The sequence below is a fragment of the Plantibacter flavus genome (assembly GCF_900177615.1).
In the GTDB taxonomy this organism is placed as follows: domain Bacteria; phylum Actinomycetota; class Actinomycetes; order Actinomycetales; family Microbacteriaceae; genus Plantibacter; species Plantibacter flavus.
In genome coordinates this window covers 217,913-446,714 of the sequence record NZ_FXAP01000002.1, presented here as the reverse complement: position 1 = coordinate 446,714, position 228,802 = coordinate 217,913, and the positions used below count along the sequence as shown (strand labels likewise).

General features: G+C 69.4%; 206 protein-coding genes (2 of these 206 cut by a window edge). 93 read left to right on the top strand and 113 right to left on the bottom strand.

The features are described from left to right. A protein-coding gene (locus B9Y95_RS08490) for a GNAT family N-acetyltransferase (protein WP_085511458.1) crosses the window boundary here: on the top strand, positions 1-211 show its 3' end. The gene continues 323 nt to the left of window position 1, outside the view; the window shows 211 of its 534 coding nt (coding positions 324-534); the start codon falls outside the window, past its left edge; it ends in the stop codon at positions 209-211. Between the two features lie 167 nt (positions 212-378). Here the strand turns inward: B9Y95_RS08490 and B9Y95_RS08485 are convergent, their stop codons facing one another. Beyond that, a complete protein-coding gene (locus B9Y95_RS08485) occupies positions 379-768 on the bottom strand; it encodes a VOC family protein (RefSeq protein WP_085511457.1) in 390 nt (129 codons plus the stop codon). Between the two features lie 104 nt (positions 769-872). On the opposite strand from B9Y95_RS08485, the gene B9Y95_RS08480 reads away from it, so the two are divergent. After that, positions 873-1,310 carry a DoxX family protein gene (locus tag B9Y95_RS08480; protein ID WP_085511456.1) on the top strand — a complete coding sequence of 146 codons (438 nt, stop codon included), beginning with the start codon at positions 873-875 and terminating at the stop codon, positions 1,308-1,310. Between the two features lie 64 nt (positions 1,311-1,374). Further along, a complete protein-coding gene (locus tag B9Y95_RS08475; protein WP_085511455.1) occupies positions 1,375-1,740 on the top strand; it encodes a hypothetical protein in 366 nt (121 codons plus the stop codon). Between the two features lie 65 nt (positions 1,741-1,805). Here the strand turns inward: B9Y95_RS08475 and B9Y95_RS08470 are convergent, their stop codons facing one another. After that, positions 1,806-3,155, bottom strand: coding sequence for an MFS transporter (locus B9Y95_RS08470; RefSeq protein ID WP_085511454.1), 1,350 nt, complete (start codon positions 3,153-3,155; stop codon positions 1,806-1,808). A 162-nt stretch (positions 3,156-3,317) separates the two neighbouring features. On the opposite strand from B9Y95_RS08470, the gene B9Y95_RS08465 reads away from it, so the two are divergent. The 4 genes from B9Y95_RS08465 (at position 3,318) to B9Y95_RS08450 (ending at position 8,323) form a co-directional block, all read left to right on the top strand. Continuing rightward, a complete protein-coding gene (locus B9Y95_RS08465) occupies positions 3,318-5,666 on the top strand; it encodes an FAD-dependent oxidoreductase (RefSeq protein ID WP_085511453.1) in 2,349 nt (782 codons plus the stop codon). A 53-nt stretch (positions 5,667-5,719) separates the two neighbouring features. Then, positions 5,720-6,502, top strand: coding sequence for an IclR family transcriptional regulator (locus tag B9Y95_RS08460; RefSeq protein ID WP_085511452.1), 783 nt, complete (start codon positions 5,720-5,722; stop codon positions 6,500-6,502). Between the two features lie 42 nt (positions 6,503-6,544). Next, positions 6,545-7,513 (top strand): acetylxylan esterase, encoded by a 969-nt coding sequence (locus B9Y95_RS08455; RefSeq protein ID WP_085511451.1) that lies wholly within the window; start codon positions 6,545-6,547, stop codon positions 7,511-7,513. Between the two features lie 78 nt (positions 7,514-7,591). Next, positions 7,592-8,323 carry a YoaK family protein gene (locus tag B9Y95_RS08450; RefSeq protein ID WP_159453355.1) on the top strand — a complete coding sequence of 244 codons (732 nt, stop codon included), beginning with the start codon at positions 7,592-7,594 and terminating at the stop codon, positions 8,321-8,323. A 25-nt stretch (positions 8,324-8,348) separates the two neighbouring features. Here B9Y95_RS08450 and B9Y95_RS08445 read toward each other — a convergent pair whose 3' ends face one another. Further along, positions 8,349-8,750, bottom strand: a complete 402-nt coding sequence (locus tag B9Y95_RS08445) for a RidA family protein (protein WP_085511449.1) — start codon at positions 8,748-8,750, stop codon at positions 8,349-8,351. Positions 8,751-8,854: 104 nt separating this feature from the next. Next, entirely contained in the window at positions 8,855-9,667 is an 813-nt protein-coding gene (locus tag B9Y95_RS08440) for an endonuclease/exonuclease/phosphatase family protein (RefSeq protein WP_085511448.1), read from the bottom strand. 77 nt (positions 9,668-9,744) lie between these two features. Here B9Y95_RS08440 and B9Y95_RS08435 point away from each other — a divergent pair, with 77 nt between their 5' ends. After that, positions 9,745-10,224, top strand: a complete 480-nt coding sequence (locus B9Y95_RS08435) for a hypothetical protein (RefSeq protein WP_085511447.1) — start codon at positions 9,745-9,747, stop codon at positions 10,222-10,224. On the opposite strand, the gene B9Y95_RS08430 is transcribed toward B9Y95_RS08435, so the two are convergent. Then, on the bottom strand, positions 10,225-11,289 hold the full coding sequence (locus tag B9Y95_RS08430; RefSeq protein WP_085511446.1) for a LacI family DNA-binding transcriptional regulator: 1,065 nt from the start codon (positions 11,287-11,289) through the stop codon (positions 10,225-10,227). It abuts the gene before it with no gap. Between the two features lie 302 nt (positions 11,290-11,591). Between B9Y95_RS08430 and B9Y95_RS08425 the strand changes: the two genes are divergently transcribed. The 9 genes from B9Y95_RS08425 (at position 11,592) to B9Y95_RS08385 (ending at position 24,061) form a co-directional block, all read left to right on the top strand. Next, positions 11,592-12,911 (top strand): extracellular solute-binding protein, encoded by a 1,320-nt coding sequence (locus B9Y95_RS08425; protein ID WP_159453354.1) that lies wholly within the window; start codon positions 11,592-11,594, stop codon positions 12,909-12,911. Positions 12,912-12,913: 2 nt separating this feature from the next. Then, complete coding sequence (locus tag B9Y95_RS08420) at positions 12,914-13,864, top strand: carbohydrate ABC transporter permease (protein ID WP_085511444.1); 951 nt, start codon at positions 12,914-12,916, stop codon at positions 13,862-13,864. Then, a complete protein-coding gene (locus B9Y95_RS08415; RefSeq protein WP_085511443.1) occupies positions 13,861-14,805 on the top strand; it encodes a carbohydrate ABC transporter permease in 945 nt (314 codons plus the stop codon). The genes B9Y95_RS08420 and B9Y95_RS08415 overlap by 4 nt, the downstream gene beginning before the upstream one ends. 58 nt (positions 14,806-14,863) lie before the next feature. Then, positions 14,864-15,628, top strand: coding sequence for an SDR family oxidoreductase (locus tag B9Y95_RS08410; RefSeq protein WP_079704377.1), 765 nt, complete (start codon positions 14,864-14,866; stop codon positions 15,626-15,628). Then, positions 15,625-17,439 (top strand): heparinase II/III domain-containing protein, encoded by a 1,815-nt coding sequence (locus tag B9Y95_RS08405; protein ID WP_085511442.1) that lies wholly within the window; start codon positions 15,625-15,627, stop codon positions 17,437-17,439. Before B9Y95_RS08410 ends, B9Y95_RS08405 begins: the two co-directional genes overlap by 4 nt. Continuing rightward, entirely contained in the window at positions 17,436-19,403 is a 1,968-nt protein-coding gene (locus B9Y95_RS08400) for a heparinase II/III domain-containing protein (protein ID WP_085511441.1), read from the top strand. The genes B9Y95_RS08405 and B9Y95_RS08400 overlap by 4 nt, the downstream gene beginning before the upstream one ends. A 5-nt stretch (positions 19,404-19,408) precedes the next feature. Continuing rightward, positions 19,409-20,020, top strand: coding sequence for a DUF624 domain-containing protein (locus tag B9Y95_RS08395; RefSeq protein WP_159453353.1), 612 nt, complete (start codon positions 19,409-19,411; stop codon positions 20,018-20,020). A 79-nt stretch (positions 20,021-20,099) separates the two neighbouring features. Then, complete coding sequence (locus B9Y95_RS08390; protein ID WP_085511439.1) at positions 20,100-21,503, top strand: 3' terminal RNA ribose 2'-O-methyltransferase Hen1; 1,404 nt, start codon at positions 20,100-20,102, stop codon at positions 21,501-21,503. Beyond that, a complete protein-coding gene (locus B9Y95_RS08385; RefSeq protein ID WP_085511438.1) occupies positions 21,500-24,061 on the top strand; it encodes a polynucleotide kinase-phosphatase in 2,562 nt (853 codons plus the stop codon). Before B9Y95_RS08390 ends, B9Y95_RS08385 begins: the two co-directional genes overlap by 4 nt. A 247-nt stretch (positions 24,062-24,308) precedes the next feature. On the opposite strand, the gene B9Y95_RS08380 is transcribed toward B9Y95_RS08385, so the two are convergent. Further along, positions 24,309-24,740, bottom strand: coding sequence for an Lrp/AsnC family transcriptional regulator (locus tag B9Y95_RS08380; protein ID WP_064293981.1), 432 nt, complete (start codon positions 24,738-24,740; stop codon positions 24,309-24,311). Between the two features lie 162 nt (positions 24,741-24,902). On the opposite strand from B9Y95_RS08380, the gene B9Y95_RS08375 reads away from it, so the two are divergent. Together B9Y95_RS08375 and ctlX are read left to right on the top strand one after the other, a co-directional pair. After that, the gene (locus B9Y95_RS08375) at positions 24,903-25,931 is read left to right on the top strand and encodes an ornithine cyclodeaminase (RefSeq protein ID WP_085511437.1); all 1,029 of its coding nucleotides are present in this window, start codon (positions 24,903-24,905) and stop codon (positions 25,929-25,931) included. 7 nt (positions 25,932-25,938) lie between these two features. Next, positions 25,939-26,961 (top strand): citrulline utilization hydrolase CtlX, encoded by a 1,023-nt coding sequence (ctlX, locus tag B9Y95_RS08370; RefSeq protein ID WP_085511436.1) that lies wholly within the window; start codon positions 25,939-25,941, stop codon positions 26,959-26,961. On the opposite strand, the gene B9Y95_RS08365 is transcribed toward ctlX, so the two are convergent. Beyond that, complete coding sequence (locus tag B9Y95_RS08365; protein WP_085511435.1) at positions 26,949-27,731, bottom strand: glucose 1-dehydrogenase; 783 nt, start codon at positions 27,729-27,731, stop codon at positions 26,949-26,951. The genes ctlX and B9Y95_RS08365 overlap by 13 nt on opposite strands. A 224-nt stretch (positions 27,732-27,955) precedes the next feature. Between B9Y95_RS08365 and B9Y95_RS08360 the strand changes: the two genes are divergently transcribed. Further along, a complete protein-coding gene (locus B9Y95_RS08360) occupies positions 27,956-29,614 on the top strand; it encodes a sensor histidine kinase (RefSeq protein ID WP_123539772.1) in 1,659 nt (552 codons plus the stop codon). Positions 29,615-29,631: 17 nt separating this feature from the next. Here B9Y95_RS08360 and B9Y95_RS08355 read toward each other — a convergent pair whose 3' ends face one another. Continuing rightward, positions 29,632-30,294 carry a GNAT family N-acetyltransferase gene (locus B9Y95_RS08355; protein WP_085511433.1) on the bottom strand — a complete coding sequence of 221 codons (663 nt, stop codon included), beginning with the start codon at positions 30,292-30,294 and terminating at the stop codon, positions 29,632-29,634. Between the two features lie 135 nt (positions 30,295-30,429). Here B9Y95_RS08355 and B9Y95_RS08350 point away from each other — a divergent pair, with 135 nt between their 5' ends. Further along, entirely contained in the window at positions 30,430-31,419 is a 990-nt protein-coding gene (locus tag B9Y95_RS08350) for an aldo/keto reductase (RefSeq protein ID WP_085511728.1), read from the top strand. A 76-nt stretch (positions 31,420-31,495) separates the two neighbouring features. After that, positions 31,496-32,029 (top strand): hypothetical protein, encoded by a 534-nt coding sequence (locus B9Y95_RS08345; RefSeq protein ID WP_143736383.1) that lies wholly within the window; start codon positions 31,496-31,498, stop codon positions 32,027-32,029. Between the two features lie 7 nt (positions 32,030-32,036). Here B9Y95_RS08345 and B9Y95_RS08340 read toward each other — a convergent pair whose 3' ends face one another. The 4 genes from B9Y95_RS08340 to B9Y95_RS08325 form a co-directional block, all read right to left on the bottom strand. Further along, entirely contained in the window at positions 32,037-32,489 is a 453-nt protein-coding gene (locus B9Y95_RS08340) for an NUDIX hydrolase (RefSeq protein ID WP_085511431.1), read from the bottom strand. A 218-nt stretch (positions 32,490-32,707) separates the two neighbouring features. Then, entirely contained in the window at positions 32,708-33,391 is a 684-nt protein-coding gene (locus B9Y95_RS08335; protein WP_085511430.1) for an ABC transporter ATP-binding protein, read from the bottom strand. 10 nt (positions 33,392-33,401) lie between these two features. Further along, positions 33,402-35,372, bottom strand: coding sequence for a hypothetical protein (locus B9Y95_RS08330; RefSeq protein ID WP_085511429.1), 1,971 nt, complete (start codon positions 35,370-35,372; stop codon positions 33,402-33,404). A 63-nt stretch (positions 35,373-35,435) separates the two neighbouring features. After that, positions 35,436-35,747, bottom strand: coding sequence for a lactococcin 972 family bacteriocin (locus tag B9Y95_RS08325; protein WP_085511428.1), 312 nt, complete (start codon positions 35,745-35,747; stop codon positions 35,436-35,438). Between the two features lie 564 nt (positions 35,748-36,311). On the opposite strand from B9Y95_RS08325, the gene B9Y95_RS08320 reads away from it, so the two are divergent. Continuing rightward, the gene (locus tag B9Y95_RS08320) at positions 36,312-36,671 is read left to right on the top strand and encodes a VOC family protein (RefSeq protein WP_085511427.1); all 360 of its coding nucleotides are present in this window, start codon (positions 36,312-36,314) and stop codon (positions 36,669-36,671) included. A 28-nt stretch (positions 36,672-36,699) separates the two neighbouring features. On the opposite strand, the gene B9Y95_RS08315 is transcribed toward B9Y95_RS08320, so the two are convergent. The 5 genes from B9Y95_RS08315 to B9Y95_RS08295 form a co-directional block, all read right to left on the bottom strand. Continuing rightward, positions 36,700-37,047: a YciI family protein gene (locus B9Y95_RS08315; protein ID WP_085511426.1), complete on the bottom strand. Its 348-nt coding sequence runs from the start codon at positions 37,045-37,047 to the stop codon at positions 36,700-36,702. A gap of 160 nt (positions 37,048-37,207) precedes the next feature. Continuing rightward, positions 37,208-37,690 (bottom strand): hypothetical protein, encoded by a 483-nt coding sequence (locus tag B9Y95_RS08310; protein WP_085511425.1) that lies wholly within the window; start codon positions 37,688-37,690, stop codon positions 37,208-37,210. Positions 37,691-37,898: 208 nt separating this feature from the next. Continuing rightward, on the bottom strand, positions 37,899-38,891 hold the full coding sequence (locus tag B9Y95_RS08305) for a phosphotransferase enzyme family protein (RefSeq protein ID WP_085511424.1): 993 nt from the start codon (positions 38,889-38,891) through the stop codon (positions 37,899-37,901). Between the two features lie 115 nt (positions 38,892-39,006). Next, a complete protein-coding gene (locus tag B9Y95_RS08300; RefSeq protein ID WP_085511423.1) occupies positions 39,007-39,330 on the bottom strand; it encodes a DUF6176 family protein in 324 nt (107 codons plus the stop codon). A 96-nt stretch (positions 39,331-39,426) separates the two neighbouring features. After that, positions 39,427-40,008, bottom strand: a complete 582-nt coding sequence (locus B9Y95_RS08295) for a uracil-DNA glycosylase family protein (protein WP_085511422.1) — start codon at positions 40,006-40,008, stop codon at positions 39,427-39,429. Positions 40,009-40,047: 39 nt separating this feature from the next. Here B9Y95_RS08295 and B9Y95_RS08290 point away from each other — a divergent pair, with 39 nt between their 5' ends. The 4 genes from B9Y95_RS08290 to B9Y95_RS08275 all read left to right on the top strand — a co-directional run bounded on the left by B9Y95_RS08290 (position 40,048) and on the right by B9Y95_RS08275 (position 43,568). Next, positions 40,048-41,604 carry a deoxyguanosinetriphosphate triphosphohydrolase family protein gene (locus B9Y95_RS08290; protein ID WP_085511421.1) on the top strand — a complete coding sequence of 519 codons (1,557 nt, stop codon included), beginning with the start codon at positions 40,048-40,050 and terminating at the stop codon, positions 41,602-41,604. 140 nt (positions 41,605-41,744) lie between these two features. Further along, positions 41,745-42,077: a DUF7882 family protein gene (locus B9Y95_RS08285; RefSeq protein ID WP_079706140.1), complete on the top strand. Its 333-nt coding sequence runs from the start codon at positions 41,745-41,747 to the stop codon at positions 42,075-42,077. 88 nt (positions 42,078-42,165) lie between these two features. Further along, positions 42,166-42,537 (top strand): hypothetical protein, encoded by a 372-nt coding sequence (locus tag B9Y95_RS08280; protein WP_085511420.1) that lies wholly within the window; start codon positions 42,166-42,168, stop codon positions 42,535-42,537. A 77-nt stretch (positions 42,538-42,614) separates the two neighbouring features. After that, the gene (locus tag B9Y95_RS08275; protein WP_085511419.1) at positions 42,615-43,568 is read left to right on the top strand and encodes a helix-turn-helix transcriptional regulator; all 954 of its coding nucleotides are present in this window, start codon (positions 42,615-42,617) and stop codon (positions 43,566-43,568) included. Positions 43,569-43,586: 18 nt separating this feature from the next. On the opposite strand, the gene B9Y95_RS08270 is transcribed toward B9Y95_RS08275, so the two are convergent. From B9Y95_RS08270 to B9Y95_RS08250, 5 genes are all read right to left on the bottom strand, one after another. Continuing rightward, positions 43,587-43,862 (bottom strand): hypothetical protein, encoded by a 276-nt coding sequence (locus B9Y95_RS08270; RefSeq protein ID WP_143736381.1) that lies wholly within the window; start codon positions 43,860-43,862, stop codon positions 43,587-43,589. A gap of 102 nt (positions 43,863-43,964) precedes the next feature. Next, positions 43,965-44,357: a type II toxin-antitoxin system death-on-curing family toxin gene (locus B9Y95_RS08265; RefSeq protein ID WP_085511417.1), complete on the bottom strand. Its 393-nt coding sequence runs from the start codon at positions 44,355-44,357 to the stop codon at positions 43,965-43,967. Further along, positions 44,354-44,551 (bottom strand): antitoxin Phd, encoded by a 198-nt coding sequence (locus B9Y95_RS08260; protein WP_071261931.1) that lies wholly within the window; start codon positions 44,549-44,551, stop codon positions 44,354-44,356. Before B9Y95_RS08260 ends, B9Y95_RS08265 begins: the two co-directional genes overlap by 4 nt. Positions 44,552-44,590: 39 nt before the next feature. Then, positions 44,591-46,279, bottom strand: a complete 1,689-nt coding sequence (locus tag B9Y95_RS08255; RefSeq protein WP_085511416.1) for an ABC-F family ATP-binding cassette domain-containing protein — start codon at positions 46,277-46,279, stop codon at positions 44,591-44,593. A 377-nt stretch (positions 46,280-46,656) separates the two neighbouring features. Next, positions 46,657-47,733, bottom strand: coding sequence for a phosphotransferase family protein (locus tag B9Y95_RS08250; protein WP_085511415.1), 1,077 nt, complete (start codon positions 47,731-47,733; stop codon positions 46,657-46,659). Positions 47,734-47,967: 234 nt separating this feature from the next. Here B9Y95_RS08250 and B9Y95_RS08245 point away from each other — a divergent pair, with 234 nt between their 5' ends. Genes B9Y95_RS08245 through B9Y95_RS08235 form a run of 3 tightly spaced genes read left to right on the top strand, consistent with a single transcriptional unit; the run spans position 47,968 to position 51,117 of the window. Further along, on the top strand, positions 47,968-48,933 hold the full coding sequence (locus tag B9Y95_RS08245; RefSeq protein ID WP_085511414.1) for a DMT family transporter: 966 nt from the start codon (positions 47,968-47,970) through the stop codon (positions 48,931-48,933). A gap of 58 nt (positions 48,934-48,991) precedes the next feature. Beyond that, entirely contained in the window at positions 48,992-49,792 is an 801-nt protein-coding gene (locus B9Y95_RS08240; protein WP_085511413.1) for a carbon-nitrogen hydrolase family protein, read from the top strand. Next, positions 49,789-51,117 carry a M20/M25/M40 family metallo-hydrolase gene (locus B9Y95_RS08235; protein ID WP_085511412.1) on the top strand — a complete coding sequence of 443 codons (1,329 nt, stop codon included), beginning with the start codon at positions 49,789-49,791 and terminating at the stop codon, positions 51,115-51,117. The genes B9Y95_RS08240 and B9Y95_RS08235 overlap by 4 nt, the downstream gene beginning before the upstream one ends. 238 nt (positions 51,118-51,355) lie before the next feature. On the opposite strand, the gene B9Y95_RS08230 is transcribed toward B9Y95_RS08235, so the two are convergent. Continuing rightward, positions 51,356-52,072, bottom strand: coding sequence for an NUDIX domain-containing protein (locus tag B9Y95_RS08230; RefSeq protein ID WP_085511411.1), 717 nt, complete (start codon positions 52,070-52,072; stop codon positions 51,356-51,358). Between the two features lie 189 nt (positions 52,073-52,261). Between B9Y95_RS08230 and B9Y95_RS08225 the strand changes: the two genes are divergently transcribed. Beyond that, complete coding sequence (locus tag B9Y95_RS08225) at positions 52,262-53,677, top strand: glycoside hydrolase family 30 protein (protein WP_085511410.1); 1,416 nt, start codon at positions 52,262-52,264, stop codon at positions 53,675-53,677. A 26-nt stretch (positions 53,678-53,703) separates the two neighbouring features. Here the strand turns inward: B9Y95_RS08225 and B9Y95_RS08220 are convergent, their stop codons facing one another. Both B9Y95_RS08220 and B9Y95_RS08215 read right to left on the bottom strand, forming a co-directional pair. Beyond that, entirely contained in the window at positions 53,704-54,870 is a 1,167-nt protein-coding gene (locus B9Y95_RS08220; RefSeq protein WP_200811374.1) for a type II toxin-antitoxin system HipA family toxin, read from the bottom strand. A gap of 43 nt (positions 54,871-54,913) precedes the next feature. Then, positions 54,914-55,255 (bottom strand): helix-turn-helix transcriptional regulator, encoded by a 342-nt coding sequence (locus B9Y95_RS08215; protein ID WP_085511408.1) that lies wholly within the window; start codon positions 55,253-55,255, stop codon positions 54,914-54,916. A 150-nt stretch (positions 55,256-55,405) separates the two neighbouring features. Here B9Y95_RS08215 and B9Y95_RS08210 point away from each other — a divergent pair, with 150 nt between their 5' ends. Further along, on the top strand, positions 55,406-55,975 hold the full coding sequence (locus B9Y95_RS08210; RefSeq protein WP_085511407.1) for a dihydrofolate reductase family protein: 570 nt from the start codon (positions 55,406-55,408) through the stop codon (positions 55,973-55,975). A 59-nt stretch (positions 55,976-56,034) separates the two neighbouring features. Here B9Y95_RS08210 and B9Y95_RS08205 read toward each other — a convergent pair whose 3' ends face one another. From B9Y95_RS08205 to B9Y95_RS08195, 3 genes are read right to left on the bottom strand one after another with little or no spacing between them, the layout of a single operon-like run. After that, positions 56,035-57,207: an acetyl-CoA C-acyltransferase gene (locus B9Y95_RS08205; RefSeq protein WP_085511406.1), complete on the bottom strand. Its 1,173-nt coding sequence runs from the start codon at positions 57,205-57,207 to the stop codon at positions 56,035-56,037. Continuing rightward, the gene (locus B9Y95_RS08200; RefSeq protein WP_200811373.1) at positions 57,204-57,896 is read right to left on the bottom strand and encodes a 3-oxoacid CoA-transferase subunit B; all 693 of its coding nucleotides are present in this window, start codon (positions 57,894-57,896) and stop codon (positions 57,204-57,206) included. The genes B9Y95_RS08205 and B9Y95_RS08200 overlap by 4 nt, the downstream gene beginning before the upstream one ends. Before the next feature lie 5 nt (positions 57,897-57,901). After that, positions 57,902-58,627, bottom strand: coding sequence for a CoA transferase subunit A (locus tag B9Y95_RS08195; protein WP_085511404.1), 726 nt, complete (start codon positions 58,625-58,627; stop codon positions 57,902-57,904). A gap of 196 nt (positions 58,628-58,823) precedes the next feature. Here B9Y95_RS08195 and B9Y95_RS08190 point away from each other — a divergent pair, with 196 nt between their 5' ends. The 3 genes from B9Y95_RS08190 to B9Y95_RS08175 all read left to right on the top strand — a co-directional run bounded on the left by B9Y95_RS08190 (position 58,824) and on the right by B9Y95_RS08175 (position 63,270). Then, positions 58,824-59,573, top strand: a complete 750-nt coding sequence (locus B9Y95_RS08190; protein WP_085511403.1) for an IclR family transcriptional regulator — start codon at positions 58,824-58,826, stop codon at positions 59,571-59,573. Between the two features lie 784 nt (positions 59,574-60,357). Beyond that, a complete protein-coding gene (locus B9Y95_RS08180; protein WP_085511401.1) occupies positions 60,358-62,547 on the top strand; it encodes a hypothetical protein in 2,190 nt (729 codons plus the stop codon). Between the two features lie 27 nt (positions 62,548-62,574). Then, positions 62,575-63,270: an ABC transporter ATP-binding protein gene (locus tag B9Y95_RS08175; RefSeq protein WP_200811372.1), complete on the top strand. Its 696-nt coding sequence runs from the start codon at positions 62,575-62,577 to the stop codon at positions 63,268-63,270. Between the two features lie 91 nt (positions 63,271-63,361). On the opposite strand, the gene B9Y95_RS08170 is transcribed toward B9Y95_RS08175, so the two are convergent. Continuing rightward, positions 63,362-64,231 (bottom strand): aldo/keto reductase, encoded by an 870-nt coding sequence (locus B9Y95_RS08170; protein WP_079000486.1) that lies wholly within the window; start codon positions 64,229-64,231, stop codon positions 63,362-63,364. A 167-nt stretch (positions 64,232-64,398) separates the two neighbouring features. Then, complete coding sequence (locus tag B9Y95_RS08165) at positions 64,399-65,289, bottom strand: LysR family transcriptional regulator (protein ID WP_085511727.1); 891 nt, start codon at positions 65,287-65,289, stop codon at positions 64,399-64,401. An 89-nt stretch (positions 65,290-65,378) separates the two neighbouring features. On the opposite strand from B9Y95_RS08165, the gene B9Y95_RS08160 reads away from it, so the two are divergent. The 3 genes from B9Y95_RS08160 to B9Y95_RS08150 all read left to right on the top strand — a co-directional run bounded on the left by B9Y95_RS08160 (position 65,379) and on the right by B9Y95_RS08150 (position 69,952). Then, on the top strand, positions 65,379-68,852 hold the full coding sequence (locus B9Y95_RS08160; protein WP_123539771.1) for a bifunctional proline dehydrogenase/L-glutamate gamma-semialdehyde dehydrogenase: 3,474 nt from the start codon (positions 65,379-65,381) through the stop codon (positions 68,850-68,852). A gap of 341 nt (positions 68,853-69,193) precedes the next feature. Further along, positions 69,194-69,679 carry a hypothetical protein gene (locus B9Y95_RS08155; RefSeq protein WP_143736379.1) on the top strand — a complete coding sequence of 162 codons (486 nt, stop codon included), beginning with the start codon at positions 69,194-69,196 and terminating at the stop codon, positions 69,677-69,679. A 9-nt stretch (positions 69,680-69,688) separates the two neighbouring features. Further along, positions 69,689-69,952 (top strand): hypothetical protein, encoded by a 264-nt coding sequence (locus tag B9Y95_RS08150; RefSeq protein ID WP_143736377.1) that lies wholly within the window; start codon positions 69,689-69,691, stop codon positions 69,950-69,952. A gap of 243 nt (positions 69,953-70,195) precedes the next feature. Here the strand turns inward: B9Y95_RS08150 and B9Y95_RS08145 are convergent, their stop codons facing one another. Further along, positions 70,196-71,200, bottom strand: coding sequence for an aldo/keto reductase (locus B9Y95_RS08145; protein WP_085511726.1), 1,005 nt, complete (start codon positions 71,198-71,200; stop codon positions 70,196-70,198). A gap of 97 nt (positions 71,201-71,297) precedes the next feature. Between B9Y95_RS08145 and B9Y95_RS08140 the strand changes: the two genes are divergently transcribed. Together B9Y95_RS08140 and B9Y95_RS08135 are read left to right on the top strand one after the other, a co-directional pair. Continuing rightward, positions 71,298-71,765, top strand: coding sequence for an NUDIX hydrolase (locus B9Y95_RS08140; protein WP_200811371.1), 468 nt, complete (start codon positions 71,298-71,300; stop codon positions 71,763-71,765). A 10-nt stretch (positions 71,766-71,775) separates the two neighbouring features. After that, positions 71,776-72,876 carry a hypothetical protein gene (locus B9Y95_RS08135; protein ID WP_085511395.1) on the top strand — a complete coding sequence of 367 codons (1,101 nt, stop codon included), beginning with the start codon at positions 71,776-71,778 and terminating at the stop codon, positions 72,874-72,876. Here B9Y95_RS08135 and B9Y95_RS08130 read toward each other — a convergent pair. After that, positions 72,873-74,030 carry an acyltransferase family protein gene (locus tag B9Y95_RS08130; RefSeq protein ID WP_159453352.1) on the bottom strand — a complete coding sequence of 386 codons (1,158 nt, stop codon included), beginning with the start codon at positions 74,028-74,030 and terminating at the stop codon, positions 72,873-72,875. The genes B9Y95_RS08135 and B9Y95_RS08130 overlap by 4 nt on opposite strands. Before the next feature lie 140 nt (positions 74,031-74,170). On the opposite strand from B9Y95_RS08130, the gene B9Y95_RS08125 reads away from it, so the two are divergent. After that, positions 74,171-75,883, top strand: a complete 1,713-nt coding sequence (locus tag B9Y95_RS08125; RefSeq protein WP_159453351.1) for a NosD domain-containing protein — start codon at positions 74,171-74,173, stop codon at positions 75,881-75,883. A gap of 57 nt (positions 75,884-75,940) precedes the next feature. On the opposite strand, the gene B9Y95_RS08120 is transcribed toward B9Y95_RS08125, so the two are convergent. From B9Y95_RS08120 to B9Y95_RS08110, 3 genes are all read right to left on the bottom strand, one after another. Further along, on the bottom strand, positions 75,941-78,025 hold the full coding sequence (locus tag B9Y95_RS08120) for an ABC transporter ATP-binding protein (RefSeq protein ID WP_412458820.1): 2,085 nt from the start codon (positions 78,023-78,025) through the stop codon (positions 75,941-75,943). Between the two features lie 2 nt (positions 78,026-78,027). After that, entirely contained in the window at positions 78,028-79,764 is a 1,737-nt protein-coding gene (locus tag B9Y95_RS08115) for an ABC transporter ATP-binding protein (RefSeq protein WP_085511393.1), read from the bottom strand. Positions 79,765-79,958: 194 nt separating this feature from the next. Then, positions 79,959-81,533: a molybdopterin-dependent oxidoreductase gene (locus B9Y95_RS08110; RefSeq protein ID WP_085511392.1), complete on the bottom strand. Its 1,575-nt coding sequence runs from the start codon at positions 81,531-81,533 to the stop codon at positions 79,959-79,961. Positions 81,534-81,646: 113 nt separating this feature from the next. On the opposite strand from B9Y95_RS08110, the gene moaA reads away from it, so the two are divergent. The 5 genes from moaA (at position 81,647) to B9Y95_RS21150 (ending at position 83,552) form a co-directional block, all read left to right on the top strand. Continuing rightward, positions 81,647-82,714: a GTP 3',8-cyclase MoaA gene (gene moaA / locus B9Y95_RS08105; protein ID WP_085511391.1), complete on the top strand. Its 1,068-nt coding sequence runs from the start codon at positions 81,647-81,649 to the stop codon at positions 82,712-82,714. Further along, positions 82,707-82,964 carry a MoaD/ThiS family protein gene (locus B9Y95_RS08100; RefSeq protein ID WP_064293945.1) on the top strand — a complete coding sequence of 86 codons (258 nt, stop codon included), beginning with the start codon at positions 82,707-82,709 and terminating at the stop codon, positions 82,962-82,964. Before moaA ends, B9Y95_RS08100 begins: the two co-directional genes overlap by 8 nt. Before the next feature lie 77 nt (positions 82,965-83,041). Beyond that, a complete protein-coding gene (locus B9Y95_RS08095; RefSeq protein WP_085511390.1) occupies positions 83,042-83,302 on the top strand; it encodes a type II toxin-antitoxin system Phd/YefM family antitoxin in 261 nt (86 codons plus the stop codon). Continuing rightward, positions 83,299-83,457, top strand: a complete 159-nt coding sequence (locus tag B9Y95_RS21155; RefSeq protein WP_327083091.1) for a type II toxin-antitoxin system RelE family toxin — start codon at positions 83,299-83,301, stop codon at positions 83,455-83,457. Before B9Y95_RS08095 ends, B9Y95_RS21155 begins: the two co-directional genes overlap by 4 nt. Beyond that, positions 83,454-83,552 (top strand): type II toxin-antitoxin system RelE family toxin, encoded by a 99-nt coding sequence (locus B9Y95_RS21150; protein WP_327083090.1) that lies wholly within the window; start codon positions 83,454-83,456, stop codon positions 83,550-83,552. Before B9Y95_RS21155 ends, B9Y95_RS21150 begins: the two co-directional genes overlap by 4 nt. A gap of 55 nt (positions 83,553-83,607) precedes the next feature. Here B9Y95_RS21150 and B9Y95_RS08085 read toward each other — a convergent pair whose 3' ends face one another. The 3 genes from B9Y95_RS08085 to B9Y95_RS08075 all read right to left on the bottom strand — a co-directional run bounded on the left by B9Y95_RS08085 (position 83,608) and on the right by B9Y95_RS08075 (position 87,359). Then, positions 83,608-84,075: a BLUF domain-containing protein gene (locus B9Y95_RS08085; RefSeq protein WP_085511389.1), complete on the bottom strand. Its 468-nt coding sequence runs from the start codon at positions 84,073-84,075 to the stop codon at positions 83,608-83,610. A gap of 96 nt (positions 84,076-84,171) precedes the next feature. Beyond that, on the bottom strand, positions 84,172-84,714 hold the full coding sequence (locus B9Y95_RS08080; protein ID WP_085511388.1) for a hypothetical protein: 543 nt from the start codon (positions 84,712-84,714) through the stop codon (positions 84,172-84,174). A gap of 35 nt (positions 84,715-84,749) precedes the next feature. Beyond that, positions 84,750-87,359 (bottom strand): excinuclease ABC subunit UvrA, encoded by a 2,610-nt coding sequence (locus B9Y95_RS08075; RefSeq protein ID WP_085511387.1) that lies wholly within the window; start codon positions 87,357-87,359, stop codon positions 84,750-84,752. A 93-nt stretch (positions 87,360-87,452) separates the two neighbouring features. On the opposite strand from B9Y95_RS08075, the gene B9Y95_RS08070 reads away from it, so the two are divergent. Next, positions 87,453-88,019 (top strand): dihydrofolate reductase family protein, encoded by a 567-nt coding sequence (locus B9Y95_RS08070; protein ID WP_085511386.1) that lies wholly within the window; start codon positions 87,453-87,455, stop codon positions 88,017-88,019. A 73-nt stretch (positions 88,020-88,092) separates the two neighbouring features. On the opposite strand, the gene B9Y95_RS08065 is transcribed toward B9Y95_RS08070, so the two are convergent. From B9Y95_RS08065 to B9Y95_RS08015, 11 genes are all read right to left on the bottom strand, one after another. Continuing rightward, entirely contained in the window at positions 88,093-88,521 is a 429-nt protein-coding gene (locus B9Y95_RS08065; RefSeq protein WP_056011786.1) for a molybdenum cofactor biosynthesis protein MoaE, read from the bottom strand. Next, complete coding sequence (gene moaCB / locus B9Y95_RS08060) at positions 88,514-89,497, bottom strand: bifunctional molybdenum cofactor biosynthesis protein MoaC/MoaB (protein ID WP_085511385.1); 984 nt, start codon at positions 89,495-89,497, stop codon at positions 88,514-88,516. Before moaCB ends, B9Y95_RS08065 begins: the two co-directional genes overlap by 8 nt. Further along, a complete protein-coding gene (locus tag B9Y95_RS08055; RefSeq protein WP_085511384.1) occupies positions 89,494-90,729 on the bottom strand; it encodes a molybdopterin molybdotransferase MoeA in 1,236 nt (411 codons plus the stop codon). Before B9Y95_RS08055 ends, moaCB begins: the two co-directional genes overlap by 4 nt. A gap of 58 nt (positions 90,730-90,787) precedes the next feature. Next, positions 90,788-91,927, bottom strand: a complete 1,140-nt coding sequence (locus B9Y95_RS08050) for a ThiF family adenylyltransferase (protein ID WP_085511383.1) — start codon at positions 91,925-91,927, stop codon at positions 90,788-90,790. 105 nt (positions 91,928-92,032) lie between these two features. Next, positions 92,033-92,410, bottom strand: a complete 378-nt coding sequence (locus B9Y95_RS08045; RefSeq protein ID WP_071261898.1) for a VOC family protein — start codon at positions 92,408-92,410, stop codon at positions 92,033-92,035. Between the two features lie 51 nt (positions 92,411-92,461). After that, complete coding sequence (locus B9Y95_RS21145; protein WP_200811370.1) at positions 92,462-93,016, bottom strand: TetR/AcrR family transcriptional regulator; 555 nt, start codon at positions 93,014-93,016, stop codon at positions 92,462-92,464. A 22-nt stretch (positions 93,017-93,038) separates the two neighbouring features. After that, positions 93,039-93,875 carry an alpha/beta fold hydrolase gene (locus B9Y95_RS08035; RefSeq protein ID WP_085511381.1) on the bottom strand — a complete coding sequence of 279 codons (837 nt, stop codon included), beginning with the start codon at positions 93,873-93,875 and terminating at the stop codon, positions 93,039-93,041. 123 nt (positions 93,876-93,998) lie between these two features. Continuing rightward, positions 93,999-94,256 (bottom strand): DUF6510 family protein, encoded by a 258-nt coding sequence (locus B9Y95_RS08030; protein ID WP_085511380.1) that lies wholly within the window; start codon positions 94,254-94,256, stop codon positions 93,999-94,001. Beyond that, the gene (locus tag B9Y95_RS08025; RefSeq protein WP_200811369.1) at positions 94,256-94,984 is read right to left on the bottom strand and encodes a ferredoxin reductase; all 729 of its coding nucleotides are present in this window, start codon (positions 94,982-94,984) and stop codon (positions 94,256-94,258) included. Before B9Y95_RS08025 ends, B9Y95_RS08030 begins: the two co-directional genes overlap by 1 nt. Then, positions 94,981-95,574: a sulfite oxidase-like oxidoreductase gene (locus B9Y95_RS08020; RefSeq protein ID WP_085511378.1), complete on the bottom strand. Its 594-nt coding sequence runs from the start codon at positions 95,572-95,574 to the stop codon at positions 94,981-94,983. The genes B9Y95_RS08025 and B9Y95_RS08020 overlap by 4 nt, the downstream gene beginning before the upstream one ends. Before the next feature lie 89 nt (positions 95,575-95,663). Then, positions 95,664-96,359, bottom strand: coding sequence for an HAD hydrolase-like protein (locus B9Y95_RS08015; RefSeq protein WP_234994028.1), 696 nt, complete (start codon positions 96,357-96,359; stop codon positions 95,664-95,666). A 287-nt stretch (positions 96,360-96,646) separates the two neighbouring features. Here B9Y95_RS08015 and B9Y95_RS08010 point away from each other — a divergent pair, with 287 nt between their 5' ends. Beyond that, positions 96,647-97,528, top strand: a complete 882-nt coding sequence (locus B9Y95_RS08010) for a sugar phosphate isomerase/epimerase family protein (RefSeq protein ID WP_170169568.1) — start codon at positions 96,647-96,649, stop codon at positions 97,526-97,528. Beyond that, positions 97,525-98,577: a Gfo/Idh/MocA family protein gene (locus B9Y95_RS08005; protein ID WP_085511376.1), complete on the top strand. Its 1,053-nt coding sequence runs from the start codon at positions 97,525-97,527 to the stop codon at positions 98,575-98,577. The genes B9Y95_RS08010 and B9Y95_RS08005 overlap by 4 nt, the downstream gene beginning before the upstream one ends. A 28-nt stretch (positions 98,578-98,605) precedes the next feature. Here the strand turns inward: B9Y95_RS08005 and B9Y95_RS08000 are convergent, their stop codons facing one another. Next, positions 98,606-99,820 carry an ROK family transcriptional regulator gene (locus B9Y95_RS08000; RefSeq protein WP_234994027.1) on the bottom strand — a complete coding sequence of 405 codons (1,215 nt, stop codon included), beginning with the start codon at positions 99,818-99,820 and terminating at the stop codon, positions 98,606-98,608. Positions 99,821-99,961: 141 nt separating this feature from the next. Between B9Y95_RS08000 and B9Y95_RS07995 the strand changes: the two genes are divergently transcribed. Continuing rightward, entirely contained in the window at positions 99,962-101,461 is a 1,500-nt protein-coding gene (locus B9Y95_RS07995) for a glycoside hydrolase family 36 protein (RefSeq protein WP_085511375.1), read from the top strand. A 95-nt stretch (positions 101,462-101,556) separates the two neighbouring features. Continuing rightward, positions 101,557-102,543 carry a helix-turn-helix transcriptional regulator gene (locus B9Y95_RS07990; protein WP_085511374.1) on the top strand — a complete coding sequence of 329 codons (987 nt, stop codon included), beginning with the start codon at positions 101,557-101,559 and terminating at the stop codon, positions 102,541-102,543. A 69-nt stretch (positions 102,544-102,612) separates the two neighbouring features. On the opposite strand, the gene B9Y95_RS07985 is transcribed toward B9Y95_RS07990, so the two are convergent. The 8 genes from B9Y95_RS07985 to B9Y95_RS07950 all read right to left on the bottom strand — a co-directional run bounded on the left by B9Y95_RS07985 (position 102,613) and on the right by B9Y95_RS07950 (position 110,433). Continuing rightward, positions 102,613-103,050 (bottom strand): GrpB family protein, encoded by a 438-nt coding sequence (locus tag B9Y95_RS07985; RefSeq protein ID WP_159453350.1) that lies wholly within the window; start codon positions 103,048-103,050, stop codon positions 102,613-102,615. A gap of 181 nt (positions 103,051-103,231) precedes the next feature. Further along, positions 103,232-104,302, bottom strand: coding sequence for a LacI family DNA-binding transcriptional regulator (locus B9Y95_RS07980; RefSeq protein ID WP_085511372.1), 1,071 nt, complete (start codon positions 104,300-104,302; stop codon positions 103,232-103,234). An 86-nt stretch (positions 104,303-104,388) separates the two neighbouring features. Next, complete coding sequence (locus tag B9Y95_RS07975; protein ID WP_085511371.1) at positions 104,389-105,273, bottom strand: sugar phosphate isomerase/epimerase family protein; 885 nt, start codon at positions 105,271-105,273, stop codon at positions 104,389-104,391. Then, entirely contained in the window at positions 105,270-106,367 is a 1,098-nt protein-coding gene (locus B9Y95_RS07970) for a Gfo/Idh/MocA family protein (RefSeq protein WP_085511370.1), read from the bottom strand. Before B9Y95_RS07970 ends, B9Y95_RS07975 begins: the two co-directional genes overlap by 4 nt. Before the next feature lie 52 nt (positions 106,368-106,419). Then, positions 106,420-107,220 carry a sugar phosphate isomerase/epimerase family protein gene (locus B9Y95_RS07965; protein ID WP_159453349.1) on the bottom strand — a complete coding sequence of 267 codons (801 nt, stop codon included), beginning with the start codon at positions 107,218-107,220 and terminating at the stop codon, positions 106,420-106,422. Between the two features lie 35 nt (positions 107,221-107,255). Beyond that, entirely contained in the window at positions 107,256-108,200 is a 945-nt protein-coding gene (locus B9Y95_RS07960) for a carbohydrate ABC transporter permease (protein WP_123539768.1), read from the bottom strand. Further along, on the bottom strand, positions 108,197-109,171 hold the full coding sequence (locus B9Y95_RS07955) for a carbohydrate ABC transporter permease (RefSeq protein WP_085511368.1): 975 nt from the start codon (positions 109,169-109,171) through the stop codon (positions 108,197-108,199). The genes B9Y95_RS07960 and B9Y95_RS07955 overlap by 4 nt, the downstream gene beginning before the upstream one ends. After that, complete coding sequence (locus B9Y95_RS07950) at positions 109,171-110,433, bottom strand: ABC transporter substrate-binding protein (protein ID WP_159453348.1); 1,263 nt, start codon at positions 110,431-110,433, stop codon at positions 109,171-109,173. Before B9Y95_RS07950 ends, B9Y95_RS07955 begins: the two co-directional genes overlap by 1 nt. 191 nt (positions 110,434-110,624) lie before the next feature. Between B9Y95_RS07950 and uxaC the strand changes: the two genes are divergently transcribed. The 4 genes from uxaC to B9Y95_RS07930 all read left to right on the top strand — a co-directional run bounded on the left by uxaC (position 110,625) and on the right by B9Y95_RS07930 (position 116,756). Next, positions 110,625-112,037 (top strand): glucuronate isomerase, encoded by a 1,413-nt coding sequence (gene uxaC / locus B9Y95_RS07945; protein WP_085511366.1) that lies wholly within the window; start codon positions 110,625-110,627, stop codon positions 112,035-112,037. Beyond that, complete coding sequence (locus tag B9Y95_RS07940) at positions 112,034-113,503, top strand: mannitol dehydrogenase family protein (protein WP_234994024.1); 1,470 nt, start codon at positions 112,034-112,036, stop codon at positions 113,501-113,503. Before uxaC ends, B9Y95_RS07940 begins: the two co-directional genes overlap by 4 nt. Before the next feature lie 80 nt (positions 113,504-113,583). Next, positions 113,584-114,822: a D-mannonate dehydratase ManD gene (manD, locus tag B9Y95_RS07935; protein WP_085511365.1), complete on the top strand. Its 1,239-nt coding sequence runs from the start codon at positions 113,584-113,586 to the stop codon at positions 114,820-114,822. 191 nt (positions 114,823-115,013) lie between these two features. After that, on the top strand, positions 115,014-116,756 hold the full coding sequence (locus B9Y95_RS07930) for a NosD domain-containing protein (protein WP_159453347.1): 1,743 nt from the start codon (positions 115,014-115,016) through the stop codon (positions 116,754-116,756). 45 nt (positions 116,757-116,801) lie between these two features. Here B9Y95_RS07930 and B9Y95_RS07925 read toward each other — a convergent pair whose 3' ends face one another. The 4 genes from B9Y95_RS07925 to B9Y95_RS07910 form a co-directional block, all read right to left on the bottom strand. Then, positions 116,802-117,692, bottom strand: coding sequence for an EamA family transporter (locus B9Y95_RS07925; RefSeq protein WP_085511363.1), 891 nt, complete (start codon positions 117,690-117,692; stop codon positions 116,802-116,804). Positions 117,693-117,932: 240 nt separating this feature from the next. Beyond that, a complete protein-coding gene (locus B9Y95_RS07920; RefSeq protein WP_064293914.1) occupies positions 117,933-118,337 on the bottom strand; it encodes a RidA family protein in 405 nt (134 codons plus the stop codon). Positions 118,338-118,511: 174 nt separating this feature from the next. Then, entirely contained in the window at positions 118,512-119,285 is a 774-nt protein-coding gene (locus B9Y95_RS07915; protein WP_085511362.1) for an IclR family transcriptional regulator, read from the bottom strand. Continuing rightward, complete coding sequence (locus B9Y95_RS07910; RefSeq protein WP_085511361.1) at positions 119,282-120,331, bottom strand: sugar kinase; 1,050 nt, start codon at positions 120,329-120,331, stop codon at positions 119,282-119,284. The genes B9Y95_RS07915 and B9Y95_RS07910 overlap by 4 nt, the downstream gene beginning before the upstream one ends. Positions 120,332-120,489: 158 nt before the next feature. Between B9Y95_RS07910 and B9Y95_RS07905 the strand changes: the two genes are divergently transcribed. From B9Y95_RS07905 to B9Y95_RS07890, 4 genes are read left to right on the top strand one after another with little or no spacing between them, the layout of a single operon-like run. Beyond that, positions 120,490-121,794: a type III PLP-dependent enzyme domain-containing protein gene (locus tag B9Y95_RS07905; RefSeq protein WP_085511360.1), complete on the top strand. Its 1,305-nt coding sequence runs from the start codon at positions 120,490-120,492 to the stop codon at positions 121,792-121,794. 23 nt (positions 121,795-121,817) lie between these two features. Continuing rightward, positions 121,818-122,477 (top strand): bifunctional 4-hydroxy-2-oxoglutarate aldolase/2-dehydro-3-deoxy-phosphogluconate aldolase, encoded by a 660-nt coding sequence (locus B9Y95_RS07900; protein ID WP_085511359.1) that lies wholly within the window; start codon positions 121,818-121,820, stop codon positions 122,475-122,477. Next, a complete protein-coding gene (locus B9Y95_RS07895) occupies positions 122,474-124,114 on the top strand; it encodes an N-acyl-D-amino-acid deacylase family protein (protein ID WP_200811368.1) in 1,641 nt (546 codons plus the stop codon). The genes B9Y95_RS07900 and B9Y95_RS07895 overlap by 4 nt, the downstream gene beginning before the upstream one ends. Before the next feature lie 52 nt (positions 124,115-124,166). Continuing rightward, entirely contained in the window at positions 124,167-125,639 is a 1,473-nt protein-coding gene (locus B9Y95_RS07890; RefSeq protein WP_085511358.1) for a GntP family permease, read from the top strand. A 163-nt stretch (positions 125,640-125,802) separates the two neighbouring features. Here the strand turns inward: B9Y95_RS07890 and nucS are convergent, their stop codons facing one another. Next, positions 125,803-126,498, bottom strand: coding sequence for an endonuclease NucS (gene nucS / locus B9Y95_RS07885; protein ID WP_064294112.1), 696 nt, complete (start codon positions 126,496-126,498; stop codon positions 125,803-125,805). A gap of 95 nt (positions 126,499-126,593) precedes the next feature. Next, positions 126,594-127,838 carry an MFS transporter gene (locus B9Y95_RS07880; protein WP_085511357.1) on the bottom strand — a complete coding sequence of 415 codons (1,245 nt, stop codon included), beginning with the start codon at positions 127,836-127,838 and terminating at the stop codon, positions 126,594-126,596. Positions 127,839-127,963: 125 nt separating this feature from the next. Here B9Y95_RS07880 and B9Y95_RS07875 point away from each other — a divergent pair, with 125 nt between their 5' ends. The 4 genes from B9Y95_RS07875 (at position 127,964) to B9Y95_RS07860 (ending at position 132,191) form a co-directional block, all read left to right on the top strand. Then, entirely contained in the window at positions 127,964-129,031 is a 1,068-nt protein-coding gene (locus B9Y95_RS07875; RefSeq protein ID WP_234994023.1) for a LacI family DNA-binding transcriptional regulator, read from the top strand. A 79-nt stretch (positions 129,032-129,110) separates the two neighbouring features. Next, positions 129,111-130,397: an amidohydrolase gene (locus tag B9Y95_RS07870; protein WP_085511355.1), complete on the top strand. Its 1,287-nt coding sequence runs from the start codon at positions 129,111-129,113 to the stop codon at positions 130,395-130,397. Continuing rightward, the gene (locus B9Y95_RS07865) at positions 130,394-130,795 is read left to right on the top strand and encodes a YbjQ family protein (RefSeq protein ID WP_079704464.1); all 402 of its coding nucleotides are present in this window, start codon (positions 130,394-130,396) and stop codon (positions 130,793-130,795) included. Before B9Y95_RS07870 ends, B9Y95_RS07865 begins: the two co-directional genes overlap by 4 nt. Before the next feature lie 91 nt (positions 130,796-130,886). Next, complete coding sequence (locus B9Y95_RS07860) at positions 130,887-132,191, top strand: glycoside hydrolase family 125 protein (protein WP_085511354.1); 1,305 nt, start codon at positions 130,887-130,889, stop codon at positions 132,189-132,191. A gap of 26 nt (positions 132,192-132,217) precedes the next feature. Here the strand turns inward: B9Y95_RS07860 and B9Y95_RS07855 are convergent, their stop codons facing one another. The 6 genes from B9Y95_RS07855 to B9Y95_RS07830 all read right to left on the bottom strand — a co-directional run bounded on the left by B9Y95_RS07855 (position 132,218) and on the right by B9Y95_RS07830 (position 138,205). Then, the gene (locus B9Y95_RS07855; RefSeq protein ID WP_085511353.1) at positions 132,218-132,847 is read right to left on the bottom strand and encodes a response regulator; all 630 of its coding nucleotides are present in this window, start codon (positions 132,845-132,847) and stop codon (positions 132,218-132,220) included. Then, entirely contained in the window at positions 132,844-134,139 is a 1,296-nt protein-coding gene (locus B9Y95_RS07850; RefSeq protein WP_085511352.1) for a sensor histidine kinase, read from the bottom strand. Before B9Y95_RS07850 ends, B9Y95_RS07855 begins: the two co-directional genes overlap by 4 nt. A gap of 86 nt (positions 134,140-134,225) precedes the next feature. After that, positions 134,226-135,086: an ABC transporter permease gene (locus B9Y95_RS07845; protein ID WP_085511351.1), complete on the bottom strand. Its 861-nt coding sequence runs from the start codon at positions 135,084-135,086 to the stop codon at positions 134,226-134,228. Beyond that, positions 135,083-136,006 (bottom strand): ABC transporter ATP-binding protein, encoded by a 924-nt coding sequence (locus tag B9Y95_RS07840; protein WP_085511718.1) that lies wholly within the window; start codon positions 136,004-136,006, stop codon positions 135,083-135,085. Before B9Y95_RS07840 ends, B9Y95_RS07845 begins: the two co-directional genes overlap by 4 nt. Before the next feature lie 184 nt (positions 136,007-136,190). Next, entirely contained in the window at positions 136,191-136,766 is a 576-nt protein-coding gene (locus B9Y95_RS07835; protein WP_085511350.1) for a hypothetical protein, read from the bottom strand. Positions 136,767-136,864: 98 nt separating this feature from the next. Then, positions 136,865-138,205, bottom strand: a complete 1,341-nt coding sequence (locus tag B9Y95_RS07830) for an MATE family efflux transporter (RefSeq protein WP_234994022.1) — start codon at positions 138,203-138,205, stop codon at positions 136,865-136,867. A 271-nt stretch (positions 138,206-138,476) separates the two neighbouring features. Between B9Y95_RS07830 and B9Y95_RS07825 the strand changes: the two genes are divergently transcribed. Genes B9Y95_RS07825 through B9Y95_RS07805 form a run of 5 tightly spaced genes read left to right on the top strand, consistent with a single transcriptional unit; the run spans position 138,477 to position 141,778 of the window. Continuing rightward, positions 138,477-139,052 carry a hypothetical protein gene (locus tag B9Y95_RS07825; protein WP_085511349.1) on the top strand — a complete coding sequence of 192 codons (576 nt, stop codon included), beginning with the start codon at positions 138,477-138,479 and terminating at the stop codon, positions 139,050-139,052. Next, positions 139,049-139,759 carry a hypothetical protein gene (locus tag B9Y95_RS07820; RefSeq protein WP_143736371.1) on the top strand — a complete coding sequence of 237 codons (711 nt, stop codon included), beginning with the start codon at positions 139,049-139,051 and terminating at the stop codon, positions 139,757-139,759. The genes B9Y95_RS07825 and B9Y95_RS07820 overlap by 4 nt, the downstream gene beginning before the upstream one ends. Next, positions 139,753-140,430, top strand: coding sequence for a hypothetical protein (locus B9Y95_RS07815; protein ID WP_085511347.1), 678 nt, complete (start codon positions 139,753-139,755; stop codon positions 140,428-140,430). Before B9Y95_RS07820 ends, B9Y95_RS07815 begins: the two co-directional genes overlap by 7 nt. Continuing rightward, positions 140,427-141,104 (top strand): hypothetical protein, encoded by a 678-nt coding sequence (locus B9Y95_RS07810; RefSeq protein ID WP_085511346.1) that lies wholly within the window; start codon positions 140,427-140,429, stop codon positions 141,102-141,104. Before B9Y95_RS07815 ends, B9Y95_RS07810 begins: the two co-directional genes overlap by 4 nt. Continuing rightward, positions 141,101-141,778, top strand: coding sequence for a hypothetical protein (locus tag B9Y95_RS07805; protein WP_085511345.1), 678 nt, complete (start codon positions 141,101-141,103; stop codon positions 141,776-141,778). Before B9Y95_RS07810 ends, B9Y95_RS07805 begins: the two co-directional genes overlap by 4 nt. A 67-nt stretch (positions 141,779-141,845) precedes the next feature. Here the strand turns inward: B9Y95_RS07805 and B9Y95_RS07800 are convergent, their stop codons facing one another. Next, positions 141,846-144,770: a VTT domain-containing protein gene (locus B9Y95_RS07800; RefSeq protein ID WP_085511344.1), complete on the bottom strand. Its 2,925-nt coding sequence runs from the start codon at positions 144,768-144,770 to the stop codon at positions 141,846-141,848. 150 nt (positions 144,771-144,920) lie between these two features. Between B9Y95_RS07800 and B9Y95_RS07795 the strand changes: the two genes are divergently transcribed. Further along, positions 144,921-146,900, top strand: coding sequence for a M13 family metallopeptidase (locus tag B9Y95_RS07795; RefSeq protein WP_085511343.1), 1,980 nt, complete (start codon positions 144,921-144,923; stop codon positions 146,898-146,900). A gap of 439 nt (positions 146,901-147,339) precedes the next feature. After that, a complete protein-coding gene (gene argG / locus B9Y95_RS07790; protein ID WP_079704472.1) occupies positions 147,340-148,779 on the top strand; it encodes an argininosuccinate synthase in 1,440 nt (479 codons plus the stop codon). Positions 148,780-149,161: 382 nt separating this feature from the next. Here the strand turns inward: argG and B9Y95_RS07785 are convergent, their stop codons facing one another. Beyond that, positions 149,162-149,806: an SAM-dependent methyltransferase gene (locus tag B9Y95_RS07785; protein WP_085511342.1), complete on the bottom strand. Its 645-nt coding sequence runs from the start codon at positions 149,804-149,806 to the stop codon at positions 149,162-149,164. A 363-nt stretch (positions 149,807-150,169) separates the two neighbouring features. After that, the gene (locus B9Y95_RS07780; protein ID WP_085511341.1) at positions 150,170-151,714 is read right to left on the bottom strand and encodes a leucyl aminopeptidase; all 1,545 of its coding nucleotides are present in this window, start codon (positions 151,712-151,714) and stop codon (positions 150,170-150,172) included. 87 nt (positions 151,715-151,801) lie between these two features. Between B9Y95_RS07780 and B9Y95_RS07775 the strand changes: the two genes are divergently transcribed. Continuing rightward, on the top strand, positions 151,802-152,578 hold the full coding sequence (locus tag B9Y95_RS07775; protein ID WP_143736369.1) for a hypothetical protein: 777 nt from the start codon (positions 151,802-151,804) through the stop codon (positions 152,576-152,578). Between the two features lie 56 nt (positions 152,579-152,634). Here the strand turns inward: B9Y95_RS07775 and B9Y95_RS07770 are convergent, their stop codons facing one another. The 6 genes from B9Y95_RS07770 to B9Y95_RS07745 form a co-directional block, all read right to left on the bottom strand. Next, a complete protein-coding gene (locus B9Y95_RS07770; protein WP_085511339.1) occupies positions 152,635-153,774 on the bottom strand; it encodes a Gfo/Idh/MocA family protein in 1,140 nt (379 codons plus the stop codon). Continuing rightward, a complete protein-coding gene (locus B9Y95_RS07765) occupies positions 153,771-154,550 on the bottom strand; it encodes a ThuA domain-containing protein (RefSeq protein WP_085511338.1) in 780 nt (259 codons plus the stop codon). The genes B9Y95_RS07770 and B9Y95_RS07765 overlap by 4 nt, the downstream gene beginning before the upstream one ends. 59 nt (positions 154,551-154,609) lie before the next feature. Further along, a complete protein-coding gene (locus B9Y95_RS07760; protein WP_085511337.1) occupies positions 154,610-155,491 on the bottom strand; it encodes a carbohydrate ABC transporter permease in 882 nt (293 codons plus the stop codon). Positions 155,492-155,505: 14 nt separating this feature from the next. Continuing rightward, positions 155,506-156,504 (bottom strand): carbohydrate ABC transporter permease, encoded by a 999-nt coding sequence (locus B9Y95_RS07755; protein ID WP_085511336.1) that lies wholly within the window; start codon positions 156,502-156,504, stop codon positions 155,506-155,508. A gap of 5 nt (positions 156,505-156,509) precedes the next feature. Further along, entirely contained in the window at positions 156,510-157,769 is a 1,260-nt protein-coding gene (locus B9Y95_RS07750) for a sugar ABC transporter substrate-binding protein (protein WP_082916064.1), read from the bottom strand. Between the two features lie 70 nt (positions 157,770-157,839). Continuing rightward, positions 157,840-159,069 (bottom strand): Gfo/Idh/MocA family protein, encoded by a 1,230-nt coding sequence (locus tag B9Y95_RS07745; protein WP_123539767.1) that lies wholly within the window; start codon positions 159,067-159,069, stop codon positions 157,840-157,842. Between the two features lie 183 nt (positions 159,070-159,252). Between B9Y95_RS07745 and B9Y95_RS07740 the strand changes: the two genes are divergently transcribed. Next, the gene (locus B9Y95_RS07740) at positions 159,253-160,266 is read left to right on the top strand and encodes a LacI family DNA-binding transcriptional regulator (protein WP_123539766.1); all 1,014 of its coding nucleotides are present in this window, start codon (positions 159,253-159,255) and stop codon (positions 160,264-160,266) included. A 36-nt stretch (positions 160,267-160,302) separates the two neighbouring features. On the opposite strand, the gene B9Y95_RS07735 is transcribed toward B9Y95_RS07740, so the two are convergent. Both B9Y95_RS07735 and B9Y95_RS07730 read right to left on the bottom strand, forming a co-directional pair. Further along, the gene (locus tag B9Y95_RS07735; protein ID WP_064295426.1) at positions 160,303-160,737 is read right to left on the bottom strand and encodes a hypothetical protein; all 435 of its coding nucleotides are present in this window, start codon (positions 160,735-160,737) and stop codon (positions 160,303-160,305) included. A gap of 93 nt (positions 160,738-160,830) precedes the next feature. After that, positions 160,831-162,135, bottom strand: coding sequence for an alpha/beta hydrolase (locus B9Y95_RS07730; protein ID WP_085511335.1), 1,305 nt, complete (start codon positions 162,133-162,135; stop codon positions 160,831-160,833). A 184-nt stretch (positions 162,136-162,319) separates the two neighbouring features. Between B9Y95_RS07730 and B9Y95_RS07725 the strand changes: the two genes are divergently transcribed. Beyond that, positions 162,320-163,711, top strand: coding sequence for a glycine--tRNA ligase (locus B9Y95_RS07725; protein WP_085511334.1), 1,392 nt, complete (start codon positions 162,320-162,322; stop codon positions 163,709-163,711). Positions 163,712-163,807: 96 nt separating this feature from the next. Here the strand turns inward: B9Y95_RS07725 and B9Y95_RS07720 are convergent, their stop codons facing one another. Beyond that, on the bottom strand, positions 163,808-164,551 hold the full coding sequence (locus B9Y95_RS07720; protein WP_085511333.1) for a dienelactone hydrolase family protein: 744 nt from the start codon (positions 164,549-164,551) through the stop codon (positions 163,808-163,810). 252 nt (positions 164,552-164,803) lie between these two features. Here B9Y95_RS07720 and B9Y95_RS07715 point away from each other — a divergent pair, with 252 nt between their 5' ends. From B9Y95_RS07715 to B9Y95_RS07700, 4 genes are read left to right on the top strand one after another with little or no spacing between them, the layout of a single operon-like run. Further along, positions 164,804-169,507, top strand: a complete 4,704-nt coding sequence (locus tag B9Y95_RS07715) for a type I polyketide synthase (protein WP_159453346.1) — start codon at positions 164,804-164,806, stop codon at positions 169,505-169,507. Continuing rightward, positions 169,504-171,660 (top strand): MMPL family transporter, encoded by a 2,157-nt coding sequence (locus B9Y95_RS07710; RefSeq protein WP_085511331.1) that lies wholly within the window; start codon positions 169,504-169,506, stop codon positions 171,658-171,660. Before B9Y95_RS07715 ends, B9Y95_RS07710 begins: the two co-directional genes overlap by 4 nt. Continuing rightward, positions 171,661-172,668 carry a nitroreductase family protein gene (locus B9Y95_RS07705; protein ID WP_085511330.1) on the top strand — a complete coding sequence of 336 codons (1,008 nt, stop codon included), beginning with the start codon at positions 171,661-171,663 and terminating at the stop codon, positions 172,666-172,668. After that, positions 172,661-173,335, top strand: coding sequence for a 4'-phosphopantetheinyl transferase family protein (locus tag B9Y95_RS07700; RefSeq protein WP_143736367.1), 675 nt, complete (start codon positions 172,661-172,663; stop codon positions 173,333-173,335). Before B9Y95_RS07705 ends, B9Y95_RS07700 begins: the two co-directional genes overlap by 8 nt. Positions 173,336-173,793: 458 nt before the next feature. Here the strand turns inward: B9Y95_RS07700 and B9Y95_RS07695 are convergent, their stop codons facing one another. The 9 genes from B9Y95_RS07695 to B9Y95_RS07655 form a co-directional block, all read right to left on the bottom strand. Beyond that, entirely contained in the window at positions 173,794-175,425 is a 1,632-nt protein-coding gene (locus tag B9Y95_RS07695) for a beta-N-acetylhexosaminidase (protein WP_085511328.1), read from the bottom strand. A gap of 115 nt (positions 175,426-175,540) precedes the next feature. Continuing rightward, on the bottom strand, positions 175,541-175,891 hold the full coding sequence (locus B9Y95_RS07690; protein WP_085511327.1) for a hypothetical protein: 351 nt from the start codon (positions 175,889-175,891) through the stop codon (positions 175,541-175,543). Positions 175,892-176,493: 602 nt separating this feature from the next. Continuing rightward, positions 176,494-178,236, bottom strand: a complete 1,743-nt coding sequence (locus tag B9Y95_RS07685) for a DUF5605 domain-containing protein (protein ID WP_085511326.1) — start codon at positions 178,234-178,236, stop codon at positions 176,494-176,496. Between the two features lie 89 nt (positions 178,237-178,325). Beyond that, on the bottom strand, positions 178,326-181,154 hold the full coding sequence (locus tag B9Y95_RS07680; RefSeq protein WP_085511325.1) for a family 78 glycoside hydrolase catalytic domain: 2,829 nt from the start codon (positions 181,152-181,154) through the stop codon (positions 178,326-178,328). Further along, the gene (locus B9Y95_RS07675) at positions 181,151-183,628 is read right to left on the bottom strand and encodes a beta-glucosidase family protein (RefSeq protein WP_085511324.1); all 2,478 of its coding nucleotides are present in this window, start codon (positions 183,626-183,628) and stop codon (positions 181,151-181,153) included. Before B9Y95_RS07675 ends, B9Y95_RS07680 begins: the two co-directional genes overlap by 4 nt. A gap of 221 nt (positions 183,629-183,849) precedes the next feature. After that, a complete protein-coding gene (locus B9Y95_RS07670; protein ID WP_064295413.1) occupies positions 183,850-184,701 on the bottom strand; it encodes an ATP-binding cassette domain-containing protein in 852 nt (283 codons plus the stop codon). Beyond that, positions 184,698-186,557: a dipeptide/oligopeptide/nickel ABC transporter permease/ATP-binding protein gene (locus B9Y95_RS07665; protein ID WP_085511323.1), complete on the bottom strand. Its 1,860-nt coding sequence runs from the start codon at positions 186,555-186,557 to the stop codon at positions 184,698-184,700. The genes B9Y95_RS07670 and B9Y95_RS07665 overlap by 4 nt, the downstream gene beginning before the upstream one ends. Beyond that, positions 186,554-187,495 (bottom strand): ABC transporter permease, encoded by a 942-nt coding sequence (locus B9Y95_RS07660; protein ID WP_085511322.1) that lies wholly within the window; start codon positions 187,493-187,495, stop codon positions 186,554-186,556. Before B9Y95_RS07660 ends, B9Y95_RS07665 begins: the two co-directional genes overlap by 4 nt. A gap of 218 nt (positions 187,496-187,713) precedes the next feature. Further along, on the bottom strand, positions 187,714-189,234 hold the full coding sequence (locus B9Y95_RS07655) for an ABC transporter substrate-binding protein (protein ID WP_085511321.1): 1,521 nt from the start codon (positions 189,232-189,234) through the stop codon (positions 187,714-187,716). 97 nt (positions 189,235-189,331) lie between these two features. On the opposite strand from B9Y95_RS07655, the gene B9Y95_RS07650 reads away from it, so the two are divergent. Continuing rightward, positions 189,332-190,042: a TetR/AcrR family transcriptional regulator gene (locus B9Y95_RS07650; RefSeq protein WP_234994021.1), complete on the top strand. Its 711-nt coding sequence runs from the start codon at positions 189,332-189,334 to the stop codon at positions 190,040-190,042. A gap of 96 nt (positions 190,043-190,138) precedes the next feature. Here B9Y95_RS07650 and B9Y95_RS07645 read toward each other — a convergent pair whose 3' ends face one another. Next, complete coding sequence (locus B9Y95_RS07645; RefSeq protein WP_085511320.1) at positions 190,139-191,269, bottom strand: VanZ family protein; 1,131 nt, start codon at positions 191,267-191,269, stop codon at positions 190,139-190,141. A 117-nt stretch (positions 191,270-191,386) separates the two neighbouring features. Here B9Y95_RS07645 and B9Y95_RS07640 point away from each other — a divergent pair, with 117 nt between their 5' ends. Further along, positions 191,387-191,986, top strand: a complete 600-nt coding sequence (locus B9Y95_RS07640; protein ID WP_085511319.1) for an NAD(P)H-dependent oxidoreductase — start codon at positions 191,387-191,389, stop codon at positions 191,984-191,986. Positions 191,987-191,990: 4 nt separating this feature from the next. Here B9Y95_RS07640 and B9Y95_RS07635 read toward each other — a convergent pair whose 3' ends face one another. The 9 genes from B9Y95_RS07635 to B9Y95_RS07595 form a co-directional block, all read right to left on the bottom strand. Further along, entirely contained in the window at positions 191,991-193,130 is a 1,140-nt protein-coding gene (locus B9Y95_RS07635; RefSeq protein ID WP_159453345.1) for an MFS transporter, read from the bottom strand. Between the two features lie 74 nt (positions 193,131-193,204). Next, positions 193,205-194,410 carry an ATP-grasp domain-containing protein gene (locus B9Y95_RS07630; protein ID WP_143736365.1) on the bottom strand — a complete coding sequence of 402 codons (1,206 nt, stop codon included), beginning with the start codon at positions 194,408-194,410 and terminating at the stop codon, positions 193,205-193,207. Between the two features lie 78 nt (positions 194,411-194,488). Next, positions 194,489-195,604, bottom strand: a complete 1,116-nt coding sequence (locus B9Y95_RS20310) for a GNAT family N-acetyltransferase (protein ID WP_159453344.1) — start codon at positions 195,602-195,604, stop codon at positions 194,489-194,491. Continuing rightward, positions 195,601-196,650 (bottom strand): cupin domain-containing protein, encoded by a 1,050-nt coding sequence (locus B9Y95_RS07620; protein WP_085511315.1) that lies wholly within the window; start codon positions 196,648-196,650, stop codon positions 195,601-195,603. Before B9Y95_RS07620 ends, B9Y95_RS20310 begins: the two co-directional genes overlap by 4 nt. Continuing rightward, positions 196,647-197,888: an FAD-dependent monooxygenase gene (locus B9Y95_RS07615; RefSeq protein WP_085511314.1), complete on the bottom strand. Its 1,242-nt coding sequence runs from the start codon at positions 197,886-197,888 to the stop codon at positions 196,647-196,649. The genes B9Y95_RS07620 and B9Y95_RS07615 overlap by 4 nt, the downstream gene beginning before the upstream one ends. After that, positions 197,885-199,123 (bottom strand): aminotransferase class I/II-fold pyridoxal phosphate-dependent enzyme, encoded by a 1,239-nt coding sequence (locus tag B9Y95_RS07610; RefSeq protein ID WP_159453343.1) that lies wholly within the window; start codon positions 199,121-199,123, stop codon positions 197,885-197,887. The genes B9Y95_RS07615 and B9Y95_RS07610 overlap by 4 nt, the downstream gene beginning before the upstream one ends. Further along, positions 199,120-199,998: a 4-hydroxy-tetrahydrodipicolinate synthase gene (gene dapA, locus B9Y95_RS07605; protein WP_085511312.1), complete on the bottom strand. Its 879-nt coding sequence runs from the start codon at positions 199,996-199,998 to the stop codon at positions 199,120-199,122. The genes B9Y95_RS07610 and dapA overlap by 4 nt, the downstream gene beginning before the upstream one ends. Then, on the bottom strand, positions 199,995-200,963 hold the full coding sequence (locus tag B9Y95_RS07600; RefSeq protein WP_143736364.1) for an FkbO/Hyg5 family chorismatase: 969 nt from the start codon (positions 200,961-200,963) through the stop codon (positions 199,995-199,997). Before B9Y95_RS07600 ends, dapA begins: the two co-directional genes overlap by 4 nt. A 328-nt stretch (positions 200,964-201,291) precedes the next feature. Continuing rightward, positions 201,292-202,029, bottom strand: coding sequence for a FadR/GntR family transcriptional regulator (locus tag B9Y95_RS07595; RefSeq protein WP_085511310.1), 738 nt, complete (start codon positions 202,027-202,029; stop codon positions 201,292-201,294). Between the two features lie 201 nt (positions 202,030-202,230). Between B9Y95_RS07595 and B9Y95_RS07590 the strand changes: the two genes are divergently transcribed. The 8 genes from B9Y95_RS07590 to B9Y95_RS07555 all read left to right on the top strand — a co-directional run bounded on the left by B9Y95_RS07590 (position 202,231) and on the right by B9Y95_RS07555 (position 211,329). After that, entirely contained in the window at positions 202,231-203,610 is a 1,380-nt protein-coding gene (locus tag B9Y95_RS07590) for an MFS transporter (protein WP_229940051.1), read from the top strand. Beyond that, complete coding sequence (locus B9Y95_RS07585) at positions 203,607-205,391, top strand: dihydroxyacetone kinase family protein (RefSeq protein ID WP_085511309.1); 1,785 nt, start codon at positions 203,607-203,609, stop codon at positions 205,389-205,391. The genes B9Y95_RS07590 and B9Y95_RS07585 overlap by 4 nt, the downstream gene beginning before the upstream one ends. Further along, positions 205,388-205,858 carry a ribose-5-phosphate isomerase gene (locus B9Y95_RS07580; RefSeq protein WP_064295405.1) on the top strand — a complete coding sequence of 157 codons (471 nt, stop codon included), beginning with the start codon at positions 205,388-205,390 and terminating at the stop codon, positions 205,856-205,858. The genes B9Y95_RS07585 and B9Y95_RS07580 overlap by 4 nt, the downstream gene beginning before the upstream one ends. Continuing rightward, complete coding sequence (locus B9Y95_RS07575; RefSeq protein ID WP_085511308.1) at positions 205,858-206,712, top strand: triose-phosphate isomerase family protein; 855 nt, start codon at positions 205,858-205,860, stop codon at positions 206,710-206,712. The genes B9Y95_RS07580 and B9Y95_RS07575 overlap by 1 nt, the downstream gene beginning before the upstream one ends. Next, a complete protein-coding gene (locus B9Y95_RS07570) occupies positions 206,709-207,506 on the top strand; it encodes a sugar phosphate isomerase/epimerase family protein (RefSeq protein WP_085511307.1) in 798 nt (265 codons plus the stop codon). Before B9Y95_RS07575 ends, B9Y95_RS07570 begins: the two co-directional genes overlap by 4 nt. After that, positions 207,503-208,375 carry a phosphogluconate dehydrogenase C-terminal domain-containing protein gene (locus B9Y95_RS07565; protein ID WP_085511306.1) on the top strand — a complete coding sequence of 291 codons (873 nt, stop codon included), beginning with the start codon at positions 207,503-207,505 and terminating at the stop codon, positions 208,373-208,375. Before B9Y95_RS07570 ends, B9Y95_RS07565 begins: the two co-directional genes overlap by 4 nt. Positions 208,376-208,604: 229 nt before the next feature. Then, positions 208,605-209,357, top strand: a complete 753-nt coding sequence (locus B9Y95_RS07560; RefSeq protein ID WP_064295403.1) for an SDR family NAD(P)-dependent oxidoreductase — start codon at positions 208,605-208,607, stop codon at positions 209,355-209,357. A 10-nt stretch (positions 209,358-209,367) separates the two neighbouring features. Next, positions 209,368-211,329: a D-apionate lactonase family protein gene (locus B9Y95_RS07555; RefSeq protein WP_085511305.1), complete on the top strand. Its 1,962-nt coding sequence runs from the start codon at positions 209,368-209,370 to the stop codon at positions 211,327-211,329. 7 nt (positions 211,330-211,336) lie between these two features. On the opposite strand, the gene B9Y95_RS07550 is transcribed toward B9Y95_RS07555, so the two are convergent. Further along, on the bottom strand, positions 211,337-211,852 hold the full coding sequence (locus tag B9Y95_RS07550; protein ID WP_085511304.1) for a GNAT family N-acetyltransferase: 516 nt from the start codon (positions 211,850-211,852) through the stop codon (positions 211,337-211,339). Between the two features lie 201 nt (positions 211,853-212,053). On the opposite strand from B9Y95_RS07550, the gene B9Y95_RS07545 reads away from it, so the two are divergent. Both B9Y95_RS07545 and B9Y95_RS07540 read left to right on the top strand, forming a co-directional pair. After that, the gene (locus tag B9Y95_RS07545) at positions 212,054-212,332 is read left to right on the top strand and encodes a hypothetical protein (RefSeq protein WP_138945899.1); all 279 of its coding nucleotides are present in this window, start codon (positions 212,054-212,056) and stop codon (positions 212,330-212,332) included. Between the two features lie 10 nt (positions 212,333-212,342). Beyond that, positions 212,343-213,671, top strand: coding sequence for an MFS transporter (locus B9Y95_RS07540; RefSeq protein ID WP_085511302.1), 1,329 nt, complete (start codon positions 212,343-212,345; stop codon positions 213,669-213,671). Between the two features lie 11 nt (positions 213,672-213,682). Here the strand turns inward: B9Y95_RS07540 and B9Y95_RS07535 are convergent, their stop codons facing one another. Next, on the bottom strand, positions 213,683-214,693 hold the full coding sequence (locus B9Y95_RS07535; protein WP_085511301.1) for a diacylglycerol/lipid kinase family protein: 1,011 nt from the start codon (positions 214,691-214,693) through the stop codon (positions 213,683-213,685). Between the two features lie 170 nt (positions 214,694-214,863). On the opposite strand from B9Y95_RS07535, the gene pdxY reads away from it, so the two are divergent. Next, the gene (gene pdxY / locus B9Y95_RS07530; protein WP_085511300.1) at positions 214,864-215,712 is read left to right on the top strand and encodes a pyridoxal kinase PdxY; all 849 of its coding nucleotides are present in this window, start codon (positions 214,864-214,866) and stop codon (positions 215,710-215,712) included. 291 nt (positions 215,713-216,003) lie between these two features. Here the strand turns inward: pdxY and B9Y95_RS07525 are convergent, their stop codons facing one another. The 8 genes from B9Y95_RS07525 to B9Y95_RS07490 form a co-directional block, all read right to left on the bottom strand. Beyond that, the gene (locus B9Y95_RS07525) at positions 216,004-216,663 is read right to left on the bottom strand and encodes a CDP-alcohol phosphatidyltransferase family protein (RefSeq protein WP_085511299.1); all 660 of its coding nucleotides are present in this window, start codon (positions 216,661-216,663) and stop codon (positions 216,004-216,006) included. 349 nt (positions 216,664-217,012) lie between these two features. Further along, entirely contained in the window at positions 217,013-218,527 is a 1,515-nt protein-coding gene (locus tag B9Y95_RS07520; RefSeq protein WP_085511298.1) for a PucR family transcriptional regulator, read from the bottom strand. Then, positions 218,524-219,582 carry a DUF917 domain-containing protein gene (locus tag B9Y95_RS07515; RefSeq protein ID WP_085511297.1) on the bottom strand — a complete coding sequence of 353 codons (1,059 nt, stop codon included), beginning with the start codon at positions 219,580-219,582 and terminating at the stop codon, positions 218,524-218,526. The genes B9Y95_RS07520 and B9Y95_RS07515 overlap by 4 nt, the downstream gene beginning before the upstream one ends. 9 nt (positions 219,583-219,591) lie before the next feature. Continuing rightward, complete coding sequence (locus B9Y95_RS07510; RefSeq protein ID WP_085511296.1) at positions 219,592-220,740, bottom strand: DUF917 domain-containing protein; 1,149 nt, start codon at positions 220,738-220,740, stop codon at positions 219,592-219,594. Then, positions 220,737-221,840: a DUF917 domain-containing protein gene (locus B9Y95_RS07505; protein ID WP_085511295.1), complete on the bottom strand. Its 1,104-nt coding sequence runs from the start codon at positions 221,838-221,840 to the stop codon at positions 220,737-220,739. The genes B9Y95_RS07510 and B9Y95_RS07505 overlap by 4 nt, the downstream gene beginning before the upstream one ends. After that, on the bottom strand, positions 221,837-223,390 hold the full coding sequence (locus B9Y95_RS07500) for a hydantoinase/oxoprolinase N-terminal domain-containing protein (protein WP_085511294.1): 1,554 nt from the start codon (positions 223,388-223,390) through the stop codon (positions 221,837-221,839). The genes B9Y95_RS07505 and B9Y95_RS07500 overlap by 4 nt, the downstream gene beginning before the upstream one ends. Before the next feature lie 81 nt (positions 223,391-223,471). Beyond that, complete coding sequence (locus tag B9Y95_RS07495) at positions 223,472-224,824, bottom strand: purine-cytosine permease family protein (RefSeq protein WP_085511293.1); 1,353 nt, start codon at positions 224,822-224,824, stop codon at positions 223,472-223,474. Positions 224,825-225,420: 596 nt separating this feature from the next. Beyond that, a complete protein-coding gene (locus B9Y95_RS07490) occupies positions 225,421-226,149 on the bottom strand; it encodes an alpha/beta hydrolase (RefSeq protein WP_085511292.1) in 729 nt (242 codons plus the stop codon). Positions 226,150-226,298: 149 nt separating this feature from the next. Between B9Y95_RS07490 and B9Y95_RS07485 the strand changes: the two genes are divergently transcribed. Further along, on the top strand, positions 226,299-226,718 hold the full coding sequence (locus tag B9Y95_RS07485; protein WP_159453342.1) for a RidA family protein: 420 nt from the start codon (positions 226,299-226,301) through the stop codon (positions 226,716-226,718). 43 nt (positions 226,719-226,761) lie between these two features. On the opposite strand, the gene B9Y95_RS07480 is transcribed toward B9Y95_RS07485, so the two are convergent. Further along, complete coding sequence (locus B9Y95_RS07480) at positions 226,762-227,049, bottom strand: hypothetical protein (RefSeq protein WP_085511290.1); 288 nt, start codon at positions 227,047-227,049, stop codon at positions 226,762-226,764. 52 nt (positions 227,050-227,101) lie between these two features. Between B9Y95_RS07480 and B9Y95_RS07475 the strand changes: the two genes are divergently transcribed. Both B9Y95_RS07475 and B9Y95_RS07470 read left to right on the top strand, forming a co-directional pair. Continuing rightward, positions 227,102-227,659 (top strand): GNAT family N-acetyltransferase, encoded by a 558-nt coding sequence (locus B9Y95_RS07475; RefSeq protein WP_085511714.1) that lies wholly within the window; start codon positions 227,102-227,104, stop codon positions 227,657-227,659. 160 nt (positions 227,660-227,819) lie between these two features. Then, positions 227,820-228,023 carry a hypothetical protein gene (locus B9Y95_RS07470; RefSeq protein ID WP_124768057.1) on the top strand — a complete coding sequence of 68 codons (204 nt, stop codon included), beginning with the start codon at positions 227,820-227,822 and terminating at the stop codon, positions 228,021-228,023. A 17-nt stretch (positions 228,024-228,040) separates the two neighbouring features. On the opposite strand, the gene B9Y95_RS07465 is transcribed toward B9Y95_RS07470, so the two are convergent. Further along, positions 228,041-228,802, bottom strand: the 3' portion of a protein-coding gene (locus tag B9Y95_RS07465) for a cyclase family protein (RefSeq protein ID WP_085511289.1). The gene runs 219 nt beyond the window's last position; 762 of the gene's 981 nt are visible here — the last part of the coding sequence; its start codon lies beyond the right edge, outside the window; its stop codon occupies positions 228,041-228,043.

Here is a 228,802-nt window from a genome sequence, read left to right as displayed (position 1 = left end):
CTCATCCGCGCTGCGGTCCGGCGGCGTCGGAACGGCCATGATGCGCTGGGTGACGGACGTCGCCGCCCCCGCTACCGGATCGTCGATCGTGCAGCTGACCTCCGATGAGGCCCGGGTGGACGCCCACCGCTTCTACGAACGCCTCGGCTTCGTCGGCTCGCACCGCGGCTTCAAGTACGCCGTCGACGCCCCACCTCGACAGGCTCGGTGACCGGTGGTGGCTCGGTGACCGGTGGTGGCTCGGTGACCGGTGGTGGCTCGGTGTTCGGTGGGCACATGGCGAGGGACGGGTGCCCGATGAACGGTCGACGACACGACGTGGTCTGCGCGGTCCTGATCCGGCATGGGGCTCCGCGCTCCTGATGCCGCCGCGTCGGGCTACTTGCCGACGAAGAACTCGAGGGCGATGCCGTCCGGGTCGGTGAAGCTGAGCGCTGTCCCATAGGAGGCTTCGACGAGTCCACTGTGCTCGATGCCCGCGGATGTCAGATGTCCGGCCCACACGTGGAGCTCATCGACCGAGCCGACCGTGAAGCCCAGGTGATCCAAACCAGGCGTGAACGGCGTGAAGTCGCCGGTCTCCGTCGTCTGGTGTTCGGTGAGCCCGAGCGTGACGCCGTCGGGGAGTGAGAAGAGCTTTCGAGTGAGTCCGGGGCCGTCGATGGCGCCGACCGGAGCGAATCCGAACACCCGTTCATAGAACGCGGTGCTGGTCTGGAGGTTTCGGACGGTGAAGGCGACATGGTTGACTCCGCTGAATTCGGGCATGCCGACAGTGAACTCCCGGGACCTCCCAGCCGGCTGGGAACGACGACAGTCCTCGCGGCGGAGCTGTCGACCCGGGCCCGGGGGAGCGGGCCTACGCTCTGAGGATGGGTATCGTCCGCACACTCGCTCGCTGGCTCCTCGGAGCCGTCCTCACCTTCGCCGGCGTCGGCCACCTCACCTTCGCCCGGCAGTCGTTCGTCGCTCAGGTGCCGCAATGGTTGCCCCTGCCGGTCGACGTCGTCGTCGTCGCGTCGGGAGTCGTCGAGATCCTGCTCGGCCTCTCGTTGATCCTGCTCGCCCGGTACCGCGTCGCCGTCGGCTGGATCGTCGCCGTGTTCTTCGTCGCGGTGTTCCCCGGCAACATCGAGCAGTTCGTCCGCGGCACCGACGCCTTCGGGCTCGACAGTGATCTCGCACGCGGTGTCCGGCTGGTCTTCCAACCCCTCCTCGTCATCTGGGCCCTGTGGTCGACGGGTGCCTGGCGAGCATGGCGGACCAGCCGCCGTTCTTCCTCGACCGAGTCCGGCATCGAAGCTGCCTAGTCATCCGGCCCCACCGGGTGTCAAGGGGCCTGAGCTTCCAGGCTCGATCCGGCAGGGTTGATACATGCGATGCATTACATACGCGGGTGAGAATGTCGTGACGACCGACGAGGTCGCAGCGCTGCTGGTCGAACTGACGGCGGAGCTCGCGAAGCGCGGACGCGCTGAAGCGGTCACCATTCCGATCGTCGTGGACGCCGATGTCGAAGACGCATCCGCCCAGCTCGTGATCGGTCTCGGCAACGACGTGCTGTCCGTGCCGCACGCCTGGGATCAGGAGGTACCGGATTTCAGTGAGGCCGAATCGCGTCTCCAGGGCTACCTCGACGACATCCGCCCGTCCACGACGGCATACGAGCCGCGCGACTCCATCGAGACCTCGGACGTCCTCGAAGACCCCGACCTCGACCTGCGCGACTTCGCCCGCTGAGTCGGACTTGCGCGACAACGCCGGCGTCGACCCCTCTGGTCGACGCCGGCGTTCATCCGGGTTGCTCAGCGCGGGAGCGGCAGTTTGGCCGTCTCGCGGGCCCGCAGCACGGCGATCAACGTGATGAGCGCGGCCGCCATCACGTAGAACGCGGGGGCGAACCGGTTGCCGGTCGAGGCGATGAGGAACGTTGCGAAATACGGCGTGATCCCACCGAACACGGCGACCGACAGGTTGTACGCGATCGCCATCGAGCCGTAACGGATGCTGGTCGGGAACAGCTCGGCCATCGCCGCACTCGACGCGCCGTCGTACGCCGCCATGAAGACGCCGAGGATCACCATCGCGACGGCCGCGGCGGCGAAGTTGCCCGCGCTCATGAGCATGAGCGTCGGGTACGTCAACACCAGGAACCCGAGGCAACCGGCGATCATCACCGGCTTCCGTCCGATGCGGTCGCTCAGCAGGCCCATGAACGGGACGAGGATCGCGATCGCGAGCAGCCCGAGCACCGTGACCCCGTAGCTGAGCGGCTGCGAGTAGCCGAGGTCGGTCTGCAGGTACGACGGCATGAAGGTCTGCAGGATCCAGTGGCCGACCGCCTTGATCACGACGAAGCCGACGCAGAAGAGCAGCGCCTTCCACGAGGTGCGCAACGAGGTCCGCAACGGTGACTTCGAGACGGCCCCCTTCGCTTGGATCGCCTGGAACTCCGGGGTGTCCTCGAGCTTGTTCCGCAGATAGAGGCCAGCGAGGCCGAGGGGAAGGGCGAGGAAGAACAGCGCGCGCCAACCCCACTCGTTGAGGGCGTCCGTGCCGAGCGTCGAGGTGAAGAGGAGCACGAGGCCCGCACCGACCACGAAGGCCGCGAAGCCGAACACGTCGATGAAGCTCGTCACGAAGCCGCGTCGGTTGGACGGGGCGTATTCGGCGAGCAGGGTGGTGGCGCCGGAGCTCTCACCACCGGCGGCGAAGCCCTGCACGAGTCGCACGATCACGAGCAGGATCGGCGCCCAGAGGCCGACGAGGTCGAACGTCGGCAAGAGGCCCATCACGACCGTTGCTCCGGATGTCACGAGGATCACCGTGGCGAGGACGGTCTTGCGGCCGATGCGATCGCCGAGCGAGCCCCAGAAGAGGCCACCGAGGGGGCGCATCACGAAGCCGGCGCCGAACACCGCGAACGCGGACAGGAGAGCCGCCTGGGTGTTGCCCTGCTGGAAGAAGTTGAGGCTGATGACGGTCGCGAGCGTGCCGTAGAGGCCGAAGTCGAACCATTCGACGAAGTGACCTGCCCCGGCGGCCCAGATGACCTTCCGCATGCGGCGCGATCGCTCCGCGTCGTCGTAGGGGGTCTGTGCGCTGTGCGCGGCGGCTTCGGCCAGGGCTGCAGCCTGGGTCCTGCTCTCGTCCATCGGTCCTCACATCATTGTCGGGGCGCTTCGACGTTCACCTGCCGAAGAATCTTACCCACTGAATGGGAAAGTCGTACCGCTGAATGGTAGCGTGGCACTCGCCCGGTGGTCGACACGCGTTCGACGGCTTCCAGGATCACGCATCACGAAGGAGTGTCATCCATGCAGCACCGCACCCAGACCGCAGACGTCGTCGTCATCGGCGGTGGCCTCGCGGGCGTGTCAGCAGCCGTCGCCGCTGCCCGCCTCGGTTCCCGGGTCTCGCTCGTCACCAATCGCCCGGTACTCGGTGGCAACTCGTCGAGCGAGGTGCGGGTGTGGGTCGTCGGGGCGACCGCGCACGGCCACCAGCGGTTCGCCCGGGAGACCGGGATCATGGGGGAACTCTTCCTCGAGAACCAGTATCGCAACCCGGAGGGCAACCCGTTCTACTGGGACCAGACCGTCCTCGATCTCGTGCGCGCCGAGCCGAACCTGCAGCTGCACCTCAACACCGACGCCCGCATCGTCACGATGGAGGAGCCGGCGGACGGTGAGGAGTCGCCGTCGCCGCGGATCGCGTCCGTCACCGGGTGGACGATGGGCAGCGAGATCGAGACCGAGTTCGTCGCCCCCGTCTTCATCGACTGCACCGGAGACGGGCTGGTGGGGCATCTCGCGGGCGCGACCTCCCGCATCGGGCGCGAGGGCCGCGCCGAGCTCGGTGAGCCGTGGGCGCCCGAGGTGGCGGACGACGAACTCCTCGGCAGCTCGATCTTCTTCTACACGAAGGACGCCGGACGCCCCGAGCGGTTCGTCGCCCCCGACATCGCGCGCGACATCCGGGACACGCCGATCCTCACCAACCGGATCATCCGGACCGGCGACAACGGCTGCAACTACTGGTGGATCGAGTGGGGCGGCGAGCTCGACACCGTCGCCGAGAACGAGCAGATCCGCGACGAACTGTGGAGCGTCGTCTTCGGGATCTGGGACTACATCAAGAACTCCGGCGAGTTCGACGCCGACACCCTCACACTCGAGTGGGTCGGGTCCATCCCGGGCAAGCGCGAGTACCGCCGGCTCCTCGGCGACCACACCCTCACGCAGAACGACCTGCTCGACCAGGTCGACTTCGAGGACACCGTGGCCTTCGGAGGGTGGTCGATCGACCTGCACCCCGTCGAGGGCGTCTATGCCGAGACCGCCGGTGCGCAACAGCGCTTCAGCAACGGCACCTACGGGATCCCCTTCCGCAGCCTGTACTCGCGGGACGTCGACAACCTGCTGTTCGCCGGTCGCAACATCTCCGCCTCCCACGTCGCGTTCGGGTCCACCCGCGTCATGGCGACCTGCGCCACGCAGGGTCAGGCGGTGGGGACGGCCGCGGCGCTCATCGCCCGCGACGGACTGACGCCGCGGGAGCTCGCCGGGCACGCGCTCCCGCTCCTGCAGCGCACGCTTCTCCGCGAGGACGCCCCGGTCATCGGCATCACCACGGACGACCCCGACGATCTGGCCGGGCGGGCGACGGTCTCCGCCTCGAGCGCGCTCGACGCGATCTCCACGCTGGAGCACCTCGGCTCCGGCGAGCGGTTCACCCTCGACCGCGATGTCGCGATCCTGGTACCCGTCGCTCCGTCGCTCGACCAGATCACCCTGATCGTCGATGCCGCACGCGACGCGACCCTCCGTGTCGAGCTGTGGAGCACTGGCAAGCTCCAGAACGCCGTCCCGGTCGAGCACCTCCTCGATGGAGCTGTGGAGATCGCCGCCGGGGTGGGCGTGTCGGCCACCGTGCGCTTCGGATGGACGCCGGATGTCGAGCAGAACGCGGTGCTCGTCGTCCGTGCCAGCCCGGACGTCAGCCTGCTCCTCACCGAGGGCCACCCCTACGGCCTCCTCGTCCTGACCGCGAAGCACACGTCCGACGAGGTGTTCGACGACCACATCCCCGAAGAGCAGGACCAGGCGATCCTCGACTGGAACGCCCGGAAGCTCCGCGGACGGAGCGTCGCGCTGACCGTCGGTGGAGACACCACGGCGTACCGCCCGGAGCGGATCGTCGACGGCTACCAACGTCCCTACGGCGGACCGCACCTGTGGTCCTCGGAGCGAATCGATGACAACCGCGACCTGGTCGCCGAGCCCGAGGTCCTCACCCTGCACTGGGATGAGCCGGTCGATGTCGCGTCCGTCCGGATCGTGTTCAACGACGACGTCGACGTGGACCTCATCAACCTGCACCACCACCGTACGGACTTCGAGGCGGTGCCGGAGCTCGTCGCCGCGTACCGCCTGGAGGCACGACCGGCGGGTGCGGCTGACGGGGCGTGGACGGTGTTGGCCGAGGTCGAGGGGAACCGCCACCGCCACCGGATCCACGACGTCGAACCCGTGCGGGTCGACGCCCTCCGTGTCGTCGTCACGGCCACGAACGGGTCGCCCTACGTGAGTGTCGCGAGTGTGAAGGTGTTCGAGCACCCGAGCGGGCGCACCACCCGGCCGCGCCGAGCCCGACCGCTACGCTGAACACGGCCTCCGAGGCCGGACATCCGAACCGACACCGACACCGTGGAGGACCCGTGGCAGGTGAGATCCAGCAGGGCATCGGCCGTGCAGCATCCGTGCTCGCCGTTCTCGGCGCATCGACCACCGGACCGTTGCGGGCCTCCGACATCGCCCGTGCGACCGGTCTCGGCACCTCGACGACCGCACGCCTCCTCGGCACGCTCGAGGAGCTCGGCTATGTGACGAAGGCGGCCGACAGCCCGTCCTACGCCATCGGCGCGACCATCCTGGCGCTGGCGAGCGAGGGGCTCAACCAGAACCCGGTGCACCGGGAGTCGCGTGCTCCCGCTCAGGAGCTCGCGCAGCGGATCGGTCTCAGCGTCAACGTCGGCGTCCTCGACGGCTCGAGCCTCATCTACCTCTGCCACTTCGAGGGAGCCCTCGCGCCCAAGTCGCACTCGATGATCGGGCTGCGCCAGCCGCTGCACGCGTCCGCGCTCGGCAAGTGTCTGCTCCTCGACCTCGACGCGGACGGCCTCCGTGCGCTGCTCGGTGATGAGCCGCTCCCGCGCTACACGGCCAACACCATCACGGAGCACGCGGCCCTCGCCGCCGAGCTCGCGGTGGCGCGGGAACGCGGCGTCTGCATGGAGGACCAGGAGCTCGCGCTGGGTCGTCTCGGGATCGCGGCGCCGATCCGCGACGCGAACGCCAGAGTCGTGGCGGCGATCTCCATCTCGGGTCGGCTGAGCCTGATGCGCGAACGCGACCTCGACGTCCTCACCGAGGACCTCATCGAGGTGGCCGACCGCATCAGCGTCGGACTCGGACTCATCTCCGCGATCCCATCCTCCTGACCCGTCCTCCCCGCATCCGATCTCACGAACCGAAGGTGACCAGTGGCGCAATTCGACCTCCCCCTCGCCCAGCTCCAGCAGTACCTGCCCGACCGCGAGGAGGCGTCGGACTTCGACGCCTTCTGGGCGGACACCCTCGCCGAAGCCCACGCCCTCGCCCAGCCGACGGTGCGTGAACGATCCAACCCTGAGCTGACGGGTCTCGTCGTCGAGGACGTCACGTTCTCCGGGTTCGGTGGCAGCCCGATCAAGGGGTGGTTCATCCGACCGGCCGGTGCGACCGAGCCGCTCCCGTGCATCGTGCACTACATCGGGTACAGCGGCGGACGCGGGCTCGCCCACCAGTGGACGATGCACCCGTCCGCGGGCTACGCCGTGTTCGTCATGGACACCCGCGGTCAGGGGAGCGCGAACCTGCCGGGCGCGACCGCCGACCCGTTCGGGAGCGGTCCGCAGGTCGCCGGCAAGATGAGCGCCGGCCTCGACAGCCCCGAGACCTACTACTACCGCCGGGTCTTCACGGACGCGGCGCTCGCCGTCGACGTGGTGCGCAGCTTCCCGGAGGTCGACCCCGCCCGGGTCGTCGTCGCCGGTGGCAGCCAGGGCGGCGGCATCGCCCTCGCTGCAGCTGGGCTCTGCGAGGGACTCGCGGCGGCACTCGTCGACGTCCCGTTCCTGTCCCACTTCCGTCGTGCCCTGCAGATCACCGACGCGAGCCCCTTCGCCGAGCTGAAGACGTACCTCATCAGCCGACGTGGCCACGAGGAGGAGGTGTTCCGGACGCTCTCGTACTTCGACGCGACGAACTTCGCCGCCCGCGCGACCGCCCCGGCGCTGTTCTCCGTCGCGCTCTGCGACGCGGTGTGTCCGCCCTCGACGGTGTACGCGGCGTTCAACCACTACGCGGGCACGCAGAAGGACATCGCCGTCTACCCGTACAACGGGCACGAGGGTGGCGGGCCGGTGCAGCAGCAGGCGCAGTTGACCTTCCTCGCAGACCTCCTCGCCTGACGCTTCGTTCGCCCATCTTTGGGCGAGCGAGCTCCTGTTCGCCCGAAGATGGGCGAACGGGCGTGGGACGATGTGCACGTGACTGAGACCGGTGGCAGCGACCCGACCCTGACGACCACCCGTCGCCGGACGCGGGCCGGCATGATCGCGGCGATGGCGCTCGTGCTCTCGTTCGCGGCTGGGGCGACCGACGCCTTCGCGTTCCTGCAGCTCGGCGGCGTCTTCACGGCGAACATGACCGGCAACTTCGTGCTGGCCGGACTCACGAGCCGGCCCGACTTCGGCGAGGTGCTGCTCGGGGCGACGGTCGCCGTGCTGCTGTTCTCCGTCGGGACGTTCCTGGCCTTCCGGTTCACGAGGCTCGTCGCCACCGCTGACAGACCGACACCGGAGGCGCCGCAGCACCGGCTCGTCCTCGTGCTCGGCGGTGCGGTGGTCGCGCAGACGTGCGTCCTCATCGGATGGATCGTGTCTCCCGAGACGCGCACGACGCCCGTGATCTGCGTCCTCATCGCGCTCTCCACGCTCGCGATGGCGGGGCAGACGGCCGTCGCGCGTCGCATCGAACGCTCAGGCGTGACGACAACCTTCGTGACCGGCACCCTCACGAGTCTCATGCAGAGCCTCGCCGACGGTGTCCACGACCACCACCTCATCCGCATCGGCGCGATCCTGCTGCTCGTGGCGGGCGCCCTCTGCGGCTCGCTCCTCACCGGCGTGGACCCGGTGTTCGGTGCGGCGCTGCCACTCGTCCCGTCGATCGTCGGGCTGGTCCTCCTCCGGCTCGCGCCGACGGCCTCCAGAGACTGACGACGAGCGCCGGCACCGATCGGTGTCAGGCGACGGCGGCGGTCGCCTCGATCTCGACGAGCTGGTCGTCGTAGCCGAGCACGGTGACCCCGAGGAGCGTCGACGGCACGTCGTGATCGCCGAAGGCGGCGCGCACGACCTCCCACGCGGTGACGAGGTCGGACTGCTTCGCCGAGGCGACGAGCACCCGGGTACTGGCCACGTCGGCGAGCGTCGCACCGGCGGCCTCGAGGGCGATGACGAGGTTCTCGACGCACTTCTCCGCCTGCCCGGCGACGTCCCCGACGGCAGCGGTCGAGCCGTCGACGTTCAGCGGGCAGGATCCGGCCAGGAACAGCAGCCTGGCGCTCGCCGGAACGGACGACGCGTAGGCGTACTCCGCGGCGTCGGAGAGCTCGTCGGATCGGATCAGCGTGACGACGGACATGGTTCCTCCTCGTAGTCCGGGCGCGATCTCGCGACCGCGCTCGATCCATCGTGCCCGACATCGTCGGAGAGCGTCGGCGCGGCCATCGGGCCGTCGGATCGCCGTCAGTGGGTGAGCTGCGCCCGGATGAGGATGGGGAAGTGGTCGCTCGCCTCCGAGGTGGGTTGCTGCTCGTCGACGAGGGCTTCGATCGGTTCCAGTCGGGTGTGCGGAGCGACGCTGCCGGAGCGACCGAGCACCCAGTCGATGCGTGCGTTCCCGGGACGCTGGGGCCCGTAGCCGTGGAACGTGCCGATACCGTCGCTGTCGATCGGTGACAGGTCGACGAAGCCGGCGCGCTCCAGAGCGTCGTGCGCCGCCGATCCGCGTTCGGTGTTGAAGTCGCCGGTGAGGAGGACGGGGACGTCGACGCCGGAGAAGCGGTCGGCGATCAGCTTCGCGCTGCGGGTGCGGACGTCGTCGCCATGGGGTGAGCTCTCGTGGTCGAGGTGGGTGTTGGCGAAGACGAGCTCGTCGCCGGTGCGTCGCTCACGGAGCCTGACCCAGGTGACGAACCGTGCGTGCAGCGACGGCCAGGTGTTCGAGCCCGGCTCGTCAGGGGTGTCCGACAGCCAGAACTCGCCGGCGTCGAGCTGTTCGAACCGCGAGCGGCGGAAGCACACCGGCCCGTACTCGCCGGCGGTGCCACCGTCGCGACCCTGCCCGAACCAGTCGTACTCGGCGAGGCCCGGGAGCAGATCGTGCAGCTGGTGCTCGCGGACCTCCTGCAGCCCGAGGAGGTCTGGGGCGTTGCGGGCGATGACCTGTGAGACGAGCGGCGCACGGTCCACCCACTCGTGATCGGGCTGGGCGACGGCGGTGCGGATGTTGTAGCTCATGACGGTCAGGACGTTCTGGGTCAGGATGGATTCGCTCACCCGGCCAGCGTAGGGGAGCCGGGTGACGGGGAGCTGTCCCCATGTCGCCGACCGGTCCGCCTGCCTAGACTCGCCCCATGACCTTCGACCTCCGCGACGCCCAGGCCCGGATCCTCGCGCTCAACAGCGAAGAACTCCCCTTCATCTACGACCCGACACCCGACGGGGTCGTCGCGCACTGGCGGTACGCCGACCAGCGCTGGCTCGGCTTCATCGGCGCCGGGATGTTCAGTGCCGAGTACGAGCTGCGGGTCGAGCTGCACCCCGAGGACGGCGAGTGGGAGTTCCACGAGCAGTCGTCCTCCTCGAAGACGACGCTCGGCGTCGACGGGCTGTCGACGAAGCGCTCCTGGCAATCCGGCCCGCAGAAGTCCTTCTCCTTCGGGCGGAGCGTCGCGCCGATCTCGCAGTCCACCGACCGCGACGGCACGACGACCGGCCAGTTCATGGGCTACGACTTCACGACCGACGAGGTCAAGCAGCCCGTGATCGACGCCCTGACCGCCGCCGGCTGGAAGCCGCGAAAAGGGTTCTTCGGCAAGCTCTTCGGTGGCTGATCAGCCGCGTGTCGGTTCGGCGGGCGCCGCACCCGTCGAGTCGCGCACGACCAGTTCCGGGCGGAGCAGGATCGCATGGGTCGATTCCCGGTCATCGGTCCGTTCGCGCGTGACCACCTGCTCGACCGCCAGTGCCGCCATCCGGGCGATCGGCTGACGGACCGTCGTCAGCGACGGCGACACGAGATCGGCCAGGGGGATGTCGTCGAAGCCGACGACGGAGACGTCCGTGCCGATGCCGAGGCCGAGATCGCGGATGCCTTTGCACACCCCGAGGGCCGTCATGTCGTTGATCGCGATGATGGCGGTCGGCGGTGGACCGGTGCTGAACAGGTCGTGCACGGCCCGCCGGCCGACCTCCGGCGCCTCGAGCTCGTCGGCATCTGCCGGAAGTCCCGCCCACACCGGCAACTCCGCCGCGTCGAGGCCCGCTGCCTGGACCGCCGCGAGGAAGCCGGCGTGCCGGACGGTCCGGTTCACCGAACGTTGCGACCCGGAGACGAACGCGATCCTGCGGTGTCCGAGCCCCGTCAGGTGGGACGTGGCGACACTGCCGCCCACGTGGTTGTCGATCCCGATGCTCGCGACGAGGGGCGGGTCGCCGGGCTGGACGGGACGGTCGAACAGGATCAGCTTGAGACCGCGCTCGACGAAGGACGCCAGATGGTCGAGTGACGGCAGAGAGGTGCAGAGGACGATGTCGCGGACGCCGTTGTCCCAGAGCTCCTCCACGTAGCCGAGCTCTCGTCCTGGGTCGCGCTCGCTGTTGCCGAGGAGGACGTTGTAGCCGTGGCCCAGCGCGGCCTGCTCGAGTTCGCGGGCGAACGCTCCCCAGAACGGGTTGCTGACCGACGGCACGATGAGGCCGATCGTCTTCGTCTGTCCGGTGCGCAGTTGCCGTGCGGCCCGGTTGGGCCGGTAGTCGAGGGCGCCGATGGCTGCGAAGACCCGATCGCGGGTCTCGGGCTGCATCCGGTCGGAGCGACCGTTGAGGACGTTCGAGACGGTGCTCGTCGACACGCCCGCTGCCGCAGCGACCTGTTGGATCGTCACCTTGTCGGCCATGTCCGCTCCCTTTCGTGGCTCCGCGTCAGCCTGGAACGCGGCGGCGGTGCCGTTTTCCAGTGTATCGATAAAGTGGTCACGCCTACAACATTTCACCAATTCTGCCGCTCTATGACTGGTATCGGCGACGATGGCCGACGTGGCCCTGGTTGACGTCGTCGAATGAGATGGTTATGGTCACTAAATCGATACACAAGATCATCGCCGATCCTGGATACCGATGACGACGACGTCACGGACTCGCGGCATCGTCGCCCCGAATCGATACCCGTGAAGGGAACCAACGCATGACCATCCGGACCATGAGGCCCCGCCACCGGCGGACGACCGGCATCCGCAGGGCCCGCATCGCCACCGGACTCCTCACCGCCAGCGCGCTCGCGCTGGCACTCGGCGCATGCTCGAGCCCGGCAACCGAGGAGGAGACGGATCCGAACGCCATCAGTGGCGACCTGACGATGCTGACCCCGATCTTCGAGGGCACAGCGGGCCAGAAGCTGCTGGAGGAGGAGCTGCTGCCACAGTTCACGGAGATGTACCCCGACGTGACCGTGTCCGTCGACTACACGAACTACGCCCGCCTCAACGAGAAGCTGACCACCGGTGTCGTCTCCGGTCTCGTGCCGGACGTCATGATGATGGGCGTCGGATGGATCGAGGCCTTCGCCGATCGTGGGGTGCTCGCCAACCTCACCGACGGCGGCCTCACCGCCGAGTCGCTGGAGCAGACCATGACCCCGCAGATCGTCGAGGCGGGGCTCTGGAACGGCGATGTCTACGGGGTCCCGATCATGCTCGACGCGCGCTTCGGCGTGGCGCGGATGGACCTCCTCCGTGAGGCCGGCTACGACCACACCCCCCGGACCTGGGACGAACTCGTCGAGATGGCGAACGCCCTCACCGAGCGCGACGCGAAGGGCAAGCTGACCCGGACGGGCTTCGACATGCTCACGATCGAGCCGCGTCAGATGTTCGAGACGGCGCTCTTCTCCAATGGCGGAGACCTGTTCTCCGCCGACAACGACTCGCCGGCGTTCGACTCTCCCGCCGGCGTCGAGGCGCTGCAACGGATCGTCGACCTCTTCCACGAGGACAAGGTGGAGGACACCGGTTTCTCGGCGCCGAACGCGACCGTCAACCCACTCATCAACGGTCGCGCGGCGATGGCCATCGCGCACAACAACGTCTGGACGCAGGCCGAGGCCGCCGACCCGGAGGTGCTCGACGACCTCGAGCCGTTCCTCATCCCCGGCGACTCGCCCAGCATGTTCGTCGGCGGGACGATGGCGGCGGTCTCCGCCACCTCGGCCCACGAACGGGCGGCGCAGAAACTCGTCGAGTTCCTGGCGAGCCCCGGCCCGGCGCTCGCGGCCAACCAGCAACGCGGCAACGTGCCCGCCCTCACCGAGCTCCTCGAGAGCGAGTACGTGCAGGACGACCGCCTCGTGCAGTTCGCCATGGAGAACCTCTCGGTCGCCAAGCGTGAGGGCGGGCCCCCGAAGTGGCTCGGTCTCCGCGGCGACGTCGCCCCGGCGATCGAGAACGCCATCCTCCGCAAGAAGACGGCGAAGGCGGCACTCACCGACCTCGCCGCGACCTTCCAGAAGAAGTTGGACCGGTGATCATGACCGCGACGCGCACCCCCGACGTCCCCCGGACGCTCGACCCTCGGCAACCTCCACCCATCCCGCGGCGGGCCGCCAGCAGGCGTGCGGCACGGAAGAGCGGCCTGTTCGGCTGGCTCATGGTCGCTCCGGCCGTGTTCCACATCGGCCTCTGGACCGCGATCCCCGTCCTCGCGACGATCGCTCTGAGCTTCACCGACTACGACATCTTCGACGCACCCGCGTGGATCGGTTTCGACAACTACGTGGAGATCTTCCAGGACCCGGTGTTCGGCCAGGCCACGTGGAACACGATCGTCTACACCTTCTGGACGGTGCCCGCCTCGATGGCGATCGCCATGGTCATCGCCGTCGCGCTCAATCAGAACCTGCGACTGCGCACCTGGTTCCGGACAGCGTTCTTCCTCCCGCAGGTGACGGCCACGGTCGCGATCGCGATGGTCTGGCTGTGGATCTTCAACCCGCAGCAGGGTCTCCTGAACGGGATCCTCTCGGTGGTCGGGATCCCGGGTCAGGCCTGGCTGGCCGACCCCGAGTGGGCGCTCCCCTCGGTCATCCTCGTCGGAGCGTGGCAGGGCATCGGCATCAAGATGCTCATCTACATCGCGGCCCTCCAGAACGTCGACCCCTCGCTCTACGAGGCCGCCGCCGTCGACGGTGCCGGCCCGATCCGGAAGTTCTTCGCGATCACCGTGCCGATGCTGAAGCCCGCCACCTTCTTCGTGCTCATCATCTCGATCATCGGAGCGTTCCAAGTGTTCGACCAGATCTACGTCCTGACCGACGGCGGACCCGCCAACTCCACGACGATGATGACCTACGAGGTCTACCGCTCCGCGTTCCAGAACTTCGAGATGGGGATGGCGTCGGCGCAGTCGGTGCTGCTGTTCCTGATGCTCCTCGTGATGACCGTCATCGGCCGCCGCGCGACGAAGGGTGACGAGGGATGACCGCCGAACCGCTCACGACGAGGTCGCTCGTCACCGGAGCCCACGAGGACTTCCCGACGAAACCCGCCGGGCGTCGTCGGAGCCGCCGCCGGCTGGGACGCGTCGTCCTCAACCTCGCCCTCACGCTCGGCGCGCTCACGATGGTCGTGCCGTTCATCTGGATGATCGCGACGTCGCTGAAGTCCCCGGCCGAGCTCGCCGAGTTCCCGCCGACGTTCCTCCCCAAGGTCTGGGAGTGGAGCAACTACCCGGAGGCGCTGCAGGCAGCTCCATTCGCGACGTACTTCCGGAACAGCTTCATCATCTCGGCGTCGCACACGATCATCACGCTGATCTTCGCCGCGATGGCCGGCTACTCGCTGGCCCGGATCCGCTTCCGCGGCCGGGAGCTCGTGTTCCTCGGCTTCGTCGCGATGCTCATGATCCCGACCTACACGAAGATCGTGCCGCAGTTCCTGCTCGTGAAGTTCATGCCCCTGTTCGGCGGGAACGACATCCTCGGGCAGGGCGGATCCGGGTGGCTCAACACCTGGTGGGCGCTCATCATCCCCGGTGGCCTGAGCGCGACCGCGATCTTCCTGTTCCGTCAGTTCTACCTCTCGCTCCCGACGGAGCTCGCGGAGGCGGCACGGATCGACGGGCTCGGCGAGTTCCGCATCTTCTCCCGGATCTACACCCCACTCATCAAGCCGGCGATCGCGACGGTCGCGCTGCTGACCTTCCAGGAGAGCTGGAACAACTTCCTCTGGCCGCTGCTCGTCACCACGAGGGACGACCTCAGGGTGATCCAGGTCGGGCTCGCGGTGTTCCAACAGCTCGACGGGACGCAGTGGCAATACCTGATGGCCGGCACCACGATGGCGACCATCCCGATGGTCCTCCTCTTCCTGTTCTGCCAGAAGTACTTCATCCAGGGGTTCACGAACGCCGGCATCAAGTAGCCGGCGACCCCGCCCACCGCTCATTCCGAGCGGACCGAACACCAGCAAAGGAATCACCATGCAGATCGACCTCACCGGCCGCCGCGCCCTCGTCACCGGCGGAGGCGCCGGCATCGGAGCCGCGATCGCCCGAGCACTCGGCGCGAGCGGAGCGGACGTCGCCGTGCACTACGCGTCGAGCGCGGACGGCGCAGCAGCAGTCGTCGACGAGCTCACCGCCGCCGGTCGGACGGCCGTCGCGGTCCAGGGCGACCTGACCGACTCCGCCCAGGCGGACGCCGTGGTGCAGCAGGCGACCGAGGCGCTCGGGGGCCTCGACATCCTCGTCAACAACGCCGGCCACCTCGTCGGGCGGGCGACGGTCGCCGAGATGACCGACGAGCACTGGCACCAGGTCCTCGACGTGAACCTTACGAGCAGCTTCGCCGTCACGCGGGCCGCGCTCCCCGCCCTCACCGCCTCCGGTGCCGGACGCGTGATCCTCATGTCGTCCCTCGCCAGCGAGAACGGCGGCGGGGCGGGATCGGTGCCGTACGCGGCGGCGAAGGCCGGCGTCATCGGGTTCACCCGGGCGCTCGCGAAGGAGATCGCATCCGCCGGCGTGACGGTGAACGCGGTCGCCCCGGGCTTCATCGGCGACACGGCGTTCCACAACACGTTCACGCCGACGAAGGCGCAGGAGGGGATCGTCGCGGGCATCCCGCTCGGACGCGCCGGCACGGTGGACGACGTGGCCGGGGTCGCCCTGTTCCTCGCCTCCGAACTGTCGTCGTTCGTGACCGGCCAGGTCGTCGACATCAACGGAGGGGCCAACTTCCGATGACGACCGTCACCCGGGCGCGCGGCGGCTGGTGGCACGACTTCGTCTGCCCCACCCACGGCACCGAGCTGCTCGAGGCACGTGGCGACGCCTTCGTCTGCACCTACGGGTGCGAACTGCGCGGGGAGCCGTACGCCTCGGCGTGGCTGGTGCTCGAGCATCAGGCTGCGGCCCGGCTCGCGCGGACGGCGGCGCGCCGCTTCCGCCGACACGGCGACCCGGCCGACCAGGCACAGGCCCTCGCCATCGTGCGCGAGTTCGCCGACTACTCCGCCGAGATCACGGCCGAGTGGAACCGCGACAGCGAGAGCTGGATGCTGCAGGGCAAGCTCTTCAAGCAGGCGCTGACCGAGGCGATCTGGGCCACGCAGATCGCCGATGCGGTCGTCGTGCTCGCCGAGGACGAGGCGACCCGGGAGGCGATGGGCGCACCCGTCGCGACGATGCTCGAGGCCCTCGTGGAGACGATCGTGGAGTCCCGTCGGGTGCTCGTCATCGAACGCGACGACCTCACGAGCAACTACGTCGCCTGGCTCGACGCGGCCGGTGGCCTGGCCACCCGGGCGCTCGCCGCGTTGGGCGGAGTCGCGCCGCACGGCGATCAGGCACGCTGGATCGAGCAGGCGGTCGAACACTCGGCAGTCGCCATCGGCCAGGACGGCTGGGAGTGGGAGGGGTCCACCTACTACCACCTGTTCGTGCTCCGCGCCTATCTCCTCACCCTCGCCGGAGCGGACCCGACGGCGCTCGATCCGGCCCTCGTCGACCGGCTGCGCCGGATGGTCGATGTGCTCGTCGGCTTCGCCGGGCCGGACGGGCGTCTGCCGATGCTGCACGACGGCCCGTACGACCGACTCGGCGTCCACCTCGAAGTGTTGGAGATCTGCGTCCTCGCCGGACAGCTCTGGGATCGGACCGGCCTCGGCGCGATCGAAGCCTGGGCTCGGCGACGCATCGGTGAGCGTCACGACGGCCTCGAGGACCTCCTCGACGGCTGGTTCTCCGGGGCACCGCTCGCCGTGCCAGGTGACGCGCCCGGCCGTGGCTCGGTACTGTTCGCCGACGTCGGGTACGCGGTCGTGCGCTCCGAGGCGAGCTCTCTGCAGGCGGTGCTCGACGCCGGACCGCACGGCGGCTCGCACGGGCATCTCGACACCCTCGCCCTGTACCTCTACGGAGACGGGGTCGCCTGGCAGCCCGCGCCCGGTGTCCCGCCGTACGGCAGCGCCTTGCGACGCGACTACTACGCCAGGACGACGGCGCACCCGACCGTCCGGGCGGACGACGCCGATCAGCTCGAGAGTTCCGCCCGCGTGGAGCGCTGGGAGGTCGACCCCGCGGCCGACACGACGCTCGTCCACGCCTCCTCCAGTGAGGCGATCGACGGCGTCCGACTGGACCGGCGGGTCGAGTCCACCGGAGGGATCCTCATCGACGTCCTCCGCGCGGCGACGGAGGACGGCTCCGCCCGGACCTTCACCACCGCCCTCCGACCCGCCGTGCCGTTCGAGGTCGTCCAGCACGGGGACGGGTGGCGCACCGGCTGGTCCGGCCCGTCCGGGCGTCGGCTGCACGGCCACCATGTCGCGGATGTCGCGTCCGCCCTCGTGGACGCCCCGGGCAGAGGGCCGTCGGACGATCCGACCGTCCCCCTGGCCGTCGGCGACTGGACGGCGACGGCCGCGCGGGTCACGTTCGTGTCGGTCTTCGCCGAGGCCGAGGTGTCGCCGATCACCTCGATCCGTCTCGATGCGGGACGCCTGGTCGTCGGTCTGTCCGACGGACGGACCCTCGAACGGGAGCTGCTGCCATGATCCCGGCACTGCTCCTCGGCGGGCGGGAGGACCGCCTCCGCGCCGAGCTGACCGGCGTACGGCATCGCGAGTTCCGTCGCCTGCTCGACGAATGCGAACGCCTCCGTGGGATCGAGCTCCCGACGGAACACCCGCTGGCCTCGATCACGTACTTCGGCCCCGCCGCGGCGAACCTCGCGCTCGCCCACCGGCTGACCGGGCAGCCGCAGTATCTCGAGGAGCTGCGACGCTGGCTCGCACCACCACTGGCGTTCCCGCACTGGGGACGCGCGCACCTGCCCGACCACGACCTCGATGCCGGATGGCTCCTCCACGGACTGTCGCTGGCCCTCGCCTGGGCGGGCGACGCGCTCGACGAGGGGGAGCGGACCCGGCTCCGGGACCGCCTCATCCTGCAGGGCACCCGCCTGTTCGACTTCGCCGTCGAGACCGAGGGCGACTGGTGGTCGTCGTCGTACTGGCAGAACCACAACTGGATCTGCTTCGCCGGTCTCGCCACCGCCGGGTACGTCCTGGCCGACGAGCATCCCGGCGCGTCGGCCTGGACGAAGCGCGCGAAGGCGAACTTCGACGAGGTCCTCGACCTCCTGCCGACCGATGGCTCGAACCACGAGGGCGTCGTGTACTGGCGCTACGGCGAGCCGTGGTTGGCGAGCTATCTCGACGTCCTGCGCGCCGCCGAGGGGATCGACTGGTTCCCGCGGAGCGAGCACCTCCGGGAGACCTTCTGGTTCCGCCTCCACCAGGCCGCTCCGGACCTCGAGCGCATCGTCGACCACGGTGACTGCCACGACCATCGCAGCGGACACTCGATCGCGCTCTATCGGAAGCTGGCCGCCGAGTACCGGATCCCGCAGGCCCAGTGGTTGGCCGATCGCGTCTCGGCCGACCTCCTCTGGCGGGAGGCGTCACAGAGCGGCGTGCGCCCTGGGGTCCTGCCCGAGGCCTATCAGGAGCTGCTCTGGTTCGACCCCACGGTCGAGGCGATCGGTCCTGAGGAGCTCCAGACGGCCAGGTACTTCCCCGATCTCGGTCTCGTGGCCGGCCGGACGTCATGGGACGCGGATGCGACGTTGGTCTCGGTCAAGGCATCGCCTGGCGGCGGCTGGCGGGCGTGGCGGGAGTCGCACCGACACCGGCGCGAACGAGGGTGGACGACGCTCAACACCGGTCATCATCACCCCGATGCGGGCGCATTCGTCCTGCTCGGTGGCGGCGAGTACCTCGCGATCGACGAGGGCTACTCCTCCCGCAAGCGGACGGAGCACCACAACGGAGTGCTCGTCGACGGTGTCGGGTACGGGCGTGAAGGACACTACGACGTCCATGCCGGCCTCGCCGAGGACCGCGTCGGCGAGATGCTCGAGGTCACGCTCGCCGAGGACTGGGTGCACACGGTCAGTGAGATCGGCGCCCTGTACGCGCCGGAACTCGGCGTCCGCAGGCTCCGGCGTCACCTCGTGCGGACGCCGAGCGGCGCGCTCGTCCTCGTCGACGACCTCGAGGCGGACACCGCCCGCTCCTGGACGTGGTTGCTGCAGACGACGCACCCGGCGGCGCCGCTGGGCGACGGGCGACGGCTCGCGCCCGCCGGCGCAGCCGGGCTCCTCGTGACCTCGCTCGACGACGTCGATTCGATCGACGTCGTGCATCCGACGGTGGTCCAGGCCAACCCGACCTCGTCGACACCGGGGCTCGAGATCGAGCGCGTGCAGCACACGCTGCGCCGGACCTCGTCTCCGTCGCACTCGGCAAGGTTCGTGTCCGTGCTCCAACCCGTGCGGTTCGGTGAGCCCGTTCCGCCGGCCGCGACGATGACCGAGGACGACGAGGGACTGGTGGTGACGATCCCCGGGCTGACGGACGTGGAACAGGTGGTCGTGCGGCTCGACGGAACGCGACCACGTCATGACGGGATGGACGCGGCCGGTAACGGCTTCGCAGGACGGAGGCTGCGAGGATGAGCGGCATGGCAGTGAAGCGCACGGGCTGGGAAGGTCGCCTGCTGGGTGCGCTCGTCCACCCGATGAACGTCGCGGCGGCGGGTCTGGCCGCTGCGGTGCTGTCGCTCGGTGTCGTGACCGCCGTTCCCGCGGTCATCGCGGCGAGCCGCTCGATGCGACGCTGGCTCGACGGCGAGGAGCACGCGGTCTTCACCGGTGTCTTCCGGGAGTTCGCGGCGACCTGGCGACGCTCGCTTCCGATCGGTGTCGGGGTGGTCGTCGTCGTGGCGATGCTCGTCGTCGACGTCTCGTTCCTGACCGCGCAGCTCGAACAGGGGTCGGCGATCGCGATCGCCCTGCTCGCCGCGACCGCGCCGGTGACACTCGCCCTCGGGCTCCTCATGCTCGCGCTCCCGGCGTCGGCGTCGTTGCAACCGGACGCCTCGGCCCGGGCGTGGCTGGTCGGTGCCGGGGCGCTCGTCGCGCGTCGGCCGTTCACGGCCCTCTTGCTCCTCGTCGGTGCGGTGACGTTCGCTCTGGTCTGTTACCTGTTCCCGACGCTCCTGCCGTTCTTCGGCGCCTCGCTCCCGGCGTACCTCGCCCTCCTCGTCTGGCGGCGGGCCGGTCTGCAGCGCTGACCCGACACATGACGCGGACGCGTTCCGCGGGCCGCCGCTAGGCTTTCAGGAACTCGCCGCCGACCGGACGGATGGACCTGTGCTCGTCACCATCACCTCGACCGCGCCCTCGGCCGCCGACCTGGGGCACCTCGTCCGTAAGCATCCCGCGCGGGCGCAGAGCTTCGACCTCAGCGTCGGGTGCGCCCACGTGTTCTACCCGGAGGCGACCGACGAGCGATGCACCATCGCCCTGCTGCTCGAGGTCGACGCGATCGCGCTCGTCCGTCAGAAGCGCTTCGGCGGCGGTGACAGCGCGTCGCTCTCCCAGTACGTGAACGACCGACCGTACGCGTCGTCGTCGATGGTCGCCGTCGCGATCGGACAGGTGTTCCGCAGCGCCATGACCGGCCGCAGCGACTCCCACCCGGAGCTCGCCGCGGCAGCGCTCCCGCTGACGATCACGGTCGCCGCGGTGCCCTCGCGAGGTCTGGAGCAGCTGGCGACCCGACTCTTCAGCCCGCTCGGCTGGACCGTCGTCGAACGGGCGATCCCGCTCGACCCGACGGTCCCCGCGTGGGGCGACTCGCGATACGTCGACCTCGAGCTGACCGGGCACCTCCGCCTCGCGGACGCACTCCGCCAGCTCTACGTGCTGCTGCCCGTGCTCGACGACGCCAAGCACTACTGGGTCTCCGACGACGAGGTCGGCAAACTCCTTCGCGCCGGTGAGGGGTGGCTGGCAGACCACCCCGACCGGGACCTGATCACCAAGCGGTACCTCGCGCACCAGTCGCGGATGATCACCGATGCGCAGTCGCAGCTGGACCCGGAGGCGCGGACCGGCGGCGCCGACGGGGACGACGCGGCCACCGCGTCACGGACGAAGCGCGCCCCGGCCCTCGCCGGCCTGCGCGCCGAGGCGGTCCTGCAGGCGCTCACCGACGTGCGGGCGCGGTCGGTCGCCGACGTCGGGTGCGGCGAGGGCGCCCTCCTCACGCGATTGCTGGCGGATCCCCTGGTCACCACGGTGATCGGTACCGACGTCTCCGCACGCGCGCTCGCATCCGCGTCGCAGCGGCTCGGGCTCCGCGACGCGAGCGACCGCGTCCGTGAGCGCATCCAGCTGCTGCAGTCCTCGGCGACGTACGCGGACACCCGGCTGCGCGGACTCGACGCGATCGTGCTCATGGAGGTCGTCGAGCACATCGACGCCGAGCGCCTCGATGCACTCGAGGCCTCGATCTTCGGTGCTGCGGCTCCCGAAGCCGTGATCGTCACGACGCCGAACCGCGAATACAACGCGTTGTATCCCTCCTTGCCGGCGGGCTCGTTCCGGCACCCGGACCACCGATTCGAGTGGGACCGTCAGGAGTTCGCGACCTGGTGCACCACTGCGGCCGAGCGGTACGGCTACGGCGTCGAGCACCGCACGGTCGGCGACGTCGACCCGCAGCTCGGCTCGCCGACGCAGCTCGCCATCTTCCGGAAGGCCATCTCATGAGCGACCTCGAGCAGACCCCCGCCGCCCTGCCGATCCCCGAACTGTCGCTCGTGGTCCTCATCGGCGTGAGCGGGTCCGGCAAATCGACCTTCGCCGCCACGCACTTCGGCCGCTTCGAGACCCTGTCGAGCGACTTCTTCCGCGGGCTCGTCTCCAACGACGAGAACAACCAGGCCGCCAGCGCCGACGCCTTCGCCGCACTCCGCGATGTCGCCGCTCGCCGCCTGGACGCCGGGCTCCTGACGGTCATCGACGCGACCAACGTCCAGCCGGCCTCGCGCAAGTCGCTCATCGACCTGGCACGCAACCACGACGTCCTCCCTGTCGCCGTGGTGCTCGACGTCCCGGAGCGCGTCTGCATCGAGCGCAACGAGGCCCGCGAGGACCGCTCGTTCGGCGCGGCCGTCATCACCCGGCAGCAGGACCAACTGCGTCGGTCGATGCGGCACCTCAGCAAGGAGGGCTTCCGGAAGGTCCACGTCCTCTCCGGGGTGGAGGCGATCGCGCAGGCGTCGTTCGTGCGCGAGCCGCTGCTCAACGACCGCCGTCAGGAGCGCGGTCCCTTCGACGCGATCGGCGACGTGCACGGGTGCCGGAGTGAGCTCGAGACCCTGCTGACGAAGCTCGGGTACGTCATCGAGCGCGATGTCGAGGGTCGGCCGATCGACGCCGCCCACCCCGAGGGCCGCCGCGCGATCTTCCTCGGCGACCTCGTCGACCGCGGCCCCGACACCCCTGGCGTGCTGCGACTGGCGATGGGGATGGTGGGCGCGGGGCATGCCTTGGCGGTGCCCGGGAACCACGAGTCGAAGCTCGTCCGCGCGCTGCAGGGCAAGCGGGTGCAGACCAGTCACGGGCTCGCCGAGTCGCTCGCCCAACTGGCCGAGGAGCCGGAGGAGTTCCGTGCCGAGGTCGAGCGGTTCTGTCGCGAGCTCGTCGCACACCTCGTCCTCGACGACGGGAAGCTCGTCGTCGCGCACGCCGGCCTGATCGAGCAATATCACGGACGCGCCTCCGGGCGGGTGCGGTCGTTCGCGCTGTACGGCGACACCACGGGGGAGACCGACGAGTACGGCCTGCCCGTGCGGCTGCCCTGGGCGGAGGACTACCGCGGCAAGGCGACCGTCCTCTACGGCCACGTGCCGACCCTCGACGCCGAGTGGGTCAACAACACGATGTGCCTCGACACCGGCTGCGTCTTCGGCGGCAAGCTGAGCGCCCTGCGGTGGCCGGAGCGCGAGGTCGTCGACGTCCCGGCCGAGCAGGTCTGGTACGAACCCGTCGTGCCGCTCGGACGCCCGACCGGTCCCGCGGGCGAGCAGCGGGATCCCGGGCTGCTGCGCATCGACGACGTCCTCGGCAAGCAGGTCGTCGAGACCCGCGTCTCGGGCCGGGTCGGCATCCGCGAGGACGCGGCGGCCGGCGCACTCGAGGTCATGAGCCGGTTCGCGATCGACCCGCGGCGCCTGGTCTACCTGCCGCCGACGATGAGTCCACCGAGCACCTCGCAGCGGAAGGACCTCCTGGAGCACCCCGCTGAGGCGTTCGAGGCGTATCGCCGGGAGGGGCTCGACCGGGTGGTCTGCGAGGAGAAGCACATGGGCTCGCGAGCCGTCGTGCTGCTCACGCGTGATCCGGCACCCTTCGGTGCTCCCACGGGGTGGCGCGGCGCCGTCCACACCCGCACCGGTCGGCCCTTCTTCGACGAGGAGACGACGCGGACGCTCCTGACCCGGCTCGACGCCGCCGTGGAGCGAGCCGGTCTCTGGGAGGAGCTCGACGCTTCCTGGCTGCTCTTCGACAGCGAACTGCTGCCGTGGTCGGTGAAGGCGGAGAGCTTGATCCGCGACCAGTACGCCTCGGTGGGAGCTGCGGCGACCGCTGCGCTCCCGGCGGCCGTGCACGTGCTGGAGCAGGCGGCGGCGACCGGTGTCGACGTCGCCGACCTGCTCGAGCGGACGCGTCGACGGGCCGAGGCCGCTGACGCCTACGTCGCGGCCTACCGCCCGTACATCGCGCCGTCGAACGGACTGGAGGGCGTGCAGATCGCGCCGTTCCAGCTGCTCGCCTCGACCGGCACGAGCCACCTGGGCCGCGACCACGCCTGGCACCTCTCGGTCGCGGACCGCCTCGCGGACGCCGACCCGGAGCTCATCCGCCGGACCCGCTCGATCGAGGTGGACCTCACCTCGTCGGCCTCCGAGGACGCCGCGACCGCGTGGTGGGAGGAGCTGACCGGTGCGGGTGGTGAGGGCATGGTCGTGAAACCTGTGGCCGGTCTCGTCCGCGGTGAGAAGTCGCTCGCGCAGCCCGGCATCAAGGTGCGCGGGCGTGAGTACCTGCGCATCATCTACGGTCCCGACTACACGGAGCCGCACAACCTCGAGCGCCTGCGCGATCGGGACATCGGCCACAAGCGGTCGATGGCCCTGCGCGAGTACGCGCTCGGCGTCGAGGCGGTCGAACGGTTCGTCGCCGGTGAACCGACCTGGCGGGTGCACCAGGCCGTCTTCGGCGTGCTCGCCATGGAGTCCGAGCCGATCGACCCGCGCCTCTAGCGTCGGCTCGTCTCACCCGTCCGGTCCCTCCGCTCCCCGTCCGGTCCCTCCGCTCCCCGTCCGTGCCCTGCGCTCCCCGTCCGTTCCCTGCGCTCCCCGTCCGGTCCCTGAGCTCCCCGTCCGGTCCCTGAGCCTGTCGAAGGGCGGGGTCAGGCCGTGTGCCCTTCGACAAGCTCAGGGACCGGGTTTCACCTCAGGGACCGGGTTTCACCTCAGGGACCGGGGCTGAAGCGCCGCGACCGGGCCGTCAGCGCAGGACGGAACTCAGCAGGAGGCTCGTCTCGCTGTTGACGACGCCCTCGATGCGTCGGATCCCGCCGAGCACGCGGTCGAAGTCGGTCAGCGTCTCGGTGCGGAGTTCCGCGACGAGGTCCCACCCACCGTTGGTGGTGTGGAGCGCGCTGATCTCCGGGAAGCCGCGGAGCTGGCGGATGACGTGATCGGTGGTGCGACCCTCGACCTCGATGAAGGCGATCGCGCGGATGGTGCCGGGGTCGAGCTCGTCGCGCACCCGGACCGAGAATCCCACCACCGTGCCGGAGGAGATGAGCCGCTCCAGACGGCTGTTCACGGTCGCCCGGGCGACGTCGAGCGACCGGGCCAGGCTCGCGACCGACGCGCGGCCATCGGCTCGGAGGGCAGCCAACAGCCTCCGGTCCAGATCGTCCAGCGCAGCCATGCACACAATGTACAACGTGGTTACTCACATTGTGCATAACCTGTGCACAAGTCGCGCATCTTTGGAATAGAGAGTGCAGATCGTCGAAACCTAGGCTCGAAGCAACCGCGAGTGATCTGCTCCGGTCGGCTCCGAGCCCGAACTCGTCTGGAAGGGAACGTCATGACGCGTTTCGTCGATGTCCGCAACATGGTCCGCTGGACGGCCGACCGAGGTCCTGAGCGCATCATCGCCGGCATGATCGGCTACCTCGAGGCCGACTTCCGCCGCTGGCCGTCGTTCGACAAGAGCCCGCGCGTCGCGAGCCACACACCCTTCGGTGTCATCGAGCTCATGCCGACGAGCGACCACGAGACCTACGCCTTCAAGTACGTGAACGGCCACCCCTCCAACCCGGCCCGGGGCTACCAGACGGTCACGGCCTTCGGCGTCCTCGCCGACGTGCACAACGGCTACCCCACCTTCCTCGCCGAGATGACGCTCCTCACGGCCCTCCGGACCGCCGCGACGTCGGGCATGGTCGCGAAGCACCTCGCCCGTCCCGACTCGAGCGTCCACGCCCTCATCGGTGCCGGCAGCCAGGCCGAGTTCCAGGCGCTCGGCATGCGGGCCGCCCTCGGGATCAACACCGTCCGGATCTGGGACGTCGACCCGCTCGCGATGGACAAGTTCGCGCGCAACCTGGAGCCACTCGGATTCGAGGTCGTCATCGGGACGAGTGCCGCCGACGCCGTGGCGGGCGCGGACGTCGTCACGACCTGCACGGCCGACAAGGCGCTCGCGACCGTGCTCACGAACGACCTCGTCGAGCCCGGCATGCACCTGAACGCCATCGGTGGCGACTGTCCCGGCAAGACGGAGCTCGAGGCGTCGATCCTCGATCGCGCCGCGGTGTTCGTCGAATTCCCGCCGCAGACCCGCATCGAGGGTGAGATCCAGCAGATGGCTCCCGACTTCCCGGTGATCGAGTTCTGGCAGGTCCTCACGGGTGCCGTCCCCGGCCGCAGCTCGCGGGAGCAGATCACGCTCTTCGATTCCGTCGGTTTCGCGATCGAGGACTTCACCGCGCTGCGCTTCCTCCGCGACTCCGTCGACGGCAGCGAGTACTTCGAGGAGATCGACCTCGTCGCCGCCCCTGACGACCCGAAGGACCTCTTCGGGCTCGTCGGCGCGCTCTCTCCCGTCGGCTGAGTCCGACATGTCCGTGCAGGCGCCGTCGGCCGTGGTGCTCATCCGGCCGCACCGGTTCACGCCGAACCCGCTGACCGCGGCCGACAACGTCTTCCAGGTCGCGGAGGGCGTCCCGTCGGCGTCCGTGGCCGGGGTGGCTCACGCGGCGTTCGACGAGGTCACCGCCGTGGCGCAGGCACTCGATGCGGCGGGCGTCCGCGTCCACCTGTTCGACGATGAGGACCCTGACCGCCCCGACAGCGTCTTCCCCAACAACTGGCTGTCCACCCATGCGGGCGGACACCTGGCGGTCTATCCGATGTACGCGGTGAACCGCCGACGCGAGCGGCGGTGGGACATCGTCGAGATGCTGAAGCGCGAGTACCGCGTGCAGGACGTCATCGACTACTCGGGGCTGGAGCTCGACGACGTGTTCCTCGAGGGCACCGGAGCGATGGTCCTCGACCACGCGGCCCGGGTGGCGTTCGTCGCGCGATCCCACCGCGCCGACCCGATCGCCCTCGAGCGGTTCTGCACCAATTTCGGTTACGAGCCGCTCGTCTTCGACGCGGTCGACCCGCACGGGGTCCCGATCTACCACACCAACGTCATGATGGGCGTGGCGACCGAGTTCGCGCTCGTCGGTCTCGACCTCATCGCCTCGCCGGCGCGTCGCGAGCAGGTGGTCGAGCGGCTCACCGCCCACGGGCGGACGATCGTCGATCTCGACTACGGCCAGGTCTGCGACTTCGCCGGCAACGCGATCGAGCTGCGGTCGGCGACCGGGGAGCGCCTCCTCGCGATCTCGAGCCGGGCCGTCCAGAGCCTGCGGTCGGACCAGTTGGCGGTCATCGAGCGCAGCTGCCGGATCCTGCCACTGGACGTCCCGACCGTCGAGCTCGCCGGGGGTTCCGTCCGCTGCATGATCGCCGGTATCCACCTGGACCGGCGTCCTGCGACGAACCCGCCCGGCTCGCTCGCCCGGATCGGTTCGATCATCGGCGAGAACCGTGCCGATCCGGGCGAATCAGTGCCTCATCAGTACTTGTAGGACTGACCGCCGTCGATCGGTACCACGGTCGCGTTGACGTAGCTCGCGTCGTCGCTCAACAGGAAGGCGACGACCGAAGCGATCTCAGGAGCCTCGCCGTACCGCTTGGTGGGGTTCGTCTGGATGAACTCCTCGGCGGCCCCGCGCGGGTCGTCGGCGTTGAGCTGCTTCATCGAGTTCTCGACCATCGGCGTCCAGATGGCGCCCGGTGCGATGGCGTTGATGCGGATGCCGTACTGCCCGTACTCGATCGCGGAGTTGCGCGTCAGGCCGACGACCCCGTGCTTCGCGGCTGCGTACCCGGACTGGTTGCCGATACCGCGGATACCACCGACGCTCGCGGTGTTCACGACCATGCCGGAACCTTGTTCTCGCATGATCTTCAGCACCTTCTCGAGCCCCAGGAAGACTCCCCGCAGGTTGATGGAGACGACCTTGTCGAACTCGGCTGCGGTGAAGTCCTCGGTGAGGTTCTGCTTGCCCTCGATGCCGGCGTTGTTGAAGAAGCCGTCGATGCGGCCGAAGCGCGACGTCGTCTCGGCGACGTAGCGGTCGACGTCCTCCTCCTTCGAGACGTCGGCGACCGTCGTGATGACCTCGGCGTCGGGGGTCGCCTCGGTGACGGCCTCGACGGTCGCGGCGAGGCCGGTCTCGGAGATGTCGACGAGGGAGAGCTTGGCGCCCTCTGCTGCGAGTCGGACGGCGGCTGCGCGGCCGAGGCCGGAGCCGCCGCCGGTGATGAGGACGACGCGTTCGGAGAAGCGGTTCATGGTGTGACCTTTCCAGGAGCCTGTCGCTCCGGCGGACACCGTGCCCGTCGCATCAGCGACAGTCCTTTAAACGTACATCTGTTGGATAGATGTCGTGGCTATCCAAGAACGTCGTTCGCCGAGGGCTGATCGCCCGCTCATGGGTTAGATTGACGATCGATCAGCTGATCGACGCGGAATCCGGCCGACGTCGTCGCTGACCGAGCTGGAGAGAGTGGGCGACCATGCCGTTGCTGGAACATGAAGCCTCTCGACGCGGCCGCCTCCGGGTGTTCGCCCGCGCACAGCTCCCATTCGCGATCGCCTTCGGCATCGTCGCGATCCTCGTCGCGATCGTCCTGCCCGAACGGTTCTTCACCGTGGCCGTCCTCTCGGGCACCGCGCTCGCGGCGATCAGCACCATCCTCGCCGGCGTCCTGCCCTGGGAGCGCTGGCCGACGCACGCGATGGCCCTGATCGCCGTCCTCGACCTGTTGGCGGTTGCCTGTATCCGGCTCGAACTCATCAGCGTGACCCCGGGCGCGAGCCTGCTCTGCATCTTCCCCGTGCTGTGGTTGGCGTTCGGGTTCACCCCGCGGATGATCATCCTGGCCGTGGCGGGCACCCTGTTCATCAGCAGCGCCCCCTACGTCCTCCGGGCTCGCACTCCGGAGACCGCCCTGGACTGGCTCAACGTCGCCCTGCTGCCCATGCTCACCATCGGTATCGCGGTCGCCGTCAACATCGGAGCCCGCCAACTGCGACGGAGCCGACACGCCATCCAGGAGCAGGCCGCGCAGCTCGAACGCTCGCTCGCCAGGGCGCTCGACGCGGAGGCGCTCGCCGAGTCGATCCTCGAGACGGTGGATGCGGGCGTCGCGTTCTACACGGCGGACGGCACACTGGGCGTGGCCAACGCGCACGCCGCCGACATGGTCGCCGCCGTCGGTTTCCGGCTCGACACCCCGCCGTACGCCGGGCCGCACGTCCTCCAGGCCGACCGGCGGACGCCCATCCCCTTCGACGAGCAGATCATCCCCAGGGCGCTGCGTGGCGAACTGCTCTCGAACCATCTCGAATGGGTGGGGGAGTCCGGCCGACAGCGCGCGATCCTGGCCAGCTCCACTCGGGTCATGCGCAACGGCGACACGCACCTCGGAACCGTCATCGTCGCGCACGACGTCACCGAACTCGCCAACGCGATCAACGTCCGTGAGGCGTTCCTCACGACGGTGTCGCATGAGTTGCGCACACCGCTCACCTCCATCCACGGGTATCTCGAACTGATCATGGACGACGCCGAGGTCGACGCCCCTGGTCTGCTGCCAGCGTTGCGGGTGGTCCAGCGCAACGCGGTCGAGTTGGAACGGCGCGTCCAGGAGCTGTTGACCGCGTCCGACTCGACGGTCCAGATCGAACCGCGTCGCATCGACCTCAGGGACGTCGCCGCGCGTGCGATCGAGACGGCGACCGCCGGGGTCGCAGGTCCCGTCGTCCGGTTGCGCGCCGACGCGGCGGTGGTCGTCTCCGCGGACCCCGAGCAGGTCCACCGTGCGATCACCGAGCTCGTCACCAACGCCGTCAAGTTCACGCCGACCGATGGCACGGTCGACGTGGTCGTCGAGCCGGGCGCCGGGCACGCCGAGGTGACCGTCAGCGACACGGGCGTCGGGATGAGCGCCGACGAACTCCGTCAGGCCTTCGACAAGTTCTACCGGGCCGACTACGCCCGGGATCAGGCGGTGCAGGGTGTGGGGCTCGGCCTACCGGCGGCGCGGGCGATCGCCGACGCGCATGGCGGTTCCGTGACCCTGCGGAGCACGCCCGCTCTGGCCGGCGCCCCGGGTGCGACCGTCGCGACGCTCGTCCTGCCGCAGGAGCCGTCGGCGATCCCGTCACGATGACGCGGACGCTCGCGCCGTCAGTCCGCTGACGCCTCAGCGAGGAGCGCCGATCGTGCCGCATCGAGGCCGGTGACCTCGGCGGTCCAGTCGGGTCGCACGAACTCGTCGCGGTGCAGCCGGAGGCCCTGCGACTCGACGAGCTCGCCTGGCCGCCCGATGAAGCGTTGGAGGCCGTTGTCCCGATAGCCGAGTCGTCGGGAGACGCCGAGCGATGCGCCGTTCCAGACGGCCGCGTCCGAAACCGCGACCTGCGCGTCGAGGTGGTCGAAGGCGAATTGGAGCATGCCCGCCCGCATCTCGATCCCGAGCCCCTTGCCCTGCTGCGCCTGCGTCAACCAGGAACCGCTCCCGACCGTCCGCGTGACGGCGAAGTCGCGGGCGCCGATGTCCTGCAGGCCGATCGGCGTCCCGTCCAGGAGGATCGCGAGGTTGAGCGTCCACGACGCCGGCGTCGCACCTGCACGCTGGGTCCAGAGGTGCCGCGCGGTCTCGCGGATGAGTTGTTCGCGCGGCTGGTCGGTCCACGGCGTGGAGAACGGCATGACGGCGGGATCGTGGACGCCGGCGAGGGCGGCCTCGATCAATCCGGGGAGGTCCTCGTCGCGCACGAGGCGCAGGACGAGTCTCGGCGTGCGGATCTCCAGGCCGAACAGCGGCCAGACGTCGGTGAGGCTGAGCATCAGGCCACGGTATCGCCTCGGGCTGTAGCCGGTCGAGGCCGCCCTGTCGAGCCGGGGGTGTAGCGGGCGGCTTCCGTGACACACTCGACGCGCCGCGGGATCGCGGCCCGGTTCGACGATGAGAAGGGCTCCACGATGAAGTACACGCACCTCGGCCGCACGGGGACGACGGTCTCCCGGATCGTGCTCGGCACGATGAACTTCGGCGACCGGACCAGCGAGGAGGACTCGTTCGCGATCATGGACCGGGCGTTCGACCTCGGCGTCAACTTCTTCGACACGGCGAACGCGTATGGCGGGAGTGCCGGTCGCGGAGCGACGGAGGAGATCATCGGCCGGTGGTTCGCAGCCCGTCCCGGCGTCCGTGACGACATCGTTCTGGCGACGAAGGTCCACTCGCCCATGGTCGCCCCGAACGACGACGGCTCGGACGTCGTGAACGCCCGTGGCGCGTCGGCCTGGCAGGTGCGTCGTGAGGCGATCGCCTCCCTCGAACGACTGCAGACGGACCGGATCGACCTCTACCAGTTCCACCACATCGACCGGCACATCTCCTGGCAGGAGCTGTGGCAGGCGATGGAGGTGCTCGTCGCGCGTGGCGAGGTCGTCTACACGGGCAGCTCGAACTTCGCCGCCTGGAACATCGCGCAGGCCAACGAGGTCGCGCAGCAGCGACACTTCCTCGGCCTCGTCAGCGAGCAGTCGCTCTACAACCTCGCGCAGCGCTCGATCGAACTCGAGGTGATCCCCGCCGCGCAGCACTACGGGCTCGGCATCCTGCCCTGGTCGCCGTTGTCGGGCGGGCTGCTGAGCGGTGGCTCCTCCGACAAGCGCGCGCGATCGGGCGAGTCCCGCATCACCGAGGCCCGTGCCAAGCAGCAGGACCAGCTCGATGCCTACGACCGCTTCGCGGCCGAGCGTGGCTGGACCTCGGCGTCGCTCGGTCTCGCGTGGCTCCTGCATCAGCCCGGCGTCACCGGCCCGATCATCGGACCGCGCACGATCGAGCAGCTGGAGTCCGCGGTCGCAGCAGTCGACATCGAGCTGAGCGCTGACGACCTCACCGCCCTCGACGAGCTCTTCCCCGGCCCCGGCGGCCAGGCCCCGGAGGCCTACGCCTGGTAGCAGGGGCGTCCGGTCCGCGCTCGACGGACGAGAGGGTCGGCTGTCAGTCCGGTACCGTGGGCAGCGGGGGGTGACGATGAGCGACAGCATCAACACCTGGGGTGGCACGGCGACGCGCGAGGGCGCCAAGCCGTTGTTCGTGGTTCGGCGACCTCGCTACCAGTCGCTGATGTTCGAGATCCTCGGCGGGCTCGTCGCCGTGATCGGGCTGTTCGGCGGGCTCGGCGAGCTGGTGTCCGACGCGGAGGACGGCGTGTCCAGCTTCGGGTTCTTCCTGCTCTTCTTCGTGGGCGGCGGCGGACTGGTCTTCGTGTTCGGCCTCTTGCTCAGCGCCGGCCGCATTCAGGCGTACGACCGGCATCTCGACGTGAAGTCGGGCTTCGGCCGGTACCGTCGGCGAGAGGTCGGCGACATCCACACCCTGCGTTTCGGTTCGCAGTCGCAGGGAGGCGGGCCGACCTTCATCAGCCTCACCGCATGGGATGAACGCCGCAAGAAACAGTTCACCGTGTTCACTGGCTACCGCGGGTACGGCGAGCTCTCTGCATGGCTCGAGCAGCGCCGGCCGGAGCAGTGGGCCGACTGCGAACGCGCGGGCGTTCCCCGCTGACGGGTGGTCAGAACCCGAACGTGAGAACCGCTGACCTGCGCCCCTCGCGGAGAGCGTCCAACGCAAGACGCTCGTGAGCGGGCAGGTTGACCGGCAGGTCGTCGAGGCGAAACCACGACAGTTCTGCGCACTTGGCCGGTTCTCGGATCAGTGGTTCGCCACCCCAGACGTCGCAGACGAAGAACCAGTCGACGCGCTGTTCCATCGGGTTCGCTGTGCCATCGGTGCGCTGCATGACAGCCACGGCCGATAGCGCCTCGGGTGACACCTGAACGCCAAGTTCTTCCCTCGACTCGCGGATTGCGGCAGACGTCGCAGTTTCACCAAGCTCCACATGACCGGCGGCACCCGCTGACCAACAATCGTCCATGTAGCCGGTGTTCTGCCGTCGTTGCAACAGGACCGATTGATCGCGGCGCAGGAAGACATACGACGCGGGAACAACGGAGAAGTGGTTCATGGTCGTCAAACCCTATGCCGCTGACCGGAGATCAAGACACCCGCCGTCAACGATGGTTTCCGATTCCGCGCTCGTTCGTCTCGCTGGTCACCGTGAACGCGGGGACCTCGGGGCGGCGGTCAAAGGGGCCGTTCGGAGTGACGATTCCTCTCGTTCGTCGCAGGAGTGCGTGCAGCCTACGACGTGCGGATCATGATCTCGCCTCGAACGTTCGGCCCTCACGGCAGGGAGAGGAGCGCGTCACAGCGCTCGATGACGCTGCGGTGGTGGGTCGCCAGGATGACGAGCGCGCCATCGTCGGCCAGCTCGCGGAGGGTGTCGAGGACCAACGCGGCGTTGGTCGGGTCGAGTGCGCTCGTCGGCTCGTCGGCGAGGATCAGCGCGGGACGTTTCACGATGAGGCGAGCGAGCGCTACCCGCTGCTGCTCGCCGCCACTGAGCGTGTGGATCTTCGCGTCATGACGGCCGTCCAGTCCGACACGCTCGAGTGCCTCCCGTCGAGCCAGCCGGACTCGCTCCTTTCCGGCTGCGACGAACCGCGCCGCCACCGCGATGTTCTGATCGGCGGTCCAGGTCTCGACCAGTCCGTAGTTCTGGAATAGGAAACCGATCCGATGCCGGTAGAGCTGTCGCCGACGCTCCTCTTGTGGCTTCGTGACGTCGTTCCCATCGATGATGAGCTCTCCACCTGAGACCGTGTCGAGCAGGCCGAGGCAGTTCAGGAGCGTCGTCTTGCCTGATCCGCTCGGACCGGAGAGCGCGATGAGGCCAGGCTGATCGAGGGTGAAGCTCAGGCCAGACCAGATGGGGCGGCCGTCGATGGTCTTGCGGATGTCGTGCGCGTCGATCGAGATGGCTGCCGGCGCTGGACCTCGGCGTGGCCGGCTGCGGGTGGTCGTCATGATGTCCTGTTCAGTAGCGTTTGATGAGATCGCCTCGGAGGCGGTGTTCGGCCAAGCGGACCAGTCCGAGGACCAGGATGCACTCGACCGCCAGGATGACGGCTGCCCACGGGAGGGCATCGCGAGTCGTCGTGATGACGCCGGCACATAGGAGCAGTGCGGTCCCGCCGAGCGATGAGATGAGAAATGTCCGGTGCGAGGCGAGGAACGACCAGCCGTTGGTGAATCTGGTGAAGATCGCCTGGCTCTGGCCCTGACAGTATGCCGACGCCAGGACTGTTGCCGAGAAGGCGAGCACCAGAACCGTGAACGCGATCGAGAGCTGTAACCCGCGGATCGCAGACTGGAGGGTCTGGAGGGCGTCGATCGCGAAGTCGGCGGCAGTGTCCAATGACGCGAGCCTGGCAGTGATCCCGACACGATCGAGCAGGTCCAGGGTGGCCTGATCGTCGCTGACGAGTACGCCACCCGATGACGCGTTTGAGAGGTAGAAGTCCGACGAGAGCACCTCCGATGCCGCCGGGATGACCGCGACGACCGGGTCAGCCTGAGCTGGTTGAGCCAGATCCTGGCTGTAGTTGAAGATGCGCTGACCGTCGCGCACTCGGATGACCTCGATAGTGATCGGGTGCGGGTCGAGGCCCGCGAGCGACATCTGGAACGCCGCCTCGTCTTCGTATGTTTCGACGATGTCCGGTATTCGCTCGGTCAGCTGCTCGGGGATTAGCAGGGTGAGATGATCGGCCTCCTCCGCGACGGGTGCGACCCGAGTGCCGTCCTCGGAGATGATGGCTTGTCGGCGGAGGAACTCGTTGTTCACGATGATCCGATTGCCGTCGGCTCCGTAGTCATCGGTGCGGACGACGGAAGGATGGACGGCGAGCAACAGCTGACCCGATCCATCGAGTGTCTGGACGACTTCGCGGAAGGGCCCCTCGAGTGCTTTCCACTCCAGCTCTGATGACATCGGAGTGAACCTGAGGGTGAGCAGGTCGGTCGACGCTCGCCAATGGTCCAATTCCGCCGCCGATGCTGCCGCGACCGATACCTGTGAGCTCGCGCTCGTGAACGCCGTGAGTAAACTCCACATGGTCACGCTCTGGATCATCGCCGCGGCGACGGCGAGGTAGAGCACCGGACGTTTCCCCGCGATGAGGGAGGCGAGACGCTCGTTCGGGAGGAGCAGCAGTGCCAGCAGAGCCATTCCCGAGATGATGAGGAAGACGACGAGCACGATCGGGACGGTGAAGGCGACGAACCCTCCGAGCTGGGCCCAGCCGTTGATGAAACCGAGCGCGACAACGCCCAGCAAGGCGAACACGATGAGGGCTTGGCCGAAGACCACTGCGATCCCTCGCAGCTCAGCCAGCACGAACTGGGCTTCGCTCCACCCGTTGACGAGCGCGACGGCTCTGCGCTTCTGTGCCTGGGAGGCATGGAACACCAGCGCCAGGCCGACGGCGAGGAGGGTGGCCATCCCGATCGTCGCGACCGCCGGTTGCTTCGCAATCGTCCCCATGACGTAGGCCTGGGGGCTGCGAGACTCCGTCTGGGCGAGGTACCCGAGAGACTCGAGGGACGAGACAATGCGCGCGCCTTGGCGAGCCGAACCGTCGATGAGGTACAACCCTCGCAGGTCCGACGTTCCTCCATCACCGATCGGCCTCACGATGGTGCGGATCGCGCTGCTGAACGGCCGGTATCCCGCGGCTGCGTCGTCGAATGTCAGGACGATCCGTGAGTGGTCGATGTCCTCGGGATCCGCCACGACCTTCACGATCGACACACCCTCCGCCTCCGCAGCCGTGCGGACTGCGGAGATCGCGTCGAGGCGCGTCGCCTGTGCAGGGATGCTTTGAACGACCACAGCCGTGGCAGCGCCGTCGAAGGTGACCTCATCGACGCCTTGGAACGCCAAGTAGCAGGCACCCAGGGTCAGCAGGACGGTGCAGCACAGGGCGAGGCGAGTGAGGAGAGCCATCGTTCACCTTTCGGAGGAGGGCTCTGCTCTCGCCCGTGCGACGGGCGAGAGCAGAGATCGAGTTCAATCGAGGTTGTACTTGGCGTAATTGCCCCAGAGTGACGTCTCGACGCTCACCTCGGACCAGTAGCCGAGGTTCACCACCGGGCTCTTCCTCTCGTAGCTCGCGTTTCCGGCCAGACTGTGATGGCGCGATCCGTGGTGAAGGTAGTCGGACCAGGTCCCCCGCGACGGGCTGTCCGTCCCGTAACTCCAGGTGCCACCCTCCGGTGGATTGACCGTGACTGCGTGGGCTGAGCCCGCGCCTGCCACGGCGAGGGTCGTGCTGAGCGCAACAATCGCCACTCCTCGCTTCCAACGCATCTCGTTCTCCATTTCTGACCAGCTCCTTGCCGGTCGACTAAATGTATTAACGTCTCATATGTTTTATCTGCCTAGTCCTCTGTTGGGAGGACATCTCTTCTCGACGTCGAGGACGGACCTGGCGCCGGGGCCTCTGTTCCGCCACTGGTGCGGACGGTTGTAGGCACTCGTCTGCACCCATCACTTCTGACGACGAGTCAAGCGGGGGTCGTTTTCTCCGGCCGGTGGGGAGAGCTGGCGCGTCCGAGGATGTGCGGGCCTTGGTGGTCCGCCTCCATCATCAGCCGGCGATGACTCGCCGCAGAGCGTCGTACGCGGGCGTCGGTTCGCCCTCGTCGAACAGGAGATCGTGACTGTGCTGCAGAGCCCCGTCGCCGTCGAACCACCAGTCAGATCACCGTCGACCCGGACGTCCAGAACGAGCGCGGAGTGCGATGCTGGCGAGCCGTCGGGTTCGAGCCGCAATCGACCATCACGGACGACTGCGGACGTGCACCGTATGTCCTGATGTCCCGCAGCACCGCTCTCGAGCCTGCGTCGGGACCGCGGAGTTCAGAGCGTCGATAAGCTCACCCCATGGGCGTTCTCGGCATCGGCGGGTTGTTCTTCCGCAGTCACGACCCGTCGGCGCGCGCGGCCTGGTACCGCGAGCATCTCGGCATCGAAGCCGGCGCGGAGGGCGAAGACACCGTCTGGATGCAGGAGGCCGGCATGACCGTCTTCGCGCCTGTCGCGGGGACGAGCGAGTCGTTCGCGCACGACCAGCCGTTCATGCTCAACCTTCGCGTCAGCGACTTGGACGCCCTGACGGCGCATCTCGAGGGAGCCGGGATCGCCGTCGAGCGTCGAACCGAGTGGGAGACGGACTACGGTCGATTCGTCCGCATCCACGACCCCGAGGGCCTCCCGATCGAACTCTGGGAAGTCCTCGAATAGCCGCCTCGATGGCTCCGACCGGATGCCGTCATGTCTCGACGGTGCCGCCGCTGTGAATCAGCCGGACCTCGACCCCTCCTCCTCGCTGAACTTCAGGGTTCGTGGCAGCGATGGTGAGCGCATCCTCGAACGTCGAGGCTTCGATGATGTAAACACCCGCGACCACTTCTCGAGAGTCGATGAACGGACCGAGGGTCACTCCGGACGCGCGGATCGATCGCGCAAGATCGCGCGGGGTGAACGCGTAGGCGGCCAGCAGCGAACCAGTCTCAGTGAGCGCTCGTCCGTGGGCGTCTGGAACCGCCAGGTTCTCCTCAGTCGCATCTGCGGCGTGAGTGGAGTCCTCGGTGTAGATCAGGACGGCGAAGTGGGGCATGATCTCTCCTTGTTCGAAGAGTACGCGAGGCCCTGTCGATGTCAACCGAAACTGTGGGATGACATGTGGTGCCCGGCCCGAGTGAGTCCCTGCATCGTTCATGGCACGGGTCGGGAGTTGTCCCGATGGGCGAGCTCGGAGCGTCGGCGGCGGACGGCTCCTAGCTTCCGCTGATGACGCTCACCGCTTGGAGTCCGACGACGATGGCGTTGATCGGTACGGCGATGATCAGCACGACGACGGCACCGATGACGGCGATGATCGAGTGTCGAGGGGTCCGCTTGTGGACCCGCGCCTGCAGGATGAGCACGATGATCGGCGAACCGATCGCGATCGCGGCGCCGAGCATGAACCCGCCGAGCATCCCGCCCTCACTGAGCCGGTCCTCGGACGGACCGAACTCACCCTGCAGCGCGAAGGAGAGTTGGACGAGCCAGCTCACCACCAGCAGTGCGAACAGGAGCAGCGTGATGCCGACGCCGGACGCTCGCCCGGTGACCGGTCCGTCCTGGTCGGCTGCTCCAGGGTCGGCGGCTGACACGGATCCGGGATCCGACACGGCGGGCCCTGTGGCCGGGCTCGGCCCCGATGGCGGTTCGACCGGCGGCCCCAGTCCGTCGCCGGTGTTCGGTTCGTCGCTCACTGCTTGCCCCTCAAAGCTGGATCGGATGCCGGTGTCTCGGCATCCTCGTCGGCCTGTTGGTCTCCCCGAGAGCGCCGAGATCATGCACTGGCGGAATCGATGCTGCCACAACGCGAGGTGATGCAGGCTCCAAGCTGCACCAGAGCGGTGACACGGATGAACCAATCCCATCGGTCACGGCCGACCATTGCGAGGATCAGCGCCCAGCTCAGACGGCCATCCTGACGAGGAGGTTCTTGGCGGCCGGTCCCCATCCGGTTGGATCCTCTCCCGGAGGAACGAGCACCAGGGAGAACCACAGCACGAGGAGGTTCCACCAGTCGGCCTCTGTCGATGTCAGCGGACGCTCAGACGTGTATCCCTCGAGCAGCCAGGCGTGGACGTGGGTCGATACCGGACCCCAGTCACGGAAACGCGTTCCGAGCATCACGGCCGATTGCGCCAGCTCCATGATGGGGAAATCGAACCGGGCCTCCTCGAAGTCCAACACCGCCGCGATGTCGTGTCCTGCGCACAGGATGTTCGCTGCCCGGAAGTCGCCGTGGACGAGTTGTGCCGACAACCGCTCGGTCGGTGAGTTGTCGACGAGCCTGATCAACGTCTCACGCGCCGATGGCGTCAGCAGACCCGAACGGTCGGATTCCAGCCAACCCCTGATTCGCGTTGCAAGCGGCTTGGGCGGATCGGCGAACGCGCCCACGTCCTCGGTGTCCGGATATCGCGCCAGCGCCAGGTGCAACCTGGCGAGAGCGGCACCGGCGGCGATGACCTGATCCCTGTCCGAGGCGTCAAGCAGCGAACCGCTGATCTGGTGTTGAAGACTCATCGACGTCCCATCGTCGATCTGCATCTGGACCCGCCCGTCGACTGAGGGCACGGGTGCTGAAACGGGGAGTCCGCGCTCACCAAGCCACGCGGTGAGCTGCGTCAACGCAGCAAGCCGCGGGAACCTCGGCGGGAGGACAGACCACTTGGCGAGGAACGACCCGGACGGAGCGCTGATCCATGCCAGAGCATTGTGACCGCTCATCACGACTCGCGTGACCGATTCGACGTCGACACCCCAGTGATCACCAACGGTGGCGGCCACCCACTCGCCGACCGCGGCGGCATCTCTGAACCCGAACCGCGCGGCAACCACCTCCGCGGGATCGTCCGTCTCCCACAGCATCTCCAACATCGGTGCGGTGACCCTGGCCATGGTTCCCCTTCGCGGTCAAAGCTCGTGCCGCACGAGGGTACCGCGCGCCGTCGAGATGACGCTCTGCTCGCGTCCCCGACGATCGGCCCCTCGGGCGGAGACCGGGCTCAGCCCCTCAGGAGGCGTTCAGATCGAGAACGAGTTGATGCGGAACCGGCCCGCCATCAGCGGCCCGCATCACCTCATGGTGACGCTGATCTATCGGCAGCGTCGACGCAGCTCCGATCGCCCGCGCGCGCTGGATGTCGTCTGATTCCATCGCGTAGACGATGATCGGGCCGTCGCTCGTATCGATGATCGCCGCGGATTCATGCTCGACGCCTTCGTTGCGGAGTGTCTCGAGCGCTTCGTCCCGACGAGGACCGTTCAGTTCGGAGAGCCATCGCTCAACAGACTCACGCTGGTCGGGCTTCAACCTTCGAAAGCTCAAGTGGATCATCGCTCGAGCATATGACGAGCTCTTCCGACCTGGGTGAGCGTGCGCGATCAGGAGCAGCCTGACCCCGACGCCTGCCCGGTGACCGGTCCCTCTCGCTCACGTCGTGAGCGCCGCGCGCACCTGCGCGGCGAGGAGCGGAACCGTCTCCTCCTGGAACCAGGGGTTCTTGCTGCGCCAGCCGCGCGCGAGCGGCGACGGGTGCACGATCGGGAAGAGCGGGAGGTGGGTCTCCGCGGCCCGGACGTTCTCCGTCAGGGTGCGTCCGGCACGCGGTCCGAGGTAGGCGCGCTGGGCGTAGGCACCGATCAGGATCGTCAGGCGCACCTCGGTCAGTTGCTCGAGCACCCGGGGATGCCAGCGCGGCGCGAAGTCCCGGCGCGGCGGCAGGTCGCCGCTCGTCCCCTTGCCCGGGAAGTAGAAGTCCATCGGGACGATTGCGACGTTCGCGGGGTCGTAGAACTCCTCGGGCGTCACACCCATCCAGGAGCGGAGGAGGACGCCGCTCGGGTCGTTCCACGGGATGCCCGACTCCTGCGCCAGGCGACCAGGCGCCTGACTGATGATGAGCACGCGGGCTTCCGGGGAGGCGACGAAGAGCGGTTCCCACCCGAGTCCGCTGGCCCAGGCGTTCGACTCGTGCGCGGCGACCTCGGCTCGGAGACGGTCGATCGGATGCATCCCTGCAGTCTCCCACCCGCCGCGCAATACAGTGAGGGGATGGACGACGACCAGCGGCGACGGCGACTCATCCCCGAGCCGGTGGACCGGTTCGCGACCGGCGAGGAGTACCCCGAGTACCGGGTCGACCTCGAGCGCATCCGGTTCTCCCCGTACTTCGCGCGGTTGTCCGCGGTGACGCAGGTCGTCTCGCCCTCCGGCGTCGGTCAGGTCGTCCACAACCGGCTCACCCACTCGATCAAGGTGACCGCGGTCGCCCGCGCCATCGCCATGCAGCTCACCACGGCCGATCCCGAGCAGAACGCCATCGTCGAGCGGCTCGGTGGCTGCGACCCGGTCGTGGTGCAGGCCGCCGCCTCCGCCCACGACCTCGGCCACCCGCCGTTCGGCCACCTCGGCGAGCAGGTCCTCGACCGCCTGGCCCGCGAGCGGCTCGGTCTCGCGGAGGGCTTCGAGGGCAACGCGCAGTCGTTCCGCATCCTCTCCGCGCTCGACGTGTGCGAGACGGTGAAGGAGGGCCTCAACCTGACGGCCGCCTCCCGCGCGGCCGTGCTCAAGTACCCCTGGGGCCGAACCATCCACCGCCCCGACCTCGACCCGGCAGACCCCACCCGGATGCCGCGTGGGTCGACCGCCAGTCGCTGGGAGACCGCGCCGCCGAAGTTCTCCGCGTACACGCTCGACCTCGACGACATGCTGGACGCCCGCAGTGCGTTCTCGGCGATCGCCCCCTGGCAGCAGACCGTCGAGTGCTCCGTGATGGACGTCGCCGACGACATCGCCTACTCCCTGCACGACCTCGACGACTTCTACCGGGCCGGCGTCCTGCAGCAGGCGGCGGTGGCGGTCGAGTTCCGCACCTTCCTCCGCGACCAGCACACCCTCGCCGCACTCGACGCCGAGGAGCTCTGGAGCCGCGCACCCGGCCACTCGCTCGAACTCCTGCGCCGACGGATCGTCTCGCGCGACCCGTGGATCGCCAGCGACGAGCACTTCCGGGCGTCGGTCCAGCGGGTCGCGACCGAACTCGTCGAAGGGCTCCTCGCGGTCCCCTTCGACGGTTCCAGCCGAACCGAGCGCGCCATCGAGTCGTTCGTGTCCTCCTGGATCGGTCGCCTCCAGCGTTCCGTCCTCGTCGTCGAGGAGCCCAACGTGCGCTCCGGGCACGTGTCACTCCTGCCCGAGGCGTGGCACGACGTCACCTTGTTGAAGTTCGTCCACACCCGGTTCGTCATCGACCGGCCGGACTTCGCCACCTACCAGCGCGGCCAGTCGCGGGTGCTCGACGTGCTCGTCACCGAACTGGACAGCTGGCTCGACGACCCCCGCGACGGCCCGCGCGCGCCGCAGAAGCTGCTCGACTTCGTCGAACTCGCCACCGACGGCTACTTCCGCCTCCGGGCGGACAACCCCGACTGGCTCCCGGCCGACCCCGAGTCCGACAGTGGCCGCCCGCAGAGCGACCCGCGCGCGCTCGGTCGCCTCGGTCGGGCGCGCGGCATCCTCGACTACGTCGCCTCGCTGACCGATGAACAGGCGATGGCGCTCGCCGCCCGACTGCGAGGAGACCGCGAGGCCTGGGCGTTCGGCAGCTGACGCGAACGGACCGCTCCCAGGTTGCACGACGGGTGTGGCGCATTTCGGATAGTTCCGAGCATCGGAATGCTAGACCATCTAGCGTTATCGACGTCGCAGGGAACCAGCCCCGCGCCGAAACAGAACGGATGGCGCGCCTCATGGGAAACCTCCTCTACGGAACCCCTCCGACCCCGCACGAGATCGAAGACCGACTGCTCGCTCACCTGCAGACGGTCATCTTCACGAAGTTCCGCCGCAACGAGAGCTTCGCGTTCCACCTCGAAGCAGTTCCCGGCCGTGGGACCGGCCGTCAGTCGCTCTGGCTGAACCCGATGATCCCCCTCCAGTTCTCGTTCTACGGCAGCCGTGCCCCCGAACTCAACCGTGAGTGGCTCGCCGCGCTCCTCGAGCAGGCCAACAGTGCCAAGGGCATGCGCGTCGTCCCCGAGCCGGCAGCCGGCGCCGCGAAGCGCGTCGAGTCCGCGGCCTAGGTCCGAGCGTCCGCTCCGGCGGATCGATCAACGCCACGACGAGCTCCGGCCGTCGGGCATCTGCAAGACACCAGTTGGGGGTGGGACCGTGACGACCTGGACTCCCAGCGCGCCCGACTTCCTCGACCTGGGCGATGTGCGCACCACCGGCCGAGTCCTCGACCGCACCGACATCGTCTTCGAGACCTCCCACGTCAGCGCAGAGTCGGGCGGCGGCCTGTCACTCAGCCGTGCGGCCATCGCCCTGAACGTCGACGGCGACACCGTCCGCGTCCTCACCCGACACATCGTCGCGTGGTCCCTTCGAGCCGAGGGCGGGCTGATCGTCGTGACCGTCTGGTCCGAACGACCGACCGCCGTCCACGAGACGACGGTCCTGCCGCGCTTCGCCAACATCACGTCGTCCGCGATGACCGACGTCCTGGGCGCAGAGCACGGCTTCCTGCAAGGGACCGCCTGACATCGAGTGGACTGCTCCGCGTCCGGACGACCCCGTCGAGGGTGACAGTTCAGGATCGTCGTGAGATTCTATGAACGATGAGCGAACACACGGGACCCGTCGAGCGATCCGAAGTCGCAGGTCGCGACGTCGATGAGGCCCGCGACCTGTTCGCCGGTGCTTACAACGCCGGCTCGATGGTCATCGAGCCCACAGAATCCGAGTTCACCTTCCGATACACCGCCATCGGCGATGACGAGCTGACCCTGCGCGGCACCCAGTTCGACGGCCACGTCACGGGCACGGTCCTGACGCAGGGCGAGTACATCGTCTCGTGGTTGACCGGCGGCAGTGGCGCCACCGATCTCGCTGGTGATCCGGTACGACTCGTGCACGGGCAGCCGGCGATGTTCGCGAATAACCGGCTCGCCGAGTTCGACTTCACGGACTACCGGCAGAACCTGATGCACTTCGACGGGACGTTCCTCGAGCGGGTGGCCGGCGAGGTGGAGGGCACGAGTGGCCCGATCCTCTTCGACACGACGGCCCGCCCGTCCGGAGAACAGCTCCGTCGTTGGGCCGCCTCGGTGACGTCCGTCGCCCGGGTCATCTATGACGACGCGAGTCCAGCGCTCCTGCGGTCCGAGGCGAACCGCGCGGCAGCGGTCGCGCTCTTGGAGACCTTCCCGCACACGGCGCTCCATGCGCCGGTCGAGATCGGGGTACCGAGCGGCGGGAAGACCCGCGCGGCCGTCGAGTTCATGATCGCCAACGCGCATCTCCCGATTCGAACGGAGGACGTGGCCGAAGCGGTCGGCATGAGCCAGCGCAGTCTCCAGAGTGCCTTCCGCAAGGAGCACGACATCACCGCGATCGACTACCTCAGGCGTGTCCGGCTCGATCGGGTGCAGGAGGAACTTCGTCAGGCCGACCCGGGGCGGGCCACGGTCGCCGAGATCGCCAACCGATGGGGCTTCGCCCATCTCGGGCGCTTCTCCGCTTCGTACACCAACCGCTTCGGCGAGTACCCGAGCACGACGCTCGGCTCATAGCCGTCGAGGCCGGTCGGGTCAGAACTCGCCGAACTCGTCGTATTCGTCGAGGCCGGACAGGGTCCCAGTCTCGATCGTGGGGACGATCTCGAGTGCACGGTTCGCGAACGACTCCACCGTGATGTGCAGGCCAGGGCCGACGAGCACGTCGATGGTCCGGTCGGAGGAGAGCGGCACACGGACGAATCGGCCACCGGCTTGGACGGCGGCTTCGATCTCGGACATGAGCGCAGGCAGGTCGACACCCGGTTCGATGTCGTAGGTGGCGCGCCCGATGGCGATGCTGTACTGCATGACCATCACCTCCGAGCTCGGGTTGTTGATGCCAGCGTAGGGAACGGTCCTGAGGATGACGGTGGGTTGACCAAGGCGGCGACTCATGCAGGGGGTGTCGCCTCAGGCTTCCTCCTGGGTGGTGAAACTGCGCAGCACGGATGCGACGAATGCGAGCTCCGCGTCACCCGTGGCGACGCTGTTCATGAACGCCTCCGCTGCATCCACGTCGAAACCGTGGCTGAGCCGGATGCCGTTCACGCCGAGGAACACCCACGCAGACCCCCAAGCCGTGCGCTTGTTTCCGTCGACGAAAGCATGATTGCGAGCGATGGAGTGCAGTAGGGCTGCCGCTTTCAGGAAGATGTCCGGGTAGGCGTCGAGTCCGAAAACGGTGCTCTGCGGCCGGGCGATTGCAGCGTCGAGAAGTCCGAAATCGCGGACGGCAGGCTGGTGGCCGAGCGCGGCGGCGCTGGCCGTGAGGACATCCTCGCGGTCAAGGAAGTACGCGGTCACGCGAGGCGAGCATTGAGCTCGGCGGAGGTCGCTGCGACCTCCTGCGCGAGTTGGGCGATCATCCGCTTCCGGTCGTTCGCCGCAGCCAATGCAGCATCGTGGACGAACACTTTCAGGGAGGTCTCCGTGCCTGAGGCGGATGCGCGGAGCTGCTCGAGTTCCGCGTCGGTGAAGGTCACGTTGAGTGCCGGCATGGATCGATGATAGCTCGTTGGTACCTGAACAGGTACCTGCTACCGTGCACGGTCGACGCGGGTCTCCTCCCAGACGGGCTCGTCAGAAGCCTGCACCCGGCCGTCGGACCCGAAGACGAGGAAGCGGTCGAAGCCACGCGCGAACCAGCGGTCGTGGGTGACCGCGATCACGGTGCCCTCGAAACCCGCAAGGCCCTGCTCGAGTGCCTCCGCCGAGACGAGGTCGAGGTTGTCGGTCGGCTCGTCGAGCAGCAGCAGCGTGGCGCCGGAGAGTTCGAGCAGGAGGATCTGCAGGCGTGCCTGCTGTCCGCCGGAGAGCGAGTCGAACGCTTGCTCGGCCGCACCCGCCAGCCCATAGCGGTCGAGCACGCGGCTCGCGGCCTCGCGGGGGAGACCCGATCGGTGCTCGTCGCCTCGGTGCAGGATGTCGAGCAGGGTCCGGCCGACGAGTTCGGGGTGCCGGTGCGACTGTGCGAACCACCCCGGCTGCACGCGCGCGCCGAGCTTGGCGTCGCCGTCGTGCTCGACCGGGACGAGCGCGTCGCCCGCTGCGGCGAGGTGCCCGGCGCCCGGATCGGGATCCGTCCCGCCGCCGGCGAGCAACCGGAGGAAGTGCGACTTGCCCGAACCGTTTGAACCGAGGACGCCGATGCGCTCGCCGAACCAGATCTCCGCGTCGAACGGCTGCATGAGGCCGGTCAGTTCCAGCCCCGTGCAGACGATCGCGCGGCGGCCCGTGCGTGCGCCGCGGAGGCGCATCGTGACCTGCTGGTCCTTCGGCCGCTCCTCAGGCGGACCGGCCTCCTCGAACTTGGCGAGTCGGGTCTGCGCGGCCCGGTAGCGGGAGGCCATGGAGTCGTTGAACTTGGCCTGCTCGCGCAGACGCAGGACGAGTGCGCGCAGCTTCACGCGGTCCTCGTCCCAGCGCCGGCGGAGTTCGTCGAGTCGGTCGAGGCGGGCGTCGCGGGCCTCGTGGTAGCTGCGGAAGCTCGCGCCGTGGGTCCACGTCGTGCTGCCGGCCGCGCCGACCTCGAGGGTGATGATGCGGGTCGCCGCCTGCGCCAGGAGCTCCCGGTCGTGCGAGACGAGGAGGACCGTCTTCCGGGTCTCGGCGAGCATCCCCTCGAGCCAGCGCTTCGTCGGGACGTCGAGGGAGTTGTCGGGCTCGTCGAGGAGGAGGACCTGCTCAGGGCCGCGGAACAGGGCCTCCAAGACGAGCCGCTTCTGCTCGCCGCCGGACAGTGTCCCGAGCGTCCGCCACTGCGCGCGGTCGTACGGCACCCCGAGTGCCGCCTCGCAGCAGCTGTCCCAGAGCACCTCCTGGTCGTACCCGCCGGCGTCGGCGTACTCGGCGAGCGTCGTCGCGTACGCCATCTGTGTCGCCTCGACGTCGTCCTCCATGAGGGCCAGCTCGGCGCGGTCGACCGCCTCGGCCGCCGCACGGATCCGTGGGGGCGCGACCTGGACGAGCAGGTCACGGACCGTCCGTTCGTCGTCGCCGCGACCGACGAACTGGTCCATCACGCCGAGGCCGCCGTCGATGGAGACGACCCCGGAGTCGGGCTGGAGCTCGCCGCGGATGATCCGCAGGAGGGTCGTCTTCCCGGCGCCGTTCGCTCCGATGAGCGCGGCGATCGCCCCCTCGCCGACGCGGAACGAGACCTCGTCCAGCAGGGTCCGTCCGTCGCTCAGCGTGTAGCTGAGGTCGCTGACGTCGATGTAGCCCATGGTGCGCACTCCCCAGGGAGCCGATCGCTCCCGAACGGGCCCGCGCTGGTTCGCGCCGGGCCGCCCACCGCCTGGCGAGCCGACCAGTCTAGCCGCGCCGGTCCGGGCTCGCGCAACTGCCGCTGCGCACAACTCCCGGTCACTGAGCCCCCCCACCCGTTCCGGCCATGGCACGCACCCGTTCCGGCCATGGCGCGCGCTCGTTCCGGCCATGGCGCGCGCTCGTCCCGGTCACTGAGGCCCCACCCCGGTCACTGAGCTTGTCGAAGTGCCCACGGGCGCCCTTCGACAGGCTCAGGGGCCGGAGGAGGTCACCGCCCTTCGACAGGCTCAGGGACCGGAGGGGGTCAGCTCAGAGACCGAAGGAGTCGCGCGGCTCAGGCGAGCGAGGCCGCGATGTCGCCGATCCACGTGCGCACCGACGCATCGTGCTCGTCGAACCAGTCGCCCTCATAGCCACGCGGGACGCCTTCGACCACCATGACGAGTGCGAGGTACAGCGACCACAGCCGCGCGCGGGTCCGGGCGTCCTCGTCGGGGAGGAGCTCGCGGCCGGAGGTCTCGCGGTAGGCGCGGAGGAGTTCCGAGTCGGCCACGACCGTCTCCGGCACGTCGGTGAAGAGCGCCAGGGAGACGAGGTCGGCGGTCGGGTCGGCCCAGTGCGCGCGCTCATGGTCGATGACGCCGGTCAGTTGGGCGGCCTCCGCCCCGTGCTCGGGCATGACGAGGAGGTTGCCCTCCCAGAGGTCGAAGTGGACGAGCGTCGGCTCCGTCACGCTGTCGAAGGCCGGCAGCGCGTCTTCGATCACGTGTCGGATCTCGCCCGCCGCGACCGGGAGGTCGACCTCGAACCGCTGGGCGTCGGTGAGGACGGCCTCGACGATGAGTCGATAGGCGTCCGCGGCGCTCGCCGCCTGGAGCTCGGGGCGGAAGGGGTAGCCGAATCGGCTCCCCTCGGCGAGGCCGGTCGCCGGATCGGTGGGTGCGGCTTCCGCCGGGATGTCGACATCGTCTGGTTCCACGTGGAACGGCGTGCGTCCTGCCTCGTGCAGGCGGGCGAGCGTGCGGCCGAGGACGTCCCGAGCGAGGGGGACGGTCTCGGTGCTGTTCGCCGGTCGGCCGGTGAGCTCGGTCATCACGAGGGCGTCGCGTCCGTCGAGGGTCGCCTCGAAGACGATCTCCGGCTGCGGCACCTCCGCACGGCCGAGGATGCGGAGGGCGAGCGCCTCGGTCGCCATGAGGGACCGCTCGTAGGTGAGGCCGGTCGCATCCGCGGGGGAGAGCTTCACGATGACGCGCTCGCCGCCGTCGAGTTCGACCGCTGCAACCTCGTTCGCCGTGCCTGCTCCGAGCATCGTGATGGTCGGGCTGCCGGGCTGCATCGCCGGTCGCTCGGCCGCCCAATGCTCGGCGACCGCGATCATGGTGTCACTGGGGCGAGGGGTTCGGCTCATCCGCCCACGGTAGCGTGCCGTCCGCTCACCGATGGTCCGCTAGCTGCACAGCTGGCCGAGCGCCCCCACCCCGGTCACCGAGCACCCCCGCCCCGTCGCGGGAGCGCTTCGCGGCGGTGGCCGCACCGATGATGACGCGCGGCGGAACCGGCGAGACACGCGGGTGCGTCCTGAATTGCGAACACGGCGTCGGTGGGTGATGCCAAGCTGAGTCGTCCGACTCGAGGGAGCACGATGAGCACCGCAGCACCGAACACCCGTGTCACCGCGCTCGTCGCACCAGGGGCCCGCAGGGTGCTGGGTGCCTATCTCGGTGCCGCGCTCATCTGGGGTGCCAGCTTCCTCTTCATGAAGACCGGCCTGACCGGACTCGCTCCGGCGCAGGTCGCACTGTCCCGCGTGGTGCTCGGCGCCCTGACGCTCTGCATCATCATGCTCGTCACCCGCCGCCGCTGGCCGAGGGAGCGCCGACTCTGGGCGCACCTCGCCGTCGTCTCCGTCTTCCTCTGCGTCGCCCCGTTCCTCCTCTTCTCCTGGGCGGGACAGTTCCTGCCGTCCGGCCTGTCGAGCATCCTCAACGCGACCACGCCGATCATGACGCTCGCCGTCGGCGCGGTGTTCCTCCCGAAGGAACGGCTGAACGGCCTGCAGGTGTTCGGCATCTTCGTCGGCGCCCTCGGCGTCGCGATCGTCGTCGGCCCCTGGCGTGTGCTCGGTGACCCGGCGATCCTCGAGTCCATCCCCGCGCAGCTCGCCTGCCTCGGCGCGACCCTCTGCTATGGCATCGCCTTCGTCTACCTCCGGAAGTTCGTCCTCGGCACCCACAGCTACGACGCGGTCGTCATCTCCGCCGTGGAGATCTCGCTCGCCGCCGTCATCATGCTCGCGCTCTCGCCGTTCATCGCGATGCAGCCGGTATCGCTCGACGCCCCGGTCGTCCTCAGCATGCTCGCGCTGGGAGCACTCGGTACCGGCGTCGCCTACATCTGGATGACGACGATCGTCGACTCCTGGGGCCCGACGGCGGCGTCCACCGTCACGTACCTCACGCCACTCGTCGGTGTCGTCCTCGGCATCCTTGTGCTCGGTGAGATCCTGCACTGGAACGAGCCGGTGGGCGGCGTGATCGTCGTGCTCGGCATCCTCGTGAGCCAGGGCCGGCTCCGGCTCCGGCGGCGCACGCCCCCACTCTCGGCATAGGGTGGCTGGACGGCCGCGCGCTGACGGTCGCGGCCCTTCCCACGGAACGAGGTTTCACATGCGCATCGCATCCGGGCAGTTCTCCGCCGGAACGGACATCGACGAGAACCTCGCCAGCGTGGTCGCCCTACTCGGTGAGGCCGCGGCGGGCGGCGCCGAACTGCTCGTGCTGCCGGAGATGAGCAGCTACGCCACCTCGGAACCGCCGAGCGCGCTCGCCGCGATCGCCCAGCCACTCGACGGCCCCTTCATCACGGGCGTCGCCGCAGCAGCCGCCGCGCGCTCCCTCCCGACGGTCGTCGGCACCATCGAGGAGAACCCCGGCGGGTTGCCCTACAACACGCTCGTGGCGATCAACGCCGAGGGGGAGATCACCGCGACGTACCGGAAGGTGCACCTCTACGACGCCTTCGGGTACGCGGAGAGCGACGGCATCTCGGCCGGCGAGCTCACCGAACCGTTCGTCCTCGAGCTCGGCGACCTCCGCATCGGCGCCTTCACCTGTTACGACCTCCGCTTCCCGGAGAGCGCGCGGCGTCTCATCGATGCCGGTGCCAACGTCATCCTGCTGCCCGCGATGTGGATCGTCGGCCCCGGCAAGGAGGATGCCTGGACGACCCTCGTGCGCGCCCGGGCGATCGAGAACACCGCCTACGTCGTGAGCGCCAACCAGACCGGCCCGCTCGCCACCGGCAACTCGATCATCGTCGACCCCGCCGGCGTCGTCATCGCCGCCGCCGGCGAGGCGCCCGGGGTGGTCTTCGCCGAGCTCGATCCAGGGCGACTCGACGCCGTGCGGGCGCGGGTGCCCTCGCTCGCCAACCGTCGGTTCACCGTGGTCCCGCGGACCGCCGAATGAGCGTGAGCGAACGCGTCAGCGACCCGGTCGGTCTCTCGGAGGTCATCTCCATCACGCGCGACCTCATCCGGATCGACACCTCGAACTACGGCGGCGGGCGCGCCGTCGGCGAGTCCCGTGCGGCGGACCTCGTCGAACGTCTGCTCGGTGAGGTCGGGATCGTGTGCGCGCGCTTCGAGGCCGAGCCCGGCCGGACGAACCTCGTCGCGCGGTGGCCAGGTCGCGATCGCACCCTGCCCGGCCTCCTGCTGCACGGGCACCTCGACGTCGTCCCGGTCGACGCGGCCGCGTGGACGGTCGACCCGTTCGGTGGCGAGATCGCCGACGGCATGCTGTGGGGTCGCGGCGCCGTCGACATGAAGAACATGGTGGCGATGATCGTCGCATCGGTCCGGCGCATGGTGACGGCGGGGGAGCAGCCCGAGCGCGACGTCGTCCTGGCGTTCTTCGCCGACGAGGAGGCCGGGTGCGTCCTCGGCTCGCAGTGGATGGTCGAGCACCACCCGGAGCAGTTCGCCGGCGTCCGCGACGCGATCAGCGAGGGCGGCGGATACAGCGTCACCCTCGGCGAACGAGCCGACACCCGCGCATACCTGCTCAACACCGGCGAAAAGGGCGTGCTCTGGTTGCGGCTGACCGCCCACGGTGCCGCCGGTCACGCCTCGCTCGCGAGCCAGGATTCGGCGATCGTCAAGCTCGCGGCCGCGGTCGGCCGGATCGGCGCGCTCGACTGGCCGGTGTCGTTCACCGAGACGACGACGCACCTGTTCCAGCGGCTGCGCGAACTGACCGGAGCCTCGTCCGAGCTGTCGCCGTTCGAACTCGCCGCGCTCGTCGGTCCCAGCGCGTCGCGGCTGCGCGCCGGCCTGCAGAACGTGGCGAACGTCACCATCATCTCCGGCGGGTACAAGGAGAACGTGATCCCCGAGTCCGCGACCGCGACGGTCGACGCCCGGTTCCTGCCCGGCCAGCGGGACGAGGTCATCGCGCGTATCCGCGAGGCGGCGGGTGAGGGGGTCGACGTCGAGGTCCAGCTGGAACTCATCGCGATGGAGTCACCGAACGACGGCGAGCTCGTCTCGGTGATCGAGGCGGTCATCGAGCGTCACGATCCCGGTGCGACCGTGCTCCCACACCTCATCCCCGGCGGCACCGACGCGAAGGCACTCAGTCGACTCGGCATCACGGGGTACGGCTTCATCCCGCTGCGCCTGCCGGCGGACTTCGACTTCCCCGGCATGTTCCACGGTGTCGACGAACGCGTGCCACTCGACGCGCTCGACTTCGGGTGCGCGGTGCTCACGGACATCATCCGCTCGGCCTGAGCTGAGGTGCGCCGCTCTCTGAGCTGACCTACGCCGGTTCCTGAGCTGAGGTTCGCCGGTCCCTGAGCCTGTCGACGGGCGGTGGTGGGCTCGGTCGGACCGCCCTTCGACAGGCTCAGGGACCGGAGTGGTGCTCGGTGACCGGGTGGCCGACCGGTGTTCGGGTTCGCCGATCGGCCACCCGGGGTCGGGTGGCACGGTGTTCTGGCGAGCTCGGGGTCCGGGAGTCTCGGCGGTGCTAGCGTGCGGGTGGTGCTGGCGGAACAGGCGTCGGTGCCGTCGCGAACGGGCCGGAGAGCCTCGCCCACTGCAGCAGCATGATGGTCTTCGCGTCGATGATGTCGTCGCCGATGCGCGCGATCGCGTCGTCGATGTCGAGTTCGAGGAGTTCGATCTCCTCGCCCTCCTCGGCGAGTCCGCCCCAGTCGCCGCGACGCGCAGCGGGGTCGTACTCGGCAGCGTAGAAGTGCAGGCGCTCGGTCACGGAGCCGGGGCTCATGAAGGCGTCGAACACATGCTGGACGGCCTCGACCGCGAACCCGGTCTCCTCGCGGGCCTCACGGGCGACCGCCGTCTCGGGATCGTCGTCGTCGAGCAGGCCGGCTGCGGTCTCGATGAGCTCGCCGGTCGGGTGTCCGTTGACGTACGCCGGGTAGCGGAACTGCCTGGTGAGCAGGACCTTCCGGGAGTCACCGTGGTAGAGCAGGATGGTCGCGCCGTTGCCGCGGTCGTAGGTCTCGCGCTGCTGCGTCGACCATGCGCCTGAGCGGTCCTGGACCCGCAGGGTCGTCCGGCGGAGGACGTGCCAGGCGGCGGCGACCAGTTCCACGTCGGCCACCTGGACGCGCGGGTTGCCGGTGAGGTCGAGGCCGGTCCGGTGCAGGCCGGTGCGCCCGCGGGCGTCGGGGAGGTCTGCGCCGGGTTGCGGTTCCCGGACCGTCGTCGAATCGGCCATCCATCGAGTGTACGACCGCCTGCGAACGGCATACCAGCGGGGTGTCCCGGGTGCGCCTCTCGGGTGAGCCCTGCCGCGCGCCGCGTCCGATTGTGAATGGCGACTGTTCTTCGGTTTTCGCGGTTTCTGCAACATACTGGTGGGAGCACCGGTCGCGGTCCACGGAGGACCCCCGTCGAAAGGCACTCGATGACGAGCAGCAGTCCCGCCAGCAGCGAAGGCAACACGGCAGCAGCGCGGTCGGTCGCCTGGGTCGTCACCACCCAGGACGCACCCTGGCAGGAGCAGGAGCCGCTCGGGTTCGGACGACTCGCGGGGATGCCGAACGTCATGGTCGACGTGGCGAACCCCCAGCAGACCGTCGACGGCATCGGCGGATGCTTCAACGAACTCGGCTGGACGGCGCTGGGGCTCCTGTCCGAGGAGGACCGGGAGGGCATCCTGTCCGACCTCTTCACGCCGGGTGCAGGACTGAACCTCTCGCTCTGCCGCATGCCCGTCGGCGCCAACGACTTCTCCACCGACTGGTACTCCTACGACGAGGTCGACGGCGACTTCGACCTCGAGCACTTCAGCATCGATCACGACCGAGCGACGCTCGTCCCCTTCATCCAGGCGGCGCAGCGGTACCAGGGCGACCTGCGTCTCTGGGCGTCGCCGTGGAGCCCGCCCACCTGGATGAAGACGAACGGGCACTACGCGGCCGCGCGCCCCTGGGCAGGATCAGACGTCGACAACGGCATCCGCGACGACCAGCTGGGCTCCGAGGGGACCGATCTGTTCATCCTCGAGGACCGCTACCTCGAGACCTACGCCCGGTACTTCGCCCGCTTCGTCGAGGCCTACGGCGAGGAGGGCATCCGCGTCGAGATGGTCATGCCGCAGAACGAGTTCAACTCGGCGCAGGTGTTCCCGAGCTGTGTGTGGACGGCCGAGGGGCTCGCGCGGTTCATCGCGGTCCTCGGCCCGGAGATGGACCGCCTCGGAGTGCGGGTCTTCCTCGGCACACAGGAGCGACCGCACGACGCGCAGATCGAGACCGTGCTCCAGGATCCGTCGGCCGGCCCGTGGGTCGCCGGAGTCGGATTCCAGTGGGCGGGCAAGGGCGCGATCGCCGCGGTGCATCACGACCACCCTGACCTCGCGCTCTATCAGACCGAGCAGGAGTGCGGCGACGGACGGAACGACTGGCGCTTCGTGCGGCACACCTGGGGACTCATGCGCCACTTCTTCACACGCGGCGCGCAGGCCTACACGTACTGGAACCTCGCGCTCACGGAGGGTGGGGTCAGCCGCTGGGGCTGGGCGCAGAACTCACTCGTCGTCGTGGATCCCGAGGCCCGGACCTTTCGCTACACCCACGAGTACTTCCTCATGCGGCACCTGGGGCACTTCCTGCAGCCGGGTGCGCAACGGCTCGCGACGATGAGCTGGACCGGGCACGAGAACCTGCTCGCCTTCCGCAACCCGGACGGCGGCGTCGTACTCGTGATGCAGAACGACCTCGGCGAACCGCTCCCCGTCCAGATCGTGGTGGGCGACGACGTCATCACCCCGACCCTGCCGGCAGACTCCTTCGCGACGCTCGTCATCCCGCCCGCGTGACCGTCGGCCGGCGGCGGCTCTCGGACTCACGGTTCGTAGTCGTGCAGGACACCAGGATTGAGGAAGAGGTGGTTCTTCAAGAGATCGACATCTCGTGCCGGCACCTGCGCGAGGTCGGCAGCTTCATCGAAATGATCACGGATCGTCTCGATGATGTTGTCGATGATCCTGCGGGCTTCTGCTGTGGAGAGACCGTATATCACCGAGGCCTTCACCAGTTCGGCGAAGTTGGAACGTTTCTCTCCTGACCGTCCGTAAGCCATGGCTTGCGTGGCGGTGTCTCCGGATCGTGTAGTCGGAGCCAGGTCATACGCGGGCGTCAGCGTCAGGTGTGTGCCATCCCAGAACGCGGCGTGATTGCGCGCGTGATCGTCCGAATTCGAGATCGCCATGTTGAATGCGATGCGCTCGAACAGCTCCCGGCCTGGTTCGAAGGTCAGGGAACCGTGCCTGCGAAGGGTGTCGAGGAGTTCCGGATAGCTCGCACGAGTGCCTGACCACTCGTTCCGCTGGCTCATCGTCAGCGCTGACACGACGTGTTTCCGCTCCCGCCCGTCCCGGTCGAACCTTCGAACGAGGAGCACATCCTTGGAATCCACGGTCAGGACCTCGGTCATCGAGGTTCTGATGCCAGCGCGGCGAGCGAGCTCCATCGCCGTCCCTTCGGCGTTCACGACGCTGAAGACGCTGTCCGAGCTCGAAGAGAACTTCGCGATGTAGGCGACACCGTCATCGAGGAGGGTCGCCTTCGGCCTGGCCCCGCCGATGCTCGTTCCTCTGATAAGCACGTCTTCGAGTGGAGCAGGGAGCTTGCCACCCGCCTGGAGTGTCGCGGACGCTTCCTGGAGCTCGGCCAGTGTCGCGGGGCTCTCGCGAGGCTCGTATTCGGTGGGGCTCTGCTGGAAGTCGATGGCGCCGAACCGATTGCTTCCGGACGCCAACATGTAGTCGAGCTCGGTCAAGTCCGCCTCATCGGGCTCTCTGCGATCGTCGATGACGGCTCGCCCCCAAGCGTCCGGGATACCGTCGCGGATGGCACCTGCGATCGCGAGGCCCGGGAGTGGTTGCATGGTGCCGGATTGCAAGGGGAGCTCTGGCTGGTACAGGCTGATCGCCTCAGCGCGATTCCGATAGCTGGCCGCGTAGACGAACGGCATCGTATCGCCCCGGAGTTCGACCGCGCCCGCAACCACGGGCTCGTCTGAGCCGGGCAACCAGGTCCATACGAAGACGCGTTCAGAAGTCATCGCTCAGCGCCTCCTGTCGACCGTGGCGCACGCGAGCGGGGAGCAATTCCAGTCGCTCCTCGCCTCTGCGGCGAAGGCGGGCGAGTTCGATGCGGTCGTCGATACCGAAGATGGGGACGCCGACGAGGTCGGCCACGTCGAACACGGTGCCGACAGCCGTACTCGAGGCTCCGTTCTCGATGTTGGCGAGGGTCGGAACGGAGACACCAGCGCGTTGGGCGAGTTCGCTCCGAGTCCACTTCCGTCCAAGGCGACCCTCCTTGACGAGTTGCCCCAAGACGATGAGACCATCGCGAACCACTGGCCGCGATGGCGCGGTACGTTTCGGCATCTGATCCCTTAAACCTAGATTTACAGCTCTAAAACAACTTTTATCATACCCAGGAAGCAGTGTGGGAACAGGATCCTTCCTCAGGACGCTTGTGGGCGGTCGCCTCTGCGGCCTAGCCTCTCGCGTACCGGCACTGGCGACGGAGGACACATGGGCAGGCTCATCTACTCGGCGATCAGCTCGCTCGACGGCTACCTCGCCGATGAGGAGGGCCACTTCGACTGGAGTGCCCCGGATGCCGAGGTGCACGCCTTCGTGAACGAGCTCTCCCGGCCGATCGGCACCTACCTGTTCGGCCGGCGCATGTACGAGATCATGACGTTCTGGGAGACGGCGGACGAGCTGCCGGACGAGCCTCGCGAGATCGCCGATTTCGCGGCTCTGTGGCTCGCGGCCGACAAGGTCGTGTACTCGACGTCCCTCGATGCGGTCTCGACGGCCCGGACGACGCTCGAGCGATCGTTCGATCCGGAGGCCGTACGCCGGTGGAAGGCGGAATCGGACCGCGACCTCAGCGTCGGCGGCCCGCATCTCGCAGCCGAGGCAATGGCCGCGGGGCTCGTCGACGAGGTGCAGTTGTTCCTCTCACCGGTGATCGTCGGTGGCGGCTTGCGTGCACTGCCGGCCAACCTCCGGCGACGTCTGGAACTCGTCGACGAGCGCCGCTTCGAGGCCGGCGTCGTCCACCTCCGCTACACCGTCACCGGCGAGCCCGTCTGAGGTGAGGCAGTCTGTCGCGGGGATGCCCCGGGAGCGACCAGATGCCTCACTTCACGTCGTCAGACGGCCTCGAGGATGATCGCGGAGCCCTGGCCGCCGCCACCGCAGATGCCGGCTGCGCCGATCGAACCCGAGCCGGCGGCGGCGAGACGGCGGGCGAGGTGCCCGACGATCCGGGTGCCGGAGGCGCCGATCGGGTGACCGAGGGCGATCGCGCCGCCGTTCGCGTTCACGATCGCGGGATCCACCCCGAGCTCGTCGGTCGAGTGGACCGACACGGCGGCGAACGCCTCGTTGATCTCGACCGCTGCGAGGTCGCCCGTCGTGTGAGAGGTCTTCGCGAGGGCGGCGACGATCGCGTTCGACGGCTGGGCGTGCAGGCTGACGTCGGGTCCGGCGACGAGAGCGTGCGCGACGACACGGGCGATCGGGGTGAGTCCCCGGGCCGCAGCGGCTTCCTCACTCATGAGCACGACCGCGGCGGCCCCGTCGGTGATCTGGGACGAGTTGCCCGCGGTGATCGTGCCCTCGCCGCCGAACGCGGGACGCAGCCCGGCCAGCGACTCGGCGGTGGTGTCGGCGCGGAGTCCGTCGTCGGCGCTCACGACGGTCGGACCCTTGCGTCCCGGCACGGAGAAGGGTTCGATCTCCTCCGCTTGGATGTCCGCCGCTGCTGCGAGCCGCTGGTGCGACCCGGCCGCCCAGGCGTCCTGTTCCGGGCGTGCGATGCCGAGCGATCCGTTGCGCTCCTCGGTGGACGAACCCATCGACCGGTGCTCGAACGCATCGGTCAGGCCGTCGTGGTCGAGGGTGTCGACGAGCTCGATGGCGCCGTAGCGCTTGCCGGCGCGCGAGCCCGACCAGGCGTGCGGGGCGAGGCTCATCGACTCCTGGCCGAGCGCCACGACGACGTCGACCTCGCCGGCGTCGATGAGACGCGTGCCGGTGACGATCGCCTCCATGCCGGAGAGGCACACGGCATTGACGGTGATGGCGGGGACGGTGAAGGGGATGTCGGCCCCGACGGCGGACTGCCGGGCGGGGTTCTGGCCGGCGGCGCCCTGCAGCACCTGGCCGGCGATGACCTGCTGTACGTCGGCGGCGTCGACTCCCGCCCGGGACAGGGCCGCGCGGATGGCGTGGGCGCCGAGCTCGGTGGCCGGCACGGACGCGAACGCCCCGTTGAACTTCACGAACGGGGTGCGGGCGTACCCGACGATGACGGTGCTCATGCGTGTGCCTCCTGAGGCGTGGCGGGTGCGGTCGGCACCTCACCGGTGGTGGTGGGGTCGAGTTCGACGGAGAACTCCGCGCCCGTCAGGGTGCGCAGCTCGGCGATGCTCGTGTCGGGCGCGACGGCCCGTAGGACGAGCGCCCCCTCGACGATATCGAAGACGGCGCGGTCGCTGATGATCCGGTCGACGACACCGACGCCGGTGAGCGGGAGATCGCATCGCCCGACGATCTTCGGGCTGCCGTCCTTCGCGACGTGTTCGGTGACGACCACCACGCGCGGCGTCCCGGCGACGAGGTCCATCGCTCCGCCCATGCCCTTGACGAGCTTGCCCGGGATCGTCCAGTTCGCGAGGTCGCCGGCACCCGACACCTGCAGCGCGCCGAGGATGGCCAGCTGCACGTGGCCGCCGCGGATCATGCCGAACGAGGTCGCCGAGTCGAAGTAGCTCCCGCCTTCGAGGAGCGTGACCGTCTGCTTTCCGGCGTTGATGAGGTCGGCGTCCTCCTCGCCCTCGATGGGGAAGGGGCCCATGCCGAGCAGGCCGTTCTCGCTCTGCAGCGTGACGTGGACCCCCGGCGGGACGTGGTTCGCGACGAGCGTCGGGATGCCGATGCCGAGGTTCACGTACTCGCCGTCGCGGAGTTCTGTCGCCGCGATCGCGGCCATGTCGTCTCTCGTCCACATGATGATCAGGCTCCTGCCGGTGTCGTGGTGGCGGCCGCCGGACGGACGGTGCGCTGTTCGATGTCCTTCACCCGCGGCGTCGCCGTGACGAGGCGCTGGACGAAGATGCCGGGGGTGACGACGGTGTTCGGATCGAGGTAGCCGTCCTCGACGACCTCCTCGGCCTCGGCGATCGTCAGCCGGCCGGCGGTCGCGACGATCGGGTTGAAGTTCCGTGCCGTGTGGCGGAAGACGAGGTTGCCCTCGCGGTCGGCGCGGAACGCGTGCACGAGGGCCACATCTGCGACGATGCCGCGCTCGAGGACGTAGGTCTCCCCGTCGAACACCTCCGTCGGCTTGCCTTCAGCGACCGGCGTGCCGACGCCGGTCTTCGTGTAGAACCCGGCGATACCGGCACCGCCAGCGCGCAGCCGCTCGGCGAGCGTGCCCTGCGGGGTGAACTCGACCTCGAGCTCGCCGTCGAGGAACTGCTTGGCGAAGAGTTTGTTCTCGCCCACGTACGACGCGACGACCTTCCGCACCTGACGGTTCTCGAGGAGGATGCCGAGGCCCTTGCCGTCGACGCCCATGTTGTTGGAGACGATCGTGAGGTCGGTGGCACCCGTGTCCCGCAGGGCCTCGATGAGGTCCGTCGGGTTGCCGCTCAGGCCGAACCCGCCGACCGCGATGGTCGCTCCGTCCCGGACGACCTCGTGCAACGCCTCGGCGGCGCTCGACCAGTGTTTCGTCATGTCACTCCCTTGTGGATGGCGGACCGGCCTGCCCACATGGTGGCGCCGGCCGTTCGTCTCTCCAGTAGTCAGTCACAGCCGTCCTGCGGTGTCAAAGGTGGTGTGGAGCCCGATCCCGGATTTACTCATGACGTGGTCCCGGCTGCGGCGTAGGCTCACCATGTGGACAAGCTGATGGTGCGACGTGGCTGAGGGGATGCGTGGCGCCCAGGTCGTCTCGCGCGTGAGCCGGATCCTCAAGATCGTGTCGGAGCACCCCGGTGGTGCGTCGTCTTCGGCGGTGGCCGCGGCCGCCGGGCTCACGAGGCCGACGGCGCACCGCCTGCTCGCCTCGCTCGCTGCCGAAGGCTTCCTCGACCACGACGTGCGCGCCGCCCGGTGGCACCTCGGTCCCGAGCTGTTCCTCCTCGGATCCCTCGCGGCGGAGCGGTACGACGTCGCCGAGCTCGCACGGGAGAGCGTGCGGATCCTCGCGCACGAGAGCGGCGAGAGCGCCTTCCTCTCGGTGCGTCGCGGGTTCGAGACCGTGTGTCTATTGCGCGAGGAGGGGAGTTTCCCGGTGCGGTCGTTCGTGCTGACGGAGGGTGTCCGCTTCCCGCTGGGGGTCGCGTCGGCGGGGCTGGCGATCCTCGCGTTCTCGAGCGATGAGGAGGTCGACGACTACCTGGGTCGCGCCGACCTCACCGAGCGGTGGGGCGAGGCCCACGCCGCCGACTGCGTGCGCGAGCGGATCCGCGAGACACGTGAGCGCGGGTACGCGGTGAACCCGGCGCTCATCCTCGAGGGCAGTTGGGGGATGGGTGCAGCGGTCTTCGATGCGGCGGGGAAGCCCGCCTGGGCGCTCAGTCTCACCGGGATCGAATCCCGATTCCGGCCTGAGCGCCAGGCGTTCCTCGGCGGCCTGCTCCTGGAGCAGGCACATGAGCTGTCGAAGCGGCTCCGCTGAGCCGGGTCGTCGGTCCCTGAGCCTGTCGAAGGGCGGCGGTACGACGCCGGCCATGTTCGAACCGTAACCCGACGCTGCTCCAGCGGTATCGCTGACCTCCCAAGGTGGCGCGATGAGGCGTGGAGGGACTCTCGAACCTCGTTCGACCCACGCGCTGGGTCTCGCGCTATGGCGGTGAGTCAGTCATATCAGCGAACCAGGATAGCCTGGAATATTAACTGGACATGCGAAATATCTGTTCGCTAGGGTCGACCTACGCTCAACTCCTCAAGCGAATCGACCAGTGGAAGCCATTCAGGTGTCGACAGTCGGATCGGCTGCGGACAAGATCGCGGGGCGTTACCGTCGGTGGCGCTCGACTCAAAGGGTTAGAGGGGAAACGCAAAATGAGGATCAAGAAGGCACTCACGGTCACGCTACTGTCTGCGGCACTGTTGGCTGGAGGAGCAGGTATCGCGCACGCGGAAACCGTGTATTACAAAGGGTCTGCGATCAGCTGGGATCACGGTCGCTCTTGGGGGGTGACGAGTTACTCGAGTGTGCAGTCGGGCGCCTACGAGCATAGCGCCACGGCGAATACGACCTTCTCAGGTTGGAAAGCCCCGGGAGTGCTTGCGAGCGCTGAACAGTGGGTCGGGACGGGCTCGGCGACGGCCTACTGGAACGCCCGAGGATAGGTTCTTCGTTCACATATTCGGGCTTTCGTGAGGTCTCCGTCGTCTGGGGCGACCTCACGAGAGTGTCCGGAGAACCGGCGGTCGGCGAAAGAGAGACGGCAACACACATGGCCCTCTGGTCGAAAGTGACGAGCGTCGTGCTCGTGCTCGTCATCGGAGCAATGATGAGTGTGCTCTACGTGATCGGTCAAGGGAGCCTGCTTCGTCGAGAGATCGATGAGTATCCTCGCGGTTCCACAGAGATCTCCCTCTATGACGTTTCCGAGGCGCAAACGACTCGCGTACTGGACATTCTCGGTGAGTTCGCTACCGCCGACGAGGCAGCCATCGTGAGAGTGGATCAAGAGTTGTCCGATGCTGACGGCTCATTGACCGGGATGCGCGTCGGGGTCATGACCGGAGACAATGCTCCGGCACCGCTCACGTTAGCTTTCCTCGGCACGACGCTGGTCGACATCGATCAGATCGCCGATCTCGCCAGGGCCGATCCCGCTGCATCGATCGGCCTCGACGCCAACGCGGCAGATGTCATCCACCCTGTTCCGGAGTTGTTGTTCGCGCCGCGGTTCTCCGTGGTGCAACTCGCGCGGCTCGTGGAAACGTCGGGTACGGTCAACGGTGCTTACCGGGTTTCGGGAGCCGACGAGGAGCAGTTGACGGAGTTGCTCAGATCGCTCGAATCGGCGACGGGGCTCTCGTCGGACCGGATGCTCGCACCGCTCCGCGGTCATGTGACGGACAGCGGGATGAGCGCCCGCCTGCTTCAAGGATTCGTGATAGCCACGGCTCTCCTGCTGTTGCTCGTTCTCCTCTTCGAGGCAGTGCGTGCTTTCCGCGTGCTCGGCGTGCATCTCCTCCTGGGAAGGTCGCGCTTGGGTTTCGCCGTCGTGCTGTTGAGACCCGTCGTCGTCGCGATCGTTGCGACCATTGCGCTGTCGATGATCGCCGTACCGCTGATGGCGCCGGGATACAGCGTGAACCCGACGATGCTCGCCGCTGCATGGAGTGCCGCAGTGGCCGGAATGCTCCTACCAGTCGGGTGTGTGGCGATCGCGGCCCTCGCGCTCGTCGCGGTCAAACCGGTCGACGCGATCGCCGGACGCTTCTCGCGGCGAATTCTGCTCGGCGTGCTCGCCGGTATTCACGCGATGGCGATGGCCGGATTCACCACGACGTTCATCTTTCTCGACGGTCCGATGAAGGAAGCTGGAACGCTCGCAGGGGTCAGCGAATCATGGGCGGCGGTGGCCGATCAGGAGATCTTGTACCAGACGAAGGCGGGTGAGGATGAGGCGAGTTTCACCGGCCAGTCAGGCCAGTATCAGCGCGATTTCTACGACTGGTACACCTCGATCGCCGACGCGCGCGGCGTCGACCTCGTCAACAGCCAGTATGTCGACCAGAGTGTGCTGGACGTGTGGTCGGGAGTGTACGAATCCGTTCCGGAGCGGCCGTTCTGGTATGTGGTGGCCTCGCCGAACGCCCTCGCGTCACAGGGTTTCGAGGTGGACGCCAGCCTCGTCGAGCGTGCCGAGGCCGGCGAACGTGTCTTCCTGATTCCGGATTCCTTGACGGGATCGGCGCAAGCCGCAGTCCGCGGGTGGCTCGGTGAGCACAGTGACGTCGCCTACGAACCGGCGATCCGCACGGCCTTCTTCGACGATCGGATCGTCACCTTCCAGAACTACCACCCCGCCGGAGCGCTGTTCCCGTGGAGCACGAACTCGGCTGGGTGGAATGGGGTCACCGACGCGGTCATTCTCGTGACGACCCCGGAGAACATGATCCCGTTCGAAAGCGAAAGCCTCGCCGCGGTCGGGTTGGACAACAGTTACGTCAAGCTCAGCCGGGGCGCATCGAAGAGCTATGCGAATCAGTCATACCTCTCGAGATTTGACCTGGACGACAATGGGGTCGAATTCCTCCCAGTCGGTGAATTCGTCGCGGGCCTCACGAAGTCCATCCAGTCGGTGCTGCAACTCTTCGGCGTGGTGATTCTCTTCCTTGGTCTGTTCTGTTTGTTGCTGCTCACTGCGCTGATGAGGCTGTATTCGACCACGTATCGGGAATCGATGGCCGTAAAGAGGATGCTCGGGTATTCATCCAGCAGCATCTTCGCGCCCGCCTTCGTCCTCGTCGGCGTGGTCTGTGCCTCGGCAGCGACAGCCGCGGCGCTGTCCTCTTCGCATAGCGCGATCCTGGGGATCGCCGCCATGTCCGCGGCACAACTCATCCTGTTCGTGTTCCTTGCGCGAACCCTCTCGCGGCTGCAACTGACCATCATGCTCAAGGACTAGGACGGACCCACAGTGACACCACTGCTCATGATCGACCAGCTGACCAAGCAGTACGGTTCACGCCGCGTCCTCGACCGTGTGGACTTCGAGGTCCACCGTGGCGAATCGGTCGCCATCGTGGGGCCGTCAGGTTCCGGCAAGTCGACGTTGTTGAACATCGCTGGGCTCCTCGACGAGTGCAGCGGCGGCGAAGTGCGGTTCCGCGGCGCACCGCTTCCACAGATCAACAGCCGGGCGGCGTCGCATCTGCGCCGCGACCACATCAACTACCTCTTCCAGTCGTTCGCGCTGATCGGTGCTTCGACGGCTTTCGAGAACGTCCTGATCGGTCTTCATGCTGTGAGACTCGGCCGACGAGCGAAGGAGCAGCAGATTATGGAGATACTCAGCCGGCTCGGTCTCCGGCAGGTCGCGCACGACCGGGTCATGACGCTGTCCGGGGGAGAGCGTCAGCGCGTCGCGCTCGCTCGTTGCCTCGTGAAGCCGGGAGAGCTCATCCTCGCGGACGAACCGACGGGAGCCCTCGATGACGCCCTGGCGGATGTCGCAGTCGCTGAAATGCTCTCGCTACAGCAGGACTACGGCAAGACACTGCTGGTGGTCACTCACGATCGGCGGGTCGCCGACCGATGCGACCGGGTCTTCGACCTCGGCCTGTCTGCAGAACGCGATGGAGCCCCGTCGCTCTCGGCCTCGTCGGCCGACCCGGCGACCAGGTCCTGAGCTGCGCGGCACTTCGACAAGCTCAGTGACCGGGTGGCCGCTCAGTGATCAGCGGTCCGGTCCCTGAGCCTGTCAAAGGGCGGTGGAAGCGCTACTCCGAGACGGCGGACAGCTCCTCGAACTCGTCGTCGGTGAGCTCGATCGTCGCGCCCTGCAGGTTGTCCTCGAGGTGCTCGATGCTCGACGTCCCCGGGATCGGGAGCATGACGGGCGAGCGCTTGAGCAGCCAGGCCAGCGCGAGCTGCGACGGGGTCGCGTCGTGTCGCTCGGCGAGCTGCGTGAGCGGGCCGTCCTCCTTGCTGAGGGCGCCGGTCGCCAGCGGGAACCACGGGATGAAGGCGACGCCGTGCTCGGTCGACCAGTCCAGGAGGTCCTCCGAGGAGCGGTCGGTGAGGTTGTAAAGGTTCTGCACCGACGCGATCGGAGCGATCTGCTGGGCCGCTTCGACCTCGGCGACGCTGACCTGGCTGAGGCCGATGTGCCGGATCTTGCCCTCGTCCTGCAGCTTGCGCAGCTCGCCGATCTGGTCCTCGAACGGCACGGTCGGGTCGATCCGGTGCAACTGCAGCAGGTCGATGCGGTCGACGGCGAGACGGCGGAGGCCGAGCTCGACCTGCTGGCGGAGGTAGGCGGGCACGCCCGTGGGCGTCCACTCGCCGGGACCCTGTCGCGTCTGTCCGACCTTCGTCGCGATCACGATGTCGTCGTAGGGGTGCAGTGCCTCGCGGAGGAGGGTGTCGGTGACATCGGGGCCGTAGGCGTCGGCGCTGTCGAAGAAGTTCACGCCGAGCTCGGCGGCGCGTTTGATGAGGCGGATGGCGCCGTCGCGGTCGTCGGGCTCGCCCCAGACGCCCTCACCGGTGAGCTGCATCGTGCCGTAGCCGAGTCGGTTGACGGTGAGGTCGCCGCCGAGCGAGAAGGTGCCGGCGGCGGTTGCGGGACGGGTGGTGGTGTCGGTCATGCGGGTTCTCCTTCGGAGGAATGCGGGAGTTCTAGCCAAGCACCGGCTGCTGGGAGGTGCACCCCCCTTGCATTCGGTTCCTGAGCCTGTCGAAGGGTGGTTCCTGAGCTTGTCGAAGGGCGCCCTTCGACAAGTTCAGGGAGCGGATGGTCGTTGCCCGGTGGCCGTCAGGCCGCCGCGGCCTCGAGGGCGGCGCGGAAGGCGACGATCGCCGGGCGGGTGACGCCGGACTCGCGCGCGGAGGTGAAGATGGTGCGTCGCGGGAGGTCGGGCAGGTCGACGAGGCGGCAGCTGGCCGGTTCGCCCGCCCACTGGAGGTCGGGGATGAGGGCGACCGCGTTGCCGGACTCGATCAACCGGATCTGCGCCTGGAGGTCGGCGGTCTGGTAGCGGACGTCGGGCTCGAACCCGGCACGCCGGCAGAGCTGCTCGGCGAAATGTCGCGACGCCGCTCCATGCGGCTCCATCACCCAGGGGAGATCGGCCGCATCCTCGATGCGCAGGACCGGGTGGATCTCGTTCGCGACCGGCGGGCATGCGAGTCGGATCGGGTCGGTGGCGAGCTGACGGCGGTCGAGTCCGGGGTGCCGCGGGGCGGCGTGGGCGGGATATTGCTCCGCGACGACGACGTCGAAGTCGCGCGCCCAGGTCTCGGCCAGGGCGGTCTCCGGTTCGTGCTGCACCATCTCGACCCGGACGTCCGGGTGGTCGCGGCGCATGGCGCTGAGGGCCGCCGGCATGAGTGCGAGCGCCGCCGACTGGAAGACCGCGACGCGGATGGTGCCCGACACGGTCGTGAGGGACGCCCCGAGGTCGGCCTCGGCGCGCTCGAGCGTGTCGAGGAGTGCGTCCGTGTGCCCCACGAGGATCTCGGCCTGCGGGGTGAGCTGCACCCGTCGACCGACCTTCCGCAGGAGCTCGACACCGGTCTCCTGCTCGAGGACGGAGAGCTGCTGCGACACGGAGGAGGGGCTGAAGTTGAGGGCGGCGGCGACTTCGGCGATCGTCCCGCGGATCTTGAGTTCGCGAAGCAGGCGGAGCCGTCGGACGTCCAGCACGGTGCCCTCCAAAACCATCGGCTCAACCGATGGATATCGTTCGAAAACCTTCGCTGTATCTTATTGGTCCCGACGCCGATACTGGCACCATGACCGACACTCTTGCATCGACGCAGCAGCTCGACCGCGACGCCCTCGCCACCGAGGCCATCGCCCTCGTCCGCCGCTGGCTCCAGACGGCCTCGACGATCCCCGCCGACGCCTCCGCGCAGCAGCTCGCCGGTGTGTTGAAGGATCCGACCGGTCTCGAATTCACGGTCGGCTTCGTCGACGGCGTCGTACGTCCGGAGGACCTCCGCGTCGCGGCTCGCACCCTGCAGACGATCGCCCCGAAGGTGCCCGCGTTCCTCCCCTGGTACTTGAAGGCCGCCGTCCGCTGCGGTGGTGCGTTCGCCCCGATCCTGCCCGGCGTCGTCATCCCGATCTCCCGCAAGGTGCTCCGCAACATGGTCGGCCACCTCGTCGTCGACGCCACCGACAAGAAGCTCGGCCCCGCGATCGCGAAGATCAAGACGCCCGGCACCCGGCTCAACGTCAACCTGCTCGGCGAGGCCGTCCTCGGCACGGGTGAGGCGGCACGTCGTCTCGAGGGCACCCACAAGCTGCTCGCGCGCCCCGACGTCGACTACGTGTCGATCAAGGTGTCGTCGACCGTCAGCCCACACTCGGTGTGGGCGTTCGACGAAGCCGTCGAGCACGTGGTCACGAGCCTCACCCCGCTGTTCGAGCGTGCCGCCAAAGCCACACCTGCGAAGTTCATCAACCTCGACATGGAGGAGTACAAGGACCTCGACCTCACCATCGCGGTCTTCACCAAGCTCCTCGACCTCCCGCAGTTCCACGACCTCCAGGCCGGCATCGTCCTGCAGGCCTACCTGCCCGACGCCCTCTCCGCGATGATCCGCCTCCAGGAGTGGTCGGCCGGTCGTCGTGCCGCGGGCGGCGCCGGCATCAAGGTGCGCATCGTGAAGGGCGCCAACCTCCCCATGGAGCAGGTCGAGTCGTCCCTCCACGACTGGCCACTCGCCACCTGGTCCACCAAGCAGGACTCCGACACCAACTACAAGCGCGTCGTCGAGTACGCCCTGCACCCCGACCGCATCGACAACGTGCGCATCGGCGTCGCCGGCCACAACCTCTTCGACATCGCGTTCGCCTGGCTGCTCGCCAAGCAGCGGGGCGTCGAGCGCGGCGTCGAGTTCGAGATGCTGCTCGGTATGGCCCAGGGGCAGGCCGAAGCCGTGAAGCGCGACGTCGGCGAGCTCCTGCTCTACACGCCGGTCGTGCACCCGCAGGAGTTCGACGTCGCCATCGCGTATCTCATCCGCCGCCTGGAGGAGGGCGCGAGCCAGGACAACTTCATGTCCGCCGTGTTCGAGCTGAGCGAGAACGAGACCCTCTTCGCCCGTGAGGAGCAGCGGTTCCTCGCGTCGCTCGCGGAGCTGGACACCACCGTCCCCGCGCCGAACCGGCAGCAGGACCGTACGAAGCCCGCCGAGGCCTCACCGGTCGACGCGTTCGAGAACACCCCAGACACCGACCCCTCGCTCCCAGCGAACCGGGTCTGGGGACGCGGCATCCTCACCCGCGTCACCGAGTCGCGGCTCGGGAACGACACCGTCGCCGCGTCCATCCTCGACAGCGTCGAAGCCCTCGACGCCGTCATCGACGGAGCGACCGCAGCGGGCGCCTCGTGGGGCTCGCTGTCCGGCGCCGAGCGTGCGGTCATCCTGCACCGCGCCGGCGACGTCCTCGAGCAGCGTCGTGCCGACCTCATGGAGGTCATGGCGTCCGAGACCGGCAAGACCCTCGACCAGTCCGACCCCGAGGTGTCCGAGGCGATCGACTTCGCCCACTACTACGCCGAGCGTGCCCGCGAGCTCGACCACGTGGACGGCGCGACGTTCACCCCCGCGAAGCTCACCGTCGTCACGCCGCCGTGGAACTTCCCCGTCGCCATCCCCGCCGGCTCGACTCTCGCGGCGCTCGCCGCCGGGTCGCCCGTCATCATCAAGCCCGCCCGTCAGGCTCGCCGCAGCGGTGCCGTCATGATCGAGGCGCTGTGGGAGGCCGGTGTGCCGCGCGAGGTGCTCCGCTTCGCGCAGCTGGCCGACAACTCGCTCGGTGAGCGCCTGATCGCCCATCCAGCGGTGGAGCGCGTCATCCTCACCGGTGGCTACGAGACCGCGGAGCTGTTCCGCTCCTTCCGCCCCGAGCTGCCGCTCCTCGCCGAGACGTCCGGCAAGAACGCGATCATCGTCACGCCGAGCGCCGACCTCGACCTCGCGGTGAAGGACGTCGTCGCGTCGGCCTTCGGTCACGCCGGCCAGAAGTGCTCGGCCGCGTCGCTCGTGATCCTCGTCGGGTCGGTCGCGTCCTCGCGCCGCTTCCGTCACCAGCTGGTGGACGCGGTGACCTCGCTCAAGGTCGGCTACCCGGTCGACCCGACCACGCAGATGGGTCCGATCATCGAGCCGGCGAAGGGCAAGCTGCTCGGCGGCCTGACGACGCTCGGCTCCGGCGAGTCGTGGCTGGTCGAGCCGAAGCAGCTCGACGACAGCGGCAAGCTGTGGAGCCCCGGCGTGCGTGCCGGCGTCGCCCGCGGCTCCGAGTACCACCTCACCGAGTACTTCGGTCCGATCCTCGGTGTCATGACGGCCGAGACCCTCGAGGAGGCCATCGCCATCCAGAACGAGATCGACTACGGACTCACCGCCGGGCTGCACTCCCTGAACCCGGCCGAGCTGCGCCTCTGGCTCGACGGCATCCAGGCCGGCAACCTGTACGTGAACCGCGGCATCACCGGCGCGATCGTGCAGCGTCAGCCGTTCGGCGGGTGGAAGAAGTCCGCGGTCGGCGCGGGGACGAAGGCCGGTGGCCCGAACTACCTCATCGGCCTCGGCTCGTGGTCGAGCGCCGAGAGCACGGCTGAGCGCACCGTCGGTCGGTCGGCGGAGCGCCGTGGCCCGAAGCCCCCTGTCGCCTCGTTGCTGCGTGCCGCTGACGCGGTGCTCACCGCCGACGAGTTCGCGTTCCTGCGCCGGTCGGTCGCGAGCGACGCGGCTGCGTGGGCGGACGAGTTCGGGGTCGCGAAGGACGTCTCGAAGCTGACCGCCGAGCGCAACGTGTTCCGGTACGTGCCGCGTGAGGTCCACGCGCGTCTCGTGGACGGCGGTTCGGTCGCGGAACTCCTCCGCGTCGTCGCCGCCGGTGCCACCGCAGGTGCGATCGTGCACGTGTCGTCCGCCGTCGCGCTGCCGCCGAAGCTCGTCCCGGCCGTCGAGGCCATCGCCGGTGGGATCACCGTCGAGAGCGAAGACCGCTGGTACGTCACCGCCGCCTCACTCGTCGGGACGAAGGCCGGCGCGCGCGTCCGGATCATCGGTGGGACGACCGAGGGTGTCGCCCAGGCGACCTCCGGCAGCCCCGACGTCGCGATCTACGCGGGCGACGTCACCGAGGCGGGCCGCATCGAGCTGCTGCCGTTCCTCCAGGAGCAGGCGGTCTCGATCACGGCGCACCGCTTCGGCACGCCGAACCACCTCTCGGACGACCTCATCTGACCCACTGCTGTTTCCCCAACTCAGGAACGCCCCGGCGTGTCATCCCGACACACCGGGGCGTTTTGCATGCCGCGCCGCGAAGCCGAACGTTGGTCAAGCGCAAGAACGGCGACACATGCGGGTCTTCACATTGAAGTATTTACTCGGGTAAACGACTGAAATATATTGTGTGAATCCGCCGAGATTGTTCGGTCTTGGATAAGGCGGCGCCGCGGGTGTCGTCTGTGCTCATTGACGAAAGGAAGCATCGAATGAAAGTCCGCGCCTACTTGGCCACGTTGGCGATAGCTGCTCTGCTTTCCGGTGGGTCCGCTGTGCTCACTCCGAGCGACGCGAGTGCCGTGCCACTGATCTCCGAGGCGACGTCCGATGGGGGGTTTGCGATTCGTGGCACCGATGATGCTGTCCGCTCGATCATCCCCGACGAGAAGAACACCTCCTCCGTCAGCGGGATGAGCGCCAAGGTTTCGATGGAGCCTACGGATCGCATCGTCCTGAGCGCCGATGCGCGCCTCCTCGTACTCCAAGACCAGGATGGTGGGGTCTTGCTGAGTTCAGCGAACCCGACCCTGGAGCAGGGAACGGAGACAGTGCCGGCCAAGTTCGTCCTCGAGGACGGACACCTCATCGTCACCCCGATCGAGCACACCCCGAATCTCGCACGCGCAGCGTGCGCCTCATCGTTCTGGGGCAACCTGATCTTCAACATCGGGATGGCAGGGGTCTGCGCGATGCTCGGTATCGCAACAGCTGGTCCGGGCGGAGTCGCTTGCACGATGGCAGTCATCGGCGCAAACTTGGGCATCGACTGGGATCGACCCTGCTAGGCGGCTGTGATGTCTCATTCCAGGAAACTGCGTTCGACCAGGATTGACTGGAAGAACATGCGACAGTTCGGCTGGTTCCTCGGCCTGCTTTGGGGGCTGACGGTTCTTGGCACCTTCGTCGGCTTGCTGGTGCAAGCGCTGATTGGTGCTCGTACTTGGTCAGACGTCCCAAGTGACATGGTTCCAGTGTTGCTCGGGACCTCGCTCGGCTACGGGCTGCTCTGGCTGGGGAGCAATATCGCAACCAGACGCCGCAAGCATCCGCCGGAGTAGGGCTTCGTCTGCTCGGCTCGCGACCCAGGAACGCCCCGGCGTGTCATCCCGACACACCGGGGCGTTCTGCGCGACGCGCCGCGACCGTCCTGAGTTAGGGACGGAGGACCCGTCGCGTTGGTCTTATCCCTAACTCAGGACGAGCCGGGCGTGTCGGCGCCGGGCGCGCGTGGATGGGCGCGACACGCCGGGGACGTCCTGAGTTAGGGACACGGTGAAGGGGTCAGCGGAGGGGATGTGGCGTCAGCGGAGGGTGCCGTGGACGGCGAACTCGTCGATGCGCGCGAGTTCGGCGTCGTCGAAGTCCAGGCTGTGGATCGCCGCGTAGTTGCCCTCGAGCTGCTCGACCGAGCTGGCACCGATGATCGCCGACGTGACCGTGTCGCGACGCAGCACCCACGAGAGCGCCAGCTGCGCGAGCGTCTGGCCGCGCCCCTCTGCAATGGACTGGAGGCCGCGGGCCCGCTCGAGGTAGGTGTCCGTGATCGACTCCTCGTTGAGGAAGTGGCTCGTCGCCGCACGCGAGTCCGACGGGACCGTTCCACCGAGGTAGCGGTCGGTCAGCATGCCCTGCGCGAGTGGGCTGAACACGACGGCACCGAGACCGAGGTCGTCGAGCGTGTCGAGCAGGCCGTCCTCGACCTCGCGGGAGAACATCGAGTAGCGGGGCTGGTGCACGAGCAGCGGGACACCGTGCTCACGAAGCGCGGCCGCCGCGGCGATGGTCTGCTCGGGGGAGTAGTTCGAGATGCCGGCGTACAGCGCCTTGCCCTGCTTGACCGCCGTCGCGAGCGCACCCATCGTCTCCTCGATCGGGGTCTCCGGGTCGGGGCGGTGGGAGTAGAAGACGTCGACGTACTCGACGCCGATGCGTGCGAGGCTCTGGTCGAGCGATGACAGCATGGTCTTGCGCGAGCCCCACTCGCCGTAGGGCCCCTGCCACATGTAATAGCCGGCCTTCGAGGTGATGATGATCTCGTCACGGTGGGCGGCGAGGTCCTCCGCGAAGATGCGGCCGAAGGCGGTCTCGGCGGAACCCGCGGGCGGGCCGTAGTTGTTGGCGAGGTCGAAGTGGGTGATCCCGAGGTCGAAGGCGCGGCGCACGATGGCCCGCTGGACCTCGATGCTGCGGCCTTCGCCGAAGTTGTGCCAGAGACCGAGGGACAGCGCGGGGAGGCGCAGTCCGCTGCGGCCGACGCGGCGGTAGGTCATGTCGTCGTAACGGGTTTCGGCTGCTTCGTAGGGCATGGTCTGCGCTTTCATCATCGAATCGTCGTGGTGCCGGAGGCAAGCGTACCGTGATCGTTCACGGCCGGCCCGGTGCGGCGTCGAGTAGCGTGGGCACGTGTCGTCAACCGCGCTTGCGCCCGCTGAAGAGCCCGTGTCGCACCCGCGCTCCGGGTGCGGGGTCGCGATCGTCCGCGAGGGTCGGATCCTCCTACTCGAGCGCCTCCGCGAGCCCGAGGCCGGATCCTGGGGCATCCCCGGCGGGAAGGTCGACTGGATGGAACGCCTCGAAGCAGCCGTCCGCAGGGAGGCCTCGGAGGAGACCGGGCTCGAACTCGGATCGATCGAGCTGTTGTGCGTCGTCGACCATTTCGAGGAGGCTCTGCATCAGCACTGGATCTCGCCGGTGTACCTCACGGAGGACACTATCGGCGAGCCTGAACTCCGAGAGCCGGAGAAACACGGCGATCTCCGGTGGTTCCCGCTCGACGCGTTGCCGGAACGGGTGACCGTGTCGACGGTGGCGGCGGTCGAAGCGATCGCGCGGTCTCGCGGATCCAGACGCCCGGACGGCGTCGACTCGTAGACTCGGGCGCGTGACCGATCACCCGTCGTCCGACGCCCGCAACGACTTCGTCACGTTCGACGCGCTCCGGGCGGAGGCCCTTGAGCAGCCGGTCCGACGTGGAGCGGGCGCATGGGGCTTCTTCGGCACGGTCGCGATCGTGATCGGTGCCCTGTTGATCCCGGTCGCCCTCGTCAGCACCTGGGCGGACACGATGCTCCGCGACACCGACGCGTTCGTCGACACCCTCGCCCCGCTGGCCACTGACCCCGCCGTCCAAGCCTTCGTGGGGGACCAGGCGCTCGCCGCGCTGGAGAGTCAGGTCGACCTCGAGGCAGCGGCTGCAGCGCCGGCCGACCTCGCGGCGACCCTCTCGCTCCCGCCGGCGATCTCGGAGGTGCTCGGCGCCATCGGTGGCGACACCGCGGATGCGCTGCGCGAGGTCCTGCGCCGGAACGTCGCCGAGTTCGCGGCCTCGCCCCAGTTCGCGACCGCCTGGACCGAAGCCCTCCGCGTCACGCATGAGCAGCTCGTCGCGGGCGTCTCCGGTTCCCGGGGTGCCGTCATCGACGTCTCGGCCGAGCAGGGGCTGGGCGTGCAGTTGGGACCGATCGTCTCCGCGACCCGCACCTGGCTGGTCGACGCCGGGTTCGGCTTCGCGGCCGTCATCCCGGACGTCGACCGCGTGGTCGACGTCGTCCCGGCATCGCAGGTCGCGCCAGTGCTCGATGGCATCCGGGTGATCGAAACGGCGGCGGGTTGGTCGCCCTGGCTCGCGATCGGGCTCCTCGCACTCGGGGTGATCCTGCTCTGGCTGGGGCGCCGCAACCCGAGCCGGACCGTCGCCGGAGCCGCGATCGGCGTCCTGCTCGCGGCGGGCCTGACGCTCATCCTGCTCGGCGCCGCCCGACTCGCCCTCGTGTTCGCGGTGTCGGTCGCGATCCCCGGCGGCGTCGGGGATGCGGCGGCGGCGCTGCTGCTGGGCCCGCCCACCGATGCCGCCTGGTCCGTACTCTGGGTGTCGCTCGCCGTGGCGGTGCTCGCCTTCGTCAGCGCCGCGTTGCGGCTCCCCGAGCGCATCGCGCAGGGCGTCCGGGCGGCGCGGAATCCCTTGCCGGGCACGAACGCCTAACCGCCGGTGGTCGATCCGTCGGCATGGACGGCCCGGCTCGTCCGCAGTGCGGCGAGTCTCCGATGCCACGGCACCTCCACGAGCGCGTGGAGCAGCCAGGACGCGGCGAGGATCGAGCCGAACCAGGCCAGGATGATCGGGGCCCGGAGGAGGAGCGGCAATCCGCCGACGGCGCTCGGCGTGATCGCCTTCGCCAGCAGGATGAGCACGAAGACGTGCACGAGGTACGTGGAGAACGAGAGCTGTCCCAGGAAGCGCGCTGGGCGACTGCGCAGCACCGCCGTGGAGCGCGGACTCGCGACCGCCAGGCCTCCGACGATGATCCCCGCGAAGGTGATCGCCGCCCAGGCGCGTGGTGCGCCGGGCTCGAGCGTGATCGCCGCCCCGACCAGGCCGGCGGCACCTCCCGCAGCGACCCACGCCGCTCGACGGGTGACCGGCAGGGCCGCCGTCCACTCCGCCACGCAGATGCCGAGCACGAAACAGCACAGCACCCGGACAGCCGGGGGTGCCATGCCGTTCATGGCCGATGGGGCGACGGCGGCGGCGATCGTCGTCGCGCAGACGAGCCCGATCGAGAGGGCGATCACCGGGACCGAGCCGCGCATCCGGCCGCGGAAAGCGAGGGCGATCACCGGGAACAGGATGAACGTGAGGAACTGGGCCGACAGCGACCAGGCGGGTGGGTTCCACCAGAGTGCGTCGCCGAACCACGCGCGGGTGAGGGTGAGTTCGGCGAGGAGGCCGATGGGCGGGAACGCCCCGTCTTCCGCGGCGATGCCGACCATCGCCCCGCCGACGTAGAGCAGCACGAAGGCGAAGAGCACGGCCACGTGTGCCGGGTATATCCGCGCCACGCGGTTCCGGAGGTATCGCCCGTACGCGGGCCAGGTCCACTGCCGGTGCAGGTAGGCGCGCGCGATGGAGTAGCCGCTCAGGACGAAGAAGACGTCCACGGCGAGACCGGTGTGGGCCAGCGGCGCGAGCCAGGAGAGCTCCGGAAGAACCGAGAACAGCCAGTCTGCGGAGTGCGAGAACACCACCCACCAGGCGGCGATGGCGCGGGCGCCGGCGAAGGCGGTGGAATCGACGCGGGGTGCCGGTCGGCGGGTGCGTCGGGGGTTTCCGGTCGCGCGGTTCTCCGGTGACGGCATGGTGCTCCTGAATGATCGGACGGCGGTGATCACGCCGGACTTCAACTCTAAGATGCTTCTGTGCCTCATGGTTCTGTACTGTGTGGATTGTGGACAAGACATCACGACGCGACGGAACAGCTCGGTGGCGGAGGACCGGGGTGGAACCCGAACCGTTCCCGGAACCCGAACCGACTGCCGTCGAGCCCGAGCCCGAGCCCGACCACGAGGCTCCGTCGTCACCACCCGACCCCGCGCCGTCGGCGCCGACCGGGAGTGCGGACACCCAGGCCGCCCCACCCGTCGAACTCGTGCTCGAAGGTCCCGGGATCGACCCGACCGGTGCCTCCGTCAGCACCGCCGCGGTCCTCGCCTGGTTCGCGGCCGTCCCGGCCGGCAGCACCGTGATCGTCCGCGGCGGCGACGTCATCGCCGTGGACGCGACGATCAGGATCGACCGTCGCGTGCATCTCCGCGGGCGCGGCGAGCTCCGGTTCGTCGGAGGTGTCGAGGCGGCCCCGGCGCTGAAGCTCATCGTGGCGGGCAGCTCGGTGACCGGCATCCGGGTCGGCTACGCGGGCCCGCCGGCATCGAGCACGGGTGAGCGCAACACCGGGATCAGCATCTGGGCGAGCGACGTCCTGATCGACGGCGTCACCGTCGACGGGTTCCAGAGCGGCATCGCCGTGCAACCGTCAGGCGAGTTCGAGGGCGTCGTCATCTCCGCGTGCCATGTCCTGAACATCGTCGGCTCGGGCGGAGGGCGAGGCTCCGCCTCGTCCGCGGGCGAGGATCGCGGCGACGGCATCACCGTCTGGGGTGCGCGTTCGGCCGTCGTCGGCAACATCGTCTCGGCCGCCCCCGGCACCGACGCACGGGTCGGCATCCACGCCGAGAACCTGCCCGACTTCGCGGTCGACCCCGGGTCCTGGGCCGACTCGATGGTCACGATCGAGGGCAACGTCGTCACCGGGCCGTTCCGTCGGTCCATCGCCGTGGAGGGCATGGCCCACACCGTCGTGACCGGCAACACCGTGTCCGACGCGACCTGGTGGGGACTCGCCGTCATCGACACCCGATCCGTCGCCCTGGTCGCGAACACGGTGCGCTGGACACGCACGACCGAAGACGACCAGGGGTCCGCCTGGGGGCCGAAGCGCTGCCCGGTGATGATCTACCGCGACGCGCAGGGAACCGTGGTCTCTGGGAACGTCATCGAGATCCGCGGCGTCGCGGCCGCGGGCATCATGGCCCAGGCGGCGACACCGCCCCGCGGTTCGACCACCGTCATCGGCGCCGTCGACGCGCTCATCACCGACAACGTGGTCCGCATCGTCGGCGGCACCTGCCCGATCGGGATCGCGCTCGATCGGACGAGACAACCCGTCGTCTCAGGCAACCGCGTCGCCGTCACGCTCGCATCGGGCTCGGTGGGCGGTGTCGTGTCGTACCTCGCCGAGGACGCGGTGGTCTCCGACAACTCCATCACCGGGGCCGCGACCTCCAACGGGTTCGGGGTGCTCCACCAGGGTGCTGGCTCGATCGTGGTCATGGGGAACCGCATCGACCGCATCCGCGTCGCGATCGCCGTGAGCAACTGCACCGGTGGTGCGACGATCATCGGCAACACCGCGCGCGAGTGCGAGTACGGCCTCGACACCTACGGCACGACGGGACGTTCGGTGGTGCAGGGCAATCTGTGGGAGACGAGCAACACGGCACATGCAAACGCGCAGCCGAACACGAGCTACCTCTCCACCCGGCACATGGGTCTCGCCCGGCCGTATGGAGGCCAGTCCGGCGACATCCTCGTCGGGAACGGGCGCCTGTGGGTGAACGACCAGGGCACCTGGCGGTCGACCACCCTCAGCTGAACCGAGGGGCGGGCGCTCGGGAATCGAGTGCCCGCCCGTCGTGGCGTCGGTGTCGCCTCAGCTGCGCGGTGCGTGCGCCGTGTCGGACCCGCTGGCAACGGCCGCTTCGTCGATCGCGGACTGCTCCTCGCCACCGCGGAACTGCGTGCGGTAGAGCTCGGCGTACGCGCCGTCGACCTCGAGGAGCTGCGCGTGCGAGCCCTGTTCGACGATCCGTCCGTTCTCCATCACGAGGATCGTGTCAGCATCGCGGATGGTCGACAAGCGGTGGGCGATGACGAACGAGGTGCGGTCGGAACGCAGCGCGGCCATCGCGTGCTGCACCAGCAGCTCCGTCCGGGTGTCGACGGACGACGTCGCCTCATCGAGGATGAGCAGCTTCGGCTTCGCGATGAACGCACGGGCGATCGTGATGAGCTGGCGTTCACCGGCCGAGACACTGCCGCCGTCCGCGTCGAGCACGGTGTCGTAGCCGTCGGGCAGCTGCCGCACGAAGCGGTCGACCATCGTCGCCTCAGCGGCCTCGACGACTTCCGCGTCGCTCGCGTCGAGTCGGCCGTATCGGATGTTCTCGCGGATCGTCCCCTCGAACAACCAAGCATCCTGCAGCACCATCCCGACCTGCGACCGCAGTTCGGCGCGCGTCAGGGCGGTGATGTCGACGCCGTCGAGCAGGATGCGACCGCCCGTGAGCTCGTAGAAGCGCATGACGAGGTTCACGAGGGTCGTCTTCCCGGCCCCGGTCGGGCCGACGATCGCGACGGTCTGACCCGGTTGCGCGGAGAAGGAGAGGTCCTCGATGAGCGGCTTCTCGGGGTCGTAGCTGAAGGAGACGTCGTCGAACTCGACGTGGCCGTCGGTGTGCTCGGGCAGGTGTGCGTCCGCGGTCTCCGGGTCCTGTTCCTCGGCGTCGAGCAGCTCGAAGGTGCGCTCGGCGGACGCGACGCCCGACTGCAGCTGGTTCGCCATGCCGGCGATCTGGCTGAGCGGCTGCGAGAACTCACGCGAGTACTGGATGAACGCGGTCGCGTCGCCGAGGGTCATCTGGCCGGAGGCGACCCGGAGGCCGCCCACGACGGCGATGAGCACGTAGGACAGGTACGACACGAAGGTCATCGCCGGCATGATCATGCCGGACACGAACTGCGCGCCGAACGCCGCCGTGTAGAGCTTCTCGTTGCGCTCGTCGAACTCGGCGAGCATCTCCTTGTCGCGACCGAAGACCCGCACGAGCTCGAGGCCCGAGAACGACTCCTCGATGTGCCCGTTGAGCGAGCCGGTGTTCTTCCACTGCGCGGTGAAGAGCTTCTGCGACCGTGAGCCGATGACCCCGGCGATCAGTGCGGACAGCGGCAGCGCGATCAGCGCGATGAGTGCGAGCTGCCAGGACACGATGAACATCATCGCCGTGATGCCGAGCACCGTGAGGGCCGACTGCACGAGTTGCGAGAACGCCTGTTGGAGGGCGGTCTGGATGTTGTCGACGTCGTTCGTGACGCGCGACATGAGGTCACCGCGCTGACGGGTGTCGAAGTAGCTCAGCGGAAGGCGGTTGAGCTTGCGCTCGATGTCGCGGCGGAGTGTGTAGACCACGCGCATGACGAGCCCGTTGAGGATGTACCCCTGCGCCCAGTTGAGGATCGACGCGACGATGTACATGCCGAGCACGATGATGATCAGGCGGCCCAGCAGGGTGAAGTCGATGCCCTGGCCCGGGGTGATGTCCGACTTCTCGAGCATGTCGGCGTACTGGTCGTTGCCGGACGCACGTGCCTGGTCGACGACCTGGTCGAGCGTCGCGCCGGCGGGAAGCTGCGAGCCCATCACACCGTTGAAGATCGCGTCCATCGCGAGACCGAGGATCTTCGGGGCGATGACCGTGAGCACGACCGAGAGCACGACGAGCCCGACGACGATGCTCATCTTGACCTTCTCGGGGGCGAGGAGACCGACGAGTCGCTTCGCGGACGGCCAGAACTGCTCGGCCTTCTTCGACGGGGTGCCGCCGAACATGTCGCCGTCGGACTCACCCGGGGTGAACTCCGGTGCGGGCGCCTCCTCTTCGACCGCGTTCAGCTCGGGCGCCTGGGCGGTGTCCTTCGAGGCGCCGGAGGAGCGCTTGTCACGTGGTGAACGGGCCATGGTCACGCCACCCCTTCCACAGCGAGCTGCGATTGGACGATCTCGCGATACGTCTCGTTGGATTCGAGGAGTTCGTCGTGGGTGCCGCGGCCGACGATGCCGCCGTCGTTCATGACGATGATGTGATCGGCCTCGCGGATCGTCGCGATGCGCTGGGCGACGATGATGACGGTCGCGTCGGCGGTGCTGTCGCCGAGGGCTGCCCGGAGTCGGGCGTCGGTGGCGACGTCGAGGGCCGAGAACGAGTCGTCGAAGAGGTAGACCCGGGGCTTCGCGACGAGGGCCCTGGCGATGCACAGGCGCTGACGCTGGCCGCCGGAGACGTTCGTGCCACCTTGGGCGACGCCGTCGTTCAGCATCTTCGGCTTCGCGCGCACGAAGTCCTCAGCCTGCGCGACGTCGAGGGCGCTCCACAGCTCGTCGTCGGTGGCTTCGGGGCGTCCGAATCGGAGGTTCGAGGCGATCGTGCCCGAGAAGAGGTACGGCTTCTGCGGCACGATCCCGACGACCCCGGCGATCTGCTGCCGGGTGAGCTGCGAGACGGGGACGCCGTCGATGGTGACGTGGCCCTGCTGCGGGTCGTAGAGGCGCGGGATGAGCGAGAGGAGCGTCGTCTTGCCGGAGCCGGTCGAGCCGACGATCGCGGTGGTCTTGCCGGGCTCCGCCGTGAACGTGACGTCCGACAGGACCGGTCGCTCCGCACCGGGGTAGCCGAAGGTGACGCCGGTGAACTCGACTCGCCCGACCGATGGTACGCGGATGTCGGTGCTCGTCGGCACGGTGAGGCTCGGCTCGGTGTCGAGGACGCTCTGGATGCGCTCGGCGCACACGACCGCGCGAGGGATCATCATGACCATGAAGACGCCCATCATCACCGAGGTGAGGATCTGGAGCAGGTACTGGAGGAACGCGGTGAGTGAACCGATCTGCATCTGTCCGGCGTCCACCCGCTGGCCCCCGAACCAGAGCACGGCAGCGGTCGCCAGGTGCAGGACCATCATGATGACCGGGAACATGAGGACGAAGATGTTGCCGACCTTGATCGACACGCGGGTGAGCGCCTCGTTCGCGCGGTCGTACCGCTCCGACTCGAACGGTTCGCGGACGAACGCCCGGACGACGCGGATGCCGATGATCTGCTCGCGCAGCACGCTGTTGATGCCGTCGATGCGGTCCTGCATCTGACGGAACAGCGGCATGAGGAGGTACACCAGGAACCCGACGATGATGAACAGCACCGGCACGGAGACCCACACCAGCCACGACAGCCCCGCGTCCTCGCGGAGCGCCATGATGATGCCGCCGACGCACATGATGGGCGCGGACACCATGAAGTTGAGGGTCATGAGGACGAGCATCTGGACCTGCTGGACATCGTTCGTGCCGCGCGTGATGAGCGTCGCGCTGCCGAAGCCGCCGATCTCGAGGGCGCCGAGCGAGTCGACCTTGCGGTAGAACTCCCGGCGCAGGTCGCGGCCGATGGCCATGGCGGTGCGGGCGCCGAAGTAGACACCGCCGATGGCTGCGGCCACCTGGACGAGGCAGACGACCAGCATCGTCATGCCGGTGGACCAGATGAAGTCCGTGTCGCCCCGGGAGACGCCCTGGTCGATGATCTGGGCGTTCAGGCTGGGGAGGTAGAGGGCCGCGATCGTCGAGACGAGCTGCAGCACGAACACCGCGATGACCCAGGCCGCGTACGGCTTGGCGTGTCGGAGGGCGAGGGCGAGGAGGGCCACGTGAGGTCCTTAGACGGTTCGTGTCCGGCGCGGGGTCTCGCGCGGACGGGTGAAGAGGTGGAGCGGGCCTGGCGCGAGACCAGTGCTCCGGGCGGCGGCGCAGCCGGACGGGAGCGTGAGGGACGTGCCCGAGCGACGATACTCCGCACCGGTGACACGGTGGTGTCCTGGTTCGGAATCGTGATGATCTCGGGTCAGTCGACGCCGACGGAGATGGTGTGCCAGCCCTCCGCGCCGTCGGGGACGACGTCGACGGGGGTCTCGCTCTGCGTCTTGCCCGCGGCGTCGGTCGCGCGGACGGCGATGGTGTGGTCGCCGGCCGGCGCGTCCCAGTGGAGCACCCACTGCACCCAGGTGTCGTCGGAGATGGCCGTGGCGAGCGTCGTGTCGAGCCAGTCGCCGTCGTCGATCCGGACCTGGACCCGGTTGACGCCCGTGTGCTGCGCCCAGGCGACGCCGGCGATCGCGACGTTCCCCGCCGCGACACGTCCACCGTTGCGTGGCACGTCGATGCGCGACTCCGTCTTGATGGGCCCGCGCTCCGACCAGCCGCGATCGGTCCAATACGCCCGGGCGTCCGCGTAGCGGGTCACTTCCAGCTCGACGACCCACTTCGTGGCGGAGACGTAGCCGTACAGCCCTGGGACGACCATGCGCACCGGGAAGCCGTGCTGCAGCGGGAGCGGTTGCCCGTTCATCCCGACGGCGAGGAGGCTGTCACGGTCTTCGTCCTGCAGGACCTCGAGCGGCGTGCCGGCGGTGAACCCGTCGATGCTCCGCGAGAGGACCATGTCGGCCCCCGCCTTGGGCTTCGCGCGGGCGAGCAGCTCGCGGATCGGGTATCCGAGCCACAACGCGTTGCCGATGAGGTCGCCGCCGACGGGGTTCGAGACGCAGGTGAGCGTGATGATCGACTCCTGGAGCGGGAGGGCGAGGAGTTCCTCGAATCCGATCTCGACCTCCTGCTCGACCATGCCGGTGATCTTGAGGCTCCACGTCGAGGGGTCGATGTTCGGTACCTGCAGGGCCGTGTCGATCCGGTAGAAGGAGTCGTTCGCCGAGACGACCGGGGTGAGTCCGTCGATGCCGAGTTCGGCTCCGGCCGGGACCGGCGGTGCGGCGACGGCGGCCGTCGGGAGCTTGAGGGCCTTCCGGATGGTCTCCACGGCGACAGCACCGGCCGAGGCGACGCGTGCGCCGACGCCGACGACGAGCGCACCGACCGCGGTGCCGCCCAGCAGGACCAGGAAGGAGCGCCGGGGGAGTTCGGCTCGGGAGGCGCCGACGACCGGCCGGGCTTCGTCCGTGACCGTCGCATCTTCCCAGGTGCGGAGCCGGGTCACGAGCAGTCGCAGTACCAGGATGCCGACCGCCGTGCCGACGAAACTCGGGAACGCCCAGTCGAGGCCCGCGTCCGCGCGGGTGATCGCTGCGACGACCGCGACGACACCGACGACCGCGAGCGCGATGCTCCCGACCACCGGGCGGCGTTCCTCGAGGACACCGATCCCCACGGCGAGGGCCGCGACCACGACACCGAGCACGATGAGCAGCACGAGCTTGTCGTTGGTGCCGAACAGGGCGATGACGAGGTCCTTCACCCAACCGGGCACGAGGTCGATGACGAGCGAGCCCACGGCGAGGAGCGGTGAACTCGCCGGTGCGACGAACGCTGCCACGGCCTCGGCCGAACCGAGCGTGGCGACGGCGGCGACGATGCCGGACACACCGGCGAACAGGGTGCGGCGGCGGGGCTCCATGCCCGTCATGCTACGCCGCGATACCGACCGGATCCCCCGCAGTGGGCCGGTTGTCTCCGGTTCGTCATCATCGTCGACCGGCTAGGGCACCGGTCGCCGCCTTCTCCCCGTACCCTGGGGGGATGACCACAGTCGGGCTCGGAATCCCACGCATCGGGTCGCCGCTCAGGCACATCCCGGACGCTGCCGGACGTCCCGACGTCGACGGCCTCATCGACCGGTTCGGGCGCGTGGCGCGCGACCTCCGGGTGTCGATCACGGAGAAGTGCTCCCTGCGCTGCACCTACTGCATGCCCGAGCAGGGCCTCCCGGCGATCGCCCGCGACGACCTGCTGACGCCGACCGAGATCGGCCGCCTCGTCGAGATCGCCGTCCGCGACCTCGGCGTGCACGACATCCGCTTCACGGGCGGCGAGCCGCTCATGCGCCCCGACCTCGCGGAGATCATCGCCCGCAGCTCCGCGGTCGCCGGCGACGCCTCGATCTCCATGACGACGAACGGCATCGGACTCGACAAGCGCGTCGACGAGCTCGTGGCCGCCGGGCTCACCCGCGTGAACATATCCCTCGACACCGTCGACCGCGACCACTTCGCGCGGCTCACGCGTCGCGACCGCCTCCCCGCCGTCCTGGCCGGCATCGAGGCCGCCAAGCGCGCCGGGCTGACGCCGCTGAAGATCAACGCCGTCCTCATGCGCGACACGCTCGACGGTGCGGTCGCCCTGCTCTCCTGGGCGATCGAGAACGGCTGCCGCCTCCGCTTCATCGAGCAGATGCCGCTGGACGCCGACGAGGCCTGGGTACGCGAGAACATGGTCGACGCGGCCGAGTTGCTCGACGTCCTCGGCTCCCGCTTCACGCTCACCGCTCCGCATCGCGAGGATCCTTCCGCTCCGGCCGAGGAGTGGCTCGTCGACGGTGGCCCGGCGACGGTCGGCATCATCGCATCGGTCACGCGCTCGTTCTGCGACGACTGCGACCGCACTCGGCTCACGGCCGAGGGGACGATCCGCTCCTGCCTCTTCGGCGACGACGAGACCGACCTGCGGGGCATGCTGCGCTCAGGAGCCGACGACGTCGAGATCGCGGACCGCTGGCGCGCGGCGATGTGGCACAAGCAGGCCGGGCACCGCATCGCGTCGCCCGACTTCGTCCGTCCGGAGCGGAGCATGGGGGCGATCGGTGGCTGAGACGACGACGCTGCAGGTGCTCGTGCGCTACTTCGCTGCTGCCGAGGAGGCCGCCGGCGTCCCCGAGGAGTCCTTGCCGGCGGTGGCGACGGTGGGCGAGCTGAAGTCCGTCCTGCTCGAGCGCTACGGTGACGCGATGGCCAAGGTGCTCGCGTCGGGCTCGTTCCTCGTCGACGGCGTGGTCAGTCGCGACGACGCCCGTCCGCTCGGCGCCCGGGTCGACGTCCTCCCGCCCTTCGCCGGCGGCTAGGACGGCGACAGCATGCGGATATGTACAAAATCTGACGATTTGCCATAAACGGTTTCTTTTCGCATCATTCTGGATGAATGAGCGAGATGACCATCAGTGAGGCCCGCGGCAAGTTGAGCGCGCTCGTGGACGCTGCACATCGTGAGCCCGTCTACCTCACCCGTCGTGACCAGGCGGTCGCGGCGATCGTCGACCCGGAGCAGTTGCGCCACCTCCTCGAGGACGCGGAGGAGCTGGCCGACATCCGTGCTGTCGATGCCGCGTGGGAAGGGGCCGAACACCTCGGTGAAGTGCCGGTGCCCTGGGACGAGGTCAAGCGGGAGCTCGGTCTGGCGTGAGCTATCAGGTCCAACTGCTGCCGTCCGCGGTCCGAGCGATCCGCAAGCTGCCGCCGGAGGCGAAGCGCCGCATCCAAGCGGTTCTGGAACTGCTCGCCGAAGATCCCGCCCGCCCGCTGCGAAGCGCCTCGTCGCGCGACCCGAATGGCGAGTGAGGACCGGCGACTACCGCGTCCTGTACCGGATCGACGACGAGGTGTTGACGGTGGTGGTCGTCGACGCCGGACATCGGCGTGAGATCTACCGGTGACTGGAACGGGGCCGTCGGACGATCGGAAAGCGCCGGTCGCATCGAAGCGGACCGTCTAGGACGCTGCCGACGGGTGGCGTTCGGAGAGCGCTCGGGCGGCACGGGCCTGCAGCCATCGGACGAGGTCCAGGACGCCGCGCGTCCGGGTGTCCGCGGACGCGTCGTCGCCGCCGCCCATCGCGTCGATTCCGGGGATGCTGTCGACCGGGTAGTCGTCGAGTCGCTCGCATCGCATCCGCCAGTCCGGGAACTGGCGGAACGGCACGGTCTCCTCGTTCAGGATGCGCATGTCCGTGTGGCGTGGGTCCCGACGGAGACTCGCCAGGAGCGCGGAGATGCCCGCCTCCGGTCCTTCCACCACCTGGAAGAAGTCGTCGCCGCGCACGGCGAGCATGCCGGTGAGCCCGGAGAGCTCGTTGTTCGCGCGGCTCTCGAGGAGCAGGGCTTCGAGTGACGTCTGCGTCAGCGGGGTGGCGGCCCGGCTCACGTACGTCACCGATCGGACCGGCGCTTCAGCATGCATCACGATTCGCACAGTACATGGTCGGTGGGCTGACTTCGTCCCCCCGATCGGGTCTACCCAGGATCTTGCCCCTCGGCGGGCGGTGAGGGGACCGCTTCATCGTGAGGCATGCCAGGCGCGACGGGCCACCCCGGCCGCCCGGAACAGCAGGACGAGTGAGGAGATCGCGCCGACGACGGTCGCCAGGAACGCCACGAGCGCGAGCGCCTGGAGCAGTTCGCCGATCGAGGACGACCGGCCGACGTACGGCGGGATCTCGTCGGACACGGTGTTCCCGACGCCGAAGCCGGCGACGAACATGGCCAGGAGACCGAGCCAGACGAGCATCGATCCGAGGGTCGCGACGTGGACCCAGTGTGTGCCGAGCCGCCCGCGCCATCCGAAGGAGGTGAACACCAGGATGGCGGTGAGGCCGAGCAGGAACGCGATCGCGACACCGACGAGGCCGACGGTCAGGGTGGTGGGTGTGAACACCCCGTAGATCGCCTCGAGGCCGTATGAGTCGTCCGTCATCGCGAGCGGTGCCCAGATCAGTTCCTCGACGGGAGCCAGCACCAGCATCACCGACGCGGCGATCGCCCAGACGACGACGGCGATGCGCTGAGCGCGAAGGTCACGGTGCGCGTCGGTCGTCTGCATGGACTCCACGCTAGGCGCTCGGCGACGGCGGGTCGTCATCCCGCCGATGCGTCCTCCGGTGACGGTGCGGCACCGAGCAACGCCAGTCGCTTCGCCAGGTAGGGCGCGGTGCGGCTGTCGGGGTCTGCGGCGACGGCGTCCGGGGTGCCCGCGGCCACGATGCGTCCACCAGCGTCGCCACCGGACGGTCCGAGGTCGATCACCCAGTCGGCCGCCGCGACGACGTCCATCTCGTGCTCGACCACGACGACCGTGTCGCCGGAGTCGACGAGCGCGTTCAACTGCGCCAACAGACGACGGACGTCGGCCGGGTGGAGGCCCGTCGTCGGCTCGTCGAGGAGGTAGAGGGTGTGACCGCGTCGCACCCGTTGGAGTTCCGTCGCGAGCTTGATGCGCTGCGCCTCGCCGCCCGACAGTTCGGTGGCCGGCTGGCCGAGCCGCAGGTACCCCAGGCCGACCTCGAGCAGGGTGCGGAGGCTGCGCGCCGCCGCCGGGACGGCCGCGAGGAACTCGGCCGCCTGCTCGACGGTGAGTGCGAGGACGTCTGCGATCGACTTCCCGTCGTAGGTGACCTCGAGGGTCTCGGCGTTGTACCGGGCGCCGTCACAGGTCGGGCACTTGCCGTAGCTGCCGGGCAGGAACAGCAGTTCGACCGACACGAAGCCCTCGCCGAGGCAGGTCTCGCAGCGACCTCCCGCGACGTTGAACGAGAAGCGTCCGGCCGTGTAGCTGCGCTCGCGGGCGAGGTCCGTGGCGGCGAAGGCCGCGCGGACGGCGTCGAAGAGGCCGGTGTAGGTCGCGAGGTTCGACCGCGGCGTTCGACCGATGGGCTTCTGGTCGACCCGGACGAGGCGGTCGACGTGCTCGAGCCCTCGCGCGCGGCGGACGGTGAGCGTGTCCGCGTGTCCGTCCGGCACCGTCGCCTCCGCCAGGCCGGAACCCTCGGCCGCATCCGGATCGGTGGGTACCTCGTCGTCATCGTCTGCGACGTCGTCCGCACCCCGACCGTCTGCGCGCAGGTGATCGCGCACGACGTCGCGGAGGACGCGGCTCACGAGGGTCGATTTGCCGGAACCGGAGACACCGGTGACGGCGACGAAGGTCCCGAGGGGGATCGAGGCGTCGACGCCGGCGAGGTTGTGGAGCGTGATGCCCTCGACGTCGAGCCAGTCGCGCGCCTCACGGAGTGCCCGTCGCGCGGGGGCAGGACCGTGCTGTTCGGGGAAGAGGAACGGGCGGGTCGCCGACGCCTCGACCTCGGCGAGACCCTCGACGGCGCCGCTGTAGAGCACGTCGCCGCCACCCTCGCCCGCGCCGGGGCCGACGTCGACGATCCAGTCCGCGTTCCGGACGACGTCCATGTTGTGCTCGACGACGTAGACCGAGTTGCCCGAGCGCTTCAGCTGCTCCAGCACCTCGAGGAGGGGCTCCGCGTCGGCCGGGTGCAGACCCGCTGACGGCTCGTCGAGGACGTAGACCACGCCGAAGAGCCCGGAGCGCAGTTGGGTCGCGAGCCGGAGCCGCTGCATCTCGCCGGGCGAGAGCGTGGTCGTCACGCGCCCGAGGCCGAGGTAGCCGAGCCCGAGGTCGGTGAGCACGCGGATGCGCGCGAGAAGATCGGTCGTGATGGCGACAGCGACGTCGGTGCGCTCGCCGGAGAGCGTGGTCGGGAGTGCGGGCGCCGCGTCGGTCAGCTCCGTGGTGGGCCGGAGGACCTCGGCGAGCTCCGTCATCGGCAGGGCGTTGAGCTCGGCGATCGTACGGCCGGCGAAGGTGACCGCGAGCGCCTCGCGGCGAAGTCCCGTGCCGTGGCAGAGCGGGCACGGACCCGAGCGCACGAACTGGAGCACCTTGTTCCGCATCATCTGGCTCTTGGAGTCGGAGAGGGTGTGGAAGACGTACTGCTTGGCGCTCCAGAACATGCCGTTGTACGGCTTCGCGACGCGGTCGCGCTGCGGCGTGATCTGCACGACCGGCTGCTCCTCGGTGAAGAGGATCCAGTCCCGGTCCTCTTGGTCGAGCTCCCGCCAGGGTCGGTCGACGTCGTATCCGAGCGCGATGGTGATGTCGCGGAGGTTCTTCGCCTGCCAGGCTCCCGGCCACGCGGCGATCGCGCCCTCGCGGATGCTCAGCGACGGGTCCGGCACGAGGGACTCCTCGGTGACCGTGTGCGCGACGCCGATGCCGTGGCACTCCGGGCAGGCGCCCACGGCGGTGTTGGGGGAGAAGGCGTCCGAGTCGAGACGGGTCGTGAACCCCTCGGGGAAGGTGCCGGCGCGCGAGAAGAGCATGCGGAGCGAGTTCGAGAGCGTGGTCACCGTACCGACGCTGGATCGCGAGCTGGGGGCGCCGCGTCGCTGCTGCAGGGCGACCGCCGGTGGCAGGCCGGAGATCGAGTCGACGTGCGGGTCGTGGCCCTGCTGGATCAACCGCCTGGCGTACGGGGCGACGGACTCGAGGTACCGCCGTTGCGCCTCGGTGAAGATGGTGCCGAACGCGAGCGACGACTTGCCCGAGCCGGAGACCCCGGTGAAGGCGACGATCGCATCGCGCGGCACGTCGACGTCCACGTTGCGGAGGTTGTTCTCGTTGGCTCCCCGGACGCGGACGAACGGGTCGGATGCTTCGGGGGCGTGTTCGGGCATCAGATCACCCTACGTCGCCGCGGTCCGGTGGGCGACCGGTTGACGTGCCCCGCCCGATGCGCGACGTCGGAGGTCGGAGGCAGGATCGTCCTCATGACTCGTGAACGTTCCTGGCGCGGCTGTGTCTTCATCGGCGTGAGCCTCGACGGGTTCATCGCAAAGCCGGACGGCGACCTCGGCTGGCTCACCGAGCTCGAGCCGCGGGATCATGCCGCGGATGCGCCAGGGCAGCACCCGGCGCTCGACTGGGACTCGTTCTTCCCGACGATCGACACCCTTGTGATGGGCCGCACCACCTACGACACCGTGCTCGGCTTCGGCGAGTGGCCGTTCGAGGGCAAGCGGGTCGTCGTGCTGAGCACCACGCTCGAGGCCGGGGACGACCGCATCACGGTCGCCGGGTCGCTCGACGAGACGGTCACCCTGCTCGATGAGGCCGGGGCCGGCCGCGTCTACATCGATGGCGGCAGGACCATCCAGGCGTTCCTCGGTGCGGGCCTCGTCGACGAGATCACCGTGTCGGTCGCGCCGGTGCTCATCGGCTCGGGCGCCCGCCTCTTCGGTGACCTCGCCGCCGACGTCCGCCTGCGGCTCCGCGGCACCCACGCGACGCCCGAGGACGGGCTCGTGCGCATCACCTACGACGTGCTGCCACGCTGACAGCTCGATTCGCCCCGAATGGTCGCCCATGCTTCGTGCGTGCGACCACTCGGGGCGAATCGAGCAGGGGTCGCTACAGGCCGACCCACTCCGTCTCACCGTCGGCCAGGTGCTGGCGCTTCCAGATGGGGACGGTGCGCTTGATCTCCTCGACCAGACGCTCGCAGGCGGCGAACGCCTCGGCCCGGTGCGCAGCAGCGACGGCGGCGACGAGCGCCAGGTCGCCGACGACGAGCGACCCGACGCGGTGCGCTGCCGCCACTCGGAGGCCGGTCTCCGCGGCGACCGTCCGGCAGCAGTCCTCGAGGAACCGTTGGGCGTCGGGGTGAGCACGGTAGTCGAGGGCGTCGACCGCCTCGCCGTGGTCGTGGTCGCGTACGATCCCTCGGAAGGCGACGAGTGCGCCGTTGGCGGGCGCCGCGACGAAGTCCTCGATCGCGTGCGCGTCGAGGGGCGACTCCGAGATGAGCGCCAGGACCTCGGGAACCGTCGACTCACTCATGCGCGCCACCTCCGGCGATCTGGGCGACGAGGTGGTCGAGCAGGCCGTCGAGGACTGCGAGCCCGTCCTTCACGCCACCGGTCGATCCGGGCAGGTTCACGACGACGGTCCCGCCGGAGACCCCAGCGAGCCCGCGACTGAGCGCCGCGGTCGGGGTCTTGGTCGACCCGAGGGTGCGGATCGCCTCCGCGATGCCGGGCAGCTCGCGGTCGAGGTGCGGCTGCGTGGCCTCCGGGGTGCGGTCGCTCGGCGAGAGGCCGGTGCCGCCCGTGGTGATGAGCACCGCGGGCGCGGCGTCCAGGGCTGCCGTGATCGCGAGGTGCACGTCGGCGTCGGAGACGACCGTCACCGCATCCACCGCGTAGTCGTGTTCCGACAACCAGGCGGAGATGCGCGGCCCCGTGAGGTCCTCGCGCGTGCCGGCGGCGCCGGCGGTCGACGCGACGATGACGGCCGCGGTTCGCGGGCGGACCGTTCGAGCGACAGTGGGTTCGATCGGCCCCGGACCTTCAGGCGTCCAGTTCCCCCGCTTGCCGCCGGACTTCTCCAGCAGCCGGATGTCGCCGAGGACCGAGGCCGGGTCGACGGCCTTGACCATGTCGTGCAGGGTCAGGCCGGCGATCGACGCTGCCGTCAGGGCCTCCATCTCGACCCCGGTCTGGCCGGTCGTCTTCGCCGTCGCGGTGATGACGATGGAGTCCCTGGTGAATGCGAAGTCGAGGCTCACGGACGACAGCGCGAGCTGGTGGCACAGCGGGATGAGCTCGCTCGTGCGTTTGGCCCCCGCGATCCCCGCGATGCGGGCGGTCGCGATGACGTCCGCCTTCGGCAGGCCGTCCGCCTGGACGAGCGCGATCACGTCTGGTCGTGTGGTGAAGGTCGCCGTCGCCGTCGCGACCCGCTTCGTCGTGGCCTTGTCGCCGACGTCGACCATGCGTGCGCGGCCGTCGTCGTCGAGGTGTGTGAGCCCGGTCATAGTGTCCATGCTTCCACAGCGTCACCGGCGTCGAGCTCGAGGGTGTCCTCCGGGATCACGATCAGCACGTCGGAGGCCGCGAGCCCGGCGACGAGGTGCGAGCCGGGGCCCGCGACCGGTTCGACCCTGCCGTCGCCTCGTCGGCGTCCGCGGAGGAATTGGCGCTTGCCGGGCACCGAACGCACGGCGACCGCGAGTTCGGCCGGCACACGCGACGCCTGCGGCAGCCCGGCGACCCGGCGGAGGACCGGAGCGACGAAGACCTCGAACGAGAGCTGGGTGCTCACCGGGTTGCCGGGGAACGCGATGATCGGGACGCCGCGGTAGGCCCCGAGCGCCTGAGGCCCACCGGGCTGCATCGCGACCGAGCCGATCCAGCCGCCCAATGGCCCGAGGACGTCACGGACCACCTCGTGCTCGCCCATCGAGATCCCGCCGGAGGTGAGGATGAGATCGACCTCGCCGTGGAGGTCGTCGAGCAGGGCGAGCAGGACGTCGGCATCGTCGACGACGCGCGCACGAGCGGCGACCTCGGCTCCGGCTGCGACGACGGCGGCCGTCAGCGCGGTCCCGTTGGAGTCGAAGGTCTGGCCGAGCGTCGGTGTCTCGCCGGGCTCGACGAGTTCGGCACCGGTCGTGACGATCGCGACCCGCACCCGTCGACGCACCTCGACGGTCGTGATCCCGGCAGCAGCCAACACGGCGAGGTGTCGTGAGGCGAGGCGCACGCCGGCTGGCAGCAGCTCCTCACCGGCGCGGACGTCACTCCCGCGCTCCCGGACGAACAGCCCCACCGCGCGCTCGCCACCGCCGCGCGCAGGACCGAGGAGGACGGTCTCGACACCGTCCTGATCCGTCTCGACCTCGCTCTCCTCGACCGGCACGACGACGTCCGCACCCGGCGGAACGACCGCGCCCGTCATGATGCGCACCGAGGTCCCCGGCTCGAGCGGCGCAGGGTCGATCGGGCGCGCGGCGATCTCACCCACCACGCGCAGCCGCGTCTCATCGCCCGTGAGGTCTGCTGCCCGAACCGCGAAACCGTCCATCTGCGAGTTGCGGAACAGCGGCAGGTCGACCGGCGACGGTACTGCCACGGCGGTCACCCGAGCTGCGGCCTCGTCGATCGGCACGCGCTCGACGCCCGTGTCGGTCACCTCGTCGAGGAGGGCGGCGACGTCGGAGGCATGTTGCTCGACGGTCTTCCGACTCGTGGGCGCTGGCGTCGTCATGGTGGTTCCCGTCGTCGAGGTCGGTCGGTGGGGCTGCACAGGGTGTTCGGAGCCGCGGTCAGTAGCGGGGGACGGTCGGATCCACGAGGCGTGACCATGCGTCGATACCGCCCTCGAGATGGACGGCGGAGTAGCCGCGCTCGAGGAGCAGTCGGAGCGCTGACTCGGACCGGATGCCGTGATGGCAGTAGACGACCACGGGCGTCTCGACGTCGAGACCGTGGAGCATCTCCGTGAGCGAGCCGAGCGGCATGAGCGTCGAACCGGGCAACCGGGCGATCTCCGCCTCCCACGGCTCCCGGACGTCGAGCAGCACGGCCTCGTCCTCGCTCGCCGCGAGCTGCGGTGCGGTGATCGTGCGACCGCCGTGTCGCGGCTCGTGGGGTGCTGCGGCTGCGGCGCTCGGCGCATCCCCTCCTGGCGTCCGGTGCAGGTGCTCATCGAGCGACACCTGCCGGGCACCCGCGGGGTCGCGCTCGTACCGGAGTTCGCGGAACCCGCCGCTCAGCCCGTCGAACATCGTCACCCGGCCGAGCGAGAGGGTCCCGACCCCGGTGAGCACCTTGATCGCCTCGGTGGCCATGATCGACCCGATGACCCCGACCGTGGTGGGCAGGACGCCGCCGGCCTCGCAGGAGAGCACCGAACCGTCCGTCGGCGGGTGGGGGAAGAGGTCGCGGTAGCGCGGGCCGCGAGACGACCAGCTGAGCCCGGCCTGCCCGCCGTACTGCGAGACCGCACCCCAGACGAGCGGGACGTCGGCGAGCGTCGCCGCGTCGTCGACCAGGTAACGGGTCTCGAAGTTGTCGCTGCCGTCGATGACGAGGTCGATCTCCGCGTCGGCCAGGAGGCCCATGATCTCGCCGGGTCCGAGGCGGAAGCGGTGCCGGAGGATCGTCGCATCGGTGTTGACGGCGAGGGCGCGGTCGGCGGCGGAGTCGACCTTCGGCCGGCCGACGTCCGCGGTGCTGTGGACGGTCTGCCGATGCAGGTTGCTGAGCTCGACCGTGTCGTCGTCCACGAGGTGGATAGCGCCGTCACCGGAACCGACACCGGCAGCTGCGAGCGCCGGGATGACGATGCTGCCGAGGCCGCCGGCGCCGACGATCAGCACCCGCGCATCGGCGAGGCGCTGTTGCGCCGCTGGTCCGAACCCGGGGAGGGCGAGCTGCCTGGCGTACCGCGCGGTCGAGGACATGGGCCGATTATCCCACCGGCACGGAGAGCTTCATTCGCCCAAGTTTGGGCGCGGGAGCAATCACTCGCCCAAACATGGGCGAATGGGATGGATGCGGGAGGCCGATCAGACCGGCTTGACGGGCGTGCGCAGGAGGCAGAAGGCGTTGCCCTCGGGGTCGGCGAGGACGTGCCACGACTCGTCGCCCGTCTGCCCGATGTCCGTCGGGCGTGCACCGAGGGCCAGCAGGCGCTCGAGCTCGGCGTCCTGGTCGCCGTCGGTCGGGCTGACGTCGATGTGGAGCTTCGACTTCGGCTGCGGCGGGTCGTCGCTGCGGCTGAGGATGATGGTCGGCTGCGATCCACCGAAGCCGTCCCGCGCTCCGATCTCCACCCCGTCCTCGTCTCGGTCGAGCACGACGAAGTCGAGGACCTCGCACCAGAAGCGGGCGAGCGCTTCCGGATCGCGGCAGTCGAGGACGAGTTCACTGATGCGGCATGACATGACGGCACGCTACCCCGCACGCGTCGTGCGGCGGAACCCGTTGCGGATCGGCTAGGACTCGTCCCCAGCGGTCTCGGCCCAGTTGGTCAGGGTGATCACGAAGCCGCGGACGAGGCGGTCGAAGCTCCGGTCGAGGTCTCGGTCGAGGCCGAAGGATCCCGCCGCCTCGAGCGAGACGAAGCCGTGCAGGGTGGAGCGGAACGCGCGGATCGCGTCGATGGCATCGTCGCCGCGGAGTTCGTAGGCCGTGAGGACGTCGGTGATGACCTGGATGGCGCCGAGCGATGCAGCCGTGTCCTCCTCGTCCTCCGGCCCGGCGATCCACTGCGCAGCCGTGTAGCGTGCCGGGTGCTCCAGGGCCCACTCCCGGTAGGCCCCGGCCATCACCGTGATCGCGTCCGCGCCCGAACGGCCGACGGCGGCACGCAGCAGGACGTCGCCGAGCTCGCCCTTCGCTTGGAGGGAGATGCTCCGGCGGAGTCCGGCGAGTGAGTCGAGGTGCTTGTAGAGCGAGGGCTGCCGGACGCCGAGCCGTTCGGCGAGGGCGGCGAGGGTCAGCCCCTCGAGCCCGACCTCGTCGGCGAGTTCAGCCGCTTCGTCCACCACGCGCGCGCGGCTGAGTCCCGCCCTAGGCACGGTGCAGCGCCGTCTGGAGGAAGCCGAGGACGGCCTGCGAGGTGACCTCGGGCTGCTGGGCCTGCGGGTAGTGGCCGGCGTCCTCGACGAGGACGACCTCCGCCTGCAGCGTGTCGCCGATCCAGCGGGCCTCGGCCGCGGGGTCGGGGAAGTCGGGGTCCTTGGTGCCCATGATCACGAGCGTCGGAGCGCTCACGCCGGGGAGCGCAGCCTCGGCTGGGGCGTGGTCGGTCTGTCTCGTCGTCTGCGAGAAGGCCTTGCCGTAGGCGGGTCGACGCAGGCTCGCGAAGACGTCGGCGAGGTAGTCGTCGAAGTCGACCGGCTTCCGGCCCGCGTTCAGCGTGGGGAGGTAGGCCTTCCAGACCCGTGCGATCCACAGCGGAGCCATCATGGCGCGGAAGACCGCCTGCATGACGGCGCCCGCCTTCGGGTTGCGGACGAAGGGCCCGACGAGGACGAGACCGGACACGTCGTCCGGATGCTCCGCGGCGACGATCACTCCCGCGCCGGCAGCGAGGGAGTTCCCGATGATGACGGCCGGGGCGCCGAGGTCGCGGATGAGGGCGTGGACGTCCGAGGCGGTCGCGACGTCGCCGTACGAGGAGAACGTCGTGTCGCTGTCGCCGTGACCACGGAGGTCGGTGGAGGCGACGCGGTACCCGGCCTGGACGAGCGCGGGAGCGAGGAAGCGGTAGGAGGAGCGGAGCTCGCCCATTCCCGGGACGAGGACGACGAGCGGGCCGTCGCCCTGGATCTCGTAGGCGATCTTGCCCTCGGGACGGTCGAGGTAGCGGGTGGCAGGCCCTGTCGATGCCGGCTTCGTGTTCATGAAGCTAGTCTGCATCGCCGTTTGGCTAATGTCAATAGCTTTCAGGGTTACGTTCATTCGCCCATCTTTGGGCGACAGAAGCTCCGTTCGCCCAAGAATGGGCGAACGAGTGGGGGAGGTGCGTCAGCCGAGGTCCGTCCACCAGCGGACGCCGTCGAGGGTGACGCGCGTGGTCTCCTCGTGATGGAGGACGACGAGCAGGACGTCGTCGCAGTGCCGACAGCGCACCACCCACGCGTCCGGGGTGCCGAACACCAGCTCCGCGGCGAGGGGCGAGACGTCGCGGCACCCGAGGCACTGCGACATCGTCCCGCTCGGGTCGGAGCCGGTCAGTTCCGACAGGGTGCCGGCGAGGACGTTCCCGTCCAGATGCGAGGTCATCACGCGCCTCCGAACCGCTCGGTCTTGATGCGGGCGGGATCATGGCCGATCGCGACCAGGGTGTCGGCGACCGCCTCGACGAAGCCGGTCGGTCCGCAGACGAACACCGACGGGGCCTCGCCGCCGGTGACCTCGAGCGCCTGCAGGTCGGCCGCGACCAGTCGGCCGGCGGGACGAGGCCAGCCGTCGGGCGCTCGCCGGGTGTAGATCCAGGTGACCTCGACCCCGGTCGCCGCAGCGAGCTCGTCGGCGAAGAAGGCGTCCTGCGGTGAGCGGACCGAGTACACGAGTCGGAACGGCGTCGTACTCCCGGCCGCCTCGTGCGCTCGCACCATCGCCATGAGCGGCACGATGCCAGACCCGCCGCCGATCAGGAGGACCGGCTCTGTGTCCTCGGGGCGCCAGACGAACCAGCCGCCCAGCGGTCCACGCACCTCGACCTGGTCGCCGACCTCGATCGCGTCGACGAGGAACGGGGAGACCTCGCCGTCGGGGACTCGGTCGACGGCGATCTCGATGCGGTCACCGGCGTCCGCCGAGGCGATCGAGTAGGAGCGCACCGCCTGGTAGCCGTCGGGGGCGGTGAGGCGGACGTCGGCGTGCTGCCCGGCGAGGTTCCCGCCCCAGCCGGGGGCGTCCAGGACGAGGCTGCGCCCCGATGGGGTCAGGCGCGTCGCCGTGACCACCGTGGCCGCTTTCCAGACGTCGACATGGCCCGTGCGCCTCACGAGTACCGCTGTTCGAGCCAGGGATCACCGTAGGCGTGGTAGCCGTTCTGCTCCCAGAACCCCGGCTCGTCGTCCTGCTGCATGACGAGGCCGCGGATCCACTTCGCGCTCTTCCAGAAGTAGAGGTGCGGGATGAGGAGTCGCGCCGGGCCGCCGTGCTCCGCGGCGAGCGGCTCGCCGTCGAAGCCGGTGGCGATCCAGGCCTTGCCGTCCAGGAGGTCGTCGAGTGGGAAGTTGGTCGTGTAGCCGCCGTAGGAGTGGGCCATCACGAAGTCGTAGCCGCTCTCGACCTCGGCGAAGAGCGTGTCGAGTGAGACGCCCTGCCAGCTCGTGCCGAGCTTCGTCCAGCGGGTCACGCAGTGGATGTCGCGGGTGATGTCGTCCTGCTGGAGGGCCTGCATGGCCGGCCAGTCCCAGCGGTGGGTCTCGCCCGTCTCCGTCCGGATCTGGAACTCCCACTCATCGGTGTCGATCCGCGGTGTGGGTCCGGCGGACAGCACCGGGAAGTCCTCGGTGAGGAACTGACCGGGCGGGAGTCGATCGTCCTGCTCCCGTGCCCGTCCTCCGAAACCGCGTGTGAACACCGCCATGTCGACCTCCTCAGGATGGTCATCACCCTAGTGAGCAGGTGTCGGTGAAGCCAGGCCCTTCTGGGGAAACCGAGCGATACCGGTCTCGCTCAGCCGGTGATGAGGTTCGACAGCGCGTCGATGGAGTGGACGACGGCGAGGGCGCCGGTGGCCTCCGCCGGTGAGCCGTAGCCCCACTCGACGAGGATCGTCGGGATCCCGTGCGCAGCTGCGCCCTCGATGTCGTGGAGGCGGTCGCCGACCAGCACGGTGCGGGAGGTGTCGACGCCGGCGGCCGTGAGGCGTCGGAGGGCCTCGCCGACGACGTCGGCCTTGCTGCTGCGGACCTCGTCCTCGGAGGCGCCCGTGACGACGGTGAAGTACTGGCTCAGACCGAAGTGATCGAGGATCGTGTTCGCCTGCGACTCGGGCTTCGAGGTCGCGAGCCCGATCGGGATCCCGGCCTCGGAGATCCGTGCGAGCAGCCCGGCGACGCCCGGGAACACCGCGGTGCCGACCTCGGCGCCCTCGATGGCGACCTGGCGGCGGTATTCGGTGAGGGCAAGCTGCGACTGCAGTGGGTCCATGCCCGCGAAGTCGCGGAAGGAGTCGAGCAGCGGCGGGCCGACCCAACGCAGCAGCGATTCGTCGGACGGCACGACGGCACCGACGTTCGCCAGGGTCGTCCTCATGCGGGAGATGATGCCGGGGGCCGAGTCCACGATCGTGCCGTCGAGGTCGAACAGCACGCAGGACCAGCTGCGGTGGAAGGACACGGTCGTACTCGCGAGGTAGAGATCGGTCACACGCTCCATCCTACGGTGGCACCTCCGGTCGGGGTCGATGCCCAGCGCGGTGCGCTGATGTGAGCGCGGGCGTGGCGGCGTGAGTGTGGGTGTCCGGGCGTGAGTGCGCGCGCCGCGGCCTGAGCGCGGTGCCAGTGCGTGGGCGCGGGTCTCCGGAGGGGCGCGCTCACGTGTGTGCCCCGCGCTCGCGTCAGCGCACCGCGCTGGCCGCACCCACCAGCAGGGTTGTCAACCGGTTGCCAGAGCCGTAGGCTGACAGTGCCGGCAGCCCGACTGTCTGGTTCCCGATGACGAGAACGAACGCGAAGGCGGAAGCGCACGTGAATGCACAACACCCGGTGAGCTGGACCCTGTCGGGCTTCGGCGACGAGATCGACGCCGACCCGACGACGCAGATCGCCGTGCTCGAGGCGCTCGGGGCATCGCACATCGAGGTTCGGAGCGCGTGGGGCGTCAACATCATCGACCTCGACGCCGACCAGCTCGCCCGACTCGGTGCGCAGCTGCAGCAGTCCGGCATGGGCGTGTCCGCCATCGGATCGCCGATCGGCAAGGTCGACGTAGCCCTCGACGCCGAGCTGGAAGTCGCCCGCCTCGCGCGCGCGATCGCCGCTGCACACGCCCTCGGGACCCCGAACATCCGCATCTTCTCCTTCTTCCGCGGCGAGGGCGTGCCGGTGGAGGCCACCCGCGACGACGTCCTGGTCCGCATGCGCCTGCTCGCCGATCTGGCCGAGCGTGAGGGGATCGTGCTCCTCCACGAGAACGAGAAGGACATCTACGGCGACGTCCCGGAACGCATCCTCGACCTCGTCGAGTCCGTCGGATCGCCCGCGCTGCGGCTCGCCTGGGACAACGCGAACTTCGTCCAGGTGGGTGTGGTCCCGTTCGACGACGGCTACGCGATGCTGCGCCCGTACCTCGACTACCTGCAGGTCAAGGACGCGGTCGCCGAGAGCGGCCAGGTCGTGCCGTCCGGCGAGGGCGACGGGCAACTGCGTGAAACGCTCACGGCGTTGCGCGACGACGGCTACGCCGGGTTCGCGTCGCTCGAGCCGCACCTCGCAGACACCCACGCGCTCGGCGGCTTCTCCGGTCCCGCCTCGTTCGGCGTGGCCGCCCGGGCCTTCCGGAGGCTCACCGACGAGCTGGGGATCGAGCTGCGATGAGCCGCGGGCCCGCACCCGTCCTCCGTCGCGTCGCCGTGATCGGGTGCGGCGACATCGCAGCCCTCCACCTCGCGGCGATCGAGACGGTCCCCGGCGCGCAGCTCGTGGCGGTGTGCGACGTCGACGACGGCCGGCTCGATGCGGCGATGGCTGCGACGGGTGTCCCGGGCTTCACCGACCTCGATCGACTGTTCGACGAGGCACGACCCGACGTCGTCCACATCTGCACCCCGCACCACCTGCACGCCGACCAGGCGATCCGGGCGCTCGAGCGCGGGATCAGCGTCATCCTCGAGAAGCCCCTCGCCCACACGCGCGAGGAGGCCGAGCGGCTCCTGGCCGCGGCGGAGCACAGTCGCGCGAAGATCGCGGTGTGCTTCCAGAACCGCTACAACCAGCCGGCGGAGCGCGCCAAGGAACTGCTCGACTCGGGTGAGCTCGGCGCAGTGCTCGGCGCCTCGGCGGTCGTGCCGTGGCATCGGACGGCGGCCTACTACGAGGATCGCCCGTGGCGCGGTCGCTGGGACACCGGCGGCGGCGGACTCCTCATGAACCAGGCGATCCACACGATCGACCTCGTGCAGTGGTTGGTCGGCGACCCGATCGAGGCGACGGGATCGATCGCCACTCGCGCGCTCGCCGAGGTGATCGAGGTCGAGGACACGGCCGAGTTGCGCATCGTGCACGCGGGTGGCGCGACGAGCACGGTCTACGCGACGGTCGCGGGGGTCGCGAACCTGCCGGTGACGATCGACGTCGTCTGTGAGCGGGGCACGCTGCACCTCGGGGCCGAACTCACCGCCCGCTTCGCTGACGGGCGCGTCGAGACCACCGTCGAGCGCGTGACGGCCAGCGGAGCGCGTGCCTACTGGGGCGTGTCCCATGAGCGGCTGATCCAGGACTTCTACGCGGGGCTCGACGAGCCGGGCGCCTTCTGGCTCCACCCCGCCGAAGCACGCAAGGCGTTCGACGTGATCCAGGACGTCTACGACGCGGCGATCCCCGAGCGACGGTCGTCGGTCCTCGCCGCGCAGCTCGGCGGTCGCTGAGTCACGACCGGTCGCGGGCGGCGACGGCTCAGGACGCTGCGGTCCGCCTGACGAGCCGGAGTGCTCCGGCCGGGTCGGGGAACCGCTCCACGTCTCGGACAGCCGTCTGGAGGACGGTGTCGAGGTGCTGGGACGCCAGGCTGACGCCACCCATCGCCACCGCCTCCGAACCGAGCGAGGAGACGACCACGTCCGGCGGCAGCGGGCAGATCTCGCCGAGGGTGTGGATGAAGCGCGGCAGGAAGACGTCCGCGCCCGGAGCGCTGCCGCCGCCGACCACGAGGAGTTCCGGATCGAGTGCGAGGATCATGGCCGCCGCGCCCGTGGCCAGGTCGTCCGCGAACTCGTCCATCGCCGTCAGGGCGATCCGATCACCGGCGCGAGCCGCCTCGAAGATCTCCTCGCGGGACGGCCGTGGAGAGCCGAGGACCGACTCGCCGTACCGTTCGTTCAGGCGGGACCACCGGAGTTCGGGCATCTCGCCGACGATCCCTGCCGCACCGTGCACGCCGCGGTGCACCTTGCCGTCGACGATGGAGGCCGCGCTGGTGCGCACGCCGCAGAGGAGGTAGACGACGTCGCGGTGGCCCTGTGCAGCGCCGACGGTCAGTTCCGCGCGGGCACCGAGCGCGACGTCGCCCTCCACCAGGACGGCTCCGTCGAACTCCTGCTCGAACCGCTCGCGCAGGTTCAGCCCGACCCAGTCCGGGAGGCCCGTCCCGCCGAAGTGCAGCACCTCGCCGTCCCTGCCGATCGCGCCCGGGGAGCCCACGGCGACGATCCACACCGACCCGCGGGTGAGGTCGAGGGTGCTGAGCACCGCATCGCCGGTCGCCAGCGCCAGGCTGATGCGCTCGGTCGCGCCCGTGTCCTCGGGAAGGCGCGCCGTGCGCTGGCCCAGGACGGCACCGGCGAGGTCGGTCACGACGGCGTGGATGTGGTTCGCGCCGATGTCGAGCGACAGGAGGTGGCCGAGTCCGGCGCGCACGTGGAAGGCGGTGGCGGGTCTGCCGACCCGGGACGCCGAGGCGCGTTCGACTGATTCGAGCCAGCCCATCTCGACGAGGTCCGTCACGATCGCGTCGATGGCCGTCCGAGACAGCCCGGACGCGTCCGCCAGCTCCCGCAGGGTGAGTGGCTGCGGGAGCAGGGCGCGCAGCACACCGAGCGAGTTCATCCGCCGGAGCAACGATCGACTGCCCATCGATCCGCCGGACGGCTCCACCATCGCCTCTCGAGGCATTCGCCATTCCCCTCTTGCGACTTTTCACGGCACGTTGCAGTATTAACTCCGCCTCCTCGACTCTACCCGCGGCAGCCCCGTGGTGGCAGGCGGGAGTCCCGCGTCGATCCCGAGAGCGCCCACCCACACAGAAAGCCGGCCATGCTGCACACCTTCACCTTCGGGGACCTCCGCATCCCCGCGAACCTCGCCGGCGAACCGACCGCCACCAGCACGGGGTTCGTCGTGCCCGCCGGTCCGGTCGCGCTCCTCCACCCCTTCGGCGACACCGGCTTCTACCGGCACGGCTGGAACTCGTGGAGCCCGAGCGGGTGGACCACCACCGACGGCGAGACCATCGGTATCAAGAACAGCCCCGACCGGCTGCTCACCGCCGACGACGCGGTCAACGAGACCCCGCACCTCCACTCCGGCAGTGGTGTCGGTGCCATCGCGGGACCGGACGGCACCGTACTGCTCATCGGGACCCTCGGGCTCGGCAACCCCCGGGTCGGTGCCGACCGCAACACGATCTGGGCGCGGAGCGAGACCGACGAAGCCGAGTGGTTCGTCACGTTCGGACCGGAGCAGCAGGCCTTCGCCGACTACGCGGCCATCCTGTCCGAACGGCTCGGGCGGCGCTCGCAGCGTGCCGGTCGCGTCTGGAGCAGTTGGTACTCCTACTACGAGGGCATCGACGAGGAGCTGGTCGCCCGCACCGTGGCCGACCTCACCGGGTACCCCTTCGACGTGTTCCAGCTCGACGACGGCTGGGAGCCGATCGTGGGCGACTGGACGGCCGGCCCGGACTTCCCGTCGGGCATGCAGGCGACCGCCGGTCGCATCGCCGAAGCCGGGTTCCGTCCGGGGCTCTGGCTCGCGCCGATGATCGCGCTTCCCGACTCCACGATCGCGCGGGAGCGCCCCGACCTCCTCGTGCAGGACGACGCCGGCCGCCCCCTTGCGACCGGTTACAACTGGAACTCCCACTACTACTCGCTCGACACCACCCAGCGGGAGGTGCAGGACCACCTCCGCGAGGTCTTCGAGCGCGTCACCGGGTGGGGCTTCAGCTACCTCAAGCTCGACTTCATGTACGCGGGGGCCGTCACCGGTCGGAGGCACCAGGACGTCCACCGCGAGACCGCCTACCGGGACGCGATCTCGTTCATCAGGGAGACCGTCGGCGACGACGTGTACCTGCTCGGCTGCGGCGTCCCGATGATCCCCTCCATCGGGGTGTTCGACGGCGCGCGTGTGGGGCCGGATGTCGGTCCGTTCTGGGACAACGCCGAACGCGTCGGCGACCCGTCGGGCGTCGGGGCGTGGAACTCGATCGTCGACTCCGTCAACCGCGTCTGGCTGAAAGACGTCTACGAGGTCGACCCCGACGCCGTCTACTTCCGTAGCGCTCGGAACCTCCTCGACCCGGTCGAACGTCGCCTGCTCCAGGACGTCGCCGCCATCCTCGAGTTCAAGTCGACCTCCGACCCGGTGGTTTGGCTGCACGAGAGCGAACGCGCTGAACTCCGGCAATACCTCACCGAGACGTCGACGGTCGAGCAGACGGGGCGGTTCACCTTCCGGCTCGACGGCCGTGAGGTCGACTTGACGGCCGTGGTGGCGGGCGAGTCCCGCTCCGACACCTCCTACATCGGGTGACGGATGGGGCTCGGCGGCGATCCGGCGTTATCCGATAAACGAACGCCGACCGCTCAGAAGTGGAGCTTTGGCACAGTCGTGGGATTCTGAGCAGGATGAGCGCGAAACCAGGGTCCGCGGAGCGGTTCGAGGCCGCGGGAAGCGACCTCGACGACGCTCGCGAGCTCTACCGCGAGGCCTACCGGATCGGCAGGATGACGGTCGAGCCGACGGCGGCTGAGTTCGGATACCGCTTCACCTCCACTGGAGACGACGACCTCTCCCTCCGAGCCTCGCAGGTCGAGGGACGGATCACGGGTGCGTCGTTCACCCAGGGCGAGTATGTGGTCTCCTGGATGACGCGTGGCGAAGGTGTCTCAGACCTGCTCGGCTCGCCGATGAAGTTCCTCCACGGGCAGCCGGCGATGTTCGCGAACGACCGCCCCGCGCAGTTCGACCTCATCGACTACCGGCTCAACATGATGCACTTCGGCGGCGCCTATCTCGAGGGTGTCGCCGCGGAGACCGAGGGATCGGTGGGTCCGATCCGGTTCGACACGACGTTCCGCCCGTCGGGCGATGCCCTGCGGCGCTGGACCGAGACGGTGGCGACCGTCGCCCGGGTGGTCTACGACGACGGGAGTTCCGCACTCCTGCGCGCCGAGGCGAACCGAGCAGCAGCCGTCACGCTGCTCGAGGTCTTCCCACACGTCGCGCTGCAGCCACGGAGCGACCTGGCGGTGCCGTCGGGCGGCAAGACCCGCGCCGCGGTCGAGTTCATGATCGCGAACGCCCACCGGCCCATGGGTACCGACGAGATCGCCGCTGCCGCGGGGATCAGCCTGCGCAGTCTGCAGGCGGCGTTCCGCCGCGAATACGGCGTCACCGCCACCGACTACCTGCGGTCGATCCGGCTCGATCGCGTGCGACAGGAGTTGCGGGACGCGGAACCGGGCCTCGCGACGGTCGCCGAGGTCGCCAGGCGATGGGGGTTCACCCACCTCGGGCGCTTCGCGGCCTCGTACACGACCCGCTTCGGCGAGTACCCGAGTGTCACCCTCGCGTCGAGCCGCGGCGCAACCCACCTGCGTTCCCGAGGCTGACGTCTCCCCAGCCCCGGCCCCGGGTCCCTGAGCGACCCCCGGGTCCCTGAGCTTGTCGAAGGGCAGTGCCTACTTGTCCCACGCCGTCGTCGGCGGAAGCCCCCGGCTCGTGCGTTCCTCGTTCAGCAGCTCCTCGATGAGCGGGAGCTTCGCCGCCGTGTAGGCGCGGCCATCGTCGGTCCTGGCGAGCTCCAGCTTGAGCTCCTGGTACCGGCGCCGAGCGGATGCGTCGTGCAGCAGCTTGTCCCGGAACAGCCGCTGGTTGCAGTGCTCCCACACGTCTGAGTCGAACACGTGGAGGATGTGCGTGCGACGGACTCCCTCCGAACGGACGTACACGGCATGCGTCTTCGGTCCCGCTGCGTTCGGCTCGTACCCGAGCCCGGCCAGGAGCGGGCCGAGGGCGAACGGGTCGCCGGCTGCCGTCGCTCTCGCGGCGAGGTCGATGATCGGCTTGGCGACGAGGCCCGGGACGGCGGTGCTCCCGATGTGCTCGATCGCGTCCACGCGTCCACGCGTCCGTCGAGGACGTCCGAGAGCCGCGCCGCCTCGTGTCGGAACGCCGTCGCCCACTCCGTCCGGTGCGGGCTCAGCTCGATCATCGGATCGAGCGTACCCCGCGGTCGGTCCCCGGGCGAGGGACCGTCCTGGTCCCTGAGCCTGTCGAAGGGCTGGGTGACGCCCCGACTCAGCCCGTGGCCGGCGGCGGGGCGGTCGACTCGCGCATGATGAGCGTGGTCGCGAGGTCGGTGATGGTCGGGACGTCGGTGCCGCCGAGATGCGCGAAGAGGGTCTGCACGGCGTAGGAGCCGGAGGCGATGTGCGGGCTGCGGATCGAGGTGAGTGCCGGTGTCGTGAAGTCCGAACCGAAGATGTCGTCGAAGCCGATGAGGCTCAGCTGTGCAGGCATCTCGGCACCACGCGAGCGCAGCTCCAGCATGATGCCGATGGCCAGGAGGTCGTTGTACGCGAGGACCGCGGTGGCACCCGTCTCGAGCACGGCCGTGGCCGCCGCCCTGCCTGCGGCCATGTCGGGCTGTGACGACGGCACTCGCACCGTCTCGATGCCGCGTTCGGCGCACAGCTCCCGTGTCCGGCTCCACCGATGCCGCGACATCCAGGACCGACCGGGGCCGGAGACGAACGCGAGCCTCCGGTGCCCGAGCTCGGCGAGGTGGTCGATCGCCGCGGTGAGGCCTGGGTCGATGTCGGCGACGATGCTGTCGACGTCGTCGACCTGACGGTTGATCACGACGACGGGCTTCTCCTGGCCGAGCGCACGGACGTCGTCGGGCAGGAGCCTCGAGGTCGCGAGGATGAGACCGTCGACCGACGGCATGAGCCGCCTGGCGGTCAGCAGCTCCATCTCCGCCGACTCCTTGAACTCCGCGAGCACGAGCGTGTAGTTGCGCTCGGCGGCCTCGCGCTCCGCGCCGCGGACGACGTCGAAGAACATCGGGTTCGTGATGTCGGCGACGATGAGGCCGAGCGTGCCGGTGCGCCCGGTGGGGAGTGCCCGGGCGGCGGGGTTCGCCACGTAGTTGAGCTGCTTGGCGGCGTCGTGGATCTTCTGCGCCGTCTTCTCGTTGATGCGGCCGGGGCGGCTCAGCGCCCGCGACACGGTCGACGGGTTGACGCCGGCGAGCTGTGCGATGTCGTAGATCGTCGCGGCGCGTCTCGTCTTCGCGGCCCCTGCCGTGGGTTCGGGTGTTCCGGGCTCGGGAGCGACCGTCTCCGCGGATGCGTCAGAGGTGCTCATGGGGCCCGCTCCTCTCGATCGCCGCCCTCGGCGACCTGAGCCATCGTACTGCCGCGGCCCCGGCGTGCGGGCTCAGGCCGGCCTGGTCAGCGGGTCGCGACATCGAGTGCGTGGCTGGCCCATTCGTACGACAGGCGGTGCGACTCGTAGACGCTCTCGACGCTCGGGAAGTCGACCTCGATCATGTAGTCGCCGTCGTAGTCCGCGGGCATCGCCGCGACGATCGCGTCGAAGTCGAGCACACCGAGCCCGGGTTCCGCCCACAGCCGCTTCGTCTGGGACGTCTCGTGGTAGCTCAGCGCGCCGTCCGCTGCGCCGTCGAGGTGATCGGCGTAGACGTCCTTGATGTGGATGCCGCCGACGCGGTCGCGGTAGTCGGTGATCATCGCGACCGGGTCCGCTCCCGCCCAGCGGAGGTGTCCGGTGTCGGGCCCGAACCCGATGAGGTCCGGTCCGAGGGTGTCGAGCAGACTGCGGATCTCGTGCTCGGTCTCGAAGACACCACCGACGTGCGAGTGGTGCAGGGGGCGGATCCCCTCGGCGAGCAGGACCTCGCAGGTCCGGCCGGCGTTCTCGATGGCCAGGTCGAGCCGCTCCTGGGAGAAGTCGGCGCCGATCGCCGGCGTCGCCATGCGGGCCGGGACCGCCATCGAGGAGATCATCGTCCGGTCGAGTCCGAGGGAGGCCTGGGCCGCCCCGAACGCCTTCGCCGCCTCGAGGACCTCGGCCAGGTCGACCGTCTCGTCGAACGCGCTGCTGAACAGGCTGAGCGAGGGTGCGAGGCCGTAGCCGCCGATCCACGTGCGGTACTCGTCCGCGGTCATTCCCTCGGGGATGTCGGCCTTCACCGCGGTGAAACCGATGCGCTGGAAGTCGGCGAAGGCCTCCTCGAACACCTCGCGGGTCTTGCCGCGCGCACTCCAGTACGGGATGGGGTTCGCCGCCACCCGGTTCGTCCGCTGCGCGCTCATCGGACCACCGCCGCAACGGCGTCGAGGCGGACCGGCTGGCCCGTGCGTGCGGATTCGTAGAGACCGGTGATGATCGAGATCGCCTGGCGGTTCTCGGCCAGCGTCACGCGGAGCGGCTCCTCCCCGCGGATCGCGGCGAGGACGTTCCGGTACTGGTGCAGGTGCGCGTCCGACATCTGCCCGGCGACGCTCGAGCCCGCCTGCGTCTCGTCGGCGAACTGCGCCGCCTGGTTCGTGTCCTTGCCCTGCGAGCCGAAGAAGGCCTCGGCGCGCTCCATCCCCGCGGGGGTGGAGTGGAAGTACGTCAGCTGGTCGTTCTCGATGACCGCGGAGCCGCGGTCACCGTGGACCTGCAGCCGCGCGACGAGGCCCGGGTAGACGGCCGTCGAGCCGTGGATGACGCCGAGCGCGCCGGATGCGAAGCGGACGACACCGACCGCGACGTCCTCGGTCTCGATGCGCTCGTGGGCGAGGAGCGCGGTGTACCCGAAGACCTCGACGGGACGTCCGAGGAGGGCGACCAGCAGGTCGACCGTGTGCACGCCCTGGTTCATGAGCGCGCCACCGCCGTCGAGCGCCCAGGTGCCGCGCCAGTCGCCGGAGTCGTAGTAGCTCTGCCCGCGCCACCAGTCGACCGATGCGATGCCCGAGGTGATGCGCCCGAGGTCTCCGCGTTCGGCGGCGGCGAGGACGATCTCCGTCGAGGGGTCGAAGCGGTGCTGGGAGATGACGGTCACGACGGTGCCGGCGCGCTCCTGGGCGGCGATGATGTCGTCCGTCCGCGAGACGGTGACGTCGGCCGGCTTCTCGATGATGACGTGCTTGCCGGCCTCGAGCGCCTCGATGGCGAGGTCGGCGTGCAGACCGGTGGGTGTGCAGACGACGACGATGTCGGGGTCGGTCTGCGCCAGCGCCTCCGCGAGGGTCGTGAACGCCCGTCCGCCGCGCTCGGCGACGAGGGCCTCCGCCTTCGCGAGCTCCGGGTCGGCGACGGCGACGAGTTCCAACTCGTCGCGCAGCTGGTCGATGACGATGCCGTGCTGCTTCGAGATGATGCCGGCGCCGGCGATGGCGATGCGGTGCGGTCGTGACATGCGGGGGTTCGCTCCAGTTCTGTGCGTGGGGTGGGTCGGTGTCGGCGTCGGCTCAGGCGAGCTGACGGAGGTGCGCGAGGGCGGCCTCGAGCTCCGGTTCGAAGTCCTCGAAGAGGCACTCGACGGTGATGGGGCCGTTGTAGCCGCCGTCTCGGAGGGCCGTGATGAATTCGGTGAGTGGCCAGTCGCCCTGGCCGGGCGGCCGTCGTCCGGCATCGGCGATGTGGGCGTGTCCGATGCGGGCGCCGAGCGCCTGGACGACGGCGAGCGGCTCCTCCTCCAGCATGATGTGGAAGAGGTCGGCGACGACGGGCACACGGTCGATCCCGAACTCGTCGAGGAAGGCGACCGTCTCCTCGAGCGAGTTGAGTAGGTTCGTCTCGTCCCGGTTCAGTGGCTCGAGGACGATCTGCAGTCCGTTCCGCTCCGCCGCGTCGCGCGTCTCGACGACGACCTCCGCGAACCGCGCGCGGGCGGCCGTGACGTCCACCCCGGTGGGGACGGTGCGCGCCGTCCCACTCCCGAACACGATCTTCGCGCCGGGCTCCGAGACCGAACCGATGATCGGCATGACGGCGTCGAGGTACGCGGTGACGCGTTCCGCCGGGAAGCCGGGGTCGGCGAGCGACAGGTCACCGGGGAACAGGATGGCGAACGAGCCGCGTCGGACGCTCGCGTCGTAGTCGGGATGGCGCGTCCACCCGGCTCCGTCGGTGACGACGAGATTGCCGACGATGGTCGGTTCGGCGTAGTCGGCTCCGGACGCGAACGCATCGGGGATGCGTTCGGAGGGGACGATCACGCCGTACCCGGTGAGCGGGTGCCGCTGGGCGGTCGGGTTCGTGTCGGACATGCGGTTCCGTTCCGTCGTCGGTGGGATGGTCATCGCTACTTCAGGCTCCCCGAGATGAGGTCGAGGCGCCAGAACCGCTGCAGGACGAGCACGAAGATCACCACGGGGATGACGGCGATGAGCGCCCCGGCGATGGCGACCGAGTAGAGCACCGGTTCGCTACCGCCACGGTTGAGCATGAGGAACATGGCGACCGTGATGGGCGACAGCTCCGACTTCGACTGCATGATGTACGGCAGCAGGAAGTTGTTCCAGGCGCCGATGAACTGCAAGAGGAACACCGTCACGAGGCCGGGGAACAACAGCGGCAGGCCGATGGAGACGAAGGTGCGCCCCTCGTTCGACCCGTCGACCCGGGCCGCCTCGAGGAGTTCCTGCGGCACCGAGCCCCGCGCGAACACGTAGGAGAGGTAGATCCCGAACGGGGTGATCGAGATCGGGATGAGCACCGCCCAGTAGGTGTTCGTGAGGTTCAGCTGCGCGAAGAGCATGTACTGCGGGATCGCGAGCGTGATCGTCGGGAGCAGGACGCCCGCGAGCAGTCCGACCATGACGGCCTTCTTGCCCGGGAACCGGTAGAGCGCGAGCGCGTAGCCGGCGGCGGCCGAGACGGCGGTCGACAGGAGTGCGCCGCCGATCGAGTAGATGAAGCTGTTGCCCAACCAGCGCGCGAAGGAGCCGTTCTCGTACGCGAACAGGTCGGTCATGTTGTCGACGAGGCTCGACCCGAAGGTGAACGCGCTCGTGGAGAACAGTTCGCCCGTGCTCTTCGTGGCGGCGAACACGACCCACACCATCGGGAGCAGGAAGTAGAGGACGGCGATCAGGAGGACGATCGTCGGGAGGATTCCGCCGAGCTTGTGGACGAGGCTGACGGACTCCTTCGGCTTGCGGATGCGGCCGCGATCGGCGCGGACGACGGTCTCGCGAGCTCGACGGTCCTCCTCCGCGCGTTCCGCGGTGCGTGCGGTGGTGGTCATGCGTTCCTCCGAGCTGCGAGGCGTTGCCCGCCGAGCACCAGGAGCGACAGCAGCACCGTGGCGAGGGCGAGGATGATGGATGCCGCCGACGCCGAGTTGAGGTCGTCGTGGGCGAAGGCGTCCCGGTACACCCGCATCAGCGGGAAGTAGGTCGAGCTGATGGCCGGGGTGAGGCTCGAGAGCATCTGTGGCTCGCTGTACACCTGCAGGGCGCCGATGATCGAGAAGAGTCCGGTGAGGATCGTGGCCGGCACGATGTGCGGCAGCTTGATGTACCAGGCGATGCGCGGTTCGTTGCAGCCGTCGATGCGGGCGGCGTCGATCTGCTCCTTCGGCAGCGACTGCAGCGAGGTGTACAGGATGATCGTGTTGAAGCCGATCCCGCCCCACAGCACGACGTTGATGATCGCGGTCATGACGAGGTCACCGCGCAGCAGCGTCGGGAACTGCAGGCCGAAGGTCTCGGCGAGCTGGTAGATCGGGCTGATCTCGGGCACGTACAGGAAGCCCCACATGAGCGCCGCGATGACGCTCGGCACGCCGTACGGCAGGAAGATCGCCATGCGGCTGAACGCGCGGAGGTGGGCTCTCGGGAGGTCGAGCAGCAGCGCGAACAGCATCGCCGTGAGCATCATGATCGGCACGAGGAAGAGTGCGTACACGGCGAGGTTGCCGAGGCTCGTCCAGAACGTCGGGTCCTGGAGCACCTTCGTGTAGTTGCCGAGGCCGACGAACACCTCTTCGCGCACGCCGTACGCACTCGCACCCGCCGCGGTGCCCATGAGGCTGAGGCCGCCGGAGTACACGATCGGGATGACGAACACGAAGACGAACAGGACGACCGCGGGGGCGATGAGCACCCAGGCGAACAGGTGGTGCGGGCGGGTCAGCGAGACGCGCCGTCTGGTGGGGACCGCGGTCGGATCGTCCTCCGTCCGATCGCGGTCCCGCTCGATGGTCGGCGCGGTCATCAGCCGGCCAGGTCCTTCTCGACGATGTCCTGCACCTTCGGGAGCACGTCGGCCCACGGGCTCGTCCCCTCGATGGCGTTGCCGAGCTCGTCGGTGATGGCGGTGAAGGCCACCTGCGTGTTCGGGCCCCACTGCACGGTGACGAGCTTCGACGCCGCCTCCGTGGCGCTCGGCCAGTAGGTGGTGTCCTCCGGCATGAGCTCCGGCGGCGTGCGGTCGATCTCCTGGCCGTGCAGGGCGCCGGTGAACTTGTTGACCTCGACGAGCCCCTCGGCACCCTCATCTGAGGCGTTCAGCCAGGTGATGAACTCGAGCGCCTGATCGTAGTGCGGGCTCTCCTTGAGGATGACGTTGGCCGAGCCGCCGCGGGCGAAGACCCGCGGATCGGCGGCGTCCCACTGCGGGATCTGTGCGGCCGACCAGAGCCCGACGGTGTCGGGGTACTGGTTGAGCAGCGGACCGGGAGCCCAGGCACCGGCGATCGTGCCGAGCACGCGGCCACTCGCGGTCGCCTCGATCTGCTCGGGGCTGCCGGTCTGGTAGATGCTCACGAGATCGTCCTCGACCATGCCCTGCCAGAAGTCCAGGACCTCCTGCGTCTCGGCACTGTCGATGTCGACGCCCCATTTCTCGTCGGAGTAGTCCCACCACTGGGCGCCGTTCTGCAGGGCGAGTCCCATGAACTGGTCGGCGTCGATCGAGCTGAAGTTGAAGAGGTAGCGGTCACCGTCGAGGGTGCGGACCTGCTCCGCGAGGGCGCGGAAGTCGTCCCAGCTCGCGGCCGGGGTGAGACCGTACTGCGCGAAGAGGTCGTTCCGGTAGACGAAGAGCGCCGGTCCGAGGTCCTGCGGAACGCCGTAGACGATGTCGTCGAAGGACACGCTCTCGAGCACCGTGGGGGAGTAGGCCTCCTCGAGGTCCTGCTTCGCGCTGTCGAGTGGGGCGAGGACGCCGGCCGACACGTAGGTCGGCAACTGCGTGTACTCGGCCTGCGCGATGTCGGGGCCGTCACCGGCACGCACGGCGCTCAGGACGCGGACGGGCATGTCCGCTCCACTCGCGGGTTGCGAGATGTTGACCTGGATGTCGGGGTTGGCCTCGTTCCACACCGCGACGCGTTTGTCGATGTTCGAGCCCCAGGCCCAGAACTCGAGCGTCACCGGGCCGTCGGCCGAGTCGTCGCCGCCCGGTCCCGAGCAGGCGGTCAGTGCGAGGGCGAGGATTCCCGCGGTCGCGATTCCGATACGAACGCTGTTTGCCACTGCAATCTCCTTTGATAGCGGGGGTCTGCTCCCCGCGTCGCTGAAGCGTTTCAGTGGTGGTGGACCACGACGGTTCCGGGCGGAAGCGGGATCAGTCTCGCAGACGGTCGTCGATCTGGCAAGCGATTGCCAGATCGGTGTGGCAATCGGTTGACAGACCGCGGTCCCCCGGTTTCAATGGAGGCGTGCCAATGACGCTGCAGAACGATCCAGACCGCCTCCTCCCCGCCGACCCGGGGACGCGCGACGTCGCCAGGGCGCTCTACCGCTCGGTGGAGGCCCTGCCGATCATCTCGCCGCACGGACATGTGGATCCGACGATCCTCGTCGAGGACACCCCGTTCGCGAATGCCACCGAGCTGTTCCTCCGGCACGACCACTACGTCACCCGCTTGCTGCACGCCGCCGGGTTCTCCCTCGCGGACGTCGGCGTGCCCGACCTCGCGGGGGGTGGTTCCGTCGCCGCACCGCGGGACGCCTGGCGACGCTTCTGCGAGCACTGGCACCTGTACGCCGGCACCGCCTCCGGGTACTGGCTGAGCTCGATCCTCGGTGAGCAGTTCGGTGTCACTGAGCAGCCGGACGGAGCGAACGCCGACCGGCTCTTCGACACGATCCAGGACGCGCTCCAAGCGCCGGCGTTCCGTCCGCGTGCACTGTTCGACCGCTTCCGCATCGAGGTGCTCGCGACCACAGACGACCCGATGGACGACCTCGCCGCGCATGCCGTCCTCGCGGCGGACCCCACCTTCAGCGGGCGCGTCCTGCCGACCTTCCGGCCGGACGCGTACCTCGATCCGGCGAAGGCCGGGTGGGCGGAGCGGGTCGCGTCGCTCGCCGCCTGGAACGGGACGCCGGAGGGCAGCTACCGCGGCTATCTCGAAGCGCTCGCCGGGCGCCGTCGCCACTTCATCGAGCACGGGGCGGTGTCGTCCGACCACGGTGTCCCACAACCACTCACGCTCGAACTCGAGGAGACGGACGCCGCAGCACTGTTCGACCGCGCGCTGTCGGGGACCGCCGACGCCGCCGACCTCGAGCGGTTCGCCGCGCACATGCTGTTCGAGAGTGCCCGGATGAGCGTCGAGGACGGCCTCGTCATGACGGTCCACCCCGGCGTCCACCGCAACCACCACGCGCCGACGCTCGCCCGCTTCGGGCCGGACACCGGGCACGACCTCCCGGTCCGCACCGACTACGTCCGCCCCCTGCGCCCGTTGCTGGAGCGGTTCGGCTCGGCTCCGGGGTTCAACCTCGTCCTCTTCAGCGTCGACGAGACGAGCTACTCGCGGGAGATCGCACCGCTCGCCGGGTTCTACCCGAGCGTCTTCATCGGCGCACCGTGGTGGTTCCTCGATGCGCCCGACGCCGTCCTGCGCTTCCGGTCCGCCGTGACGGAGACGGCCGGGTTCTCGCGCGGATCGGGCTTCATCGACGACACGCGGGCGTTCCTCTCGATCCCCGCCCGACACGACATGTCCCGACGCCTCGACGCGTCCTTCCTCGCGCGACTCGTGCGGGAGGGGCGCATCGACGAGGCGACGGCCGAACGCATCATCCTCGACCTCGTCGTCGACCAGCCGCGACGGGTGTTCAAGCTGTGAGCACCGTGACGAACGTCGACCGCGCTGCCGGAGCGCCGGGGGAGCCGGCGGTCCCGCGTCTGTCCCGCGTGCGGCTGCCCGAGTTCCCATCGGCACCGGTCCGGATCGTCCATCTCGGACTCGGCGCCTTCCACCGCGCCCATCAGGCCTGGTACACCCAGCTCGCCGACCCTGATCACGAGTGGGGCATCGCCGCCTTCACCGGCCGGAGCCCGCAGGCCGCTGTCGACCTGGACGCCCAGGACTGCCTCTACACGGTCGTCGAGCGCTCGGCGGACGGCGACTCGGCCACGATCGTCGGTTCGATCGTCGAGGCGTGGGACGGTACCGAGGTCGCACGGCTTCATGACCTCCTCGCCGCTGAGACCACCGCCATCGTCACGCTCACCGTCACCGAGTCCGGGTACCGGCTCGATGCCGAGGGGAAGCCGGACACGTCGGATCCGGCGGTCGAGCACGACGTCGCCCTGCTGTCCGAGGCCTTCGCCGAGCGGGCGGACCTCCGCGATGCCCGCCCGACCACGACGCTCGGTCGGCTGCTCATCGGCCTTGAAGCCCGTCGCCGTGCCGGGGTCGGTCCGATCGCGATCGTGCCGTGCGACAACATCGCCGACGGCGGTGCGCTCGTCCGTCGCGCGATGCTCGCCCTCGCCGACCGGGTCCACCCGGAGACCGCTCGGTGGATCGCCGACGAGGTCTCGTTCGTCTCGTCCTCGGTCGACCGCATCACGCCGCGTCCCACGCCTGCCGACGAAGCGACTGCCGCGACGCTCACCGGATTCGCCGATGCCGCTCCCGTCGTCACCGAGCCCTTCACCGACTGGGTGCTGAGCGGCGACTTCCCCGCCGGGCGCCCGGCGTGGGAGTCCGCGGGTGCCCGGTTCGTCGACGACCTCGAGCCCTACGAGCAACGCAAACTGCGGCTGCTCAACGGCGCCCACAGCCTCCTCGCCTACGCGGGCCCGCTGCGCGGTCATACGACGGTCGCCGAGGCGGTCGGCGACGAGCAGTGCCGGGCCTGGGTCGAGGAGTACTGGGACGAGACGGAGCGCCACCTGCCGGAGGGCCTCGGGCTGACCGCGTATCGCACCGCACTCCTGGAGCGCTTCGACAACGCGCGCATCGAGCATCGACTGCAGCAGATCGCCCTCGAGGGGGTCACCAAACTGCGGGTGCGGATCGTGTCGACCCTCCTCGCGGAACGGGCCGCCGGTCGGCCGGGAACCGGGTCCCTGCGCGTGATCGCCGCGTGGGTGGCGGCCGTCCAGGGCGACGACCGGCCGGGTGACGCGAGCGGTGCCGCCGTCGCCGAGGCGCTCCGGTTCCAGGGTCGGGAGCGGACCGCGGCGCTCGTGCGCCTGATCGATCCCCGCCTCCTCGACTCGGAGCCGGAGGACGGTTCCACGCTCGTCACCGAGCTGGAGCATCTGGTCGACGAGCTGACCGGACGCCCACGGAACCCCTGACGCCCGCCGCTGCAGCCGACCCGCAGTCCGTCGGAACCACCCCGGCCACATCGGCCGCAACGCACGAAGGAGTAGTACCCATGAACATCGACAAGGCCGAGGTCATCGTCACGAGTCCCGACCGGAACTTCGTGACGTTGAAGCTCACGACCGACGACGGCCTGACCGGCCTGGGCGACGCGACGCTGAACGGGCGCGAGCTCGCGGTGGTGGCGTATCTGACCGAGCACGTCGTCCCGCTGCTGCTCGGGCGCGATGCGTCGCGGATCGAGGACACCTGGCAGTTCCTGTACCGCTCGGCGTATTGGCGGCGTGGTCCGGTGACGATGGCGGCGATCGCGGCGGTCGACATGGCGCTGTGGGACATCAAGGGCAAGGCCGCGGGCATGCCGGTGTACCAGCTGCTGGGCGGGGCGTCCCGGACGGGGCTGCTCGCCTACGGGCACGCGTCGGGGAAGACGAACGAGGAGCTGTTCGACAGTGTGCGCGAGCACCAGGCGCAGGGCTACCGGGCCATCCGCATCCAGACGGCGGTGCCGGGGCTGAAGTCGATCTACGGCATCGCCTCCAACGCCACCTTCGAGGGCAACACCGGTGTCCGCTACGACCACGAGCCGGCGCAGCGCGGTGGCCTGCCGAACGAGGAGGACTGGGACACCCGGTCGTACCTGCGTCACCTGCCGACGGTGTTCGAGGCGGTGCGGAACGAGTTCGGGCCGGAGTTGCCGTTGCTGCACGACGGGCATCACCGGATGACGCCGATCCAGGCCGCGAAGCTCGGCAAGAGCCTCGAGCCGTACGACCTGTTCTGGTTGGAGGACTGCACCCCGGCGGAGAACCCGGAGGCGTTGCGGCTGGTGCGGCAGCACACGACGACGCCGTTGGCGATCGGGGAGATCTTCAACACGGTGTGGGACTACCAGCAGATCATCCGGGAGCAGCTCATCGACTACGTCCGCAGCGCGGTCACGCACACCGGCGGGATCACGCATCTGAAGAAGGTGCTCGACTACGCCTCGCAGTACCAGATCAAGTCGGGCATGCACGGACCGACGGACATCTCCCCGGTGGGGATGGCGGCCGCGATGCACCTCGGGCTCGCGATCCACAACTTCGGCATCCAGGAGTACATGAAGCACGGCGAGAGGACCGATGCCGTGTTCCAGCAGTCCTACACCTGGGAGAACGGCATGCTGCACCCGGGAGAAGCACCGGGGCTGGGTGTCGAGCTCAACGTCGACGAGGCCGGCAAGTACCCCTACCAACGCGCCTACCTGCCCTACAACCGTCTCGCCGACGGCACCGTCCACGACTGGTGATCCCTGCGGCCAGCGCGGTGCGCTGACCCGACCGCGCCCCTGTGGCGTGAGCGCGCCCCTCCGGAGACGCGCGCTCGCGCGCCAGGGGCGCGCTCACGTCCGAGTTGCGTGAGATTCACTACTGGTATTTCATGTTCCAGAGGGCTACGGTGGTGCGACATAAGGGCGATCACCGCGGTTCGGGGGACCAGATGACGAACGACGACACCCAACCACCGGGTGACCAGCCCGACCCATCGCCGACACCAGACCCGACACCTGAACCTCCCGACCTGACCCCTCCCAGCCCGGCACCCGTCGCCCCGGAGACGCCCGCCGAGGCTGATCCGGCAGCGCCCTCGACGCAGGCGGCGGCAGACGGCACGATCGTCCTGGCCGGCGACGGCATCGATCCGACCGGAGCGACCGTGTCGACGACCGCGGTCCAGGCGCTGTTGTCGGCGGCGCCGGACGGCAGCACCATCATCGTTCCCGGCGGCGCCGTCATCGCGCTCGACGCGACCCTCTTGCTCGACCGTCGCCTGGCGCTGCGGGGGAGTGGCGAGCTGCGGTGGACGGCCGGCATCACGAACGCGCCGGCGCTCCGCCTCACCGCTCCGGGGACGACCGTGCGTGAGGTGCGCCTCACCAATCCGAACCACCTCGGCGCAGCCAGCGGTACCCGCAACATCGGCATCGACATCCGGACGAGCGACGTCATCGTCGACGGAGTGCGGATCGTGGGCTTCCAGAACGGCGTGGTGAACGAGCCCACCGGCGAGTTCGAGGGCGTCATCGTCACGAACTGCCACATCGTCGACATCGTCGGCGTGGGCGGTGGACGCGGTTCGACCTCGAAGGCCGGCGAGGATCGCGGCGACGGCATCACCATCTGGGGTGCGCGTGCCGTCGTCTCGGGCAATGTCGTGAACGCGCTCGCCGGCACGGACGCGCGGATCGGCATCCACGCGGAAGGCCTGTCGGACGACGAGGTCGATCCGGGGCTCTACCCCGACGCGATGTTCTCGATCAACGACAACGTCGTCAGCGGTCCGTTCCGCCGCGGCATCGCGCTGGAGGCGGTGTCGCACGCCACCGTGTCGGGGAACACCGTCACCGGGAGCACGTGGTGGGGCATCGCCGCGATCGACACGCGCTCGACCGGGATCTCGAACAACACGGTGCGCTGGACGCGGGCGGCCGATGACGACCAGGGGTCGGTCTGGGGTCCGTCGCGCGGGCCGATCATGGTCTACCGCGGCGCTGACGCCACCGTGGTGGACGGCAACGTCTTGGAGATCCGCGGCGTCGCCTCCGCCGCCATCCGCCTGCAGGACGCCACCTTGCCCTCGGGCGACACCACGACGCCCGTCGGTTCGACCGACACGGTGATCACCGACAACGTCATCCGGCTCGCCGGCGGCATCTGCCCGAGTGGGGTGGTGCTGCAACGCGCGATCCGGCCGCTCGTCGTCGGCAACCGGCTCAGCGTGACCACGCCGTGTGGGACTGCGGGCGGCGTCGTCTCGTATCTCAGCAGCGACCTCGTCGTCGCCGACAACTCGGTCCTCGGCGCAGGAGAGGCCAGCGGGTACGGGGTACAGCATCAGGGCGCCGGAGCCGTGCAGGTCACGGGCAACCGCGTGGAGGGGTTCCGGATCGGGCTCGCCGTCACCAATTCGACGGGCGGGGTGACCATCGTCGGCAACACGGTCCTGGCGTGCGCGACCGGGATCGACACCTACGGCTCCACCGGTCGCTCCATGGTCGCGGCCAACCGTCTCTCGGTCTCCGGCAGCGCCCACATCAATGCACAGCCGGCGACGAGCTACGTCACCACCAGGCACATGGGTACGGCGCGCCCGGCCGGCGGCGGGTCCGGCGACCTGCTGGTGGGCAACGGGCTGCTCTGGGTGAACGACCAGGGCACCTGGCGCTCGGTGAAGGTCACCTGAGGCGGTCGTCGCGGTGGTCCGTGCCGGCGACCGGGTGTCCGCTGCTCAGCCCGCGAGCAGGGCGACGCCGATCACGACGACGGTCGCCGCGGCGATCCGGCGGACGGGGCGGCCCTCGCGGAGCACGAGTGCGCCGAACAGGCTGACGAGGATGACGCTCACCTCGCGCATCGGCGCGACGAGCGCGACCGGTGCCATGGTGATGGCGACCAGCACCAGGATGTACGACATCGGCGAGAGCACCCCGAAGGCGAGGATGCGCGGCCAGTGCGCGCGCAGGACCGCCGGCAGTTCGCGTGCTCGGCGCCCGAGCGAACCGGAGAACAGCAGGACCTCGACCGCGGTGCAGCCGACCATGAACGCGACGGGCGAGACTCCCCAGGTGCGGACGGCGTGTGTGTCCCAGATCGTGTAGGCAGCGATCGCGACCCCGGTGAGGAGCCCGAAGGCGACCGCGGGGTCGATACGTCGTCGCGTGGCGCGCACGTCGACGGCGACCGGTGCCGGGTCGCTCCCGCGGTCGACGAACCCGATCGCGACGACGCCGACGACGATCGCCGCGACGCCGACGAGCGCGAGCACCGACGGGCGCTCGCCGAGGACGAGGACGGCGATGATCACGCTGATCGTCGGGCCAGTGCCGCGTGCCGTGGCATAGACGGTGGAGAGGCGACCGCTGGCGTAGCCGCGCTGCAGCACGAGCATGTAGACGTAGTGCAGCACGGCGGAGACGACGACGCCGATGGCGAAGCCGGCGAGGTCGTCCGTACCGAGTCCGCCCGTGAACGGGATGACGATCGCCCACAACACCGTGCTCGCCACTGCTCCCCACCAGAGGAAGGGCATGCCGATCCGGCTGACGCCGTGGGCGACGATGTTCCACGCCGCGTGGCAGACCGCGGCGGCGAGGACGATGGTGACGGCGAGCAGAGACACGTGAGACCCTTCCGATCCTCGCGGGCGCGACGATCAGGGTCCTCCGGGCTTTTATCCTGTCAGATGACGGTCGTCGGCTGGCCGCCGACCGTGGCGCCGCTCGGACCAGTCGAGCTGTCGCTCCGGAACCCTAGGCGCTATCGCGCACCACGCTACCAGCCTCCCGGCGAGGCGTGTTCGCTCGCCCAGTTCTGGGCGAACGAACGCTCGGTCGCCCAAGAACGGGCGAATGGACGTGCGTCAGTCGACGATGGCGATGGCGTCGATCTCGACGAGCATCTCCTCGCGGGGGAGGCCCGTGAAGACCGTGGTGCGGGAGGGCAGGACTCCGCCCTTCACGCGCGAACCGACGAACTCGCCGTAGGCGTCGTTCATGATCGCGAAGTCCTCGCGCTTGGTGAGGTAGACGCGCAGCATCATGACGTCGTCGAAGGTCGCGCCGCCGGCCGCGAGGATGGCCTCGACGTTCTGCAGCGTGCGGGTGGTCTGCGCGGCGACGTCGCCCGGGAACAGGTACTCGTTCGTCGCGGGGTCCACGGGGCCCTGGCCGGAGACCTGGACGAAGTTGCCCTTGCGGACGCCCTGGGAGAAGGTGTGCGCGGGAGCCGGGGCGTCGGTGGTGGAGATGGCGGTGCGTTCGGTCATGGGGGTGTGTCCTTCGGTTGGTGGCCCTTCGACAAGCTCAGGGACCGGGGTAGGTGGTCAGGGACCGGATGGGTGGCCCTTCGACAAGCTCAGGGACCGGGGTAGGTGGTCAGGGACCGGATGGGTGGTCAGCGACCGGGGTTGGTGGGGCTCAGGGACGGGACGGGCGGGAGGTCAGGCGGTGGCGGGGGCCTCGGCGGGCGACGGCGGTGCGTAGCCGAGTTCGGCGGAGATCGCGGTCGTGGTGGCGAGGAGCTGCGGCAGGAGGGCTCGGACGCCGCTGTGGGGGAGGACCATCGTCGGGACGGAGATCGACACCGCCGCGGTGACCCGGCCGTCGGGCCCGAACACCGGAGCGGCCACGCAGTTCATGAAGCTCTCGTGCTCCTCGTGGTCCTCGGCCCACCCGCGTTCGGTCGAGCGCTCGATCTCGGCCAGGAGGGCGTCGGCGTCGGTGATGGTCTTGTCGGTGTACCGCTCGAACACGATGCCCGTGACGACGCGTCGACGCTCCGCCTCGTCGAGTCCACCGAGGAGGACCTTCGCGACCCCGGTCGCGTACAGGGAGGCGGGCAGGCCGACACGCGAGTACATGCGGAGGGGCTGACGGGACTCGACCTTGTCGATGTAGAAGACGGAGCCACCCTCATAGGCGGCGAGGTGCACCGTCTGACCCGTCGCCGCCCCGAGCGCCCGGATGTGCGGAGCGGCGACGCCGCGGACGTCCTGCTCGTCGAGCGCGGTCTGGGTCAGCTCGAACATCGCCCGCCCGAGGTGGTACCGGAACGACGCGTCGCGCGTGACGAAGCCGTGCTCCTCGAGCGTGTTGAGCAGGCGCAGCACCGTGGTCTTGTGCACGCCGGCCGTCGCTGCGAGCGCGTCGAGGGAGTTGGTGCCCGAGACGATCTCGCGGAGGAGGTCGAGGGCCCGGGACAGCGATTGACTCATGCGTCGATCATCCCGTGCGCGCCGACCGTGGTCCACGGCAGTGGGCGGTCCGCGGTGATGCGCCACGACGCCCACTCCTCATCGGTCGCCTCGACGATGGTGCTGACGCCCTGCGCGTCGGGCACGAGCTCGGGGCGGTCACCATGGCAGATGAGCGTCGACGCCGCGACCGCGTGGCCGAGCCGCGTGCAGGCGGTGTCGGAGCGACCCGAGGCCAGCCCGGCGAGGTAGCCGGCGGCGAACGCGTCGCCCGCACCGACGGTCTCGACGACGTCGACCGACAACGACCGCACTTCGATGCCCGCCTCGGAGTCACGGTGGAGGGTGGTCGCTGCGTTCTCCTCGTCCTTGAGCACGATGCGCTGCAGGGTCGGCAGCTCGGCGAAGAGGCGGGCGGCGTCCGTGTGGCCGAAGAACAGCTCCGCTTCGTCGACGCCGAGGAACAGGACGGACGCCTGGTCGAGCAGGCGATGCAGCGGGGCGGTCGAGCGACGCTCCCAGAGTCGCGGTCGGAAGTTGAGGTCGACGCTCAGGACGGTGTCGCGGGGGAGCGCGTCGCCCAGCTCGCCCACGAGCAGCGCGGTCGAGTCGGAGAGCGCCGGGGTGATGCCGGAGGTGTGCACGATGGCGGAGGCGGTGATGGCCGCCCGGGTCGCCTCGTGTCGCAGGGTGTCGGCGCCGAGCTGCGATGCGGCGGACTCGCTGCGGTAGTAGTGCATCCTCGGCCGACGGTCGCCGTCGGCGCTCACGACCGTCTCCTTGACGTAGAGGCCGGTGGGCCGGTGGTCGTCGCGTTCAACGGCGTCGGTGAGGACGCCGTCGTGCCGGGCCGTCTCGAGGATGTAGTCGCCGAACCCGTCGTCGCCGAGGCGTGAGATCCAGTGGGTGGGGACGCCCAGGCGCGCGAGGCTGGAGGCGACGTTGAACTCGGCACCGCCGACGCCCGTCCGGTATTCGCGGGCTTCGGCGACCGGGAGCTGGCCCTCGGGCAGGAGGACGACCATCGCTTCGCCGATCGTGCTCACGGTGGACGGTGACGTCGTCATCACGGTTCCCCTCGCGTCTCGGCCGGGTCCGGTTGACGGCCTGTGGACGCAATGCTAGAACAGACGTAGCGCCGGATGCAATATACGTTGCAAGATGCGCAACGCCTGGCGCTGACGACGTCGGCGGGTGCAGCGCTCGATCGCGAAACGAGGAGACGATGACGGACGACTTCGATGCCGGCGCGCTGGGCGTGCTCGACGGCAGCCTCAAGGGCTTCCCGCCGGCCTCCGTCGGGACCGACGCCGCCACGTTCCTCGCCGGTCGACCGGCGCTCGCCGACTTCACCACGCCGCTCGTCACGCTCGACCGCTCGGCGGTCACCGACAACGTCGAGACCATGCGCCAGTGGTGCGACCGCGCAGGGGTGGGCCTCGCGCCGCACGGCAAGACGACGATGAACCGAGCCCTGTGGCAGCGTCAGCTCGACGCGGGTGCCTGGGGCATCACCGTCGCGACCCCGTGGCAGCTCTCCGTCGCGCTCGACTGGTCGATCCCGCGCGTGATGCTCGCCAACGCCCTCGTGCAGCCCGAACACCTGCGCGCCGTCGGGCGGGCTCTCGACAGCGGCGACGCCGAGATCGTCGTGTGGGCCGACTCCGTCCGAGCCGTGCAGATCATGTCGCGCGTGCTCGCCGAGCAGCCACCCCGTCGCCCCCTCCACGTGCTCGTGGAACTCGGTGCGCCGGGCGGCCGCACCGGAGCCCGAGACCAGGCCACCGCGCTCGAGATCGCCGAGGCCGTCGTCGCCTCGCCCGAGCTCGCGCTCGCCGGCGTCAGCGGCTACGAGGGGGCCCTCGCGCACCACGGCGACGACGGTTCGCTGCAGATCGTCCGCGACTACCTGGAGTCGCTCGCAGCTCTCCACGGCGCGCTCCTCGCAGGCGGCCGGTACGACGAACGCGTCCGGACGCTCATCGTGACCGCCGGGGGCAGCGCCTACTTCGACGTGGTCGCCGAGGTCCTCGCCGGACTGCGCGACCTCGACGGCGCTCACGGACGCGCCGTCGACGTGCTGCTGCGCTCCGGCGCGTACGTCACCCACGACGACGGCTTCTACCGCGGGATCACCCCGCTCGGCCGCCACGAGGGCACCGGCGACTTCCGCTCCGCGATCCACGGCTGGGCGACGATCGTCTCCCGCCCCGAGCCCGGCCTCGCGCTCGTCGACGGCGGGAAGCGCGACTTCCCCTTCGACGAGGGGCTCCCCGAGGTGCAGGGCGTCCGCCGCGCCGGATCCGCCATCGTCGAAGCGCTCCCGGGCGCGACGACCACGGCCATGAACGACCAGCACACCTTCGTCTCCCTGCCGCCCGGCAGCGACGTCGAGGTCGGCGACGTCATCCGCCTGGGCCTCTCCCACCCGTGCACCACCTTCGACAAGTGGCGTGCCCTCGTGGTCATCGACGACGTCCGTCTCGCCGAACCGAGCGCCGTCGACGCCGTCACCACCACCTTCGGCTGAGCCGAACCGAACAGGAGCCCCGCATGACGCTCGAGACCCCTCCCACCACGCCGCACGCCCTCGACGCCCTGTACGCCGACCGCGCCATCGCCGTCGTCCGCGTACCCGTCATCCCCGACCCGGTCGAACTCTGCCGGGCGCTCGCCGCGGGCGGGATCCGCAGTGTGGAGTTCACCTTCACCACGCCGGGGGTCGAAGCCCTGATCCGCGCCGCGGCCGACGCGATCGGCGACCACGGGGCCGTGATCGGCGCGGGGACGGTCGTGGACCGCGACACCGCTCAGCGCGCCGTCGACAGCGGTGCGCAGTTCCTGGTCACGCCCGGTCTGAGCGAGGAAGTGGCCGAGGTCGCGACCGCCGCCGGCATCCCGTTCCTGCTCGGCGCGATGACGCCCAGCGAGGTCATGCGCGCCGCGTCGCTCGGTTCCCACGCGGTGAAGATCTTTCCAGCCGCCGCCATGGGGTCCGGCTTCCTCAAGGACCTCAAGGGTCCGTTCCCCGGTCTCCGGCTCGTGCCGTCGGGCGGACTGCACGCCGGCAACGCGCGGGAGTACATCCAGGCCGGCGCAGCTGCCGTGACCGCGGGGTCGAGTGTCGTCGGTGCGGCCGATGTCGCCGCGGCCGACTGGGCCGGGGTCACCGAGCGCGCGACCGCCTTCACCACGGCGGCCCTCCTGCCGTGACGTCGCGACCGACGGACGGCGCGCGCGCGGTGGTCATCCGCGGCGCTCGCATCGTCGACGGCACCGGCGGACCGAGCGCGCACGGGTCGCTGCTCATCGACCGGGGTCGCATCATCGCGATCGGGGGGTCCGCTGACGCCGACGCGCCCGCCGACGCCCTGATCATCGACGCCGACGGTCTCGTCGCCTCGCCCGGCTTCATCGACATGCACGCCCACTCCGACCTCGCCGTCCTGCGCGACCACGAGCACCTCGCCAAGGTCTCGCAGGGTGTCACCACGGAGGTCCTCGGACAGGACGGGCTCTCTTACGCCCCGACGGACGACCGCACGATGTCGATCGTCCGGCAGCAGATCGCCGGCTGGAACGGGCAACCCGACGACGTCGACTTCGCCTGGCGGACCGTCGGCGAGTACCTCGAGCGGGTCGACCGCGGGGCCGCGCTGAACGTCGCCTACCTGGTGCCGCAGGGCTCCGTCCGGATGCTCGTGGTCGGCACCGAGAACCGGGCTGCGACCGCTGACGAGATCGCTCGCATGCAGGAGCTCGTCGCCGCCGGGATGCGGGAGGGGGCCGTCGGGATGTCCTCCGGCCTCACCTACGTGCCCGGCATGTTCGCCGACACCGAGGAGCTCGTCGCGCTGTGCCGCACCGTCGCGGAGCACGGCGGCTTCTACGCACCGCACCAACGTTCGTACGGCAAGGGTGCACTCGAGGCGTATGCGGAGATGATCGACATCAGTCGTCGTTCCGGGTGCGCGCTACACCTCACGCACGCGACGATGAACTTCGGCGTCAACGCAGGCCGGGCCGCCGAACTCGTGGCGCTCATCGACGCCGCCATCGCCGACGGGGTCGACATCACGCTCGACACCTATCCGTACCTGCCGGGTTCGACGACCCTGTCGGCGTTGCTGCCGAGCTGGGCGGCGGTCGGCGGGCCTGACGCGACGATCGAGCGCCTGGGCGACGACGACGTCCGTGCGCGGATCCGATACGAGCTCGAGGTGCTCGGCACCGACGGCTGTCACGGGGTCGTCACCGACTGGGCCACGATCGAGATCTCCGGCGTCGCGAACCCCGAGCTCGCCGGATTCGTCGGCCGAACCGTCGCCGACATCGCCGCGGAGGATGCGGGACACGCGTGGTCGGGCGACCCGACAGCCCTGTTCTTCGCGCTGCTCGAAGCCGACCGGCTCGCGACCGGCATCCTCCAGCACGTCGGCGACGAGGCCAACGTGCGCACGATGATGGTGCATCCGGCTCACACCGGCGGGAGCGACGGGATCCTCATCGGCGCGAAGCCCCACCCGCGCGCGTGGGGCACGTTCCCGCGCTACCTCGGCCACTACGTCCGCGAAGAGGGGGTGCTCGGGCTGGAAGACGCCGTCGCCCACCTCACCTCGCGTCCGGCCGGGCGACTCGGCCTCAGCGACCGCGGCGTGCTCCGCGTCGGAGCCGTCGCCGACGTCGTCCTCTTCGACCCCGCGACCATCGCCGACCGCGCGACGTTCGCCGAGCCCCGGCAGCAGGCCGCCGGCATCCCGTGGGTCTTCGTGAACGGTGCCGCCGTCATCGCCGACGGTCGACGCACCGACGCCGTCCCCGGTCGGTCGATCCGCCGCAGCCCGGCCTGACCGCTCCCTCGTCCCTCCCCGCCCCGCGCCCACAGACACAGAAGGTCCTCCCATGCCCATCACCGCCCTCGCGCGCAGCGTCGTAGCCGCCGCCGCACCAGCCCCGAGCGATCCCATCGGATGGCTGCAGCAGACCACCCCCGGCCTGCTCATCCTGTGCGCGGTCGCCATCGCGGTGCTGCTCTTCCTCATCATCCGGGTGAAGCTCGAACCGTTCATCTCGCTCTTCATCGTCGGCATCGGTCTGGCCCTCGCGACCGGGACGAGCATCTACCAGATCGTCGGCGTGGCCGTGCCGGACCCCTTCGACGACGAGCAGATCAAACCGGGGGCGTCGCTCCTCGAGACCGGCTTCGGCGGCATCCTCGGGCACATCACGATCATCATCGGTCTCGGCACCGTGCTCGGCGCGATCCTCGAGCGCTCCGGCGGTGCGGACGTCCTCATCCGCAAGCTCCTCGGTCGCTTCGGGGAACGTGGCGCTCCGATCGCGATGGGGCTCACCGGTCTCATCTTCGGCATCCCCGTGTTCTTCGACGTCGGCATCTTCGTCCTCGCGCCCCTCGTCTACATCACCGCGCGTCGCGGCGGGAAGTCGCTCGTGCTCTACGCGCTCCCGATGCTCGCCGGCCTCTCGATGACGCACGCGTTCCTGCCGCCGCACCCGGGCCCGACGGCGCTTGCCGGCACCTTCGAGGTCGGTCTCGGCTGGCTCATCCTCATGGGCTTCCTCTGCGGTATCCCCGCCTTCATCGCGTCGGGTATCGCGTGGCCGCTCTGGATCGGGAAGCGCGTCATGGTCTCGGTTCCCGAGGAGTACGTGCTGGAGCCCGAGGACGACGCCCCCGAGCGCAAGGACGTCTCGCTCTGGGCGGTGGGCCTCATCATCGTCACGCCGATCCTGCTGATCCTCGCCGCGACCTTCGGCGCACTCGCCCTGCCGAGCGGCCCGGTCCTCGAAGCGTTGACGCTCATCGGCAACCCGGCGGTCGCGCTCACGATCGCCGTCTGCCTCGCGTACTACGTGCTCGGGGTGCGGCGCGGCATGACGCTCGCCGAGTTGGGCGAGCTCTCCGGTCAGTCGCTCCGGCCGATCGGCATGATCCTGCTCGTCGTCGGTGCGGGTGCGTTCTTCGGCGCCGTCATCTCGGCGACGGGTGTCGGGGCGGCATTGGCCGAGGTGCTCGGTTCGCTCGGCCTGCCGATCATCGTGTCGGCGTACCTCATCAGCTCCGGCCTCCGCATCGCGCAGGGCTCGGCGACCGCGGCCATCGTGATCACGGCGGGGATCCTGCAGCCGGTCGTGCTCGCCGGCGACTACTCGCAGCCGCAGCTGGCACTCATCGGCATCGCGATCGCGGCGGGTTCGATCACGCTCTCGCACGTCAACGACGGTGGGTTCTGGATCATCGCGAAGTACTTCAACATGTCGGTGAAGCAGACGCTCGCGACCTGGACCGTCCTCGAGACGATCCTCTCGGTCGTCGGCTTCGGGATGGTCGCCCTCATCTGGCTGTTCGTCTGATCCGGTGCTGTGGTGACGTCAGCGCGGTGCGCTGGCGTCACCGCGGTGCTGTGCGCTGAGCGCGGGTCCCCGGAGGGGCGCGCTCACGCGCCTGGGGCGCGCTCACGCCGGTTCCGGTGCGCTCGCGCGGGCGCACCGCGCTGACCGAACGCAGCAGGGGACGTCAGAAGAGGCGGGAGTCGCTGTCGTCGAGGCCGCGCATCGCGTCGTAGTCGAGGACGACGCAGCGGATCCCGCGGTCCTGGGCGAGGGTGCGCGCCTGCGGCTTGATCTCCTGGGCGGCGAACACGCCCTGCACCGGCGCGAGGAGCGGGTCGCGGTTCATGAGCTCGAGGTAGCGGGTGAGCTGCTCGACGCCGTCGATGTCGCCGCGGCGCTTCAGCTCGACCGCGACGGACGCCCCGGTCGCGTCGGTGGCGAGGATGTCGACCGGGCCGATCGCGGTCATGTACTCGCGGCGGATGAGCCGGTAGCCGTCGCCGAGGAGTTCGATCTGCTCGGCGAGGAGCTTCTGCAGGTGCGCCTCGACGCCGTCCTTCTGGAGGCCGGGGTCGACGCCGAGCTCGTGCGCGCTGTCGTGGTGGACCTCGTGGATCGACACGATGAGCGCGTCGCCGGTCTTCTTGTGCGTGACCTTCCACAGCTCCGTGATGCCGGCCGCCGCCTGCGTCTCATCGGGCTCGACCGTCGTGAGCACGCAGGGCGGGCTCATCCAGTTGAGCGGCTTGTAGGAGCCGCCGTCGGAGTGGACGAGCAGGCTGCCGTCGTTCTTCACCATGAGCAGCCGCTTGGCGAGCGGCAAGTGAGCCGACAACCGTCCGGCATAGTCGACCGAGCACTCCGCAATCACCAAACGCACGACGACGAGCCTACCGCGACACCGTCCCGCGTCCATTCGCCCATATTCGGGCGACGGAACGCTGAATCGCCCGAACATGGGCGAACGAACGGGGCTCAGCGCTTGCGGCGGCTGCTCTCACGGGCGGCCGGAGACGCCAGGCCGGCGAACACGATGAGTACGAGCACGACGAACAGGGCGTTCAGTAGGCCGATGGCGTCGCCGAGGATGCCGATGAGCGGCGGACCGACGAGGAACGCGCAGTAGCCGATCATCGCGACGGCACTCACCCGTGCCGCAGCGCGCTTGGAGTCGTCGGCCGCGGCGGACATGCCCACCGGGAACCCGAGCGAGGCACCGAGTCCCCACAGCACGGTGCCGAGGACCATGAGTGCGGTGACCGGCGTGAGGATGAACAGCACGAGTCCGGCGATCGCCGCGCCGGCCGACACCTGCAGCACCGGCACCCGACCGAAGCGGTCGATGAGCGGCCCGCCCACGATGCGACCGACGGTCATCGCGGTGACGAACACGCCGTAGACGAGCGCGCCGGTCGTGTTGCTCTGCTCGTGGCCGTCGACCACGGCGAGTGCGAGCCAGTCGTTGGCGCTGCCCTCGGCGAACGCCATCCCGAGCATGATGACGCCGATGAGGATGAGGCGGCCGTCGGCCCAGACCGACAGGCTCTCGCGAAGTCGGTCCTGCCACGGCGCCTTCGGTGCGTCGTCCAGCTCATCGGAGACCACCTGCTCGGCCGGGACGAAGCGCACGGCGACGACGGCGACGATCGCGATGACGACCGCCATGACGAGCGCGTGCCAGAAGACCTCGAGGCCGGCTGCGGACGCGAGTGCGCCGAGACCAGCTCCGGCGACCGTGCCGAAGCTGAAGCACGCGTGCATCAGCGGCATCACCGTCTTGCCGAGCTCCTGCTCGGCCGCGGCACCCTCGACGTTCATCATGACGTCGAGTGCTCCGTTCCCGAAGCCGAAGATGATGAGCCCGACGAGGACGATGCCCTCGAGTGGCACGAGGCTCGCGCCGACCCCGATGAGGAGCAAGCCGGTCGCGACGAGCCCGAGCGTGAGCTGCATGCCGTGTCGAGGGCCGAGACGCGCGAGGAGGTGCTGCGAGGCGACGAGGCCGAGGATCGATCCGATCGACATGCCGAGGATGAGCAGCCCGACGGCGCCGGTCGTCAGCTCGAGGTTGTCGCGGATGGCGGGTATGCGGGCCACCCAGGTGGCGATGCTGAGGCCGCTCAAGGCGAAGATCACGAAGATCGCGTTGCGCCAGGCGAGGAGTTCGCGGCGTGGGCGCAGTGCGACGGGTGCGGTGTGCGGGTTGGTCGGCTCTGACACAGGGTCCTCGGGATCGGTGCTGGTGCGCCTGGGCGCTCGGTGGAGCGGGGTGGTGAGGCCCGTGCATCTCGGTGGATCTGGCGGAAATCGAATCGATTCGATTCCGTCGACTAAGCTAGCAGATCGTGGACCAGGAATCACGCCCCTCGCGACCGACGCTCGCCGATGTCGCCGAGCGCGCGGGGGTGTCGCCGTCGACCGCGTCGCTCGCGTTCAGCGGCGCCGGACCCGTGTCCGAAGCGACCAAGCAGCGGGTGCTGCAGGCTGCGGCCGACCTCGACTACGCCGGTCCCGACCCCCGGGCCCGTTCCCTCCGCCAGGGCCGTAGCGGCATCGTGGGAGCCGTCGTCGCCGGTCGGATCGGACACTCCTTCCGCGACCCGGTGATGGTCCAGACCCTCGACGGACTCGCCGACGAACTCGGCGCGGTCGGCGCGGGACTCCTCCTGCTGAACGACGCCCAGGAGGGCACGCTGCAGTTGAGCAACGCGCCGATGGACGGCGTCGTCCTCATCGGCTGCAGCCCGAACCTCGACAGCTCGGTCGCGATCCTCAGCCGACGGGGCATGCCGATCGTCTCGATCGAGGGACTCGCAGCCCTCGGCGTCCCCGACATCGCCGTCGACAACCGCGGCGGCGTGCGTGAGGAGGCGCGACACCTCGCCGACCTCGGCCACGAGCGCGTCGCCGTCGTCACCCTCAACCTCGACCCGACCGAACGCCGCGGCCCGCTCACGCCCGAGTGGGAGCGATCCGCCACGACGGTCCCGGCGATCGAACGCCTGCAGGGCCTCCGCGACGTCTTCCCCGACGCGCAGGGGTTCGTCACCACGGGGTCGTCGCTCGAGGAGGGCCGGGTCGCCGGACACGCCATCCTCGACGTCCCGGCGGGTGAACGCCCGACGGCGATCGCCGCGCAGAGCGACCTCCTGGCCGCCGGCGTCATCCGCGCAGCCGAGGAGCTCGGGATCTCCGTCCCCGCGGAGCTCAGCGTGGTCGGGTTCGACGGCATCCGCGTCGAGGGGCTCGACTACGACCTCACGACGGTGTGGCAGCCCTCCCGCGAGAAGGGGTCGGCCGCCGGCCGGGCGATCGTCGCCATGCTCGACGGCCGCGATCCGGAGTGCGAGCAGTTCAGCGTCCGGTTCCACCCTGGAGCGACGACGGCACCGGTCCCCGCGCCACAGCACTGAGTTCTCGTCGGGGTTTCGACAGCCCCTGCCGTGCGGCCGACCCGCCCCGTAGGGTGGAGGAGACGCTCGAAGGAGACCCATGACCGACCAGCCCATCGCCACCGCAGCACTCGTCCAGCAGGAGGCGGCGTCGCTCGCCGTGTCGCTCGCGCCGGTGTACCAGGATCTGCACGCCAATCCGGAGCTCTCCTTCGCGGAGCACCGGACGGCCGCCCTGGTCGCGGATCGCATCACCGGCCTCGGGTACGGGGTCGCGACGGGGATCGGCGGCACCGGTGTCGTCGGCGTCCTGGAGAACGGCGAAGGACCGACGGTCCTGCTGCGGGCCGACATGGACGGCCTTCCCGTCCTGGAGGAGACGGGCCTCGACTACGCGAGCGTCGCGCGCGGGGTCGACCCGGAGGGTAACGACGTCCCGGTCATGCACGCCTGCGGCCACGACGTCCACGTCACCTGTCTGCTGGGTGCGGCCGAACTCCTCGCTGCACGGCGCGACACCTGGTCCGGGACGCTCGTCGTCCTGTTCCAGCCGGCCGAGGAGGCCGGCGGCGGTGCGCAGGCGATGGTCGACGACGACCTCTACGCACGCGTCCCGAAGCCCGACATCGTGTTCGGCCAGCACGTCGGTCCGCTGCCGGCCGGTGTCGTCGGCACGCACGCCGGTCCGTCGTTCGCCGCGACCGACGCCTACCGCGTCACCTTCCACGGCCGCGGCGGGCACGGATCCCGCCCGCAGTCGACGATCGACCCGATCGTGATGGCGGCGTCGGCGGTCGTCCGACTCCAGAGCATCGTGTCCCGCGAGGTCGCCGGAACCGACACCGCGGTGCTCACCGTCGGCACGATGCACGCCGGCACCAAGAACAACATCATCCCCGACACGGCGCAGATCGGCGTCAACATCCGCAGCTACGAACCGCACGTCCGCGACCGCGTCGTCGGCTCCATGGAGCGCATCATCCGGGCCGAGGCCGCCGCGTCGGGAGCCGAGCGGGAACCGGCGATCGAACACACCGAGGCCTTCCCGGTGCTCGTGAACGATCCCGCGGCGACCGGTGCGGTGACGGCGGTGTTCGCCGACGCGTTCGGTGCCAACCGCGTCGTCGACCCCGGTCTCGTCACGGGCAGTGAAGACGTCGGCATGCTCGCGACGGCCGCCGACGCTCCCATCGTCTACTGGATCCTCGGGGGTGCCGACCCACAGGCCTTCGCCGCGGCCTACGCCTCGGGGCGCATGGAGCAGGACCTCCCCGGCAACCACTCCTCGAAGTTCGCTCCGCTCATCCACCCCACCCTCGACACCGGCATCGCAGCGCTCTCGCTCGCGGCACTGTCGCGTCTTTCCGGAACGGCGGCCACCGCATGATCGTCGTGACGACGGACACCGTCGCCGGACACCGCATCGACGCCGTCCTCGGCGAGGTCGTCGGGCTCACCGTGCGAGCTCGCGACTGGGGATCCTCGATGTCGATCGGCTTCTCGGCGCTCGGCGGCGGCGAGGTCCCGGGGATGACCCAGCTGCTGTTCGAATCCCGCCAGGAGGTCATGCGACGCCTGGTGGCCGACGCGGAACAGCGCGGCGCGAACGCGGTCCTCGCGATGCGTCTCGAGACCACCGACATCGGCGGTGCGTGGACGCAGCTGACCGCCTACGGCACCGCGGCGTACCTCGTCCCGATCCCTGCCGGGGAGCCCGGAGCGACCGGCCAGTCCGCCTATGCGGCGGAACAGCCGGACGCCCCGAAACCACGCGGCGACGTCTGACGGTGGGGTGGCCGAGGGGCGCGCGCCCTCGTTCCGACCCTCGCTGACCTGACCCGCCCGATCACCGCGCCGACGCAGACGGAGGATACCCATGACCGCTTGGATCGACGAACTCATCACCGAGGTGACCACGGCCGTGCGGGAGCGCAGCGACGAACGGGTGGCCGAGATGTTCGAGCGCTGCTTCGCCGACACCCTGCACAGCACGATGACGCCCATGCCGGACGGCACCGTCTTCATGCTCACCGGCGACATCCCCGCGATGTGGCTGCGCGACTCGAGCGCCCAACTCGCGCCCTATCTCCACTTCGCAGCCGACCACCCCGAGCTGGCCGAGTTGCTCGTCGCGGTCAACCGCCGGCAACTGGACGCGATCGCGCTCGACCCCTACGCGAACGCGTTCAACGCCGAGCCGAACGGACACGGCCACCGCGACGACCGCACCGACGCGTCGCCCTGGGTGTGGGAACGCAAGTACGAGATCGACTCGCTCTGCTACCCGCTCCAGCTGGCACACGACATCTGGCTGGCGACGGGGCGCCGCGACCACCTGGACGCGCGGTACCGCTCCGCCGTCGTCGCGGCGATGGAGCTCTGGCAGGTCGAGCAGCACCACGAGGAGCGCTCGCCGTACCGGTTCGAGCGGTTCGACGCGCCGCTCTCCGACACGCTCGTCCGCGACGGACTCGGGCCGGAGACGGCGTGGACCGGGCTCTCGTGGTCGGGGTTCCGGCCGAGCGACGACGCGGGGCGGTACGGCTACAACGTGCCCGGCAACCTCTTCGCCGCGGTGACGCTCGCCGGGGTCGAATCGATCGCTGCCGATGTGCTCGACGACGAGGCACTCGCCGCGGAGGCCGGTGCGCTCCGACGCGAGCTCGAGACCGCGATCGACGCCCACGGTGTCGTGACGACCGATCAGTACGGCGACGTCTACGCCTACGAGGTCGACGGGTTCGGCAACGCGCTCCTGCTGGACGACGCCAACGTGCCGAGCCTGCTCTCGCTGCCGTTCCTCGGCTGGTGCGCGCCCGACGACGCCCGGTACCTCGCCACCAGACGGTTCCTGCTCAGCGAGGACGACCCGAGCTACTTCGTCGGGTCCGCCGCCCGAGGGATCGGGAGCCCGCACACACCCCACGACCACATCTGGCCGATCGCCCTGTCCATCGAGGGTCTCACCTCGCAGGACGAGCAGGACCGCGCCCGCCTGCTCGACACGCTGCTGCGGACCGACGCCGGCACGGGGGTCATGCACGAGTCGTTCCACAAGGACGACCCCGACACCTTCACCCGCCCCTGGTTCTCCTGGGCGAACGCGATGTTCTGCGAGTTCGTCCTCGACGTGGTGGGTCTGCGCACGCACGTGCGGCGTCCTGTGCCCCGAGGCGACTGAACGGACCCGCAGCCTCATGCGCCGACTCAGAGCAGTCGCAGCTCCTGTGCACGGGTGACGGCCCGGGTGCGGTCAGCCACGTCGAGCTTCTCGAAGACGTGCAGCAGGTGCGTCTTCACCGTCGACTCCGAGATGAAGAGTGCCGCCGCGATCGACCGGTTGCTGTTGCCGGCGGCGACGAGCGCGAGGACCTCGAGCTCGCGGGCGCTGAGCTGCGGGCGGGTTGGTGTCCCGCCCTGCATGCGGCCGACGAGCGTCGCCGCGATCGTGGGCGCGAGCACCGTCTGACCGGCGACCACCGAACGGATGCCCGCCAGGATCTCCTGCTCAGGCGCCGCCTTCAACAGGTAGCCGCCGGCACCGGCCTCGATCGCGCCGAGGATGTCGTCGTCGGTCTCGTAGGTCGTCAGCACGAGCACCCGGACGCCGGGCACGCGCTGCACGATGCGCGCTGTCGCCTCCGCACCGCCGAGGACCGGCATGCGCAGGTCCATGAGCACGAGGTCGGGCCGGTACTCCTCGGCCGCCGCGACCGCCGCGGCGCCGTCCGCCACCTCGGCCACGACCTCGAGGTCGTCCGCGCGCCCGAGCAGCGCGACGATGCCCGACCGGACGATGGGGTGGTCGTCCGCAACGACGATCCTGATCCGTGTCATCGTCCCTCCTCCACGGTCCTTGAGCTTGTCGCAGGGCCGCCGGCCGAGACGCCGTCCGTGCTCCCTGAGCTTGTCGCAGCGCTCGCTTCGATTGTCGCCGGCACTCGCACCCGCACGGTCGTCCCCGCTCCGGCGGCACTCCTGAGTTCCACCGTCCCGCCGAGCAGCGTCACCCGGTCGTGCATGCCGTGCAGCCCGAAGCCCGCGCCCGGACTGGTCCCGAGCAGCGCGCCGTCCGGGTCCGCGATGCCGACTCCGTCGTCGGAGATCCGCAGTTCGGCCCAGCCGTCGTCGACGGTGAGCGCCAGCTCGACGCGGTCGGCGGCGGCGTGTTTCCGGATGTTCGCGAGACCCTCTTGGGCACTCCGGAGCAGCACGACCTCGGGCGCCCGTTGGAACCGTTCGGACGGAGCGTCGATGTCGACGGCCACACCTGTCTCGCGGGCGAACCGCTCGCCCAAGCGGCGGAGGCTGTCACCGAGCGTCGTGTCTGCAGCCGGCATCGCCGCCGTCGTGGCCACGAGGGATCTCGCCTCGCGGAGGGCGTCGCGTGCCGTGCTCTCGATGAGGTCGATGCTGTCGAGGGCGGCGATCGGTCGACCGTCCAGCGGGGAGGCGTCCGGGGTGCCCGCGACGGTCTCACCGACCTCGGAGCGGGCGCGTTGCGCGAGCAGCACCACACTCGTGAGGCTCTGTGCGATGGTGTCGTGGATGTCGCGAGCCATGCGTTCACGTTCGGCGGCAGCTCCGGCCTCCCGGCTCGCCCGTTCCGATTCGGCCTGAGCGGTCTGCAGACTCACCAGGAGTCGTGCCTTCTCGTCGCCGAGCTCGGCGATCCGGGTGATCCACAGACCGAGGGACAACGCGAAGACGAGCGAGACGCTCTGGATCGCGAGCCCCTGCAGGATCGCGTCCGGGGTGGCGCCTTGTCCGACGATGAAGCCGACGGCGAGGGTCGCGGCGCTCGCGATGTTGAGGACGATCGCGTTCCGCGTCTTCGGCGTCAACACCCACAGCAGCGGGAACACGAGGCACTGCAGGGTCAGGACGTTCGGGGAGAACGCCGTCCCGACGGCGGTGAGGGCGATGAGGGTGATCGCGAACCAGAGGCCGCCCTGCGGACGCTCGAGGGTGCGTCGTCCGGCCGTGTAGTAGACGAGGCAGAGCGCCGCCAGCACGATCCAGACGCCGACGACCCGTTCCGGTGCCCCGGCCGCGCTGACGCTCACGAGCGCACCGACGATCACGCACCCCGCGCCGAACGCGACATCCCACCATCGTCGTCCGTCCATATCCCAACCCTCCCATCCCTGCTCGCGAACTGTCACTTCCTGATAGTCCCGGCGGCGTACACCCACCGGAACTGACAGTTCGCGGGCTAGGAGCGGCGGACCCAGCGGAAGGTGAGGCGGGTGAGGACGAGGCCGACGACCGCCCAGACGACGAGGACGAGCGCGACCATCGGGAGGTCCCAGCCACCGGACGGCTCCTGCGAGGCGAACCCCTCCGGCAGGAAGACGGAGCGCATGCCCTGCGCGATCCACTTGAGCGGGAAGACACTCGCGACGTTCTGCAGCCATTCGGGCAGCATCGTGAACGAGAGGTAGACGCCGGAGATGAACTGCAGCACGAGCACGATCGGGATGATGACGGCCGTCGCGCTCTTGCCCGTGCGGGGGACTGCCGACAGGGCGATGCCGAGAACCGCCGAGGTGGCGATGCCGAGCAGGTAGATCCAGGCGAAGGTGAGCCACCGCTCGGGCTCGGTCGGCAGGGTGACGTCGAACAGGAACCGGGCGACGAGCAGCAGCAGCACGATCTGGAGGACCGAGGTGACGAGGACCTGCCCCATCTTCCCGAGGAAGTAGGAGATCACCGGGAGCGGGCTGCCGCCGAGGCGCTTGAGCGTGCCATCGCTCTTCTCCGTCGCGATGTCGGTCGCGAGGTTCTGAACGCCCGAGAGGAGGATGCCCGCGGCGATCATGCCGGGCAGGTAGAAGGCGGCCTGACTGACCCCGCCGGTACCGTCGGGTGCCTCGCCCACGTTCCCCATCGCGCTGAACGCGGTCGAGAAGATCGCGAGCATCACGACGGGGAAGAGGAAGGTGAAGAACACCTGGTCGCCGGACCGGAAGTAGATGCGGGTCTCGTAGCCGATCCGGCTGGCTCCGAGCCGGAGGGTGCGTCCGCGGGGGAGTGCCGGGACGAGCGGTTTCGTGGTGCGGTCGATGGAGATCATGCGCCGACTCCTGTCGTGGTGACCTGTGTGGTCGGTGACGGTGCTTCGGATGGGGTGACTGACGTCGCAGCGGAGTCGGCCGCGTGGACGAGTCCGAGGTAGATGTCCTCGAGGCTCGGACGGATGACCTCCAGGTCGCGCGGTTCTCCGCCCAGGGTCGCCGTGAGCTCGGCGACCCGTGCGGCGGGTGCCTCGGTCCGTTCCTCGTGGAGGCCGTGCTCGTCGCGCCAGCGCACCACGGGGATCCGGGCATCGCCACCGCCGATCTCGTCGACCGCGCCGATCTCCACGAGCCGACCCGCCGCGATGACGGCGACGCGGTCGGCGAGCTGGGCGGCTTCGTCGAGGTAGTGGGTGGTGAGGAGGATGGTCGTGCCGTCGCGTTTGAGCGAGCGGATGAGCTCCCAGAACTGTCGACGCGCCTCGGGGTCGAACCCGGTCGTCGGCTCGTCGAGGAAGAGGAGGGCTGGGCGGCCGACCACCCCGAGGGCGACGTCCACCCGACGACGCTGGCCACCCGAGAGCTTGCCGATGCGCGTGCCCGCCTTGCTCGTGAGCCCGACCGCCTCGATGACCTCGTCCACGTCCCGCGGGTCCGCGTAGTACCGGGCGAACTGCGCGAGCTGCTCCCGGACCGTGACGTTGGCGGCCTCGGCGCTCGACTGGAGGACGATGCCGAGGCGGGCCTTCCAGTCGAGACCGCCCTTCGCCGGGTCGACCCCGAGGACGCTCGCCTCGCCGCCCGTCCGGTGCCGGTAGCCCTCGAGGATCTCGATCGTGGTGCTCTTCCCGGCACCGTTCGGGCCGAGGAGGGCGAAGGTCTCGCCCGGGTGGATCTCGAAGGAGACCCCGTCGACGGCGGTGAAATCGCCGTACTGCTTGCGCAGTCCGCGGACCTCGATGATCGGTCGTGTGCTCATGGTGTCCATGCTCGTCCGCTGCGGCCCGCACCGGTAGCGGTGGAGGGGCTGATCCTCGTATCCACCGATCGGTTGATGCGCGGGGCGCCGGAGGTCTCATCGTGCCAGCGCAGCCGACCCGACGCGCACGAACGCCCACCCGCCCGACGAGGGCGGATGGGCGCTGGCGTGACGCTGCGGCGGTCTAGCCGAGTGCCGCGGTGGAGACGACGACGACGAGGTCCTCGACGTTCTCGAACCCGGCGGTCTCCTGGGTGAGCTGGGTGAACGGGATGCCGATGATCGTCAGACCGTCGAGCGATCCGGTGAACGTGCCGGCGGCTTCGGTCACGCTCGCGCCACCGGCCGTCGCGTTCGCGGCCGCTGCGGTGAGGGAGGCGGCGCCGCCGGAGAGGACGGCGTAGCTGCCCGATGCGGCACCCGCTTCATAGCTGAGGATGCACACCGTCGGCAGGTCGCCGAGGACCGCGGCCGGAGCGAAGGTGGCCTTCGCAGCGGCGACAGCGGCCGCTGGGACTGCGACGCCGCTGGCTGCGCTGAGCGTGTTGACCTGCTCTTCGGTGCACTTCGTCGCGCCCGATGCCGGCTCTTCCTGGGCAGCGTCCTCCGTGGCCTCGGGCGCGGTCGTGGCGCTCGTCGAGGGTTCGGAGTCGGCCGGTGCGTCGCCGCTGCTGCAGGCGGCGAGCCCGAAGAGCCCGATGACGGCGACGGCGGCCACCGCGGAGACGCGGAGACGGTGGTGAGCGGAGCGTAGTGACATGGTGGTTCCCCCTGGAATCGTGAGCGTTGACGGATGCTCAGGTCCAGGATGGTGGACCGAGGCGGCAGCCTCAATGGGGACAACTCCCCAGTTGTCGGTCAGGCCCCGGTGCGCATCCACGCCGTCGTGCGGGCGCGGAGCCCGAGAGTGGTCGCGCGCGCACCGAGGTAGCCGACGAAGAAGGTGAGCGCCAACCAGGTGAGCCCGGTCTGCCCGCCGGGTGCCCAGGCGAGGACCGCGAGCGCGAACGGCAGGAAGACGACCGTGTTGAGCAGCCCGGTGATCGCGAGGTACTTCGCGTCGCCGGCGCCGATGAGGACGCCGTCGAGGACGAAGACGACACCACCGAGCGGGGTGGTGACGGCGAGCACGATGATCGCGGGCACGATGAGCGCCGCGAGGTCGGGGTCGCTCGTGAAGAGCAGGCCGATGACCGGGCTCGCGAGGGCGATGACCAGGCCGAGCACGATCCCCGAGCCGACACCCCACTGCAGACAGCGGACGAGGACGGCACGCACACCGGCCACGTCGCCGGCCCCGAGCCCCTTGCCGACGAGCGCCTGCGCGGCGATCGCGAGGGCGTCGAGCGCGAAGGCGAGGGTGGCGAAGAGGGTCATGACGAGCTGGAACCCGGCGAGTTCGTCGGTGCCGAGGTCGGTCGCGACGAACACGGCGATGAGCATCGCGGCACGGAGGCTGACCGTACGGAGGAACAACCATCCGCCGGAACGCGCCGCGCCACCGAGGCCGGCGCGGTGCGGGCGGAGACTCGCTCCCGTCCGCCGCACGTGGCGCAGGACGACGAAGAGGTAGGCGACGACCATGCCCCACTGCGCGATGACGGTGCCGATGGCGGATCCCGCGATGCCGAGTCCGAGGCCGTAGATGAAGAGGAAGTTGAGGCCGATGTTCGCGGCGAACCCGGCGCCGGCGACCACGAGGGGCGTGGTGGTGTCCTGCAGGCCGCGGAGGAGCCCGGTCGCACCGAAGACGAGCAGCATGGCGGGGATGCCGAGCATCGAGATGCCGAGGTAGGTGTCGGCCTGCTGGGCGACGGCGTCCGTCGCACCGAACAGTCCGACGAGCGTGGGGGAGAGGAACCATCCGGCCGCACCGATCACGACGCCGAGCCCGAGCGACAACCAGAGACCGTCCACCCCGAGCGACACCGCGCCGCGCTCGTCGCCGTGTCCGAGACGTCGCGCGACCGCGGGCGTCGTCGCGTAGGCGAGGAACACCATGAGCCCGATGACCGTCTGCAGGACCGCGCTCGCGACCCCGAGGCCGGCGAGCGGCACGACGCCGAGGTGACCGATCATCGCGGAGTCGGCGAGCAGGAACAGCGGCTCCGCCATCAGCGCCCCGAGTGCCGGGACCGCGAGCCGGAGGATGTCGCGGTCGACGGGTCGCAGCCGTCGCCTGTCCTGTCCCGTGGTCACCCGTCGAGCCTAGCCGCGGGCGGGATGCCCGGACCGGCTGAGCCCGCTCCACAGGCGTCCGTGTGGGCGACCGCCTGAGATTCCCTTGCACGCCGTCTGGCTTACTGATATTCCTGTAGACCATGACTGACTTCTCCATCGACTGCGACGCCGTCGAGGCCGTCGCCGGAACTCTGGCGAGGTTTGCCGCGAGCTTCGACCCACCTCGGATCGCCGATGTGAGCGATTGCGGCTCGGCGTCGGTCACGAACAAGATCGATGAGTTCTGTGGATGGTTCACCGCGGCCCCCTCGACGATCAGATCCGCGCGGTCACGAAGCGCCTCGCCGATGCGCACGCGATGGTCGATGGGAGCATCAGCGCTGGTGCGCTTGCACAAGCCGCCAGGGCGGACGCGGCGACCCGTGACGCCGTCAGCTCCGTGTTGACCGGGGTGGGGATCGCGCTGGCACCGGTGACCCTCGGCGCGTCCGGCACCGGCTCCATCGCCACCGTCGCGCTCATCGAAGCGCTCTCCCTCGCGGCGCAGGCCGGAGGCGAAGCACTGTGGGCGACCGAGTACGCCAAGGCCAGCGAGATCGTGCGGCGCAATGGGGACGCCCAGTACATCGAGGCCATGCGCGTGCTCGGTTGCAGTGCAGCAACACTCCTCGGCGTCGACCTCCCCTTCCCCGACACCGGGAAGCTGACTCTCGCACAGCACCGTGCGGCGGTCACCGACTGGTACGCGCACATCAATGAAGCGGCCGTCGAGCACCCGGACCCGGCCCAGCGGATGTCGCCCGACTCCGACCTGGAGGACGTCCTCGAGGACTACGTCACCCGGCGATGGGGAGCCGGCTCGTGATCGGTGCACGCGAGTCTGCGGATTCGACCCCGAAGCGGAACGGCCACCGCCGCGGTCTGGCGCTGCTTGGTGTCGTGGTCGTGCTGGGTCTGGCTGGGTGTGTCGATGGTCCGACGGAGATGCCGACTCCGGAGATCGTCTGGGACCGTGGGGTGGCGCCGTCCTCGCGGTTGGAGGATGACCCGATCGTGCAGGCCGCGCGAGAGGCCGCGATCGGGTTGGCGATGTCGGAGAATTCGGGTGACTTCACGATTCGTCAGCTGAATGATCATTGGAATCATCGTCACATCGTGGATCTCGCCAGGTCGTATGCAGCCGAGACCACTTCCTACGTCTATCCAGGTCCCCATCCGTGGGAGCCGATTCGGATCGCTGAACAGGACGACCGCTTCGCTGTTCTCGAAGTCTGCATGGCGGACGCGGCGTCGGATGGGTGGCTCTGGGGTGAGGACTCGTATGGCAAGCCGTTCATTCCCGACCGGGGCGTGTTGTGGCGGTACGACTTCGAGAAGCTCGATGGCCAATGGAAGCGCGTCACTCGTCATTCATACAGCTATGGGCAGTTCGGGTCGTGTCCGTATGAGGACATTCCGATCGGGTACTTCAACCCGCGCCCGAGAGTGCCGAAGCTGTCGGAGATGCCGCCCGTTCGGGAGCCGTTGCCGCTTGCTCCGGAGAGCGACGAGTACGAGGAGGGGAGGTGGTGAGGAGCGGCGCGCGTCGCGGTATTGCTCCGCTCGGTGTCGTGGTCGTGCTGGGTCTGGCTGGGTGTGTCGCTGGTCCGACGGAGATGCCGACTCCGGAGATCGTCTGGGACCGTGGGGTGGCGCCATCTTCGCCGTTGGAGGACGACCCGATCGTGCAGGCCGCGCGAGAATCCGACATCGGGCTGGTGCTGGCCGAGAACTCGGGTGATTTCACCATCCGTCAGCTGAATGATCGTTGGAATCATCGTCACATCGTGGATCTCGCGCGGTCGTATGCAACGGAGACCACTTCGTACGTGTATCCCGGCCCCGACCCGTGGGAGCCGGTTCGGATCGTTGAGCGAGACGACCACATTGCCGTTCTCGAGGTCTGCATGGCGGACGCGGAGACCGAGGGGTGGCTCTGGGGTGAGGATTCATATGGCAAGCCGTTCATTCCCGACCGGGGTGTGTTGTGGCGGTACGACTTCGAACTGCTCGATGGGTATTGGAAGCGCGTCACTCGTCATTCGTACGGCTATGGGCAGTTCGGGTCGTGTCCGTTTGAGGACATCCCGATCGGGTACTTCAACCCCCGCCCGAAGCTCTCGAAGCCTTCGGAGCGGGCGCCGGTTCGGGAGCCGTTGCCGCTTGCTCCGGAGAGTGACGAGTACGAGGAGGGCAGGCGGTGAGGAAGGGCGTGCGCCGTCGCGGTTTGGCGCTGGTCGGCCCGGTGCTGGTCCTCGGTCTGAGTGGGTGTGTTCCTGCCTCGACGGAGATGCCGACGCCGGAGATCGTCTGGGACCGTGGGGTGGCGCCATCTTCGCCGTTGGAGGATGACCCGATCGTGCAGGCCGCGCGTGAGGCGGCGATCGGGCTGGCGATGGCGAAGAACTCGGGTGATTTCACCATTCGTCAGCTGAATGATCGTTGGAATCATCGTCACTTCGTGGATCTCGCTCGGGGGTATGCGACGGAGACCATGCCGTATGTCTACCCCGGTCCGTATCCGTGGCAACCACTGCGAATACTTGAGCGAGAGGACGACTTCGCTGTGCTCGAGGTGTGTGAGGCGTGGCAGACATCAGACGGTTGGCTTTGGGACGAGGACACGTACGGTAAGCCGTTCATCCCGGACCAGGGCGTTCTGCGGTGGTATGGACTCGCGAAGCTCGACGGACATTGGAAACGTGTCAGTCGCGGCATCGGCGCCGTCGAGCCACGGGATTCGTGTCCGTTCGAGGACATACCGATCGGGTACTTCAACCCGCGCCCGAGAGTGCCGAAGCTGTCGGAGATGCCGCCCGTTCGTGAGCCGTTGCCGCTTGCTCCGGAGAGTGACGAGTACGAGGAGGGCAGGCGGTGAGGAAGGGCGTGCGCCGTAGCGGTCTGGCGCTACTCGGCTTGATGGTGCCGCTCGGTCTGAGTGGGTGTGTTGCTGGTCCGACGGAGATGCCGACTCCGGAGATCGTCTGGGACCGTGGGTTGGCGCCGTCCTCGCCGTTGGAGGACGACCCGATCGTGCAGGCCGCGCGAGAATCCGACATCGGGCTGGCGATGGCCAGGAATTCCGGTGACTTCACGATTCGTCAGCTGAATGATCATTGGAATCACCGTCACATCGTTGATCTCGCCAAGTCATACTCCGCCGAGACCACTTTCTACGTCAATCCAGGCCCTTACCCCTGGGAGCCTGTGAGATTTCTTGAACGAGACGACCACTTCGCCGTGCTCGAGGTCTGTGAGGCGGACTCGGAGAGCGACGGATGGTTGTGGGGCGAGGACTCGTATGGCAAGCCGTTCATTCCCGACCGGGGCGTGTTGTGGCGGTACGACTTCGAGAAGCTCGATGGACGGTGGAAGCGCGTCACTCGTCATTCGTACGGCTATGGGCAGTTCGGGTCGTGTCCGTATGAGGACATCCCGATCGGGTACTTCAACCCCCGCCCGAAGCTCTCGAAGCCTTCGGAGCGGGCGCCGGTGCGGGAGCCGTTGCCGCTTGCTCCGGAGAGTGACGAGTACGAGGAGGGCAGGCGGTGAGCCCCGATGCCGCCGGGCTCAGCGGTCGCCGAGCGACGGCAGAACCGTCGGTCGACGATGTTCGTGATCACCCGGGACGCGAGCTCTCGTAGCCGAGCAGTGACCCGCTCAGGCCAGGGAGGTCACGGAGGCGGATACCGGTGAGGAAGCCGGCCGCAGCGGCATAGGCGACCCGCGGTTGGTCGGCGTCCTCACGGCAGGCCAGGAACAGCGACACGGCGGTGGCGCCCAGGCGCTCGGCGACGTCGGTGATCTCCGTGAAGCCGACGAGCGGGTCGACCCGGTGGGCGATACCGGCCATCGTCCGCACGGCGACACCGTCGGGCTCGGTGCCGTCCTGTGCCAGACCCGACGCCGCGAACGAGACCACGGCCGCGCCTTCGGACGCGAATCGTCGGCAGGCGTCGGTCAGGGCCCGCTCGACGGCTCGGCCGGTGCGGTCCTCCGACGCTGCGCCCGCATCCGCACCCGTCGTCGTCCCGGCGTCGTCCTTCGGCAGTGCGCGCCGGACCGCATCGAGCGCCCACCCGTGCAGGGTGCCGCCGACCCCGGGGATCGGTACCCAGGACACCGCCGCGAGCACGGCGCCTGCGGCATCCGTCACGACGGAGACCCGGACCGCGGCACTCGGCTCCTGGTCGTCGCCATCGGGGGCGTCGTCGCTCGAACCAACGGTGAGACCGAGCTCGGGCACGTGCCGGTCGGACACCCACACCGACGACAGCGCGCGGATCTGGCTGCGGAGCTCCCACCGCAGTTCATGAGCGGGCAGCAGGATCGAGGTCGTCGAATCCGCGCCGGTGGCTCCCGCCGCATCGTCCGGATCAGCGGGTTCTGATGCACCCGCCCTGCCGAGGTCGAGCACGAGGTCTCGACCGAGCGGCGACACCCGCCACCCCTCGGGCACGATGCGCGCGTCGCGAGTGGCGAAGACCGCCGGTGTGAGCCCCTCCTGCTCGGCCGCCGTCGCGAACGCCGACACCGCTGCGGCTGCACCGCCGGGGTCGCCGATCGGCTCGCCGAGTGCCAGCGCGACGCCGGCGTGCTGCTGGTAGGCGACCGCGTGCGCGCCGTCGGCCGTGATGAACACCCGGTTCTCGGGTCGGAGCGCCGAGGCCGCCAGCGGTCCGCCGCCGTGTTCGCGCAGCAGTTGCGCCGCCCTGGCGCGCGCTCGCCGCGCACCCGGACCGATCGCCCCGGGCAGGCGTCGCCTGGTCTGGTTCGCCGCGACCCGGAACGCGTGGCGCGACAGCACGAGGACCACCGCCTGTCCCACCCACAGGACGCTCGCGGAGATCCAGATGGTCGACGCCACGAGCGGCACCTGGGCCAGCCAAGCGAGGGCGATGAGGGCGAGCGTGACCAGCAGGTTGCCGACGGTGAGCACCATCGCCGCCCACCAGGCCCACCGATGACCACGGCGGAGCCAGTTCGCGATCACCAGGATCGCGACGGTGTCGACCCCGACGTCGAGGATGGAGCCCTGCGTCAGGGTGGTCGAACCGAGCGGCCCGTCGAGCGGCACGAGGGTGACGAGCAGCTGCACCGCACCGATCACGAGTAGCCCGGCGACGGCGAACAGTCGCCAGTCGCGCATGGTCGGTCGTGGGGTCGACCGGTGCTCACCGAGGAGGAGGCGGGCCACGATCACGAAGACGACGGTCGCGATGAAGTGCTCGAGGTCGTCGATCTTCCCGACGTAGAGGAGCGCGATCGACACCCACGACAGGAGCAGCAGTCGCCAGCGCAGCCGGTAGGGGGAACGCATGAACGCGGTCGCGGTCGCGACGCAGGCGAGGATGCCGCAGCTCGGACCGACGTCGAGCGTCGTCACGAGAGACTGCGCCCACGGCCAGTCGAGCCGAGCCAGCGCCAGAGCCGCGCCGAGCGCGCCGAGGATACCGACGAGGTGGCCGGTCACGAAGATCGCCGACGCCCGCAGTGTGCCGAATCGGACCTCGACCCACCCGCCGAACACGGCCGCGCCGACGATCGCGATGAGGTAGGCGAGCGGGTCGGCGGTGATGAACATGCCCGTCAGGACCGTCCACCAGCGCCCGGCTTCGAGGCTCGGCACCCCGTACGCGAACGCCGGGTACCAGGCGGCCTGGTCGATCGGGCGCCACAGGCCGCCGGTCACGACGCCGAGGGCGACGAAGACGGTGACGAAGGCGGTGGTCGCGGGGGTCGTCCGCAGGGCCCAGCGCAGTGGCGTCAGGACATCGGCGATCGCGGCGCGCAAGTCGGTGCGGACGGGGGCCGAGCTGGCCGCCCGGATGGTCGGCACTTCCATGCGGGCGTCGGCCCTGGCCGCGGTCGGGACCGACCCGGATGGCGACAGCAGTTCGTCGAGCTCCGCCTCGGTCATCGACACGGGCGCGCGGTCGGCGGCTGGCTGGGCAGCCCGACGACGGATCCGGAACACGACGACCACCGCGATCACGACGGCCGCGGCACCGGCCAACGCGAGCGCCGCCCAGGAGAAGCGGTGCAGGAACTCGGTCGCGGCACTCCCCAGCACGGTGACGACCGTCACCACGAGCGAGGCCCAGGCGATGCCACCCGCCGCGTTGGCGACGAGGAAGTGCGGGTACGTCATGCGGAACATGCCAGCGAGTGGTCCGGAGAAGATGCGGAGCACGGCGATGAACCGACCGACGAACACCGCCCACGGCCCCCACCGCCGCATGAGGTGGACCGCGGCGCCCAGCCGCTTCGGCCCCACGTGCTTCGGGAACCTGCGGTTCAGCACCGACAGGAGCCGCCGGCCGTACCGCTTGCCGATCCAGTACCCGATCGAGTCGCCGAGGATCGCACCACCGGCGGCCGCGGCGGCGACGAACACCGGGTTCAGGCCGCTCGACGCGGCGAGGAGGGTCGCCCCGATGAGCACGGTCTCTCCCGGCAACGGCACGCCGAGGCTTTCGACCGCGACGACCAGGAAGACGACGAGGAGCAGGACGCCGGGCGGGAAGTCGGCCAACCAGTCCACGCGGGCTCCTTCCGGCCGGGTGGGTCAACGGTAGTCCCTCGTTCCCCGAAGCGCTCGCGACGCTCCTCCACAGGACTCGGTCCAGAGGTGCACGCCCGCTCTGAGAGAACACCCGAGCCGTGGTCAGGTGCCGTCGCTAGGCTGATCCGCATGACTGACGCGCAGCTCGCCTCCGGCATCGACCGCTCCGAACTCGACCCGGCCGTGCGGCCGCAGGACGACCTCTTCCGCCACGTGAACGGCAAGTGGATGGACCGCACCGAGATCCCCGACGACAAGGCCCGCTGGGGATCGTTCCACCAGCTGGCGGAAGACGCCGAGAACGCCGTCCGCGACATCATCGAGGAGTCGCAGACGAACCCCGACGGCGAGGAGGGCGTGAAGATCGGCGCCCTGTACGCGAGCTTCATGGACGTCGACCGGGCCAACGCCCTCGGAGCGACCCCGCTCGCCGACCAGCTCGCCCGTGTCGCAGCGGTCGACTCCATCGAGTCCTTCCTCCGCCTTTCCGGCGAGTTCGAGGCGGAGGGCGTCGGCGGCTTCCTGCAGCTCTTCGTCGACAACGACCCGGGCAACCCCGAGCGTTACCTCGTCTTCGCCGAACAGGGCGGCATCACGCTGCCCGACGAGTCCTATTTCCGTGAAGACACCTTCGCCGAGATCCGCGACGCCTACCGCGCACACCTCCAGACGATGTTCGAGCTCGCCGGCATCGACGACGCTGCCGCACGCGCCGACCGCGTGTTCGCCCTCGAGACGGCGATCGCGTCCAAGCACTGGGACAACGTCGCCACCCGCGACAGCGAGAAGACGTACAACCTGTACTCGTGGGACGAAGCGGCGGCGCTCGCCGCAGGTGCCGACCTCGACGGCCCGAACCTCGCCGTCTGGCGCGATGCGATCGGTGCCGCCGACGCGGTGTTCGCCGAGATCGTCGTGCGCGAGCCGAGCTTCCTCGAGGGCCTCGGGGAGCTCCTCGTCGCCGAGCAGCTCGAGTCCTGGAAGGACTGGCTGGCCTGGAAGGTCGTCCACGGTGCTGCTCCGTACCTCTCCGAGGAGTTCGGTCGCGCCAACTTCGACTTCTACGGCAAGACCCTCACCGGCACGCCGCAGCAGCGTGAGCGCTGGAAGCGCGGCGTCTCGCTCGTCGAGGGCATGCTCGGCGAGGCCGTCGGCCGCATCTACGTCGACCGGCACTTCGGCGCCACGTCGAAGGACGAGATGGACGTCCTCGTCGGCTTCCTCGTCGAGGCGTACCGCGACAGCATCGAGAACCTCGAGTGGATGAGCCCCGAGACCCGCACGCGGGCGTTGGAGAAGCTCGACAAGTTCACGCCCAAGATCGGATTCCCCGTCAAGTGGCGCGACTACTCGGCGCTGGAGCTCGACGCCGACGACCTGCTCGGCAACGTCCGTCGTGCCAGCCGGTTCGAGATGGACCGCGAACTGGGCAAGATCGGCAAGCCGCTCGACCGCGACGAATGGTTCATGACGCCGCAGACGATCAACGCCTACTACAACCCCGGTTTCAACGAGATCGTGTTCCCGGCCGCCATCCTCCAGTACCCGTTCTTCGACGCCGGCCGCGACGCCGCCGCGAACTACGGGGCGATCGGCGCGGTCATCGGTCACGAGATCGGGCACGGCTTCGACGACCAGGGATCGAAGTTCGACGGCGACGGCCGACTCACCGACTGGTGGACCGAGGCCGACCGCGCGGCGTTCGAGGAGCGCACCGCGTCGCTCATCGAGCAGTACAACGCGCTGGCTCCCGCCCAGGTGCCCGACCACCACGTGAACGGCGCCCTGACGATCGGCGAGAACATCGGCGACCTCGGCGGGCTCGGCATCGCCTGGAAGGCGTACCTGCTGTCGCTCGAGGGTGCGGAGCCGCCGGTCATCGACGGCCTCACCGGCGCGGAGCGGTTCTTCCTCTCCTGGGCGCAGGCCTGGCAGCAGAAGGGACGCGACGCAGAGGTCATCCGACTGCTGTCGATCGACCCGCACTCGCCGAACGAGTTCCGATGCAACCAGATCGTCCGGAACATCGACGCCTTCTACGAGGCGTTCGGCGTCACCGAGTCCGACGCAGCATGGCTCGCCCCCGAGGAGCGCGTCACCATCTGGTAGCCGACCTGCTGGTCCATGCCCTTCACCTGCCGGTCCCTGCCCTTCACCTGCCGGTCCCTGCCCTTCACCACCCGGTCCCTGCCCTTCACCACCCGGTCCCTGAGCTTGTCGAAGGGCAGGGCTTGTCGAAGGGCAGGAACCGATTGTCGAAGGGTCGGCTCCGCCTGTCGCCCCCTGCCGATGACCCCAGTAGTGGGACATGCGGAAGGCCGACAGGCGCTGCGAGAATCACTCTGGAGTCGACGAATCGTCATCCCGATGCACTCGAGAAGCTCACGGCGCAAGACCCGAACAGCGCCTGAGCGGACCTGGTCCGATCCGTCCGGTTCACAGCAGCGTCGCCGTCGATATCGCCACAGCCCCCGCCGTCCCCCGGCCCGGGCGAGGCGGTACCGGCGGCGACGTGCTCCACTCCCCGCGAACCCGTAGAATCGCAGGCGTGTCTAAAGTCTTGAGCAGCCTCCCCGTCGGCGAGCGCGTCGGCATCGCCTTCTCCGGAGGTCTCGACACCTCCGTCGCCGTCGCTTGGATGCGCGAGAAGGGTGCCATCCCGTGCACCTACACCGCCGACATCGGCCAGGCGGACGAACCGAACATCGGCGCCGTCCCCGACCGCGCCAAGGAGTACGGCGCCGAGATCGCGCGCCTCGTCGACGCGAAGTCGGCGCTCGTCGAGGAGGGCCTCGTCGCCCTCCAGTGCGGTGCGTTCCACATCCGCAACGCCGGCAAGACCTACTTCAACACGACGCCGCTCGGCCGCGCCGTGACGGGCACCATGCTCGTCCGCGCGATGAAGGAGGACGGCGTCGACATCTGGGGCGACGGCTCCACCTACAAGGGCAACGACATCGAGCGGTTCTACCGCTACGGTCTGCTCGCCAACCCGCGCCTGCGCATCTACAAGCCGTGGCTCGACGTCGACTTCGTCAACGAGCTCGGTGGCCGCAAGGAGATGAGCGAGTGGCTCGTCGCCCGCGACTTCCCGTACCGAGACTCCACCGAGAAGGCGTACAGCACCGACGCCAACATCTGGGGCGCCACCCACGAGGCCAAGCGCCTCGAGGAACTCAGCTCCGGCATGGAACTCGTCGAGCCGATCATGGGCGTGCCGTTCTGGCGTGAAGACGTCGCGATCGCTTCCGAGGTCGTCACCGTCACCTTCGAGGCCGGTCGCCCGGTCGCACTCAACGGCGTCGAGTACGCCGACGCGGTCGCGCTGGTCCTCGAGGCCAACGCCATCGGCGGTCGTCACGGTCTCGGCATGAGCGACCAGATCGAGAACCGCATCATCGAGGCTAAGAGCCGCGGCATCTACGAGGCCCCCGGCATGGCGCTCCTCCACATCGCGTACGAGCGTCTGCTCAACGCGATCCACAACGAGGACACGGTCGCCAACTACCACAACGAGGGTCGCCGACTCGGGCGCCTCATGTACGAGGGCCGCTGGCTCGACCCGCAGTCGCTCATGCTCCGCGAGTCCATCCAGCGCTGGGTCGGCTCCGCCGTCTCCGGCGAGGTCTCGATCCGTCTGCGCCGCGGCGACGACTACACGATCCTCGACACCTCGGGCCCGGGCCTCAGCTACCACCCCGACAAGCTCTCGATGGAGCGCGTCGGCGATGCAGCGTTCGGTCCCGACGACCGCATCGGTCAGCTCACCATGCGCAACCTCGACATCGCGGACTCGCGCTCGCGGCTCGAGCAGTATGCGGCGGCCGGCATCGTCGGCGGTGCGACCGCGGACCTCGTCGGCAAGCTCGAGCAGGGTGAGGCGCAGGAGATCCTCGGCGGCGAACTCCTCGACCCGACCGCCGACGCCCTCGAGCGCGCGACCGACCTCGCTTCCGAGGGCGCCGCGTTCGACTCCGGCACCGACTAGTCGCACCACGTAACGCCGAACGCCCGCCGCACTCCACGAGTGCGGCGGGCGTTTCGCGTCGGCGATGCCTGCCCCAACTCAGGACAGATGCGGCGTGTCGAGCTGCACCCCCGCCGACACGCCGCCGACACGCCGGACGACTCCTGAGTTGGGACGGCAGGGGTTCACCTCTCAGGACCGGTGCGGGGCGTCCCGTCGGACCCGCCGGGTGGCCGATGTGACCCGCCGGGGCCGTCCTGAGTCGTGAACCGACCGGACCTACGCGGGGACGGGTGACTCCGCAGACCGCTCGGGTGCTGCGTTGTCCCTAACTCAGGATCGCTGCGGCGTGTCGGGTGAGACACGCCGGCCGGGCGCCGCGACGCGCCGAGTCGCTCCTGAGTTAGGGACGGCGGCGGAGGACAAGGACGCTGTCGTCGAGCGCGGCGGGCTCGCCGTCGGGCCCGATCGCCGCGCGCGCGACGAGGCCTGCGGTGATGACCTCCCACTCGGTCGACTCCAGCTCCAGGGAGACGTGGACCTCGTCGGGCGTCGGGAAGTGGGCGTGCGCGATGTGCTCGGTCGCCCAGGGCGGCGGACCGGCGTGGCCGACGACGAGGAGCGTGCCACCGGGAGCGACCGCCGACGCCGCGCGGCGCAGGACCGCCTCGCGCGGGAACTCGACGGGGGAGTGCAGGAAGGTCGCTGTGACGAGGTCGAACGACGCCGACGGTTCCCACTCGACGAGGTCGGCCTGCACCCAGGTGATGCGATCGGCGACCCCCGCCTCGCTCGCGGTCGACGCTCCGAGGGCGAGCGCGCTCGGGGAGATGTCGACGGCGGTCACGGACCAGCCCTGCCGGGCGAGCCACACGGCGTCGGCGCCCTCTCCGCTGCCGAGTTCGAGTGCGGTGCCGGGCGCCAACTCGCCCACCTCGCGCTCGAGGGCGGCGTTCGGCCTGCCGCTCCACACCTGGCCGCGGCTGCTGTAACGGTGCTCCCAGAAGGCGGCGGGATCGGTGATGGCGGGCTCGTGCTCGGAGGTCATGGCATCAGCCTGCCGTGACACCGGCTGCGAACAGCCGTTTCTTGCCGGAACGGCAATAGCGAGTGTCGCCGGGGGGGGGGGGGGGGGCTTCGACACTTCGACAGGCTCAGAGACCGGGTTGCAGGTGGGCCGATCCGGTCACTGAGCCTGTCGAAGTGCTCGCCGGGGAAGGTGGTCCGCTCGCCGCCCTTCGACAGGCTCAGGGGCCGGGACGCGGCTCAGGGTCCGGGACGCGGCTCAGCGACCGGGTCGCGGCTGGGCTGATCCGGTCACTGAGCCTGTCGAAGTGCTCGCGGGGAAAGACGGTCCGGTCGCCGCCCTTCGACAGGCTCAGGGGACCGGGCACCGACGCCGCGTCTTGCGTCAGGCGCGGAAGTTGAGCGCCAGGTCGACGAGGAGGCGCGTGCCGTACCCGGTCGCGCCCTTCGACCGCCACGACTCGTCCGACTCCACGAGCATGGTGCCCGCGATGTCGAGGTGCGCCCACGGGATGTCGCCGACGAACTCCGCGAGGAACAGCGCGGCGAGCGTCGAACCGGCGAACCGGCCGCCGATGTTGGCGAGGTCCGCGACGTCCGAGTCGAGCTGCTTCCGGTAGCTGCGTTCGAGCGGCAACTGCCACAGCTGCTCGTCGGTGGCCTTCGACGACGCGAGCGTCTGGTCGACGATGCCCTGGTCGGTGCCGTGCACGGCCGCCGTCTTCGTGCCGAGCGCCATGATCGCGGCACCGGTCAGCGTCGCGATGTCGACGATCGCGTCGGGCTCCTCCTCGACGGCGAGGCTCAGGCCGTCGGCGAGGACGAGACGACCCTCGGCGTCGGTGTTCTTGATCTCGACGGTGGTGCCGTTGCGGAACGTCAGCACGTCGCCGAGCATCGTGGCCGAGCCCGAGGGCATGTTGTCCGTGCACATGAGGAACGCCGTGACGCTGCTCGTGCAGTGCAACTCCTCCAGCGCCGTCATGGCGGACAGGATCGCTCCGGCGCCCGCCATGTCCATCTTCATCGCCGCGTGGGACGGGTCGGACGGCTTGAGCGAGATGCCGCCCGAGTCGTACATGATGCCCTTGCCGACGAGCGCGAGGTGCCCTGCGGCCTCGATCGGCGAGCCGTCGTCGTCCTTCGGCGTGTACCGGAGCTTGATCAGGCGCGGTTCCTCGACGCTGCCGGCGTTGACCCCGAGCAGGCCGCCGAGACCGAGCTCGATGAGCGCGTCCTTGTCGAAGACCTCGACGTCGAGCCCGTTGGCGGCACCGAGCGTCTCGGCCACGTCGGCGAGGTCGGTCGCCGTGAGGTGTCCGGGAGGCGTGTTCGCGAGGTCGCGCGCGAGGTTCGCCGAACGGGCGAGGACCTCGCCACGGTGTGCGCCGGTCGCGGTCTCCGGCAGGTCTTCGGCGCCGGCGACGAGGTGGAGCGCGACGAGCGGGGTGCGCTTGGTTTCCCGCTTCAGCTCGGTGTAGCGGTACCGGGCGAGGAGCGCGCCCTCGACGACGAGCTGGCCGGCGGAGGCCGGGTCGAGGTCGAACGAGCGCGCCACGTCGAGGCCGATGCTCGCGAACGAGGATGCCGCACGGGCGAAGGCCGCAGCGATATCGCGGAGGGCTGCCGGGGTGCGCTTCTCGGGGTCACCGACGCCGACCGCGATGTACGTCGGGGCGTCCTGGCTGGGGATGACGAGCGTCTGGCCGATCTCGCCGGTGAACCCGGCGCGGGTCAGGGCCGCGCGGTCGAGTCCGAGCGCGGCGGGGATGTCGTCGCCGGCGCCGTCGGCTGCGGGGGCGACGGCCAGGCCGATCGCCTCGACGCCCTCGGGGAGTTCGATCGCGACGCTCAGCTCGACCGCCTCGGCGTCGAGTGAGGGGGTGCGGGAGAAGGTCGGCGGGATCAGCTTGGTGGGGCGGGATGGCATGCAGCGTCCTTCGTCTCGGAGTCGGGCTGGATCCATCGTATGGGCCTCACCTGGCCGCTGACGCGAGGGGTCTGGCAGGATGCCGGGATGGGTGCATGGGGAACGGCGATCTTCTCGAACGACGCGGCGTCGGACATCCGCACCGAGTACCGCGAGTACGTGCAGGACCGGGTGCCGGACGACGAGGCGACGCGACGGACCATCGAGTCCTTCACCCACCTCGTGGAGCGCGAGGACGGCGAGCTGTGGATCCCGCTCGCGGCCGCGCAGAGCGAGGTCGGCCGGCTCGATCCCGACGTGCAGACGCGGGCGCTCGCGGCGATCGATCGCGGTGCCGACCTCGAGCTGTGGGCCGAAGCCGGCCCGGGGGAGGTCATCAGGCGGACCGCGGCCCTCGATCGCCTCCGCGAGAAGCTCCTCGGACCGCAGCCCGCACCGAAGCGCCTCCGTCGATCGTGGCGCCACGTGGAGGACGACCTGACACCGGGCGACGTCCTCGCGTTCACGGCGCCGAACGGACGGACCGCCCTGTTCCGGGTCGCCGGCATCCATCGGTCCCGATACGGTGACTCACCCGAGCTCGACGTGCTCGACTGGGTGGGCGAGCAGGTCCCCGGGCCTGAGTCCCTGGCGACGCTGCGAGCGAAGCGCGAGCCGGCCTCGGGCAATCTGCCGGAGCGTCCGGTGGTCTGGCAGCCGCACTGCTTCCGCAAGACGGACCCGGTGTGGCACGAGGTCGGCTTCGTCCGTGTCGCACGCCTCGAGGGGTGGCCGAACCGGCCGGGCCAGACGCCGGGCCACTCCGGCCTCTGGCGGGTGCTCAACCTGGTCGCGACCCGCGACCTCCTCGATGGCACCTGGTGAGGTGAGGTGAGGCGGATCGTCGCTCGCGGGGTGCGCGGGCGACGATCCGCCTCACCTCAGCGGGAGGCGACGAGGGCGGCCCGGACGTCGTCGCGGGGCTCGGCCTCGATCGCCTGCGCGTGCGCCTGGGCGAGCACATCCGCGATGACCACGCGCTCGCCGGACTCGGCGGACCGCACGGCGGCCTCCACCATCGCGAGGCTCAACACGTTGGCGTGCACCTCGCCCGACGGGACACGCCCCGTGCGCAGGGCGTCGACGAACTCGACGAGCGAGCCCGCGATCTCCTCCGGCACGTCCGGCTCGAGCTCAGCGGTCTCGACCACCGATGGTGATCCGTCCTGCGGCGCGAGCTGCCGCTGCGGAGCGGAGTCGCCGTCCCAGACGGCCGTGCCGTGCTCACCGTTCACTCGCCAACTGCCGTTCCACGAGGTCTCCACGCCGTCCGCACACCAGCTGCCGCTGTAGGTGTACCGGACGCCGCCTGCGAACTCGAAGACCGCGGTCGCGGCGGCGTCGGCGGAGAACCAGCTCCACCCCGGGTTGTACTCCTCGCAGTACACGGCGATCGGGTCGCTGCCGAGGACGTATCGGGCGGCGTCGAAGGCGTGGATCGCCATGTCGACGAGCAGCACGTGCGGCATCTCCTCGCGGAATCCACCGAAGTGCGGTGCCTTGAAGAACTCCGTGGTCGCGGTCCCGAGCCGACCGAGCGTCGCGACCTGCTCCCGGAAGGCGGCGATCGACGCGTAGTAGCGACGCGACTGGCTCGTCATGAGCAATCGCCCGCTGGCCTCGGCCGTCGCCGCCAACGAGAGGGCCTGCGCCACCGTCGGTGCGATCGGCTTCTCGCAGAGCACCGGCAACCCGGCGAAGAGCGCCTCGGTGTTGACGGGGTGGTGCGCGGCGGGCACGGTGACGTTGACGACCGCGTCCGCCCCCGTCGCCTCGGCGACGACCGACACGCTGGTGCCGACGACGACACCCTCGGGGCCCACCCGCAGCCCGGCCTCGTCCACCGCCGACTCGGCGAGGGCCGTGTCGAGGTCGACGACGCCGACGAGTTCCGTGTCCGGGTTCGCGAGGATCGTCCGCAACCATGCCCGTCCCATCCCGCCAGCACCGACGAGCACGAGCCGGACCGGCCTGGTGGCGTCCGCGAGCGTCGCGAAGCCACCGTCGACAGGAGCACTCATCGCGCGAGCGCCCCTTCGTACCCGCGGCCGTTGTAGAAGTCCTCGGTCTCGTACCGCAGCAGGACCGGCACCGCGCGTTCCGGACGCAGCGTCTGCGCCCACCGGACGCCGTTCGCGAGGACGCGACGGACGTGCTCGTGGTGGTAGACCGGGTAGTCCTGGTCGCCGGGGGAGAAGAAGAAGATCTTGCCGAAGCCGCGCTTGTAGGTCATGCCGGAACGGAAGACCTCGCCACCGGTGAAGGTCGAGAGGAAGACGAGCTCGTCGGGCGCTGGGACGTCGAAGAACTCGCCGTACATCTCCTGCGCCGGGATGATGAACGGGTGGGGGATCCCCTGGGCGATCGGGTGGGTGGGGTCGACGGTCCAGACGATCTCGCGGTCCTCCTCCGACCGCCACCGGAGCGTGCACGAGGTGCCCATGAGCTTGCCGAAGATCTTCGACCAGTGGCCGGAGTGCAGCACGAGCAGGCCCATACCGGCGAGCACATGCTGGTGCACGCGCTCGACGACCTCGTTGGCGACCTCGCCGTGAGCCGCGTGGCCCCACCAGACGAGCACGTCGGTCGCGGCGAGCACCTCCTCGGTGAGCCCGTGCTCCGGTTCGTCGAGCGTGGTCGTGGTCACCACGGCGTCGGCGCCGAGGTGCTCCTCGATGCCCTCCTTGATGGTCGTGTGCATGCCGTCCGGGTAGATGGCGCGGACCTTCTCCTCGATCTGCTCGTGGCGGTTCTCGCCCCAGACGAGGACGCGGATGGGGGTGCTGCTGTCGGACATGGTGGTGCTCCTTCGAGGATGCGTTGCGTGGTCGGAGAGGGTGTCGGAGTGGTCGTCGGTCATTTCACGGCACCGCCCGTGGCACCCGCGGCGATGAACCGCTGGGCGATGACGAGCAGCAGGATCGCGGGCAGGGACGAGAGGACGGCGGTCGCCATCACCGCGCTCCAGTTCGAGACCTGCGAGCCGAGGTACTGGTAGATGCCGAGCGTCACGGGCCGGACGTCCTCCGTCGTCGTCAGCGTCAGAGCGAACAGGAAGTCGCTCCAGGAGAAGAGGAAGGCGAAGAGACCGGCGGTGATGAGCACGTTGCGGCTCACCGGGAGGACGATCGAGACGAAGGCCCGCACATGCCCCGCGCCGTCGACCCGTGCCGCCTCCACGATCGACGGCGGGATGGTCTGCATCGACGCCCGCAGGATGAGGATCGCGAACGGGATGGCGTGCGAGGCGTCGGCGAGGATCAGCCCGGGGATCGAGTTGAGCAGGCCGAGGTCGTTGTACGCCGAGTAGAGGGCGTTCGCGATCACGATGCCCGGGATCATCTGGGCGATCAGGATCACGAGGAGCGCGATGCTGATCCAGCGGAACCTGAACTGCGCGAGGGCGTAGGCCGCTGGGGCCGCGATCGCGAGCGACAGGACGACGGTGCCGAGCGAGATGACGAGGCTCGTGACGAGGTGCCCGCCCTGGTCGGCGATCGCCTTCTCGTACCCGGCGAAGCTCGGGTTCACCGGGAAGAAGTCCCCCGTGAGCGTGTTTCCGGAGGGCTGCAGGGACGCGTTCACCATCCAGTAGACGGGGAAGAGCATGATCGCGAGGATGAGGATGCCGACGACGGTGTAGCCGAGGTGGCGTCGGTCGCCGCGGTGTCGACGCGGGCCGACCGGGGCGAAGCGGCGCGTCTGCCGGCCGCCGGTCACGATGCTGGTCGTGGTCATGAGGGTCCGTGTCCTTACTCGTCGACCGCGCGTCGGTTCACGCGCAGGTAGACGATGGCGAAGAGGAGCGAGATGACGATGAGGATGTTGCTGAAGGCCGCACCGACACCGAACTCGAAGCCCACGAACGACTCCTGATACGACCGCACCGCGAGGGTCTGGGTGGCGTTCGCCGGCCCGCCGTTCGTGAGGCCGAGGATGATGTCGAGCACCTTGATCGTGTAGACGACGCCGAGCACGAGCACGACGCTGACCACGGGGCGGAGGTTCGGCCAGGTGATGTGGCGGAACGCCTTCCAGCCGGTCGCGCCGTCGAGCGCTCCCGCCTCGTAGAGCTCGTCGGGGATGTCCTGGAGGCCGCCGTAGAGGATCGTGACGTTGAACGGGATGCCGATCCAGATGTTGACGAGGACGACCGCGAACAGGGCCACCGACGGGCTCGTCAGCCAGGGCACGCCCGACAGGCCGATGGATCCGAGGGCGGCGTTCAGGACGCCGCTGTCCTGGTCGAGGATCGACCGCCAGGTGGCACTCGACACGATCAGGGGGAGGAGCCAGGGGAGCAGCAGCATCGCGCGGAGGAACGAGCTCAGGGGGAAGCGTCGCTTGAAGAAGACGGCGAGCGCGAGCCCGATCACGAACTGCCCGGCGATCGACCCGATCGTGAACAGCGCCGTGTTGAGCAGTGCCGGGGTGAACAGCTGGGAACTGAACACGGTCACGTAGTTCGCAAATCCGACCCACGGAGCCTCGCCCGTGAAGAACGTCTTCGTCGTGTACTCCTGGAAGCTCATCGTGACGTTCTTGACGACCGGATAGCCGAAGAACAGCACGATGTAGAGCGCTGCGGGGGCCACGAATCCGAGCTTGATCAGGTCTTCCCGGCGGAAGCGTCGGGACCGGCGGCCGGCCCCCGCGGGGGTGCGCTTGGTCGGCGCACCTCCGTCGGTGCCGCTGGACCGCTGGTCGGTCTTCCGGTCCTGGAGCGATGCTCCGGCGATACCGCTGCTCATCGGGATCAGCCCGCGGCCGCCTGCTTGAACGCCTCTTCAGGCGTCGCCTGCCCGGTCAGGGCGAGCTGGATGGCGGTGTAGATCTCGGTCGCGGCCTCGGGCCACTCCTCGCCGAGCTCACCGGTGCGCGAGCGGGCGTTGGCGACCTGCTCCGTGAACGCGGCCATCTCAGGGACCTTCGCGACGTACTGCTCGGCCAGGGCCGTCTTCGTCGGGACGGTGAAGCGGGCCTCCGCGAGGGCGAGCTGGTTCTCGTCACTCGAGATGCACTCGACGAACTTCGCCGCCTTCGCCTGCTTGTCCTTGTCGCCGGTCACGGGGACGGTCCAGACCTCGCCACCGAGCGGGGCGACGGGCGTCTGGCCGGCCTTGTTGACCGGAACCTGCACGCTGCCGTATTTGAGGTTCGTGTCGGCGCTGAGGGCCGGGATCTGCCACGGGCCGTTGATCATCATCGCGGCCTTGCCGGCCATGAACTGGTCGTTCACGTCGGCCTGCGACCAGTTGATGACGCTCTTCGACGCCGAACCCGAGTTCACGAGGTCGACCTGCAGCTGGAGGGCCTCGGCGACGGCGGGCGTCGTGAGGTCGGCCTCGTCGCCGCCGTTGGTCCACATGAACGGCAGGAACTGCCAGCTGCCCTCGTAGGTGGCGATGGAGCTGAAGGCGAGCCCGTAGGTGTCGCCCTCGGTCAGTGCGGCGGCCGCCGTCTTGAGCTCGTCCCACGTGGTCGGCGGCGTGATGCCCTTCGCGGCCAGGAGGTCTTCGTTGTAGAAGAGGCCGAGGGTGTTGACCGTCGGCGCCAGGCCGTAGACCTCCCCCTCGTAGCTCGCCGCGTCGAGGATGCCCTTCGCGAAGCCCGAGGTGTCGACGCCGTAGTCGCTGAGCGGCGAGAGGCCACCCGTCGCGGCGATCTCCTGGACGTCCGGGTTGTCGAGCATGAGGACGTCGGGCAGCGTCTTGGACGACGACTGCTGGAGCACCTTCTGGATGAGGTCCTTACCGGGGACGGTCTCGCGCTTGATCTTCACGCCGACGTCGTCCGCGCACCGGTCGAGGGCGTCGCCCACGAGGGTCTTGTCGGGTTCGTTGTTGTAGTAGTCGAGGATCGTGAGGGTGCCGGCGTCGCCTCCGGCCGCCGCGCCACCGCCACCGCTGCACGCGGTGAGGGCGAACGGGGTGATCGCGAGGATCGCGAGCGATCCGAGCACGTGCGGCCGACGGATGATGCGTGGCCGGGTGTCGCGGGTGGTCGTGGATCTCATGTCATGGCTCCTTTGCCTGGTGAGTGGTGTTCGTGATGCGGTGGTGATCGTGGTGCGGTGGGTGGTTCGGTCAGTGGTCGAGTGGGATCCAGGCGGCGCCTGCGTCGGCGCTCGCCGAGACTGCGGTGAGCACGCGTTGTACCCGGAGGCCGTCGGCGAAGCCCGGTTCGGGCGCCCGGCCGGCGGCGAGGTCACGGGCGAGGTCGGCGACCTCGTGGACGAAGGTGTGCTCGTAGCCGAGGCCGTGTCCGGCCGGCCACCAGGCGTCCGCATACGGGTGGCCGGGTTCGGTGACGAGGATGCGCCGGAAGCCCGCCTCCTCGGCCGGGAGGGTGTGGTCGTGGAACTGCAGCTCGTTCATGCGCTCGAAGTCGAAGACGAGCGATCCGTCGGAGCCGTCGACCTCGAGCCGCATCGCGTTCTTGCGACCGGTGGCGAAGCGGGTGGCCTCGAACGTCGCCAGGGCGCCGCCGTCGGTACGGGCGATGAACACGACCGCGTCGTCGACGGTCACCCGGCCGGTGAGGGGTTCCGCCGCCTCGCGATCCTCAGGATCGTCGCCCGCGGTGGCGCTGAGGCCGCTCGACGAGGTGGGGAGCGGCCGCTCGGTGACGAAGGTCGAGGTCAGGGCACTCACGCCGGTCAGCTCCTGCCCGGTGACGAACCGTGCGAGATCGATGATGTGGGCGCCGAGGTCACCGAGCGCACCGGAGCCGGCCTGGTCGGCGTCGAGTCGCCAGACGAGCGGGAAGGTGGGATCCGCGATCCAGTCCTGCAGGTACTGGGCCCGGATGTGACGGATCGTCCCGAGACGGCCGTCGGTGACGAGCCGTCGTGCGAAGGCGAGCGCGGGGGTGCGTCGGTAGCTGAAGCCGACCATCGCGTGCACACCGCGCGCCGCAGCTCGCTCGGACGCGGCGTCCATCCGCTCGGCCTCCTCGAGCGTGTTCGCGAGCGGCTTCTCGCACAGGACGTGGATACCGGCGTCGAGTGCGGCGATCGCGATCTCGGCGTGGAGGTGGCCAGGGGTGCAGATGTCGATCACGTCGATGTCGCCGCGGGTGAGGAGCGCTCGCCAGTCGGCCTCGACGTCGGCGATCCCGAACCGGTCGGCGAATGTGCGGGCGGCGTCGGCATCGCGACCGCTGACGGCGACGAGGTCGACCCCGCGGCCGAGGTCGAAGAATCGGGGAGCGGTGGTCCAGGCCTGCGCGTGGATAGTGCCCATGAAGCTGTACCCGACGATCGCGACGCGCAGTGGCTGCTCGGACCGGTGGCCGTCGGTGGTCGGTACAGGCATCAGCACGGCTCCTTCGCCGGTCGAGGTCGGATCGCGCAGACCAGAAAGTTAACCGGTTTACTGCGCGCTTAGGGAACCAGCATGCACTGCGTCGTCTGAACCGTCAAGGAGCAATTTAACCGGTTTACCGAATCGTGATCCGTGAGAGACTGACCGGACAGCACCGCACCTGAACGGGGATCCATGGCAACGATGCGTGACGTCGCGCGACTCGCAGGGGTCTCGGTCGCCACGGTGTCGTTCGTCGTCAACGATTCGAAGCCCGTGTCACCGGCCACCCGACTGCGGGTGGAGTCGGCGATGGTCGAACTGGACTTCCGCCGGAACGCGGTCGCCCGCGCGCTCGCGAGCCGTCGGACGCGCATCATCGCGCTGCTGTTCCCGGTGTTGCAGCATCGGCTGTCGGACACGGCCGCCCGCTTCTTCACCGGAGCCGCGGAGGCAGCGTCCGAACTCGGGTACACCGTCGTACTCTGGCCCGAGCCGAGCGATCCGGGGGCGTTGCGGGAGCTCACCTCCGGCGGGCTCGTGGATGGCGTCATCCTGATGGAGGTGCGACTCGACGACCGCAGGGTCGACCAACTCCTCGAGGCGCACACGCCGTTGACGCTCATCGGCCGCACCCGCGATCCATCCGGGCTCGACTACGTCGACGTCGACTTCGAGGGGATGGTCGAACAGGCGATCGATCGCCTCCACGGGCTCGGCCATCGCGACCTCGTGCTGCTCGAAGAGCTCGAGCGCGAGGACCTCGACGGCTATGGCCCGGTGGTCCGGGTGGGGGAGACCTTCCGTGCGGTCTGCGCCGAACGGGGCCTCACCGGACGCACGCTGCGGTGCGATGCCAACCCTGCCGGCGGTCGTGCGGTCGCCTCGACACTGCTCGAGGAGATGCCCGAGGCCACGGCGATGCTCGTCCTGAACGACCGGGCGGCCACCGGCCTCGTCAGTGAGCTCGGGCACCGTGGTATCTCGGTGCCGAGGGATCTCTCGGTCGTCCTCATCGGTTCGACGATCGAGGTGGCAGAGACCGCGGACCCGGAGCTCGCCGTCCTGGTCTCGCCCGCCGCCCAGCTCGGCCGGATGGGCGTCGAGACCCTCGTCGGCCGTCTCGACGGCACTCTCGGCGAGTTGCGCCAGGAACTCGTCATGGGTGCCTTCCTCGAGGGCGCGTCTCTCGCACCGCCGCCCGGTTGAGCCAACTCGTCGCGTGCGTGGCCTTCGACCGACCGGTCACCGCACCTCAGGGTGCCGGGAGGACTCCGCCGCTCGGTTCGCGATCGCCCGGTGCCTTGCCTGCCCGATCAGTGATTGGGTGTAGCCGACGCGGTTCATGGTGTCGTGTCGGGCGAAGTCGGTCGAGATCGGGACCTGCTCGGTGTAGGTGTACGGGCCGGCCTGGACGTTCACGGAGACGAACCCCGAGACACGCCTCTCCTTCGCGAAGAGGAACAGCAGGCTGAGGAAGAAGAACCAGATCAACACGATGACCAGCACGATGGCCCACGCCGGGGTGTGGGTGGTCGTCGAGGTCTGATCGCTCGACGTCACGTTGACGTCCGCGAGCGGCCACGTGCCTGCGGGTGTCATGATCACGTCCTCAGTGACCCTGATGTTCCCGATCTGGACGAGGAGGGGCTGTGGCATCGGCGGGAGCTGGCTGGTCATGGGCATCGACCATAACCAATCGGTTCAGATCGCCGCCGGAGTTCTCCACAGCCCACGGTGGAGTGGAGGCCGGGTCGTGGAGCCCCGCCGCCGTCATGGTCGTTGGAGGCCGATCCGCGGGTAGAGCGCACGGAGCGTCTGGTCCAGCCCGCCCGTGAGCGAGCTGGCGCCGTGGTCGCCGCCCGGTATCGCGAAGGTCTGGACCTTCCAGCCGGCCGACGTCGCGGTGGCTGCGGCGCGCCGCATCATGTCGGTGTAGACCGCGTCCGCCGTCCCAGCGGAGAAGAACGCCTCCGTGTCGGCGTAGTTCGTCTTCGCCATGATGGTCGACGGTTTGATCGCGTCGTACGCGTTCTGGTCGCCGTTGAACATCACGCGCAGGTTGTCCGCCGGGAGCCCGGCTCCGGGATACTCCTCACCCGAGACACTGACGACGTTGCCGAAGGTCTGCGGGTACTTGGCTCCGTAGTAGATCGCACAGCTACCGCCGGCCGAATACCCGGCGACCGTCCAATCCTTCGGCGATTGGAGGATGTGCAGGTTCGCCTTCGCCCAGGGGAGCACGTCCTGCGTGACGTACGTCTCCACCTTCCCGTACCGCCCGTCGATGCACAGCGGATCCACGGAAGGGTCGCCGAGCTGATCCACGACGAGCGCGATGGGAGCGAGCCCCTGGTGGTCGGCGGCGATCGCGTCGAGCGCCTCGCCGATCCACTTCGCGTCGGGATCGCCCGGTTGTCCCATCATCATGAGGACGAACGGGAGCGCCGGGGGATCCTTCACGAGCGCGGCGGGTGGGTAGTAGATCTGCGCCGGGCGTGCGTCGAACCCGGAGTTCGTGTTCGGGATCCGGTCGCCCGTGGGGAGCGGGCCGAACCTGCCCGTCTTCGGCAGGTCGGCCGGCGGCTTCCACGTCTCGTACAGCGGACGGGCCGGATCGCCGGTGGGCGTGCTCGTCGGCGTCACGAGGGTGATCGGCTTGCGGTTCTGGACGTGGAACATCGACCCGAGGGTGGTCTGGACGCCGTACGCGCCGTTGACGCCCAGCGCCGCGGTCGCGCCGAAGACGAGGATGCACGCGACGGCGATGACGCGCCGCTTCCACGAGACGCGCCAGCAGATCGTGAGGACGGCGAGCGTGATGCCGGCGAAGACGCCGATCAACCAGGGCTCCCCGGAACGGATCAACGGCCCGCCGAACAGGTCGAGCACGTCGAAGACCAGCCAGACCGTCCCCAGGGCGAGGAGCGCGCCCGCAAGGAGCGCGATGGCGGCGCTCAGGTACCACAGCAGCCCGGACCGACGGACGACGAGGTAGAGCAGGCCGGCGATGCTGAGCCCGTCGAGCACCCAGACGAGTGGACCGTCGATGACGTCGAGGTTCCACAGCCAGTCCATCGGTGCTCCATCCTGCGTACCGCGATGGTTGTCAGGCTAAGCGGCCATCCGGTGCTGGACAAGGGTCGTTGGGCGTCCTCACGGGCTCGCCCATAGGATTGAGGGGTTCCGGGAGCGGGCGCCAGCCAGGCGTCAGCACCGGAAGGTACCGCCGCGTGGCAAGCGGCACGGAGGATCCACACCCATGGCAGAGCAGTCCCATCTCGAGTCCGTCATCACCCTGGCGCAGCACCGCGGCTTCGTCTTCCCCTCGGGAGACATCTACGGCGGTACGCGGTCTGCGTGGGATTACGGGCCCCTGGGTGTCGAGCTCAAGGAGAACATCAAGCGCCAGTGGTGGAACGCGTTCGTGCGTGGCCGCGGCGACATGGTCGGTCTCGACTCCGCCGTCATCCTGCCCACCCCGGTCTGGGAGGCGTCCGGTCACGTCAAGGTCTTCAGCGACCCGCTGACCGAATCGCTCATCACCCACAAGCGGTACCGGGCCGACCATCTCTTCGAGGCGTACGAGGCCGAGCACGGCCACCCGCCGGAGAACGGCCTCGCCGACATCCCCGACCCCGAGCACCCCTCGAAGATCGGCCAGTGGACCGAGATCCGTCAGATGTCCGGCCTCCTGAAGACCTTCCTCGGCGTCGTCGACGACGAGTCCGGTCTCCACTACCTGCGTCCCGAGACCGCGCAGGGCATCTTCACGAACTTCGCGAACGTGCTGCAGACGGCCCGCAAGAAGCCGCCGTTCGGCATCGGCCAGATCGGTAAGGCGTTCCGCAACGAGATCACGCCCGGCAACTTCATCTTCCGCACCCGCGAGTTCGAGCAGATGGAGATCGAGTTCTTCGTCGAGCCCGGCACGGACGACGAGTGGCAGCAGACCTGGATGGACCTCTGCTGGGCCTGGTTCATCGACCTCGGCATGACGCCCGACAACATCCGTTGGTTCGAGCACCCGCAGGAGAAGCTGGCGCACTACTCGAAGCGCACCGTCGACATCGAGTACAAGTTCGGCTTCGCCGGCAGCGAGTGGGGCGAGCTCATGGGCGTCGCGAACCGCACCGACTACGACCTCAAGGTGCACGCCGAGCAGTCCGGCAAGGACCTCAGCTACTTCGACCAGGCCAAGAACGAGCGGTACATGCCGTTCGTCATCGAGCCGTCGTTCGGTTTGACCCGTGCGCTCATGGCCTTCCTCGTCGACGCGTATGAGGAGCAGGAGCTGCCGCCGAACGCCAAGGGCAAGATCGAGAAGCGCACCGTGCTGCACCTCGACCCGCGTCTCGCGCCCGTCAAGGTCGCCGTGCTGCCGCTGTCGCGCAACGAGGCGCTGTCGCCGCTCGCCCGCCAGATCGGCGACGAGCTGCGCGGCTCGTGGAACATCGACTTCGACGACTCGGGCGCGATCGGCCGCCGCTACCGTCGTCAGGACGAGATCGGTACCCCGTTCTGCGTGACCGTCGACTTCGACTCGCTCGAGGACAACGCCGTGACGGTCCGCGACCGCGACAGCATGCAGCAGGAGCGCGTCGCCATCGACGAGCTGTACGCGTACCTCGCCACCCGCCTCAAGGGCGCGTAGGCCTCCGCCGTTTCACACGAACGCCCGCTCGCCCATTTTTGGGCGAGCGGGCGTTTCTTCGCCCAAAAACGGGCGAACGGACGCGGGTCGCTCGGGTCAGGCGTTGCCGAGTGAGGTGTCGAGGAACGCGAGCGTCTTCACCCAGGCGTCGGCGGCCGCGTCCTCGCGGTAGGTGATCGTGTTGGTGTCGTTGAAGAAGGCGTGACCGGCGTCGGGGTAGACGGTCGCGGTGAACTCGACCCGCGCGTCCTCCATCGTCGTGGTCAGCTCGGGCAGGCTCTGCATGAGGCCCTCGTCCTGGTCTCCGTAGAAGGCGAGGACGGGGCAGGCGATGCTCGTCACGGCCTCGGGCTCGGGCGGGTAGCCGTAGAACGGGACGGCGGCGCGGATGCGACGGTCGGCCGCGGCGAGCGCGAAGCTGTAGCCACCACCGAAGCAGAAGCCGACGACGGCGACGCGGCCGTCGATCCCCTCCTCGTCGAACAGGGCGTCGACGGCCTTCCCCAGGTACCCGAGCGCCTCCTCGGCGTACTCGGGCGACTTCGAGGCCGATAGCTTCTCGCGCAGCTTCGGCTGTGCCGCGGTCCTCGTCGCCTCGTCGCTGTTGAAGACGAGGCTCTCCAGCTCCGCACCGATCTCGGGCGTGACGCCGGCACCACTCAGGATGTCGGGCGCGATGACGAGGTACCCCTCCGCGGCGAAGCGATCGGCGACGTCGGTGATGTGCGGGACGAGCCCCCAGATCTCGTGGATGAGCACGAGCCCGCCGCGGAGTTCGACGCCCTTCGGCGGGTCGGCGCGGTAGGCGGTGAGGCCCTTGGTCAGCGTGATGGTCGTCATGTCGCCAGTGTTCCAGCCGACCCTCCGCACCGGCTGGGGGTTGCGCTGCCCTCGGAAGTTATCCACAGATCCTGGACGACCACCCAAACTGATGTTTCAGATGACTAGAGTCGAGCTGTGGCGTGCCCACGGGCCGGCTCTCCTCACCGCGAGGCGGCCCCTGGACCTCGACACACTCCGCTCGGAGTCGTCGACATGCCGACCTGCCCCCTCGTTCCATCCGCGATCAACACCCTCGGAGGTTCTCTCGTCGTGCCCGTTCGACCACTCGCCATCGTCGGCCTGTCCGCCCGCTTCGGTGGCGCGGCAGACGCACACCAGTACTGGCGCAACATCCTGACAGCCCGGCGCAGCGGCTCCGTCGTCCCCAGGTCGAGATGGGACCACGCCACCTTCTTCGCGCCCCACGACCCACGAGCGGTGCACCACGCCTACTCCGACCAGGGCTCCTTCATCGACGACGTCGAGCAGTTCGCCGCGCGGCACTTCCGCATCCCGCCCAGTCGGGCGCACGCGATGGACCCGCAACATCGCCTGCTCCTCGGGGCTGCGCGAGCCGCCTGGATCGACGCCGGGTTCGAACGTCGTCGCATCGACCGGTCGTCCATCGGCGTCTTCGTCGGGATGGCCGCGAACGACTACCGTGAACTCACCTCGCTCCGCATCCGGGCGCAACTCCTCGGCGACGACTCGGTCCACGCGGAACACGCCGGTCCCGACCTCACGGCGGCGATGGGCGCGCGCGTCGCCGGTGTGCGCCCGTTCCACGCGTTCTCGATGCCGGGATGCCTGCCGAACATGGGGCCGGCGCTGGTGAGCAGCACGCTCGACCTCGGTGGCCCGAGCTTCGCGGTCGACGCCGCATGCTCCAGCAGCCTCGTCGCGCTCCACCAGGCGGTCGCCGCCATCCGGTCCGGACAGTGCTCGGCGGCGCTCGTCGGCGGTGTCAACCTGAGCCTCGTCCCGGATGCGATGGTCGCCTTCTCCCGGATCGGTGCGCTGTCACGGAGCGGGGTGTGCCGACCGTTCGACGGCGATGCCGACGGATTCCTCCTCGGAGAGGGCGTCGGCATGATCGTCGTCAAACCGCTCGAGGCCGCCATCGACGACCACGACGACGTCTACGCGGTCATCCGCGGCTCCGGGGTGTCCAACGACGGCCGGGCCGAAGGGCCGATGACGCCGACGACGGACGGACAGCTGGCAGCGCTCCGCCGGGCCTACGAGGACGCCGCGGCCGACCCGGCCGACCTGGGCGTCGTCGAGGCGCACGGCACGGCCACCCCGGTGGGCGACCGCACCGAGCTGGAATCGCTGGCGGCGCTGCGTCGTCTCGGGGCACCGCCGCACCGGACCGCCACGGTCACGGCGGTGAAGGCGCTCGTGGGGCACACGATGGCGGCGGCCGGGATCGCCAGCATCGTCAAAGCGGCGCTCATGGCGAGGCATCGGGTGGTCCCCGGGCAACCCCACCTGCGTTCCGCGGCGCACACCGGGGCCCTCCGCGACGGCCGCCTGGCGCTCACCTCCCGCACCGTCGACCCGGGCGACGACGGTCTGGGCCTCATCGGCGTCAGCTCGTTCGGGTTCGGCGGCACCAACGCGCACGTGGTGCTCGAGTCACCGCCGACGCGAGCAGGTCGAGTCCGTCGGCGTGCAGCCGGGGGACCGGCCGACGGAACGCCCCCGCACCTGCTCGTGTTCTCGGCGGACGACCCCACGCTGCTCGGTGAGCACCTCCGTGCGGTCCGCGCCGTCCTCGAGGCCGCCGACGCACCGTCCATCGCCGGCCTCGCACGGACCCTGAGCTCTCGGGTGCTCGCGAACACCCGTCTGGCGATCGTGTGCCGCACCGCCGCCGAGCTGATCTCAGGCGTGTCGGCCGCCGTGGAGCAGCTCGCCCACGGAACCACCGGGGTGATCTCCGCGGACGTCTGCACCGGTGTCCGTGTCGATCAGGCCGCTCGGCGGATCGCCTTCGTCTTCCCCGGGCAGGGGAGCCAGACACCGCGCATGCAGTCGGACCTCGTCGACCGGTTCCCCGCCTTCCGTGCAGCGGCCGAGAGCCTGAACGAGCCGGTGCTCGACGAGACCGGGGTCGATGTGCTCGCGGCGCTCGTCGCCGCCGACGCCGACACCCCCTCCGGGGTCGACCGTCTCACGTCCACGGAGGTCTGCCAACCCGCGCTCGCGGTGACGGCGCTCGCCACCGTGGCGCTGTTGCGCGAGATCGGCGTGGAGCCCGACCTCGTCATCGGGCACAGCGTCGGTGAGCTGCCCGCCATGGCGACGGCGGGCGCGCTCGATGCGCTCGACGCCGTGCGGCTCGCCGCGGTCCGCGGACGCCACATGCGGTCGGCTGCGACGCGCCCCGGCGACGGCATGACGGCCCTCGGCTGCGACGCCGAGCATGCCGCAGCGCTCCTCAGCGGCATCGACGACGCGTGGATCGCGGCCGCCAACGATCCCCGGCAGACGGTGGTGAGTGGAACGGGCGAGGCCCTGCGCGCCGTCACGCAACGGTGCGTCGAGCACGGGGTGTCGACACAACCGCTGCGCGTCGCCACCGGCTTCCACTCGCCCCTGCTCGAGCCGATCCGCCAGGCCCTCGTCGCGGACCTGTCGCGGTTCCGACCTCGTGCACCGCAGGTGCAGCTCGTCTCCACCGTGACGGGCCGCGCGGTCGCGTCGGGCGAGGAGCTCGGTCGTCAGCTCGAGGAGAACGTGTTCTCCACGGTGCGGTTCCGCGAGGCGATCGAGTCGGCGTCCGTATCCGACGTCGGTGTCTACGTCCAGATCGGTGGGGGTTCGGCGCTGCTCGGGTCCATCCGGCGCTCCCTGGGCGACGCGCCCGACGCGCAGGTCATCCCGAGCAGCGCGTCGGCGCCGGACGACGCGGCGACCTTCCTCCGACTCGTCGGTCGGCTGACGGTGCTCGGTGCCGACCTCGACCTGGCATCGCTCCTCCCGCCAGGCACAGCGGGTGTGGCGCTGCCGATCGCGCCGCTGCCGACCGAACCGTACTGGGTCGTCCGACCGGACGCCTCCGACCCGACGCCCACGCTCCGAGTACCCACATCCGAGCCGCATCGACCACCCACCCCCCTCGAACAGGATCCCCACTCCATGCACCATGCCCCCAACGTTCTGACGTCCTCCCCGCTCGCCGGACGACCCTCGGCAGAGCCGTCGATCCAGCTGCGAGCCGCCGAGGCCCAGGTCGACCACCTGCCCGGACTGCTCGCCCTCATGAACCGCCAGCTGAGCCTGATCGAGGGTTCCGGGCAGGCCGGTCACGCGCCCGCGTCGACCGATGCGTTCCGTTGGTCCACGGAACCCGGCTCGCCGCAGGCGGAAGTCGTCACGCGGATGGGCCTCGCAACCTCCCGGTCGCATCGTGCGGAATCCGACGCGGTCATCCTCGGCATGGTGTCGCGCATCAGCGGGTTCCCGCTGGACCTGGTCCGGCCCGACATGCACCTCGTCGAGCAGCTCGGATTCGATTCACTGATGATGCGTGAGCTGATCACCCAGCTGCACACCGAGTGGCCATCGCTGCCGACCCCGGCCCAGCTCGGCGAGCGCTTTGCCGGAAGGCCCACCGTGGAGCAGGTGCTCGACGGCGTCGGCTCCCTGCTGCACCCGTTCGCCGAGGAGCCGCAGCACCGGCTCCCGCGGGTCGAGACGAAACCGGTGGCTGCCGCTTCCCCGGCGCCGGTCGACCGCCCGACCCGATGGACCGACGCCGACGCCCGCATCGAGTGCTTCCCGGAGGCGGTCGCCCTGCGGGAACGCCGGCAGCAGACGGACCGCAACCCCTACTTCCTGCTCCATGAGGGGATCATCGACGCGACGACGACGATCGGCGACGCCCAGCTCGTGAGCTTCTCGAGCTACAACTACCTCGGTGTCACCGGCCACCCCGTGGTCGCTGAGACGATCGCCGACGCCGTCGCCCGATACGGCAGCTCGGTGTCCGCCAGTCGGTTCCTGTCCGGTGAGCGACCGATCCACGCCGAGCTCGAGCAGGAGCTCGCCGACCTCCTCCAGGTGGAGTCCGCGCTCACCCTGGTGAGCGGCCACGCGACGAACGTGAGTCTCATCGGGCACCTGGTGGAACCGGGCGACCTCATCGTCCACGACAGCCTCGCGCACGACAGCATCATCCAGGGGGCGAAACTCTCCGGAGCCACCCGGCGGTCCTTCCCCCACAACGACCTGAGCGCGCTCGACGACCTCCTCGGCGCGATCCGCGGCGGGTTCCGCCGAGTCCTCATCGTCGTGGAGGGCGTCTACAGCATGGACGGCGACCTCGTACCGCTCCCGCAGCTCATCGAGCTGAAGCGGCGGCACGGTGCACTGGTGCTCGTCGACGAAGCGCACAGCATCGGGACGGTCGGCGCAAACGGCGGTGGGGTCGGCGAACACTTCGGGGTCGACCGCTCGGACATCGACCTCTGGTGCGGCACGATGTCGAAGTCGCTCGCCGGGTGCGGCGGCTACGTCGGTGGCACCGCCGCCGCGATCGACTACCTCAAGTACTCCGTGCCCGGGTTCGTGTACAGCGTCGGCATCACCCCGGCGAACGCGGCCGCGTCGCTCGCCGCCCTCCGGCTCATGCGCGACGAGCCCGAGCGCCTCAGTCGCCTGCGGCAGAACGCCGACCGCTTCCGCGAGACGGCCCGGGCCGCCGGCATCGACATCGGCGACAGTGCCGACTCGCCCGTCGTGCCGTGCATCGTCGGCGGCTCGGAACGGGCACTCGCCCTGGCGACTGCGCTCTTCGACCACGGCTTCAGCGTCAACCCGATCCTGTACCCGGCCGTGCCGGACGACCAGGCGCGGCTCCGCTTCTTCATCACCGCGGAGCACACCGCCGAGCAGATCCAGCGGGTCGTGGACATCACAGCATCCGAACTCAACCGCATCACCCACGACATCGAGGTATCCGCATGACGAACCACTCCAGAACGACCCCCAGACGACGGGCGGTGATCACGCTCCTGATCGGCCTGGTGTTCACGATCGTGGCGGGCATCGCGGGGGCCGACGTCCTCGACAACCTCAAGACGGGCGGGTTCGACGACCCGCAGTCCGACTCCGTGGCCGCGGCCGAGGTGCTCGTCGACCGGTTCCCCGGCAGCGACCCGAAACTCGTCCTCGTCGTGGACGTCTCCGACGGACTCGACAGCGCCGCAGGCAGGGAGGCGCTCGACGACATCGTCGGCGCTGTGGACGCTGTGGACGACGCCAGCGTCACCGGCTCCTACGCCGACTCGGAGCAGCTGCGGAGTGACACCGACCGCGGCGTCGTGCTCGTGGCGCTCGCCGGAGACGAGGACACCGTGCAACGCGCGACCACCGCGCTCCGCGGCGCCATCGCCGAGGAGGTCACGTCGGCCACGGTCCGGTTCGGCGGTATCGCGGGGATCAACGACGACTTGAACGCGCAGGTCGAGACGGACATCGTCGTCGCGGAGACGATCGCCATCCCGATCACCCTCGTCCTGCTGTTCTTCGCGTTCCGCGGTGTGGTGGCCGCGCTGCTGCCCGTCGGTGTGGCGGGCGTCACGATCCTCGGTTCCCTCGGCCTGCTGAACGTGGTCGCCCAGGTCACCTCGGTCTCCCTGTTCGCGGTCAACCTGGTCACCGCGTTGGGCCTCGGACTCGCCATCGACTACTGCCTGCTGTTCCTCACCCGCTATCGGGACGAACGCTCGGGCGGAGCCACCGACGAGGAGGCGTTGCGGATCGCTCGGCGGACGACCGGCCGGACCATCGTGTTCAGCGGCGTCGTCGTCGCCGCGGCGCTCGCCACCCTGATGCTGTTCGACCAGTACTTCCTGCGCTCGTTCGCGATCGCGGGGCTCGTCATCGTGGCCTGCTCCGTGGTGGGCGCGGTCGTCCTGCTGCCCGCAGCCCTCACCCTCCTGGGTCGCCGGATCGACTGGGGCCGTCTGCGCTCCCGCCGCCCGGCCGGGGCCGAAGGCCGGTTCTGGTACCGGGTGGGTGACCACGCGTATCGCCGTCCGTGGTTGGCGGTGCCCGTGATCGCGCTGCTCATCGCCATGGCCGCGCCGTTCGTGCACGCGGAGTTCGGGGTGCCCGACGAACGAGTGCTCCCCGCCGACGCAGAGAGTCGTGTCGTGGCGGACATCATGCGGTCCGACTTCGACGTCGCCGACGCGGACGCCGTCTCCGTCGTCACCGACGACTGGGCGGGGACCGACCGCGAGCTCGACGAGTACGCCTCCGAACTCTCCTCGATCGCGGGCGTCGAGGCCGTCACGACGTCCCTCGGCAGCTTCGTCGACGGACGCCTCGTCGTCCCGGCCGATGCGCGGACGGAGCAGCACTTCCGCGACGGTTCGGCGCTCTGGCTGCAGGTCGCGACCGACGTCGTCCCGTACTCGCCCGAGGGCTCGGAGCTCGTCCGCGACGTCCGCGCGGTGGACCCTGGAGCCGGCTCGACCGTCCTGGTCGGTGGCCTCGCGGCGCAGATGATCGACATCGGTGACTCCATCTCGGCGCGTCTGCCGTTCGCCGCCGCGGCCATCGCGCTCATGACGCTGATCATCCTCTTCCTGTTCACCGGGAGCGTGCTGTTGCCGATCAAGGCGCTGGTGCTGAACGTGGTCGGGCTGGTCGGCATCCTGGGCGTCATCGTGTTCCTCTTCCAGGACGGCAACCTGTCGGACGTGCTCGGCTTCACCCCGTCGCCCATCGCCATCTCGATCCCGATCCTGCTGTTCTGCATCGCCTTCGGGCTCTCGATGGACTACGAGGTGTTCCTCCTCGCTCGGATCCAGGAACGGTTCCGTGCCACGGGCGATCTCGCGGAGGCGGTGCGCAGCGGGCTCGGCGCGAGCGGCCCGATCATCACGGCCGCTGCGGCGATCCTCGCGGTGTCGTTCTTCGCCATGGCGACCTCCGGGGTGTCGATCATCAAGATGCTCGGCATCGGTACCGGCATCGCGATCCTCATCGACGCCATCCTGATCCGCGGCGTGCTCGTCCCGGTCTTCATGCGCGTCGCCGGACGATACAACTGGTGGGCGCCGCGGTGGCTCGCGGCGATCCACCGTCGCATCGGGATCACGGAGGGCTGAATGGACGCGCGGCTCAGCGGCCTGTCGGGCGATGACGACCTCTCGGCGCTCGTGTCCGAGGCGGCTCGTGCGGCGAACGCCCACAACACGCAGCCGTGGAGCGTGGACCGTCAGGGCGACGAACTCGTCCTCCGCCGGGATCGCGCTCGCACCCTCGGCGCGAGCGATCCGCGAGGACGCGACACGATGCTGTCGTTCGGGGCGTTCGTCGAGTCGCTCCTCGTCTGCGCGGCGTCGGCCGGTGTCGGACTGGGCTTCGAGGCCTCGACCGGCGGTGACGCGGAGACCGATGAGGTCGGCCGGTTCTCGCGCCACCCGGAGGGCTACCAGACGAGGTTCTCCTCGGCGGACGTCCGTGGACGACGTGTCTGGCGCGGGCGATGGCGGGACGGCGGTCCCGGACCCGACCTCCTCCAGGAGGCCGCGGTGGAGACGGAGCGCATGGGTTTCCGGCTCGTCTCCATGCCGACACGGGACGCGCGCCCGATCCTCGTGCGAGCCAACCGGTGGTTCTTCGGCGAGCAGGCGACCGTCGCCGAGCTCGATCAGTGGACCAGGCTCTCACCAAGACATCCGCGGTACGACGAGGACGGCCTCAACGACGCGATGCTCGTGCTGTCGAAGGTCGAACGAGTCGGCCTGCGGACGCTGATCGGCCCGCGGGTGTTCCGTGCGCTTCGCGGGCTCGGGCTGCCGGGGCTGTTGGCACGGATGTCGGCTTCCGCGACCCAGGGCTCCGGCACCGTCCTCGGTGTCGTCGGACCCGCCGGGGCACAGCAGGAACTCGCCGCGGGGCGACTGCTCACCCGGCTCTGGCTCGGCTTCCAGCGTCACGGCCTGTACGTGCATCCCCAGAGCGCGCCGCTCGACTGCCCGGAGACCAGGGCCATGCTCGACGAACGCTGGCAGGTCGCCCCGGACGAGCAGCTCGTCGCCTGGTTCCGGGTCGGCATACCCGCCTCCGACCCCACGGCGCGCGTGGCGTCCCCGCGTCGGTCGGGTGGCTGAATCCGCAGCCGCTGTGGTCGACGCTCTCCGGATGCAGGTGCCGCCGGGTGTCGTCGTCGCGGCAACCGCCGGCACCGCACCCGGGCCGTTCCGGGCCCGTCCGACCTCGGCTGGTCGCAGCGCCGAATCCCGCTCGGCGCGCGACTGTGCCAGGGCGGCGCTCGCGATGCTCGGCCAGCGCTCCGCGGACATCCCGACGGGGGAGGGCGGGCAACCGGTCTGGCCGACCGGCTTCGTCGGGAGTCTCTCGCACTGCACCGGTTTCACGGTCGCAGCCGTCGGTCACGTCGGTGTCGCGAGCGCCATCGGGATCGACGTCGAGGTGCACCGGCCCATCCGTCCCGCCGTCGCGGCGACGATCGTCTGCGGGAGTGAGGCGTCCATGCTCGCGCGACTCGCCGCGAGCCATCCGACCGTCGCGTGGAGCGCCGTGTTGTGGAGCGTCAAGGAGAGCGTCTTCAAGGCGTGGTACCCGCACACCGGCCGATGGGTCGACTACACGGCGTGTGAGGTGGTGATCCACCCGGATCGTGGGTCGTTCGATGCGCGGGTCGTCGCGCCGGCCGGCCCGACCGCGCCGCGCACCTTCGCCGGACGATGGTCGGTGGTGGGCACCCACCTCTGCAGCGTCGTCATCGTCCCGGCCGTCCGGGAGGGCGTCGGCTGAGTCGGACGTGGTCCGGTCGCTGAGCTTGTCGAAGTGCGTGTGGTGCTTGCGGGCTGCCCTTCGACAGGCTCAGGGACCGGTGCGCGTGATCGTGGGCCTCGTTCGGTCGCTGAGCTTGTCGAAGTGCGTGTGGTGCTTGCGGGGCTGCCCTTCGACAGGCTCAGGGACCGGTGCGCGTGATCGTGGGCCTCGTTCGGTCGCTGAGCTTGTCGAAGTGCGTGTGGTGCTTGCGGGGCTGCCCTTCGACAGGCTCAGGGACCGGTGCGCGTGATCGTGGGCCTCGTTCGGTCGCTGAGCTTGTCGAAGTGCGTGTGGTGCTTGCGGGGCTGCCCTTCGACAGGCTCAGGGACCCGGTGGGTGGCTCAGGGACCGGTGGGTGGCTCAGGGACCCGGTGGGTGGCTCAGGGCCAGGGTGTGGCTCGGTGACCGGCGGCAAGCCCTTGGCCCGCCGGCCGGGGTCAGGCGCGGATGTCCTTCGTGAGCTCCTCCACGAGGGCGGCCCGCTGCTCGCGGGTGGACGGCCGACCCTCAGCGTCGGGACGCTCCTGCCACGGGAACGGTCCCGAAGCGCGGCGGTACTCGACCCCGAGGGCGTCGAGGCGGGCGAGGTGCTGCTGCAGCCGTGCCTCGAAGCCCGGGAGGTCACGCTCGCGGCCGACCCAAGCGACCTCGGCGAGGGCGCACAGTCGCGGGTACGCCTGGTAGTCGATGACGCGGGCGGAGTCCATGTGCTCCGTCCAGATGTTCGCCTGCACACCGATGATGTGCTCGGCCTGCGCCTCCGTCAGCTCAGCCGGCACCGGCTCGAAGGTGTACACCTCCGAGACCGTCAGCGGCGGCCCGACCGGGATCGGCTCACCCGGCAGCTCCGACTCGCGGTAGTCGAGGTAGACGCGGTCGTCCGGGCAGGCGATGACGTCGTACCCCTGGCGTGCGGCGGCGACCGCACCGAACTCGCCGCGCCAGGAGGCGACGGTCGCGTCCTTCGGCAATCCGCCGCCCTCGAGGATCTCGTCCCAGCCGTACAGGCGTCGGCCGGCGGCGGACAGGTGCGCCTCGAGCTGGCGGATGAACCACGCCTGCAGCGCTTCGACGGTGTCGAGTCCGCGCTCGGCCATGAGGGCTTGCGTTCGGGCGCTCGCCGCCCAGCGGGTCTTCTTCGCCTCGTCGCCACCGACGCCGATGAAGGTCGACGGGAAGAGCTCCATGACCTCGTCGAACACGGTGCGGAAGAACGCGACCGTCTCCTCGCCCATGTCGAGGATCGCCTCATTGATGCCCCACCGCGTCCACACCGACGGCTCGTCCGCGTCCTGCGCCACATCCGGCACGCCCAGCTCGGGGTGCGCGGCGATGATCGCTCGCGCATGACCGGGCAGGTCGATCTCGGGGACGACCGTGATGGACCGCTCAGCGGCGTAGGCGACGATCTCGCGCAGGTCGTCCTTCGTGTAGAAGCCGCCGTGCGGGCGGCCGTCGCCGGGAGCGTGCCGCGCTGCGCCGTGCTGGCTCTCGGTCCGCCACCCGCCGACCTCGGTCAGCTTCGGGAACGCGTCGATCTGGATGCGCCAGCCCTGGTCGTCGGTGAGGTGGAAGTGGAGGACGTTGAGCTTGTGGCGCGCGGCGAGGTCGATGAACCGCAGCACGTCGGACGTGGGGAGGAAGTGCCGTGCCACGTCGAGCATGACGCCTCGCCAGCCGAAGCGCGGGGCGTCGTCGATGGTCGTCGCCGGGACGGCCCAGTCGACGCCGGGGACGAGCGCACGGCGGTTGACCGCCGGGGGGAGGAGCTGGGTCAGGGTCACCGCGCCGGAGAACGCGCCGGAGGCGTCGGCGGCGACGATGCGCGCGCCGTCCGCGTCGACCACGAGCCGGTAGCCGCCGGCCGCGACGGTGTCGTCGTGGATGAACGCGATGCTGTCGGTCCGCAGGTCGATCCGTGCGTCGAGGTCGAACCCGGTCGACGTCTGCAGCACCCCGCGCAACCAGCGGGTCGCGGCCGTGAAGCGGCGGTCACCGCCGAGGCCGGTCGTCTCGCTCAGCGTGAAGGCGCCGTCGTGCTGCTGGATGGACACGGGCAGTGGAAGCATCGGTGGTTCTCTCCTCGAGTGCTGATGGGCCGTTCTCATGACATCTGCGGTGCGGCTGGCCGGGAACCCGGTGACACGCCGGAGGACTCCTGAGAACGGTCCCGGATGGTGGAGGTCAGGACGGGCGGTCGACGAGGGTGGTGAGCCGGTCGGCGATCAGCGTATCCGAGACGACGGTGAGCGGCGACTGACCGGCCTCGACGGCGAGCTCGGCGATGCTGCGGCCGACGAGCTCGCGGAGGTCGGGGTGCGACACCTGCGCGATGCGCACGGCGGACCAGTCGACCCGCTCGTCGACCGGCGGCTCGGCGAAGGCGCGTTCGAGTTCGTCGACGATGGCGTCGTCCCGGAGACGATCGATGACGGCGTCGCCGCCACCGCCGGTCACCCAGGTGGGCAGCAGGGCGGTGAGGGCGGTGCCGCGGAGGACGCCGCCCGGGAGGATGGTGCCGGTGCCGTGATCCATGGGCCGCTCTCCAGTCGTCGGGCGATTGCGCATATTGCAACGGGGGTTGCGTCAATGCCCGATAACTGTAAAGGGTCCGAACAAACGTGTCAACGGTGTGGAGACGGGGAGGCGGGGAGGGTTGCTCGGCACTTCGACAGGCTCAGTGACCGGGGAAGGGTGGGCCCAGTGACCGGGGAGGGTGGGCCCAGTGGCCGGGGAAGGGTTGGCCGGCGAGCGGGGGAGGGTGGGCCGACGAGCGGGGGCACTTCGACAGGCTCGGTGGCCGGGGAGGGGTGAGCCCAGTGGGCGGGGAGGGGTGAGCCCAGTGACCGGGGGAGGGTGGGCCCAGTGACCGGGGAGGGCGGGCCGGCGAGCGGGGGAGGGTGGGCCAGCGAGCGGGGGCACTTCGACAGGCTCAGTGGCCGGGGAGGGGTGAGCCCAGTGACCGGGGGAGGGTGGGCCCAGTGACCGGGGAGGGTGGGCCGGCGAGCGGGGGCACTTCGACAGGCTCAGTGGCCGGGGAAGGGTGGGCCCAGTGACCGGGGAAGGGTGGGCCCGGTGACCGGTGCGGGAGGGCCAGCGAGCGGGGGCACTTCGACAGGCTCAGTGACCGGTGGAGGTCACTCCACCAGGCGGAGGCGGACCGCCATGAACTGGCGACCGGGCAGGTCGACCCGGACCGTGCCGGTGTGGGTGCCGGGGAGGGTCTCGACCGTCATGTTCCAGGTGTCGAGCACGTCGACGTGGAACTCGCCCTCAGGGAGGAAGACGTTGCGGAACCGCGGCCGGTTGAAGCCGAAGTAGCCGATGACGTAGCGGCCGGCCACCCCGCCCCACGGTACGTCCCAGTCGCCGGGCAGCGGGTCGAGGACGCCCGTCGGGGACTCCGCCGAGATGCGCTCCAGGAACGCGATGCGGTCGGGACTCGAACCGATGAGCGGACCGCCCTTCGACCAGAACAGCTCCTCCCGGTCGTTGAGGTAGGTCTCGCCGTGGCCGACGTAGCCGCCGCGGATCGCCCCCTCCCAGAACCGTCGCACCATCTCCTCGCCGGTGATGTTGCCCCAGCCCTGGTCGATGTCGCCCTCGTAGGCGCACTCGTCGATGACGATCGGCTTGCCCCACTGCTCGCGCCACGCGTCGGTGTTCTCCGCGGTCCGGTAGACGTCGACGCGCTGCACGCTGCAGTGCGTGATCCAGGGCTTCGCGTAATCGTAGAACCCCTGGCAGTTGTGGATGGAGTTGAGGTGGCCGTGCGGATCCTCCGCGCCGACGACCGCCGCGAGCCGCTCCCAGTCGTCGTTCGTCTTCGCCCAGAGCAGGTCGTACTCGTTCGCCATCGACCACCACACGTTCGCGAACGCGGCGAGCCGACGGACGGCGTAGCGGAGGTACCGTTCGTCGACGGCCGGACCGAGGTCAGCGAAGCCCCAGCGGTCGTAGGCGTGGAAGAGGATGAGGTCCGCTTCGATGCCGAGCGCGCCGAGCTGGGTGATGCGCCGCTCGAGGTTCGCCCAGTACTTCGGGTCGAAGCGCTCGTGGTCGAAGCCGTCGGCGAGCGAGCCGACGAAGGGGAACGTCTCCGGCTCGTTCGCGTTGTAGAGGTACGACTTCGGGAACACGCACATGCGGATCTTCGTGAACGGCGCGGCTTCGAGGGCACGGAGGGTCTCCTCCTGCAGATCCTCGGGCTGGTGCGTCCAGGCGTAGGCGGTCGTGCCGAGCGGGCGATGACGGGTGCCGTCCGCGTGGGCGAAGTGGAAGCCGTCGACGCGCACCGGTCCGTGGCTGCCCGTCGCCGCGGCCGACACGGTGAACATGCCGGTGACGCCGTCGAGCGAGCGGGCGGTCGAGCTCGTGGTGAACGACCACTCGCCCTGCTCCTCGGCGAGCAGCCGCACCAGGTACCGGCCGTTGCCGTCGTAGAACCCGCCGACCGTGAACTCGCGCGCGCCGTTCGTGAACGCCGCGCCGAGTTCCACATCGACGAACGGGTTGCCGTGCGAAGGGCCGTCCAGCCGGATCTCCACGACGCCGTACTGCGGGACGTCGCCGGGGACCGTCAGGGGCGCCGAGCCGCGCGGGACGTCCTCTCCCTCGTAGTCGGGAGCGGGCTCGATCGCGGCGCCGTAGGGTGGGCGGGCGTCGGGACCGTCGTCGACCTGTGCGAGCGCCGCCCAGAGACGATCCTTCGCCGCGTCGTCCTGCAGCTCCGGCACGATCGCCGACAGCTGCCCGAGACGGATGCTGCGGAACTGCTTGGCCATCGGCGATGCGGCGATGCCGGGCAGGAACTGCTCGAGGACGGTGCGACCCGCGGGACTCTCGATGACGTCTCCGAAGGCGGAACTGCGGTCGAACATGGATCTCCTGTGATCAGCCGAGCGGGTCGGCGGCGGGTGCTACTGGTGCGGGCGGTGCGAGTGTTGCACGTGGAACAGTCGGGTGGGGGTTATCGCGCAACTCCTGATGCGGAAGTGGCTGCAGCAAGCGCTGCGTCCACGTCGTCGAGCATCGACGGCGGCGTGAACATGAGGAGCTGACGGACGGTCCGACCCCGACTCCACTGGGTGCCGCGGCGGATGTCGTCGGCCTTGGCCTGATCGTGGGCACCCACCGAGCTGAGGAGGGCGTCGTACGCGGCCGGTCGGTCGATGATCTCGGAGAGCGGCGAGTCGAGGCCGAGCGTGATGTCGTCATCGGCACTCGAGCCGGCATCGGAGACCTCGACCGTCCAGTCGTGGCGACCGGACCCGACCGTCTCCTCCGGGGCGCCCGGCAACGCGACCGTCGCCGTCGTGTTCGGCGGCACGACCGCCGACACCCGGAGTGACGACCCTTCGCGCCGCCACGCCACCGACGCTTCACCGTAGGGCGTGAGGTGTCGGGCCTCGGCGTGGTCGAGCCCGTCGATCGGCCGCGGTGCGATCCGGAGCTCGCGGTAGCCGGGAGCCGCGGGAGCGAGGCCGGCCACGGTGCGGTGCAGCCAGTCGGCGACGGCGCCGAGCGCGTAGTGGTTGAACGAGGTCATCTCGCCCGGGTTGACCGAGCCGTCCTCGAGCAGGCTGTCCCAGCGCTCCCAGATCGTGGTCGCGCCCTTGGTGACGGGCGAGAGCCAGGAGGGGTTCTCGGTCTGGAGCATGAGGCGGCCGGCCGCGCGCAGGTGCCCGCCGTCGGCGAGCGCATCGGTGATGAGCGGCGTCCCCACGAAACCGGTGCCGATGCGGTAGCCGTCGGCCCGGACGAGGTCGGCGAGGCGGTCCGCGAGGCGCTGTCGCAGTGCGGGGTCGACGACGAGGTCGAACCGCAGGGCGAGCGCGTAGGCGGTCGGCGCGTCGGACATCATCCGGCCGGCGGGCGTCACGTACTCGGCGGTGAAGGCCGCCCGACTCCGCTCGGCCAGGTCGCCGTACCGCTCGGCGTCCGCCGTCTCCCCGAGGAGCTCGGCGGTGTCGGCGAGGATCCGGAGGGATCGCGCGTGATAGGCGCTCGCGACGATGTCCGAGTCGACCCTGGCCTTCGCCGGCTGGTCCGGCGGCGCGCTCGGGTCGAGCCAGTCGCCGAGCTGGAAGGTGTTCGACCAGAGACCGTCGGTGCTCACTCGGAGGACGGCCTCCACCCAGGAACGCATCGACGGGTACTGCTCGCGCAGGATCCCGAGGTCGCCGTAGCGCTCGTGGAGTACCCACGGCACGACGGTCGCGGCGTCGCCCCAGGCTGCGGTCGGCCCGCCACCGGCGAATCCGGACAGCGCGGCCGGGACCACCATGGGGACGACACCGTCCTGGTGTCCCTGCTCGAGTGCGAGGTCGCGCAGCCAGGAGTCGAGGAACGCGGAGCTGTCGTAGAGGAAGCTCGCGGTCGGTGCGAAGACCTGCAGGTCACCCGTCCAGCCGAGTCGTTCGTCGCGCTGCGGGCAGTCGGTCGGGATGCTCAGGAAGTTGCCGCGCATGCCCCAGACGACGTTCTCGTGGAGGCGGTCGAGCAGCTCGTGCGAGGAGGAGAACCAACCGGTGCGCGTGAGGTCGCTGTGGAGGACGACGGCGGTGACCGACGCCGGGTCGAACGCGCCCGGCCAGCCGTCGATCTGCGCGTAGCGGAAGCCGTGGAAGGTGAAGCGGGGCTCGATCGTCTGCTCGCCGTCGCCCGAGAGCGTGACGTGGTCGGTGGCCGCGGCGTTGCGGAGGGGACGCAGGGCGAGTTCGCCCTCGTCGAGGACCTCGGCGTGTCGGAGCGTGAGCGTCGTGCCCCGCGGGCCGGCGACGGTGAGCCGGAGGCGGCCGACGAGGTTCTGGCCGAAGTCGAGGATGGTCGCGCCGGACGGCGAGGTGAGCACCTCCGCGACCGCGCGCTCCTCGATGCGACGGACGGGCGCGGCGATGCGGGCCTCCGGCGCCGGGTGCGCAGCGTCGTCGACGAGGGCCGGGGCCCAGGCGGACGCGTCGTACGCCGTCGTCGACCAGCCGGGTTCGGCCAGGGTGGTGTCGATCGCCTCACCGGCGTAGATGCCGCTGTCGACGAGCTCGGCACCGTCGGCCGCCGACCAGCTCGCATCGGTGACGAGCGTCTCCGTCGTCCCGTCGAGGTGGTCGAGCTGCAGCTGGGCGGCGAAGCGTGGCTGGTCGCCGTAGATGCGCTCGGCGAACTGGAAGAACCCGTAGCGCTCGGTGTGCCAGGCGCCGGCGACGGTCGCGGCGAGGACGTTCTCGCCCGGCTCGACGAGCGCGGTGACGTCGACGGTCTCGTGCACGAGGCGGTCGCCGTAGGCGGTCCAGCCGGGGGAGAGGACGTCCTCCGAGGCAGAAACCCCGTTGAGCTGCGGTTCGGCGGCACCGAGCGCGGTCCAGAACAGCCGGGCGCGACGGACGGGCCGGTCGACGGTGAAGGTGCGGCGCACCCGGATCGGTTGCGCCGGACGCTCGGGCGCCGCGAGACCGATGAAGCGGGCGGTCCAGGCTCCGTCGGCGAGGAACGCGGCCTCGACGACGATCGGCTCGCTCCAGGGCGTCTCCTCACCCGCGGTCGACGCGGCACGGACCTCGACGGTGCGCACCTCGTCTGGGCCGAGTGGTGAGAACGGCCAGGAGACGAGGACGGAGTCGCGGCCCTCGACACGTGCCGTGGCACCACTGCTGTCCCGGAGCTCGGCCCAGGCCTGCACCCAGTCGGAGCCAGCGGTCTCGACGGTCCAGCTCAACCGAGGCGTCGGCGTCGCGACCGCGGGGCTGTCGTCACGGGTCTCCGCCCGCAGTCGGCCGATCCGCGCGACGTGCGCGGTCATCGGGAAGTCCCTGCCGCGATGGTGACGACGTGCTCGTGCACGAGGTCGACGACGGACGATCCGATCCGGAGGGTGACGTCGCCTGGCTCGACCTGCCAGCCCTCCGCCCAGTGCGCGAAGACCCGGGCCGGCAGCGCGACCTCCCAGGCGACCGACTCGCCGGCACCCGCGCGGACGACGGCCGATCCGACGAGCCAGCGCACGGGGCGGTCGATCGAGGAGTCCGGTCGCTCCGCGTACACCTGCACGACGTGCTTGCCGGCGCGGTCGCCGGTGTTCGTCACGGTGCCGGAGACCCGGGCGTCACCGGAGGCGACGTCACCCGAGACCTCGCCACCCTCGATGGACCAGCTCGTGTACCCGAGCCCGTGGCCGAACCAGTAGGCGGGCGTGGCACCCGATCGGAGCCACGCGCGGTAGCCGATGTGGATGCCCTCCTCGTAGCGGAGCACGCCGTCCACCGGGGTGACGTCGAGCACCGGGACGTCGTCGAGCGCTGCAGCCCAGGTGGTGCTGAGACGACCACCGGGTTCGGCGACACCGAGGAGCACGTCGGCCAGGGCGTTGCCCATCTCCTGCCCGCCGAACCAGCCGAGGAGCACGGCGGCGACCTCGTCGCTCCAGGGGAGCAGGACCGGGGCGCCGGAGTTGACGATCACGACGGTGCGCGGGTTCACGGCGGCGACGGCCCGGACGAGCTCGTCCTGACGGCCTGGGAGTGTGAGGTCGCTGCGGTCCCAGCCCTCCGATTCGACCTTCGAGTTCGTGCCGACGACCACGACGGCGACATCGGCCGCGCGGGCCGCCTCGACCGCCTGGGCGATGAGGGCGTCGGGGTCGGAGTCGTCGGGAGCGCGACCGACGGTGACGCTGATCGCGCCGAGACCGTTCTCGCTCGGGGAGAGGTCGAACTCCGCGCGGAGCTCGACGGCGACGTCGGCCTGGGCGGCGAACGCACCCGTCGCCGACGGCGGGGCGAGGAGCGCCGCGCCGAGGTCGTTCCCGACGACCACGGGCTGCTCGTCGACGAGGAGGACGCCGTCGACGAAGAGCCGGCCGTGGAGCCCCGTGGCGAAGCCGAGTCGCAGCTGCTCGGTGGCCTCCGGCGTATACGTGGTGGTGAGGACGAGCTGCGACGCCGTGGTGACCGGGGCGTCGCCGCCGAACCAGACGAGCGCGGTGGACCGGCGGTCCTCGGTGAAGAGTTCCGCGCCGTCGGCGTCGAGGAACGTGGCGACGAGGCCGGGGTCACCCGTGCGCGGGTTGGTGAGGCGCTCGAGCGGGAGTTCGGCGACGCCCTCCTGCACGATCGTGCCGACGGCGTAGTCGATCGTCGCCTCGGGGAGCGCGAGTCGGAGTCCCTCCAGCGGGCTGACGGTGTGCTCAGGGAGGACCGTCGCACTGCCGCCGCCCTGGGTGCGAGAGTCGCGGGCGTTGTGCCCGATGACGGCGACGCGGGTGAGCGCGGCCGCGTCGAGGGGCAGGGTGCCGTCGTTGTCGAGCAGCACGACGCCCTCGGTCTCGGCCTCGCGGGAGAAGGCGACCCCGTCGACCGGGGCCGGCGCCAGCGCTTCCTCGCCGAGGGCACCGACGCGGACCGCGAGGGCGAGGAGCCGGGCGACCTTGCGGTCGACGTCGGCCTCGGCGACGCGGCCGTCGCGGACGGCCTCGAGGAGGGCCGCGCTCCATGCGGGAGCGGGGCCGGGCATGGCGAGGTCCTGCGACGCCGGTGCCGAGCCGAGGCTGCGGACGCCGGTCCAGTCGCTGACCACGACGCCGTCGAAGCCCCACTCCGAGTTGAGCGGCGTCTCCAGGAGGTCGTTCTCACTCATCGTGACGCCGTCGACGGAGTTGTAGGCGCTCATGATCGCCCAGGTGCCGGCCTCGGTCACCGTGCGCTCGAACGGCGCGAGGTAGAGCTCGCGGAGGGCACGCTCGCTCGCGTGCACGTCGACCGTGAAGCGGTCGGTCTCGGAGTCGTTGGCGACGTAGTGCTTGGGGGTCGCGGCGACGCCGTTGTCCTGCAGGCCGCTGACGTAGGCGGCCGCGAGCGATCCGGTGAGTTCCGGGTCCTCGCTGAACGCCTCGAAGTGCCGTCCGCCGAGCGGGGAACGGTGGAGGTTGATGGTCGGGCCGAGGACGACGTCGACGCCCTTGCGGCGGGCCTCGGCCGCGGCGACGGCGCCGTATCGGTAGGCGAGCGACGGATCCCACGAGGACGCCAGCGCGGTCGCCGACGGGAGGTTGATCGACGGCGAGCGCTCGTCCCACAGCGGACCGCGGACGCCGGCCGGGCCGTCGGACAGTACCATGGCGCGGAGGCCGATCTTCTCGAGCGGGACCGTGGTCCAGAAGTCGGCGCCGGAGACGAGCGCGACCTTCTCCTCGAGCTCGAGCCGGGCGACGAGGGCGTCGATCGCCGCGGTGTCGACGGGCTTCGTGGCGGCGGCGTGCCGGGGAGTGGTGATGGTCATGCGATGTGGGTCCGTTCTGGGGTGGCCCTTCGACAAGCTCAGGGACCGGTTGGTGGGTCTCGGGGACCGGTTGTGGGTCTCAGGGACCGGATGGTGGGTCTCAGGGACCGGATGGTGGGTCTCAGGGACCGGATGACGGGTCTCAGGGACCGGATGGTGTGCGTGGTGCGCCCGGCCGGCCAGGTTCCTGGCCCCGGCCGACCGGGCGGTCGAAGCGACGGTCAGGCGGCGGACTCCGCCGCACGCTGCTCGTCGATGAGGCGGCGGCGCTCGACGCGGCGGTCCTCCTGGCGGTCCGGGTCGGGGATCGGTGCCGCCATGAACAGGCGCTGCGTGTAGGGGTGGGCCGGGTGCGCCGTCACCTGGTCGCCGTCGCCGGACTCGACGATCTCGCCGTGGTACATGACCGCCACGCGATGGCTGATGTGCCGGACGACCGCGAGGTCGTGCGAGATGAACAGGTAGGCGACGCCCGTCTGCTCCTGGATGTCGATGAAGAGGTCGAGGACCCGCGCCTGCGTCGACAGGTCGAGGGCCGACACGGGCTCGTCGCACACGATGAGCTTCGGATCGAGGGCGAGCGCCCGGGCGATCGCGATGCGCTGCCGCTGCCCGCCCGAGAACTCCCGGGGGAGCCGTGAGGCCGCGCCGGTCGGCAGCTGCACCTGGTCGAGCAGGGATCCGACGCGCTTGCGGGCGTCGGCACCGGAGACACCGCGGACGGTGAGCGGCTCGGTGAGGATCTGCTCGATCGTGAGCGAGGGGTTGAGTGAGGAGTACGGGTCCTGGAACACGACCTGGATCTCCGAGCTGAGTGCCCGGCGCTCCTTGCGCTTCAGATGCCCGATCTCCTGGTCGCGGTAGCGGATGCTGCCGCCGGTGACCGGGGCGAGGCCCAGCACGGCGCGACCGAGCGTGGTCTTGCCGGAGCCGGACTCGCCGACGAGGCCGACGGTCTCACCGGGCTTGATGTCGATCGACACCCCCTTGAGCGCCTTGAACGACTGGGCACGGAACCCCTTGCCCGGGTACTCGACTTCGAGGTCCTTCACCTCGAGCAGTGACGACGTCATCGGGTCTCTCCTGTCAGGTTCGTCGCGAGCGCCGGTCGGGCGGGACCCTCGTCGAGGATCGCGCCGAGCAGCGACTGCGTGTACGGGTGCTGTGCGTGGTTGAAGATCGAGCGCACCGGCCCGGTCTCCACGATGAGGCCGTTCTGCATGACCGAGACGCGGTCGCAGAGGTCGGCGACCACACCGAAGTTGTGCGTCACGAGGAGCATCGCCATGTGGCGCTCCGCCTGGAGGTCGCGCAGCAGGTCGAGGACCTCCGCCTGCACGGTCACGTCGAGGGCGGTGGTGGGCTCGTCGGCGATGATGATGTCCGGGTCCGTGGAGACGGCGCCGGCGATGAGCACACGCTGCGCCATACCGCCCGAGACCTCGTGCGGGAATGCGGCGAAGGTGCGCTTGGGGTTCGGGATGCCGACCCGCTCGAGCAGGGCGAGCGCCTTGTCCGTCGCCTCCTTCCTGCTGAGGCCGAGGGTGACGCGCAGGGGTTCGACGAGCTGGCTGCCGATCGTGAACGCCGGGTCGAGGTTCGACATCGGCTCCTGCGGGATGTAGCCGATGCGCTTGCCGCGGATGGCCGTGTACTCGCGCTCCCCGAGGGTGTCGAGCCGGGTGCCCTCGTAGCGGATCGTGCCGTCGGTGACCCGCCCGCCGCGCGGCAGGAGACCGAGGACACCCCACGCGGTCTGGGTCTTGCCCGAGCCGGACTCACCGATGAGGCCGTGGACCTCGCCCTTGCGGATGTCGAGGTCGACGCCGTGGACGACTTCGGTGACCCGGCCACCCTCCTGGTCGTAGCCGACGCGGAGGTCGCGGACGCTGAGGACGAGCTCCTCGGCGCGGACGGCGGCGCGGGCGTCGTCGTCGTGGCGGATGGGTGGGACACCGACGATCTCGTCCTCGCTGATCCCGGAGGTGCTGATCGACTGGGTGACGATCGTGTTCGAGCCCGTCTTCGACGTGGTCACGATCTTGCGACGGCGCCGACGGACGGACACGGTGCGCTCGAGCTCGTCGCGCATCGCGTTGGCGAGCAGGGTGAGTGCGATGCAGGTGAGCGCGATCGCGAGCGACGGCCAGACCATGAGGATCGGTGCCTTGTAGATGTTCGTGAAGCCGTCGTTGAGCATCGACCCCCAGGTCGGCACCGACAGGTCGCCGAGACCGAGGAACTCGAGGCCGGACTGGATCGCGATGGCGATGCCCGCGATGATCGCCGACTGGATGATGATCGGCGCGCGGACGACGGAGAGGATGTGCTTGCCGATGATGCGCGGGTCGCTGAGGCCCGAGACCCGGGCGGCGTCCACGTAGAGCTCCGAGCGCACGGCCGTGACCGCCGCATAGACGAGGCGGAAGTAGGAGGGCGACAGCAGGATGCCGAAGATCGCCATCGAGATCCAGACCGACGGGCCGAGGACGGCGCGGGCGGCGAGGAGGACGACGATGCCGGGCAGCGCCATGATGAGGCCCGTGAACCAGGACGACACGGAGTCGAACCAGCCCTGGTAGTACCCGGCGATCAGTCCGGCGAGGACCCCGATGACGATCGCGACGACGAGGGCGAGGAGCGCTGCGGCGACGCTGATCTGGGTGGCGGCGAGCAGACGGGAGAACACGTCGCGCCCGGCGCTGTCCGCTCCGAGGAGGTGGTCGGCGCTCGGTGGCGCCAGGACCTGCTGCAGGGACGCGAGGTTCGGGTCCTGCGGGGCGATGAGCGGTCCGAAGATCGCGACGACCCCGATGATCGCGAGGAACACGAGCGACGCGGCGCCGATCGGGCGCTTGAGGAGCCGACGCAGGAGGTTGACGCGGACCTGCGGGGTCGGGACGGTGAGCGGGGTTTCGATGGCGGTCATGACAGTCGCACCTTCGGGTTGAGCGCAGCCTGCGCGAGGTCGATGAGCAGGTTGACGACGACGACGATGATGGCCGTCGCGATGACGACCCCCATGACGATGGGGATGTCGCCCTGGGTCGTGGCCTGCACGGCGAGCTGACCGATACCCGGGAGGGCGAAGATCTGCTCGATGATGACGGCGCCGCCGAGGAGGCCGATGAACTGCACGGCGAGGACGGCGAGGGCCGGGCCGCCGGCGTTCCGCAGCACGTGCTTGTAGATGACGCGGCCCGTGCCGAGCCCGCGACTGCGGAGCGTGCGGACGTAGTCCTTCGACATCGCGTCGACGACGGAACCGCGCACCTGCTGCGAGACCGTCGCGATGGCGCCGATCGCGAGGGCGATGATCGGCAATGTCACCGAGGCGACCCAGCCGGAGAAGGACGTGGTGATCGGGATGTACCCGGTGGCTTTGAACAGGCGCAGGTTGATCGCGAAGGTGATGACGAGCACGAGCGCGATGAGGAAGCTGGGGATCGCGAAGCCGATGACGGAGATGAACTGGACGACGTTGTCGATCCATCCACCGCGACGGGCGGCGAGGACACCGAGGATGACGGACACGATCGCGGCGATGATGGTCGCCCCGAGCACGATCGAGAGGGTGACGGCGAGGCGGCCGGTGACGCCGGAGGAGACGAGCTGGCCGGTGAACCACGAGCGGCCGAGGTCGCCCTGGAAGGCGGAGGTGATCCAGTCGAGGTACTGCACCGGCAGTGGGCGGTCGAGGCCGAGTTCGGCGGCCTTCTTCGCGACGGTCTCGGTGGTGGCGCTCTGGCCGAGGATCCGGCGGGCGATGTCGCCGCCGCCGAGGTAGAGGAGGGAGTACGCGATCACGGAGATCACGAAGATGAGGACGACGCCGGACACCAGGCGTCTGAGGATGAATCCGAGCATGGGTCACTCCAGGAAGTGGGTGAGTGAGGGGTGTTGGGGCCGGCCCGCCCGAGCGCTGGGCACTCGGGCGGGCCGGGGTCGAACCGACGTGCGACCGGTTGCTCCCGGTCTCCGAGCCTGTCGACGGGCGAACCCATCGACCTGATCGGCGACCGGTCGGTCCCGGTCCCTGAGCCGGTCGAAGGGCGTGACCCTCGACCGGCTCCGGGATCAGCGGACTACTTCGGCTGGATGTCGTAGATGGACGGGTACGCGTTCGTCGGGATCATCTTGACGGTCGTGTTCGCGTCCGTCGCGAAGCTGCCCTGCACCCGGTAGAAGGGCGCGAACCAGGCCTGCTCGACGATGTAGGCGTTCAGTTCCTTGGCGACCTTGCCCTGCGTCGCCTCATCGCCGTACTGGATCTGCTTGATGTACTCGTCGACCTTCGGGTCGTCGTACTTGAAGGGGTTGAAGACGGCGTTCGGGGCGATCATGAACTGGATGAGCTGCCAGTCCGGGTTCTGCTCCAGCGCCATGAAGGAGACGGGGAACTTCGGGGCCAGGAGGTCGGCGATGAAGTTGTTGCCCGGGTCCGTGTACTCGGCGGTGATCCCGACGTCGGCCAGCTGCTGCGAGATCAGCGTGTAGGTGGTGGCGCCGAGCACCGTGGAGGACGGCATCGAGAGCGTCAGGCCGTCGGCGTAACCCGCCTCGGCGAGCAGCTCCTTGGCCTTCTCTGGGTCGTAGCCGTAGCGGTCGTCGAGCGACTTGTCATAGGCGGGGGAGTTCTCCGGGAAGACCTGACCCGTGACCGTGCCGTTGTCGTTCTGCAGTGCCTTGAGCAGAGCCGGGCGGTCGAACGCGTAGTTGATGGCCTGGCGGACGCGGACGTCGGCGATCGCCGGGTTCATCGTGCCGGCGCGGTCGAGGAGGAGCATGCCCTGGAAGTCGAGCTCGTTGGCGTTGACGGTCCAGCCGGCGCCCTCGACCTCGGCGAGGTTGTCGTTGTTGGCGAGCTTGATGCCGTTGACCTCGCCCGACTTGACGGCGTTGAGGCCGGCGGTCGCGTCCTGGAGGACGTTGATGGTCAGCTTGTCGTAGTGCTGCCAGTCCTTGTTCCAGTAGTCGGGGTTCGCGGTGTAGCTGTAGCTCGTGCCGGTGACGGTCGCGGCCGTGTCGAGCACGTAGGGTCCGGAGCCGACCGGGTTGGTGGCGAGGTCGGGGCTGTCGAACGACTCGGCGCTGGCGATCAGGCCGGGGTCGCGGGTGAGGTAGTTGAGCATGGCCGGGTCGGGTGCACTCAGGGTGATGACGACGGTGGTGTCGTCGGGTGCCTCGACGGAGGCGACACCCGCGAAGTAGCCGGCGTCGGGGGAGGTGCCGGTCTTGAAGCGTTCGAGGTTCTGCTTGACGACGTCGGCGGTGAGCTTCGACTTGTCGGTGAAGGTGACGTCGTCGCGGATCTTGAGCGTCAGGACGGTGTTGTCGTCGTTGTACTCGTAGGAGGTCGCGAGCGACGGCACGATCTCGCCGTCGGCGGTGGCGACGAGCAGCGTGTCGAAGACGGCCTGGTAGAAGGGCGAGCGGTTGCCCCACTCGGAGCCGGCCGGGTCGAACGTGGTGGGGGGAGTGATCGCACCCAGGATCAGGGTGCCACCGGAGCCGCTGTCAGAGCCGGAGGTGCTACCGGAGCATCCGGTGAGCACGAGTGCAGCAGCGGTGACCGCGACGGCTGCGGTCGTCTTCCATCGGAACATCTTTGTCCATTCGCTGTGAGCAATCCCTCATCGGATCGCTGGTGATTGAGGACGCTAGCATGAAACCCGAGTGGTCACTAGCTTTTTGTTTTCGACCATGTCACAGTTGGATCACGACCAGGCCGCGGCGTTCGACGGGGAACGCGCTATCGTGAAGCCGTCCGAAGGGGGAGGTCGTCCGATGACATCGGTCAAGACCGGGAACAAGCCGCAGGGGAAGCCCCGCGGTGCATATGCGAAAACCGGTATGAAGCGCGTCGCGATCCTCGACGCAGCGCTCGCCGTCTTCGCCAACGGGGGATACCGCGCGGGTTCGCTCCGGGAGGTGGCCGCGCAGGTGGGGATGAGCGAGGCCGGTCTCCTGCACCACTTCCCGAACAAGAGCGCGTTGCTCGCCGCCGTGCTCTCGCACCGCGACGACCTCTCGGCGACGCTCGTGCCGATGGACGGCGACGACCCGATCGAGACGCTCCGGGGGCTGGTCGCACTCGCCCGGTACAACGCTTCCGTGCCCGGCGTGGTCGCGCTCTACTGCACGCTCTCGGCGGAGGCGACCTCGCCCGACCACCCGGCGCACGACTACTTCGTCGAGCGGTATGAGGGCACGCGCGGGCGCCTCGAGCGCACCTTCGGACTGCTCGTGTCGGGGGGACAGGTGCGGGCGGACTTCCCCACCACCAGTGCGGCGTTCATGACCATCGCGCTCATGGATGGTCTGCAGGTGCAGTGGCTGCTGGCGCCGGAGTCGGTCGACATGGCGGACGAGCTCCACGCCTTCCTGTCGGGGCTGCTCGGCACCGAGCTCTAGGCGCCGAGCGGTCGGCGCGGCAGCAGGAGATCCGCCCGGCGGCAGGAGCCTCTGGGCGAGTGCGTCCTGCTCCGGCGCTGATCTCCTGCTGTCGCGCTACGGCGTGGTCGTGCGGGCGTCGCGCAGGTCCGCGCCGACCGACGTGAACGACAGCCCGTGGCGGTTCCGGGTGAAGGGTACGGAGGCGACGGCGATCGTCACCACGAGCGCGCTCAGCAGGCCGACGAAACCGGCGATGGTCTGGGTCGGGCCCTGCGTGGCCTCCGGGAGCTGGCCCGCGGTCGTGGCGGCGATGTACGGAAGCGCGACGACGGAGGCGCGGTACAGGCGGCGCACGGCTGAGCCTCGGCCGTCACGCCACTGCGGGGCGAGCCAGACGAGGCGTTGGCCGAGCGACGCGCCGCTCCCGATGAGCGCGGGCAGGACGATGACGACGATGACGGTACCGGCACCGATGCTCAGCACCTCGGGCAGCGTCGGATCGTTGGCCGGGCCGGTCGCACCCGTCAGGAGGACCCGCGGCACGACGAACACGAGCGAGAGCACGGTGATCGACACCTGGACGGCGACCGCATCGAGGATCATCCCGAACCACCGGCGCCAGACCGTCACCGGCCGGGCGGCGCCACGGGTGGCCCGCAGGGCGTGCGAGCTCGGCATCCAGGCGAGGACGATCGGCGCGATGAGGGCACCGATCGCGGCGCCCGCCGTGTTCGCGATCAGGTCGTCGACGTCCGCCACCCGGTAGGAGCACTCGTAGAGCCCCCAGATGCCGGTGAGCTGGGTGCTCTCGACGAGCAAGGACACCAGCGCGCCGAGCAGGATCGAGACGCCGAGGCTGCGGTTCCAATAGCGCCTGGCGATCGCCCCGAACGGGATGAAGAGGATCACGTTCATGACGACCTGGAGCATGGCGTGACTGGTCAAGGTGCTGAGCAGCGACTGCCCGGCGGTCTCGCGCGCGATGTCCCCGATCGAGTGTCCGGGGATGAGTTCGAGTGAGCCTCCGGATCCGACGCAGTTGTCCCGCGTGTCCGGCAGCGGCAGCAGGGTGTACGCCACGAGGGCGACCGCGTAGACACTGACCGCCGCAGCGCCGATCACCCGGGGGAGCGACATCTGGCCGTAGCGACGGAGCTGCACGAGCAGGATCGGACCGAGGACGGCGAAGAAGATCAGCGTGCCGCCGACGAGTCCGACCCACGCCTGCCATGTCCATCCGCTCATTCCGACAACTGTAGGGCGCTCGTGGCACCATCGGCATCAGTCGGCGGACGGACTCCGGTCATCCTGCAGAGGGTGCCGAACGGCGGATCCCGCGTCCGATGCAGGCGATGATGGAGCGTGCCGACGCTCATCGTGACCACCCATCCCGACTCCGACTCCCTCACCCACCATCTCGCCCAGCGGCTCGCGCAGGAGCTGCGATCGACCGCCGGCTCGACCAGCGTCGAGGTCGCGGACCTGGCTGCGGAGGGCTTCGACCCGCGGTACACGCTCTCCGACCGCCACACCTACCGCGTCGGCGGCGACTTCACCCCGGATGTGGCCGCCGAGCAGGAGCGGCTCGACCGGGCCACCGACCTCGTGCTCGTCTTCCCGGTGTACTGGTGGTCGGCGCCCGCGCTCCTCAAGGGCTGGTTCGACCGCGTGTTCGTCAACGGCTGGGCGTTTGGCCTCGACGCGGACGGCGGGATCGTCCGGAAGCTCGACCGCCTGCGCGTGCACCTCGTACCGATCGCTGGTGACGACGCCGGGGTCTACGACCGCCACGGCTACGAGCGGGCGATGCGGACGCAGCTCGAGCACGGCATCGTCGACTTCTGCGGCGCTCGCCGTGGCGTGACGACCTTCGTCCACGACTCGGAGGGCGAGGACGCCGATGCGCGGACGCGTGCGGTGGAGGCCGCGGTGGACGCGGTCATCGGAGCGATCCGCGCCTGATAGCTCAGGCCGACGAGGCGGCGCGGAGAGTGAATGGCAGCGAGACTCCTGCAAGGATGAATGCGCCCCCCAACAGCAGCCAGCCGGGCAGGCCCCACGAGACGGCCACGAATGCCACCACGCTGGAGCCAGCGACCAGACCTATCGACGTGCTCGTCGCGAAAAGTCCCTGGTACTGTCCATGAGCGTTAGGAGGGGCCAGTTCGAAAGCAATCGACCATGATGATGCTCCTTGTGTCATTTCGCCAAACGCGTGGCTGATCCCCGCTCCTACGAGCGCGACAACCGCGAGCCACATCGGAAGGTAGCCCGCGAGCCCGAAGAGCACGCATGCGAATGCGAGGAGCATGCCTGCCACAACGTGCGCGCGAACAGCACCTGACAGGGTCGCGGATGAGCGGCCCATGCGCACCTGCAGAGCGGTGACGAGTGCTGTGTTGCTCATGAAGAGGACCGCTACCATCCACCCGGGAGCCTTCGAATGTTGAGTCACCCAGATCGGCATGCCGAACTCAAGCACGGCGAACTGTAGGGAGAGCACGGCGTTCGCGGCGGTGAAGAACATGAATCGGCGGTCCCCGAGCGCGGTAGTGACCGAGGCACGATGCTCACGTGGAACTGGAGGGATACTCCGGATCTGAAGTGCGAGGATCACCGCGGCCAGAGCATACGAAGCCGCTGCGGCAACGATGAGGCACACGAACGTTGACCTACTGTCTCTGATGAGAGCCCATGTCGCGAGTCCCGCGCCAACGGCGAACCCGATGTTGGATACGGCCCGCAGGTATGACCTCGTTTTCACTTGAGTAGTCGCGGGGACAGCGCGGGCTATGAGGGTTCCTCGAGCGGCGGACGCGCCCCGATCCGCGAACTGGTAGAGCACCAGGACTGAGAACAGGGTCGTCGTATCTGTCACAAGTATGTGGGCGAGCACGGTGACACTCGTCGCGGCGAGAAGAGCTACCGTGATTCCTCGCGGCCCGAGGCTGTCTGAGAGGTGCCCCACCGCGACTCCTGCGACGATCCCCCCCACTGCTGCGACCGAAAACGCGACCGCTACGATGGCGAGATTGAGACCGACGACCCGCACGAAGTAGATTGTGCAGAGCGTTGTCAGCAGACCGAACCCTACTGTTTGCACCACGACCGCCACCGTGAGCGGGCGTGCTGCTCCCGCGGGGGGCGCGAGGCGGAGCGCCACCCGCACAGCTCTCGAGATCACGGTTTTGCAGTTGAACTCAAGGGCTCGACCTCGATGCTGAACGCGTCGGCAAGGCGGCGCACCGCATCGTCGACGCCTGACCGGTCGTCAACATGGACGAAGACAACGCCGGACGCGTAGGAAGAGTTGTAGTTCGGGGGAATGACGTCGCCGACCTTCTTCGTGATCCGAGCAGCGACCACGTTGTCGATACACTGCAGATCCTCGACGGCGGTCAAGCCGGTGATGCGGCCCGGACTCACCGGAAGGTGATAGTTGACGAGGCACCCTTCTGTACGAATCGGGTGGACGGAAGGATCCTCCCCGAGCATGATCCGCAGCTGCGCGTCCCAAATGTCTACGCCATACGCGTGCTCGATAGCCTCGGGTATCGCCCCGCCAGCAGGTCGACACGCGATTTCACCGGCCAGGATCCCGCCGGGCGTGCGGAAGAACTCCATGTGAGTGACGCCGTCTCGAAGATCGAGCGCGCGGACAGCTTCGCGGTGAAGCGTGAGGATGCTGGCGCGCAGAGGATCGCCAGCGGCGAGAAAGAACGAGCCGTTGAACTCCGGGGGGCAATCGAGAAGGGGAGCCAAGTATTCAGATGCTTCAGCGAACACGATCGCGCCGTCGATCACGATGCCGTCACAGTGGAACTCTGCCAGCACCTCGACGAAGGGCTCGACGACGAGGGGCACGGTCAGAGCCCGGAAGCTCTCGTACTCGGGCGCCGTCAGTAGTTCTCTCAAAGATTCTGGTCCATCGAGTCGATGTACGTCCATCGAACCCCCGCCCAGCATTGGCTTGACGATGACAGGCCAGCCGAGTGTCTGCGCCGCAGCTCCGATTCCCTCCGGACTGTAGGTGATGTGCGCCGGTGCACTGGGGAGACCAGCCTTCTTGTACGCCTCTTTCATAGCAAATTTGTTCGTGAACACATTGGCTGTCTGAAACCCCATGCCGGGGATGCCGTACAGCGAGCGGAGATAGCCGGCCACGCTCTGCCCGAGCTCGAACGGGTGTAGCAGGCGATCCACTGGGCCTTTGCAGAGAACCGTGCGGAGGGCGGCTGCGGCGGCGGTCACGTCTCGAATACTGGGGATCTCGATGACCTTTGTGCCTGCAGCGTACATCTGAAGGTGCCCCGGTTCGGTGATCACCGTCAGATCGTGCTGTTCAAGGTGTGCGATAACCGGCGTCGGCAGGGTGTTCTTCGCCACGTGCATCAAGACGAGTTTCAAGGGTGGGTCCAATCAGTTCTGGGTCGTGCTCGTGATTGCTGGCGATGCGATGACGAATTATTGTCGGTAGCCGAGCGCAGATTCGACCGCGCCGAGGAGCGCGGCCGCTTCGCGCTCAGGTAGCCCTGCCGCAATCGAGCGTGCGCGGGCCACGGACGCTGCGTGGGCGCTTTCCCCATGTGAGGAGACCGCCCACAAGGGCTCCAACACTGAACCTCGTCTAACTTTCGCCTCGTCCGAATCGATGCCCAGGTGAACATTGCGGATTCCATGCTCAGCCGCATACACAAGCGGTTCGTAGATAGCGACGAGGGAGTACTCGCCGCCCCGGAGATGGTCATAGTCGAAGCCGACGATGCGCAGTGCGAGCTCGTTAGCGCCGCGGTAACAGAGCGAGAAGCCGATAAGCCGTCCTTCGGTGTCCTCGCAGCCGAACACCATTGCGATGTCGTCGAGATGCTCTGCCTGCAGACGGACCAGACGCCGCAGGCGAGCTAGCTCCGGGTTGTTTCCGTACTTTGCTTCGACCCCGGCGAGAAGAGGAACGAGGGAGTCCCAGCATTCCGCTAGTCGAAGCCGCTTGACGCGTATTCCAAGTTCCCGCGCTATCGAATGCTCCCGACGTGCGTTCGTCCTGCGCTGCTTCGAGGGGAGGTGCGTGACATGCGACTCGAATGACGCGCGAGATCGCACGGAGTGGTCGACGCCGATGAAGTTCAAGGATGTGTCGCGACCCTCCGCGGCGAAGGCTCGCTGGAGGAAGGACGCATCATGGAAGGTGAGGTGCGGCCACCACCATTCGGCATCGCGCACGCCCTCATCGATCGTTCGGGTCACTGCTGCGGAGACATCGGCTCGTGATGCCTTGAGGACGCTGCTCCGATATCCACGGTACCCGCCGATAAGGACCGCGTTTGAGCTGAGGCAGGCGTCGGGAATGGCGATCGCTGGGTTGTATTCCGCGCCGAAGCCTCCATCGAGTCGATGAATTGAAAGTGCGGCAATCGTGAGGTCGTTCGCGCGCGTTACGAGATACTCGCTGGATGCCCCGGAGGCGACGTCGGCATAGGCGAGCCAGCGAGCACAAGCGTAGAAAGAGGCGTTGGCCCCCAACTGGTCCCATCCAGGAAGACTGGTCGGATCGGCCGCGCGTTGCACGGAGAGATGATTCATCCGTCGCTGCGCTCTTCTCGCCATACGCCGATCCGCTTCTGCACTGCAGCATCCGATCCGCTGAACACGATGGCATCCCTGTTCGTCGCGCTGCGTCGTACCCAGCTCCAGCTCGGCACGACCAGGACGTCCCCGGGCCTGAGATCGAAACGCACATCCTCGACGAAAAACGTGGCGAGACCTTGGAGGGTGACATACACGGTCGCGTCAGTCGAACGAATCGCCCTTCCTGCGAAGCCGGCCGGGAGGAGCTGGATCCCGGCGGCGATTGTGGTGAGTACATCGCTACCGCTGGTGGGGTCCGAATAGAGCACGCGGTGCCCGAGCCACGGATCCGCTTCGACCGTGCTTTCGCTCGACCGGAGCGCGGATAGCGCCGTGGTGAAGGAATAGGAGGTGAGAGGTGTCGCGGAGTTGCGGTTCGCAACGTATCCCTCGGGAAGAAGCGCCGATCCGAACTGAACCCGGGAGTGGCCGCGCTCCTTTGTCACTAGTTGCTCGACCGCCGACCCGCGCTCGATGAACGACGTGTCGAAGAACTTCACGATCGGAATGTCCAGGAGGTCGAGCCAGATGGTTGGTGCATCTGTATCGTTCCTGTGGTCATGCCATGCCCAAGGCGGCGTGACGACGAGATCGCCGACCGCCATCGTGACAGGTTCCCCCTCCACCACGCTCAGTGAACCGGGACCCTCGAGAATCAGTCGAAGGGCTGACTGACTGTGCCGGTGCGCGGGAGCGACCTCTCCTGGAAGCACCAGTTGTAGACCCGCGTAGAGGGAGCTCGTGATCTGAGAGGAGCCTGACTGACCGGGGTTCTCCATGATGAGGACGCGTCGTTCTGCATCCTCCGCGCTGATGAGCTCGCCCGCACGGAGAAGCGCCTCACGCGCGTCCGCGTAACGCCAATGGTGGGCCACGCAACCGCTGCTCGGTTCGGGCGTGATGAGGTCGCGGAACCTCGTCCACAGGGCTGCGAGACCCTGAGATCGGATGTCCATGTAGAACGCTTCAAGCGTGTCGTTGTCTGTCTTCAAATCGGTCATGGCCTGATCAGCTCCCCATCGTGAGTGGCGTGTGTGTTCGCGAGTGCGAGCCCGTTGTCCGGCGTCCAGGCGTACAGCCACTGGAGGGACGCTGTGAGCTTCGCGTGGTCGAGGCTCTTGAGCATCACGTCCCGGGCGCGACGCGGTACGCCGGCCGGGTGGTAGATCGCGTCGCCCAGCCAGCGCGCGGTCTGCTGCACGCGCGCAGTACGGCCAGCTCGAGCAGGGCCTAGCGACGCGACTGCGTCGTTCGCGCCGACGGCCCCCACGAGTCGAGCGAAAATCACCGCATCCTCGATGGCCTGGCACGCACCCTGGGCGGCGTATTGCAGCATTGGGTGCGCGGCGTCCCCCATGAGCACGGCACGTCCGCGATGCCAAGTGTGCACCGGCGCCCGGTCCGCGATCGACCACGCTCGCCAATGGGCCGGCGCGTCGAGCAGGCGCCGGAGCGGAGGCGCCACGCTTGCGAATGCGCTCCTCACCCACGCAGCCTGGATCCCGCGGTTGGCGAACATCTCGTTTACCGGCTCGACCCTAGTCGCGACGAGGTTGAATGACTTGCCGTCAGCGAGCGGGTAGTGCACGACGTGCATATCCGGGCCTGCCCAGAGGATCGAGGATCGTGCTGGCAGATCTGCAGGGAACTGCTCCGCCGAGATAACCGCGCGATACACAACATGGCCGGCAGGTTCCGGTGCTCCGTCTCCGACCACCTGGGCCCGTACCGAAGAATTGAGTCCGTCAGCGCCGATTAGCACGTCACCGACGAAAACACGGCCGTCGGCGAGGTTGGCGGTGATCGAGTCGTCGTGCTCGGTGAGGCCATTGACGTTGGCGTTCGTGATGAGCCGGATCGTGGCTAATCGGCGGCACGCATCGAGCAGTGTTCGGTGCAATGCGCCTCGATGGACGACGGCGTACGGATGCCCGAACTGGGCCTCGAAACGATCGTCCAGAGGAAAGTCCACGAGGGTGCCGCCCGATTGAGCGTCTAGCACCGTAAGTCGCTGGACACGAATCGAGCGAGTGAGTACAGCTTCTTTCACGCCGAGCTCATCCAATGCTGCGAAAGCGTTCGGGCTCAACTGTATTCCCGCTCCGACCTCTTGGAAGCGGGAGTTGCGCTCGAGCACAGTCACTGATGAGGCGTGCGGTGCGAGGGCCAGAGCACTAGCAAGCCCGGCGATGCCGCCGCCCACGATGATGAACGCCCCCTGACGTTCTGCGGAGCTCACGCTCTTCCCTCATCCTGGAGAATCGGATGGAGTCGATCAAGCGCTTCTTCGATGAGCGGGCGGGGACAGGCCATCGCCAGACGAACGTGCGAGCGCCCAGGGTGGCGGCCGTCATGCCCGGCCGGCCCAAGATACTCCCCGGGTACCAGTCGCACGCCGGCGTCGCGCCACGCACGTCGTGCCACCGTCTCACCGTCCCCGACTTGGTGCCAGAGGAACATTCCGGCAGCCGGAGATCTGTAGCCCTCGACGTCTTGAAGGACGGAGTCCGAAGCGTCGAACGCGTCGCAATATCCCTGGCGAATCCGTTCGACGTGCCCCTCGTCTGTGTACAGTCGCGCGGCGGCCCGCAGATTAGGCAATGGGGTAGAGCCACCGATGTACGAACGCGCACGTACGAGGCTGTCAACGATATGCCGGTCGCCGGCGACCCACCCGACTCGCAGACCGGCTGCACTAGACCGCTTAGACAGCGAGTTCACGACCACCACGTTGCGGAACAAATCCTCGCTCGGGGCCGCAGCGAGACCCGCAGCGACAGCGAGGGCGCTTGTCGGAGGCTCATTGCGGTAGATTTCGCTGTAGCACTCGTCGACGACAAGCAAATATCCGTGTCGCCTCGCGTGTTCGATTGCACGGCCGAGTCGCTGCTTGTCAGCGACCGCCCCCTCAGGGTTGCTCGGCGAGCACAGGTATGTGAGGGCGACTCGTTGGGCGACCCCGACAGGCAGCATGTCGGGAGTGGGAAGATTCCCATTCGACGCGTCGGCTGCCAGCGGCAACACGGAGAATCCAGGAAATGCCGCAGCGGCGCGGTACGGTGCGTAGTGGGGCGTGGGCATCACCACGAGGTCCCGCCCACTTCGCGGCCCTTCAACTGCCAATGCCAGCTGGAAGAGTGCTTCGCGGGCTCCGGCCGTCGGGACCACTGCGGCGCGGTCCATAGCTTGCCGAGGGATGCCGAAGCGCCGCTCAGCCCAGTCGATGACCGCATCGTTGAACCACGCGGGGCCGCCGTTCGGTGGATACGTGCCGAATGACGCCGAGTCCTCCGATAGTGCAGCTGCTGTCCACTCGGGCGGTCTTGAGGTGGGCTCGCCGATCGTCAGATCGATAGGTGTCAGCGCAGATGGAGGGTCTATCCCGTCGAGGAGAGCGGCGAGGTGTTGAAACGGGTGGGTGCCCAGTGATCGCAGAGCAGCATTCTCGGAGAGCTTGAGAGAGGTAGAGATCACGAGATAGCTGCCAGTGCTTCGTCGATGCGCCGTCTGGTCTCCGGCGACGCCGGAGTGAGTGGAGCCCGCACCTCCGTGCTGCACCGGGCCGCACAGGAGAGCGCGTACTTTGGGCCAGCCGGGTTCGGATCGAGCATCAGTGCGAGCGACAGCGGATGCAGCAGATCGTTGATACGACGTGCGTCGATCAGGTCACCAGATGTGACCGCCGCCACCAGGGACGCGCAGAGTCGGGGGGCGACGTTGGCTACGACGGAGACCCATCCGTGGCCACCTGAGGCGAGGTAGGAAAGCGCGGAGAAGTCGTCTCCCGACAGAAAGCTCAGGGGAGTCTCCGTGCCCAACCGCTCCGCGGTGAGGCGCCCCAGATCACCTGTTGAGTCCTTGATGCCGACGATGTTGTCGTGAGCGCAGATCTCGAGGACATCGGACACCGACAGCGCGACGCCCGTTCGCTGCGGGATGTCGTAGAGCAGGACAGGCCGCTCCGCGCAGTCTGCCACCGCGTGGAAGTGGGCGATGAGCTGGCCGCTGTTGGGTCGGTTGTAGTAACCAGCGACGTGGAGCGTGGCGTCCGCTCCGACGGCTTCGGCCGCACGTGTTAGCTCGATGGACGTCGTTGAGGAATTCGATCCGGCGCCGGCGATGATCGGGATTCTCCCGTTCGCCGCTTGGACGGCGGCCGCGATGACGTCGATCTGCTCATTCTCGGTGAGCGTCGTGCTCTCGCCAGTCGTGCCGCACACAACGAGCGCCGAGCTCCCCTCGGCGATGTGCCAGTCGATGAGGGACTCCAGCGCGTCGCGCGACCATGAGTCTCCGTCGAACGGCGTGACCAGGGCGGGCACTGAGCCGTGGATTTGGGGAGCCGTCATCTTCTGGCCACCCCCTCGATCTCGACGAGCAGGTCGCTCCGACAGATCGCCACGTTCATGTAGACGGGCGGTGTGGGTGTCGGAAGGTTCTGCTCAACGAACCTGCGCACCGTCTCAAGGTCGCGGCTGTGACGCACATAGACCTTCACGTGCTCCAGTTGCCAACCACGCTCATCATCTTCGCTGGCGCGCAGGAGCGCCTGGAGGTTGTCGCGGGTGGTCTCAAGTTGCTTCTCAATGTTGCCGACGTGCATGGTGCGGTGCCCGAGTATGCTCGCCGTCCCTGAGATGAAAAGCTTGTCGGCGCCATCGATCGTCGATGCGCGAGCGAAGGATGGTGGTCGTGGACCGTAGTCATCCGGATATTCGAACGCCGGAACCTGGTTGGGGTTCTCCAGGTTTGTGATTCGCCCCGAGCGTGTCGCGAGAAAGTAGAAGCTGATGCCGTCACCACGTGATCCGATCCCGGTCGCTGAAGGCACACCATCGATCATCTTGCGAACATCGAACGCTTCAGCGCGCCCCACGCAGAAGTCGCGATAGACCTCAAGCCCGTCCTGGTTCGTCTCGTTGATGTGGCCAATCATGTTCCACATGCGGAAGATGTTGGCGTATCCAAGCTCATCGGCCAGTGCGATACCCTGCGCGTACGCCTGGCGGATCGCATCTGCCCAGCGGCCGTGACGCGGCACGAATCCGGCGCAGACGAGTTGCTGGCCATCGTGGGCAACGGCGACAGAGCCCCGAATGACAACGGTGACATTGCCCGTGGCGTGCCATGTCTCGATGAATCCGGCGGTGCCATCAGTGACCATGTGTACCGGGAGCTCTAGGACGCCGTCGATCACACGTGGCCCCGCCTCGGTCTGGCCGTAATAGATCCGAGCCAGGGGTGAAACTCCGATGATCTCACTCGGAAGTGAACCCTCATCGATCGAGAACATGGGTGCGACGAACGTCTGCAAGATTCCTCCGGAATGGTCAAGCGAGCGTCGAGTGCCCTCGACTTGCGGGCAGTCGCCCGCAGGTCACAAATACTAGCATTAAAGTTTTACAGGCGCACAACTTATATTTAAACTGAGTGAGTTTGAGCGGAGAGGCGCGGGAGCTCGCAATCCCGCGGCTAGGTCGGCTGTCGGATGGTCGATTGGCCGCCCGCCGTGCCACCAGCGCGCGATGCAACAGCGGCGGACTGTCGAGCGGCGGGTCTTACGCCCGCGAGTGCGCGAAGCCAGCGCGAGCGGGTCGTCCGGTCCTCGTGCGTTCATCCTGCTCTCGCGCAGGCCGGAGGCCCTACGCCGTGAGGGTGCGGTTCAGGCGCTCGGTCGCGGTGTCCATGTGGTGCTGCATCGCGGTCGTCGCGGCGGCCGGGTCGCCCGACATGATCGCCTCGTAGACGGCCTCGTGCTCCTCGAAGGCGCGCTGGGCGTCGACGTCCTCGTGGATACCGCGCTCCACCCAGATGCGGAGGAGCGAGCGGATGCTCTGCAGGAGGTCGGAGAGTACGCGGTTCCCGGTGGCCGAGGCGAGCTCCAGATGGAACTTGAGGTCGGCCTCGATGAACTTGGTGCGATTGGCACCCGCCTCGCTCATCGCGGTGAGGTGGTTGCGGAGCCGGTTGCGTGCCATGTCGTCCATACGCGTTGCAGCGAGGCCGGCGGCGAAGACCTCGAGCTGCCCGCGCACCTCGATGAGTTCGCGGGTCCGTGGTTCGCCCAGCATGAGGCCCCAGCTGAGCGTCTCGGGGAGGAGCTCGGAGACACTGCCGCGGAGGTAGGTGCCGCTGCCTGGGCGGACGTCGACGACGCCGAGGATCTCGAGCGCCGCGAGTGCCTCGCGGACGGCTGAGCGCCCGATGCCGAGGGACGCGGCGAGCTGACGTTCCGGTGGGAGTCGGGTCCCCGGGGCGATCTCACCGCTCGTGAAGTGGTCGAGCAGACGCTTCGCGACGGCGGAGACGGCTGATCCCACCGCGACCGGTCCGAGGCTGGACGAGATGTCGTCGGTCGGCCGATCCGGGAACGCAGGCATGGGTTCACTGTATCGCGGCCCTTCGACAAGCTCAGGGACCGGGAGGGGTGCTTCAGGGACCGGGAGGGGTGCTTCAGGGACCGGGGGGCTCGGGGGCTAGCGATGCTTGAATTGGTCAACCGGTTGATGTATCGTTCATTCCGGTCCGGCCCGGACCACGCCCTGCCCGCGGCATCGATGCCGCCCACCCGAGGAGTCATAGTGGACACCACCGCCCCCGCGGCCAATCCGGCTGTCGAGCGATCAGCCATCCGGAAGGTCTCGATCCGTCTCGTGCCGTTCGTGGCGCTGATGTTCTTCATCAACTACCTGGACCGCACCGCGATCGGCTTCGCCGCCCCCAACGGCATGAACGAGGACCTCGCGCTCTCCGCCGCCCAGTTCGGCTTCGCGTCCGGCGTCTTCTTCATCGGCTACATCCTGCTCGAGGTGCCCAGCAACCTCGCGCTCAACAAGTTCGGTGCCCGTCGCTGGCTCGCCCGCATCATGGTCACCTGGGGCATCGTCGCGGTCCTGTTCACCTGGGTCGCCAACTTCGAACAGCTCGCGATCCTCCGCTTCGTGCTCGGTGTCGCCGAAGCCGGCTTCTTCCCCGGCGCGATCCTCTTCCTGAGCCTCTGGGTCCCGGCCAAGCACCGCAGCAAGATCCTCGCCCTCTTCTACCTGGCGCAGCCGCTCACCACCGTCATCGGCGCTCCCCTCGCCGGGTGGCTCATCGGCCAGCACGGCGTGTTCTTCGGCCTCGAGGGCTGGCGCTTCATGTTCCTCGGCGTCGGACTCCCGGCCATCCTCATCGGTGTCATCGCCTGGTTCTACCTGAAGGACCGCCCCGCGGACGCCAAGTGGCTCACCACCGAGGAGCAGGTCTGGCTCACGGCGGCCCTCGCACACGAGAAGGCCACCACCGAGCAGAAGCAGGGCCACGTCAGCCTCAAGCACGCGTTCACGAGCGGTCGCGTCTGGATGCTCGCGTTCATCTACTTCGGCTTCATCTACGGCCTCTACGCGCTCGGCTTCTTCCTCCCCACGATCATCGAGGGCTTCCAGGAGACGTTCGGGACCGAGTTCAACGTCATGCAGAAGGGCCTCATCACGGCGATCCCGTACGTGCCGGCCGCCATCGCCCTGTACTTCTGGTCTCGTGACGCGACGCGCCGTGGCCTGAAGACCTGGCACATCGTGATCCCCGCGATCGTCGGTGCCGTGAGCATCCCGCTCGCGCTCTTCGCCAACTCGCCCGCCCTCACCATCGCGATCATCGCGGTCACCGCCATGGCGATCTTCGCCGCGCTGCCCAACTTCTGGACGCTGCCCACGCAGTTCCTCACCGGTGCGGCGGCTGCCGCGGGTATCGCACTCATCAACACGGTCGGCAACCTCGCCGGGTTCTCGGCGCCGTACATCACGGGTGCCGTCGCGGACCTCACCAAGGTCGGCGACACCCCGCAGTACGTCGTCCCGATGTTCATCGTCGGTGGCTTCATGATGATCTCCGCGACGCTCATGGTGATCCTCTCGAAGCAGCGGAGCTCTCGCGAGCTGCGCGTCTCGCACGACGACCTCACGGGTAAGACCCGATGACGCGCCTGTTCAACGACCCGGCGGACTTCGCCGACGAGATGATCGACGGCTTCGTCGCCGCGAACCGCAACCAGGTCCGGCGCGTGACCGGCGGCGTCGTCCGGAGCACCCGGACGCCCGAGGGCACGGTCGCGCTCGTCATCGGCGGTGGCTCCGGCCACTACCCGGCGTTCGGCGGCATCGTCGGCCAGGGCCTCGCGCACGGTGCGGCGATGGGCAACCTGTTCGCCTCGCCGTCCGCCCACCAGGTCGAGTCTGTCGCGAAGGCGGCGCAGCGCGGGGGCGGCGTCCTCCTCAGCTACGGCAACTACGCGGGCGACGTGCTCCACTTCACCCAGGCGCAGGACGCGCTGAACGCTGCGGGCATCCCCACCCGCAGCGTCGCCGTCACCGACGACATCTCGAGCGCGCCCCTCGCCGAGCAGCACAAGCGTCGCGGTATCGCGGGCGACCTCACCGTCTTCAAGTCGGCCGCCGCTGCGGCCGAGGCGGGCTACGACCTCGACGAGGTCGTCCGCGTCGCCACCCACGCGAACGAGCGCACCCGGTCCTTCGGTGTCGCGTTCAGCGGCTGCACCCTGCCGGGCGCGACCGAGCCGCTGTTCACCGTGCCCGAGGGGCGAATGGCGGTCGGCATGGGCATCCACGGCGAGCCCGGCATCGACGAGACCGACGTGCCGACGGCCGATGAACTCGCCACCCTGCTCGTCTCCTCGCTGCTCGCGGAACTGCCCGAGGGTGTCTCCGAGGCCGCGGGCGCTCGCGTCGGCGTCATCCTCAACGGGCTCGGCTCGGTGAAGTACGAGGAACTGTTCGTCGTCTACCGTGCGGTCGCCGCGCAGCTCGAGGCCGCCGGGGTGGAGATCGTCGATCCCGAGGTCGGCGAGCTCGTCACGAGCTTCGACATGGCCGGCGTCTCGCTCACGCTCTTCTGGTTGGACGAGGAGCTCGAGGGCTTCTGGGCTGCCGGTGCCGACACCCCCGCCTACCGCAAGGGCGTCGTCGCAGCGGCCGAGCAGCTCGACCCCTCGGAGCTCGTCGCCGAGACGGCTGCCGAGATCCCCGAGTCCACCGACGTGTCACGGGCCGCCGCCGCGGTCGTGGTCGAAGCCCTCGACGCGCTCGTCCAGGTCATCGACACGAACGTCGAGGAGCTAGGCCGGATCGACGCCGTCGCGGGTGACGGCGACCACGGCATCGGCATGCAGCGCGGTGCTCGTGCCGCCGTCACCGCCGCGCACGCCGCCGCCGATGCCGGGGCCGGTGCCCACACCGTCCTGCACCTGGCCGGCGACGCCTGGGCGGACCGCGCCGGCGGCACGTCCGGCGCTCTGTGGGGCCTCGCGCTCCGCTCGGTCGGAACCGCCCTCGGCGACGAGGTCGCACCAGGCCGCACCGACGTCGCGACCGGCGTGCAGGCCGCGGTCGACGGCATCATGTCGTTCGGCAAGGCCGAGGTCGGGCAGAAGACGATGGTCGACGCGCTCGTGCCGTTCACCACCACCCTGAGCGCAGCCGTCGCCGACGGTGCCGACCTCGTCACCGCCTGGACGACCGCCGCTGCGGCTGCCTCCACCGCTGCCGCCGAGACCGCGGACCTCCTGCCGAAGATGGGCCGCGCCCGTCCGCACGCCGAGAAGAGTCTCGGTACGGTCGACGCCGGTGCGCACTCGTTCGGCCTGATCGTCACGGCGATCGTCCCCGTCCTCGAGCGCGCCGGCGGCACCACCGCACCGGACCGCTCCACCAGCACCACCACCAACGAAGGAGTACACGCATGACTGATCAGCTGCGCATCGTCATCGGCTCGGATGACGCCGGGTTCGACTACAAGGAGATCGTCAAGCGCGACCTCGAGCAGCACGACGGCGTCGCCTCGCTCGTCGACGTGGGCGTGGACGCCGACGGGCACACCGCCTACCCGCGGGTCGCGATCGCCGCAGCCGAGCTCGTCGCGTCCGGCCAGGCCGACCGCGCGCTCCTCTTCTGCGGCACCGGCCTGGGCGTCGCGATCGCCGCCAACAAGGTCGCCGGCATCCGCGCCGTGACGGCACACGACAGCTTCTCGGTCGAGCGCGGTGTCCTCAGCAACAACGCGCAGGTCCTGACGATGGGCCAGCGCGTCATCGGCATCGAGCTCGCCCGCCGCCTCGTCCGCGAGTGGCTCACCTACCGCTTCGACGAGACCAGCGCGAGTGCCGAGAAGGTCGCCGTCATCGGTGAATACGAGGCGACGGGCTCCTGCTGATGACCACCCCGTCCCCGTCGGCCGTGCCCACGTCGACCGCGCCCCGCGTGGTCGGCGTGAGCCTGAAGATGTACTTCGGCCACGCGCAGACCCTCGAGTGGATCGAGCAGGTGGGCGCCTTGGCCCGTCGGCACGAGGCCGTGGTCGATGGTCGCGTGCGACTGTTCGTCATCCCCGGTTACCTCGCGGTCGCGCCGTCGGTGGCGGCCCTCGCCGGGACGGGCGTGCTGGTCGGAGCACAGGACCTCGCGAGCGCGGACCGTGGCGCGTTCACCGGTGAGGTCGGCGGCCCCGAGCTCGCCGAGGTCGGCGTCGCCGTGGTCGAGGTCGGCCACGCGGAGCGCCGCTCCCTCTTCGGCGAGACCGACGAGGTCGTCGCCGAGAAGACCGCCGCGGCCCTCCGCAACGGCCTCTCGCCGGTCCTCTGCATCGGCGAGGTCGAGCGCACGACGCCCGAGGCGGCTGCGACGGAGTGCGTGCGCCAGCTGGACTCCGCGCTCGCCGATGCCGTGGCCGGACCGGTGATCGTCGCCTACGAGCCCGTGTGGGCGATCGGTGCGGCTGAACCCGCGTCTGCCGAGTACGTGCGAGCCGTCGGCGCGATCCTGAAGCAGTCGATCGCCGAGCGGCCCGACCGGGTCGGCAGCTCGGTCATCTACGGCGGCAGTGCGGGTCCCGGTCTGCTGACCGCCCTCGGTGACGACGTCGACGGCGTGTTCCTCGGACGCTTCGCCCACGACGTGGCGGCGCTCGAGGCAGTGCTCGACGAGGCCCTTCGACAGGCTCAGGATGGCACCCTTCGACAGGCTCAGGATGGCACCCTTCGACAGGCTCAGGGACCGAGGACAGCATGATCGGCTTCGGCACCTACACCTTCTTCTGGGAGGGCTCCGAGCTCGCACCCGAGCGCTTGAGCGTCATCGGCATGCTCGAGCGCACGGCCGACGCCGGCGTCGAGCTCTTCCAGATCTGCGACGACGCCCGCATCGAGTCGATGTCCGACGATGAGCTGCGCCGGATCGCCGAGGTCGCCCGCGAGCGCGGGGTCACCCTCGAACTCGGGACGAAGGGGATCGCGGTCGCGCACCTCGAACGCTTCCTCCACATCGCCACCGTGCTGGGCGCGAAGCTCCTCCGCAGCATGGCCACGTCCGGCGACGACCGGCCGTCCCACGCCGACGCCGTGGATCGACTCCGCGCGGTGCTCCCGGCGTTCGAGGCGGCCGGCGTCACGATCGCACTCGAGACCTACGAGCAGCTGTCGTCGCAGGAGCTCGTCGACCTCGTGACCACCGTCGACCACCCGAACCTCGGCATCTGTCTCGACCCGGCCAACACCGTGGCGCGGCTCGAGCACCCGGCGGACGTCATCGAGCGCACAGCTCCGTACGTCCGGAACATCCATGTCAAGGACTTCGCGTTCACCCGCCGGGGCGGCTGGGTCGGTTTCACCCTCGAAGGTGCCCCGCTCGGCACCGGCCTGCTCGACTACCCCGCCCTCACCGCCGTCGTCCGACCGGACGAGCGCGGTGTCAACCAGATCATCGAACACTGGCTCCCGCTCGGCGACTCCATCACGGAGACGATCGAGCTCGAGCGCACGTGGACCGCACACAACCTGCAGTACCTGAGAGAAGGAAGATCATGACCGACACCACCACCGTCGCGGACCAGCTCACCATCGCCGTCATCGGCGCGGGCGGCAAGATGGGCATGCGCGTCTCCAACAACCTCGTGAAGACCAGCCACAACGTCTTCTACAGCGAGGTCTCGCCCGCCGGCCAGGAGCGCGTGACCGAGGCCGGTCGCGAGCTCACCGAGACCGACGCGGCCGTCACCGACGCCGACGTCGTCATCCTCGCCGTCCCGGACCTCGCTCTGAAGGCCGTGTCCGCCGGCGTCGTCCCGCTCATGAAGTCGGGCGCCGTGCTCCTCACGCTCGACCCGGCCGCCGCGTACGCGGGTCTGCTGACGCGTCGCGACGACGTCATCCAGGCCGTCACGCACCCCTGCCACCCCTCCGTCTTCGTCGAGCGCCACACGCCCGAGGAGTACGCGGACACCTTCGGTGGCATCGCCGCCCTCCAGGACGCCATCGCGGCGATCGAGTCCGACGACGCTGAGAAGCAGGCGCAGGTCGAGGCCGTCGTCCGGGCGATCTTCGCCCCTGTCGGCGAGGTCCACTGGGTCACGGTCAAGCAGCTCGCGCAGCTCGAGCCGACCCTCGTGGAGACGATCGCCTGCATGATCGGTGCGCTCCTCAAGGAGTCGCTCGACGAGGCCGTCAACACCATGGGCGTGCCGGAGCCGGCCGCTCGTGCGATCCTCCTCGGCCACACGCAGGTCGCCCTCGCGAACTCGCTCAAGGGCGACAACCCGTTCTCCGACGCGTGCCTCATCGCGATGGACTACGGCCGCAGCGCGATCATCAAGGACGACTGGAAGAAGGTCTTCCAGGACGACGAGCTCGACAAGAACCTCGCCGCCATGCTCCACCTCGACAAGATCGAGCGGTAACCCACTTCCCCAACTCAGGAGCGCTTCGGCGTGTCGGTCCGCTGTCCCCCCTGGCGGGCCGACACGCCCACCGGCTCCTGAGTTGGGGAATCCTGCACCAGACAATTCCGACGTCAGATGCGGTCAACCGGTTGTGCCGGATAGGCTGCAGACGACCCGATGCACCACCCGCGACACCCACCGCAGCACCACGCGACACCCCCGAACACCGCACGAGAGACAGGCGACGATGACTGGACGACTTGCAGGAAAGACCGCGCTCGTGACGGGAGCCGGATCGGGGATCGGACGCTCGGTCGCCGAACGGTTCGCGCGGGAGGACGCCGCCGTCGTCTTCTCCGACCGCGACATCCAGGCCGCCCGCGATGCGGCGGCACCCTTCCCGACCGCCATCGCCGTGCGACTCGACATCGCCGACGAAGCGAGTGTCGAGGCCGCCTTCGCGGTCATGGACGCAGCCGGCAAGACCCCGGACGTCGTCGTCGCGAACGCCGGGGTGCAGCTCTTCGGCCAGGACGCGAAGATCGCCGACCTCGACCTCGAGGTCTGGCAGCGCACGGTCGACATCAACCTCACCGGCACCTTCCTCACGACGAAGCACGCCGTCCGCGCCATGCTCGGACGCGGCGGCTCGATCATCCTCACGGGCAGCCCGACCGGTCTCAACGGCGAAGGCGCCGACTTCACGGCGTACAGCTCGACCAAGGCCGGGATCCACGGCCTCGGCCGGACCGTCGCCGCGGCCTACGCCGATCAGGGGATCCGCGTGAACACCGTCGTCCCCGGCTACACGGAGACGCCGCTCGTCACCGCGATCTCCGGCGACCCCGAGTCCCGCGCCGCGATCGTCGGGCGAATCCCGCTCGGTCGTCCCGGCCAGGCTTCGGACGTCGAGGGCATCATGGTGTACCTCGCCAGCGACGAGTCGAGCTTCGCCACCGGAGCGACCTTCCGGGTCGACGGCGGCATGACGAGCCTCTGAGTCGACGATCATGACCTCGCGTTCGGGAACCACCTTCCGCGTCGCATCCGACCTCCTGCTCGACCGCGAGCGCGACGCCCTCGCCGTCGGCCGAGGACCCTGGTCGGCCTCGCTCCGCGGCTCGGAGCTGGACGACATCGCCTTCGACGGCGAGCTCGTGCTGCGCAGCATCCGCTTCGTCGTCCGCGACCAGGACTGGAAGACGCTGCCCGTCATCGTCGACGCGGTCGACCACACGACGAGCGGCTTGCAGTTGCGCGGCCGCGTCGGCGACGACGGCGAGACCGTCGCCTGGTCCCTGTCGGTCGACCTCGGTGCGTCGACATTGCGGGTCGCCGTCCGGGCCGAGGTGACCGCCGCGTTCCGGCGCGCGCGCATCGGTCTCATCGTGTTGCAGTCACCGGCCCTCGCCGGCACCGAGCTCGTCGTCGGCCACCCGGAGGGCTCCACGACGACCACGCGCCTCCCGGAGCACGTCGCTCCGCATCAGCCGGCCATCCGCATCGAGTCCCTCGCCTGGACCGGCGACCGTATCGCGACCACGACCCGCCTCAGCGGTGACGTCTTCGAGATGGAGGACCAGCGTAACTGGACCGACGCCTCGTTCAAGACCTACTCGACGCCGCTCTCGTTGCCGTTCCCCGTGGCGCTGGCGGTCGGTGACGTCGTGGAGCAGTCCGTCGAGGTCAGCTGTGCGCGGGTCGACGCTGCCGAGCGTGCCGACGCCCCACTGCCCACACCGCTCGCCGTGACGGTCGTGCCCGAGACGGAGCTGGCGGCGGGACGAGAGGACCCGGTCTCCGAGCCGGTCGAAGCGCGGATCGGCGCGCCACTCGACAGCGTCGTCCCCACGATCTCGACCTCGGTCTCGAGCGACCCCGACGGTGGACGCACTGGTGCGGTGGTCCCGGACCCGATCGCCGGGATCCTCGTGGAGATCGACCCGACCAACCCGGACTGGCCCGCCATCCTCGACCGCGCCGTGCGCCAGGCCGGCGCCAGGCTCCTCGACCTCCGACTGGTGCTCGGGACGGGCGAGGAGGCCGAGCCGGTGCTGCGGCGGCTCCGCGACGCGGTCGTGCCCGTCCTGCGCGTCGGGGCGTTCCATCGCCGCACCCACCTCTCGGAGGGCGCGCTGCTGACCGCGCTCGGCGACGTCCTGCGAACCCTGTGGGCCGAGGCCCCGACGCCGCACCCCGAGCTCATCGGCGGCACACGCGCGCACTTCACGGAGCTCAACCGCAACCACGCGCGCCTCGAGCGCTGGGAGGGCCCCGTGGCGTTCAGCGTCACGCCGTTCATGCACGACCGCGGCGGGCACCAGCTCGTCGAGTCGCTCGGGATGCAGGCCGTCGTCGTGGCGGACGCTGTCAGGATCGCCGACGGCCGCCCGCTGCACGTCGGCCCGGTCACGCTCGGCGCCCGCTACAACGCGGTCGCAACCACGCGGGCGAGTGCGGGCGACGCCAGCGACCCGGAACTCCGTGCGGGCTTCGGCGCGGAGCACGTGCCCGGCGCGACGGACGAGCGGCAGTCGGCCGAGGCGCTCGGCGCGTGGGTCGTCGGCAGTGTCGCGGCGCTGGCCGTCTCCGGTGTCGAATCGTTGTCGTACTTCGAGGCGACCGGACCGCGTGGGCTCGTCACGGCCGACGGGACGCTCACGGCTGCGGGCCGGGCGCTCGGGTGGATCGCCGAGCTCAGCGGCCGGCAGCGCGTCGCGGTCGAGATCGGCGGGGTGTCGCTCGGTGCCGGGTCGCCCGTCGCCGTGCAGCCTGTCGCCGTGCCACCCGTCTCGCCGGCAGGTGTGACCGCGATCGCCGCCGTCGATGCCGCCGGCGAGACCGTCGTGATCCTCGGCAACCTCGGCGAGACACCGGTCCGGGTCGTCCTGACCGGCGCGTCCGAGCCGCGCACCGTGGACCTCGGTGTGGGTGCGGTCGCCCGGGTCGTGATGGCCGGTTCGGGTTCGTAGATCCTGCTCAGGCGAGCGTGCGGCGCAGGATGGCGAGGTCGAGCCAGCGGCCGAACTTCGTCCCGACCTCCGGCAGCAGGCCGACCTGTTCGAACCCGAGCTTCGTGTGCAGGGCGATCGATGCGGTGTTCTCGGCCTCGATGAGGGCGAGCATGACGTGGTGGCCGTCGGCCGTGGCACGTTCCAACAACTCGACCATGAGTGCCTTGCCGAGGCCGCGCCCCTGCGCGTCCGGGTGGACGTACACGGAGTTCTCGACGGTGTGGCGGTACCCGTCCTTCGCGGCGTACGGGCCGTAACCGCCGTAGGCGAGGACGCCACCCTCGGGCAGCGCGTCGTCGGGGCCGTCGGCGATGGCGACGAGCGCGACCCGGCCCGGCTCCTGGTGGCGGGCGAGCCAGGCCTCGCGCTCGGCGAGGTCGGGTGTGACCTCGGTCCAGATCGCGACACCGTTCGCGACGGCGTCGGTGTGGATGGCGAGGACGCCAGGCAGGTCGGCGGGTTCGGCGAGACGGATGCGCATACATCGATCGTAGGGCGCCCTTCGACAGGCTCAGGGACCGAGGGTGGTGGGCTCAGGGACCGAGGGTGGTGGGCTCAGGGAGCGAGGGTGGTGGGCGCAGGGACCGGCGGTGGTGGGCTCAGGGACCGGCGGTGTGCTCGTGGGCGGGGCGCCCTTCGACAGGCTCAGGGACCGGGTGCCCGCGACGGGTAGATTCGAGGCATGTCCTCCTCCACTCCGCTCCCGATGGAGCAGCTCACCGCCGTCCTGAACGCCGAAGTCGCCCGCTACGCCGCGCGCGGTTGGACGGTGTCGTCGGTGCAGGGCCAGCAGGCCGTGCTGCAGCGGCAGAAGCGCATCGGCTGGTTCTGGAACCTGATCCTGACGCTCATCACCGGCGGGCTCTGGCTCATCGTCGTGATCATCCGCGTCGTGAACCGCAAGGTCGAGTCGCTCATCGTGACGGTCGACGCCTACGGTCGCATCTCCACGCGACGCTGACGGCCGGAGCATGAGCGGGCGCGGCGAGAGCGACTCCCGGGAGACCGCCGCCAGGGCTGTCATCGCCGCCGAGCGAGCCCGCGTCCAGCGGCGGACGCTCACGGTCGTCGTCATCAGCCAGGTCCTCGGCGGTGCCGGTCTCGCCGCCGGGGTGACGGTCGGGGCGCTCCTCGTGCAGGACGTCCTCGGCAGCATGAGCCTCGCGGGCGTCGCGGCCGCGCTCCTGACCCTCGGCTCCGCGCTCACCGCGTTCCTCGTCGGGCGCGTGACCCAGCGGCTCGGCCGGCGCATCGGGCTCGGACTCGGATTCGCGGCGGGCGGCGTCGGCGCGATCGGTGTGGTCGTCGCCGCCACCACCGCCCTGGTGCCGATCCTCTTCCTGTCACTGTTCGTCTACGGAGCGGGCACGGCCACGAACCTCCAGGCACGCTACGCGGGGACCGACCTCGCGACCCCGGCCCGTCGTGGTTCGGCGATCAGCGTCGCGATGGTGTCGACGACGCTCGGCGCCGTCGCCGGACCCAACCTCGTCGAGCCGTTGGGAGCCTTCGCGACCGGCCTCGGGCTCCCGGCGCTCGCCGGGCCGTTCCTCCTCGCCGCGGTCGCCTACCTCGCGGCCGGGACGGCGTTCCTCGTGCTGCTCCGACCCGACCCGTTCCTCCTCGCCCGCCGTCTCGACGCCGAGCTCGCGCAGCTGGAGGTGGAGCAGACCGCCGCGGAGCAGGTGGGGTCGAAGCAGGTGTCGCCGACGACCGTCCCTCGCCCGCGTCCCGGCGTCGGTGCCTACGTCGGCGCTGCGGTCATGGTGGTCACGCAGATCGCCATGGTGGCGGTGATGACCATGACCCCGGTGCACATGCGCGCCCACCACCACGGCCTCGGCGAGGTCGGGCTCGTGATCGGGATCCACATCGCGGCGATGTACCTCCCCTCGCTCGTGACCGGCGTCCTGGTCGACCGCATCGGCCGCACCCCGATGGCGATCGCCGCCGGGGTGACCCTCCTGCTCGCCGGTGTCACGGGAGCCCTCGCGCCGGCGGACTCGCTCGGCCTGCTCATCCTGGCGCTCGCCCTCCTCGGACTCGGCTGGAACTTCGGGCTCATCGCGGGCACCGCGCTCGTCGTCGACCACACCGTGCCCGCCAACCGTGCCCGCACCCAGGGCACGCTCGACGTCCTCATCGCGCTCGCCGGTGCCGGAGCCGGCGTCATGTCCGGCGTCGTGATGGCGGGTGTCGGCTACGGTGCGCTGTCGATCGCGGGCGGCGTGCTCGCCCTCCTGCTCATCCCCGTGCTGCTCTGGGCCCGACGGGTCACGCCACGCAGAGCGCTGAGCTGAGGGCGCGCGACCTACTCCGCCGCAGCCGGAACGCGGACGGTGAGGGCACCCGGCTCGATCCAGGTGTTGATCGCGACGGCCTTGCCGAAGCCGTCACCGTCGAGTTCGATCTCCTCCGGCTTCGACATGCGGGCGACGAAGCGCTTCGCGGTGCCGTACCGGAGGTCGCCGTCGTCCTTCTGTTTGCCGGCGAGGGCCTTGCCCGCCTTCGTGCGACGGAGGACGCCGTTCACCCAGGCGACCTTCGCCCAGATGCGGATCCACCCGAGGATGCCGCCCGGGCGCATGAACATGAGGTCGAACAGGCCGTCGTCGACGACCGCGTCCGGCAGCAGCAGAATGTTGGCCGGCAGTGAACCGCAGTTGCCGATGATGACGGTGTGGACGGTGGCGCGGGTCTGCGGCTCGTCGTCGATGCGGAAGCGCAGGTGCAGCTCGTCGGGGTCGCGCAGCGACTTCACGATCGCGTCGATGTAGGCAGCCCAACCGGCCTTCGCCTTGAGGTCGTCGTCCGTGTTCTTGATCATCTTCGCGTCGATACCCATGCCGGCCATGACGACGAACACGTGGCGGTCGCGCGAGTGGTCGGCGCGCTCGATGTCGATGACGCCGAGGTCGATGGGCTTGTCGTCGCCGGTGAACGCCGTGATGACGGAACCCGGGAGGTCGTTCAGGGTGAGCTTGAGGTTGCGGGCGAGGAGGTTGCCGGTGCCGGAGGGGAGGAGCGCGAGGGGGATCCCGCTGCCCCGGAGTGCCTCGGAGACCGCACGGACCGTTCCGTCGCCGCCGGCCGCGATGACGAGGTCGACCTTCGCGGCGATCGCCTCGGCGGTGACGCCCTGGCCGACGTCGTCGATGCTCGTCTCGAGCCAGAGCGACTCGCCCCAGCCCGCGTCGGCGGCGGAGCGGTCGATCGACTCCCGGAGTGCGTCGAGGTCGACCTTCACAGGGTTGTAGATGACGGCGGCGGTCTTGGTCGCCGTGGTGTCGCTCGGCGTGGTCGTGCTCTCAGGAGTCGTCATCCGATCAGCATAGGAGCGGACACGCGGGCGAGGGGCATCCCGCTCACGGGTTGACGCGGCACGCGGGTTCTGCAGGCGGTGGAAGAGTATCGTTGAGTCCTTGCAGGCACCGTCCATGCCCGCCACGAACGCAGTGTCCGCGGCGGCCTCCCCATCGTGATTGCGACATCGTGAAGATCCTCTCCATCCAGTCAGCCGTGGCCTACGGGCACGTCGGCAACTCCGCGGCCGTGTTCCCCCTCCAGCGCATCGGCGTCGAGGTGATCCCGGTCAACACGGTGAACTTCTCGAACCACACCGGGTACGGCGCGTGGCGCGGGCCGCTCATCTCGCCCGAGCAGGTCGGTGAGGTCATCACCGGTGTCGAGGAGCGCGGTGCGTTCCCGCAGATCGACGTCGTGCTCTCGGGCTACCAGGGCGGCGTCGGCATCGGCGACGTCATCGTGGACGCGGTGCAGCGGGTCAAGGCGGCGAACCCCGACGCGCTGTACGCGTGCGACCCGGTCATGGGCAACGCGAAGTCCGGCTGCTTCGTCGCTCCAGAGATCCCTGATCTGCTGCGCGACCGCGTCGTGCCGAACGCCGACATCATCACGCCGAACCAGTTCGAGCTGGGCTTCCTCACCGGTACTGAGCCCGCTTCGCTCGAGTCCACGTTGGCGTCGGTCGAACTGGCGCGCGCGATGGGCCCGTCGGTCGTCCTGGTGACGAGCGTCGAGCGTCCCGACCGCGACCCCGAGACGATCGAGATGCTCGTCGTGGACGACGCCGGTCGATGGATCATCCAGACGCCGTTGCTGCCGTTCAAGGCGAACGGATCCGGCGACGTCACGGCCGCGCTGTTCGCCGCACACTACGGCGAGACGCGCGACGCGAAGCTCGCCCTCGAGCGCACGGCGTCGAGTGTGTTCGACCTCGTCGAGCTCACCTACCGCTCCGGCCAGCGCGAGCTGCAGCTCGTCGAGGCGCAGGAGTTCTACGCGAACCCGCGCCTGCAGTTCACGGCGACGGCGGTCTGAGCGGGTCTCGTTCCCTGAGTTGCGGTTCAGGCCACTGAGCGTCCCCTTCCGGTCCTCTGAGTTCTCTTTCCGGTCCTCTGAGTTCTCCTTCCGGTCCCTGAGTTCTCCTTCCGGTCCCTGAGCTTGTCGAAGGGGGGGGGTTGTCCGTGTGCACTTCGACAGGCTCAGTGACCGGGGAAGGGGTCCCGAGTGGTTTCCGGTCCCCTGAGCTTCCCTTCCGGCCCCCTGAGTTCTCCTTCCGGTCCCCTGAGCTTGTCGAAGGGTGCCTTCAGCGGCTCCGTGGGCGTCGCGTCAGGCCCCAGCGCCGACCGGGGTGGGCGTCGCGTCGCGGTGCCCCGGCTTCGTCAGCATGGCGTGCAGGTACTGGGCGCCGGCGATCCAGTGACCGACGAGCCCGAGGAGGCACGCGGCGAATCCCGCGCCGACGAGGACCGGAACCCAGCCGGGGAGCAGCGCCGTCTCCAGCAGGGCCATGCCCAGGAGGACGGACGTGAGTCCGGCGAAGAGGACCGCGGTGCGGACCTTGCCGATCCGGGTGACCGGCACCCGAGGGTCCCCGCCGAAGCGGATCACCGACACGAGGAACAGGACGACGTCGGGGACGAGGACGAGCGCGACGAACTGCCACGGGATGGCGTGCCCCGCGGCGAGGCCGAACATGACGGCGAGCCCGGCCACCCGGTCGGCGACGGGGTCGAGCCAGGTGCCGAGCGCGGTGACCTGGCCGGTCCGGCGGGCGATGTGGCCGTCGAGGAAGTCGGACAGGAATGCGAGCACCGTGAGGATGAGCGCAGCAGCGAAGAGTCCGTTCAGGAGGAGTGGCACGAGCGCTGGGAGGAGGACCAGTCTGGTGATCGTGATGAGGTTCGGGACCGTGCGCCAGTGTTCGTCGACGCCGATGCGCTCGAGGAGACGGCCGACGGAGCGCCGGGTGGTGGAGGACTGCTTCATGGCGGTGTTCCTTCCGCAGGTGGTCGTGGGGGTGGCCTGCCGGGGAGTGTTGCGCTCATCCGCGTGAACCACAAATGTAGTATATCCATGTGGAATGTCAGTGGTCAAGACAGTCTACGCGTCAGAGCAGACGTCGAGTCGCCCCCTCCGATCCCTGAGCGCCCGTTCCGGTCCCTGAGCGCCCGTTCCGGTCCCTGAGCGCCCGTTCCGGTCCCTGAGCTTGTCGAAGGGCGGGGTTGTCCGTGTGCACTTCGACAGGCTCAGTGACCGGGGAGGGCTCAGTGACCGGGGAGGGCTCAGTGACCGGGGAGGGCTCAGTGACCGGGGAGGAGTCGGCGACCGGGAGGGCTCACTGCCCCCGCACGGCGCGGCAGGCGAGGTGGAGCGCGAGGCGAACCTCCGGGTCGGCCATGTCGACGCCGAGGAGCTCCTGCGCGCGGGTGATCCGCGTCGCGACGGTGTTGCGGTGCAGCCCGAGCGCGGCGGCCGTCGGCGCGACCGCGGACTCGAGGTCGAGGTAGGCGGACAGCGTCGTGAGCAGCTCGCCGTTGCCGGTCTGCAACGGTGCGAGGAGCGACCGCGCCGCCGGGACGAAGGTGTCGTTGCCGGTCCAGGCGAGCAGCAGCTGTTCGAGGCCGAGGCCGTCGACCCGCACGAACCAGCCCGTCGTGGACCGGTTCGCGGCGATGCGCACCGCGTCGGACGCCTCGCCGAGTGATGAGGTGAGTCCCGCCGATCCGCTCGCCAGGGACCCGACTGCCGTCGCGACGTTGAACGAGCGCCGCGCCTCCACGTGCAGGTCGCGGAGGGCGGCGATGTAGCGCTCGACCTGCGGTGGCTCCGGCGGTTCGGCGAAGGTCAGCCAGCCACTCACCCCGCGGCCGCTCGTCGTCGCGTGGGAGTCCACGGCGATCCGACCGAGCGCGCCGGTCACGAAGCGGAGGAGTTGCAGGGCGTCCACCCGGCTCCGGCCGACGATGCGGAACGCGAGGTGGTAGCCGGTCGTCCGCCAGCCCCGCTCGAGCATGCGGCGCTCGATGTCGGGATCGGGGCGGCCCCGGAGGTCGACGAAGTCCCGCAGGACGCCGGACGACACGGACGCGTCACTGACCTCGGCGACCTCGTCGATGAGGATTCGCGCCGCGACGGCGGGCATGGCGACCTCGGCGGCGACCGCGAGCGCGCTCAGTTGTCGGTCGTCGAGGCCGTCCCCGAAGAACGCGACCCGGAGGCCCTCCCGACTCGGGCTGTCCACCCGGACCGATGCCGCAGCGCCGCGCCCGGCCTTCGTCAGGTCGACCCAGGGGCCGAAGTCGATCGCCGCGTGCACCTCGGCCGGTAACCGCCCGCCGGCCTCGAGCAGGACCCCCTCGCTGTCGATGAGGGCGATCCCGTGGCCGATGCTCGTCGAGAGGTGGCGGAGCAGGTCGGCCAGGCCCTCGGCGTGGTACTCGATGGACTGCGCGACCTTGCGGACGTACCCGAGGGTCAGGGAGTCGCGGGCCTCGACGAGCTGCCAGCACGCCTTCGCGAGCAGCATGGGTCGGTCGACGTGCAGGAGCGAGAAGCCGAGTCGGTCGGCGAGCGCGCGCGTCCCCGCGCCGAAGCTGTCGGCCTCCGGGATCGCCAGGGCGAGGAAGCCGCGATCCCTGGTGCGACGGACGAGCGCGTCCTGCTGCCACGGCCTCGTGGGTGGGACTCCGGTCACCACGGCGAGTCGGCCGGCGCCGTCCTCGGGGAGGGTCGCCTCGTTCGTCTCGACGACCACGCCGGCCCAGTTCGCGTCGGCCGGGCCGGCGACGAGCCGCACGCCGCCGTTGTCGGGGTGCGCGAGGAGCGCGCCCAACTGCAGGCGATCGCTCATACGCCGACCTCGATGCAGTCGCCGACCTCGTCGAGCTCCTCCAGGCCGTAGGCGGAGGGGAGCACATGGCGGAGTCGCTCCGGGGAGCCGGTCCACCAGTCCGGACCGTCGACCCGGATGACGGCGACGTGCCTCGCCATCGAGATCGCCGTGACCTCGAGGATGTCCCGCGAGACGGCGTCGACCACGACGATGAGGTCCGGCGCGGCGGCTTCCAGTCGTCCGTCGGTCATGAACGCGAGCGTCTCGGAGCGGGCGACGAGACGATGCAGCGCGCCACTGCTCCCATCGATCCCGACGGTGAGCACGTGCGGGTCCCGCTGGTCCGGCTCGATGCTGCTGACCCGTCCCTCCGCGAGGAGCCGTCCACCCAGCGACTCGGCCAGGGCGGTCAGCGGACCGTCGATCCGCGCGAGGAACGCTCCGCCAAGCTCGAGCGCCCGGGTGGCGTTCCCGACGATGGCGTGTGCTCGGAGGTCGCCGACGGTAAAGCCCGCGAACACCATGCCGCCGCTGCCGCCTGCCTGCACGATCGCCGCGCGGACGACGCGTTCGATGTCGAGGGCCCGCTCGGTCTCGACGAGGGCGACCCCGCCGGCACCGGTGTCGCAGGTGACGACGATGCCTGGAACCTCGTCCACGAGGATCGACATCTGGTCGAGCGCGGGGACGGCGCGTCCGGTCAGATCAGCGTCGACGATGGTCCGCCCTGCGGCGAACGCGAACGGGGTGAGCCCGTTGACGCCGCCACCCTCCAACGAGCAGATGGCCGGAATGCGGTGTCCGAGCCAGCGTTCCGCAGCCCCGATCAGTCGCCCGAACGGATCCGTGCCGGGGAGGCGCTCGCTGAGCAGCATCGTCGAGCCGACGAAGCCGACGGCGAGACACGGGGTCTCCGGGTCGAGGTCGTCGACGCCGTGGAGTTCGAACGGCCAGGCGCGCTCGTCGCGGAGCGCCAGCTCGAGCATCGTCGTCGCGCCGCCACCTCCCGAGCCCAGGATCGCGAACCCCGTCGCCAGGGCGGGGAGGCGATCGCGCTCGAGGAGGGTCGGCATGCCCTCAGCCTAGGCTCGGACCGCCTGACCGGCGGCGAACGTATCCGCGGCTTCCGCAGCCGCTGTCTCGCCCTCCACTGGGACGAACGGCTCCGTCAGCCCGAACGCGGTCGGCCCGAAGGCGCGCAGTGCGTCCGGCGTGCGCATGAGGGCCGGCGTCGAGATCCCGAGGACCCGGACGCGTTGGCCGTAGCGGAGGCCCTCCGTGGTGATCGGTTCGGCGGTCTCATGGTCGACGATGCAGATGAGGTCCGGCACGATCGCGACGACCTCGCCGTTCCATCGTGCGATGAGGTTCTCGTTCTGGAACGAGATCTCGAGGCGTTCGGAGCTCGACGGGTCAGCCGACCAGATCACGGCCGTGCCCTTCGCGAAGCCCTCGGTGGTGCGACGCTCCACGTCGGCCACCTTCCCGACGAACAGCTCCCGGACGTGCGAGTAGAGCGTCGTGGACAGCGTGTCGGCGATGGCGGCGAACGGCGAACGGTGCTCCTCGCGCGCGACCCGGATCGCCCGACCGAGAGCCAGCGCCATCGAGATCGTCCGCGGCACCGCGGTGCGACGCACGTCGGCCCCGCTCATCGCATACTCGGCGATGTGCGCGACGCCGCCGAGGCGGATCGCGATGCCGCGCGCCAACCACTCCATCTGTCGGTCGTCGTCGCCGGTGTCGATGATCACGCGCTCGCCGCGTTCACCGGCGATGGCGAGCGGCGAACCGTGCACGCCGTAGACCGCGAAGGTCTCCATGGAGAGCTCCGGGAAGGCCCGGCCCATGCCGTCGGCGTCGACGACCGGCAGCCCGGTCTCGGCGGCCACGATGAGCGGGATCATCGAGTTGATGCCACCGCACTCGATCGGCATGGTCGCGTCGGCCGTGCGCCCGAGGTGCTCCTCGAGCGTCCGCAGGGCGAGTGTCGGTTCGAACCCGGCCGGGATCTTCTCGACCATGACCGTCGGAGCGCCCATCTGCGCGGTGGGGATGACGAAGAGGTCGTCGGCGAGGTCGTCGGGGTCGAGGATCGTGATGGAGCGGTCGCCGAGCACCTGCTTCACGAGCATCATGCCGATGTACGGGTCGCCACCGCCGCCGGTCCCGAGGAGGGTGGCGCCTCGGGCGAGGTCGGGCAGGTCGTCCGCGGTCAGCGTCCAGCTCATGCGGCGACCTCCGGCGCGTCAGGCGCAGGCGTCTCGGCTGTGCCGTCGAAGCGGTGCGACGGCACCTCGTACCCGAAGTACCCCGGCCCGACCATCGCGAGCGCCGCCGGGCTGTGCCAGCGGTCGTCGCTCGGTGCCGAGATCACCCGGACGCGCTGTCCGTAGCGGAGCCCTTCGGTGGTGATGGGTTCGCCGGAATCGTGCTCGAGCACCATGATGAGGTCGGGCGTCGTCACGAGGGTGACGCCGTCGAGCGCCGCCATGAGGTGCTCGTTCTGGAACGACAGCTCGAGGCTCGCGTCGACGCCGTCGATCCGGACGCGACCGCGGGCGAACCCGGTGGTGGTCGCGCGCTCGACGTCGACGACCTTGCCGGAGAACAGCTCGCGGCCGCCGAGCAGCTGCACGGTCCGCTCCACGGGGTCGGCCTTCTCGGCTCGGGCCGCCTCGATGCCGTCGCCGATCTCGCGGCACAGCGACAGCGAGTCCGCGACGAGCGCCTCGCGTGCCTGCGCGCCGGACATCGGGAAGCCGGAGATCATGACCGAGCAGCCCATCTCGACACAGGCGACGCGCGCGATGCGTTCCGTCCAGCTGTTGTCGACGGTCGTGAGGACGCCCGTGTTCCCCTTCTCGTCGCTGAACGCGAGCGGGGAGGCGTCGATCCCGTACAGGGTCGGGAGCACCATCTGCAGCTCGGGGAAGGCCCGCCCCATCCCGTCGGCGTCGATGAGGGGGAGTCCGAGCGCTGCGGCCGCGGCGATCGGGATGGTCGAGTTCACGCCGCCGACCTCGGCGCACGCGATGTGCGTGACCGGACGACCGAGGGACGCGCTGAGGGCGTGGACCGGTGCGACGACCTCGGTGAGGCTCGGCAGCTTCTCGACCATGACGGTCGGGGCTCCCATCATCGCGACGGTCAGGACGAGCGCGTCGTCGGGGACCTCGTCGAGCGTGACGACGGTGACGTCGCCGTGCTCGCGGAGCGCCTGCGCGGCGAGGAGCGCGCCGATGTACGGGTCGCCGCCACCGCCGGTCCCGAGGACGGCGGCTCCGCGGGCGAGGCCGGGGATGAGCTCGGCCGAGATGGTCCAGCTCATCGGAGACCTCCCATGTCGAGGTCGCCGACGGCCTTCACCCGGATGCGCGTGGCGTTCCCGGGGAGATAGGGGATCGGGACCTCGTCGAAATCGACGATCGCGACCGACGCGGGGGAGGCGCCGGCCGCGATCGCCTTGTCGATCGCCTCGGCACGGACCTCGGCGATCGCCTCCTCACGCCGGCCGGGTTCGATGGCGTAGACCTTGTCGATCTCGCCCCCGACCTGCGCGATGGAGGCACCGATGGCATTGGCCACGGCGTAGTTGTCGGGCCGGTGGACGGCGCCGAAGATGGGGAGTTCGTCGGAGAGCAGGATCGACCCGCCGCCGACCGCCACCACGGGGATCGGCTCGGGGGAGGTGCGCATGCGGTCGACGGCCTCGGCGATGCGTTCGCCGATCCGCTCGAGCACGCGCGCCACGAAGGCCGGGTCGAGGTGGGCGACCTTCGACGCGTCACCGATCGACGCGCGACCGGCGGCCACGGCGATGTCCGTCGCGGTGAGGGTGCTGCCGCCGAAGACGAGGGCCTCGGTCATGAGCTTGTACCCGACGGATGCCGGGCCGACCTCGGCGGTCTCCTCGTCGACGATGCTGCCGCCGCCGATGCCGATGGACAGGACGTCGGGCATGCGGAAGTTGGTGCGGATGCCGGCGACCTTGACCTCGTTCGCCGTCTCGCGGGGGAAGCCGTTGATGAGCAGACCGATGTCCGCCGTCGTGCCGCCGATGTCGACGACCGCGCAGGTCGCGAGTCCGCTCGTGAGTGCCGCCCCGCGCATCGAGTTGGTGGGGCCGGAGGCGAACGTCGCGACGGGGTAGAGGCGCACGTAGTCCTCGTCCATGAGCGTGCCGTCGTTCTGGCTGAGGAAGATGGGCGCCTCGATGCCCTGCTTCCGGACGGCGGCGGTGAGCCCGTCGACGATCTCCGACGCGAGCTCGCGCAGGGCTGCGTTGATGATCGTCGCGTTCTCGCGCTCCAGAAGGCCGATGCGCCCGATCTCGTGCGAGAGCGAGATGGCGACGTCCGGGCCGAGGACCTCGCCGACGATCCGAGCCGCCTCGACCTCGAGGTCGTGGTTGACGGGGCTGAAGACGGAGGAGATCGCGACGGAGCGGATGCCGTTCGCGCGCATGTCCTCGGCGTGTGCCCGCAGCTCGTCGGGGTCGATCGGTGAGATGGGGCGTCCGTCGAACTCGTAGCCGCCGTGCGCGAGATAGCTGCGTGCACTGATCGCCTCGACGAGCTCCGCCGGCCAGTCGACGAGCGGCGGCAACGCGCGGGTCGCCGGGAGCCCGAGCCGCAGTGCCGCGGTGGGTGCGAGCCGTTTGGCCTGCACGAGGGCGTTGATGAAGTGCGTCGTGCCGATCATCACCGCGGTGATCTGCTCGCCGTCGAAGTGGTGTCCGCTCCGCAGTTCGCCGATCGCCTGGACGATCCCGTCGGTCACGTCCGGGGTGGTCGCGTGCTTGACGGCCGCCAGGGTGGTGGTGCCGTCCATGAGCACGGCGTCGGTGTTGGTGCCGCCGACATCGATACCGATGTGCATATGAGGGGTTCGCTTTCTGTTGGTGCGGTGGAACGGTGTGCGATGGAACGGTCTGAGCTGGTGGAACGGGCGTCCCGCGGGTCAGCTCGAGGCGGTGGCCGGGCTGTCCGTCGTCACGTCCGCCTCGATCTGCGAGGTGTGGGCGACGCCGACGCCTCGGACCAGGCCGAGCTTGCCGGCGGCGATGTACAGCACCATCGAGAGGATGAGCGACAGGACGGCGGGGATGCCCCAGGTGACGAAGTAGCCGGTGATCGCGGACACGGCCCAGATGATGATGGTCGCCGGGACGATGCGCGGGGCGGTCGTGGGCAGGCGGCCCGAGGCGCGGGTCTCGTCGAGCTCGCCGCGCCAGCGCTTCACGATGAAGTACTCGGCGACCATGATGCCGGCGATGGGCGGGAAGGCGACGCCGAGGATGATGAGGAAGCCGGAGAACTGACCGAGGATGCCGACCGCCGCGAGGATGGAGCCGACCACGCCGAGCACGATGGTGGTGGTCACGCGGTTGAGGTTCTTGCCGAACGCGGTCGAGATGAAGTTGACCAGCCCGAGCGTCGACGAGTACAGGTTCCAGTCGTTGATCTTGAGCGTCCCGGTGATGACGATGATGAGGCCGATGAGCCCCACCGACGACGTGACGATCGCGACGACGTTGCCCGAGGCTGCTGCGTGGGCGAGCAGGACCCCGGAGAGGCCGATGACGAACTCACCGAGCGAGACGCCGACGACGGTCTGCTTGATGACGTCGGCGCGGGACCGGTTGAACCGGGTCATGTCGGCGGTGATGATGGCACCGACGATGAGGCCGCCCGCGACGATGCCGGTGCCGGCCCAGACGCTCATGGTGGGGCCGGGTGCCGGGCCCGTGACGAGTTCCATGAAGTCGTGCTGGGTGAGTTCGCTGATGATCGACCAGCCGACGAGGATGAGGAACAGCGGGACGGTGATGTTCGCGAGCCACTGCATGCCCTTGAACCCGTAGGCGACGATGGCGGTGACGGCGAGGCCGAAGATGAGGCTCCAGGCCCAGACCGGCATGAAACCGGGAAGGAGGGCGTCGAGCGATTCTGCGGAGATCGCGCTCTGGATGCCGAACCATCCGATGAGGCTGATGCCGATCGCGAGTCCGACGAGGGACGCGCCGATCTCGCCGAAGCCGGTCCAGCGGGCGAGGAGGGCGGTGTTGAGGCCCTCCTTCTGGCCGATGATGCCGACGATGCACATGATCACCTCGAGGATGATCGAGCCGAGGAGCAGGGCGAGGAAGGCCTCGCCGAAGGTCATGCTGTAGCCGAGGGTGGCGCCGAGGAGGAACTGGGACAGGGCCGACACCTGTCCGAAGCGTTGGACGGCGATGCCGAACCAGGGCTTCTGTGCGTCGGGACGGACGCGGGACAGGGCGAAGTCGTCTGCGTGTGCCATGCGAGCCATGCTGGTCTCCAGAAGTGGGGGAGGGAGCGGTGCGGGTGGCGGCAACGTTACTGGCGGCTCGCCCGCAGCAGAATGTGCATGATGCAGGAATGTGCGCGCGATATCAGCACTCTGCACAGACGCCCCGTCCCTGAGCTTGTCGAAGGGCGGTGTCCTCCGTGTGCACTTCGACAGGCTCAGTGACCGGGGAAGGTGGCTCAGTGACCGGGGAAGGTGCCTTGATCGGTTCCGGTCCCTGAGCTTGTCGAAGGGCGGTGTCCTCCGTGTGCACTTCGACAGGCTCAGTGGCCGGGGAAGGTGGCTCAGTGACCGGGGAAGGTGGCTTGATCGGTTTCCGGTTCCTCAGCACGCGTTCCGGTCCCTGAGCTTGTCGAAGGGCGGTGTCCTCCGTGTGCACTTCGACAGGCTCAGTGACCGGGGAAGGTGGCTCAGTGACCGCGGGAAGGTGGCTCAGTGACCGGGGAAGGTGGCTCAGTGACCGCGGGAAGGTGGCTCAGTGACCGGGGAAGGTGCCTCAGTGACCGGGGAAGGTGGCTTGATCGGTTCCGGTCCCTGAGCTTGTCGAAGGGCGGCGTTGTCCGTGTGCGCCTTCCGGCTCAGAGCGCTCGCTGGATCACCTCGAAGGTGCGTGCACCGTCGAGCGCCGCCATGTCGTGGCGGATCCCCGGGAACCGGGTGACGGTCCAGCCGAGCCGTTCGTACTGCTCGATGTCCGCTCGCGGAACGACGAGCTTCGCGTCGTCCGACAGCACCAGCGTCGAGGGCACGATCGGCGCCGAGGGCGTCACCGGGTTCGCTGCGACGTCGTGCAGCACTTCCGCGACCATCGAGCGGTCCCACGCGGCATGGGCGGCCTCGGCGAGCGCGACATTCGCGGGACCCGTCGCAGGGTCCGTGCGGTCGTAGAGCCAAGCCAGGAGCCGTGGCAGCCCTGGGATGGCCCAGAACAGGCGGGCTCCGAGCCCACGTCCGGGGAGTTTCAGCCCGAACCCGGGATCGAGGTAGATCGCGTGCGCCGGGCGGAGCGGCCCCACGATGTCGATGAGGAGCCGCCCGCCGAGGGAGTGGCCGACGATCGCGTCGAGGCCGGTCGGCAACGTCTCGGCGAGGTCGGCCGCGAGCGAGGCGATGTCATACCGCTCGCCCCGGGGTCGATCGGCTCGCGGGCTGGAGCCGTGACCGCGGAGGTCGACGAGCAGGAACGCGTACCGCTCCGGGTCGGACGCTGCGACGACGTCGGTCCAGGCGGCTCCGTCGGCCAGGAACCCGTGAATGAGGGCGATCCGGACCGGTCCGCGCCCGCGTTCCTCGACGTGCAGTCGCATGGTCCTCCTCCGTCGGGGTTGGGGACGACTCTACGCGGCGTCGCTGTGCACAGGATCGAACGAGCGACCAGGCATATGCGAGTCAGGGGGTGCCCCGCCGTAGGATGTCGGGATCAGTGCGGTTGACATCAAGCCCGGGGGAGCGACCTGTGGAACGTAACGTGATTTTCACTCCGAACGCACCTTGGTCCCCTGGGGGTTCCAGCCAAGCGATCGCGCACGACGGTGTGCTCTACGTGTCTGGTCAGCTTCCGATCGATCCGGCGACTGGTCAGATGCTGCCTCGGCCCCTGAACCCGGCATTCGGCGGTGGTCCGCAAGCGGTCAGCGCGCAGATGAGACAGTGCCTGACGAATCTCGACGCCATCTGTCGGGCTGCTGGGGCCGACCTCTCCCAGGCGATCAAGCTCACCATCTATACGCCCATGTTGATCGAACTCGCCCCCACCATCGATCGTGTGTACCGTGAATCCTTCACCGACGCCCCTCCGGCACGATCGATGATCGGTGTGAACGTGCTGCAGGGCAATGCGCTCGTGCAGATCGACGCGATCGTGCCGCTCAGCTGACACCGCCGCTCAGCTGAGACCGCCGCTCCGCTGAGACCGCTGCTCAGGAGCGCACGAGCAACCAGGCGAAGGCGCCGAAGGACACGAGTCCGAGTGCTGCGCCGACGATCGACCCGATGAGGCTGAAGGTGGGCCAGGGGGCGCCGGGTTGGCGACTCATCCTGATGCCCTGGACCGCGAACAGCAGGGGCACGAAGCAGGCGAGCACCGAGAACGTCCATGACCCGCCGTCTCTCGCCGTCGACGCGACGATGTAGATGGAGAACGCGGCGATGGCGATGCTGAGGATCGCACACGCGCGTGCCGAGATCGGTTCGTTCTTCGCAGCCATGGGCACAGGGTATCGACTGGTGCCAGTCACCGACCAGAGCAGAATGGAGGGCATGACCGACGCGACTCCGCCGACCCGGACGGAACGACTGACGCTCGCCCGCCCCGCCGAGCGCGACCTGCCGGAGCTCCACGACCTCCATGCCGACCCCGCGGTCTGGACGCACCTGCCGTCCGCCCGACACACGGCGCTCGCCGAGACTCGTGAGCTGATCGAGCGGTACCAGGCCGGCTGGGAGGCGAACGGTCTCGACGTGTGGGTGGCGCGCGACACCGCGACGGGTGCCTTGGTCGGCATCGGCGGCCCGAGCCTGCGGGGAGGGGTCGCCTGGAACCTCTACTACCGTCTGGCGCCCGCGGCCTGGGGGCGCGGATACGCACAGGAGCTCATCGCGGCCGCGCGAGCCGCGGCATCGGCGTCGGCACCGGATCTGCCCGTCGTGGCGTTCCTCCTGGAGCACAACGAGGGTTCACGTCGGGCTGCCGAACGGGCGGGGTTGGAGGTCGTGTGGCGTGGCCCCGACGCGGGCAACCCGGATCCGGATGCCGTGCGCCTGGTGTTCGCCGACCGCGTGCTCAGCGACGAGGCGCTCCGCGTGTTCGTGGGCTGAACGACCGCTGCACCCGATCTCCGAGCGTGTCGAAGGACGCCGCTTCCGGGCGCGACCGGGTATTTTCGGGCAACCGGCCGCGAAACGCAAGCAGTCTGTTCACCGAAGACGTTCCTCGATACGGTTGGAAGATATGTCAGCCACGGTCGAGATGGAACACATGAGTCAGGTAGAACGCGAACGCCCGCTCCTGCGCAAGGGGAGCGAGGCGAGTTTCGTCCGGTGGGCCTTCGACGGTCGCTCCTGGTGCGCCGACCTCGTGAGCGGACAGTACCGAGGCGCGACGAAGACCGGGTGGCTCTTGCAGACCGAGAACGAGCAGCGGGAACTCTCCAACCAGGAGTGGGCTCCCTGCATGGCGTGAGCGCCGCACACGCTCCCTTACTTGAACGCGATCGCGTTCGGCGGTGACCCCACTCCACCAGGGATGTAGAGCGGCTTGCACGTGACGAAGCACTCGTAGACGCCGTCGGCCGCGCAATCGTCGGCGAGTTCGTCCAGTCGCCACAGCTCGCCGAGCGCCATGCCCAGCAGGGCGATGAGCGGCCGGTGGAGCATGCCGCTGTGATCGACCCCGCGCTCGGGAGGCCGGTCCTCCGGCGACCGGAAGTCGCTCTCGACGACCGGGTCGGCCTCGACGGCGAGGTTGTCCGCAGCGACCAGGGCGATCTCGTGGTTCCAGAGCCAGCGGAGCACGGACTCCCGTTGCGCCAGGCCGGGTGATCGCCGCCACGGGGTGGCGAGACGCTCCGCCGGGGTCTTCGCGAGGTACTGCTCGGCCCAGGCGGTCCGGAGGAGGAGGAGTTCGCCACCGTGCCAGGTGACCCCCTGATGCTCGGCGATGGCGTCGAGGAGTGGTGCGTCGATCGCGATCGTGGACGACGGGTCGTAGGCCCGGCCGGTCGCTGCGAAGTATCGCGGGACGTCGAGGAGCACCCCGCGGCCGGCGATACCGGCGTCGGCCCAGGTGTGCACGCCGAGACGGGTCGACGTCGCGTCGTTCGCCTCAGCACTCAACCCGTTGTAGAAGCCGTGCTGCGGGTGGCCGATGTGGCGGAGGGCGTCGATCTGCGACGACGACTGGAGGTAGAACGAGTCGAGGTAGTCGTCCCGGTGCCACTCGTTGTTCGAGAACACGTGGTG

Bases quoted from the DNA above. Each gene is read 5' to 3' on its own strand.
- B9Y95_RS08485 (WP_085511457.1), bottom strand. From the start codon at position 768: ATGCCCGAATTCAGCGGAGTCAACCATGTCGCCTTCACCGTCCGAAAC.
- B9Y95_RS08480 (WP_085511456.1), top strand. From the start codon at position 873: ATGGGTATCGTCCGCACACTCGCTCGCTGGCTCCTCGGAGCCGTCCTC.
- B9Y95_RS08475 (WP_085511455.1), top strand. From the start codon at position 1,375: ATGCGATGCATTACATACGCGGGTGAGAATGTCGTGACGACCGACGAG.
- B9Y95_RS08470 (WP_085511454.1), bottom strand. From the start codon at position 3,155: ATGGACGAGAGCAGGACCCAGGCTGCAGCCCTGGCCGAAGCCGCCGCG.
- B9Y95_RS08465 (WP_085511453.1), top strand. From the start codon at position 3,318: ATGCAGCACCGCACCCAGACCGCAGACGTCGTCGTCATCGGCGGTGGC.
- B9Y95_RS08445 (WP_085511449.1), bottom strand. From the start codon at position 8,750: ATGTCCGTCGTCACGCTGATCCGATCCGACGAGCTCTCCGACGCCGCG.
- B9Y95_RS08435 (WP_085511447.1), top strand. From the start codon at position 9,745: ATGACCTTCGACCTCCGCGACGCCCAGGCCCGGATCCTCGCGCTCAAC.
- B9Y95_RS08430 (WP_085511446.1), bottom strand. From the start codon at position 11,289: ATGGCCGACAAGGTGACGATCCAACAGGTCGCTGCGGCAGCGGGCGTG.
- B9Y95_RS08425 (WP_159453354.1), top strand. From the start codon at position 11,592: ATGAGGCCCCGCCACCGGCGGACGACCGGCATCCGCAGGGCCCGCATC.
- B9Y95_RS08420 (WP_085511444.1), top strand. From the start codon at position 12,914: ATGACCGCGACGCGCACCCCCGACGTCCCCCGGACGCTCGACCCTCGG.
- B9Y95_RS08415 (WP_085511443.1), top strand. From the start codon at position 13,861: ATGACCGCCGAACCGCTCACGACGAGGTCGCTCGTCACCGGAGCCCAC.
- B9Y95_RS08410 (WP_079704377.1), top strand. From the start codon at position 14,864: ATGCAGATCGACCTCACCGGCCGCCGCGCCCTCGTCACCGGCGGAGGC.
- B9Y95_RS08405 (WP_085511442.1), top strand. From the start codon at position 15,625: ATGACGACCGTCACCCGGGCGCGCGGCGGCTGGTGGCACGACTTCGTC.
- B9Y95_RS08400 (WP_085511441.1), top strand. From the start codon at position 17,436: ATGATCCCGGCACTGCTCCTCGGCGGGCGGGAGGACCGCCTCCGCGCC.
- B9Y95_RS08395 (WP_159453353.1), top strand. From the start codon at position 19,409: ATGGCAGTGAAGCGCACGGGCTGGGAAGGTCGCCTGCTGGGTGCGCTC.
- B9Y95_RS08385 (WP_085511438.1), top strand. From the start codon at position 21,500: ATGAGCGACCTCGAGCAGACCCCCGCCGCCCTGCCGATCCCCGAACTG.
- B9Y95_RS08380 (WP_064293981.1), bottom strand. From the start codon at position 24,740: ATGGCTGCGCTGGACGATCTGGACCGGAGGCTGTTGGCTGCCCTCCGA.
- B9Y95_RS08375 (WP_085511437.1), top strand. From the start codon at position 24,903: ATGACGCGTTTCGTCGATGTCCGCAACATGGTCCGCTGGACGGCCGAC.
- ctlX (WP_085511436.1), top strand. From the start codon at position 25,939: ATGTCCGTGCAGGCGCCGTCGGCCGTGGTGCTCATCCGGCCGCACCGG.
- B9Y95_RS08365 (WP_085511435.1), bottom strand. From the start codon at position 27,731: ATGAACCGCTTCTCCGAACGCGTCGTCCTCATCACCGGCGGCGGCTCC.
- B9Y95_RS08360 (WP_123539772.1), top strand. From the start codon at position 27,956: ATGCCGTTGCTGGAACATGAAGCCTCTCGACGCGGCCGCCTCCGGGTG.
- B9Y95_RS08355 (WP_085511433.1), bottom strand. From the start codon at position 30,294: ATGCTCAGCCTCACCGACGTCTGGCCGCTGTTCGGCCTGGAGATCCGC.
- B9Y95_RS08350 (WP_085511728.1), top strand. From the start codon at position 30,430: ATGAAGTACACGCACCTCGGCCGCACGGGGACGACGGTCTCCCGGATC.
- B9Y95_RS08345 (WP_143736383.1), top strand. From the start codon at position 31,496: ATGAGCGACAGCATCAACACCTGGGGTGGCACGGCGACGCGCGAGGGC.
- B9Y95_RS08340 (WP_085511431.1), bottom strand. From the start codon at position 32,489: ATGAACCACTTCTCCGTTGTTCCCGCGTCGTATGTCTTCCTGCGCCGC.
- B9Y95_RS08335 (WP_085511430.1), bottom strand. From the start codon at position 33,391: ATGACGACCACCCGCAGCCGGCCACGCCGAGGTCCAGCGCCGGCAGCC.
- B9Y95_RS08330 (WP_085511429.1), bottom strand. From the start codon at position 35,372: ATGGCTCTCCTCACTCGCCTCGCCCTGTGCTGCACCGTCCTGCTGACC.
- B9Y95_RS08325 (WP_085511428.1), bottom strand. From the start codon at position 35,747: ATGGAGAACGAGATGCGTTGGAAGCGAGGAGTGGCGATTGTTGCGCTC.
- B9Y95_RS08320 (WP_085511427.1), top strand. From the start codon at position 36,312: ATGGGCGTTCTCGGCATCGGCGGGTTGTTCTTCCGCAGTCACGACCCG.
- B9Y95_RS08315 (WP_085511426.1), bottom strand. From the start codon at position 37,047: ATGCCCCACTTCGCCGTCCTGATCTACACCGAGGACTCCACTCACGCC.
- B9Y95_RS08305 (WP_085511424.1), bottom strand. From the start codon at position 38,891: ATGGCCAGGGTCACCGCACCGATGTTGGAGATGCTGTGGGAGACGGAC.
- B9Y95_RS08300 (WP_085511423.1), bottom strand. From the start codon at position 39,330: ATGATCCACTTGAGCTTTCGAAGGTTGAAGCCCGACCAGCGTGAGTCT.
- B9Y95_RS08295 (WP_085511422.1), bottom strand. From the start codon at position 40,008: ATGCATCCGATCGACCGTCTCCGAGCCGAGGTCGCCGCGCACGAGTCG.
- B9Y95_RS08290 (WP_085511421.1), top strand. From the start codon at position 40,048: ATGGACGACGACCAGCGGCGACGGCGACTCATCCCCGAGCCGGTGGAC.
- B9Y95_RS08285 (WP_079706140.1), top strand. From the start codon at position 41,745: ATGGGAAACCTCCTCTACGGAACCCCTCCGACCCCGCACGAGATCGAA.
- B9Y95_RS08275 (WP_085511419.1), top strand. From the start codon at position 42,615: ATGAGCGAACACACGGGACCCGTCGAGCGATCCGAAGTCGCAGGTCGC.
- B9Y95_RS08270 (WP_143736381.1), bottom strand. From the start codon at position 43,862: ATGCAGTACAGCATCGCCATCGGGCGCGCCACCTACGACATCGAACCG.
- B9Y95_RS08260 (WP_071261931.1), bottom strand. From the start codon at position 44,551: ATGCCGGCACTCAACGTGACCTTCACCGACGCGGAACTCGAGCAGCTC.
- B9Y95_RS08255 (WP_085511416.1), bottom strand. From the start codon at position 46,279: ATGGGCTACATCGACGTCAGCGACCTCAGCTACACGCTGAGCGACGGA.
- B9Y95_RS08250 (WP_085511415.1), bottom strand. From the start codon at position 47,733: ATGAGCCGAACCCCTCGCCCCAGTGACACCATGATCGCGGTCGCCGAG.
- B9Y95_RS08245 (WP_085511414.1), top strand. From the start codon at position 47,968: ATGAGCACCGCAGCACCGAACACCCGTGTCACCGCGCTCGTCGCACCA.
- B9Y95_RS08240 (WP_085511413.1), top strand. From the start codon at position 48,992: ATGCGCATCGCATCCGGGCAGTTCTCCGCCGGAACGGACATCGACGAG.
- B9Y95_RS08235 (WP_085511412.1), top strand. From the start codon at position 49,789: ATGAGCGTGAGCGAACGCGTCAGCGACCCGGTCGGTCTCTCGGAGGTC.
- B9Y95_RS08230 (WP_085511411.1), bottom strand. From the start codon at position 52,072: ATGGCCGATTCGACGACGGTCCGGGAACCGCAACCCGGCGCAGACCTC.
- B9Y95_RS08225 (WP_085511410.1), top strand. From the start codon at position 52,262: ATGACGAGCAGCAGTCCCGCCAGCAGCGAAGGCAACACGGCAGCAGCG.
- B9Y95_RS08215 (WP_085511408.1), bottom strand. From the start codon at position 55,255: ATGCCGAAACGTACCGCGCCATCGCGGCCAGTGGTTCGCGATGGTCTC.
- B9Y95_RS08210 (WP_085511407.1), top strand. From the start codon at position 55,406: ATGGGCAGGCTCATCTACTCGGCGATCAGCTCGCTCGACGGCTACCTC.
- B9Y95_RS08205 (WP_085511406.1), bottom strand. From the start codon at position 57,207: ATGAGCACCGTCATCGTCGGGTACGCCCGCACCCCGTTCGTGAAGTTC.
- B9Y95_RS08200 (WP_200811373.1), bottom strand. From the start codon at position 57,896: ATGTGGACGAGAGACGACATGGCCGCGATCGCGGCGACAGAACTCCGC.
- B9Y95_RS08195 (WP_085511404.1), bottom strand. From the start codon at position 58,627: ATGACGAAACACTGGTCGAGCGCCGCCGAGGCGTTGCACGAGGTCGTC.
- B9Y95_RS08190 (WP_085511403.1), top strand. From the start codon at position 58,824: ATGCGTGGCGCCCAGGTCGTCTCGCGCGTGAGCCGGATCCTCAAGATC.
- B9Y95_RS08180 (WP_085511401.1), top strand. From the start codon at position 60,358: ATGGCCCTCTGGTCGAAAGTGACGAGCGTCGTGCTCGTGCTCGTCATC.
- B9Y95_RS08175 (WP_200811372.1), top strand. From the start codon at position 62,575: ATGATCGACCAGCTGACCAAGCAGTACGGTTCACGCCGCGTCCTCGAC.
- B9Y95_RS08170 (WP_079000486.1), bottom strand. From the start codon at position 64,231: ATGACCGACACCACCACCCGTCCCGCAACCGCCGCCGGCACCTTCTCG.
- B9Y95_RS08160 (WP_123539771.1), top strand. From the start codon at position 65,379: ATGACCGACACTCTTGCATCGACGCAGCAGCTCGACCGCGACGCCCTC.
- B9Y95_RS08150 (WP_143736377.1), top strand. From the start codon at position 69,689: ATGTCTCATTCCAGGAAACTGCGTTCGACCAGGATTGACTGGAAGAAC.
- B9Y95_RS08145 (WP_085511726.1), bottom strand. From the start codon at position 71,200: ATGCCCTACGAAGCAGCCGAAACCCGTTACGACGACATGACCTACCGC.
- B9Y95_RS08130 (WP_159453352.1), bottom strand. From the start codon at position 74,030: ATGCCGTCACCGGAGAACCGCGCGACCGGAAACCCCCGACGCACCCGC.
- B9Y95_RS08120 (WP_412458820.1), bottom strand. From the start codon at position 78,025: ATGGCCCGTTCACCACGTGACAAGCGCTCCTCCGGCGCCTCGAAGGAC.
- B9Y95_RS08110 (WP_085511392.1), bottom strand. From the start codon at position 81,533: ATGACGGGCATGGAGCCCCGCCGCCGCACCCTGTTCGCCGGTGTGTCC.
- moaA (WP_085511391.1), top strand. From the start codon at position 81,647: ATGACCACAGTCGGGCTCGGAATCCCACGCATCGGGTCGCCGCTCAGG.
- B9Y95_RS08095 (WP_085511390.1), top strand. From the start codon at position 83,042: ATGAGCGAGATGACCATCAGTGAGGCCCGCGGCAAGTTGAGCGCGCTC.
- B9Y95_RS08085 (WP_085511389.1), bottom strand. From the start codon at position 84,075: ATGCATGCTGAAGCGCCGGTCCGATCGGTGACGTACGTGAGCCGGGCC.
- B9Y95_RS08080 (WP_085511388.1), bottom strand. From the start codon at position 84,714: ATGCAGACGACCGACGCGCACCGTGACCTTCGCGCTCAGCGCATCGCC.
- B9Y95_RS08075 (WP_085511387.1), bottom strand. From the start codon at position 87,359: ATGCCCGAACACGCCCCCGAAGCATCCGACCCGTTCGTCCGCGTCCGG.
- B9Y95_RS08070 (WP_085511386.1), top strand. From the start codon at position 87,453: ATGACTCGTGAACGTTCCTGGCGCGGCTGTGTCTTCATCGGCGTGAGC.
- B9Y95_RS08065 (WP_056011786.1), bottom strand. From the start codon at position 88,521: ATGAGTGAGTCGACGGTTCCCGAGGTCCTGGCGCTCATCTCGGAGTCG.
- moaCB (WP_085511385.1), bottom strand. From the start codon at position 89,497: ATGACCGGGCTCACACACCTCGACGACGACGGCCGCGCACGCATGGTC.
- B9Y95_RS08055 (WP_085511384.1), bottom strand. From the start codon at position 90,729: ATGACGACGCCAGCGCCCACGAGTCGGAAGACCGTCGAGCAACATGCC.
- B9Y95_RS08050 (WP_085511383.1), bottom strand. From the start codon at position 91,927: ATGTCCTCGACCGCGCGGTACGCCAGGCAGCTCGCCCTCCCCGGGTTC.
- B9Y95_RS08045 (WP_071261898.1), bottom strand. From the start codon at position 92,410: ATGTCATGCCGCATCAGTGAACTCGTCCTCGACTGCCGCGATCCGGAA.
- B9Y95_RS08035 (WP_085511381.1), bottom strand. From the start codon at position 93,875: ATGAACACGAAGCCGGCATCGACAGGGCCTGCCACCCGCTACCTCGAC.
- B9Y95_RS08030 (WP_085511380.1), bottom strand. From the start codon at position 94,256: ATGACCTCGCATCTGGACGGGAACGTCCTCGCCGGCACCCTGTCGGAA.
- B9Y95_RS08020 (WP_085511378.1), bottom strand. From the start codon at position 95,574: ATGGCGGTGTTCACACGCGGTTTCGGAGGACGGGCACGGGAGCAGGAC.
- B9Y95_RS08010 (WP_170169568.1), top strand. From the start codon at position 96,647: ATGACGAGAACGAACGCGAAGGCGGAAGCGCACGTGAATGCACAACAC.
- B9Y95_RS08005 (WP_085511376.1), top strand. From the start codon at position 97,525: ATGAGCCGCGGGCCCGCACCCGTCCTCCGTCGCGTCGCCGTGATCGGG.
- B9Y95_RS08000 (WP_234994027.1), bottom strand. From the start codon at position 99,820: ATGCCTCGAGAGGCGATGGTGGAGCCGTCCGGCGGATCGATGGGCAGT.
- B9Y95_RS07995 (WP_085511375.1), top strand. From the start codon at position 99,962: ATGCTGCACACCTTCACCTTCGGGGACCTCCGCATCCCCGCGAACCTC.
- B9Y95_RS07990 (WP_085511374.1), top strand. From the start codon at position 101,557: ATGAGCGCGAAACCAGGGTCCGCGGAGCGGTTCGAGGCCGCGGGAAGC.
- B9Y95_RS07980 (WP_085511372.1), bottom strand. From the start codon at position 104,302: ATGAGCACCTCTGACGCATCCGCGGAGACGGTCGCTCCCGAGCCCGGA.
- B9Y95_RS07975 (WP_085511371.1), bottom strand. From the start codon at position 105,273: ATGAGCGCGCAGCGGACGAACCGGGTGGCGGCGAACCCCATCCCGTAC.
- B9Y95_RS07970 (WP_085511370.1), bottom strand. From the start codon at position 106,367: ATGTCACGACCGCACCGCATCGCCATCGCCGGCGCCGGCATCATCTCG.
- B9Y95_RS07965 (WP_159453349.1), bottom strand. From the start codon at position 107,220: ATGTCCGACACGAACCCGACCGCCCAGCGGCACCCGCTCACCGGGTAC.
- B9Y95_RS07960 (WP_123539768.1), bottom strand. From the start codon at position 108,200: ATGACCACCACCGCACGCACCGCGGAACGCGCGGAGGAGGACCGTCGA.
- B9Y95_RS07955 (WP_085511368.1), bottom strand. From the start codon at position 109,171: ATGACCGCGCCGACCATCGAGCGGGACCGCGATCGGACGGAGGACGAT.
- uxaC (WP_085511366.1), top strand. From the start codon at position 110,625: ATGACGCTGCAGAACGATCCAGACCGCCTCCTCCCCGCCGACCCGGGG.
- manD (WP_085511365.1), top strand. From the start codon at position 113,584: ATGAACATCGACAAGGCCGAGGTCATCGTCACGAGTCCCGACCGGAAC.
- B9Y95_RS07930 (WP_159453347.1), top strand. From the start codon at position 115,014: ATGACGAACGACGACACCCAACCACCGGGTGACCAGCCCGACCCATCG.
- B9Y95_RS07920 (WP_064293914.1), bottom strand. From the start codon at position 118,337: ATGACCGAACGCACCGCCATCTCCACCACCGACGCCCCGGCTCCCGCG.
- B9Y95_RS07915 (WP_085511362.1), bottom strand. From the start codon at position 119,285: ATGAGTCAATCGCTGTCCCGGGCCCTCGACCTCCTCCGCGAGATCGTC.
- B9Y95_RS07910 (WP_085511361.1), bottom strand. From the start codon at position 120,331: ATGACGACGTCACCGTCCACCGTGAGCACGATCGGCGAAGCGATGGTC.
- B9Y95_RS07905 (WP_085511360.1), top strand. From the start codon at position 120,490: ATGACGGACGACTTCGATGCCGGCGCGCTGGGCGTGCTCGACGGCAGC.
- B9Y95_RS07900 (WP_085511359.1), top strand. From the start codon at position 121,818: ATGACGCTCGAGACCCCTCCCACCACGCCGCACGCCCTCGACGCCCTG.
- B9Y95_RS07890 (WP_085511358.1), top strand. From the start codon at position 124,167: ATGCCCATCACCGCCCTCGCGCGCAGCGTCGTAGCCGCCGCCGCACCA.
- B9Y95_RS07870 (WP_085511355.1), top strand. From the start codon at position 129,111: ATGACCGACCAGCCCATCGCCACCGCAGCACTCGTCCAGCAGGAGGCG.
- B9Y95_RS07865 (WP_079704464.1), top strand. From the start codon at position 130,394: ATGATCGTCGTGACGACGGACACCGTCGCCGGACACCGCATCGACGCC.
- B9Y95_RS07860 (WP_085511354.1), top strand. From the start codon at position 130,887: ATGACCGCTTGGATCGACGAACTCATCACCGAGGTGACCACGGCCGTG.
- B9Y95_RS07855 (WP_085511353.1), bottom strand. From the start codon at position 132,847: ATGACACGGATCAGGATCGTCGTTGCGGACGACCACCCCATCGTCCGG.
- B9Y95_RS07850 (WP_085511352.1), bottom strand. From the start codon at position 134,139: ATGGACGGACGACGATGGTGGGATGTCGCGTTCGGCGCGGGGTGCGTG.
- B9Y95_RS07845 (WP_085511351.1), bottom strand. From the start codon at position 135,086: ATGATCTCCATCGACCGCACCACGAAACCGCTCGTCCCGGCACTCCCC.
- B9Y95_RS07840 (WP_085511718.1), bottom strand. From the start codon at position 136,006: ATGAGCACACGACCGATCATCGAGGTCCGCGGACTGCGCAAGCAGTAC.
- B9Y95_RS07835 (WP_085511350.1), bottom strand. From the start codon at position 136,766: ATGTCACTACGCTCCGCTCACCACCGTCTCCGCGTCTCCGCGGTGGCC.
- B9Y95_RS07825 (WP_085511349.1), top strand. From the start codon at position 138,477: ATGGTTCACCGCGGCCCCCTCGACGATCAGATCCGCGCGGTCACGAAG.
- B9Y95_RS07795 (WP_085511343.1), top strand. From the start codon at position 144,921: ATGACTGACGCGCAGCTCGCCTCCGGCATCGACCGCTCCGAACTCGAC.
- B9Y95_RS07785 (WP_085511342.1), bottom strand. From the start codon at position 149,806: ATGACCTCCGAGCACGAGCCCGCCATCACCGATCCCGCCGCCTTCTGG.
- B9Y95_RS07780 (WP_085511341.1), bottom strand. From the start codon at position 151,714: ATGCCATCCCGCCCCACCAAGCTGATCCCGCCGACCTTCTCCCGCACC.
- B9Y95_RS07775 (WP_143736369.1), top strand. From the start codon at position 151,802: ATGGGTGCATGGGGAACGGCGATCTTCTCGAACGACGCGGCGTCGGAC.
- B9Y95_RS07770 (WP_085511339.1), bottom strand. From the start codon at position 153,774: ATGAGTGCTCCTGTCGACGGTGGCTTCGCGACGCTCGCGGACGCCACC.
- B9Y95_RS07765 (WP_085511338.1), bottom strand. From the start codon at position 154,550: ATGTCCGACAGCAGCACCCCCATCCGCGTCCTCGTCTGGGGCGAGAAC.
- B9Y95_RS07760 (WP_085511337.1), bottom strand. From the start codon at position 155,491: ATGACCACGACCAGCATCGTGACCGGCGGCCGGCAGACGCGCCGCTTC.
- B9Y95_RS07755 (WP_085511336.1), bottom strand. From the start codon at position 156,504: ATGAGCAGCGGTATCGCCGGAGCATCGCTCCAGGACCGGAAGACCGAC.
- B9Y95_RS07750 (WP_082916064.1), bottom strand. From the start codon at position 157,769: ATGAGATCCACGACCACCCGCGACACCCGGCCACGCATCATCCGTCGG.
- B9Y95_RS07745 (WP_123539767.1), bottom strand. From the start codon at position 159,069: ATGCCTGTACCGACCACCGACGGCCACCGGTCCGAGCAGCCACTGCGC.
- B9Y95_RS07740 (WP_123539766.1), top strand. From the start codon at position 159,253: ATGGCAACGATGCGTGACGTCGCGCGACTCGCAGGGGTCTCGGTCGCC.
- B9Y95_RS07735 (WP_064295426.1), bottom strand. From the start codon at position 160,737: ATGACCAGCCAGCTCCCGCCGATGCCACAGCCCCTCCTCGTCCAGATC.
- B9Y95_RS07730 (WP_085511335.1), bottom strand. From the start codon at position 162,135: ATGGACTGGCTGTGGAACCTCGACGTCATCGACGGTCCACTCGTCTGG.
- B9Y95_RS07725 (WP_085511334.1), top strand. From the start codon at position 162,320: ATGGCAGAGCAGTCCCATCTCGAGTCCGTCATCACCCTGGCGCAGCAC.
- B9Y95_RS07720 (WP_085511333.1), bottom strand. From the start codon at position 164,551: ATGACGACCATCACGCTGACCAAGGGCCTCACCGCCTACCGCGCCGAC.
- B9Y95_RS07710 (WP_085511331.1), top strand. From the start codon at position 169,504: ATGACGAACCACTCCAGAACGACCCCCAGACGACGGGCGGTGATCACG.
- B9Y95_RS07705 (WP_085511330.1), top strand. From the start codon at position 171,661: ATGGACGCGCGGCTCAGCGGCCTGTCGGGCGATGACGACCTCTCGGCG.
- B9Y95_RS07695 (WP_085511328.1), bottom strand. From the start codon at position 175,425: ATGCTTCCACTGCCCGTGTCCATCCAGCAGCACGACGGCGCCTTCACG.
- B9Y95_RS07690 (WP_085511327.1), bottom strand. From the start codon at position 175,891: ATGGATCACGGCACCGGCACCATCCTCCCGGGCGGCGTCCTCCGCGGC.
- B9Y95_RS07685 (WP_085511326.1), bottom strand. From the start codon at position 178,236: ATGTTCGACCGCAGTTCCGCCTTCGGAGACGTCATCGAGAGTCCCGCG.
- B9Y95_RS07680 (WP_085511325.1), bottom strand. From the start codon at position 181,154: ATGACCGCGCACGTCGCGCGGATCGGCCGACTGCGGGCGGAGACCCGT.
- B9Y95_RS07675 (WP_085511324.1), bottom strand. From the start codon at position 183,628: ATGACCATCACCACTCCCCGGCACGCCGCCGCCACGAAGCCCGTCGAC.
- B9Y95_RS07670 (WP_064295413.1), bottom strand. From the start codon at position 184,701: ATGACGTCGTCACTGCTCGAGGTGAAGGACCTCGAAGTCGAGTACCCG.
- B9Y95_RS07665 (WP_085511323.1), bottom strand. From the start codon at position 186,557: ATGACCGCCATCGAAACCCCGCTCACCGTCCCGACCCCGCAGGTCCGC.
- B9Y95_RS07660 (WP_085511322.1), bottom strand. From the start codon at position 187,495: ATGCTCGGATTCATCCTCAGACGCCTGGTGTCCGGCGTCGTCCTCATC.
- B9Y95_RS07655 (WP_085511321.1), bottom strand. From the start codon at position 189,234: ATGTTCCGATGGAAGACGACCGCAGCCGTCGCGGTCACCGCTGCTGCA.
- B9Y95_RS07650 (WP_234994021.1), top strand. From the start codon at position 189,332: ATGTCACAGTTGGATCACGACCAGGCCGCGGCGTTCGACGGGGAACGC.
- B9Y95_RS07645 (WP_085511320.1), bottom strand. From the start codon at position 191,269: ATGAGCGGATGGACATGGCAGGCGTGGGTCGGACTCGTCGGCGGCACG.
- B9Y95_RS20310 (WP_159453344.1), bottom strand. From the start codon at position 195,604: ATGAATCATCTCTCCGTGCAACGCGCGGCCGATCCGACCAGTCTTCCT.
- B9Y95_RS07620 (WP_085511315.1), bottom strand. From the start codon at position 196,650: ATGACCGATTTGAAGACAGACAACGACACGCTTGAAGCGTTCTACATG.
- dapA (WP_085511312.1), bottom strand. From the start codon at position 199,998: ATGACGGCTCCCCAAATCCACGGCTCAGTGCCCGCCCTGGTCACGCCG.
- B9Y95_RS07595 (WP_085511310.1), bottom strand. From the start codon at position 202,029: ATGCCTGCGTTCCCGGATCGGCCGACCGACGACATCTCGTCCAGCCTC.
- B9Y95_RS07585 (WP_085511309.1), top strand. From the start codon at position 203,607: ATGACGCGCCTGTTCAACGACCCGGCGGACTTCGCCGACGAGATGATC.
- B9Y95_RS07580 (WP_064295405.1), top strand. From the start codon at position 205,388: ATGACTGATCAGCTGCGCATCGTCATCGGCTCGGATGACGCCGGGTTC.
- B9Y95_RS07575 (WP_085511308.1), top strand. From the start codon at position 205,858: ATGACCACCCCGTCCCCGTCGGCCGTGCCCACGTCGACCGCGCCCCGC.
- B9Y95_RS07570 (WP_085511307.1), top strand. From the start codon at position 206,709: ATGATCGGCTTCGGCACCTACACCTTCTTCTGGGAGGGCTCCGAGCTC.
- B9Y95_RS07565 (WP_085511306.1), top strand. From the start codon at position 207,503: ATGACCGACACCACCACCGTCGCGGACCAGCTCACCATCGCCGTCATC.
- B9Y95_RS07560 (WP_064295403.1), top strand. From the start codon at position 208,605: ATGACTGGACGACTTGCAGGAAAGACCGCGCTCGTGACGGGAGCCGGA.
- B9Y95_RS07555 (WP_085511305.1), top strand. From the start codon at position 209,368: ATGACCTCGCGTTCGGGAACCACCTTCCGCGTCGCATCCGACCTCCTG.
- B9Y95_RS07550 (WP_085511304.1), bottom strand. From the start codon at position 211,852: ATGCGCATCCGTCTCGCCGAACCCGCCGACCTGCCTGGCGTCCTCGCC.
- B9Y95_RS07545 (WP_138945899.1), top strand. From the start codon at position 212,054: ATGTCCTCCTCCACTCCGCTCCCGATGGAGCAGCTCACCGCCGTCCTG.
- B9Y95_RS07540 (WP_085511302.1), top strand. From the start codon at position 212,343: ATGAGCGGGCGCGGCGAGAGCGACTCCCGGGAGACCGCCGCCAGGGCT.
- B9Y95_RS07535 (WP_085511301.1), bottom strand. From the start codon at position 214,693: ATGACGACTCCTGAGAGCACGACCACGCCGAGCGACACCACGGCGACC.
- B9Y95_RS07525 (WP_085511299.1), bottom strand. From the start codon at position 216,663: ATGAAGCAGTCCTCCACCACCCGGCGCTCCGTCGGCCGTCTCCTCGAG.
- B9Y95_RS07520 (WP_085511298.1), bottom strand. From the start codon at position 218,527: ATGAGCGATCGCCTGCAGTTGGGCGCGCTCCTCGCGCACCCCGACAAC.
- B9Y95_RS07515 (WP_085511297.1), bottom strand. From the start codon at position 219,582: ATGCCGACCCTCCTCGAGCGCGATCGCCTCCCCGCCCTGGCGACGGGG.
- B9Y95_RS07510 (WP_085511296.1), bottom strand. From the start codon at position 220,740: ATGAGCTGGACGCTGACCGCGGACGACCTGCCCGACCTCGCCCGAGGC.
- B9Y95_RS07505 (WP_085511295.1), bottom strand. From the start codon at position 221,840: ATGAGCTGGACCATCTCGGCCGAGCTCATCCCCGGCCTCGCCCGCGGA.
- B9Y95_RS07500 (WP_085511294.1), bottom strand. From the start codon at position 223,390: ATGCACATCGGTATCGATGTCGGCGGCACCAACACCGACGCCGTGCTC.
- B9Y95_RS07495 (WP_085511293.1), bottom strand. From the start codon at position 224,824: ATGGCTCGCATGGCACACGCAGACGACTTCGCCCTGTCCCGCGTCCGT.
- B9Y95_RS07490 (WP_085511292.1), bottom strand. From the start codon at position 226,149: ATGCGACTGCACGTCGAGGAACGCGGGCGCGGACCGGTCCGGATCGCC.
- B9Y95_RS07480 (WP_085511290.1), bottom strand. From the start codon at position 227,049: ATGGCTGCGAAGAACGAACCGATCTCGGCACGCGCGTGTGCGATCCTC.
- B9Y95_RS07475 (WP_085511714.1), top strand. From the start codon at position 227,102: ATGACCGACGCGACTCCGCCGACCCGGACGGAACGACTGACGCTCGCC.
- B9Y95_RS07470 (WP_124768057.1), top strand. From the start codon at position 227,820: ATGAGTCAGGTAGAACGCGAACGCCCGCTCCTGCGCAAGGGGAGCGAG.